The following is a 230,686-nucleotide window of genomic DNA, read 5'->3' as shown; positions in this document are numbered from 1 at the left end:
CAATCTTCCAGGGTAATGGGGCGGAACCAAATACTCATCTTATTGTTATCCTTAGTACTCCAATTAGGAAAATCAGTGTACTTGCCCTGCCGTACAGAAGTAAACCCGGCCAAAAGGATTGCCTATCAGCCGCTTGAGCCCTTAGGGAAAGCTATTGCATTCACTTCCGGTCAACCCCATTCTGTTTTGAATGATTGACTGAGGCGCAATTATCGCTCCCCGTCATCAAAAATTAATTTTTGTGCGATATGTCTATAAAAAAAGCGGCCGGATGGCCGCTTTACTTGGCTTTAGTTATCAGAATTGAGCAACAACAGGATCAGAGCACAGCTCGGCTTCCAGTTCACAAACCTGATAAGTCACGCTCTCGGCTTCAGTGCTGAAGCGATCACGGAACTGACCATCGTTGGCGGTGGTCGCAACCTGCTCACCATCGCGGAAAATCGCCACTTCATCACCCAGGGCACCATTCCAGCTGACATCGACCATGGCGCTGCCACGACGGGACTTGAGGGCGCGGCTGATATCGGCAGAGATGCTGTGGGCAAATACCTGCACTTCCATGCTGACACTGTCGCTGAGCTCGGTGGCATCGGTCGCGGTCAGGGTCACAGTGTAGGTACCAGCCTCGGCATACACATGTTGAGGGTTTGCCTCACTGGAAACAGAGCCGTCACCAAAATCCCAGTGGTAGCCGGCGATATCATCATTGATATCAGAGCTGCTATTGCTGAAGCTGACGCTCAGACCTTCGGCTTGATAGTCAAAGCCAGCATTGGGCGCGGAAGGACCCGCTTCACCCAGCGCCGTGATCACCATACCCCAGTTGTTCAGGGTGCCGTTGTCACCACCGGCATGGTCAGTCACGCTCAGAGTCCAGGTTCCTTGGGCTATCTCACCGTTGAAGTCACTCAAATCCCAGCTCTTGACGATATCGTCGTTACTGCTGCCTTCGCGATTATGCAACACCACTTCGGTGCCGGATGGCGAAGTCAGGGTCACAGTCAAATCACCAATCCAGGTGTGGCTGATGTTGACGTTGCTGTTGACCCCGAAGATCTGCAGCGGATCGGCGATCTCAATGGTGCTGGTCACTGTGGTGTTATCGGCAATAGCCACCGGGGTATCATTGCTGTATGGGAAGTCGTTCAGCCCTTGAGGGATGATTTCCAGGCTCACCACACTGCTCTTTTCAATACTGCCGTCATTGCCCGACACAGTGATGGCATAATCGCCCCACTGAGTCTCGGCAGTGCTTGCCACGTTCAGGGTAAAGCTGTCACCGGCACCAACGTTGGTGGCAGACAAAGATACCCCTTCCAGAGCGGGTTCTACACTGACACTCAGCTCAACACTGCCATTCCAACCGGCGACACTACCGACACTGAAGTCATAGCTGGTGCTTTCACCGGCTTCAATGGTGCGGGCTGCCGGGGTCACGCTGAAGCGATAACTTGGACTTGGGTTGGCTTGATCGAGCGCGTTGGCCGCGTTCAGACGGGTACCGGCAACACTTTTGCCGGTCATGGCCGCATTGGCATCACCCGAATTCATCAACAGTGCTTTCATCTCCAGTGGAGTCAGATCCGGGTTGATAGACCACACCAAGGCCGCGACACCGCTCACCATAGGCGTAGCCATCGAGGTACCCGAATAGCTCTCGTAGCCGCCACCTGGAACCGTTGACAGAATGGCACTGCCTGGCGCCGCCATGTCTACGCTGGTAGCCCCCCAGTTGGAGAACCAGGAGATACCATCCGAGCTATCGGTACTGGCGATGGACATCACTACGTCCGAGTCATAGTTGGACGGATAATGAGGGCTGGCATCATTGTTTGTGGTGTCGTTACCGGCCGCAGCCAGGAACAGAATACCGGCGTCACCGGCAGTTTCAATGGAATCCTTCAGCGCCTGGCTGAAACCACCGCCACCCCAGGAGTTGTTGGTGGCCTTGATATCGACACCATGATTCACCTTGAGATCAGTCATATAGTCGATACAGGCGATGGCATCGGCGGTAGAACCTGTACCGGCAGGAGTCAGGAACTGACAGCCAATAATAGTCACGTCCCAGTTTACCCCGGCGACACCCAAGCCGTTATTTCCTTTAGCGCCAATTGTCCCGGCCACGTGGGTACCATGACCGTTACCGTCCATAGGATCGCCGTTATTATTGGCCGCACTGAAACCGTGAATATCGTCAATCACACCGTTGCCGTCATCATCTATGCCGTTGCCCGGAATTTCGCCCGGGTTGACCCACATGTTGGCCTGCAGATCAGGATGGCTATAGTCAACCCCGGTGTCGATAACCCCGATGATCACATCCGTGCTGCCAGTGGTGACATCCCAGGCTTCGGGAGCGTCAATATCGGCATCGGCCACACCACCGGTTTGCCCTGTATTGTGCATGCCCCAGAGCTCAGGAAAACGAGGGTCATCCGGCATGCCTATGGCGCGCAGAATGTAGTTGGGTTCAGCATATTTAACCGCCGGATGGCTGGAGATCATCTTGATCGCCTGCTCAATATCAGCCCCTTGACGCAGATTCAGCTTTGCCAGACGACCATCGAGCAAGCGGGCAAATTTGTCATCTATACCATCGGCATTGGCATCACGCAGAGTGCCACGAACCAGACGCTGAGCCTCGGTCCGCTCCTCTTTGGTGGCATTATCCTTGTAAACCACCAGGATAGAGTCCTTGGCATAACGGATCTCATTTTTAGCCATTGCGGGCGCGCTACCAAGCGCCATAACCCCAGCGACAGCTACTGCCAATGGCGAGAATTTTTTCAACATATTCGGGCTTCCTATAGTCCTTATAATCCCTTGTTATCCGGAACGGCTTATGTCGTTGGCAGCGCCTTTAAGCACCAGCGAAACAATAACCAACGAGAAAATCCGGCGTTTATTTATTGCAAATAGATTGTTACCGCAATGAAAACAATAGAGAAAGCATCAAATCGTAAAATACAACTTTGCTACTAGACGGGTTAGGTATACTCAATCTTAAAAATCACCAAATACAATTCATAATATACTGTTTTAAATGCAAATTTAAAATTAACCCCTTATTGCAAAAAGCAATATCGACTAAAGCCTAAATAGCCTTTAACTCCGATTGCGGCACCGGCTCCAGGCGCGTAACTTTTGTTGCTGATTTGTACCACTCTGGTTCAGTCAAGGATATGTACGAAAAGGAGTCTTAGGTGTCGGTACTCGCAAAAATCCTGTTTGGTTCGGCCGTTTTGTTGACCAGTCTTGGTTCAACAGCGACAGAGCGCCAGGTAAATGCACTACAGGAGTTGCCAGTCACCCTCCAGACACTGCTGGAAACTCAGGGACGCGATAATTTAGTCAACCTGATGCAACAAGGCAGTTTCAACCAAGCCATCATAGTTCAAGCCGGAATTGACAACAGCGCCATCCTTACCCAAGTCGGCTTGGGTAATCAGGCACAGGTAATACAACTCGGGGTCAATAATCAGGTTGAAATGATGCAGGTGGGTGACGCCAATAAGGCAAACATCACTCAAATAGGCAATGACAATCTGGTGCAACTCAACCAGCTTGGCAGTGCCAATTTTTCGATACAACAAATTGCCGATGCAGCCACTATCAGCATCACGCAGTATTAAAAACACAGGGAGCGTTTAATGAAATCTCAAGCTAAAAAGTCACTGATTGCACTGGCTATCACAGCGGGTCTGGGTATGAGTGCTCAAGCCTTTGCCGGTAGCGTCAATGAAATCTCAGTTAATCAGCAAAGCTACGGTGCTGCAGGTCAGGAAGTCTATGCCGAGCAAACCGGCATTCTGAATCTGGCTGAGATCAACCAGGAAGGTTCTGCCCAAGAAGCCACTGTGGTTCAGAACGGTGTTTGGCACGAAGCCTATGTTGACTCCAAGGGCGATGAAAACATTGTCACAGTGACTCAGAATGAAGATTGGCATGTAGCCAGCGTCGATGTGGATGGTAACGTCAACACTGCAACTGTCGTTCAATCCGGTTTCTTCAACGAAGCCAATGTTGAACTGATAGGTGACAACAACAGCGCCGAAGTAAACCAGAACGGTGACACCAACTTTGCAGTATTCCGTGTCAACGGCAACGACAACTCTGGCTATATCAGCCAGAACGGTAATAACAACGAAGCCGGCATGATAGCCGTTGATTTCAGCCCTAACGTAGGCAACGGCAACTCAGTAACTGTAATGCAAGAAGGTAACGCCAACATAGGTGGCGTTCGCGGTGTTGCCGGTGACAACAACAGCATCGAAATCGACCAGTCAGGCGATCTGAACACTGGTTTTGTTTATGCTCTGTCCGGCTCTGAGAACGGTATCGAAATGGTACAAACTGGTACCGCCAACACCGCAGTACTCGAATTCACCACAGGTGATGACAACGATGTTGAAATCCGCCAGACAGGCGACAACAACACCGTTGGCGATCTGCTGGTTGCCGATATCCAAGGTAGTGATAACGTCGTCGATATCCAACAAGACGGCGATACCAACGGCGTTGAATTCCAAATCTGGGGTAACGACAACGATATCGACCTGGAGCAGGATGGCAGCACCAACTTCGCCACTGCCGCCGCCTATGGCACAGACAACAGCATGGATCTGACCTCACAGGGCGATTACAACGAACTGGTTGCCTTCACCACTGGCGAAGACAACCAGATCGAAATCCATCAGGAAGGCACTGAAAACTTTGCCTATGCCGAACTGGAAGGCGATAACAACGAAGTGGATATGGAGCAAGATGGCAGCGCCAACGAAGCTCTGGTCACTGTTGTTGGCTACAACAATACCGACATCGAAACCACTCAAAGCGGTGACCTCAACCTGGTTGATCTGCTGATCCTCGGTGATGACAACCTGGCTCAAGTCGTTCAAAGCGGCGACAACAACTGGGTGAGCGGTGTTGATGGCGGCGCCTTCGCCGTGGTCGGTACAGGTAACAGCCTGATGATCACCCAAAGCGGTAACGAAAACCTGGTTGTCGGTTCTCAAGCCGGTGCCAACAACGCTATCAGCGTAACCCAAAGCGGTGACTACAACGTTGCCACTGTGATCCAGAACTAATCACTCTGGTGCTTTATGCGAAAGGGAGCCTCTTGGCTCCCTTTTTATTTGCCCAATTGCCAACTGAGCGTGAGTCATTATAGCTTGAAAACTCATGGTTCCAGCGGTTTCCTGGAACCCCCATACCATAAGCATCGAATAACAACGCGAGTATTCGCCGCTGGCACAGCGGCTATCATAGCTTCCAGCTAAAAGTTCCTAAGTTAGTATTGGCCGTGCTTCCAGCCACGATGTAGTCAATCACCTGCGGTGCGCTTTTCGCACAGGCGATCCTGTGACTCGCTGCGAGTACGTCCCTGTAAGCTCTGCCTCGCCATCCCTGGCTCGGAAGGTCACAGTTCCGCCTGTGCCTGAAAATGAGGTGTATGTCTGTGGGTATATAAGCAATTTCAAGCAAAGCTATGATTGCAGAATTGCACCAATCCCCTTCGGAGCCGCCGCTGGCGTTGTTGTAAATTGGCGTAGCCGAGACAGGGAGGTCGAGGCTCGAAGGTCGAGCAAGGCGAATGTTGCAAAGCAACAAGCTTATGAGCGCGAGCCAAGGAAGGCGAGCTGGCCCTTATGCATGGATGCATTTGGCGAGTCCTGAGTGTAGCCAATTGGCTTCATAAGCCAGCGGGGATTTCGGCTACGTCGGGGTGTCCTTGGGGATGCAAGGGGCTTTGGACAAGCAAAGCCCCTTGTCCGGTGTGGTTTGGCGAGTGTCGCGCAGCGACTGGCTGCGAGCGAGAGCCAGGGATGGCGAACTGGCCGTTGTGCATGGAGGCATTTACACCACGACTTTAGGCCGCTGGCACAGCGGCTATCATGGCTTCTAACTAAAAGTTACTAATTAGTATTGGCAGGGCCTCCGGCGACGGATGTTTCTCATTGCCTGCCGCAGGCTTATGCACAGGCGATCCTGTGACTCGGCGAGAGTTGCGCAGCAACATGCTTTCGAGCGCGAGCCTTGGATGGTGAACTGGCCGTTGTGCAAGGAGGTATTTACACCACGACGTTAGGCCGCTGGCACAGCGGCTATCATGGCTTTGAACCAAATATCACTAATAAACCTGGTTTTAGCTGCCAGCTAAGTTGCAGCCCATCACCTGCGGTGCGCCTCTCGCACAGGCGATCCTGTGACACGGCGTGAATACGTCCCTGTAGCCTCGACGAAAACATCCTTGTTTTCGACGGTCACAGTTCCGCCTGTGCCTGAAAATGAGGTGTATGTCTGCAGACACTTCAGATGTTTCAAGCTACTCAGTGCTAACAGAATTACACCAATTCCCCCTTCGGAGCCGCCGCCGGCGTTGTTGCAAATTGACGTAGCCGAGACAGGGACGTCGAAGCTCGAAGGTCGAGCAAAGCGAATGTTGCGAAGCAACAAGCTTATGAGCGCGAGCCAAGGAAGGCGAGCAGGCCGTTGTGCATGGAGGCTTTTACACCACGACTTTCGTCGCAGGCACAGCGGCTATCATAGCTTTGGCTGAAAGCCATTACCGAGACGCAAAACAGCGCCAAGTAGCGGCGATGCGGCACTCTGAGAGGAATTTTCCACTGACTTGGTTTACATAAAAGCCATCAAAGCATAAACAAGCCCCATTAGGGGCCGAGTTCCACTTGGATATGACGCCAACTCAACTGATGAGATCGAAATGGCTCTGATAGGTTTGGACCCAACGCAATAATTCGACTCGATTACGAGATTGCGTCTTACGGAAAATTGATGAGATATGTGCCTTGACCGTATGCTCACTGATACACAGACGTTGGGCTATCTCTTTATTGCGGGCACCGCTGGAAACCAGTTGAATAATGGTACGCTCACGCCGAGTCAACATCTGCAGCATGGAAACCGTATCGGCGGATATCTCATTACCAGCATCCAATGTCTTGACCAGCTTGCGGAACATCTTGCTGATAAGAGTTCTGTCGTACCAGAGTTCATCGGCCACCATCTTGCGCAGGCCAGTAAGCATAAGATCGATGCGTTGATCTGAATAAAGCACCCCACGGATCCCCAGCAACATGGCAGATTCCTGATCCAGTGACCCCCTGGCAACCTGATAGAGGGCAACTGGCACATGGGACACCAGGCGACCAGCCAATAAGGGGATCCCCTTATTGTCCAAAGCGGACCCCTTCTGAGATATTAGATAGAAAGTACTATCGTTTTTCTGCGGTTCCAACTGCTCCGGATGGCGGATAATGCGGGTTTTGAGACCGATTGACTCGGCCAAAATGGCTAAATGACAAGGGGCGGCCACCTGATTTATAAAAACCAACTCATTGATACTACTCATATTTACTCTTCTCCCTGAAAAGTCTCACTCATACCCCTAAAGGGGTGACTTCCTTAATCAACTGACATGAGCTTATACAAAATGTATTGGATGATTCTGACCCGATAGTGTCAGTTTTTCATCACCATAAAGTATGATTCTAACAACCTTTAATCGTATTACCAGATGAAATCTTGTAAAGATAACAGACGAAAGTCTGAGCCATGCCTATCAATCACCAACAAAGCGCTTCAATTGACGGTCATGAAATGAGGATAAAACCATCAAAGCGGCGAGGGCACCGACCAAGGCCATCAGCATATCCGATTGAGTATCCCAGACATAGCCCTGGGTACCGAGAAAAGCCTCGGCGCCGGTTCCGGTAGCAACGGCTACCCACCATTCAATCAATTCATAAAAGGCCGACAAGGCCAGAGCGAAACAACTGACCAGAAAGGTACACCAGCCACCCGGCTTCACAGCTTGATTACGCAGTAGTATCTCCCTGGCAATCATGGCCGGGATAAACCCTTGCGCCAAGTGACCCAACTTATCGTAGTTATTGCGCTCAGAGCCCATCCACTGCGCCAAAGTATCAAACAACGGCACCTCGGCATAAGTGTAATGAGCCCCAACAAACAGGATCAGGCAGTGCACCAAGATTAAGCCATAGACCAGTGTGGTCAGCGGAAAACGTTTGCGGGTAAAAAACAGTATCGGCAGCGCCAGCATTCCCGGCAACGCCTCCAACCACCAAGTAAAATCATCCTTGGGAGCAATGGCCGACCAGATAAGTACTGCAAAATAAATAACCAGCCAAATAATCGTGTTTTTCAAGCCACTTTTCCTTTACCTGTGATTGTTCTCAATTAGGAATAAATACTTTAGCCATCTAGCCCTCCACTTCATCTTAAAAAAGTGCTACTTTGATTGGGCATGAGCGAAAGCATCATAGCATACGTACATTAGTTATTAATCAAGAGGGTACCTATATCATGGCGAAACACTCGCTGGACAAGGATAAAATTAAAATCCTGTTGTTGGAAGGCGTCCACCAATCAGCCGTCGATGTGCTGGAACGGGCTGGCTACACCAATATCGAGTATCACAAGGCATCACTCTCCGGCGCTGAGCTGCAGCAGTCGATCAAGGATGCCCATTTCGTCGGAATCCGCTCCCGTACCCAACTGACCCAAGAAGTATTACAGCAAGCCGAAAAGCTGGTTGCCATTGGATGTTTCTGTATCGGCACCAACCAGGTCGACCTCAAAGCCGCCGAGCAACTGGGTATTCCGGTATTCAACGCACCCTTCTCCAATACCCGTAGCGTGGCCGAACTGGTACTCGGTGAAATCATCATGCTGCTGCGCGGTATTCCGCAGCGCAACGCCCTTGCCCATCGCGGTGGCTGGCTCAAGAGCGCCAATGGCAGCTTCGAAGCCCGCGGTAAGACCCTGGGGGTCATAGGTTATGGCCATATCGGCACCCAGCTTGGGATACTCGCCGAAACCCTGGGGATGAAAGTGATCTTCTTCGATATCGAAGACAAACTGCCGCTGGGTAACGCTCAGCAAGTACACTCAATGGAACAGTTGTTGTCTCAGGCCGATGTGGTCAGCCTGCATGTGCCTGAAACACCACAGACCAAAGAGATGATTGCCCAAGCCGAGCTGGCGATGATGCGCAAAGGCAGCATATTGATCAACGCTTCTCGTGGCACAGTGGTAGATATCGATGCTCTGGCGGTAGCCCTCAAGGAGCAACAGTTGGCGGGCGCCGCTATCGACGTGTTCCCGGTTGAGCCCAAGTCCAACACAGATGAATTCCAAAGCCCGCTGCGCGGCCTGGACAATGTGTTACTGACCCCACACATAGGCGGCAGCACAGAAGAAGCCCAGGAAAACATTGGTATTGAGGTTGCCGGTAAGCTGGCCAAATACTCAGACAACGGCTCTACCCTGTCGGCGGTCAACTTCCCGGAAGTATCGCTGCCACAGCATAAAGATGCCTCCCGTCTGCTGCATATTCACCACAACCGCCCAGGTATTCTGATCAAGATTAACCAGGCGTTCTCGGAGAAAGGTATCAACATCTCCGCCCAGTATCTGCAAACCACGCCGACCATAGGTTATGTGGTAATGGAAGTGGATACCACTCAGGCGGAAGAAGCCCTGACAGAACTCAAGTCTATTGAAGGTACTATCCGTACTCGTTTGCTGTTCTGATTTTTACAGGGCGCCATATTGCCATTGGCGCCCTGTTTATTTCTGTTAAATCCGCTACAATCGCAGATCTCTTAATGCCTTCAATCTCAGGATCTTGTTATGAGCATTTGCGTTTCTCAGCCCGATTGGCCACTGGATGCCGGCATTCCGGATCTGCTTATTTCCCGTCTCTCTCACTTGGGTCTGCTCGCCGTTACCGGTGAACAGGGCCGCAGCTTTATTCACGGTCAGGTCACCACAGATATCAGCTCTCTCACGGCCGAGGAGTGGCGTTGGGGTGCGCACTGCGATCCCAAGGGCAAAATGCTTTCAAGCTTCAGAACCTTTGCCCTGGGTGATGCTCTGATGTTGATGATGCCAAGAGATACCCTGGCTGCCGACCTACCGCAACTAAAGAAATATGCGGTATTCAGTAAGGCCGAACTGGTCGATGCCAGTGACGATTACAGCCTTCTGGGTGTTGCCGGCGCCAAGGCAGCCGCTTGGCTGGCTGAACAGTTCCCGGGCTTCAACGCCGAGCAACAAGTCAGCACCTTCGATGGCGGCGTAGTGCTACAGGACGACGAACGCTTTATTCTGGTACTGCCCAAGGCCCAGGCCGAAGCCTTGTGTCAGCAACAGCCACTAGTCGATGCCAGTGCCTGGCAAGAGCTGGAAATCCTCGCCGCCTACCCTAACCTGCCGGCATCACACATGGGCCAGTTTGTACCGCAAATGTGCAACCTGCAGGCCATCAATGGCATCAGCTTCACCAAGGGTTGCTATATGGGCCAGGAAACCGTGGCCAGAATGAAGTATCGCGGCGGCAACAAGCGAGCCCTCTATATCCTCAAGGGTAAAGCCACTGTCGATGTCACCCCAGAAACCACGCTGGAAATGGCGTTGGATGAAGGTTTTCGTAAGGGCGGTAGCATTATTGAAGCCGTACAACGAAATGGCGAGTTACTGCTGACCGCAGTGCTGGCCAATGACACTGAAGTCGGCGCCCAATTCCGCATCGCCGATGATGAAAATAGCGAACTGACGGTACTGCCTCTGCCCTACTCTCTGGAAGAGCAGGAGTAACAATGAGTGACCCAATAAAGGCGCCTTCGGCGCCTTTATTTTTATCTGCCGTTCGTCGCTACTCGGCGCCAGGCTCGGTTTCCATATGGGTATCTCGCACCTCAATCACCTGAGGCAGTATCTGTTTGAACAGTTCCACCAGTTCAGGATCGAAGTGTTTTCCCGCCTCGGACTCCAGTAGCGCCATGGTATCTTCTATGCTCCAGGCCTTCTTGTAAGGGCGAATCGAGGTCAGGGCATCAAAGACATCTGCGATAGCGACTATCCGCCCCTCCAAGGGAATCTCCTGTCCCTTCAAGCCATTGGGATAACCTGAGCCATCCCACTTCTCGTGGTGGGTCAGCGCAATGCGCCGGGACATCTGCAACAGAGGATCAGGATGCTCTCCAATGATCTCGGCGCCGATTTCGGCGTGTTGTTGCATGATCAGCCACTCTTCGGCATCCAGTTTGGCCGGCTTTTTCAGCACAGCGTCCGGCGTGCCTATCTTGCCGATATCATGCATGGGCGCCGCGTTATAGAGCAGTTCGCAAAAGTGGTCCGGCAGCTTGGCCTGCTGTGCCAGCAACTTGGCATAATGGCTCATGCGAATAACGTGCAAGCCGGTCTCATTATCCTTATATTCGGCGGCGCGGCCCAGACGACGAATGATCTCGAAGCGGGTCTGCTCCAGCTCACGGGTGCGTTCGCGTACCTGTTGCTCCAGCAAACGTTTCTGATCATAGAGGGCCAAGTGGTTACGCACCCTGGCCTTGACTATCGGGGCGCTGACAGGCTTAGTGATGTAGTCGACGGCCCCCAAATCAAAGCCTTGGGTCTCATCGGCAACATCTGAAAGGGCGGTGACAAAGATCACCGGAATATGGCTGGTCATGGGTTCCTGCTTGAGACGCTTACAGACTTCATAGCCATTCATGCCCGGCATCATCACATCCAGAAGGATCAGATCCGGAGGAGTCTTTTGTGCCAACGCCAAGGCTCTGGGGCCATCTATCGCCACCTTGAGTTTATAATCGTCGCCAAGGATCCCCACCAGAATATCTATGTTCTCCGGTGTATCATCCACCACCAGCACAGTGGCTTTTTCCATCCCTATCTCCCTCTTGCTCCAGACACCGATTTACATCTCGGCACGGCAGGTTCCGCCGTAGCCCGTAATTATCTGTTGAGTATAGTCAGGCTTATTCCGCCTCGTTCAGCTCTTGTTGTAATTCGCGAATAAGGTCGGCAGCATCGTCAAACTGATAGCTGCCGACCATGCTGCTGACGGGTTTCAGGCGCTGCCACAAAGGTTGACTCACCCGGCGGCTCAAGGCTTCCAGCTGAACAACGGCATCGGCATCGGCGTCTTCCAGAGTTTGCAACAACTGCACCAGCGCCGCTTTGAGCGCCTCGGTATCCATCTCCTCGGCGGCATCAGCTTCCTTCTGAGGATCACTTTGTGGCTTATCACCTATCCAGGTTGCAATGGCTTCAACAATGGCTGCGACCCGGGTTTCCACCGCCAGCAACTCTTGCTCACACGCTTCACCAGCCGCCAACTTAGCCTCCAATTGCCTGGCCTCTTCCACCAAAGGCTCGGAACAGAGGTTACCTGCCAGCCCCTTTAGGGTATGCGCCGCCCGAACGGCTTCTTCCTGCTGTTGCTCCTTGAGCGCCTTGCGGATCCGTTTACCGACATTACCCTGACTGGTGAGAAAACGCTCGAAGATGCGTCGATAGAGGCGCTCAGAATACTGCACCAGCTGCAGCCCCCGATCGATATCCAGACTCTCCTGTTCTGGCCAACTCACTAAATGGGCAGTTTTTTCCTCACTCGGTTCGCCGACCTCAGCGTTTTCCGGTGAGCCGAGCCTTGAACCACCGGTCAGATATTGCAACAACACCTGGTACAAGAGACTGACTTCTATCGGTTTGGCGATGTGATCATTCATGCCGGCTCGCAAACACATCTCCTTATCACCAGCCATGGCATTGGCCGTCATGGCAATCACAGGTAACTGCTCAAGCCCTGGCATCTTACGCAGTGCCTCTGTGGCCTGATATCCATCCATCACCGGCATCTGACAGTCCATCAACACAAGATCAAACGGTTGCTGCGCCAACTTCTCCAGTGCTATCTGGCCATTCTCGGCAATGGATAAGTTTATGCCTACCTGCTCGAGAAACTCGGTCGCCACTTCCTGGTTCATCTCGTTGTCTTCCACCAGCAGCACACGCTTGCCGGCAAGCGCCGCCAGTTGCAGGGATTCGAGATCCAAGGCCTTGCGTCTGATGGGAATATGCCCCTGACGCCCAAGCGCCAGCATGATGCCATCGAGCAGCCTGGAGGCACTGACCGGCTTGGTGATATAGCCATTCAACCCGAGCCGCTCCAGCTGTTCGATAAAATCGCTATTGGCATGAGCCGACACCATGAGGATCAGCGGCGGCTCCTTTAACTGCAACATTTGCCGCGCGGTTTCCATGCCGTCCAGCTCAGGCATCTTCCAATCGATCAGGGCCATCTTGTAGGACTGGCGCTTCACCTTATCCAGTGCCTCCATGCCGCTGCGGGCGCAATCGACGGCAAAGCCCATGCTCTCGAGCGTGGTACGCAAGATATCTCTGGCAGTGCCGTTGTCATCGACCACCAGAATCGGCATGCCCTCCAGCTCCTGCTCTACATTCAAAGCATCGTTGTCCGCCACCTTGAGCCGCACAGTGAAGAAGAAACAGCTGCCGTTGCCAAACTGGCTCTCAACCCCGATTTCACCGCCCATCAGTTCCACCAGCTGTTTGGAAATCGCCAGCCCAAGCCCGGTACCGCCGTATTTACGAGTGGTAGAAGTATCGGCTTGGCTGAAAGACTTGAATAATCTGGCCTGTTGCTCGGCCGTTAGACCTATGCCACTGTCGCGCACCGCGAATCTCAGGATCACTTCATCCTGCTCACGGCTGAGCTCGGTTATCGACAGCATCACTTCACCGCGTTCGGTGAATTTAATGGCGTTATTCATCAGGTTAATCAATACCTGACCGAGACGCAGCGGATCACCTTCCAAGTGACTGGGCACGCTTGGGGCCACAGCAAACAGCAGTTCCAGCTGTTTGTCGGCGGCGCGCTCAGAGAACATATCCCCGAGATCTTCCAGAATGCTGTCGAGCTGGAACGGCACCACTTCGATATCCAGCTTGCCGGCCTCTATCTTGGAGAAGTCGAGAATGTCATTGATGATCCCCAGCAGGGATTGCGACGCCCGTTCGATTTTTTCCACATAGTTACGCTGTTTGCGATCCAGCTTGGTCTGCAGGCACAGCTGAGACATGCCGATAATGGCGTTCATCGGGGTGCGGATCTCGTGGGACATATTGGCAAGGAAGTCACTCTTGGCCTTGTTGGCGGCATCGGCATCTTCCTTGGCCAACATCAACTCGTTGGACAAGAGTTTCAAGCGGGTGATGTTGGCAATACTCATGACGACGGAGCGTTGCCGTACTTCATCTTCCTCGAGTTCAGAAGCGTTGACGGCCATCCACATAGGCTCGCCCGAAGCACTGAGCAGGCGCCACTCACCGCTGACACTGTGATCGTCACTCCGCTTCAGCCGTTCATACAGTTCGCTGGCATTACCTCTATCTTCAGGCGCCATCAAGTCGGCAAACGAGCGACGTTTCAGCTGCTCGGCACTCATCCCCATATCAGTGCAGAACTGGCCGTTGCAGTCCATTATGTTGCCGCGATCATCCAGGTTGACTATGCCTATACCTGCGTTATCGAACAGGGCGCGGAAGTGGGCCTCGCTCTGGGCCAGCTCGGTTTCCATCGCCTTACGGCCACTGATATCGGTCAGATAGCCATTCCAAAGCATGCCATCCTGTTGCTTACTGCCCTTGGCACCGGCCTCGAGCCAGCGCATCTCACCGGAAGGATGTTGGTAGCGAAACTCTTTGATCCATTGCAGACCATTCTCACCCGAAAGCAGACGAATAATGCTGTCCCTGTCTTCGGCAACGATCCGCTCGGCCACCAGCTCAAAGTCGGCCATCACCTCATTCTTGTGATGCCCCAGCGTGGCGATGGCGGCGCTGGAAAGGAAGGTGAATCTGCGTTGCTGTGGGCTTTGCCAAAACAGTTGATACACAGTGCTGGGCACAGACTCTGTGATGGTTTCCAGTTGTTCCCGTGACTGCTCCATCTTTTCCTGAGCCAGCTTGCTGTCGGTGATGTCATTGAGACTGCCATCAAACCACAGCGGATTACCGTCTTCGTCATAAGTAGCCTTACCCTTTTCATGGATCCAGCGCACAGCGCCATCCCGGTGGCGAATCCGGTACTCGACATCGAAGGGTTGCTGCTCGGCCAGAGCCGAGTTGATAGTATCGATACACAGTTGTTTATCTTCATCTATGACCAGGGAGCCATAGCTGCGCTTCTTGCTATCGATAAAGTGCCAGGCCGGATAACCACTTATCTCGGTGATATTGTCGCTGACATATTCCATGGTCCACTGTTCATCGACCCGGGTACGATAAACGGCGCCGGGAATATTGGATACCAGGCCGCGAAAACGGCTCTCGCTTTCGCGAATTTTGCGTTCTACCGCCAGTTGCTCGGTCAGGTCCCGAATCGATGCCGCCACCTGACGTTTACCCTGATGATCGACCGGCAACAGGCTCAAACCTATCTGCACCGGGAACTGGGAGCCATCACACTTGAGTGCCTGCAGAGCCTTGCCCTTGGCCATCATGCGCTCTTTGCCCTCGGTTACAAAGGCATGGCGCTTAGCCGCATGCTCCAACCGGTTCACTTCCGGCAGCAGTTGGTCGATATTGAGTTTGAGCATCTCCTCGGCGTCATAACCGAACAGTTCCTGACAGCGGCTGTTAGAGAACACCAACATGCCGCCTTCATCGACAATCAACATCGCCTCTGGCGCCGCTTCCAGCACGGCATTGGCCCAGGCCGCGGCAGAAAACTGCTCGGTGACATCATTAAACAGCATCTCTACCGAAATCAGCTTACCTTCATCATCGAGCAGAGGCTGCATAAACAGATCCAAACGCCTCAGCCCGCCCTCGGCATCGGCCAGCTCCACCTGATGTGGCGGCACGGACTCTCCGGCCAACGCCCGCTCCATATACTGCCAGTTGGCTTCGTTGATGCTGTTGCTGGAAAACAGCCGCTGATACTTGCGCCTGAGCACCTCTGGAGTGATACCCAAGACCTTCTCCACCCCATCACTGGCCTGTACTATGGCACCGTTGGGATCCATAGAGCAGTAGAAGGACTTGTCACTCATACCATCGATAAGTTTGGCAAATCTGTTACCGCGGGAGTCGAGCAGCGCCTGTTCCCTCTCCTCGAGAATTTCAGCCATCTCATTGAATTTATTGCTGAGAGTCGCAATCTCCCGCACCACACCTTCGGGCTTTTGTAAACGTTTGATCAACCCCTTGCTGAAATCCACTATCCCGGCCTCCAACTGCTCCAGAGGCTGGGTGAGACGCTTGGCACTCCAATAACTGGTGACCAGCAGTATCATCGCCAGTAGCAACAGGTTAATCGTCAGAGAACTGAAGTTTTTCAGGAAAGAACGCAATAACTGCTTCTGCGGGGTAATCACCAATACCCGCCATTCCAAGGGTGCCACTCTGGCGACACTGGCTAAATACTGCACATCATTGAGATCGCTCAAGGCCACCTCGGGGGTGTCGGCGGCATAGACATGCTGCGCCGCTTCTTTGCCCTCGGCAGTATTGGCGAGCCAATCTTCCAGTTTAGCGCTGCGGTTAAGATTATTGTCCGGGTGATAGATGAGATGCCCCTGGTTATCCAGCACCAACAGCTTTTTAGGATCTATACCCAAACGAGCAGGTAGACTGGAGAGAGCCAGATCCGTAGTAACCACACCCAATGGCGCCGCTTCACCACCAAAGCGCTGTGAAAAAGTGATCATCAGCGTATTGCCGGCACCCTCATCAAAATAAGGGGGAGTCCAAAACCCATCCGCCAGCTTGAGAGCTTCGGTCCACCAAGCCCACTCACCGCTGGTGTAATCGTAGGCTTCCTGACCTATGTCCATGGTCGCAATAGAAAGATCCTGGCGGAAAGCATAGGGCGCGAAGCGTTTTTGACCGTCCAAAACCCCGGGTTGGAAGGCGATGGCGCTGCCGTAAAAGTTGGGGTTACGATGCAATCTTTCAGTAAGAAGATGATAGAGGTTGCCGGGTTGCAACAAGTGTTCAAAGGACTCGAGATTACCCAGATCAAAGGCCAGTGTTTGGGTATCCCGCTGTGCTAAAGACAGCTCAAACTCGAGCCTTTTAGCGGCAAAGTCAGCCTTTTCGGCCAAATCGGTGAAGAAAGCCTTCTCTTCATCCTGATAATTAAACCAGCCGGTCACTCCAGAGACCACCGTCATGATAGTGATTAACGGAATGGCTATCTGTAGCAATATACGGCTGCGAAAAGTCCTGAGTGTCGCGGTATCCGGCATAGTTTTGCTTCTCTGATGAATTTTTTAGAGGGCTGCGAGTAACACCCTGTAGTCAGGCACACTCTCTTGGGCAATGAACGCCGAAGAACATCAGGAGACTGAGGTCAACTAACTGATTAGAGATTAAAAAATAACCTTACAATTTAAGCACTAGCCATGGTTTTAAACAAGTGAGGCAGCTCAAGTTTAGTAAATATCATCAACAACCAGCGCCGATTCCCACAAGGAAAAATCGACACCGCCAATAAACAAAGCCGCGGAGGTTCGAGCTGAACCTCCGCGGCTGGTTTGAATGACGACAACGGATTGTTTGTTGCCACCTCTTGGTCCACTAGAAACCAGCGGCCTTCGCAACGACTCCTGTCTTCCTCCCGGTTTCAAACGGGTGGAAATGTCATAACTGAACTACGGCTTCCTCATCCCGGCCACTCAGCCGCTGAAAATAACTGCGGGTTTCTGCCAGCACCAGATGGCGCAGACCTATGATGGCAATCAGGTTGGGTATCGCCATCAAGCCGTTGACTATGTCGGCAAGCAGCCAGATGAGATCCAGCTTAATAAAGGCGCCCGAGGCGATAAGTCCGAGAAAAATCCAGCGATAGAGTGAGATCCAGCGGCCCTTGGTGAGATAGCTCCAGCAGCGATCGCCGTAATAGTTCCAGCCAAGAATGGTGGTAAAGGCGAAACACACCAGCGCCACAGTCACCAAATACTGACCAATCAGCGGCGTGGTGGCACTGGAGAAAGCGGCGCTGGTCATGCCGGCTCCGGCGGTATCACCACTCCAGACACCGGTAAGAATAAGCACCAAACCCGTCATAGTGCAGATGATAATGGTGTCGAAGAAGGTGCCCGTCATGCTCACCAGCCCCTGCTCAACCGGCTCCTTGGTCTTGGCGGCTGCCGCCGCTATCGGGGCACTGCCCAAACCCGACTCGTTGGAGAATACCCCACGAGCAATCCCGGTTTGAATCGCCAGGGCGATACCGGCCCCCAAAAAGCCACCGGTCGCCGCCACCGGATTGAAGGCGGAATGCAGCACCAGCGCTATCGCATCCGGAATCGCCTCACTGGCACTCAGCAGCACCCAAAGACAAGCAATCACATACCCCACAGCCATAGTGGGTACTAACTTTTGTGCCACAGCCGCAATCCGCTTGATCCCCCCTAGCGTCACTGCTGCCACCAGCGAGGTCAGCACCACGGCGGTGCTCCAGGCTGGCACATCAAAGGCGATGGTCATGGCTTCGGAAATCGCGTTGACCTGAGCAAAAGTCCCGATACCGAAAAAAGCGACACCGACACCGAAAACCGCAAACAGCTTGGCCAACCAACCGAGCCCCAGGCCTTTTTCTATGTAGTACATGGGGCCACCGGCGATATTGCCATGGCAGTCGGTGGTACGAAACTTAAGCGCCAATAGGCACTCGGCGTACTTGGTGGCCATACCAAAAAGGGCGGCAACCCACATCCAGAACAGGGCTCCGGGGCCACCGAGTTTAATGGCGGTAGCCACCCCAACAATATTACCCGTACCTATGGTGGCCGACAGTGCGGTACAGAGGGCGGCGAAAGAGGAGAGCTCCCCCTTGCCATTAGCGGGTTTGAACAGCAATTGCAGCGCCAGCGGCAGACGCAACAGTTGAATGAATCCCAGCCTGAAGCTCAGATAAACACCGGTTCCCACCAGCAGGATTAGGGTGATAGGTCCCCAGACAATGCTGTTTATCTGGGTAAGAAGTGCATGAAAATCCATAGATTCCTCAGTTATTAAACATCTAAATTAATAAACGGAGGAGGAAAAGAAATGGCTGCGAAACCGCGGCAGCAGAGGCCAAAAGCGAAAGATCACCAGAGGCAAGGCGGTGCAATCATCCTCTCCTCTGTCCTTTTGCCTGAGCGTTTCGCGCTGGCCTAAGCCAGCACTTTCGCCTTCGGCGCCGGGGCATGCCCGGTCTCTCCAGAGGCTCGTCCAGTAACAGTCCACGCCGTCAATGCTGACCGGCACCTGAAAGAGTACCTCCAACCGGATTAACCGGTGGAAATTGCCTCGTCGGTGTGGGGGCGATTCCCCACTCTCCTGCTACCTTCATCCGAACGGATTGCCACGTTATTAGTGGCAGGTGGCACAGTTTGCGCCTAAATGGCCTCCGGCTCAAGGGGCAAAGCCGACTCACGCCCTGTTTACTGCAAAAATTTTGACCTCGCCCCAAACTCCTGTGGGTGAGTTCAGTTGGGTTCGAACCGCAATGGCAGCTGAAAGTCGAGTTCACCGATTGAAAAAACTTGTTATGCTGTAGCAGATTACTGCGGTTCACAGGAGTTCAAATGCAGAGCCAGGTGTTGCTGGAAGGGGTAAGCAAAGGATTTTTGGATGGCGATCGCCCCCACAGGGTGCTGGAAAATCTCAGCCTGGAGATCAAACCCGGCGAGACAGTGGCATTGACTGGCCCCAGCGGCAGCGGCAAGAGCACACTGCTGAATCTGATAGCCGGTTTTGAGCACCCGGACAAAGGCCGCATTCTGCTCGCAGGTCAAGACAGCAGCCGCTGGCAGGACAAACAGTGGAGCGCCTTTCGTCGCCGCCATCTGGGGGTGGTGTTCCAGCAATTCAACCTACTGACGCCGCTCAATGTTCGCGACAATATTCTTTTTCCCCTGTCGTTGCTCGGTGAAGGCTGGCAAGCCTGGTGCGATCACCTGGTGCAGGCGCTGGGGCTGACGCCACTGTTGAACCGGGAAGTCGAAAGTCTCAGTGGTGGTCAACAGCAGAGAGTCGCCATTGCCCGCGCCCTGGCCCATAAGCCTGAACTGCTGCTGGCCGATGAGCCGACGGGCAACCTGGATGCCGCCGCCGGTGATGAGGTAATGCAGCTTTTGTGCACTCTCGCCGCCGATGCCGGCAGTGCCATTCTGATGGTCACCCACAGCGAAACGGCCGCCGCCTATATGCAGCGCCGCTGGCACCTGCAGCAAGGGCGCATTCATGAATGACACAGGGGCGCTGACCACAATCAAGTTGGCCTGGCAGGCCCTGAAAGTCACCCTGGCCCACTATCGCAAGGCACCACTGCAAGCCGGCGCCATACTGCTGGGAGTGGTGTTGGCGGTGACTCTTCTGATTGGCGTCAAGGCCACCAATGACAACGCCATCAACAGCTACCGTGAGGCGGGCGAAGCCCTGGGACAACAAGCCAGTTTGTTTATCACCCCCAAGGCCCGCGGGGCCAGCCTCGATGAAGCGCTCTATTTTCAGCTGCGCCAAAGCGGTATCCAGGCGCTGCCGGTGATCAGCGGCGTCCTTGACGACGCTCAGGGCCGCCAGTGGCAAGTGGAAGGCAGCGATATCATTGCCGCCCTCGGCACCTTCGAGCAAAGGGGCAATGGCCGCAACCATCTGCCCTTGAATAGACTGCTCGCCGGAGAGCCCATCATTGTCATGAGCGACAGCCTGCATCAAGGACTCAAGGCGCCGCCAACCCTTTCCCTCGGTGGGCGCACGCTCGAAGTGCTGGCGCTCGCCGACTCAAAGCAGCTCGGTAACCGCCTCTATCTGGATATCTCGCTGGCCCAGCAACTATTAAAGCGCGAGGGCACCCTCAGCTATATCGCCCTCTTTGGCGAGCCGCAAAGGCTCAAAGAGCGACTCAAGCAAAGCGGACTGCCGCTGGATAAGCTGAATATCAGCGAGCAGGACAAGGGCGCCGCCCTGACCGCGCTCACCCGCAGCTTTCATTTGAACCTCAACGCCATGGGGATGTTGGCCTTCGTGGTGGGGCTGTTTATCGCCTACAACGGTGTACGCTACAGCCTGATGAAACGCCGCCGTTTGTTGCTCTTGTTGCTCAAGCAGGGCCTGGGACGGCGCGCCCTGATGCTGGCGCTGCTGCTGGAGTTGTTGCTGCTGGTGTTCATTGGCTCGGCCAGCGGCTTTATTCTGGCGCTGCAGCTCAGCCAGTGGCTGCAGCCCATGGTGGCGCTGACCTTGGAGCAGCTCTATGGCGCGACTCTGCTGCCGGGGAACTGGCGCTGGCAATGGCTGGCCGAAGGCGCCGGTCTGACACTTATCGCCGCACTGCTGGCCTGCGTGCCCCTGTATCTTGAGCTTTGTCATCAGAGCCTGGCACAAAATACCCAGAGCCAATGGCATGCCCACAGACACAGAAGCATGCACAAACGCCTGTTTCTCATCGGGGTTGCGCTGCTTGCCCTGACGGCGCTGCTTTACCCCTTGAGCCAAACCCACCAACACAGCCTGGGCTTGATGGGGCTCTTGACCTTGGCTATCCCGCTGCTGTTACCGCAACTGTTGCAGTCTCTGCTCGGGCTATTGGCGCGGCTGTTTCCGTCCGGGCTCAGCAAGTACGCTATCGCCGATACCCGAGAGCTGGTGGCACCGCTGGCGCTGGCCATGATGGCGCTGCTACTGGCCCTGTGTGCCAATATCGCTATGAATACCCTGGTAGGCAGCTTTGACAAGACCCTCAGAAGCTGGCTCGACACCCGCCTGCATGCCGAGCTTTATATCCGCCCGGGCGCCGGCAATATGGCAAATCTGGAGCATTTTCTTGAGCAGCAAGCCCCCGGACTGTCTCACTTCTACCAATGGCAGGCGCCCTTCTATGCCAAGGGGAGCGGCAATGCACTGGAGATAAACCTTATCAGCCGGGACGCCGACTCTATCGCGCGCACCACGGCGCTGAAGACCCAGGCCCAAGTTGCCTCCAAAGAACAAGTTGCTTCCAAGGCTCAGGTGCAAAGAGCCAAAAACCAGCAACAGCAAGCGCTGCTGACGGTGATCCAAGGCCAGGCTCTGGCTATCAGCGAGCCCTTGGCGCTGACGCTGGGGCTGGCGCCGGGCGACCAGCTCAGCCTCTGCCCGGATAAGGACTGCAAGACACCACTGACCCTGCCCATCAGCGCCATCTATTACGACTATGGCAATCCCAAGGGGGAGGTCCTGCTGGCACAATCCCTCTGGCAACAGCTTAAGCTGCCAACTGAAGCCGTCAGCCTGGCTGTGAGTGGCATAGCAACAAGTGCAGAAAGCGCCAAGGGGGCAGGACTCACAAGCATTACCGCCCTAGAGCGCGCCCTCATTCAAGAGCTTGGACTCAGTCCGGTACAGGTCTACAGCCAGCAAAAAATTCGCGATGAGGCGATTCGAGTCTTTAACAAGACCTTCAGCATTACCCTGGTGCTCAACACCTTGACCTTACTGGTGGCCGCCGTGGGGCTTTTCAGTGCCGTGCTGATGCTCACCCAGTCCCGCCAGGCGAGCCTCGCCATGTTACGCTCGCTCGGGCTTACCCGTGGTCGACTTTTGTCTATGTTGCTATTGCAGATGCTGCTGGTAGTGCTGCTCACCTGTCTGTTGGCCCTGCCCATGGGGGCGATTCTCGGTTACCTGCTTATTCATAAGGTGACGCTGCAGGCCTTCGGCTGGACCATAGCCATGCAGTGGGACTGGCTGGCCTATGGCCGGGTGGTGCTTTTGTCGCTGCTGTGCTGCATCCTGGCGGTGATAGTTCCCCTCTATTGGCAGAGCCGCCGCTCTCTGGTCTCCAGTCTGCAACAGGAGGTGCTCTAATGCGATTGATTACAATGCGATGGCCTGTCGCCGCGCCCTTGTTAGCGGGTCTACTGCTGGGCGGCGCTGCGCTGAATGGCTGCGATAAGGCTCATCAAGACCAGGCTCAGCAGCAAGACTCACGGGCCATGAGCCGGGTGATGGGTACAGCGAGCGAAGGCTATGCGAAAGTCGAGCCAGGTGCGGCGCTGCAGTTTCCGGAAGATCACTTATCCCACCCCAGGTTTCGCCAGGAGTGGTGGTATCTGACCGCCAATCTGACCACGCAAAGCGGTGAGCCCCTCGGACTGCAATGGACTCAGTTTCGTATTGCCCTTTCCCCGGATGAACCTGAATCCAGCTCTCCCTGGGCGACGAATCAGCTTTATATGGCTCACAGCGCACTCAGTTTTCAAAACAGTCACCAAAGCGCCGAGCGCTGGGCCAGGGGCGCACTTGCCGCGCCCCAAGCCCAAGGCAAAGCAGCCCATCCCCAAGGAACTCAGGACAAAGCTCAAGCCGGAGCCGTGGGCTTGCCGCTCAGGGTCTGGCTCGATAACTGGCGCTGGCAAAGCCGGGCGGCAAGTGGCCCCAATAGCGGGCTGTTTCCCGCCAGTTTACAGGTCAGCGAAGAGGACTTTGCCTTCGAGCTGCAACTCGATAGCCAAGCCGAGCTGCAGCCTCAGGGAGACAAGGGTTTCAGCCGTAAAAATGCCGCCGGCACCGTGGCCTCTTACTACTACAGCCAGCCCTTTATTCGGGTCGAAGGCAGAGTGCGCCACAAAGACCAATGGCTGCAGGTATCCGGCAATGCCTGGCTCGATAGGGAGTGGAGCTCAGAGTTTCTCAGTCGCGGCCAACAGGGCTGGGACTGGTTCGCCTTGCGGCTCGATGACGGCTCGGCCCTGATGCTGTTTCAGCTCAGAGAGCAGGAAAATAAAGCCTTTTTCAGCGGCAAGCGCATGTATCCCGACGGCAGTGGCCACCTGCTGGCGCTCGATGATATCAGCCTCAGCGTCAAGGACTGGCAACAAACGGCCAGCGGTCGTTACCCTGTAGCCTGGCAACTGGATCTGCCGGGAGAATCTCTGTCACTGACTCTGGAAGCCCTCAACCCCAATGCCGCCATGAACCTGTCTATCCCCTACTGGGAGGGGCCAATCACCATCAAGGGCACACAAACCGGCGTGGGTTATATGGAGCTGACCGGCTATTGAATAACCCAGCTATCGGGCTAGGTTGTCGATGTATGAGTGTTCGAGAACCGAGCCGCTAAGCATCTAGGGCAGATAACCTCCTGAAAGACAGTTTGAAAAATCGCTTATCGGCAATGGCATTCGTCCGTTTGCATAACCCTCTTTAGGTAGTAAACAAGAACTATTCTCAAGAATGGAGTACGATAGTATTGCAGGAGTCAAGCGGCTAATCTGTTTAAATTTCAAACTTGGATTCAGATCACATTGAAAATGTTGATCCGGATCGCCAATCGCCTTCATTACCTCTCAAGAGGTATACCCACATTTTTAATGAGGTCTAGACTTTGATTCAGTTCCGGTGACTCGGCCCATGCCGTGCCTGTCGCCCTTACCTGTCGAGGTGAGCCTCAATGAAGCAACAAACAGAGATGGAATACCATGTCACCAGTCTGGTGGTGCATGCCGCTCCGGGAACCCTGGAGGCGGTAACCACTGCCATCCAGGCCCTTGAAGGCGCCGAAGTCCATGCCAGCAGCCCAGAAGGCAAATTGGTAGTCACCCTCGAAGGCGAAAGCCAGGGCGAGATCCTGGATAACGTCGAAGCAATCAACCGTCTGCCCGGGATACTGTCCAGCAGTCTTATCTATCATCAGGTCGATTCTGAGCCTGTCAGTCAAACAAAAGAAATAAAGAGTGAGGAAACACCATGAGCATAAGCCGCCGCGAGTTTCTTAAAGCCAACGCCGCCGTTGCCGCCGCCACGGCCGTTGGAGTCACTCTGCCAGTGAAAGTCGTCGAAGCCGCTGAGCAGAAAGACAATATCAAATGGGACAAGGCCCCCTGCCGATTCTGCGGTGTCGGCTGCTCTGTGCTGGTAGGCACAAAAGAGGGCAAGGTCGTCGCCACCAAGGGCGATCCTGAGAGTCCGGTCAACAAGGGCCTGAACTGCATCAAGGGCTACTTCCTGTCGAAAATCATGTACGGTAAAGACCGTCTGACCACTCCACTACTGCGGATGAAAGACGGCCAGTATGCCAAAGAGGGTGAGTTCACCCCGGTGAGCTGGGACAAGGCCTTCGATGTGATGGCAGAAAAGTGGAAGCACTCGCTCAACACCAAGGGCCCGACTTCTGTGGGCATGTTCGGCTCAGGCCAGTGGACCATTTGGGAAGGCTACGCTGCCTCCAAGCTGCACAAGGCAGGTTTCCGCACCAACAATATCGACCCCAATGCCCGCCACTGTATGGCCTCGGCCGTGGTCGGCTTTATGCGTACCTTTGGTATCGATGAACCCATGGGCTGTTATGACGACCTGGAAGCCGCCGATCACTTTGTGCTCTGGGGCGCCAACATGGCCGAGATGCACCCCATCCTCTGGGCCCGCCTGTCGGATCGCCGTCTGAGCCACCCCGACGGTAAGGTGCATGTACTGTCTACCTTCGAGAACCGCTCGTTCGATTTGGCCGACAACCCGATAGTGTTCAAGCCTCAGTCCGATCTGGTTATCCTCAACTATATCGCCAACTACATCATCCAAAACGGCGCGGTCAACAAGGACTTCGTCAACAAGCACACCAAGTTTGCCCTGGGTGTGGATGACATAGGTTATGGCCTGCGTCCGGATCATCCGCTGGAGAAAAAAGCCAAGAATCCGGGTAACGGCAAGTTCAGCGATATCAGCTTCGATGAGTACGCCAAGTTTGTCAGCCGCTACACTCTGGAATACGCTAGCGAAATGAGCGGCGTGGAGAAAGAGCGTCTGCTGGAGCTGGCCAAGGCCTATGCAGATCCCAAGGTCAAGGTGATGAGCCTGTGGACCATGGGTATCAACCAACACGTGCGTGGGGTTTGGGCCAACAACATGCTCTATAACCTGCACCTGTTGACCGGCAAGATTGCCACTCCAGGTAACAGCCCCTTCTCTCTCACAGGCCAACCCTCAGCCTGTGGTACCGCCCGTGAAGTCGGCACCTTTGCCCACCGTCTGCCCGCCGATATGGTGGTCAACAACGACAAGCATCGCGCCATCACAGAAAAGGCCTGGCAGCTGCCTGAAGGCACTATTCCGCCCAAGCCGGGTTTCCATGCCGTGTTGCAGAGCCGGATGCTGAAAGACGGCAAGCTCAACTGCTACTGGACCATGTGTACCAATAATATGCAGGCCGGCCCCAATATCAACGATGAAATCTATCCCGGTTTCCGTAATCCGGAAAACTTTATCGTGGTGTCAGATCCCTACCCAACAGTCACCGCCATGGCGGCCGACCTGATCCTGCCTACCGCCATGTGGGTCGAGAAAGAAGGTGCCTATGGTAACGCCGAGCGCCGCACCCATATGTGGCACCAACAGGTAAAAGCCCCTGAAGGCGCCAAGTCGGATCTGTGGCAGCTGATGGAGTTCGCCAAGCGCTTCAAGGTAGAGGAAGTCTGGCCCGCGGAGCTGATTGCCAAGAAACCTGAATACGCCGGTAAGAACCTCTATGAAGTGCTGTTCGCCAACGGAGTGATCAACAAGTTCCCCGCCAGCGACTGTCAGGCCGAGCTCAACGATGAATCCGAACACTTTGGCTTCTATGTGCAGAAGGGGATCTTCGAAGAATACGCCGCCTTCGGTCGCGGCCATGGTCACGATCTGGCCCAGTTCGACCGCTACCACGAAACCCGCGGTCTGCGTTGGCCGGTAGTGGATGGCAAGGAAACCCTGCGCCGCTTCGTTGAAGGTTCTGATCCTTACGTTAAACCGGGTTCAGGCTATCAGTTCTACGGCAAACCGGATGGCAAGGCGGTGATCTTCGCCCTGCCCTACGAACCGGCCGCCGAAGAACCCAACAGTGAATATGATCTGTGGATGAGCACAGGTCGGGTGCTGGAGCACTGGCACACAGGTTCAATGACCGCCAGGGTGCCCGAGTTGTACCGCGCCTATCCGGATGCACAGATCTTCATGCACCCTGATGATGCCAAGAGCCGTGGCCTCAAGCGTGGAGATGAAGTCATCGTCGCCTCGCCTCGCGGCGAAGTGAAGACCCGGGTTGAAACCAAGGGCCGTAACAAGCCGCCCAAAGGTGTGGTGTTCATGCCCTTCTTCGATGCTCGTCAATTGGTCAACAAGCTGGTACTGGACGCCACCGACCCTCTGTCCAAAGAGACAGACTTCAAGAAGTGTCCGGTCAAAGTGATGAAGGCGTGAGGCAGCAGTAATGGGTGACAAACGCAATGGTGTCAATAACATCAATCGTCGCCAGTTTCTGGCGACCACGGCCAAAGCCGGCTGTGTGATGGGGTTGGCCGGGCTGGGGATATCAGCGCTGGCCAAGTCCCAGTCGCTGGCGCCCCAGGCGATACGTCCCCCGGGCGCCCTCGCCGAGGACGCCTTTCTCTCGGCCTGTGTTCGCTGTGGTCTCTGTGTCGAGGCTTGTCCCTATAACACTCTGAAACTGGCGCGTTGGTTTGAAGGGGCAGCCACAGGCACGCCCTTCTTCAGCGCCCGCAGTATCCCCTGTGAGATGTGCGAGGACATTCCCTGTACCCGCGCCTGTCCCAGTGGGGCACTGGATACCGGCCTCGAGAAAATCGAGGATGCCAGAATGGGCACGGCCGTACTAATAGATGAGAAAAACTGCCTTAACTTCAAAGGCCTGAGATGTGATGTCTGCTACCGCGTCTGCCCGCTCATCGATGAGGCCATCACCCTTGAGCGTGCCCGCAATGAGCGCAGTGGCCACCACGCCATGTTTATTCCTACCGTGCATGCCGATATCTGCACCGGCTGCGGCAAGTGTGAACATGCCTGCGTTTTGGAAGAACCGGCGATCAAGGTGCTGCCGCAGAAACTCGCCAGCGGCAAGACCGCCGAGCACGACACTTATATAGACACGGAAAAGACCACCCTGGAGATGCTCAATCAAGGGCTGCCTGGACTGGGTAACGGAGGCGTAATATGAGTCGAAGAAAAAACCAAAGCTCAGACGCCTTTGCCGCCGATGCCATCGCCACCCTGGGTTGGTGGAAGGCACACAGGTTCCTGCTGCTCAGACGCCTGTCACAACTGAGCATTTTGCTGCTGTTTGCCATAGGGCCACTGTTTGGCCTCTGGCTGCTGAAAGGCAACCTGTCGGCCAGTCTGCTACTGGACACAGTACCGCTGGCCGATCCGCTGGTGACGCTGCAAAGCCTGGCCAGTGGCCATCTGCCGGAACTGAGCCTACTGCTCGGCGCCGCTATTGTCGCCCTGGGTTATGGCCTGCTGGGTGGACGGGTGTTCTGCAGCTGGGTCTGCCCGGTCAACATGGTGACAGATACCGCCGCCTGGCTCAGACGCAAGTTGGGCCTGCCCAGATTGCCCGAGCTGCCAAGGTCGCTGCGCTACTATCTGCTGGTATTGGTGTTGCTCTTGCCCCCATTGACCGGCCTGTTGGCCTGGGAGTGGCTCAACCCAGTTCCCGTAGCCTACCGGGCCTTGTTGTTCGGTGGCTTCAGTGGCCTGTGGCTGCTACTGGCGATACTGCTGCTGGATCTGTTCGTCAGCGAGCGCGCCTGGTGCAGCCACCTGTGTCCAAGTGGCGCCCTCTACAGCCTGCTGGGCAAGCTGCGACTGGTCAATATCGAGGCGGTAAGAGCCAACGACTGCAACAACTGTATGGACTGTTTTACCGTGTGTCCCGAACGGCAGGTGCTCAAACCCGCCCTCAAGGGAAGCAACCCAACGATAACCAGTACCGATTGCACCCTCTGCGGCCGCTGTATCGATGTCTGTGCCAAGAAGGTCTTTGAGTTTGATACGCCATTAACCCGGCTCTCGCCCAAGGGTGAAGCCAAAGAGAAATCCAACAAAATAGATTGCAACCGAATTGCCACCAAGGCGGAGAACAAGCAATGAAAAAAACACTCAGCGCAGCCGCGATGCTGCTGGCACTCAGCGCCTGCTCAGGACAGCAGGCAGAAACGGCTCAGCCGGTTAACGTCAGTTCTCTTGGCGGTGGCGATGCAGAGATTAGCTCTGTACGCCCGGCCGATGCCATGCCTTCCTATCCAATGCGTGGCAACGCCATAGAGCGTAACTACGCCGAGCAGCCACCACTCATTCCTCACAAGGCCGACTACCCCATCAGCCTGAAGAAAAACAGCTGCATGAACTGCCATGACTGGAACAAGGCCAAGCGCATGAAGGCAACGCCTGTGGCCAAGTCCCATGTTATCGACGACAAGGGCACCCTCAATGGACAGAACTATTTCTGTACCCAGTGCCATGTACCTCAGGCCGATAACAAGCAGCCGCTGGTGGAAAATAACTTCAGCACTGGCGCTGCCAACTGATAGCGAGAAAAACCGGGTCGCTGCTTCCTGGAGGCGCCCCGGTTTCAAGGTACAGCCCCAAAGGGATTGGGGCTTGCCTGTCCTTCCCAACCCTTCACTTTGATGCCTCAATTTTTCTGAAAAATGGCAATCCGCCGCTCATCGACAAAACATAGGCTCAAAGCAAACGTCTCACAGAGCCAGTCCAATGTTGCGCGATGGAAGAAACTGCAATGGGTAGGATCCCGGGTATAGTGCCAGTCATAAAATTGGGCTTCACTCTGCCAGCGGTCTGTCATTATGCCTAAATAGCCCCCCGGAACCAGACGTGCCAGCAGCGCGCTTATCTCGGCGGCAGGCCTGTGCAAATGCTCGAAACACTCGCTGGAGAAAATAAAGTCATACTGTGCCTGCAATGGATTAGGGAAAAACAGCGGGTCGTAATCGTCACACGCTATCCCTTCCCGGGCCAGGAGTTTTGATAGTGTCGGCCCAGGACCACAGCCAAAGTCCAGTCCCTGCATACCCGGGCGCAGAAAGGTCATCGCCGGCGTCAACAAGCGCTGCAAAAAGCCCACATAGCCGGGATCGTCAATGCTGTTCTCGTGGGTATCGTAAAACTGCTGTTCCTCATTCAAGGGCAGCAAATGCACAGGGTCGAGAAAGATGAGCCGACACTCTGGGCAGAGAAAATAACGTCTGGCAACCCTGGCGGGAACTGTCTGCTTAGGCTGGGTGTTGGCACACAAGGGGCATGGATTCATCTATGACTCGGTTCACTTTAACGGCTTTGGTTTTACAGCCTTGGCCTAAAGACTTTAACTCAGAGCGCTAACTCATAGCTCTAACTCAGGGCTTTGGCTCCGTGCCTGGCTCAATACTTTGACTCGGCGATTGGCTATCGGACTGGAACTTTCACACTTTCCCGCAACAGCCGCCGCCAAAAACTGCGCCTACTCTAACAAACCCCGTCTCCGGCTCCTAGAGCTTAGTTGGCTAGACGCAACAATCACTTTTCCCCAAGGCACAGGCGAAAGTCAGAGAGTTTCACCCAACGCCTGCCGCAAACTTTCGTCCTGGCGACTTCTCGGCACACCGTGAAATCCTCCCCGCTGACGCCACTCTGACCGCCCGATTTAACAGTCTGCTCCCCCGCCTTGGTTCTAGCTCAATAACTCGGACGCTCACGATGTCATAGGCTCTGTGCCGTAAAAGGCCTTTTCCGAACATCTTGTCTGGGTATTTGACGTAAGACATCAAAACTCGGCCCCAAGCCGGGGTATGCTCAAATCAGCTGACAAGAACGAAACAAGGGGTTGCTGGATTTTCAAATGTAATCTCAGCCACTTTAGGTTAGTTTAGAGGCAGGCCCAAACCGGGGCACTAGCCGGGAGCGATACCGATGAAAAAGCATAAGAACGAAGCCGCCTTATTGAAACTGGCATTGGAGATAGGCCTGGGTTATTCACTCAAACGAGGTTTCGCGCCCCTGGGAGATAAAATCCCGGAGAAAGAGAAAGTTGAGTGTGTCTATCGTCTCTTGGTGCAAGATAAATTGATAGGCCCTTTGCCATTGGATAAAGAGGATGGCCCGAATATGAAACATAGGTTGGTAATGTGGATCAGTGGCAAGTTGCCCAAGGAACATCCACTGCTGCAATAAAAAAGAAACCCGGCACGGGCCGGGTCACTTTAGACTGCTTTAGCTTTTTTGTGGAACATCAGCTTCCAAAAACTCTGGGACTTGGCCTTGGCTGGCTTGGCCTTGTGTTCCTCAGTTTCAGTGGCAGTTTGCCACAGGGAGCTAACCCACAAACCTTGATAGGCTTTCATCGACTTTTCCTCTTTACTTGGGACGCTGATCAAATTAACGCCGCCAGGTCTATTAGTAAAATGAATTAATTCCATAGCAAGAATTCCAAATAAGCATGAACGTACCAATCAAGACCTTACACTGCTTTCTGACCCTGGTGGAAACCGGTAACTTTACCCGAGCCGCCGAGCACCTGTACCTGACTCAGCCAACCTTGAGCAAGATGATCCAGCGTCTGGAAGACACTCTGGAACAACAACTCTTGATCCGCAGCAATCAAAAAGTAGAGCTGACCCAGGCTGGCGAGATCTTTCATGCCAGCGCCTGTCAGATCATAGGTCAGTGGCACCGAATGGAGCAGGAGCTGAGCAACTTGAGCGGTCTCAAATCCGGCCAGCTGCGCCTAGGGGTCTGCCCCATGATGAGCAGTCTAACCATAGATCTGTTGACCGAATTTCGCCGCTCCTATCCGGCAGTTAAACTGTTGATGCATGAATATGGTGGCTTTGGGTGCGAGCAGGCACTGCTGGCCGACACCCTGGACATCGCCTTCACCGCATTGCCAACCACTCATGGCGATCAGTTGTCTTCGTCGCCGCTGCGAGGCTATCCGCTCAAGGTTTGCTTACCGCTGGGACATCCACTGGCGGCCAAGAAAGCCATCGAATGGCAGGATCTGGCCGAATACCCTTTCATCCTCTATAACGAAGACTTTTCGCTGGCGAAGTTATTGACCCGCCTGAGCCGCGAGGCCGGGGTTACGTTGAATATCGCTTTTCGCAGCGGTCAATGGGACTTTCTCGGTGCCATGGTTCAGGAAGGTATGGGCCTGGCACTATTGCCAGAACCCATATGTGACAAGCTGGGAGAACAAACGCTATGCTATCGGCCAATGGCAACCGAAATCACCTGGCAACTGGGGCTGATTTGGCGCAATAACCTGCCCTTGACCCCGGCAGCCGAAGCCTTGGTTGCCCTCAGTAAACGAGGATAATGAGGCGATTTAGGCTCAGTTGCCTTGCTCCTCATCGCTTGGGATCACCAGCACATTACTGCGGATCTGCCGCAAGATCTGCTCGGCGGTATTGCCGATGATCCGCCCCATCAACCCTTGACGCTGACGGGCACCTATCACCAGGTAATCACTCTTGAGCCTGCAGGATAACTGATACAGACAGAGATCCGGATCGCCGGCAATGATATGGATCTGCTCTTTGGGAAGCCCGGTCAGTTCCAGCATGGTCTGATGTCTGCGCCAGGCCGACTTAACCATTTCATGCAGGTTGAGCACCTCGAGATCGCGGATAACCTTAGGCACCCGGATAATATGCGCCAAATGCAACTTGGCACCAGTGGCTTCGGCCAGCTCTCGACCATGTTGTAATACCAGTCGGTTGAGACGCTGTTTTTGCTCGCTCTTGGCATCGAGATCTACCGCCATCAGAATACAAGACGCCTTCTTGATCGGGTTGTCGCTAAGCAGCATCAGGGGCACCTTGGTGCTGCGAATAAGATGCCAATCGGTCGGCAGAAAGTGCTCACTCTTGTGCACTGTCTTGACCACCATATCAAAACCATAGCGAGCGGCATGGTTACTGACATGCTCGTAGAGATACTTACTCCAGATGATATGCAGCGGCACATCTTCGGCGTTCAACGCCTTGAGATGGGCCGACACCTCGGCTTGTTTTTCTTTCATCAACCGCTGCTGAGCCGCTCCGGCAAGCCGCTGGCTATAATATTCATCACCAGAGAAATATTCGTAGCAATAAGCAAATACTTGAGGTTGCTTTCCAAGTAATTCCGCTACTTCCAGTCCCTTGGCAATCGCATCAGTCTGAGCATCTTCATGTTGTTCTATGATAAAAAGCTTACCCATTTGTTTTCTCCGGATTTTTTTATACCATCCCTTATAAAAGCCCGAACATCTCGGAGCTATGTCAACCATCCGAGCACAACAACCTATTGTGCTATGTCGAAACAGGCTGACGCGGAGTAGTATTGGTTTTGTCCATTTTTTAGACTCTAATCCGGGCCAGCATAGTACATACTGATCCCGATCAACAATTGCACCTATGGGGGATACTCAATGTCGATGGATAGTCTGTTGATCGCCTTATTCCTGATCTTGCTGTTCTCCCGCGTGCTGGGAGAGTGCTGCAACCGTATCGGCTGGCCGCCTGTGGTGGGGGAAATTGGTGCTGGCTTGTTGCTTGGCCCTTCAGTGCTCGGCTGGCTGGAACCAACCCAGGTATTGGCCAATATCGCCGAACTCGGGGTGATACTGTTGCTGTTTTCCATCGGCGCCGAAACCTCGATACAACGCCTCTACAGCGCCGGACGTCAGGTGGCGGCGGTGGCCATTATCGGCATAATCGCTCCTCTGCTACTCACCGGCCTGGCTGCCTTCTATTGGTTGGAGCTGCCACTGTTTGCCGCCCTCTTCTACGGCTGTACCCTGACGGCCACCAGCATAGGCATCTCTCTCAGGGTACTAAGCGACAGTGGCCAGCAACAATCCCGTGCCGGTCACCTGATCCTGGGAGCGGCGGTATTCGACGATATTGCCGGGGTGATACTGCTCAGCTTGTTGTTCAACTTTGCCAGTGAAGGCCAGTTGGCACCCTTGGCAATCATTAAACTCTGCGGCTTACTGCTGCTGTTTCTATTGCTGGCGCCCCCCCTTGGCAGGATGCTGGTCTATCTGCTGCGGGTGTTCAGCTATCAATCCAGAACCCCCGGCTATGAAGCCGTGGTCATGTTGACACTGATCTGCCTGTTTTCCTGGCTGGCACACCTTTTCGGCGCCCCGGCGCTGCTCGGCGGTTTTGTCGCCGGTTTGGCGCTATCAAGGCAATTTATCTGGCCCTGGCAAAAGTATCTGCAAAACCCCTTTCCCTTTACCCACAAGCTGGAAAAATCGATGCAGCCACTGACCGATGTATTCGCACCTGTGTTCTTTGTCTATGTGGGGATCAGCCTCGACTTGAGCCAACTGAACCTCAGCCCCTACAGCCTGTTGCTCTTACTGTCGATGATATTATTGGCATTTATCGGCAAGCTGGCGGCCGGTTTGGTGGTTAGCGGCACTTGGCGGCAAAAGCTGATAGTCGGCAGCGCCATGGTGCCCAGAGGTGAAGTCGGTTTGGTCTTTGCTGAAGTGGGTCGGCAGTTGGATATCATTCCGGCCAAGGTATTTACCGAATTAGTGTTGGTGATAGCCATCACCACCCTGCTCGGCCCCTTGCTGCTCAGACGCCTGTTGCCCAAGGAGGGCGAAGCATAAAAAGCCGCGCCATATGAGGCGCGGCATTTTATGCTTCCAGATAATTTCAGCTTACTGGCTCAGTTGCCTTTCAGCTCTGTCTCGAGGAAATCGGTCAGCGAGCGGTACAGATGAGTGCGCACCTTATCGCCCCGCATCGAGTGCTTGGAGCCGGGGTAATCTATCATGCGGAACAACTTGCCTTCATCCTGCAGCGCCTTGTATACCCGGGTGCTGTTCTCGAACAATACATTGTCATCGGCCATGCCGTGATACATCAGCAAGCCTGAACGATACTCGCTCACATAGGGGAAGACACTGCTGGCCTCGTAGCCCTGGGCGTTGTCGTCAGGATGGCCGAGGTAGCGCTCGGTGTAGTGGGTGTCGTACAGGGCCCAGTCGGTTACAGGGGCGCCACTGATGGCCGCCTTGAAGTAGTCGGGCGCCTTGAACAGGCTCATCAGCGCCATATAGCCGCCATAGCTGTGACCATAGATGGCGATGCTGTCGGCCTTGACCCAGGGCAGGGTGCGCAGGAAATCGACACCTGTCTTCTGATCTTCCACTTCGGCGTCACCAAGATGACGGTAGATCACCTGCTCGAAGGCCGTGCCTCTGTGCGCTGAACCCCGGTTATCCAGCTGAAACACGGCAAAGCCCTGTTGCAACAGATATTGGGTGTAGTAATCCTGCTCACTCCAGCTATTGACCACCAACTGGGCGTGAGGCCCACCGTAAACCCGTACCACCACGGGGTATTTGGTCTGGCTGTCGAAATTCACCGGCTTGAACAGGCGGTATTGCAGCGCCTTGCCATCTTCGGCCTTGAGGGTGCCAAACTCGGGCAACTGCCACAGCCCGGCATAGTCATACAGAGGGTGTCCGGCCTTGACGGCGTTCTCTTCCACCCAAGCCAGATGCTCACCGCTTTGGTTGTGCAGACTCACCTGGGGAGGCTGCGACAGGCTGTTAAAGTAGTCGAGGTAGACAGATTCCTTGTCGGCAAAAACGGCATTGTGCATGCCACCACGCCGGCTGATGCGCTCTATCTCACCGCCATTGAGGCTGACCCGATACAGATGGCGCTCGACCACACTGTCTTTACGGCCACTGAAATAGACCCAACCCTGCTTTTCATCTAGGTGTTCTATCTCATCGACCGCCCATTTCCCCTGGGTCAGTTGCCGCTTGACCTTACCCTTGTCATCAAACAAGTAGATATGGTTGAAGCCATCACGCTCGGATGCCCAGATAAAACCGGGCTGCTGCTTGAGAAAATAGAGGTCGTGGTTGAGGTTAACCCAGGCATCGCTGCGCTCGGAAACCAGAGTCACGGCGCCTTTGCCCTCGCGGCTGTCTACCTGACGCAGATCCAGCTGCTGCTGACTGCGATTCTGCCACTGAAACGACAAATGCTTGCTGTCCGGCAGCCATTTCACCCGCGGCAGATAGATATCTTTCTCACTGCCGAGGTCCATCCATTGAGTCTTCCCGGACGCCAGCGACACTACCCCCAGGGCAATCTCAACATTGGGCTTACCGGCATAGGGATAACGTTGCTCGGTCAGCTTAATGCCATCGGCATAGATCTCATTGCGGGTCACCAGCTCCACGCCCGACTCATCGATGCGGGTATAGGCGATGGCCGATTCATCCGGCGCCCACCAGTAACCTGTCATACGGTCCATCTCTTCCTGAGCCACAAACTCGGCCATGGCGTTCTTGATGGCCCCGCCGCCATCCTGGGTCAGCGCCGTGAGCTTATGATCTTTCAGCTGGAGTACATAGAGGTTTTGTTCGGCCACAAAGGAGACAAAATTGCCCTTGGGCGACAGCTTGGCATCTGTGGCAAAGGCATCCCCTGTCGGCAGTTGGGTTACTTTGGTATCGGCCAGGCTAAAGTAATAGAGTTTACCGGCCGCCGGGATCAGCAGTGCCTGACTGTCGTCGGCCCAGAAGTATTCCATGATCCCCTGGCCATACACTCGCTGCCGCTCGCGGCGGGCCTTCTCTTCATCGGAAAGTTCACCGGCTTCGAGCCTGGAGGCGTCCAGCAGCAGACTGACCTGACCTGTGGCGACATCCATCTGCCAAAGGTCGTAGAAGTATTGGTTGTCTTTACGGCCCGCCAGGTAAGTGACCCGCTTGCCGTCGGGAGAGAGTTTGAGCCCTCGGGGGCTGGCACCGGCCAGTGCCGGTGAAGAATAGAGGCGCTCAACCGTTAAGGGCGTTTTGCCACCTTCCAGAGCGAAGGAGTGGCCGCTGGCCAGTGTCAGAGGTATCGCCATAAGCGCCGAAGCCATCCAAGTTTTTTTCATTATTATTTCCGGAATTATAAGAGACAAGAGCCACGGCATCCGGCCACAGCCCAAAAAACAGCCCTCATTCTGCCCCAATTGACAAGGGATCGGCAAACCCGTGCAATTGGCCGCTGAAATATCGCCGGTTCTCGGTTATGATCCCGTCCCAGAAAAAGCTCAGACCTCTTTTAAGGAAACAAGATGCAGACTCTGGCCCAAACCCTCAAACAGCAAGCTGTCAGCCCAGCCCTATCCCAATTGATTCTCACTCTGGCCCAAAGCTCAGTCGCCATCAGTCAGGCGGTAAGACACGGCGCACTGGCCGATGTGCTAGGTGCCACCACCCAGGAAAACGTTCAGGGTGAGACCCAAAAGAAACTGGATGTGATCACCAACGAGATGCTCAAAGATGCCCTCAAGGCCGAAAGCACAGTGCGCGCCCTGGCATCGGAAGAGGAAGATCATATTGTTGAAGTCGGTGACAGCGGTGAGTTTCTGGTGTGTTTCGACCCACTGGACGGCTCTTCCAACATAGACATCAACTCGCTGGTGGGCACCATTTTTTCTGTGCTGCCGGCACCCGAGGGAGAGATCAGCGAGCAGAGTTTCCTGCAAAAAGGCAGCGAGCAACTGGCGGCGGCCTATGTGCTCTACGGCCCATCGACCATGTTGGCCCTGACCACAGGCCAAGGGGTACAACTCTTTACCCTGAATCCGGAAACCGGCGAGTATCTGTTGACCAATGAAGCGGTGAGTATTCCCAAAGACACCGCCGAATTTGCCATCAATATGTCCAACCAGAGATTCTGGGAAGCGCCGATGCAGACCTATATAGCCGATCTGCTGCTCGGCAAAATCGGCCCGAGAGAGAAGTCGTTCAACATGCGTTGGATTGCCGCCATGGTGGGCGATGTGCACAGAGTATTGAGCCGCGGCGGCATCTTTACCTACCCAACTGACAACAAGAACCCGGATAAGCCCTACAAGCTGAGACTGATGTACGAAGCCAACCCAATGGCACTGCTGGTTGAACAGGCCGGCGGCAAGGCCAGCACAGGTTATCAGCGCATTCTCGACATCCAGCCGGAGCAAATTCACCAGCGGGTAGCCGTCATTCTGGGCTCGGCCAATGAAGTCGATGCCTGTCTTGAGTACCATCAGCAGGATTACAGCGGCGAGCCTGAACTCTAAACGCCGCTTGAGGCTGCCGGGGTCGGCAGCCTTGAATTGGCGATATGGGCCAGGGCCTGAGACAGATAGCCTTAGATGAACTGTTGGCAATTAGTCTTAAGACTGCGGCCTTTCATTGGCAAGCCGTCAAATCGCGCTATAATACGCGCCACACTGAACTTCAGGCCGGACCTGAAATAGATTTATACACAGTCTAAGGATACTTCCATGAGCTTAAATGCAGTGCCTGCGGGCAAATCCCTGCCAGATGACATCTACGTGATCATCGAAATCCCACAAAACCACGACCCTATCAAGTATGAAGTGGACAAGGACACAGGTGCCTTGTTTGTGGATCGCATGATGACTGCGCCTATGTTCTATCCTTGCAACTACGGCTATGTGAACCAAACTCTGAGCTTGGATGGTGATCCGGTAGACGTGCTGGTTCCTACCCAGTATCCACTGCAGCCAGGCAGCGTTATCCGTTGCCGTCCAGTTGGCGTACTGAAAATGACCGACGAGTCAGGTGAAGATGCCAAGATTGTTGCCGTACCACACGAGAAGATCTCCAAGGAATACGGTCATATCCAGGATGTGAACGATCTGCCTGAGCTGCTGAAAGCCCAGATCAAACAGTTCTTCGAACACTACAAGGATCTGGAATCCGGCAAGTGGGTTAAAGTTGATGGCTGGGAAGATGCCGAAGCCGCCCGCGCCGAAATCCTGTCAAGCGCCGAGCGTTACAAGGGCTAAGCCCGAGCGACAACGCTAGCAACATAAAAAAATCCGGCAAATTGCCGGATTTTTTATTAGGCGTTAACCGCCTCTGTCTGATGTACCTTCTCGGTTTGGTCCACTATGGTCAACACCGCAGCGTCACCCACCACATTGCAGGAAGTCAACACCATATCTATGATTCTGTCCAGCGCTGCCACTATCGCAAAAGCTTCCACGGGTAAACCCAGTTGATGGATTAACACGCCTATCATCACCATACCGCCGCCGGGAACCCCACCGGCGCCCACAGACAGCAGAAAGATACTGAATATCAGAGTAGGCAGCTGTTCGCTGGAGATTGGCTGACCAAAGGCGTTGGCGACAAAGAAGATGGCGATAGTGATATAAATCGACACCCCGCCCATATTCATGGTGGCACCCAAAGGCACACCGAACCCGGCGACCGCCTTATTGACCCCAAGCTTTTCGGTCAAGGTTCGCATAGTCACCGGGATGGTGGCATTGGAGCTGGCAGTCGACAGAGAAAACAGGATCTGCTCCTGGGTCTTGGCACGAAAGCTCTTGGCACTGACCGGGGTGAACACAGCCACAGCCAGAGGATAAACAATGAAAATCCACAGCAGCAGCATGGTTAGAATAATCGCCATATAACCCAGCACACTGAGAAAGACTTTGGCTTCCAGGGTGGCACCCAGTTTGAACATCAGCGCAAACACCCCAAATGGCGCCAGCTGCATCACAGTCATGATGAGCTTCATCATGATCCCATTGGCGACTTGAAAACCTCTAACCGCTGCACTGCCGGCGTCATCCAGCGACTTGATAACTCCGCCAAGCAGCAGCGCCATAAAGATCACCTGCAACATGTTGCCCGACATAAAAGCATCTACAGGGTTGCTGGGCACTATGCCGACAATCAGGCTGATCAAATTGGGCAACTCGGTCGCGGTAATGGCCATATCCTGGCCGCCACTCATATCCACTCCGACACCGGGCTGCAGCAATAGTGACACACACACCGCCGCCAGGATGGCGACCAGAGTATTGATGATATAGAAGCTGAAGGTCTTGCCACCCAAGCGGCCAAAGCTCTTGAGATCCTGCAATTCGCAGACACCGCAGACTATGCTGACAAACACCAGCGGCATCACCAGCATCATGATCATATTGACAAACATGGTGCCTGCTGCGGTGGCTACCTCAACCAGAGTGCCGGAAAAGAAGCCGATATGGCCCAGCCCATATTGCACCACAGAGCCCAACAACAGGCCGCTGAACAGACCCATAAAGATCCGTCCGGAAAGAGATTTGAGTATTGCCATTGTACGTTCCAATTGGGCATCGTTCCTGATGCACAACTATCATCCCTGTTCGCCCAGGGGAGGCATAGTGAAACATGCTACTCAAAAATTCAATGACAAAATGCTTAAAAAGTGCCTTTGCAACATACTTTAAAATTCACAAACCCAACTCAAAGCAATGTTTTATAAGGATTTTAATTTTTACCAAAAAAATTCCTCATGGAATGCCGAGTTTACAACCGCACAATGCAGCAGCAAACTGGCAACATATACAAAATACTTTGCAGTAAATAAACCTAAAAAAAATAAAATATCAGAATTAATCACCAGAAAATACAGGCAAGGCAGTGAGCTTATTAGATGACTAGCCCTTTTACTGCAGATCCTGCTTGTTAATTTCGTCATCAAAGTGCCTTTTCCGACTTACTCAACCCCAAGCCAGGAAAGCTGCCACAGAAAAAATCATTGAAACAAACCGTAGAGAAAATGGTTGCAGAAGCACCAAAGCAAGCAGGAGAAAACCCGCAGAGCACTATTGGAGAAGATAGTCCTACGGACAAAAAACAGGCAAAAAAAAGCCGGTGGGGCGCACCGGCAAATCAAGCAACATATTACCTGAGAGGCTCAGGAAAAACGCCTGACGATGCAGGCGGTCACCACAAGAAAAGGCCATCGGGTGATGGATAGACTCAAAAACGGCAGTAACCCTTGTGGTCAGGTCATCTACTTGAATCCAAATCGGTTAAATTAAACAAAAATCAACGCAAATAAAGGCGCGCCAAGCACCATGGCGATACCGGTAAAGATCATCGTCAGGCTGGCAATCACGCCTTCCTGCTGACCGAATTCGCTGGCTTTGGCGGCGCCGGCACCATGGGCAGAAGCGCCGAGTGCCACTCCTTTACCAAGAGAGGTCTTGATCCGCGCCAACTTGAACAGTGGCTCACACACCAACATGCCTATCACGCCGGTGAGCAACACCAGCATGGCGGTCAATTCCGGCACGCCACCGAAGGCACCCGTGGCCTCCATGGCAAACGGAGTCGACACTGAGCGTACCAGTACGCTGTGGCTCAGTTCACTGGGCAAAGGCACCAATTTGACCAACAGCCAAGAAGACACCAAACCCAACATGAGTCCGGCGACGACCCCAAGGCTAATGGTGATCGGATAACGGCAGATCAATTTGCGCTCGCGGTAAATAGGCACGGCAAAAGCTATGGTCGCCGGAGCCAGTAATGCCATCAGCCAATGGGTGTACTCAAAATAGGTCGGCAGCGGAATAGCCAACAGCAACACGGCGGCTAACACAGCCAAGGGTGCCAAAACTATTGGTGCCAACCACCAACTACGATGCCGACGATATAAGGCTTTGGCGCCGTAATAACAGATAAGAGTGATCAACAGACTCAAGAGAGCAAGCAAGGTATGAGACATAGCGTTACCCTTGCACTCCATGCTTGGCCAACTGGCGTTTCAAATTAAGGCGCCGCTCGAAGCGAAATACCCTGTCCACCACAAAGCCGGTTCCCAGCAATACTGAAGCGCTACCGAGCACCAGGGTCAGCATAATATTGAAACCATACTCCTCGAGCAGGGTTTCATATTTAAGTACTGAAATCACCGGTGGAATAAAAAACAGCAAGAGATCGCCAATCAACCAGGCAGCCCCCAGTTGTAGCGCCTTTTCCGGGATAAGCTTGAGCCCCAGCGCCAGCAATACCACCAACATTCCGAGCACACTGCCAGGGATGGGGGAATGCAATGCGGCGGCCAGAGCATGAGTACCCCATGCCAGCAAACAGATAGCCGCAATTTGCAGCAAGGTTGCACTAATGTGTTTGCCTTGAAGCCAAATGACTTTCGCCACTCTTTGAGGAGAAACCGTGCGTTTGCTGAGGGAGTGCATATCTTTACCGAATAACTTAACTGGGGTTTATTCTAGGCTTGCAATATCAATAAAAAAAATGAATATTAAGCATAGTTTGCATTCCATAAGGTTATTCAATTGGATCTGAAAGTTGTTCGCTACTTTATCGAAATAGTGGATGCCGGTGGATTTGCCAAGGCGGCGGAAAAGATCCACCTGACCCAACCCGCGCTGTCCAAGGCCATTCGCCAGTTGGAGCAGGAACTGGATCTGGTGCTCTTGGAAAGGGGCAAACGCGGCAGCCAACTACGACCTACCGCTGCCGGAGAAGTCGTCTACCGCCACGGCCAGGAACTATTGAATGTACGTCGCAACATGCTCAGAGAGTTGGCGGCGCAGCGCAGTCTCAACTCGGGTGAACTGCATCTGGGGCTGGCTCCCCTCGGCAGTGCCGAACTCTTTGCTCCTGTCATCGCCCGTTTTCGCAGCCGCTATCCCAAGGTGCAGATGCATCTCTTGGTTCGCGGCGGCGTCGAGCAAACCGCGGCCCTCAAGAAGGGGGAAATCGAACTAGCAACCGGGATCATCTCCTTTGAGAATGAGTTTGATGGCATCAGGATCCGCCGCGATCCCATGGTGGTAGTATTGCCAAGACAACACCCTCTGGCCGGTAGTCAAGAACTGACTCTCAAGGCATTGGCAGAGATCCCGCAGATCCTGTTTGAACCCGAATATGCCCTGCATGAGCTGGTGATAAATGCCTGCCAGAGAGCCGATTTCAGCCCCAAAGATGTGACTAGGGTCAGCCATCCCGACTTTGGTATCGCCTTGGTGGCAGCAGGCACAGGTGCCATGATACTGCCGAGCTTTATTGCCGAACGCCACGCGGTCGCTGGGGTGATTAGCATACCTTTGGCCGCATCCGATCTGATCTGGGAGCTGTCGCTGTTCTGGCGCCGGGGGCAACCACTCTCTTTTGCTGCCCAGGCGATGGTCGAGCTGGTCAGACAACGGCTGGCGCTGAACTGAGATCCCCATGCCTCAAGTGCTGCAGCCGAGTCAATTTTCGCCAACCGAGTCACAGCGTACCGTTACAACAGTACAAACTCATTGACACCCCGTTTTCGCGCCGCTAAGGTGAATCTCACTTTTCCGGGCCCGCTTGGCCTAGGTTCATTGACACAACCCGAGGTTCGCAATGCGGCCAATACACAAGCTTTATCTCTATCCCAAGCCACAGTGGCTTTGGCGGGGATATTGACCTGAACTTCCCTCTCCTGTGAGCCATTGTGGCTTTGCTGTCAGGTTTCGTTACCGGCTTTCCGGTTCTCTTGGGTACCCACAAATCCAAAACCTGGGTCCCTATTACGAAAATGCTTGTTGAGAATGTAATAAAATGAATAACAACAAAATCTTCGGTAGCATGCTGATCATTGCAGGCACCACTATCGGTGCCGGAATGCTGGCGCTGCCGCTGGCATCTGCCGGCCTGGGGTTCGGCGTTGCTTCGATACTGATGCTACTGCTTTGGGGATTGATGAGTTACACAGCACTGTTGATGCTGGAAGTGCATCAACATGCTCCCGCTCATGCCACTTTGCACACTTTGGCGCACAAGCTGCTCGGCCGTAAGGGGCAGTTACTGGCCAGCCTAGCGATGATGTTTCTACTATACGCCCTGTGCGCCGCCTATATTGCCGGTGGTGGCGCCCAACTCCACGATAAGCTGGTTCGTTATGCCGATCTGGCGCTGCCGCCACAGGTCGGCGCCATAGGTTTTGCACTGCTGATCGCCCTGGTGGTCGCCATAGGCACTCATTCGGTCGATATGATCAATCGAGTGCTGTTTACCCTCAAGATAGTCGCGTTGGTCATCATGTTGGCGCTGTTGTTGCCCCACGCCCAAGGCGGATACCTGCTGGAGCTGCCGTTGCAGCAAGGCTTGGTGATCTCGGCGCTGCCGGTAATCTTTACCTCTTTTGGTTTTCACGGCTCTATCCCCTCTGTGGTGCGCTATGTGGGACTGGATCTCAAGGCACTGAAGAAGATCATGCTAGTCGGCTCGGCTATGCCCTTGTTGGTCTACCTGCTTTGGCAACTGGCCAGTCAGGGCGCCTTGAGCCAGAGTGAATTGATGGCTTCCAAAGAACTCCCCAAATTCATCAACAGCCTGGGACAACTGCTGCATAACCCCATGATAGGCCAGACCGTATCCATATTTGCCGACTTGGCACTGGCTACCTCTTTCCTGGGAGTCAGCCTGGGACTATTTGATTTTATGGGTGATATTCTGCGCCGCAACGACAGTACCCGTCACAGACTACAAACCGCGGCCATCACCTTTTTGCCACCATTGGGATTTGCCCTCTTCTACCCTCAGGGCTTTATGGCCGCCCTGGGTTATGCGGCGATAGCCTTGGTGATACTGGCGGTATTCCTGCCTGTTGCCATGGTCTGGAAACAACGATGCCAACCTATGCCTGCGGGCAGCTACCGGGTCGGTGGGGGAAAACCCGCTCTGATATTGGCGGCGCTGTGCGGGATAGTGATCATCCTCAGCCAACTGCTACAGATGGCCGGAATACTGACTAAGGTCGGTTAAATAGGGAAAGAATAGGCAGCGGCCTGCTGTCGTCACTCACTCTAAAATAAAAACGCAGCTATCAAGCTGCGTTTTTATTGATTCATCACTCAGTTTATGGGTTCCAGCGAAACCCGGAAGCGACTGGATGACAGCTGAGCAAAGACCAGATCAAACCCTTCCGGGATCTCTTGCTCACTGATGACGACACACTGATCCAGCTGTTGCTCCAGGGCCTGTTGACGCCGCTGCTGCCTTTGCAGCATTGCGCTCCTGCCGCTGATAAAACTGGCGCCCCCCAGCAATCCTCCAACCAGCGCCAGCAGATTGGCCATCATGGGGTTACCTATTTGCAGTGCGCTGGCATCATCCAATAACCACCAGAGAATCGAAGCACTCAGCAGCAATACCCCACAGGCCAACCTGGCTATCGCGCTCGGCGCATTGTCTATTGGCAGTTTCAATTGGATATCGGCGGGTAAGTCAGCAAGGGTCACCGTCTGGGACCATGGCTCATACTTCACTGAGGCACTCTGGGTATCGGGCATAAATCATCCTTAATTTGAATGGAAGTGGTTGAAACTCGCGGGTCGGTTTCAACCCAAGTGAACGACATCTTGTCCTTATGTTAGCTGTCATTACCGGTTACAACGGCCGAGGCATTATACGCAAGCATCAATAAGCGCCGCAAACTCAATGTGTTATCAATTTGAACTCGGCCGAAAATCGCTACATTTTGTGGCAGCCATAGCCCCGTCGTCTGAGCTGAGCAAACTTGACCCCGTAAGTGACGGCGGACACAATAGCGCCGGAGACTCATTTGATGGAGCCTGTGGTGAGCGGTCAGCGACAGATACCAGAGCTGAAATTGGGACTGGCCATGTGGTCCCATAATCAGTGGCAGCACAGCCTTTATGGAAGGGGGACACCTCAGGCCGAGCGTCTGGCGCGCTACGCCGAGGTTTTCAATACGGTAGAGGGCAACACCAGCTTTTATGCCACCCCGTCAGCAAACAGTGTTAATAATTGGCGCGATGCCGTGGGTGAAGACTTTCGTTTTACCTTTAAACTGCCACAGGAGATCACTCACAAGTTGCAACTGAGGCACTGTGACGATGAACTCAAGCTGTTCCTGCAGGTGATGTCGCCACTGTTTGCCAAGACAGGCCTGTGGAAAATTCAGTTGCCCGGCTATTTTGGCCCCGAAGCCTTGGGGGCACTGGACACCTTTCTCGGTAAGCTGCCTACCGAGTTGCCTCTCGGGGTCGAGGTACGCCACCCGGCCTTCTTTGCCAAGGGAGAAGCCGAGCGTCGACTCAATCGCTTGCTGCTGCAGCGCTCGGTCAACCGCATCATAATGGACACCCGGCCGGTATTTGCCGCGCCGCCAAACAGTGCCGCCGTCATCGACGCCCATGAAAAGAAACCCAGAGTGCCGGTACATGCCATAGCAACCGGCCATTCCCCCACAGTGCGCTTTATCGGCCACCCGGAGCTCGAGGCCAATCAAGGCTTCTTCAAGCCTTGGCTGGACAAACTATGCCAATGGTTAAAAGAGGGACGCCAACCCTATCTGTTTGTCCACACCCCGGACAATGCCCAGGCACCTGAGCTGGCCATATGCTTATATCGTCTGCTCAGTGCCCGCTGGCAAGCCCAAAGCGGCCAACCACTGCCGACTTTGCAACTGCCCACAACAGCTGAGACTCATACCCAACAGTTGGGCCTGGCACTCTGATAGCCGAGAGTCTTGCCTCTTAAACATAAAAAATGCCGTTCAATCAAAGTAAACGGCATTCAACACTATAGGCATCATTTTCTGGCGCCGACCGGGATCATTATGTGGGCATAGGGTGTGCCTTTCCACATCACATAGGGGCCACCTTGTGCGGGGTCAGTCGGCAAACTGTCGAGCATGGCGGGATCTGGCACCAGAATCATCAGGTGTGGTCCTTCGACAATCCATTGATTGTCCGCGGTTTCCATTTCGGCATAAGGGTCGATATTGCTGGCCCCACCATCACCGGCCAACATATAGGAAATACCTATCGCCTTCGCCTGAAATGGTTTTTTCTCCATCCAGGCATTGGCCCATTCCATCCAAGGGCCGTCCATACACATGGGAGCCGTTCCCTTGAGCTGCGGTGGCGTAGGAAAGCAGGTGTAACTGCCATCCCCCTGTTGCAGCACATTCTTGTTCCAATCAACAACGGTAACACTGGCACGTATGGTGGGCGGAGCGGCACTCAGGGCATCATCCAGCATCATCTGCTGAGCTTCGGTGAGTGCGGCATGGGTGACGCCGGCGAAGGAAGATAGAGTCAAGGTTAACATTAGAGCTGAAGTTTTCATCAAACCAGCCTCCAGGTTGAGCTCGGATACAACAACACCGAGATCTCCAGTATAGTTTCTACTGAAAAGATCGATTTTAGTCCCCAAGTTCAATATATTAGCTATTGAATCATCCAAAGCCCAGGAGGAGACAAGATGTTTTCTCTATCCCAGACGCTATCTATCTTCGCCGCTTTGCCGGATCCCGTGTTTATTCTGACCCGCAGTGGCCGCTATGCCGCTGTGCTGGGTGGCGCCGATAGTCGCTACTATCACAACGGCACCACCTTGGTAGGAAAGTACGTCTCCCAGGTGATCCAACAACCCAAGTGCGAGTGGTTTCTGAGCCAGATAGCGCAAGCCTTGCTGAGCCGCCGCCTCTGGGTGGTGGAATATAGCCTGGGCGGTAACGATGTTATGGGGATCACAGAGCAAGGCCCCACTGAATCCATCTGGTTTGAAGGTCGGATCCAGGCATTGGACTTTCAAGTTGATGGTGAAGATGCCGTAGTTTGGGTTGCCAGCAATATTACCCGTCGCCATCAATTGGAGCAGGAACTCAGAGAGCGTTGCGAGCGCGATCCGCTCACTCAACTCTACAATCGCCGTAAATTACTGCAACTGCTGACCGAAAATTTGGCTCGATTCCAACGTTATCAGACCCCGACCAGTATATTGGTCTTCGATCTCGATAACCTCAAAAAACTCAACGACAGCTCGGGCCATTTGATGGGTGACAAGGCAATAACCACCCTGGCAGATATCTGCCAGGCTAATCTCAGGGCCCAGGATAGTGCCTCCCGTTACGGCGGCGATGAATTTGTCATTCTCATGCCCCATACGACTACGGAGCAAGCGCAGCCCATAGCTGAGCGCTTACGAAGTGAATGCTCCCGGCGCCTCAGAGCCTTGGGGATTGCCGAAGAATGCGCCAGCATCAGCGGCGGCCTCAGCGAGTTTCAATGCGGTGATACCAATATAGATGCGGTAATATCCAGGGCCGACGGCGCCCTTTACCAGGCCAAAGCACAGGGCCGCAACCGGATTGTGCTGGCCAAGGGGCCAGAGTGCACTGAATCGCCCTAAAAAACACGGGTAAACAAAAAGCCGGCACTTAGCCGGCTTCTTCATTGAATTGACTCGTCTATTTCGAGCGACTGAACTTAAGCCTGTGGGCGCATGGCCGGGAACAGGATCACGTCACGAATGGTGTGAGTGTTGGTAAACAACATCACCAGACGGTCGATACCTATGCCCTGACCGGCTGTCGGTGGCAGGCCGTGCTCCAGCGCCGTGATATAGTCGGCATCATAGAACATGGCTTCGTCGTCACCGGCATCCTTGGCTTCAACCTGAGCCTTGAAGCGGTTGTCCTGATCTTCGGCGTCGTTGAGCTCGCTGAAGCCGTTGGCCACTTCACGACCACCGATGAAGAACTCGAAGCGGTCGGTGATGAAGTCGTTGTCATCGTTGCGACGGGCCAGTGGCGAGATGTCCGCTGGGTAGCCGGTGATGAAGGTAGGCTGCATCAGTTTAGGCTCGGCGGTTTCACCGAAGATCTCTTCCAGCAGTTGACCACAAGTCCAGAAAGATTCGATTTCCAGCCCTACGTCTTTGGCCAGCTTACGCATAAACTCAAGATCCTTGACCTCTTCATAGGTCATGGCCTGAATCGTGGCGTTGTCTGGGTTGTAGTGCTGAATCGCTTCCAGCATGCTCATGCGGGCGTAAGGGCCGCCGAAGTCGATGCTGTGCTCGCCGTAAGGCAGCTTGGTGTCACCCAGCAGATCCTGAGCGATGGAAGACAGCATCTCTTCGGTAAGATCCATCAGATCGCGGTAATCTGCATAGGCCATATAGAATTCCATCATGGTGAATTCAGGGTTATGGCGTGGCGACAGCCCCTCGTTACGGAAGTTACGGTTGATTTCGAACACTCGCTCAAAACCACCGACAACCAGACGCTTGAGGTACAGCTCAGGCGCAATACGCAGATACATGTCGATATCCAGCGCATTGTGGTGAGTGATAAATGGACGCGCGGAAGCACCACCCGGGATGACATGCATCATAGGGGTTTCCACTTCCATAAACTCTTTTTTCACCATGAAGTTACGTATGGCTGAAACCACTTTGGAGCGCATGACGAAGGCGTCACGGGAATCCTGGTTGACGATCAGGTCAACATAACGCTGACGGTAACGGGTTTCCTGATCGGTCAAACCGTGGAACTTCTCAGGCAGCGGGCGCAGCGCCTTGGTCAGCAGCTGATACTCTTCCATATTAACGTACAGGTCGCCCTTACCGGACAGATGCAGAGTGCCTTTAACACCAACTATGTCGCCGATATCCAGGCCCTGATAGCGTTCTTTCAGATCAGCCTGTACTTCTTTGCCGGCATAGGCCTGAATGCGACCGGATACGTCCTGCAGAACCAGGAAGGGGCCACGCTTGGCCATGATCCGACCGGCAATGGCGGTCTTGAAGCCCAGAGACTCGAGCTCTTCTTTGCTCTTATCGGCGAACTGCGCCTGCAGCTCGGCAGCCTTGTGGCTGCGACGGAAAGTGTTAGGGTGACCATTGGCCGGGCAGCCCTGGCGTACATGTTCCAGCTTGGCGCGACGTTCCGCGATCAGCTTGTTCTCATCCAATACTTGTTCAGTCATTTTCCGCTTCTTCTCTGTTACAGCCCGGACTTCAGGCTGGCTTCAATAAATCTGTCCAGATCACCGTCCAACACGGCCTGGGTATTACGGGTTTCCACCCCGGTGCGCAGATCCTTGATGCGGGAATCATCCAGCACGTAGGAGCGGATCTGACTGCCCCAGCCGATGTCCGACTTGGCATCTTCCGCCGCCTGCTTCTCGGCGTTTTGCTTTTGCATCTCCAACTCAAACAGCTTGGCTTTCAGCTGTTTCATTGCTGTGTCTTTGTTCTTGTGCTGTGAACGGTCGTTCTGGCACTGCACCACAGTATTGGTCGGAATGTGGGTAATACGCACCGCAGATTCGGTTCTGTTAACGTGCTGACCACCGGCACCCGAGGCGCGGTACACGTCGATACGCAGATCGGCCGGATTGATGTCGATCTCGATGGAGTCGTCAATCTCAGGGTAAACAAACACAGAACAGAATGAGGTATGGCGGCGACCACCCGAGTCGAAGGGCGACTTACGCACCAGACGATGCACGCCGGTTTCGGTTCTCAGCCAGCCATAGGCGTATTCACCACTGAACTTGATGGTGGCACTCTTGATACCGGCCACATCGCCGTCTGAGACTTCGATAAGTTCAGGGTTGAAGTCATGCTCTTCACCCCAGCGCAGATACATGCGCAGCACCATGTTGGCCCAGTCCTGCGCTTCGGTACCGCCGGAGCCGGACTGAATGTCCAGATAGCAGTCGGAAGCGTCCTGTGGACCCGAGAACATACGGCGGAATTCCAGCTCTTCCAGACGCTTTTCCAGATCGCCCAGTTCACTGTTGGCATCATTGAAGGTTTCTTCATCTTCCTCTTCAATGGCCAGCTCCAGCAGCCCCTCGACATCTTCGAGGCCCGCATCCATATCGTCTATGGTCTTAACCACAACTTCCAGCGCCGAGCGCTCTTTACCCAAGGCTTGAGCACGCTCTGGCTCATTCCATACTTCGGAGCTTTCCAGCTCGCGGCTTACTTCTTCCAGACGCTCTTTCTTGGCGTCATAGTCAAAGATACCCCCTAAGGAGCATTGTGCGGTCGGCAAGCTCCTTGATTTTGTTTTTTACCGGATTGACTTCAAACATGCGATTTCAACTTTCTTTGGTGTTAAGGACGTATGCAAACGAGGGATTTTAACCCAAGCAGGCGCTGAAACCTATGCCACGGCGGGCAGAAGCTTGATTTTTTTTCGTCGGTGCCGCAATCGGGGCCGTTCCGGTAAAGTATCTTGGCTACTCTAGCCAATTCACCGGCGATAAAACTGTGACTCACTGCCGGTAAAGACATCAAACCTTTAGTCAATTTATGAGGTTCGTTGGTTTTGCCAGACAAATCGTCAACGCCCTCATGAGACGAGGCAGAAGATAGCTCCACATTTCGGCTGCGCAGCAAGAGCCAGATCACATCATTAAAAATCCGTTTTTTAAATAAGTGCACAGAGTGGAGCCGCTTTGTGAATCCCTCAACAAAAGCCTGTTCTGGCTCAATGAAGCAACCCCCGCGATCGATATACTGCATGGTTATCAGCTTAATTAGTCCCTACTTCACCATTACCGAATAAGGTGAGCAAATAACAAGGCTGCCCATGTTTGAGATCTATATCGACGGCCAGGCCGTCAGCGCCTTTGAGGGCGAGACCCTGTTGCAAGCGGCCCAGCGGGCCGGCATCGACATTCCTTGTCTGTGTCACCATACAGACGCACACGCGGCTACCACAGAAGGCGCCGATCAACACCTGTGCCAACTGACCCGAGTTGACCAGATAATGGCCGACACAAACAGACCGCTGCTGGCCTGCTCGACTCCGGCAGTTGCCGGAATGCAGCTCAAGAATCATACCCAGGCAGTGCACAGCCATCGGCAGCAGGTGCTGAAACGGATCTTGAAAGATCACTTCGCCGATTGCGAAGCCCCCTGCCAGCAAGCCTGCCCGGCGGGCGTCGATGTGCAGTCTTACCTGTATCATATCGGTCAGGGTAATCACACTGAAGCGGTGCGGATCCTCAAGCAGACCCTGCCTCTGCCACTGTCTATCGGCCGGGTCTGCCCGGCATTTTGTGAAAGCGCCTGTCGCCGCGCCCTGATCGATGAGCCATTGGCAATACGTCAGCTAAAACGCCACGCCGCCGATCTGGATTTGGCCGATGCCGAACCCTATCAACCGCCCAAGGCCGACCCCAGCGGCAAGAAGGTGGCCATAATCGGCGCCGGTCCCGCTGGGCTCAGCGCCGGTTTTTTCCTCGCCAATCAGGGCCATGAAGTGGACATCTTTGAGGCCGCGCCCAAGGCCGGTGGTTGGCTAAGATACGGCATTCCAGAGTATCGTCTGCCCAAGGCGATACTCGATAAAGAGATAGCGCTGCTGGAGCGCAGCGGCATTCGCATTCACACCAACACAGTCATAGGCGAGCATATCCTGCTGCCGAAACTGGCCGAGGAGTATCATGCCCTCTGTCTGGCGATGGGTGCGCAAAAGGCTGTGCCACTCGACTATCCCGGCAGTGACCTGCCCGGCTGCTATCTCGGGGTCGACTACCTTAAAGATCTGGCAATGGACCACCAGCTGGTCACAGGTAAGAAGGTAGCCGTTGTCGGCGGCGGCAATACCGCCATAGATTGTGCCCGCAGCGCCAGACGCCTCGGTGCCGAGGTGACCCTGATCTACCGGCGTACCAAAGAGGAGATGCCGGCCGAAGCCTTTGAAATTCATGAAGCTGAGCAGGAAGGGATCCACTTCCTACTACTGACCAATCCTGTGGCCAACCATGCCGGCAGTGACGGCCGTCTTGCACGAGTCACGCTGGAAAAAATGTCTTTAGGCGAACCGGATGCCTCCGGCCGCCGCCGACCTCAGCCCAGCGGCGAAACCTTCGACTGCGAGTTTGATACCCTGATCGCCGCCGTGTCCCAATCACCGGATCTGGCCTTTCTGCAGCAGCCTGAAAACCGTCTGCTGCAAGGCGCTCCGGCGCTCAGCCGCTGGAATACGATCAACGGCTGCGACATCACATTGAGTACAGGGCTGGAAAAACTGTTTGTTATCGGTGATGTACGCCGCGGACCCGCCACTGCGGTGGAAGCGGTCGCCGATGGTCGCCGCGCCGCCGAGGCCATAGATGCTCTGTTCAATCAGGGGCTCAGTTGCCCACTGACGCCGGTGGCGTTCAATGCCAGCAAGGCGATAGGGCTCAAGTCCCAACAGGATTTACCCAAAGGTCTTTTCCCCTCACAGGTGAAAAGTGCCAGAGTCAAGATGCCGGAGTTACCTGTAGCCGAGCGCCTGAGTAACTTTGCCGAAGTGGAGCTGGGACTGACGCCGCAAATGGCCGAAGCCGAGGCCAAACGCTGCCTCGAATGTGGCTGTCAGGCCAATATGGACTGTCGCCTGCGAGACTACGCCAGTGAATACAAGGTCAGCAGCCAGGGCTTGCTAGAGCAAGATAGCAGTGGCGACTCGGCGCTGCAGGCCAGACACTTTGCCCAAGACTTGAGTGCGCCCTTTATCCGTTTCGACGCCAACCGCTGCATCAGTTGCGGCGCCTGTGTTGACATCTGCCACCGCCGCAGCGGCCACAAGGCGATCAGCTTTGAGGCCGACCAATTCTCGGCGCTGCCGGGAGGCAATAGCGAACGCCGGGCCCCCAGAGCCGGTTTCAGCGTCTCCATGGCTGACAGCGATTGTGTTCAGTGCGGCAACTGCCTGCAGGTGTGCCCGACCGGCGCCTTGGTCGATGCCCGCCACAAGACCCAAGGACAAGCCCCCGACATCAAGGTGACCAGCACCATCTGCACCTATTGCGGCGTGGGTTGTCGCATCCGCTTCAAGGTAGACACTAGCCAGAATCGTATCCTTGCGGCCGAAGGTGATGTGCGCTCACCTGTGAACCAGGGCATGCTCTGCGTCAAGGGCCGCTTCGGCTTCGACTTTATCAACAGTAAAGAGCGCCTGACCCAGCCACTAATACGCCGTAACGGCAAGTTGGAACCCTGTAGCTGGCAAACGGCCATCAGCTATATTGCCGCCCACTGGCAAGAACAATTGGCACAGTTTGGCCCGAGTTCATTCGGCGCACTGGCATCCGCCAAGGCCACCAATGAAGAAAACTTCCTGCTGCAAAAGCTGTTCAGAGCCGTTATCGGCAGCAACAACATAGATCACTGCGCCCGCCTGTGCCATGCCTCCACTGTGACCGGGCTCTACGATGCCCTCGGCAGCGGCGCCATGACCAATGACATTCCCGGAATAGAAGATTCAGATCTCATCTTTATCCTGGGCTCGGATACCGACTGCGCCCACCCCATCATTGCCTCGAGGATCAAGTCGGTCGTCAATCGCGGCAAGGCCAGACTCCTGGTCGCCGATCCCAAGCGGGTCAGCATAGCCGACAGCGCCGAGCTGTTTGTGCGTCATCGCCCCGGCACAGATGTGATGCTGCTCAACGCCATCATGCAGCAGATACTGCTCAACGACTGGCATGATAAGGCCTATATCCGCAGCCGCACCACAGGCTTTGAGGCCTTGCGCGAAGAGTTGTTGCGGCCGGAGTACAGCCTGGAGCAGGCCGCTAGGGTGACAGGCGTCAGCAGCGGCGAAATAGCGGCCATGGCCGAAATGCTGGGTACCGCCAAAAAGACCGCCCTCTACTACGCCATGGGGATCACCCAGCACACCACAGGCCATGACAATGTTACCGCCATTGCCAACTTGCAGCTATTGCTGGGCAACCTCGGACTCGACGGCGCCGGGATCAACCCTTTGCGCGGCCAGAGCAATGTCCAGGGTGCCTGTGATATGGGCGCCCTGCCCAACTATTTCAGCGGCTATCAACGTCTGGATGACGATGCTGCGCGGCTGAAACTGGCGCGGGCCTGGGGCACAGACAAGCTGAGCCCTGAGACAGGTATTCCAGCCTCTCATATGATGCAGGCAATTTTGGATGGCCGGCTGCAGAGCCTGTTTGTCATGGGCGAAAACCCGGTACTGAGCGACCCTGACCAGGCCCATGTTCTCAAGGCGCTGAAAAAACTGCCATTTTTGGTGGTGCAGGATATCTTTCTCACCGAAACTGCCGACATGGCCGATGTGGTATTGCCAGCAGCGGCCTTTGCCGAAAAGCGCGGCCACTTCACCAATACCGAGCGCCGGGTTCAACGACTGGAAGTCGCCTTGCAATCGCCAGGTAGTGCCCGTCCGGACTGGCAGATACTACAGCTGCTGGCCAATGCCATGGGCGCCGACTGGCACTATGGCGATGAACAGGCAATTTGGCAGGAAGTCACGGCCCTGACCCCTAGCTACGCCGGGATCAGTTGGCACAGAACCACGGATAATCCGGCCGGGTTGCAGTGGCCCTGCCCAGATGAGCAACATCCGGGTACCCGGGTATTGCACCGCAACAGCTTTACTCACGGCAAAGGGCGACTGCAACCGGTCAATTATCGTTTACCGGCTGAGCTGCCGGGCGGTGATTACCCCTTGATGCTGTCGACCGGACGCCTGTTGGAGCAGTTCCACACCGGCACCATGACCCGTAAAACCGCCGGGCTGGACGAACTCGGCTCCCCCAGAGTGATGATCTCGGTTGAGGATGCCGAGCGTTTGGGCGTCGACAAGGGCGACTGGCTCAAACTGGAAAGCCGCCGTGGTGAGATATTCATTCAGGCCTTTGTCAGCCGCCGGGCTCAGCCTGGAGTCTTGTTCCTGCCATTCCATTTCGTGGAAGCCGCGGCCAACAAACTGACTATCAATGCGCTGGATCCCGTGGCTCATATTCCTGAGTTCAAGGTGTGTGCCGTCAAGGCTGAGCGCGTCGAGGCGCCTTTGGCTTCCTAAACTTAAACTGAGTTCCATAAAAAACGGCGCCTGATTGGCGCCGTTTTATTTTTCTTTAGTTGCTCATTCCTGCAACTGAGCTCTCAAGCAAGATTAGACTCTGAACTGATTGACCAGTTGTCCCAGATTATCACCGCTGTGAGACACAGTCTGACTGACTCTGGCGGCATCCTCACTAGAATGCAGCAACTCGGCAACTATCTCCTGAATCGCATAAACGTTACGGTTAATCTCCTCGGTCACCGAACTCTGCTCTGTGGCAGCGGTGGCAATTTGAGTACTCATATCATTGATGGAAGTGACAGAGCTGGTTACCGCTCCCAAACTTTCTGAGATCAACTTAGACGATTCGACACTGCGATGACAGCTCTGCTGACTCTCTTCCATGGCGGCCACGGCTTGACTCACCAAGCGATGCAGCTCGCTGAGCATCTCATTGATCTCCAAGGTGCTGGCCTGGGTGCGACTCGCTAAACTGCGCACTTCATCGGCCACCACGGCAAAGCCCCGTCCTTGCTCACCGGCACGGGCCGCCTCAATTGCCGCATTCAATGCCAACAAGTTGGTCTGCTCGGCGATGCCGCCAATGACAGACAAGACGCTGTTGATCCGCTGTGATTGCTCGCTGAGCGATTGAATATGATTGGCGGCGCTGTTGATTTCCGCCATCAGGGTGGAGATCTCGGTCAGCGAAGTATCGACGCACTCCTGAGCCTTGGCGACTTCATCGGTAGCCACATGAGTGGCTTCCGCTACCTGAGTTGTGTTCATCGCCACTTCCTGGGCAGTAGAAGACATCTCGGTAATGGCGGTCACCACCTGATCGGTTTCATTGTTGTGATTCACCAGTTGAGCTGCAATGGCCTGTGTCTGGGAGTGAATCGAGCCAGCCGCATCCTGCACTTCATGGGTTGCCGTGGTGACATCACGAATAATACGTTGTAGCTTGTCGACAAAGCGGTTGAAGGCCTGTCCCAGCTGAGCGATTTCATCATCCCCTCGCACTTGCAGGCGCTTGGTCAGGTCGCCTTCCCCTTCAGCGATATCGTTGAGGTTATCCAGCATGTTGCGAATAGGAGTCACAGTACGCTGGGCAGCAAACAATATGATGGCAGCGGTCACAACGGTGATCACTATGACTATCATCAGTGTCAGCCATAGTTTGTCCTTCATCGCTTCCAACGCCGTCTGCTCATATTCGGCAACGGAGGCATCGATATCATCGACATAGGCACCGGTGCCGATAATCCAGTCAGTGCCAGGGATCATCGCGGCATAACCTATCTTTTCCACCAGTTCATTCGTGCCAGGCTTCTGATAGTAATAGGTCATAATGCCATCACCACTGCGGGCCGCATTGAGTAATCCGACAATAATCCGAGTCCCTTTGGGGTCCGTCATTCCTATCTGATCTGTACCTTCCAGCTCAGGCAGTAGGGCATGAAACAGATTCTTGCCATTGCCGTCATAGACAAAGAAGTAACCGGCACTGCCAAAGCGTACATCTCGCAAAGCAGCCTTATAGTCACTCCCTTGGGAACGTTGGAAAACAACGATTTCCTTAGCGACTTCAGTGACATGAACCAATTCCTGACGACGCTCATGGAGCAGTTTTTCTCTGAAGTTGGTTACTTCACTTTTTAATGCATCCGACTCCACTGTCCATGATAACAACATCAGTACAATGGACACCGTCAGCAACGGTAATAGAGAAAGTAACAACAACTTATTTCTTAAACTCAGACTAGACACTTTGCATACCCCCAAGAAATTTACCTTTGTAAATTATAGTCACTTTGTTCCAACTAAGTTCGTAGAAAAAAAAGGTAGAGATCAAAGTTTGACCATTTATGTTACGAGATCAACCTTGATAATGCGCCCATCGAGGCATATCCAAACACCAGCAAAACCAAAGGCAAACGCCACAGTTTAAGCATAATCAAGCCCACTAATACCATAGCCATAGAGACTGGCCCTGTGACCGCACTACTGAATACCGGTTGATAAAGTGCAGTTAACAACAAGCCAACAACCGCCGCATTGATTCCCATCACCATGGCGGCAATTTGGGGGCGTTCGGCAATCCCCTGCCAGCCGCGGATCACCGTCAGTAAGAGTAAAAAGCCCGGAAGGAAGATGCCTAGCGTAGCCACCAGGGCGCCAACCAAGGCATTTTGCGGCCACAATTCAGCCCCCAAATAAGCCGCCAAACTGAACATAGGGCCGGGAACGGCTTGCGCTAGGGCGTAGCCGGTCAAAAATCTGTCATGATCTATGCTGTTTGCCAATTGGCTCTCAAGCAAAGGCAGCACCACATGGCCCCCACCAAACACCATGGTGCCGGTCTGATAAAACTGGTTGAAGAGTTCGGCCAAGGGACTGGCAAGCAGAGGGCCACTGAGCAACAGCAAAAACAGAAAGATCAGCAAGGCACTCCAATTCAGCTGCATACTTCTCGGATTCGATGGCACGGGCATATCGCGATTGAGCCAATAAAAACCGATAACCGCCGCGGCAACCAACACGAATAATTGAGTCAGGTTTCCCGGCAACAAAAGCAGGATAATGGCACTAAGCAGCGCCATTAGCTGTGTGATAGGTTGGCGACAGAACTGCTTGAACATTCCCCAAGCTGCATCGGCCACTACCACCACAGCCAACAGCTTGAGTCCGGCGATAACTCCCTGAAATAAATCATTGGAAAGGTACTGATAGCTGCTGACCGCCAACAGAAACATCAACAGAAAAGAAGGTAAGGTAAAACCGAGAAAGGCCAATATTGCCCCGGGTAAGGCACCGCGGCGATAACCTATGGCAAAACCGACCTGACTCGATCCCGGACCGGGCAAGAACTGACTCAAAGCCACCAAGGACGCATAATCTTTATCATCGAGCCAGCGCAACTCTTCGACAAAGGTTTTACGAAAATACCCAATATGTGCCGCCGGACCACCAAAACTCACCAGCCCTAAAGCAAAAAAACGAACAAATATCTGCCACATCAAATAGTCAACCCACTGCTTACTTACCCAGGCCACATTGTATGACGCATATGTGACATTTACCTTATATAGTAAAAACTATTGCGGCCAACGGTTAGCAAATGGCTTGAAACTCACCTTGCTGACTCATTGCACCTGGCAACTGGCCAGCAGCCAGAAAAGCGGCAGAGCACTTAACAGCAGAGGCTCATAATAAACTTCAGCTGCGACTCAACAGCACCAATACCTCATAGTGATCCGTGTGCGGGAACATATCGAACAGTTGCACCTTGCGCACACGATAACCACTGATTGCCGCCAGATCTTTGGCCAAAGATTCAGGGTTGCAGCTGGAATAGAGCAGGTGCGGCGGCGCAAAGGTCGAAATGGCCTGGCAAAGCTCGGCGCCTATGCCACGTCTCGGCGGATTGACTATCATAAGATCCGGTACCTGGCCTGCCGACTGCGCCGCGGCAAAGCTGCCCGAATCCAGCGCCTTGAAGTTCACCCGCTCAAGCCCCTGCTTTTCGGCGGATAACTTGGCGCAGGCGATGGCTTCAGCCTCGATTTCAATCCCCGTAAGCTCTGTGTCTTTGCTGGCGCAGTGCAGCCCAAAACCGCCGACACCACAGAAGAGATCCCAAATCGACTCAGGCTTCAGCTCACTGACCCAGTCTTTGGCGCTCTGATAAAGGGCCGCCGCCACTTGTGGGTTGGTTTGAAAGAAGCTCTTGGGGCGGATATAGAGAGGCACGCCATTGAAGGACTCCTCCAGACGTTGCGCCTCGGTGAGAAAAATCTCCTGTTCACCTTCGAGCCTGGCCATATGAACTGGCTGCAGATTCACAGATACCAGCTTGATGGCAGGAAACTCGGCCAGCAGCTTTGGCAGCTCACGCTCAATCCGTTCGATGGATTGCCTGGAGCGCAACACAAACCTGAGCATAAAGTCGCCGCTTGTCTCGGCGCGGGTCAACAACACAAACTTGAGTTCGCCCTTGGCCTTATCTACCCGATAGGGTGGGATCCCGGCCTGACGCACAAACAGCTCAAGCCGATGCAGCAAGGCCTGCATATCGGCAGGATAGAGAGGGCAATCGCACAGGCTCACGGCCTCACCACTCGGGGAGACTATCCCCAGAATGGGTTGATGGGCGGCCCCGAGTGCCACCATCTTGGCCTTGTTGCGAAAACCCAGGGACGGCCCGCTGACAGGGGCCAAGAGTTCAAAGGGGGTAAAGGGGCTGAGCAACTGCGCCAACTGCTCACTCTTGGCGGCCAGTTGTTGCACCATTGGCGTTTCTATGTGAGTACAGGAGCGGCACTTGCCCTGCGCAAAAAAGTCACATCTCACTCTGATATATCCCAAGTTTCCAATTTAGCCCGGCGGCAAAAGCGGCACACTTTAGCCTGTTTCACCCTAAAAATCATCCCAGCATCAGCTTGTCGACATCCGCTTTGGGGCTGCGTTTGCCAAGCACCTTGCTTATCTCTGCCGTCACCGCCTTGGCGGTGGCACGAAAGGTGGTTAACTTGCCGCCGTAGAGCGTCAGCAACCTGGGATGGGAATAACGCTGGTACAACTGTACCTCTCGCGGCCGACCAAAGGCATCGCCATCGCCCTTGGGCAGCACCCGCATGCCACTGAAATGCGCCAATACCTTGGCTTCAAGCGCCTCTGTAGTGACAGCACCCGTGAAACTGCCAGAGCCTCCAAAATAGTGCCGATAGATCCCCAGCAGATATGCTATCTCCTCTCGGGTGATCTGCGGAACCGGTCCCTGGCAGAGGGTTTCCGTGGTGCCTACCAGCGTCTTGCCGTACCAAGGCATCACGAATACCACCCGCTCATCGAAGCAGGATTCCAGATAGAGCACCCCGGGCGGCGCAGGAATATCCAGAAGCAAATGACTCCCCTGCACCCAGTCTATTGCCGTCTGGGCTATGGGCGGTGTCACCCGCGCCAGCAGTTCGTTGACAAAGGCGCCGGCGGCGTTGACCAGAAAGCGGCAGTGCAGCATTTTGTCGCCATCCGCATCCCGGTAACTCAGCTTACATCCCTGAGGCTCATGCTCTATTGTCAAACACTCGGCGCCCTCGCGGATATCGGCACCGAGCAGCCTGGCGCTATCGGCCACCGCCTTGGTCAGCAAAGCATCATCCGTCTGGGCATCCCAGTATTGGAACATATGAGTCATTCCCGCCAGCTTGAGCCCGGGAAAGCTTCCCCAAGCCCTGGCCGGCAGGCTACGAAAACGGCCCAGGCGGTCAAACTCGCTCAGCAAGCCGTAGAGGCTGAGGCCGGCCCTGAGGGTCAAGGCGCCGCGGCGACTGTCACGATAAACCGGGATAAAGAAAGGAACGGCCTTGACCAGGGTTGGCGCCAGACGCAATAACTCGCGCCGGGCCCGCAGCGATTCGCGCACCAGATCCAGTTGTCCGGATTCGAGATAACGTAAGCCGCCATGGATCAGTTTGCTGGACTGGGAGGAGGTGCCTGCCGCCAGAGTGGACTTTTCCAGTAGCACCACGGAATAACCGGCCGCCGCCGCGCACTGCGCCACCGCCACGCCGGAGATGCCGCCACCTATGATTGCCAGATCGACCTGTTCCATCAGCCTCTTTCCGTTAACGTTCCAATTGCTGCCACAGGGTGTCACACAAGCTTTTCAGTTGTTGCAGCTCAGCCTGCGGCATGGCACTGCGACACAGCATCTGCTCAGGCACATCGGCGGCGCGCGCTTGCAAAGCCTGCCCGGCATCGGTGAGCGTCAGTACCCGCACCCGCTCGTCCTGTTCACTGCGGCCTCTTAACAGCAAGCCTTTAGTTTCCAGGCGTTTGAGCAAGGGCGTCAAGGTACCTGAATCCAGATGTAAACGCTCACCCAGCGCCTTGACACTGATGCCCTTGTGCTGCCAAAGCACTAACATGGCCAGATATTGTGGATAAGTAAGATCCAGGGCATCGAGCACAGGCCGGTAGGCCCGCACCATAGCATTGGCGGCGCTGTATAGTGAAAAGCAAACCTGGTTTTCCAGGCACAGGGGATTGTTTGACATGAGCCAACCCGAAAAAACAACTTACATTGTGCACAATATACTTGCCTCCACCCAAAATATCGAGCCAACGTTTTAATAATTAGATTGAAAAGCACTTCTCATCAGCGTCAAACTAGGGAAGGTGCGAACAAGTCCCATGCGTGCTCTGCGTCGGCTTACAGGCCTGCAATGCCTCTTGAGCGAACCTCAATAGGTGGCCCCAAACGGCATTATGATGACTTTATCCAGAGGTAACTCCAGGCCCGCTTTCGCTTAGCCCCTTCCTCAAGCCATCACTTGAGTCTGCTATGGGAAAGATGCAATTGAATCAGTAAGGTGTTATTTACAATTATTATTAAGTCAATTTATTGGCAACGAAACAAATAAATGTCAGTATGACTAAATTTATATTTTCGGTGACATTTTCCCGTCATTCATACTGTATTATGACGTTCCTCTCTTTTAGAACAGTTTTCATAGAAAATTGATTTATTCCTGACAATCGATTAAATTTGCGCCTCAAAAGTGGACCAAAACAATAATAACGACATAATCAAAGGAGAATGATATGCGTGTCCTAATACTGGGGTTACTGCTGTTTGCCGGGGTATCCCAAGCCGCCTGCGAAAAAAGCATCTTGCTTGGTAATATCGATTATGCCAAGAACAGCTCTTATTTCAGCGCCCGTGATTCTTTACAACTGGATAAAATTGTTGCCGACAACAGCAGTAATTCAAGCGGCTATCTATTATTGGAATTCAATATGGATAAATCTCTCGGTGATGAAGAGTTACAAAAATATAATATGTGGCTTGCCAATAGACGCATCGAAAGGGTTAAAGAGTATTTAACGGCAGCGAACTTTCCCCAACCTATCGTCACCCGGATCCGTACCGCGACCCATAAAGACAACCGCGAAGTGAGCCTGCATTGGTGCAACAACCAACAGATGCTGGCGACCATAGAAAAACCGCGCAGCGCCGAGTAACGCCGTTTTTTACAGGTCATAGTGATAAACGGCGGCGAGCTTACTGGCCCAGTTGTCTCAACCGTTCCCCTTACTGTCAGCGCTTATCCGCCATCACTCTCCGTTATCAATAACCAAGAGTGATGGCAACCCGAGACCGCCACTAGAGCTTAAAACGCCCCACTTCATGACGTAGTGAATCAGACAACTCAGCCAGTTGCTGTGCCTTAGTGGTGGCACTGTTGGCCTCCTGCGACAAAAGCAGAGAAACTTCGCGAATCGATTCAGTATTGCGATTGATTTCACCGGTCACGGAGGTTTGCTCTTCGGCCGCGGCCGCTATCTGGCTCGCCATATCGGATATCTGGGCGATCGCCTGGCTTATCTGCTCCAGGCTGGCGCTGGCCGATTCGGCATCCATCACACTGGTTTCCGCCATCTGATGGCTCTGCGCCATGGAATTCACAGCCTTAGTCGCTGTCATTTGCAGTGTCTCGATCATGGCCTGGATCTCTTGCGTGGACGCGTGCGTTCGCTGCGATAGTACCCTGACTTCATCGGCCACTACGGCAAAGCCACGCCCCTGCTCACCGGCTCTGGCAGCTTCAATGGCGGCGTTCAGAGCCAAGAGATTCGTCTGCTCGGCAATACCGCTGATGGTCAGCAAAATACTATTGATCTTCTGTGAATGTTCATTGAGCTCACCGATAATTTCACTGGCGGTCGCCACTTCCTGTGCCAGACAGTGAATCGATTCCTGACTTTGCTGTACCTGTTGTTGACTACTGCCAGACAGGCCAACCGCCGACTGCGCCGTCAGGGCCGCCTGCTCCGCATTGCCAGCTATCTCCTCGGTGGCACCGGCCATTTCAGTGACGGCGGTCGCGACCATAGTGACTTCATCTTGCTGACCCTCGATACGTCGACGGCTATCCTCGGCAGAGTCACGGGTCTGTTGAGCTTGTTCACCCAATTGCTGAGCAATTTCATTCATACGGGAGATCATGCCATGCAGGCGTTCAACAAAACGGTTGAATCCGCTGGCCAGAGTGCCAATTTCATCGTGTTGATTACGGGTCTCGATACGCACGGTAAGATCGCCCTCTCCCTCTGCAATATCGTTGAGCGCCTTGGCAAGCCGCTCCAGATCGGAAAACTGACTCTTAAACACCAATACCAACAGGCCACCAAAACCCACCAAAAACAAGGCGCCGACTCCCGACATCCACCAGGCTAACTCAGTAGCCTCGGCCATGATGCTCGCCTTATCCATGACAAACATCAATGCCCAATCCGTATGAGGTACGGCTGCGACATAAAAGAGTTTGTCACTACCGGCAAATTTCATCTCATCAACGGTATTGGCCCTGATAGCGGCGCTGAACCACTGGGGTGTAAAAATACCACCAAGTTGATTAACTCGCTGACCATTCAGGGCCTTGTCTGGATGGCTGATAATTAAACCACTACGCTCCAGCATCACGGCATAGCCATCCCCCGGCACCTTGAGGGTTCGCACAGCCTCTGTCAGCTGTTCAATGGTTAAGTCGGCTGCCACCACACCTTGTATCTGACCATTCTGAAGCAAGGGTTCTGCAATGGTGACCACAGGCTTTTGCATGGTGGCACTAAAGTAAGGAACCGTCATTATCATGGCTCCTGCGCGTTTGGCATCTCGATACCAAGGCCTGACTCGGGGATCATAACCTGCTCGCTGCAAGTTAGGATCCTGGCGATACATGTTGCCCTTTTCATCGCCGTAATAGGTCAGAGCCAAACCGCTGGCCTCATGGGCTTGCATTAGAAAAGGCGTGATATTAACGTCAAGATTCCGCTGCAGTGTGCCCCTCAAGCTGCTGATCGCCTGTTGTCTATCAACCATCCATTGTCCAATACCGCCAGCAAAGGTCGTTGCCAGTTGATCGACCTCATGTTGAGTGCGCTGCATGGCGTTGTCACGAATGGAAGAGGAAGAAAGGCCAACCAAGGCTACAACCGTGAGAAAGACGGCACCCAAGCTGACCAGCAGTAAGCGGGCTTTAAGCGTGAACTGCATAAGGAGTCCTATAGATATTTAAAGGGGAGTAAAGGTAAAGCGACAAAAAAGTAAATTACTGAAATCATCAGTGCAGATAGTTACGCCTGCATGCAGTTTTATTAGACAAACATTAACAAATATCTATGCGTCTCACTTTAGAGACTTTTTCGAGTCCGATAACAGTTTTAAAGCCGCTCTATCATGAACTTCCCAGCCTTGGAGTAAAGTGTATGTAGGGTACTTGTGGCTTCAATATGGCCATGAGTACATCAGTGAATATTCTATTCCTCTTGCACAGGTAAGCTTATGTTACGAAATATCCTCCTCTGCCTGATACTGAGCTTCAGCACAGGCCTCGCCGCCACTGAAACTCAAATGACACCCAATCAGTGGCAACAGGTAGATCAGCAGGGACAGATCAAGATCCCGTTATATTTTGTCTGGTCCAAGACTTGCCCACATTGTGCCGAGGCACATCCCTTTATCGACTCCTTAGCAGAACGTTATCCCTGGATTGAGCTGCATTCCTTGATGGTGGGAGCACCGGGTACCCAAGAGACTTGGCAACAGTTGGCTGAAGCGACCGGCACGGAAGCACGTTCAGTGCCTTATATGGCCACCTGTGGCAAAGCCATCATAGGTTATTCCAGTGAAGAAGTGACCGGCCAATTCCTGCTCAATCGTCTCAAGAACTGTTACCTCCAAGCGGGCGGGGAGTTACCTCAGGAAGAGATGCCCGGGCAGTCATCATCACAATCTGCGTCAGGTTCATCCCAAGCGCCCCTGTTTGGCACTTGCGCCAATGACGGTGGCAATGGCACCTGTGATGCAACGGCACTGGCGGCAGAGCCCGAAGTGCAGCCGGTGGAATTGCCTCTGGTGGGAGTCGTGACGCCGGAAACCATGTCACTGCCGATCCTTACGCTGGTACTTGCCGGTGTCGATGCCTTTAACCCCTGCGCCTTCTTTGTGCTCTTGTTCCTGTTGTCCATCATGGTCAACGCCAAGAGCCGCGGCCGTATGCTGCTGGTAGGAGGCATCTTCGTGTTCTTCTCTGGCTTTATTTACTTCCTGTTTATGACCGCTTGGCTCAACATCTTCCAATTGCTGGGGGCTGGCAGTGATGGCGGGATGATTATTCTAGCGGCCGGGATCCTGGCGCTGATAGCCGGCACTATCAACATCAAAGACTACTTCTTTACCAAGGGGGAAGTGACCCTCTCGATGTCGGCGGAAAACCGCAGCGGACTTATCAAGCGCATGGGCAAACTATCCAGCGCCTCCAGCCTGGCGACCATGATAGCCGGCACCACAGTATTGGCGATTCTGGCCAACGCCTATGAACTCTTGTGTACCGCGGGCTTCCCGATGATCTACACCAGTGTGCTTTCGATGCATAATCTGCCAAGCTTCGAACGTTACATGTACCTGGTTCTGTATAACATCGTCTACGTTATCCCACTGGCCATCATAGTGATCGCCTTCAGCATGACTCTCGGCAAGCGCAAGCTGACCGAGAAAGAGGGGCAAACTCTAAAACTGATGTCCGGCGTCATGATGTTGGGATTGGGTGGCACCCTGGCGGTCAATCCCGCAGCGCTGCAGAGCGTCAGCCTGGCATTGGGGCTAATTATTGGCGCCATAGTCGTCACGATCCTGATAGTGATGGGCCGAAAATTCCTGGAACGCCGCCGCAAGGCCGCTTGATGGTTCAGCATAACCAAGTCGCCAGATGGCGGCTTGGCTTCTTTGCCGAACCTGCGGGATTTAGGCTAAAGTTATAGCTATTGATGCCGATAACAAGATAATGCCCGAGTCCCGTAATGCGACTCTCCAACCCCGAGGAAAGCCATGACAGTCTCTCTCAACTCTCAGCCGCTGTCTGTGAATATGGATACCGGTGCTGTCGGTGTTAAAGTCGCCCAGTTAGCCAAGCAACAGCAACAAGCCGAAGGCGAAATTGCACTGCAACTGATCCAAGCCGCTACACCCGCGCAGGAGCCAGCTGCCCCCGTTGGAAATATAGGCCGTAATATCAATACCACGGCTTGATTTGCTCGGCGCTGCTATTTAACTCATCGGCGCTCCCAATTTGCCACTTTGACTTAATACCCAAAAAAGAACCCAGCATCGCTGGGTTCTTTTTTGGGTATTAAGTCAGATATTGTCACTGTCCAGGCTTGATATCAAAGGCTTGAAAGCTGCATTAACACCCGCTCATCGCTTCCCAGAAGCAACAATTTGCCATCCTGGATTTCACCTTTAACCACTTGGGGTAAGACCTGCATTACCAGTTGTTCCTGAGCCATAAGTGCATCGACACAAGCTTTCATCGTGCTACCAGCCGGAACCAGTTTCAACTTCTGCCCTTCCAGAGAGTATGTTCCAAAGAAATTGTTGCAGCTGTTATTACCGGAGAGCTTACCATCATCGGCAAAAACCAACTGTGCCGGGCTGTAATCTATTGTCGGTTGCCCCAGAATACTTTCCACATGCCAGCTACCTTCCAGTGGCAAAGGCTGACCCTGGGTATCAGGAGTGGTTTGGCATGCTGCCAACCCCAAAAGCAGCGCTGCGGCTACGAGCGTTTTTTTAATCATGGTCATTTTTCCATTGGTTTATTGAACTCTTATAGTGTGACAAGAATAAGGCGGATAAAAAAGAGGGGCAACGGAGATTGATAAGACTAATTCGGTGTCTCAACTGGCCACTGAAGCTACATGACGCAAAATATGTTAACACCAGGTGGCAATGCTGAGTGATGGCTGTTATATCCACCGGGATGACCTTGATAGAAGTAATTGTGAACCGCTTCCCGGGTGCATGATATCAATCGACTCAGATATAGCTCATTTCATCTTGTTATCACCAGTAGCATTACCAATTCGCTAAAAAACAGCGTATTCAACACTGGATTTAAACGGCTATTTTTACCTTACGTCCCCAAAAGACACTAACAATAAAACATGCTCAGTAAAGGTGAGTAAAACAAATCATCTTTCAATTCAAAATATTCATTCAGTAGCCAATTTAACTTGACCACTACGGCCTTGGCTCAAGCAAGTTACTGAAACCCAGTCCCGATAGCATTTTAATAAAAAACACCTCGAGTCTATTATATGCACGACAATGAAAAATAATTTTGTCCTGATGAAAGATGGCAACACTCACAATGGACAAGGCCCGAACATATTCCATCACAGCCGTCGGAATTTATTCCATCCACGCCCAATGAATCACTCTTGTTTCTGAACCCGTTGCAGGGAAGACTTGAGTCCAGCCTTGGCACTTTCCAACATTGGTGCCAACTTGGCTGCAGAATCAGGACTGAAGAAACAACTACTGGAATCCAACTGAGCCAAAGGGTTAAGCTGACTCATCTGTCGCTCCAAGCGCTTGATGATATGCTCCAAGTCCCGCTCCAGATCGACAAATACCAATAAAACATACTGACTATCACTGTAATGGGCCGCTATATCTGCGGTTCTGATTGTGTTGAGAATAAGGTTACCAAGCTCCTTGTGTTGGCGGCTCAGAGCCTCATCATCTATGTCTTTGCCCGGTATCAGTTCCAGAAAAATGATCCCCGAGTGCGCACCAAATCTACGCCCGAGATTAAGTTGCCTCGGAGCCATCATGATGAAACCATAATGATTCAGCATTCCGGTTTCCCGATCACGCATTGACAGTGATTCGATACGATGACTTTGGCATAACAACGCCAAATCTTGTTGCAAAAGGATCTGAAAAGGCTCCAGCATATAGGGGCTAATATGCTGTTGTTCATTGGCATGAGCATTAATGACACAGAGGCAACCAAAAACAGAACCATCAGGCCAAAGAACAGGCCTGGAAAGAATACCAAGTACATTGCTGAATTCCTTAGGGGAATCCTCCGTTGTTGAACGAGTCAGATCCAGATTTACCCCTTCAGGAGGAGCATCAACCATACGCTGAAATACACTTTCATCAGCCGCAAAGACCTTGCCAGGCGGAAATCGATTACTGGCATCGGCAGCACTGACAATAACTTCAAATCCCAAGTCTGTCTTTTGAAGCACAAAAACCTTGTCGGCTTGATAATAACGCTTCATTAATTCACATTGATGCATCCAACGAATAAGGTTGAGTCTGTGGCTTTCACTTTCCAGTAAGCTCTTACCTGGGTCTATGGTGTCCGGGAGCATGTTTCTTCCTGAATTGAATGGCTTGATTCATCCTTAAGTGTGGAAGCTAAATGGGAGTTTCGCAAATTGGTCAAATCAAGTGCCAGCGTCCTTGGCTTTGGTTATAATGCGCCCTCTTTATTTTCTTAAAGCCAGCCGATGCCAGAATCCACACAATACCGCCAAGCCAAGATGGCGGACATTGAGACCATTGCCACCCTGGAAAAACGTTTCAATCAAGATGAACTGAGTGCCAAAGAACGTACTCGGGGATTCGAGGGACAAGGGTTTTCCGTCTCAGAACTAAACCCTTTAGTCTCGGCTGGCCTGGTCTGGGTGGCTGAGATCTCAGGGGAAATCATGGGTTATCTCATCCTCGGCGACTGGAACAAGCTTAATCATTCACCTTTATGCCAAGCCCTATACCAGCGACTTAGCCAGGGGCATTGCGCACTTAAAACCGATTGGCGCAATACTCTTCACTATGGCCCAGTTTGGGTTCATCCCAAGTATCGGGGCAAAGGTGTATTTGATGGGTTGTACTCTGCTGCTAGAGAAAATAATGACGCTCCCTGGCTGGCGCTGATCGCCGAAGACAATGAAGCATCTCTACGAGCGCATAGCCGCCATGCACGCATGCAAACATTGGACTTTGTGACACTCTGCGGCCGTGATTTCTACCTGCTGCAGGGATAAACTTGAACAATGAATTTAACTCATCGTTTGAATTCTACCCTTTGAACCAATTGAGCCAAGATTTAAAACAGCGAGGCCCATATGCCACAGACACCGGAAAGCTTGATACTTACCAGTAAACAGTTACAGCTATCGGCTTGGGACAATGTCAGGTATCTGGTCTCTGTTTTGGCCCTGCAAGGCGAACCGACACAAGTATACGAGGTAACACTCGAAGGCAAGCTTCATTATCTGGTTAATGGATTAGGGGTAAACTTTGATTGTGGTCGCTGCAACAGCTATCAGACACCAATAACCCTCTTGACCGTAACAGATATCAATCCGAACCGAACGCTTGATATCGCCCCGCTATCTGCAGAGCAAATCAATTATCTCTGTATGGAAACGGCTCATTTTGATCACTGTTATTAGACCGGCTCTAACAAAGAAAAAGGACCCGCTATAAAGAGCGGATCCTTTTTGAAATCTACAGCAATCACTCGGCCCTTAGGCGTATTTGCTCTTGAAGGCCTTTAATGTTAAGCCGCTGCCGATTCATCCTCTGAATGGCGGATCAGGTAGTCAAAGGCTCCCAGAGAGGCGGTCGCACCGCTACCCATAGCGATGATGATCTGCTTGTAGGCCGAGTTAGTCACGTCACCGGCGGCAAACACCCCTGGCAATGAAGTCTGACCGCGTTCATCGACAATGATTTCACCGCGCGGGGTCAACTCCACAGTACCACGCAACCATTCAGTATTGGGCACCAGACCTATCTGCACAAAGATACCTGCCAGCGCAATATTATGCTGCTCGCCACTGGCTCTGTCTGTGTAGTTAAGGCCGATAACCCGACTGCCATCACCAAGGACTTCAGTCGTTTGCGCCTGGGTGATAATAGTGATGTTACCCATAGATTTGGCCTTGCGCTGCAGCACATCATCGGCGCGCAATTTACTGTCAAACTCGAGTACAGTCACATGCTCAACTATGTTGGCCAGATCGATAGCCGCCTCGATACCCGAGTTACCGCCGCCAATCACCGCAACCCGTTTACCCTTGAACAGCGGGCCATCACAGTGAGGACAATAAGCCACACCGCGGCCACGATATTCCTGCTCACCGGGGACATTCATTTCCCGCCAGCGAGCTCCTGTGGCCAACAAGACAGTGCGGCTCTTGAGTAGGGCACCATTTTCCAGTTCCACTTCATAGAGGCCATTGCTGCCGAGACGAACCGCCTTCTGGTTATCCATCACATCCACTTCATAGTCGCGAACATGCTCTTCCAGATTTGCCACCAACTTGGGGCCTTCAGTCGCCTTGACCGAAATAAAGTTTTCAATGCCGACGGTTTCGCTGACCTGGCCACCGAACTTGTCGGCCAACAGCCCAGTGCGCAGTCCCTTACGGGCGGCGTAGATGGCGGCTGATGCCCCGGCAGGCCCGGCGCCAACCACCAGCACTTCGTAGGGCTTACGCTGGTTAAGGCTCTCGGCCTGGCGGGCAGAGACATTGGTATCCAGTTTATTGAGTATCTCTTTCAGGCTGATGCGGCCGGCAGAGAAAGGCTCGCCGTTCAGATAAACCGAAGGCACGGCCATGATATTGCGCTGCTCAACCTCATCCTGGAACAAGGCACCATCTATCATGGTATTGCTGATCCGCGGGTTGATCGCCGCCATCATATTGAGCGCCTGCACCACATCCGGGCAGTTCTGGCAGCTCAGAGAGACAAAAGTTTCAAAATGATATTCCCCTGGCAGGCTGCGGATCTGCTCGATCAGCTCGGCCTCCAGCTTGATGGGATGCCCACCTGTGTGCAACAGAGCCAGCACAAGTGAGGTAAATTCGTGCCCCATGGGCAAACCGGCAAAACGTATGTCAGAGCCCTTGATTGAGGTAACTTGCATCGCCGGGGTACGGGACAATGACTGCTCGGTCACACTGACCAGGGAAGACAGCGAGGCAATATCCTGTGCCAGAGCCAACAGCTCTTTGGACTTTGGGCTTTCATCTGCAGATACGACAAGTTCAACTGGTTGCTTGAGGTTCTGCAGATAGGTTTGCAGTTGATTTTTCAGATTCGCATCCAACATGATGACTCCAGAATCAGACTAAAGGAAAACAGAAATAGTGCGGGGAAAGAGGCTCCGAACCCTTGCAGGGGGAGGTTCGGAGCCTTCTGGGTCAGACTGGCAGTTTAGATTTTGCCAACCAGGTCCAGAGAAGGAGCCAGAGTTTCGTCGCCTGGCTGCCACTTGGCTGGGCAAACTTCGCCGTCGTGAGTAGCAACATATTGAGCAGCTTGGATCTTACGAACCAGTTCGCTGGCACTACGTCCGATACCCAGGTCATGGATTTCAGCGACTTTGATTTCACCTTCAGGGTTGCTGACGAAAGTACCGCGCAGGGCGACACCGTCTTCCTCAACCAGCACACCGAAGTTACGGCTGATTTCACCGGTTGGGTCACCTATCATTGGGAATTGGATCTTGTTGATGGTGTCGGAAGTATCGTGCCATGCCTTGTGAGTAAAGTGCTTGTCGGTAGACACAGAGTAAACTTCAACGCCCATGGCTTGCAGTTTTTCGTAGTGGTCAGCCATATCACCCAGTTCAGTTGGGCAAACGAAGGTAAAGTCGGCTGGATAGAAGAAAACTACAGACCACTTGCCCAGCAGATCCTGTTCGGTCAGCTCAACGAATTCACCTTTGTGGAAGGCGGTAGCTTTAAAGGGTTTGATTACAGAGTTGATGATTGACTGAGTCATTGTATGCTCCCATTTTCAGTTTGAATTGTCCGGGTCAACTTCATTGCTGCCCGTCGATGGAAGTCATATTAACCAAAGGGTTTAAAATAAGATAACGGATAAAAGCTGTTGCCTTAATCGGTTTTTCAGAGGAACTTGTATCGGGAGCGAAAAAAAGCGATTACCCTTCGCTCCCGAGCAAGTTATTGATCTATTGGTTATCACTGAACTTATGCTGTTCCAACCAATGGCTCAGCAGGCGTACACCATAACCGGTAGCTCCGGCCGGAGCCAACTGAGTGTCGCTCCTGACCAGGGCATTACCGGCAATGTCCAGATGAGCCCAGGGTTGCTCACCGGCAAAACGCTTGAGAAACATCGCCGCCGAAGAAGCCCCGGCGCTGCCTTCACGGCCTGTGTTGGTTAAGTCCGCTATGCTGGAATGCAACTCTTCGCCGTAGGCCGGATCCAGCGGCAGGCGCCACAGTTTTTCCCCCACCTGCTGCCCCGCATAGGTCAGTTGCTGCACCAAAGGTTCCGAGTCACTGAACAGGCCGGCATATTCCACCCCAAGGGCACGCACCTTGGAGCCTGTGAGGGTCGCCACGTCCACTATCACTTGTGGTTGGTATTGCTCGCGGGCATACCAAAGACCATCGGCCAGCACCAGACGTCCTTCGGCGTCGGTATTGAGGACTTCAACCGTCAGCCCCTGGGCAGTCTTGATCACATCCCCGGGGATCATCGCACGGCCCGAGACCATGTTTTCCGCCAGCGGCATGATACCCACCAGGTTAACCGGCGCCTTGGCGGCGGCCATGGCCTTGACCGTTCCCAACACTGTGGCGGCGCCGGCCATATCTGACTTCATCCGCGCAATCGAGGTGCCGGTCGCCTTGATGTTATAGCCGCCCGAGTCAAAGGTAATCCCCTTCCCCACCAGCGCCACCGGAGCATCATCACTGCCTTGCCAGTGTGCCACTACCAACCTTGGGCCACGCTCACTGCCTTTGCCCACGGCCAGCAGCGCACCCATATTGAGCTTGGCCAGGTCTTTGGGCTCCAACACCTTAACCTTGACGCCAAGACGCTTGAGTTCCTTGGCCGCATCGGCAAAGGACTCGGGATAGAGTTCGGCGGCAGGTTTGTTGGTCAGATCCCGCGCCAGCACCACGCCATCGGCAATCGCTGCTGACTTGAGGTGATTAGTCTCGGCTACCTTGGGCTCGGCGACCGCAAAATAGTACTGTTTTTCGGTGCGCGGCTTGGCCGTAAAGTCACGATAGCGATAGCTTGCCAGGGAGATCCCCTGGGTCAATTCGGCGATAAACCCTTGGCTATTGGGGATATCAGCGGCCCAGACAGCCACCTTGGGTTGTTTGACGGCTTCCAGATGATTTGACAGCTTGCCCCCCAGCAAAGCTGTCTTCCCCGGCGTCAGTTCAGCATCCCCAAGCCCGAGCAGCAACAGGCGCTCAGCTTGGGTACCAATGGGGGCCAGCAATTCGAGCAGATCGCCCTCCTGGCCTGTGAAGTTAGCGGCAGTAATGGCGCGCTGCAGTTGTTTGCGGGTATCTGCCTGCAAGCCTGCGGCCGAGTAGAGGGTGCCATCCTGATGCTGGAACATCACCAAGGTGTTGGCCGGGGCGACTTGAGTGGCAAACTCATACTGTTCGGCCTGTATCGTCCCAGCGCCCATAAGGCAAGATAGGGTCAGAAGTTTTACAGCTAATCTTTTGTTTTTATTCATTTGTACTGCTTATCGTTAATGAGGGCAGACAAATATAACATCAGGGCTTTTACGGACCAGCGTCCTTAACAATCCCTTACAAATTAGCCTACTGCCAGAGTTCGAAGCGACTGAGGGAGCGGCCGAGATCGCAGTCCAGAACAGCAGACAAGCCGGCGGCGCCCTGCTTTAGCCCGGCACTGGTAAAGTTCTTCGGTGTCCTTGAGGCAAACACTACCCAGTTGCCTCCCCCCGTGAGACAGGCACGCACATCGGGGAAATGCTGCTGCAGGCGCGCCAGCAGGCCTCTGTCCTGACTGTGCTCTTTCCAGCAGTTGAGCACCAGCAAACCCTCACTCTTGAGCAGCGCCAGGCTCTGCTCGATAAAGGTTTGGCTCAGCTGACCGGCGTCAACGCCTTCAGAGCCGTAAAGATCGGCGAAGATAATATCTACCTTCTTGTGCTCGGCACTGGCCAGAAACTGATTGGCATCCTGATTGATAAGGTTCAACTTTTTCGACAGTGGCAATTGAAAATGGCTCTTGGCCAACTCCAGCACCAGGGGGCGCAACTCGACCGCTGTAAGCTTGATAGCGGCATCAAAATGCCTCAGCGCATGCACCAAGGCGCCGCCGCCCAGCCCCAAAATAATGGCGCTCTTGGGTTTGAGGTACAAAAGCGCCAGCAGCATGGCCTGCACATAGGTGTGCTGCGGTACATGGGGAGCCTTTTTCAACAGTTTGCTCTGCTCGTCGTGTTCGCCGAAGGCCAAGATCCGACAGTCGCCATCATCGAGGACAGCGACGCTGCCCCATTCATCCTGTTGCTGCACTAAGGTGCGATAATCTGACATGCTTGAATAATTCTCGGTTGGGGAGTTTATCCCCTGTGACAAAGTCGCTAGTATGCCAGCAAATGCCTTATTTCTCACAGAAGCATACGCCATATGACTCACAATATTCTGATTGCCTGCCTCTATCTCGGGGTGTTTTTCTTTCTGCAGCGGGCGCTGAAAAATGCGGTGCAAACCCTGGCGGACAAGAAACAGGTCAGCGCCGCCCGCACCAGCCTGGTGACCCGCTTTATCAGCTATCTGTTGTTCTTTGTCACTCTATCGTTGATGGCCGTTTCTCTGGGACTCGGCTATCAGGAAGTTTCACTGTTCGTGTCTTCGGCATTTGCCGTGCTGGGGGTGGCTTTGGTGGCCCAGTGGTCGATACTGAGTAACCTCACCGCCGGGGTGCTGATCTTTTTCGTGTTTCCCTACAAGGTCGGTGAGCGGATCAAAGTTGTCGACAAGGATGAGGATATTACCGGGGTATTGTTGGAAGTGGGGCTGTTTCACGTGCTTATCCGCCGCGACAACGGCGATACTGTTACCTACCCCAACAACCTGATACTGCAAAAAGCCGTACTGAAGCTGGCACCCGGCAATGCCTCGGCGCCGCAGGCACAAGAGACAACACCGGAGCAGTTACCCAAGCAGGATTAACTGAGCCTGCGCTGAAACAACGCTAACGCCTGCTGATACATCTGCAACGCCAACGCCGGGTCATAACGGGGATCGCCATCCCTCATAAAGGCGTGCTGGGCATTGAGTTCCTGCCAGCTGTATAAGGTCTGGCATTGTTCCAACCTTTGCTGGATGAGCCTGCGCCCTTCACTCGGCACATGGGGGTCCTGCTTGCCCCAGATAAGCACCAATTCGGCACGAATATCCCGGCAGCGGCTCAGAGAGTCATTCCCCGGCGCACTCGGGATAGCGCCGCTGTGAATATCTGTGGCGTAGAGACAAAATGCCGCTGCGATATCGGGATTAAGGGCAGCGCGAAATGCCAGGTGGCCGCCAACACAGACGCCCATGGCACCAATCCGGCCACGGCTCCAGGGCTGAGCCCGAATAAAATCCACCAGCGCCTGAGTATCATCATCGTGGGCTTCCAATGGCTTGCTCAGCTTGTCGCTGTTGCCTTTGTCCTTGCCACTGTCATCATAACCAAGCACAGTGCCCGGCGGATTGAGTTCGTGAAAAATCTCCGGCACCAATACCACAAAACCGTGACCGGCCAGCATGCAAGCCATGCGGCTTATTGGCGCGGTTTCCTGAAAAATTTCCGAGTAAAAAATGATGGCGGGAAAACAACCCTCACTATCGGGACGATAGACCCGGGTTTGCATGCTGCCGCTTGCCGTCGGCAGTTGATGAAGACTCTGTGTAACCAGCATGACACCTCCCTATGAGCATCTCCCCGATGCGGTTATTTCAATCTAGCAATCGGGGAGTCGGGTGTCAGTATTTATCTTTAGAGAATTCTTGCAAAGGACTAGGGCCATTTGCTGCGAACCACGTGCATCCAGGCCTGTAAGCCGACGCAGAGCACACATGGGACTTATTCGTACCTTCCTTAGAAAAGCTCGTTACCCGAACGCTCACCGCTGAGGAGTTTCTGTACATTGGACAGTGTGGTGTGGGCGATGGCGCCCAAGGCCTCTTCGGTCAAAAACGCCTGGTGACCGGTAAAGATCACGTTGTGGCAAGCTGACAAACGCCGGAACACATCGTCCTGGATCACTTCATTGGACTTATCTTCAAAAAACAGCTCTTTCTCGTTCTCATACACGTCCAACCCCAGTGAACCTATCTGTCCGAGCTTGAGCGCTTCCATGGCATCTATGGCGTTGAGCAAGCCACCACGACTGGTGTTAATCACCATCATGCCCGGCTTCATCTTGGCAAAGCTGTCTGCGTTGAGCAAATGGCGGTTTTCCGCCGTCAGCGGGCAATGAAGACTGATGATATCGCTTTGTTGGTACATTTCATCCAGAGTGACATAGCGAGCCCCCAGCGCCTCTACTTGCGGGTTGGGATAAGGGTCAAACGCCAGTACTTTACAGCCAAAGCCCAACAAGACCTTGATGGTGGCGATACCGATTTTCCCTGTGCCGACCACGCCCACAGTCTTACCGAACATGTTGAAGCCCACCAACCCTTCGAGAGAGAAGTTGGCATCCCGGGTGCGTTGATACGCCTTATGGATCTTGCGGTTCAGGGTCAACATCAGGGCGACCGTATGCTCGGCTACAGATTCTGGAGAGTAAGCCGGGACATTGACGACACTCATTCCCAGCCGTTTGGCCGCATCCAGGTCGACATTATTAAAGCCGGCGCAACGCATGGCGATGATCCGGGTGCCATTGGTGGCCAGTTCTGTCAACACCTCATCATTGAGCTCATCGTTGACGAAGGCGCAGATCACTTCGAATCCGTAAGCCAGTTTCACTGTTTGCATGCATAGGCGCACGTCGAAGTACTCAATTTGCGCCCCGAAGGCCTCGTTGGTACGGTTGAAATGCTGCATGTCGTAACGCTTGGCGCTAAAAAAACCTATCTTCATGCTGTTTATGACCCGGTAGTTGGACTGATAGCTAAAAGTGTAAGTGAATTACTTAAACTTGTCTTTGCCTAGCTCGGGCAATCTCACCGGAAACATGATGCAGCGCACCAAAAATAAAAAAGCGGACTCCTGACAGTCCGCTTTTTTTGATGGGGGCTCAAGCGCCCCGACTCCGTGCTATCGGAGAATTAGCTTGGCCTAGTGCTCTTTAGCGTACTTGGCAGCTTCAGCACCGGCGATACGACCGAAGGTGACGATATCAGAGATAGCGTTACCACCCAGACGGTTGGCACCGTGAACACCACCAGTGGCTTCACCGGCAGCATACATACCTTGGATCAGATGACCGTCTTTGGCTTTAACCTCAGTCTTGGTATCGATCTTCACGCCACCCATGCTGTGGTGTACAGCTGGCTTAACTTCGATGGCGTAGTATGGAGCAGTACCCAGTTCACGAGGCAGGTTAGGACGCTCGAATTGAGTGTCTTTACCAGACTTCACGAAACCGTTGTAGGTAGCGATAGTCTTGGCCAGTTCGGCACCTGGAACACCAATCTTCTTGGCCAGTTCTTCAGGAGTCTTACCTTCGTCAACAATGCCCAGGTGGACATAGTTTTCAATCTTCTTCAAGCTCTTACGAACTGAGTCATCGAATACCAAGAAGGCGCTGGCACCTTTCTGTTTCAGGATGGCTGCAGAAGCCTTGTCACGAGTAGTGATTTCGTTGACGAAACGGTCACCTTCGCGGTTAACCAGGATAGCACCGTTACCACGTACGGCTTCAGTTACCATCACACCACCACGTGGGGACAGAGTTGGGTGAGCCTGTACCCATTCCAGATCGCGGGTATCGGCACCGGCTTGCATGGCAACATCCAGACCGTCACCGGTTGCACCTGGGTGGTTGGTAGCAGCAAAGCCTTTCAGCTTAGGATCGTACTTGGCAACGCGGTCGTTGTTCTTGGCGAAACCACCGGTAGCCATAACCACGGCGTCAGCCTTGATCACGTAGTAACCAGTGTACTTACCTTCAACCAGAACGCCGGTCACTTTACCTGAATCATCTTTCAGTACGCGAACAACGCGGCTGTTCAGACGGATATCGGTACCGCGCTTAACAGCGTTGTCCCACAGTACTTGGGCTACGTGAGCACCCACACCGGCACCACCAGTTGGACGGTGGCTACGGTTGACACTAGCACCACCCATACGACCCACGTCATTCATGTCGGCGCCCATAGCGGTCAACCAGTCGATAGAGTCGGAAGAGTTGTTGGCCAGTACTTTAACCAGCTCAGGATCGTTGATGTTGCGGCCACCTTTCATGGTGTCCTGGATCATGATCTCTTTCTTGTCTTTAATGCCCAGAGCCGCTTGAGGCTTGGTTTCAGCAGCGTTCATACCGCCTGCAGCCAGCTTGGTGTTACCACCAGCAACAGGTTCTTTTTCCAGCAAAATCACTTTGGCACCGTTGTCGCGAGCAGATACTGCTGCGGCCAGACCGGCACCACCAGAACCTATGATAACCACGTCAGTGGTTTCACGAGGACCGGCTGCAATGGCTTTTTCCTGAGCGTCTTTTTGTACATCGATAGGAACAAACTTACGTTCCCACTTGCCGCCGAATGGCATATCGAAATCGAAGCTGTGGCAAGCATCACAGTAAGCAACTGATTTTTCATGGCCTTTGTGGCAAGAAGTACAAGCGATTTCACCGATCAGGTGAGACTTGTGTGGAGAAATTTTCAGATCTTTTTCACCGGCAGCAATCTCATTCAGATCACCGTGGCAGCTAACGCACTGAGCGTTCTCATGGGTCAGGTTGTCATCGGTAGGACCTTTCTTGGAAACGTGGCAAGTATCACAACCGCCCATTTCACCATGAAAATCCGCCAATACATCTGCGCCGGCATAAGCTGTTCCGGCCATCATGCCGGAAATCAGTGCTGCCAGTGCTGTTTTCTTAAGTGCTCCCGTGAACATAGAGTGTTCCTCCACCATATTATTTCACATACTCGTATATAGCTATTTCGTACTACACTGCTTTTTATTTATATGAACCAAGGCTGTAGCACGTCATATCTCCCGCGACAGAAGATAACACTACCCCTTTAGGCATATATTTAACTGAGTCACAAAAAAATTTCTCTTGAGGCACCTTATCCACATTTCTGTGCACTCTTGCAGATAAGGCGGCTACACATTGATACAAATCACAGTTAACGTGCGGTATATCCATACCTGACTAACATTTCCGGAATCTGAGCTTCCATGTGAGAAAGTTCGACAAATACAAAGTCAAGCATAGTCGTCAATTAGCGAATACTGCTAAGCTAACGCAAAATTTATACTCTTGATCACAGATATCATCACCATGGCAAAAGCACAGATGTCGGAAAAGCAGTTTTGGCTGCAACGCCTTTGTAAGACTAGTCTCAGAGCCCTACATATTTTGGGAATAGTCGGCGCAGGTGGCGGTATTTTGCTGTCGGCCCCCAAAGAAAGCTGGCAGCTCTATTGGATCATGGCCATGGCCAGTGGTAGTTGCCTGATGCTGTGGGAGATAGTCCGGGATTGGCGCTGGCTTATCCAATTGAAAGGGGTATTGACCCTGGTGAAACTACTGCTGATCTTGCTATTCATTCCCTTGGCAAGCTACAAGAGCGAATTGCTCGTGACTGTGGTTTTACTGTCGGTCATAGTGTCACATGGACCTGCAGGTCTTAGACATTACTCTATAGTTCATAGACGCAGAATCGACAGCCGCAAGGAGATCAAGGGATGAATACCGCAGAGCTGATCACCGCCTTTGACCGACACCCAGAGATAACGCCGACGCTCAGAGTGCTGGACCTGGCCTGTGGCTCCGGGCGCAACGGCCATTGGTTTGCCAAGCAGGGCGCCGAGGTCACCTTCATCGATCGCAATCCCGAGGGTTTTGATGGCCTCTGGCACCAGTTTCCTCACTGCCAATTTATCGAATGGGATCTCGAACAAGGTGATAAACCCGAGCTTCAGCCTTTCGATGTAGTATTGGTGTTCAACTACCTGCACCGCCCCTCGCTTCCCTGGATTGCCAAACAGCTAAAGCCTGGAGGCTTGCTGTTTTACGAAACCTTTACCCAGGAACAGGCCAAATTAGGCCGCCCCAGCAACCCGGATTTCTTACTGAATGAAAGTGAGCTGCAACACAGATTTGCCAAATTTGAGACTTTACATTACTTTGAAGGCCATATGCCCGGCGGAGAAACGGGAATGCTACAGGCAAAGGCACAGTTGATAGCCAGAGCAGTTCGCTGATCCGCCTTTATTCAGCCGTATCAAGGACCTGTAATGTTTCCCTATCCCGAGCAGTATCGGCTTGCCCTGCCCCCGCTGATCACCGCCTTTATGGTGCTCTGGTCTTTGTTGACCCGACCTCTGCTGGGAGATGCCAGTCCATTCGCCCTCTATCCCTTGTTGTTATTATTTCCCCTGGTGCTTGGGCTACACCTGCACCTTATCTGGCAAGCCGCCGGCTTACGTCGCTTGGATCAGGCCTTCTACGCTCTGGTACACGGTATTCTGGCTTTCGTAGTCTGGACCTTTTGCATCATGCATGTGGGCGGTCACAGCTTCTCCTAAGCTTCCGGATAAATAAAAAGGGGCGCGGTTTACACCGAGCCCCTTTGGCTTGGAAAGGGAGAGTTATTTGTCCTTAGGGTCGAGCAAGCTTGATTCTTCGGACGCAAGAACCAAGTTTAAAAACAGGTAGTACACCAATACAAAAGCGCTCAGTGAACCGACCAAATAGAGAGTTACCTGCAACATGATGGCCTCCGCTGACGGTTATAGATTGATGGACTCATCGGGGATCTTGTAAATCACACACTCTGGATACGGCTCACACAGAGATGGCGTATTGACTTCATCCTTGCCCTTGGTGGGTGTCGACGCCAGCAGTAGCGGTAAAGCAAACAGAGTAGAAAGCAACGCAAATCCAATCGCATTTTTCACAAACTGATTCAAACTTTTCATCGTCTTTTCTCCTGCTGGGAAATGGGTGGGCGCAAACTGCGCCCGAGATTGCTTTAACCTTTTGGCCCGGTACTCAGGGTAAAAACCAAGCGCTTTGGTGGTCAGGCAATCAAGCTTGTCCCTAAAGCTATCTCAGGCAGGGGAAAGCACCATAATGAAAAGGTGACGGAAAGGTGATGTCTTATAAATCAGTTAATTACTTCAACTATATCGGTATTGGCAGGCCCCAATAACGCCAGCGAGATCTGGCCATCATCTGTCACTGACAGCAATCTTGGGGAAACTTTCTCCATCGGAATGTCGCGCTCCTCTCTATTACCCGTGTGGAGATCTATCTTGAGAATACCCATGGCATGATCGTTGGGCCGCAGTAACCAGAGTGCCTCGGCAGCCAGTTGCCAACTGCTGCCGAAGTGAGGAGTATATTGGTCATAAAAGAGTTCTTCGACGCCCTGCTTCAGGCGCCAAATCCCTTTCTTGTACAGGCGGGTAAAATAAAGAGTACCGTCGGCGGCGTATTTGGCAGAAAAGCCATCCATCAGCAAAGGTTGCTGCTCGCCACTGTCCAACATCAGGCTGTTTATCTGCCAGCGACCATCGACACTGACGGCTGCCAGCAGTTCATTGCTACTGCGCCCCCAACTGACATTACGGACATTGCCCAGTTGAGGGAAAAACTTGAGTTCACCGTTTTCAGGGTTAAGGACAAACACCTGTTGATTGAGACTACCGGCAACCAGCTTGTCGTCGGCTGAATAACTGAGTTCATCTATATGGGAAAAAGTGCTCAGGCGACTCAGCTGTTTCTCGGTGCCCTGTTCATCCCGACGCCATAGTTGTGGCAAGCCGCTGCGATTGGAAACAAAGATCAACTCCTTGCCATCGTGGCGCAAGGTACCGGCGGTATCACGGCGACTGGACGCCACAAAGCGCTGCGGCTTGGAAGCCTCATCGAAGGGCGAGGACCAGAACCAGATCTCCTCTTCAAACAGTTCGCCGACAACTGCCGCCATGCGTCCACCACTATTGGCCGAGGGAGAATTGATTTCCTGCAACACACTCGTCAGCCGGGTTAACTTGCGGGGTTTGAGTTGCAAACGGTGAAGTTGCCCCTCCTCACCTCTGTATACCAAGGCGTTGCCGCCTTTATCCCAGGCGATACTACGCAGTGGATACCCCACCCGCTGCAGGTTTTGCCAATCACCGGATTCAATATCAAAGAGTAAGATCTGAGTATCAAACCAGTTGATACTGCGCAGCACCGCCAGACTGTGACCGTCGGGAGACAAAGCCAGCGCATAGTCGCCGCGCCCCACCACATGAGGTTGACTCAACTGCTGACGCCGGCCATCGCTGAGGCTGAGCAGAAAAATGCGTTTGAAGCCTTCGACCCCATCGGCATCGACATAAAACAGCGAGCGGTTCGATGGGCTCCAGGCGATGCTGGTAGACTGTGTCGTCTGATGACACTGGCTGACTATGCGGCTGCGCATCCCTTCGTCAGTCAGCTCTGTCAACATGATACGGCAGCCCTGAGTTTCACTGAACGCCAAATAAGCCAAGGCCTTGCCATCGTGGCGCCAGGCCGGGTAGCGCAGACTGTAATCACCCACAACAGGAATGGTTTTGATGACCCTGTCGCCGAGTGACATCAGCTCAATATGCCATTTATCGGCGTTCAGTTCCCGATAGGAAAACGCCAGCATACTGCCATCGGGGGACAGACTGGGGTCCACCTCCTGACCATTGAGTGAAGTCAGTGGAGTCAGACGCCGGATGGCCACATCGGTCAACTCAAGCTGGGGGTTTTCCCGGGCCGGTGCCAGATAGAGCCAACTGGCGATACCCGCTGCCAGCACTCCGAAGGCGCCGCCCCAATAGCCCCACTTGCTGCCGCCTGCAGCTATCTTTTGCTCAGTCTCGGCACCTATCGGTTTTATTGGCAAAAGTTCGTCCGGCGAATCGTCATCGAGTGTCGTTTCACGCACTTTCGCTATTAGTACATAGCCCTGTTTGGGCACAGTCTTGATAAAACGTGGCGCTCTGGGATTATCCTGCAGATGCTGGCGCAGCAAACCGATAATGCGGTTGATGGCGTTATCCGTGATAATACCGCCGTGCCAAACCTCCTGGATCAACATCTCTCGGGTCACCAAGGTGTTGGCATGATGGATAAGACACAGCAATACCTGCATCACCCTGAGTTCGAGCCGTACTTGAGCCTCTTCGCGGCTCAACGTACTCATCTGAGGGTCAACCAACCAATCTTCCAACAGGTAACCTGAGCGCCTTCCCATACCAATCCATTTCCAATTCAAACACTAAGATACTAATTGCCGCGGTTGTAAAAGAGAAGTAAAGCACTCAAATTAACCCAGGTAAGATATGGACAAGCCCCATGATGCTCTGCGTTGGCTTACGCGCCTGGATGCAACAACGCCCAAGAGCTTGCATCTGCCGACAGCCGCGGTTATCTTTGCCGTCCATTTTCATTGAGGCCATGACATGTCAGATTTTGTCTACAATCCACCAACCGAGCCTTGGCTGGATATTCTCTACCAGGACAAGGACATCATAGTCATCAATAAACCTTCGGGACTGCTCTCGGTTCCCGGACGGGATCCGGCCCATCACGACAGCGCCTATGCCAGAGTGTTGGCCGAACATCCGCAAGCACAAGTGGTTCACCGCCTGGACATGGCCACCTCGGGCGTACTCTTATTGGCACTGAGGCGCAGTGCCGAGCGTGAGCTGAAACGCCAGTTTCGAGACAGGGAAACCCAAAAGAGTTACTACGCCAGAGTCGCCGGTCATATCAAGGCCAACCAAGGCAGTATAGAACTGCCACTCATTTGCGATTGGCCCAACAGGCCCAGACAGAAAGTCGACCATCAAGTGGGTAAGCCGTCACTGACTCACTATGAGGTGATCAGCAAGGGACGCTATTCAACTCTGGTCAAACTGATCCCCATCACAGGGCGTTCACACCAACTCAGGGTGCATATGATGGCGCTGGGCCACCCCATTCTGGGCGATGGTTTCTACGCCGACTCCTGGGCAAAAAGATTGGCTCCCAGATTGCTGCTGCATGCCGCCAGCCTCAGCATCAAGCATCCCTACTCGGACGAACCCATGAGCTTCAGTGCACCTGTGCCTTTTCTCGCGCCCGAAGGTGAGCAATAACGGCTAACGTCACCATAGATGTTGAGCCAAAAGTCGCCATAAGACTGGCAATTTTACAATAAAACACGTAGATTCATGCCTGATTATAAGCAATTTAGGCGTGATGCTGTGGATACATCATTTCAAAGAGATCAACTGGACAATCAGATCCTGGAAGCCCTGATGCAGGATGCTCGAACCCCTTTTGCCGAGCTGGCCAAACGCTTCAGCGTCAGCGCAGGTACGATTCATGTCAGGGTCGAAAAGATGAAACAGGCCGGTATCATCACCGGAGCCCAAATAACAGTTAACCCCAAGGCTCTAGGCTATGATGTCTGTTGCTTTATCGGCATCAATCTCAAGAGTGCCGGTGATTATCCCGCCGCCATCTCCAAGCTCAATGAGTTGGAAGAAGTAGTCGAAGCCTACTACACCACGGGCAACTACAGCGTATTTGTCAAAGTGATGTGTCAGTCCATCGATGCCCTGCAGCACGTATTGATTAACCGTATCCAGTCGATAGATGAAATTCAGTCCACCGAAACCCTGATCAGCCTGCAGAACCCGATTGTCAGGGCGGTAAAACCCTAACATCTGATCCGATTAGTTAAAAAAAATGGCCCGGCTTATCACCGGGCCTGATTTTAATCAGAAACAGAAAAGTAGTGGGTCATCACCTTGTAGAGCTCAGTCCCTTGGTGCACCGACGCCGATGCAAAATGCAGCACGGGGATCACATCCTCATTGAGTGAGAGCCTGGTGACTTCAGTACCGACATCGACTCGGTCGAGCCTGAGCATATTGACCAGAGGTGTGCCCGCAGCCAAAGGTACTCCCGGCTCGGCCAGATACTCCACCATCCCTGCCATAGGCGCGTGAAACTTTCGATAGTCTTTCAGCAAACAAGCAAAACGTGGCATCACCTCGGGCTGTATGCGCTGGGTTATCGCTCCCCTATGGCTCAAATAACTTAATATCCCTTCCGCATCCCGGCTGGCATCGGCAAGATCGATACGCTCCTGGCTGCCAAGCTCCAAGGTAAAGGCTGACACGGCGACTCTCAGATCTCGCCCCCGGCTCTTGGCATAATCGCTAAGTTGCCACCAGGGATTGAAGGCCGCTTCATCCATGGCGCCACCAAAACCTTTGGGCATTACCAAGGTGTAGGGAATATGAAAGTAGCTGGCTGCGGACAACTCATATTCGGGGCAATAGAGGTGTTTACAGGACTTGGGGCCGGTGTGCAGATCCAGCACTATGTCAGCGCCGTGCGCCAGTTTCTGCAGATTGAGCGCCAATCTCTGGCCGGTCGTCACTCCCCAAGGATTGGCCAATGCCTGTTCACAGTTGCCAATAAGAAGCTGACGAAAAGCATCAAACAATACCTGCTCCTGCAGCTCACTATACTGCGGATACCAGTCATCCAGGTGGACGGCCTGATCCAGATAGGCTCGGTTCCAGTTGATACCTGTGATGGGGTCGAAGCGGCCCAAGGTAAACTCACCACTTTTCTGGTTGATCCCCAAGGGGTTGGCCAGAGGCACCAGAGTGATATCCCCCAGAGGCGGATGCGCCTTGAAGTACTGCAGCAACTGCAAAATCACCGCATTGCCCTGCACCTCGGCGCCATGCACATTGGCCTGAATATAGACGCTGGGCGCCGAATGACTGGAGCCTTTGAAGCGATATATGGGGATGGTCAGAGGCTGACCTGCGGCCAGCTCCCCAACCTGCAGGTGTTCAAGCTGCATCCTGAGCACCTTCAAATAAGTTGCGATGCAAAGCGGCCACCACATCACCGGCTTCGGCTTCAGACACCAAGACACAGAGATTGTGTGGACTGGCGCCCTGACAGATCATTCGGACGTTATGGGGTTCGAGCACTTCAAATACCCGGCGACAGATCCCGGCAGTAGTGGCTATCTTGTTGCCTATAATGGCCACCAGGGCCAGCTTGTCTTCCACCCGCACCCGGCAGTGTTGCGACAACTCCTGCAACAGAGCTTCGGTCAGAAGCCCCTTACCGGCCGAATCTGAGCCTGTTTTGTCCAGCGTCAGCGATACATTCACCTCTGAGGTGGTAATGAGATCGACACTGATCTTATGCCGCGCCAAGATAGCGAAGGTTTCGGCCAAGAACCCCTGGGCATGCAGCATCTGCAGACTGTGCAAGTTAAGCAGGGTCTGATCTCGTCTCACGGCAACGGCCCTGAATACCGGCTCATCATCCACTTGGTGGCGGATCCAGGTGCCGCCTTTTTCCGGCGCCCGACTGGAACCGACAAACACTTGGATCTGTTGACGCACCGCCGGCAAGATGGTGGCAGGGTGCAACACCTTGGCGCCAAAAGTAGCCATCTCGGCCGCCTCATTAAAACTGATTTCAGCAATGGGCCTAGCGTTGGGAGCCAGTCTGGGATCTGTGGTGTAAATTCCTTCTACATCGGTCCAGATCTCCACCGCATCGGCTTCCAAAGCCTCAGCCAATAGGGCCGCGGAATAATCACTGCCGCCACGCCCAAGGGTAGTGGTTCGCCCCTCGGCATCGGCACCGATAAAGCCCTGGGTCACCAGCAGTTGTTGCTCAAGCAAGGGTTGTAATTTCTCTGTCGCCAGCCGCTTTAGCTCGGCAATTTGTGGTTCGGCCTTACCGAAATGGCTATCGGTACGCATCACCTGACGCACATCAAAGGCGCAGGCCTTGGCACCGCGTTCTCTCAAAACCGCGGCAAACAGTGCTGAAGAGCATTGCTCACCGAGGGACAGGATCTCATCCACCATAGCATTGCTCGGCGCCTGCAACAGCTTGGCACTGAGCGTTGCCATGCGGCTGAGCAAAGCATCCAGCGCCGCGGCTACATCGGCCGGTCTGCCGAGTTTATCCAGAATTGCGTATTGAATGCTGGCTATCTCTTTCAATAGCCTGAGACGACGCTCGTCCCCCATGTCTGCCTGGGACAACTCCACCAGCAGATTGGTCACACCTGATGAGGCACTCACCACAACCAAACGAGTAGCCGAATTTCCCAGCACAATATCGGCACAGCAATTCATCGCCTGATAATCGGCGACCGAGGTACCGCCAAACTTGGCAACAACTAGGGACATCAGCGCATTCCCCCGCAGGCAGGAGACAGGGAAAGGTTGACAACGAGAATAGATTTCATGAATTAAGCTCCGAACAGATAACGTTCGAAGAGCCTGGTGCTGAGATAACGCACCCCAAAGTAGGGAAAAAGCGATCGTCACCAGAAGCTCTCCACCAAAAACCAGGTGACAGCCGCCAGGATTCAGCCTGACCAACCGACCGGAGAGCGTTACCAATGCGCATCCCGACCTCGGCGTTAATCTCCCTCATGAGCCGTCATTGGAAATTGGCTTCCTCTGACTCACTACCTAGTTAACGCACCTCTTCTGTTCCTTTCTCTCAAAAGGGATTAAAAAATTAGCAATAAAGCCCTTATGAAGTCAATGCTAATTTGCACCCGATGAAATTTCCTCAACTCATCAGTCACTGAGCTCGGGTAACTCATTAACCAGTCTAGCCCTGTTTTTAAATAACCCGAGTTCAACTTCACACTCTCCCCTAAGGCAGGGCACTAAGGTTAATATGCCATTATTCACATAGTAGAGAGCGTTTTGATGGTACTTTAACGCCAACTCGATTGCTGCGGTCTTATCCAGAAACAGAGCCCAACTTTTCTCCATATGACTGAGATCCTCAGCCGCCCCTATGATCGCCCGGTAAGGTATGCCCAACTTATCAATATCACCTTGTAATTGCCGATCGAGAAGACGATTTTGACTGGAAGTCAGTTTTTGCCCCAAGGGATTATGGGCGGTGACAATAGCGAAAGGTATGGTGGAAGAAAACGACTGAGTCAATAAAAAGCATGCGCTCTGGTAGCATTGCCAGAGACTTTCAAATGCAGCATCCATTGTAGTATCTGTCTCTAATTAACCGAATTCATTCTAGCAAAGGGTTACAAAATCCCCTAGTCTCGTGAGCAAGCTCACAGTAAGGCAGAATGTAAAATGCTTAAGTTTCAACACTCAACATAAAAACTTGTGATGCGGATCATAGTTAACCATTAATTTGTTAACATTTTATTTGTTAACAAATGCCCAATCCTAGTACAATGTAATGTATCGATGAAGGCTTAGAGTTAAGCGTGTGACCCGGCTAGCGCCATTACGCGACAGCATAAGTCTCTATCGATAACGACTCTGTACCAAATGTAATCTGGTTTTAAGATAACGTTTTTAGAATTTCCAAGCCTTTCAGGAACTAAATCCCACGACTGGGAATCCTAGATTGTACAGTTCGCGCCTCTCCCAATTGGAGAGCATACTTTGCTAATCATGAAGTGTGTTGCCGTTTCATTTCAGTTTTGAACAGCACTTACGTGAACCCTGTGAATGTTGGCGTTTTAGGTATTAGAACGGAGCGTCACCCGCGCTCATGGTTAGATAAACTGATTTAATTAGGTAAATAACATGCAAAACCCGCACATTCTGATCGTTGAAGATGAAGCCGTTACCCGTAACACGCTGAGAAGTATTTTCGAGGCAGAAGGTTATGTGGTGACCGAAGCCAATGATGGCGCAGAGATGCACAAAGCCTTGCAAGAAAACAAGGTGAACCTGGTGGTTATGGATATCAACCTACCGGGTAAGAATGGTTTGCTATTGGCGCGGGAGTTGCGCGAAATCAACAATATCGGTTTGATCTTCCTTACCGGTCGTGACAACGAAGTGGACAAGATCCTTGGTTTGGAAATCGGTGCCGATGATTACATCACCAAGCCATTCAACCCTCGCGAGTTGACTATTCGTGCCCGCAACCTGCTGACTCGCGTCAACAGTTCAGGCATTGAAATTGAAGAAAAGGCCGCCGTTGAATACTACCGCTTCAATGGTTGGAGCCTGGAAATCAACAGCCGTTCTCTGGTGAGCCCACAGGGTGAATCTTACAAACTGCCACGTAGCGAATTCCGCGCTATGCTGCACTTTGTGGAAAACCCAGGCAAGATCCTCAGCCGCGCTGAGCTGCTGATGAAAATGACCGGCCGTGAGCTCAAGCCACACGACCGTACTGTCGATGTGACTATCCGTCGTATTCGTAAGCACTTCGAAAGTGTGCCTGATACACCGGAAATCATCGCCACCATCCACGGCGAAGGCTACCGCTTCTGCGGTAACCTGGAAGACTGATAAACACGCTTTATCAGCCCTACACAAAGCCAGCCTATCGAGCTGGCTTTTGTTTATCTGCTATCACCTATTTCAGTTCTCCTCGCTACTGATATTCACAGTAGCTTCCTCACGGTAAGTCTCTGCCGATCCCAGCTCCTTTATCTTAGGTAGCGCCTTGGCCCATATGCCACTTTCGGAAACAGTTGCCATACGATTGCCCATTGATGTACATGGGCATCCGCCGAGCTGAGTGCAAGTTTGATTCTGCTGGCTTCGCGGCACTAGATATTCGCCCATAAAAAAACCCGCCATCAAGGCGGGTTTTTCAGGATTAATTATCCTTACTTCTTGGCAGCGTTGCGTGCCTTGGTTTCAGCGATAACAGTCTCAGCCACGTTGGCAGGACATGGAGCATAGTGAGAGAACTCCATGGAGAACTGACCACGACCAGAAGTCATAGTACGCAGGTGACCGATGTAACCGAACATTTCTGCCAGTGGTACGTCAGCCTTAACGCGTACGCCAGTCAGACCGGCTTCCTGATCCTTGATCATACCGCGACGACGGTTCAGGTCACCGATAACGTCACCAACGTGATCGTCTGGAGTGAACACGTCAACCTTCATCACAGGCTCAAGCAGCTGAGGCTTGGCTTTAGGCATAGACTGACGGAATGCACCCTTGGCAGCGATTTCAAACGCGATCGCTGAGGAGTCAACTGCGTGGTAACCACCGTCGAACAGTTCAACTTCAACGTCCAGTACTGGGAAGCCAGCCAGAGGACCTTCGTTCATCATGTCTTCGAAGCCGCTTTCAACTGCTGGCCAGAATTCACGAGGTACGTTACCACCAACAACGCTGGAGGTGAACTTGAAGCCACTACCAGCTTCGCCTGGACGGATGCGGTAGTCGATCTTACCGAACTGACCAGAACCACCAGACTGCTTCTTGTGAGTGTAGCTGTCTTCAACGGCTTGAGTGATGGTTTCACGGTAAGCTACCTGTGGAGCACCAACAGTCAGTTCAACACCGTGAGTACGCTTCAGGATGTCTACTTTGATGTCCAGGTGCAATTCACCCATACCCTTAAGGATGGTTTCACCGGTTTCTTGGTCGGTTTCAACCTGGAATGATGGATCTTCTGCAACCATCTTACCCAGAGCAACACCCAGCTTCTCAGAAGCGCCTTTGTCCTTAGGAGTTACAGCGATAGAGATCACTGGATCAGGGAAGATCATAGGTTCAAGAGTACATTCGTGCTTAGGATCACACAGAGTATGACCAGTCTGAACGTTCTTCATACCCACAACGGCGATGATGTCACCGGCTTGGGCAAAGTCGATCTCTTTACGATCGTTAGCGTGCATCTCAACCATACGGCCGATACGCTCGGTCTTACCGGTAGCACTATTCAGGATAGTGTCACCTTTCTTCATCTTACCAGAGTAGATACGGATAAAGGTCAGGGCGCCGAAACGGTCATCCATGATCTTGAACGCCAGCGCGCGCAGTGGCTCGTCGGCAGATACAGTAGCGACTTCACCGGTTTCTTCACCAGTTTCTGGGTCAGTCAGAGGCTGAGGCTCAACTTCTGTTGGAGATGGCAGGTAGTCAACAACCGCATCCAGAACCAGCTGCATGCCCTTGTTACGGTAAGCAGAACCACAGTATGTGGGGAAGAATGACAGGTTGATGGTACCCTTACGGATACAACGCTTCAGGTCTTCGATAGAAGGCTCTTCACCTTCCATATAGGCTTCCATCAGGTCGTCGTCCTGCTCAACGGCAGTCTCAACCAGTTGCTCACGGTATTCTTCAACCAGATCAACCATGTCTTCTGGAACTTCTTCTACAGAGTAGTTTTCTGGCAGACCAGAATCATCCCATACATAGGCTTTACGGTTCAGAACGTCAACAACGCCCTTGAACTCGTCTTCTACGCCGATAGGCAGAGTCATAACCAGTGGAGTCGCAGCCAGAACGCGCTTGATCTGACCTACAACACGCAAGAAGTCAGCACCCATGCGGTCCAACTTGTTTACGAAGATGATACGAGCAACTTCAGATTCGTTAGCATAACGCCAGTTGGTTTCGGACTGAGGCTCAACACCACCGGAACCACAGAATACGCCAATACCGCCGTCCAGAACTTTCAGAGAACGATATACTTCAACGGTGAAGTCAACGTGTCCGGGTGTGTCGATGACGTTGAAACGGTGATCTTTCCAGAAGCAACTTACCGCAGCAGACTGAATGGTAATACCGCGCTCGGCTTCCTGCTCCATGAAGTCAGTAGTAGTGGTACCGTCGTGGCTGTCACCCATCTTGTGGATTTTGCCGGTCAGTTTCAGGATACGTTCTGTGGTAGTGGTTTTACCCGCGTCAACGTGAGCAAAAATACCAATGTTTCTGTATTTTGATAAGTCAGTCATGATTCAACTTCAAATGATTAGTTAATAGGAGACGGAGTATGCCACTTCAAAGCTGCGACAGACGGAACCCCATAAATAAGGCGCGTATTATAACACCGAAACCCCCATAGGCTGCAATCAGCAGTTTCAATTTTCACCAGTTTGTCATCACAGACAGACGTAAAAAATAAAAATCATTTAATTCAAGTTCTTACATATCAATATTTTCAGTATTCGAGTGGTTAACGCCGAAATTGACTGTATAAAAGCGCCTCTCTAACTTGAAACTGATGAATTTAAGCTGATTTTATCCTTCATTTAGATTCGGGATCGCAGCAGATCCTATTTCGGCCCTCCGACTTAGCCCGATAAAGCGCCAGATCCGCCCGGTCAAACGCGCTCCAGATCGATTCACCGGCTTTAAGTTCTGTCAGGCCAAAACTGCAACTCAGGCTGACACCGGCAGAGAAAGGAAACTGTTTCATTGCAGACGCCAGACGCTCACACAAACGCCCCGCCTGCACACAGTCGGTATCCGGGCAGATGATCATAAATTCCTCTCCCCCCCAGCGAGCCACTAAATCATTTTCACGGGCCCCCTCCTTGAGCAGAGTGGCCAGCTCGCTGAGAATCGAATCCCCCACACTGTGGCCATGACGATCATTGATATTTTTGAAAAAATCTATGTCTATCACTATCAATGAAGTATGCCCTTGGGCCGTTTTACTGCGATGTTCGGCGGCGAAGTGTCGGTGGAAATAGTGACGGTTATACAGCTTGGTCAATGGGTCGTGGGTCGAAATGAACTCCAGTTCTCTATTGGTTTCCAGCAACTGATTGCGCAATTGTTCCAGTTGTTGATTCTTGGCCGTCAGTTCGCAGTTGTATTTACTGATCCAGCGATTACGAGCCAGCAAGGCACCGAAAATCAATGTTGCCACCGTCAACAATTGCCAGAACATTCGGTAGTCAGTCTGTTCCAACACCGCCATATGGCTCCACTGCCGATATAGTCTGGCCCTGTGCTCATCGGAAACCTGTGCCAACAGTCGATTGAGCTCGGGCAGCATCCATTTGCTATTCTCAGTCACCGCCATCCGGAATTGATCCTCTGGCCCGGCCCAACCGGCGATTTTGAGATTGAACAACCCACTCTGCTGAATGCGGGCGTTGATGGAATACATGGAGCCGATAAACAGATCCGCCTCACCGCTGGAGACCATCTCCAGTCCCTGCTGCTCTGTCTCGGCCAGCATAATGCGGATCTTGGGATAGTTCTGGCGCACATAATCCAGTAAGCGGTAGCCTCTGGGGATCACCAGGCTTCTATCACCGACCTGTTCCATACTTTGCAGAAAGGGTTGTTCACGGCGGGAAACCAATACATTGGGAGAGCGACTATAGATTTCGCTGAAGTATAAGAATTCGGCGCGCCTTGGGGTGTAGTTGAGCATGGGAGTGAATACGCAGCGTTGCTGCTTCAAGTAGGCTAATGTCTGTTGCCAGCTCTCGGTGGGCACCAGCTGAAACTGCCAATCTGTCTGCCGATCGATAAGCTCAAGAAAGCCAGAAGAGATCCCCACATGCTTGCCTTGGTCTATGCCTTCATAGGGCATCCAGTCGGGGTCGACACAATAGGGAATCGTGACAGCATTGACTGCAGCCGTTGCCAGTAAAAGGCTGCCAAACAATATGGGCCGCAAAAATCTCAACAATCTGTCTGCTCCGCCAATTCTGGGTACATTCAATATTAGTTCAAAAACATCGCCCCCAGATTGCGAACACTGTCAGAGAGGAACCCAGCCGTTAAAAGCAAAAGACCCGCACGAAGCGGGTCTTTGGATCACAGGCAATCAGCCTCAGTCTTCCACAGGGGAGACCACAAACAGCAGATCGCCTTGGGACACCTGTTGACCATTACTGTTGAGGATCCGCTCGATGCGGTATTTCTTGTCCTCTGGATACAGCTCGGCGCCTTTGCGGTTAAAGCCTGCCAATGTCACCTGAGAGAACATCTTCATCGCTTCGGTCAGTGCCAGCGTCTGATCGACGGTCACTATGTCGCCTTCCTTAACGAAGTCGGCTTCGCCCGGCGCCGGAGAGGTATAGAAGATACCTGCGCCCTGAGCCAACACCTTGAGCTCGTTGGACTCACCCACACGCAGCGATTCGGTATCCACACCTTGAGTTTCGGCAGCGGCTTCCATTTCGGCGATCAGGGCAGGGATATCCAGCTCGGCCATCAGGCGCGGCAGATAGTTGGTGTCATACACGCCTTCACGGAAGGTCTCGTCGGCCAGGATCCGCTTCAGCAGCGGGATGTTGGTGGCGATACCCTTGATGACCACCTGATCCAGATAGTCATACATCTTGGCAATCACATCGTCCCGGCTTTCACCACGGATGATGATCTGAGCAATCAGGCTGTCGTAGTATGGCGACACTTCTTTGCCATCGGCCGCGATAGAGATGATTTCCACATCATCGCGCTCAGGCATCACGCACTCAGTGATAAGCCCCGGGTTTGGCACCAGCTGCAGAACGCCCTGGCTGTCCAGCGCCGCCTTCTCGGCTGTCACCCGCACTTCCATCGCATAGCCGATTTCCTGCGGCTGCAGATCTTCAATGGAGCGACCGGCTGCCACATCGAATTGGGCGCTGACGATATCAATACCGGAAGTCGCTTCGGTTACCGGGTGCTCTACCTGCAGACGAGTATTCATCTCCATAAAGTAGACTTCGTTGGCATCCAGGTTATAGATGAACTCAACGGTACCTGCGCCCATATAGTCGGTGGCATCACCCAGAGCACGGGTGTATTCCATCACCTTCTGCTTGAGTTCTTCAGGCAGCATGGTGGAACCGGACTCTTCAATCACCTTCTGGTTGTTACGCTGCACCGAGCAGTCACGCAGACCCAGTACCTTGGTGTTGCCGAACTTGTCACGCAGCAGCTGAACTTCAATGTGACGCAGTGAAGTCACATATTTTTCCAGGTACAGGTCACCGTTACCAAAGGCGGCAGCCGCTTCGGTGGAGGTTTTCTGGAACAGGCCAATCATATCCTCGGGGCGCTTAACCACTTGGATACCCTTACCGCCACCACCTTGTACCGCTTTGAGCAGCACTGGGTAGCCGATTTCGTTGGCCACGTTAACCGCTTGCTCAGCGTTGGTCAAAATACCGTGAGAGCCGGGTACCACGGGCACATTCTGCGCCTGAGAGGTCTTGATGGCGTTGGACTTGTTACCCATGGTTGTCATCGAGTGCACACTTGGGCCAACAAAGTTCACGCCGTTGTTCACACACAGGGCGGCGAACTGTGGGCTTTCCGACAGGAAGCCAATCCCGGGGTGCAGCGCGTCTACCTGCTCATACTCGGCCACTTTCAGCACTGAGTATGCGTTCAGGTAAGACTCGTCGGAAGTATTACCGCCGAGACAAACCAGCTTGTCGTTTTCCTTGAGCATGTCGGCAGGAACCGACGTCATATCAGGATCGGACGCCACCAGTACCACATTGATGCCATTGTCGTGCGCCTTGCGGATCAGTTTCACCGCTGTACAGCCTCGGGCATGTACCAGCACCTTATCGATAGGCTTCATCAGGGTACGAGGATCGTCCTGAACTATCTCTTCGCTGACCTCTTCTACTTCAACCACCAGAGTCGACAGCGCGTTGGTCAACACGTCACCTATCTCGGCGTTAGGCATAGGCATCAGTGGATCTATGCTCTTGAGCTGTTCATCGAGTTGACTGCTGAATGGGTTATTGACCAGACCACTCATTGCCCCCGGCACCTTGGACAGGTAGTTGGACAGAGTAGAAGTAGATGGCAGATAAGCCGGTACCACCATCTGACCGGCAAACGGCATATTGGTACCGGACAGGTAATAGGTTTGCACCAGAGGATGAGTCACGAAGGATGCCTGGGCGCCACCGGTACAGTCACCAAAACCGAACATCAGCACAGGCAGTTCGTTGTCACGCACGAAACGGGTAATACGGTCGTTCACCACGGCCATGGAGAACAACGCAGCAGCACCCTCTTTGGTCTGCATACCGCCAGAGCTGATAAAGCAGATCACCGGCAGCTTGCGCTTGGCACACTCAATAAGCAGCGCGGAGAACTTCTCGGCACTGGCCATATCGAAGGCACCGGCCTGGAAGGCGGTGTTGGATACGGCAACCCCAACACGCAGCGCCTTGCCACCATGTTCAAAGTCGGCCAGACCCGTAATCAAACCACAGGGGCGAATGCCCTTGTCGAGTGCATCTTCAATAGAGAGACGGAAACCTGGGAAGTTGAGCAGGTTGGCCGACATCTTGTCGCCATTGAGCTCATCGAAGTTCTTGAAGAACTTGGCGATGATATTTTCCCAGGTCATATTGCCGGCTTTCTTCTCTTCACGCAGCACCTTTTGGATCAGCAGATCCTGGTACCCCATGGTCAAACGGTTCCAGAAGTCCTTACGACGACCGATACGCACCGGGTTGATGGCACCTGTATACTTGCCCTTATCCTCTTCACTGTCGAAGTATTCCGGCAGCAGACGTTCGAAGAAGTAAGTCAAGATCACGAACAGCGAATCGTTCAGCTGTGGGAAACCCACACTCTTCCACTGCTCTGTCTTGGTCAGCAGTTCGGCGCGATTGGACTGTGACATGAAGTACTTCAGCCACTTATAGAACTTGCTCTTATCGTTGGCCGTATCCTGAGTGGAAATCGCCCGGTCGATAGACTTGTGCAACAGACCATCCACAGACTGACGCGACAAGCTCTTGCTCATCATGGCTTCCTTGGCGATAGAGGCCAGGTTACCCACGACATTGTCGTACAATGCGTTGAATATCAGGATGTTGTAACACTGCCAAATAAAGTCTTCACGCAGCTCTTCATTGACCACGACATCCAGTACTGTCAGTTGGTTCAGTTCAGGCCAAGGCGCCTGAGTCACTTCCGCTGGCAGAGTTTCCAGGTAGTGAATAAGCCCCTTGAAGTTGTTGGCGGCATTACTCTTCCAACGGTGATACAGAGACCAACCTATGTTGAACAGCAGCGCCTTACGGGCCTTCTTATAATTCTCTTTCGGCTCACCCAAGATCAGACGGGTCAGCATGTTACGTTCGGTGGAAACGTCTTCACGCTTGGAGATGAAGTTACTCCACAGCTTGTTGAGTTCCTCGTCGTAAACCAGCTTGTCAGGGCTGGACAGCCAAGCCTGGAATACCTTTTCCTGCTCTTTCTGGATCCGGGCCAACAGATCCCCTTCGGGCACACTCACCTTGGACAGACGGCCATACTGATCCATAGAGATGGAGTGAATACGGCTGCGCAGGGTCAAATAACGCAGGTAACGGTAGGCGCTGCCGAACAGGTTAAGGTGCATGGTCGGACTGATGGCAATCGACATTTCCGCATTGGATTCCAGTGCCTTGAGGTTCTTGGAAGGCTCGAGGAAACGCTTGAGGCTGCGATCATAGTGTTCGCGCAGGTCATCTGACTCTTTTACAAACTGCACCGCGGCGCGTTCGATGGCCTCGATGGCGCTGATAATAGCGCGGCGCAGGTTGTGCTGACGCTCATCGCGATCATAAGGAGAGAAATCCACAATGCCGTCGATACAACCCGAGGTGTAGAGCTCTTCCGGAGACACGCCCACAGACTTGGCACACTCCTGCCATGAAAGGTTGTACTTGCGGGCGATGCTCTGCAGGCCCTGAGGCTGAATGGTGTTGAAAATACCATCACGCAGCGACAGCAGTATATTGGCCGCCGCCAGTGGAATAGCCCCGCCCGAATAACCGGCACCAATCACGATACCCAGAGTCGGCACATCGACGTTGGCACTCTCGGCAATCGCCTTGGAAATAGAATGCGCCTGGTTATGGCTGTTGGCCACCTCACCAGCATCGGCTCCGGGGGTATCAATCAGGTAAACAATGGGCATGGACAATTCGGCGAAATGACGAATCGCCTCACAGGCCTGCAGGTGATGTTCCGGCATCCAGGCACCGTTAGCCGTGGTGCGCTCCTGGGCGATAAAGCCGATGCGACGGTTACGACCACCAAAGTTCAACTCTATTTCGGCACTATAGAAGGGGCCATTGTGGCTCTCGGCGATCATCTTGCCTTTTAGATCGGCAATGATCCTTTTGGCCCCTGGGCGGTTCTTGTCCTGAGTAGGCTGGATAACTTTGGCAACATAGCCATCCACATCCAACTGCGCCAATGACTTTAAGTTACTCTGGATGGCATCGTCATCCAACAGACCCTTTATCTCTTCTGAAAGGCTCTGTTTGCTGTGCTCTGGAAACAGCGAAAAATCCTTAGCCAAATGCTCCGCCTGCAAAAACAGGGGATCCGGAGTCTGGGCTTGAGTCGTGTTTGTGGGCTGCTTTTTGCTGGTCATCTATCGATCCTCTGCTAAGCCTCTGAAATTTTTTAGCCAGTAAATATACCTTTGTTATCCCGTCAAATGCCATTAAACTGCCTTAGACACTTTGTTCCATTTTTGAGACAGTATTAAAAACATGCCAGATTTGAATGGGATGCTCCTATTTGCAGCAGTGGTCAGAGCAGAAGGCTTCTCTCAGGCGGCCCGCAATACCGGCCTGCCAAAGTCAACCATTAGTCGAAAAATCGCCCAACTGGAACAACAGCTTGGGGTACGCCTGCTGCAACGAAATACCCGCTCAATAAGCCTCACTCAGGTGGGTGCGCTCTTTTACCAACACTGTGACAGTATCTGCAACGAAGTGGAAGCGGCCAAGGCCACAATTGAGAATACTCATAATGATGTTTCCGGCTCTTTGCGGATTGCGATTCCGGTTTCCTTTAGCCAAGAGTTAATCGCCAATCTCTGCAGTGGCTTTATGCGTCTCTACCCCGGGGTCGAACTGGATGTTCAGTTTACCGATGCCGATGTGGGCTTGGTGGGCGAAGGTTATGACATCGCCATCAAGTATGGTCCGCTGCAACCTTCTGAACTTGTCGCCCGATTACTTTTTGAACGTCAGCCAATTCTGGTGGCCGGTCCCGGCTATCTCAAGGCCAAAGGGACCCCGGCAACCCCAGGAGATCTGGCCCAACACGATGGCATCTTGCTGGGTACCTCACGCTCGGCCCCCATTTGGCCGCTGGGCAAGGGTAGTCGTAAGACCATGGCCAGTTTCAGGCGTCGCACTCGGGTAAACAGTGCCATCATGGTCAAGCAACTGGCGCTGGATGACTTTGGCATCGCCATGTTGTCCCATTCGGTATGTAAGAACGAACTGGCCAGTGGCGCCCTGGTGCCACTACTGCCGGAATGGCCCATAGAGCCCTTCAAGGTCTATGGCGTCTATTCCTCCCGTCGACAATTGGCGACCAATATCAGCGTGTTCCTGGATTTCTTCACCAAACGCTTCAGCAGCCAGGAGTCGCTGCAATCTTTGATGATGTAGCCAATCTTTGCAGATGAACGAAGGCTGAGAAATCAATAACACAGCACACAAGTTGGCCTTCTCTGACTCATTTCTTGGCTCACTAGTCCCCTTCTTGCTCAAGGCAGCAGTTGTTCCTGCTTGAGCACCTGTTTCACCAGTTGTTGGCGCAACGGTAACTGGCTGGCCGAGGCCAGATCCAGATTAATGGCGAAATAGACAGTGTTGTCGTCCAACTCCAACCAACCGACCCACCAACCTATGGCCGGCGTACGCCGCACACCATAGCCTGTCTTGGCGCGAATGATATAGTCAGTACTCGCTTCGGTCAGCATCATCTGTTTGACAATTCGCTGGCTGCGCTCGGACACAGGCAACTTGTTGCCATGCAGTTGCTGCAGAAAATCCACTTGTTGAAACGCCGTTATCCTAAGCTGGCCGTCGAGCCAGAAACTGTCCGCTTGACCACCGATATCCTGATTGCCATATTGCAACTGCCGCACCATAGCCGCCATCACTTTGGGGCCTATCTCCCTGGCCAACTGCTGATACACAGGCACCACAGAATACTTCATTGCGGTGCGAAAACTCTGGTCCCGGTTCCAGGCAGCTATTTCACGAACCTTTCCGTCCCAGCTAAAACGACTGGTTTCATCGCGCACCGCCCCGGTTTCCAACGCAATAAGGCTGGAGGAGATCTTAAAGGTAGAAGCCGGAATAAAACCTTCGGCGGCGCGACTTAAATTGTTGGAGAGCCCCAAAGAACGCTTTTGATCCCAAAGCAACAAACAGCCTTTAACACCTGCGGATTCGAACAGCTTGTCCCAGCGGCGTACCTCTTGCCAACCCTCAGCCGTGACCTCAGAGCCGACGTCACTGACCTTGGTCTGCTCAGCTGCCACAGCCTGCGTTTGTTGAGCCAATAAACACAGCAACATGGGCAGCAGCAAACGCTTACTCATGCGCTTTCGGTGCAAAGCTTTATTCATCTCATTCCCCTTTTAATCCAGGCGGTCAAAGCAACGAGCATACAGCCCTGGGATGAATAATGGTCTGGCAAAGCCCTGCTCAATTGTGGCGACAATCTGGCAAGGCAACAGATAGCTTTCCAGTTGCTGGCGAGTGTTGCATACTTAACAAACGCATTACTTTACAACTCTATAAGCGAAAGGAACTGCCATGTTTAAGCCCAGCCTGGCCATAACCCTGCTATCGGGAACTCTGGTTTCTCTGTCGGCTCAGGCCGGTGTCGAAGAGGATCGCCTGCCTGCCGCCAATGAAAAAATGCCTCAAGTGGTCCAGCGCTATCAGGCATTGACTGACGATCTGTTAACAAAATACCGCCAACATACCGATGAGCTCAAGGTGACCCAAATGGTAGCGCACCAGGGGCAACGCCTGTGGCAACAGGCGGTCAGAGATGTGCAGTCGGGTCACAGCGACGATCGCTCCCTTTACTGGAGCCGGTTGCAGATGCGCGCAGAGCTGGACAAACAGTCGCCCAAGTTCAATATCGCCTCCTGGCAAAGAGAAATACTGACCAAGGCGGTGGAAAAGTCATCTCGAGGTTTCAGCGATATCGACTTTAAGGATGATGTCAGCATCAAGATACTGCTGACCGGATTCGACCCCTTCTTTCTCGATCGTAATATAGAGCAGAGCAACCCTTCAGGCCTAGTCGCCCTGGCATTGGATGGTTACCGCTTTTCGGTTAACGGCCGTCAGGCGCAGATAGAGACAGTGATGATACCGGTACGTTTCGCCGACTTCGATGAGGGCATCATAGAGTCGCTGTTGACCCCGGTTTACCGCGACAAGAGTGTCGACATGGTGGTCACTGTCAGTATGGGGCGCAGCGACTTCGATCTGGAGCGCTTCCCAGGCCGCAACCGCAGCGCCGAAGCCCCGGACAACCGCAATATTTTCACCGGCGCCAGTATACAGCGCCCTCTGCCCCCTAAGCTGGAAAACGATACCCTCAATGGCCCTGAGTTTGTCGAGTTCTCCCTGCCGGTAGCGGCCATGCAGAGTGTAAATGGCCGCTGGAAGGTCAACGACAACCATAGCGTCAGCACTCTTTCCCGCGGCGAGTTTCAGGCAAGTAGCCTGAGCGAACTGCAAAACAGCATTTCGGTGGAAGGCTCTGGCGGCGGTTACCTGTCCAACGAGATCTCCTACCGGGCTATCCTGCTGCAGAATCAACTCGGCAGCCGCATTCCCACCGGGCATATTCACACCCCGAGCATTGCCGGTTTTGAAGCCGATACCGAAACGGCAATTGTCGAGCAGGTCAAAGCCATGCTGACAGCAGCGGCCAAAAGTTTATAATCCCTGATTCAACAGAGGCGCGGTTGCGCCTCTGTTTATTTGCCGTCAATTCATACCAATTCGAGTTTCTCATGCTGAGTCAGTTGTTCAGATCCCTTAAAAGCGCCAGCACAGCTGAATACCATCAAGCGTCTGAACCGCAGCCTGAAGCTGCCGCTAGTGAAGCGCAGCAGGCGGTGCTCGATGCAATAGAACTTTGCTATCTCAAGGCGGAGGCCGCGCTGGGGCATGCACTAAAGCGCCCTTCGGTCAGTTTTACCCTGCGAGGCCGCAGCGCCGGTACTGCTCATCCAACCGAGAACCGCTTGCGCTTCAATCCAGTACTGCTGGAGCAAAACCTGCACACCTTCACCCATGAGGTGGTTCCGCACGAAATCTGTCACCTGCTCTGCTTCCAACTGCATGGCAAGACCCGACCTCATGGCAAGGAGTGGCAGAGCCTGATGCGGCGAATTTACGGCTTGGCGCCGCGTACCACTCACTCGATGGATATCAGTTCGGTCAAACCCAGGACCCTACCCTATCAGTGTGGCTGCGGCGTGGTGGAGCTAAGCATCCGCCGCCATAACAAGGTCATGCGGGGTCAGGCTAAATATCAATGCCGCCGCTGCGGCCAACTGCTAAGCCCTCAGCCATCCTGAGCCAAGTTGCCAAGCCTGGCGGCTTCTTTTACTATCTGCAGCAACAATTCCAAGTCTGACACCTGAAGTATCGGCTGTCGGCATCCTTAGTTATGATTTTAGGGAACAGAGTGATTTCATTCCTTCAGCGGCCGCTTGTGGCCCTGCCGCTGCTTTTGGCAGCCTCTTCTGTGCTGGCTTCGCCCAGCCATCCAAGCAGTTTTTCCGAAGCAAAAAAACGCGCCAGGACTATCTACAGCCAAAACCTGCCGGCGGTCAGTTTCTACTGTGGCTGCGCCATCAAAATGGAAGGCAAGAAATGGCAGCCTGACTTGGAAAGCTGCGGCTATCAAATCCGCAAACAAGAGACCCGCGCCAACCGCATCGAATGGGAGCACATAGTGCCTGCCTGGGAGTTTGGCCATCAGTTACAGTGCTGGCAAAACGGTGGTCGCAAGAACTGCAGCCGTAACGATAAGACCTTTAAGCGCATGGAAGCCGACCTGCACAATCTGGTGCCCGCCGTGGGTGAGGTCAACGGCGACAGATCCAACTTCAGGTTCAGCCAGTGGAATGCCAAACCAAACCAGTATGGCCAATGCCAAATGACCATCGACTTTAAGGCTCGTAAGGCAGAGCCACCGGCGCAGGCAAGAGGACGAATCGCCCGAACCTACCTTTATATGCAGCAAACCTATGGGCTCAAGATAGCCTCCAGCCAATTAAAGTTGTTCAAGGCGTGGGACAAAAGCTATCCAGTTGATACTATTGAATGCCAACGAGATCAGGCGATTGCCGCCTCTCAGGGCAATCACAATCCATGGGTGCAGGCTGCCTGCAGCCAAAGTGCCTTCAGTGGCAGAACACATTAAGCCTAAGGAACACAGAGCATGAGAGTGCCGAGAATTTATCACCCAGGTCCAATAACCACGGGGCAAGTCCTGTCATTGGATGATGATGCCAGCGCCCATGTCGGCCGAGTACTGCGGATGTCCAGCGGCGAGCAGATAAGCCTGTTCAATGGTGATGGCAAAGACTATCCGGCCACTATCGTCAGCGCCGGAAAGAAAGCCGTGGATGTGAACGTGCTGTCTGCCATGGACAATCCCTCTGAATCACCACTGGATCTGCACCTGGGGCAAGTGATCTCCCGCGGCGATCGCATGGACTTCACCTTGCAAAAATCGGTAGAGTTGGGGGTTAACACCATCACGCCACTGTTTTCAGAGCGTTGCGGCGTTAAACTCAGCGGCGATAGGTTAGAAAAGAAACTGCAGCAGTGGCAAAAAATTGTTATCAGCGCCTGTGAGCAATCCGGCCGTAGCCGGGTTCCTGAAGTGAGACCCGTCATGGAGCTGGCCGCTTGGTGCGCCGAGCCAACAACAGCATTGAAACTCAATCTGCATCCCAGAGCCGCTCACGGCATCAATGGCCTTGAGCTGCCAAACAACAAGGTGCGTCTCTTGATAGGTCCGGAAGGCGGCCTGTCGGAGCAGGAAATTGCCATGACAGAAACCCAGGCATTTACCGAAGTTCTGCTCGGCCCCAGAGTACTGCGCACCGAAACCGCGGCGCTAACCGCCATTACCGCATTGCAACTCAGATTCGGCGATCTGGGTTAACCATTTTCCGCCCAGTGGGCGTAACGAATAAAGGAAAGGCATCATGATCAAGCTCGGCATAGTGATGGACCCCATCAAGGATATCAACATCAAGAAAGACTCCAGCTTCGCCATGTTGTTGGCGGCGCAGTCTCGCGGCTATGAGCTCTTCTATATGGAGATGCAGGATCTGGCGCTGCTGCAGGGTGAAGCCTGGGCCAAGATGCGGCCACTCAAGGTTCAGGAAGATCCCACTGATTGGTATCAGTTGGGTGAAGCGACCGACACGCCGCTCAAAGAGCTGGATGTGATTCTGATGCGTAAGGACCCACCGTTCGATACCGAATATATCTACGCCACTTACATGCTGGAGCGCGCCGAAGAGGCCGGGGTACTGATAGTCAACAAGCCACAGAGCCTGCGTGATGCCAATGAAAAGCTGTTTACCGCCTGGTTCAGCCAATTTACCCCCACCACACTGGTCAGTAGCGATCCGCAGCGGTTACGCGCTTTCCATGCTCAGCATGGCGATGTGATCCTCAAGCCGCTTGACGGCATGGGCGGCACATCTATATTCAGGGTCAAGCAGGACGATCCCAACCTGGGGGTTATCATAGAAACTCTGACAGATTACGGCCAAAACTATGCCATGGCGCAGGTGTTTATTCCCGAAATCACCAAGGGTGACAAGCGGATTCTGGTCATCGACGGCGAGCCTGTGCCCTACTGTTTGGCGCGGATCCCCAAGAAGGGCGAAACCCGCGGTAACCTAGCGGCCGGTGGCAGCGGTGTTGCCCAGCCTCTTTCAGAAAGTGACTGGGCCATTGCCAGAGCCCTGGGCCCAGAGCTTAAAAAGCGCGGCCTGATCTTCGTCGGTCTGGATGTGATTGGGGATAAGCTCACCGAAATCAATGTCACCAGCCCCACTTGCATCAAAGAGATTGAAGCGGCTTTCGATGTCAATATCACCGGCATGCTGATGAATGCCATTGAGCAAAGACTGCAACAAAAACAACAAGGATGAGACTCTGATGAAACTGAGCCAACTCACGGGCGCATTACTGGGACTGTCATTGTTGCTGCCACTGGCAGCCGATGCCAATCAGTTGCCCAATCCCGCCCCTTCCAGACCCCAAAATATCGTGATCATGGTCGGTGATGGCATGGGGCCGGCTTATACCAGCGCCTACCGGTATTTCAACGACAACCCGGATACCGAAGAGATAGAACAGACGGTATTCGATCGCCTGTTGGTCGGTATGGCCAGTACCTACCCCGCCAGAGTCAGCGGCTATGTCACCGACTCCGCCGCCGCGGCAACTGCGCTGGCAACCGGGGTAAAAAGCTATAACGGTGCTATCTCGGTCGACACCCAGAAGCAACCGATCCCGACCATAATGGAAAAGGCCAAGCAGCGGGGCATGAGCACGGGAGTGGCGGTCACTTCCCAGATAAATCACGCCACACCGGCGGCCTTTTTGTCTCATAGCGAAAGTCGCAAGCACTATGTCGAGCTGGCCAACAAGTATCTGGAGACGGATGCCGATGTAATGTTGGGGGGCGGCCAGAAATACTTCGATCAGGAACTGCTGGCCAAGTTTGATGCCAAGGGCTATCAAATTTTACAGGAGTTCAGCACGCTTGAAAGCATCAAACAGCCCAAGGTAATGGGCCTGTTTGCCGAAGTACAACTGCCCTGGGTGCTGGACGACAAGGACGGCCATCGCCTCAGCGCCATGACAGGCAAGGCACTGGAGCTCTTGTCACAAAACCCCAACGGCTTTGTATTGCTAGTCGAAGGCAGTCTGATCGACTGGGCCGGTCACAACAACGACATCGCCGCCGCCATGGCGGAGATGGATGAATTTGCCCGTACCATGGAAGTGGTCGAACAGTTCGTGCGCCAAAACCCCAATACCCTGATGGTGGCCACCGCAGATCACAATACCGGCGGCCTCTCCATCGGCAGCAAGGGCAAATATGCCTGGAATCCAGAGGTACTCAAGGGGTTGTCTGCCAGTATCGACACTCTGGCCGCCGCGGCGTTGACCGCAGAAGACTGGCAAGCGCCGCTGGCTCAAGGCCTGGGTTTTGAGCTGGAACCCGCTTTGCTGGAGCAGTTGACCAAGGCCAGAATGCAAGGCAAAGAGACGCTGGCCAGCGCTATCAAACAGGAAGTGGATCGCCGCTCCAATACAGGTTGGACCACTGGCGGCCATACAGGCACAGATGTGCAGGTGTTTGCCACAGGCCCAGGCGCCGAGTTATTTATCGGCAATCAGGACAACACAGATATCGCCTCCAAACTGATAAGCTTGTTGCCCAAGGGACAACACACAACTCAATAGCCTAAGCGAATAAAAGGTTGGACCCGGGCTATCTAGCCCGGCCATGACAGCTATAAGATAAAAACAACCCGGCACTTGCCGGGTTGTTAATTTTCGGGAAATCGCAACCTAACTCTCGACGCCAGATAATTCACAGCGAACTCGTCCAAGCCGAGTGCCATCCAGGGTGTCAAGCGTTAGAGTACACCCTCAAAGCCTGTTAGCTTTTGGCCTCTTCCGGGCAGAAGTTGTCCATCACCAACGCACAAGCGGCATCACCGGTAATATTCAATGAAGTACGTATCATGTCGAATACCCGATCCAGGGCAAATAATAGTGGCAATCCATCAATAGGGATCTTGGCCGCCAACAACACGGCCACAACCAGGAACGAAGGCCCAGGCACCCCGGCCTGACCAATAGCGCCCAGAGTAGAGGTGAAGATAATCGCCGCATAGGCACCAAGACTCAGATCCACGCCGTACAATTGCGCAAAGAACATGGCGACCAAACCATAGTAAATAGCATTACCGCTCATATTGATGGTAGCGCCAAGGGGCAGCACAAAGGCGGCCGTGGCCTTGGAAACCTTTAACTCCTCCTCACAGGTTTCCATATTTACCGGCAATGCGGCCATAGAAGAGGCAGTGGAGAGCGCCATGACCTGTGGCTTTTTCATCGCACTAATAAATTGTAAGGCAGACACCTTGGAAAACAGTTGCACCACCAAGGGGAAGAAAATAAATCCATAGATCAGGATTGCGACTAAGAATACAACAAACAGGCTAAATACAGATTTCAAAGACCCAAAACCGAAAGTACCAACGGAGTCGGCCATCAAGCCAAATACACCAATCGGAGCCACCAGCATCACACAATTGATCATCCATACCAAGGCTTCTGTAACGGCATTGAGCGCGCCGAGGATCGGCTTGGCACCATCGCCCTTGACCTTGGTCAGTGCTATGCCAAAGAAAATACTGAACACCAGAATTTGCAGAATATTGCCGCCGGTCAGCGACTCAAACACATTGGTTGGGATCATGCCGATGAAAGTGTCCATCACCCCTGGCAATTTGCCCTGCTCTTTGGTCACTTCCATCAAATTGGTCACGCCATGGTCGCTAATATCGACCCCCATGCCGGGTTGGAACCAGTTACCTAGGAACAGCGCCAGCGCCACCGCAATACCGGAAGTCACCAAAAAGAAGCCAAAAGTGCCCAAACCTATCTTACCCGCCGAAGGCGTATCCCCCAGGCTGGCAGCACCAGAAATGATGGCCACGAGAACCAAAGGAATGACCAACATCTTGATCAAATGGATAAAAATGGTCCCTAATGGAGCAAACATGCTGGCATCTTGCCCCAACCACCAGCCGACCCCTGCTCCCAAAAACATGGCGATAACGACTTGTACGCCGATATTGCCAATCCAGTGCTTATTATTCATTTAACTGTCCCCGCCGCCAGAAGGCGTCATCTTGTTGAAAATTTCAAAGCGGGCAAAGGTACCACAATCAACCCTGTTGCTTCCTTGAGTTTTCTCGTTTCAGGCTCAACAATTAGTCAAAAATGGCAAAAGATGCAAAGAGAATTAGAAATGTTCAATTCTCTTCACCTAAAAATGAATAAAGCTCAAAAACAACCGAGTTTTACTGCTTGAAAATATAGATCTTTCAAAAATTACAGCTGGGTCGATACAATCAAGGCCACGGCCAATGCCAGCAGCACTATCCAGACAATGGCACTGCCGCTGCCTGGATCCCTGTCGCTCAACTCCAATTCCGGGTGCCCCTGCAAATAGTCTTCCACCTTCCTTTTGGCCTCTTTTAGGCTCAAATTCTCACTTTTACGCAGGTGTTTAATTGCAAGAATCTTTTGTTTGTCTTCCAGCAAACTGATCACTTCCAGATCCAAGGAGCTTTCTTTGGTGGGGTTCATAGTATCTTCCTGATAGATAGTGGACGTCATTGTCAAAGCACTTTCACTTATCGAGTAACTCTAGCCATAAAAGTATCTATCGCCAAGTAGTAACTTCTTCTCTTTTTTAACTATTCAGTTGTTTTTGGCAAGATATCATGCCAAGCCCCGGCTCAGAAAAATCTCCCTTTGCGACGAGTCTCAATTTGTCAGTTCATCGCCTTCAGTGCAAAGGTGATATCCCATAACAGCTTCATAAAAAAGTAGTTTTACCCGAGTATTTTTACAGTCACCCGTTCTTTATTAACGGCCCAACCTTATTATTAACAAACTTTAATTCCGCCCTCATCTTGACCTCATCTGTAGTTGTTTATTCTGCCGCCGTTTTCAAAATCCCCCGAACTCCAAGGAGAATAAAATGCAAAGAAGCATCTGGCTCATCCCCCTCGTTGCAGGACTGAGTGCCTGTGGAGGTTCTGACTCCAATGAACAAGGCAATCCACAGCCACCGATAACCAATTTAGCCAAGACGATTCAAGGTACTCTGAAAACGGTTGATACCGATACACTTATAGTCAACGATCTAACGATCCCAGCAGCACAGGCTCGTATTGAGATCAATAAAACCAAGGCTAACATTGCCGAGCTGAAACCCGGCATGTTGCTGAGCATTAAGACCGATGGTCGCAGCGCGACAGAAGTCAGCTATGACCCCGTGTTGGTTTCCCCTGTGACTGCTATCAATGGCGAGCAGCTGATGGTCGCCGGTTACCAGGTAACTGGACAGGACTTCGGCAAGATAAAAGCCGGAGATATAGTCGAGATCAGTGGATATAACTTGGGTGATAATCAACTCAAAGCAACTTACTTTGCCATCGACAACAACCGTCAGGAAATGGAAGTTGAAGGCCGGATAAGCAAGCTGGACACTCACCTGAAACAATTCTATCTCGGTAGCATACAGGTAGATTATGGTGCCAACGCCGCTCAGGTAGAGGGGACTCTGGCCAACGGCGCCTGGGTGGAGGTTGAAGGTCAATATCAAGGCGAGGTTCTGTTGGCCTCCGAATTGGAAGTGGATTCAGCTCCGGATGTGGATAATGACAGCGAAGTTGAGTTGGAAGGTCAGGTGACTTGGGTTAACGATCTCAAGACTCGCTTCACGTTGAATCAACAATGGCAGGTCACTCTGGATAGCAATACAGCGTTCAAAGATGGCAAACTGGCACAGTTGCAACCTGGCGCACTCGTTGATGTTGAGGGGCTGTGGCAGGAAGATAGCCAAGAGCTGAAGGCCACCGAGATTGACTTTGAAAAACAGAGTCCCCCCCCCGTACTGGGCAGCCACAGCTTTGAAGTTGAAGGCAAGGCGGTGTATCAAGCCAATGAATTCAGTATCAATGGCATAACACTGACACTCACACCTCAGACCCGTTTTGATGAAGGTTTGACTGAGGTTAGCCTCAATGGCACCTGGGTACAGGTTGAAGGCTCAGAACAAAATGGCCAATTCCTGGTGATGGAAATCGAACCGGAACTTCAGGAAGCGGGTATTGAGCTTGAAGGTCTGGTCAACGATGATGGCCAAGGCGCCAGCCTCTGGGGCTATAAGGCCAGTGATGACAGCCTTAATCCTCATATCGGTAGATGGGTTGAGCTCGAATGCCAATTCAACTCACAACTCTTGAGTCAGTGCCGTCTCGATGACTAATTAGTGCCAAATTGCTGAAGATAACAAAACGCCGATCCATCTGATCGGCGTTTTTCATTAGCAGAGCCCATTACAACGGCCTGAAACCACCATAGCTCAATTTCTGCTGACTTGTGTTGACAGGTTTAAGCGAGGATTTTGCCTGGTTATGCCCTCCGCAACCTTTGCTCCCACAGCCAGCTGCAGAGTCATGATCATGACCATGGCAACCGCAGCCGCCACCACAACCGCCTTTGGCTTGATGTTTGAGTGACGGGCGTCCGGCCGCAGCACTGGTCAGCCGTAACTGAATATCACTGGCCGCAACCAGCAAAGCCGCGATATCGCTGCTCTCTTTGCCGGGCCGACAAACGCTGATGCCACCATCGAGCAGCTTACCCAACATTCGCTCGCCGATTTGATCCACCAACACAATGCGGCCGCCTTTGTCCTTGATAAGTTGCAGCATCGCCTTTTTGGCGGCGCAATTGCCGCCTGCGGCTGCCGGATTATCCAGGGTAAAACAGTGGTTGTGCTCGTTATCATAAAAGGCCAGCTCTTTGGCCTTGGTAAAATGCCCGGCCAAGCGGCCCCGGCTCATGGGTATCACTATCATCTCTGTTCCTCAGTGTGGGGCAACTCCAGCATCTGTCCCTCTATCAGGGCCTTGGCCAGTTTATGGCGTGCCTGCTTAATCAAGTTGCCAAAGGTCTGCCTGGATATCCCCATCTGCTCGGCGGCCTCTTGTTGCGCCAGACCACGAAAGTCGGCCAACGCCAGGGCCTCAAACTCATCGGCCGCCAAGGCGACTGCCTCCAGGGCTGAGGCCGGAATGCCGTTGGGTTTGTAGAAGCGGCAGGGCGTGCCATGCTGCAGGCGGCGGCATTTTCTGGGTCTGGGCATGGGAGTATCCTTATTAGTTATTGGCATATGCCAATAACTATATTCTGACTTTGAACCCGTATGGGATCTGTGATCCAGGCGAGAATTTAGCGCTTTTAAAAGAAAAAGGGATGCCGATGCATCCCTTTGAATAAGTCTAACTTGAGCCTCTTTTTGAGTATCTTCTTGAGTCTCTTCTTGAGTCTCTTTTTGAACCTCTGGGGCTCAGTGTAACCTCTGATACAAGGCGCTGTAAGCGGTCGACTCCTGCAGCAGTTGCTCATGACTGCCACTGGCCACTAGCTTGCCTTCATCCAGCAGGTGAATGGCATCCATCTGCGCCATACCGGTTAGGCGATGACTTATCATCACCAGCGTCTTGTCTTTGGCAAACTGCAGCAGCAACTTGAGGATCTCCTGTTCGGTGCGCCGATCAAGCCCCTCTGTAGGTTCATCAAGCAGCAGCAACGGCGCATCCCGCAGCAGCGCCCGAGCCACGCCGATCCGGCGCTGCTCGCCACCGGATAACTGACGCCCACCTTCACCTATCCAGGCGTTGAGCCCCTCACCCGCAAGTAATCCCTCCAGCCCAACTTGGCGCAGCACCTCGGCTAGCGTGTCATCGGTGACTTTTTCCGGCAAGGCCAGCTGCAGGTTATCTCTGAGACTGGCGCTGAGCAATTGTACCCGCTGACTGACCACTGTCATGGAAGCCCGCAAGGTCTTTTCATCCAGAGAGGCCACAGGTACGCCGCCCAGCAATATCTCCCCCTGCTGCGGCTGCCACTGACGGGTTATCAAGGCCAGCAGACTGGACTTACCCGAACCGGTTTTCCCAAGGAGCGCCACCTTGCTGCCCGCAGGTACCTGCAGCGACAAGCCTTGCAGCACTGGCTGGGTGTCCGTGTAACCGAAATGCAGATCTTTGATGATAAGGGCGCCGCTCTTGGGCACGGTTGCCGAGACGGCAGGAAATTCAATGTCGGAGCGCTGCTCTGTCAACTCGGACACCCGCTTGGCGGCCAAGAGCACAGAAGACAGATGTTGAAAGGCGCCGGCCAGCGGCATCATCATCTCGATACAGGCCAGAGTGGCAAACAAGACCATGGCCAGCAAAGGCCCGGGAGGCACGGCCGGCCCCACACCTGCGGCGGCAAACCAGAGCAACAGCAACACCAACAAGCCGTGACAGAGGATCAACATTGCCTGGCTCAGGCCGGTGATCGCCGCCATCGCCTTCTGACTGGCAAACCAGCTCTGCTCGGCGCGGTCGAGTTCCGCCCGAAAGCTTTCAGCAGCGCCGCCTTTGGCATCGGAAAACAAACTCAGCTCTGCCTGGCCGGACAACCACTCCAGCAGCCGAACCCTGTAGCTGCGCCGCGCTTCAATCAGCTCGCGCCCGGGTCGCCTGCCAAGCAGATAGAACACACTCGGCAACAACAACCAACTGAGCAAGAGGCCAGTACAAAGCAGGATAGCCAAGTTGAGATCAAACCAACCAATAAAGGTGGTCAATGCCAGCAGCATCAGCAAGAAGGCCGTCAGCGGCGTCAACAGCCTCAGATACAGGTGATCCAGCGTGTCGATATCGGCCACCAAACGGTTGAGCAGATCGCCGCGGCGCATCCCGGATAGATTACGTTCACTCAAAGGCAGCAAAGAGCGCCAGGCCCACAACCTGAGATCGGTCAGGATCCTGAAGGTTGCCTCATGGGTAGCCAGCCTTTCACCGTAGCGGCTTGCCGTGCGGGCAATGGAGAGGAAACGCACCCCGCCCGCCGGAGTAAAGTAGTTGAAGGCTTCCGCCGTCACCAAAGCCAGACCGGCCACTGCCGTAGCAGATAAGAACCAGCCGGAGAGCGACAACAGGCCAATACCGGCCATTAGGGTCGTTACTGTCAGCAGCAGGCCGACAAACATCATCAAAGACTGGCGGCGGAACAGACGGATAAAGGGCAGTAACAGCTTCATCTCAGCGCTCCTCCCCTGACTCTGACTTTGACTCAGACGCGGGTTTTGAGTCTGCCCCGGCTTCCGCCTCAGCGCTCGCGGCAATCGGCGGCGCCGATGCCTTTGGCGCATCATCGAGGGAAACCGCCAGCGGCAGCTCATCCAGCATCTGCGCCAGTAAGCCCGGCTGTGCTTTGAGTTCGGCAAAGGTGCCCTGCTGCACCAGTTTTCCCTGATCCAGCACCAGAACTCTGTCCATCCGATCCAGTTGATCCAATCTGTGGGTCACCATAAGGCAGCTCTTGCCAGCCATCGCCTGCCACAGCGCGCTAAGCACCAGTTGTTCACTCTGGCTGTCGAGGCTGGCGCTGGGCTCATCGAGCACAAACAGCTGCGCCTGACGCCCAAGGGCACGGGCCAAAGCCAGCCGCTGCGCTTGCCCCACAGACAGGCCACCGCTGTATTCATCCAATTGGTGTGCCAGCCCATCCGGCAAGGCGCGAACATAGTCGGCCACCTTGGCCTGTTGCAGATAATCCCACAATTGCGCCTCGGTCAGTTCGGGCTGGCCGAGACGCAGATTATCGGCGATAGAGCCGTGAAACAGCTGCGGATTCTGGCCAAGCCAGGCGATACGGCTGCGACAGGCGGCAGGATCCAGCTCGGCCAGTTCAATACCATTGAGCTTTAAGCTGCCCTCATAGGGCAGAAACCCCAGCAGAGCGTTGAGCAAGCTGGTTTTACCGGCGCCACTCGGGCCCACCAAGGCCAGCTTCTCGCCCGCCGCTAAGCTAAAACTCAACGGCCCCAGTAAAGGCACGCCGTCTATGCTCAATACCTTGAGATCCCGGGCCTGCAGTTCAATGCTCTCACCGGGGAGGGGCTGTTCGCCACGCTTGAGCGGCTCAGGCAACTCCAGCAGTGCCATCAAGGATTCGGCGGCGCCCACCGCCTGGGCCTTGGCATGGTAGTGAGTGCCCATGTCGCGCAGCGGCTGATAAAACTCAGGTGCCAAAATCAGCACAAACATCCCGGTAAACAGGCTGATACCCATGCCGTAATGACCAAAGTCCAGGTGCCCCAGATAACTGAAGCCGAAATATACCGCCAAAATAGCGATGGATACCGCGGCGAAGAACTCCAGCACGGCGGAGCTGAGAAACGCCATTCTGAGCACTGCCATGGTACGCTCACGAAAATCTTCCGAGGCCTTGCCTATGGCGCGCTGCTCCGCTTCGGCGCGATAGAAAAGCTTGAGTGTCGGCAAGGCCTTGAGGCGATCCATAAAGTGGCCGCTCAATTGCTGCAGCGCACCGAAATGCTTGCGGTTGGCATCGGCGGCACCCATGCCGACCAAGACCATAAACAGTGGAATAAGGGGAGCGGTGCCGAGCAAAATCAGGCCACCGGCCCAGTTGATGGGGAACACACATACCAAGATGATCAGCGGAATAAAGGCCGCCAGGCTCATCTGCGGCAGGTAACGGCCATAGAAATCCTGCAAATCTTCTATCTGTTCCAGCACTATACTGGCCCAGCTGCCGACAGGCTTGCCATTGACAAAGGCCGGCCCCAGGCGTTCAAGCTTATTGAGCACGGCGGCGCGCATCTGCTCTCTGAGGCGTCTGCCGGCCTCGAAGCTGACCCGCTCTCTGAGCCAAGCGATAACGGCTCGCAGCAACACCAGAGTCGCAAAGGCCAACATATGCGGAATAAATGCCTGCCTATCAAGCTCGTCGATGATCAGCCCCTGCAGCACAGTGGCCAGCACCCAGGCCTGGCCCACCAGCGCCAAGCCGTTGAGCACGCCCAACAACACAGAGAGTTTAAGGAAGGGGCCACAGGCAGATTGTTGCGCTTTGAGCCAGCGACCGAGTTGTTTCTCTAAGGATTTGTCCATGGGATCCTACTGCAAAATCAGCTAATGACGCTGTTGCTGCCAAAGCAGCAAGGTAATAGCTTGACCTAAGGCGAATCGTTCGGTAGGCAAGCAGTATCGCAGGCATTGCCAAGGGAAGAAACCCGTTGCCCAGGAACTGTTACCGGACTCACAAAATTTGCGCCAGATCAAAAAAACGCACCATAAGCCAAGCAGCTTAACCCCAAGTTAACGCCCTCCCCACAATCTACTTAATGCTAGATCTACTAACGTTAGAGGTTCGCTTCGATGGCGCAGCTACCGCTGTGAGCACACAGTGCATACTCACGGCTAATCCCCGCTCAATTGAGACGACCGACCAGAGATGGAGTGCCCTCAGCGGCTGTGACCAAAACGCACCAGCACATGCCACAGCAACTTGAGCTGCTGTTTGAGCTCGGTTTCATTGCCATACATGCGCCACTGCTGCGGATCTTTATGCAGTGTCAGCGCCGCTTCCCCTATCAGACGGGCATCGAGCAGGCCATCCGGTGCCACCAAGGCGGCGAGCTTGGGCATGGCGGCACCGCGAAAATCTGGCGGCACCTCATCAACCGGCATTTGATAGCCCTGATGCCAACACAGCTGCAGTCGGTACTTGTCACACAAGCGCTGCATCAGAATCTCCATCTCTGTGCCTTTGAATGCCGGATCGGCCACCAAGTGAGTCAGGTCTTCACCTATCACCAGCTCACCGTGGCACTGAGCCTCAATGTAATGATCCAGGTCACCGCTCATGGGGCGCTCAAACCTGGCTGCCACCCCCAAAGGCAAGGCATTAACCAGATAATCGACCAAGGCCGCCGGGCGCAACTGACCTACGCCCAATGCCGAACTACGTTCAAAGCACTCGTTGAACAGCGCAGCAAAAATATCTTCAAAGCAGGCCGCGGTGCCTTTTTCCCTGGGCTCACGGCAGGAGTCCAGATAACTGAATGTGCAGCGATGCAACAACGCAGGAGATGACAACAGATAGCAGCTGCCGAAACGGGCCGAGGGGCCGTTTTGGTGCATGCCCAGATCCAGGGCGCCGTATTTGGGGCGCCCTCTGGCGCCACGATAACAGTCACCGAACAGCTGGTTTTCCCAATGATCTCGCGGACCACCAACTTGAGGCGAGAGTTTGCCGTTGGATACCCGGGTTTCAAACTGGGTCTTATAAATACCGTCGGCCAGCATACCGGCCAACACAGGCCAGCCGCGGGAGTCGATTCTATCCGGGTGAAAATGAAAGGCGATACGGCCATGTTGAGCCAGCATATTCAGCCCGAGAGAGAGCCGTGCCGTGTCGATGGCGGACATCAACTGCACATTCTTGATCACGCCCAGTGCATGCTCCCTGCGATGCAGGGCCTGCGCCTGTATATGCTCTAATGCCCCCATACACCTCACCGAGTCGAGGCCTGAATTTGGCTCTTGCTTTTCCAAGATAGGTTAAGCGGCTGCTTTGCAACCGTAAAAGTTAAGACAAGCGTAAAATAAAAGGGTTCAAGTTGGCTGCAATTAGCACTTTAGCCGCAAATGCTGTAAGCTTGCCGCCTTCGCCGCAACGCTGTGCACTGCGGCTCCCATATCTCAGCTCCGCGCTGTCAATTGAGAAGATTGCATGAGTTTTGCCTCCCTGGGCCTGTCGGCCCCGATTTTGAACGCTGTCGCCGAACAAGGTTACTCCACTCCATCCCCCATTCAAGCCCAGGCCATTCCCGCAGTATTGCAGGGCCGGGATGTAATGGCTGCCGCCCAGACAGGGACAGGCAAAACCGCCGGCTTTACCTTGCCTTTGCTGGAGCGTCTCAATGGGGGTATTCGTCCGCGGGGCAACCATATCCGCGCTTTGGTGCTGACCCCCACCCGTGAGCTGGCCGCTCAAGTGGCCGAAAGCGTCGGTCTCTATGGCAAGCATCTGGATCTGCGCAGCTCTGTGGTCTTTGGCGGTGTTTCCATTAACCCACAGATGCAGACCTTGAGAAAAGGGGTCGATATCCTGGTGGCCACACCGGGACGCCTGTTGGATCTGTACCAACAAAATGCCGTCAAATTCGGCCAGTTGGAAGTGCTGGTGCTGGACGAAGCCGACCGCATGCTGGATATGGGCTTTATTCACGACATCAAAAAAATTCTGGCTTTGCTGCCGGCCAAGCGGCAAAACCTGATGTTCAGTGCCACTTTCTCTGACGACATTCGCCGCCTGGCCAAGGGCTTGGTGCACGATCCCGCCGAGATCTCAGTGGCTCCGGCCAATAGCACCGCCGAGCGGGTGAGCCAGAAGTTGCACCCGGTAGACAAGTCAAAGAAATCGGCGCTGCTGACCTCGCTTATCAAAGAGTACAAGTGGCAACAGGTACTGGTGTTTACCCGCACCAAACACGGTGCCAACCGTCTGGCCAAGCACCTGGATGGCAAAGGAATTGGCGCGGCGGCCATCCACGGCAACAAGAGCCAGGGTGCCAGAACCAAGGCACTGGCCGATTTCAAGAGTGGCAAGGTCAAGGTGTTGGTTGCCACAGATATTGCCGCCCGCGGTCTGGATATAGATCAGTTGCCGCAAGTGGTTAACTTCGATCTGCCCAATGTGGCCGAAGACTATGTGCACCGCATCGGCCGTACCGGCCGCGCCGGTGCCAGTGGTCAGGCAGTGTCTCTGGTGAGTGCGGAAGAATTCAAGCAGCTCAAAGACATAGAGCAGCTGATAGGCAAGACTATCGAGCGTGAAATCGTCAATGGCTTCGAACCTCAGGAAGCCTTGCCGGAATCGCGGCTCAACCCGAACAAGATAGGCCCGAAAAAGCCCAAGAAGCCGAAAAAGCCCAAAGAGGGGCATCAGGATGGCCAGCGCAGCGGCAACCTGGATAAAGGTAATGGCAACAAGCCGGCCAATGCTGAAAACCGCCATCGTCGTCCGGCTCAGGGCGCCAAGACCGAAGGTTCAAGTGCCAGACGCAGGCCCGCAAACGCCAAGCCTCAGGGCGGTCGCTCCCAAGAGAGTAAGCCGCAAGGCACCGGCAAGGGCAATAACGGCTCAGGCCAGCAGCGCAATAACCAGGGCCGGGCATCACAGCAACGCGACTCACAAGCGCGCGGCTCCCGGCAAAGAAATGAGCGCTAAGCTCAATCAAGCCTGAGATTGAAAGCCCACTTGAGTGGGCTTTTTCAATGCTGCAAGATTAGTCTGCCTAAAAACCATCCCCGCCTGTTACAATACCCCTTTACCATTTTTGCTCCATTTGCGAGCCCATAGGACACAGCTTGAGTGATTTACCCTTTTCCAGCCTGCCGTTGAAACCCGCGCTGCTGGCCACCCTGAACGATCTTGGTTTCACCGCCATGACCCAGGTTCAAGCCGCCAGCCTGCCGGCCATTATTGAGGGCCGCGATGTACTGGCTCAGGCGAAAACCGGCTCGGGCAAAACGGCGGCCTTCGGTCTTGGGCTGTTGAATCGACTCAATGTGAAACGTTTTCGGGTGCAGTCCCTGGTGCTCTGCCCCACCCGGGAACTGGCCGATCAGGTGGCCAAGGAACTGCGCCGTTTTGCCCGCGGCATTCACAACATCAAGATCCTGACCCTGTGCGGCGGTGTGCCTGTGGGGCCACAGATAGGCTCGCTGGAACATGGCGCGCATATTATAGTTGGCACACCGGGGCGGGTACTGGACCACCTGCAGAAGGGGCGTCTGGATCTGGGCGAATTGCAGCAACTTGTGTTGGATGAAGCCGACCGTATGCTGGAGATGGGCTTTGCCGATGCACTGGAGCAGATAAGCGCCTATATGCCGGACAAGCGCCAAAGTTTGCTGTTCAGCGCCACCTTCCCGGAACCGATTGCCGAATTGGCCCGCGCCATGATGGATAAGCCGCTCAGCATCAAGTTGGAGCAGCAACATGATCAACTCAGCATAGCGCAGCAGTTTATCGAAGTGACAGACACCGCCTCCAGGCTGCAAGCGGTGGAAGCATTGCTACTGGCCCACAGGCCTGAGAGTGCCGTGATATTTTGCAATACCAAAAGAGAAACCCAGGAGCTGGCCGACAACCTGGAGCAGCAGGGCTTCAGCGTGCGAGCACTCCATGGCGATCTGGATCAGCGTGAGCGCGATCAGGCGCTGGTGCAGTTTGCCCTCAAGAGCGTGGTGGTGTTGGTAGCCACAGATGTTGCCGCCAGGGGCCTGGATATCGAAGCCCTGGATCTGGTGATCAACTATCAACTGGCATTCGATCCCGAAGTGCATGTGCACAGGGTCGGTCGTACCGGCCGCGCCGGTGCCTCGGGCCAGGCCGTTAGCCTGGTAGGCCCCAAGGATGGCATGCGAATGGCGCTGCTGGAGGATATCTTTGGCCCGCAAACCATGAGCGAACTGCCAAAGCCCGGCAGTTTTTCCTCTGCGCCGATAAGAGCGGCCATGCGCTGCATCCGCATTGAAGGCGGCAAGAAGCATAAGCTGCGCCCGGGGGATATTCTCGGCGCAATTACAGCCGACAACCGCCTGACCGGCGCCGATGTGGGCAAAATACAAATTCAGGATATCTGGTCTTATGTAGCGGTGCGCAGCGAGTGCGCCAATACCGCGGTCAAATTACTGAGTGAGCGCAAGCTCAAAGGCAAGTCATTCCGCGCCTGGGCGATGAAACCTTAAACCGAAACCCTCAATACCGCCAAAGGCGGTGGTTTAAGGATGATAAAAATGCCTGCATCAATTGCAGGCATTTTTATGCTTATCCACATAGCTGCCGCCAGCCAAATAGCGTTAGGCAAAAACCATCAGCAAGCCTCTGTCATTAGTCAGCAAGTTGGCCGCGTTCAACCGTATTTTAGCGCCTGGAAGCCAAACTCTGTTCGCTAATGAGATTCAGGCTCGCAATCCCGGCATCAATATCCCGCGCCAGCTTTTCAAGCCCCAGAGAGAGACTCTCAACCAGCGCCGGGTATCCATCTGAAGTCAGGGGCACGTCATAATGAAAGTCGGCCTGCAACACTTGTTCGCCGGAAGAGTTACTGATGCGCCAATGACCCCCAATCAAGGCATCGCCGCTGTATCGTCCGTGAAACTCATTGAAACCTAACGTCAGGGTTAACGGCTCCTGCGCCGGTATATCGACCGAGGCCTCATGCGGGCATTCATGGGCCAACAAAGACGCCATCTTGACCTTTATCTGCTCACTGATATCACCGGCCCACAGATGTTGACGGGCGATAGCCAATTCATGGTTTGAAACCTGATAAACCAAACCATTGCCCGCCAGAAAGTCGGCCATTTCCACCCCGGCGAGGCGCCATTGGCACTGGCGCAGAGGGGATGTCGCTCTCGCTTCAGAAGTTGCCTGCGGCGCTTTACCCAAGAAGTAAGTGGCTACCTGGGGTTGACTGGAGCAGCCGGCCAATACCAGCAGTAGAGAAAACAGGATAATTCGCATATCAATCGGCCTTTTTCGGTGTCGGATCGGCGGCAGTATCTGCCCCCATGATCAAGAGGTTGGGTTTTTCATTCAGTTGCCGTGATAAGGGCTGCAACTCCCGCATCACAGCCTTGAGCTGTTTCAGGCTGGATTGCAATTCGGCGTACATGGCCGAGTCCTGGCCATAGTCCTGCGCCATCCCTTGAAATTCCCGCAGCGTGTTTTGCAGCTCACCCGGTAACGCCTGCATCTCCTGTTGCTTGAGCAACTGCTCCAATTTTTGCCCCACCTTGTCCCATTGCGCCAAGGCGGCACTGGTGTTTTCCAGGGTATGGTTAACCCCCTGGAAAGTGCTCTCCAGTGGTAAGTTATTTAATTTACTGATCAGTTGCCCCACCTGCTTTTGTATTTCAGCCACTCCGGCACGCTTGGTGGGAAACAGTGGATACTCCATAAAAGTCCCGGCCTGGTATGGCTCGGCATCCGGATACAGATCCAAGTCGATGAACAGCGCACCGGTTAACAGACTCCCAGTCTTGAGACTCGCTCTCAGGCCCGCCCCCAAATCTCTGTCTATTTCTGAGCGCAGCTGCTCAAGCCCCGTCGACTCGGCGTTTTCAAATACCCGTGCCAGCTCAATTCTGACCAATACAGGAATGGTGCCATTGCTGAGTCCTGCACCATGGACACCATACTGCTGCAACGTCAGTGGCGCCTTGACCACTTTACCTATGGTAATACCGCGGAATTCGACGCTGGCGCCTTCATGCAGCCCCCGCACCGACTCATCAAACAACATGACATATTCCAAATACTGGCTGTAAAGGCTCTGACTGGCCAGCTCTTGCGAATCATAGAGAGGGAAATTATCCTCACCATCCTCAACCTTTTCCCCGGCCAAACGCCCCTCAGGCAAGCCAAAGCTGACGCCTCCTCTGAGCAATGACTCCAATGAACCCACCTGCAGATCCAGCCCCTTGGCAGACAGCTGCATATTCAGCCCCGAGGCCAGCCAAAATTGGCTGTTGCTGCGTACCAATTCATCATAGGGTTTATTGATAAACAGCTGGTAAAACGCCTGGCGTTTATCGGTATCAAAGCCGGTGCTTTCCACTCTGCCGACTGTGAAGCCTTCGTAGAGTACAGGGTCGCCAACGCCAAGCTTGCCCGCCTGACGGCTATTGAGCACTACCCTGATGCCCTGTTCATCGGCCGAGGCCACCGGAGGGTGCTCCAGTACATTGAATTCATAGTGGGCGACGGCCGTTCTTCCCGGCTCCAACTCTATGTAGGCACCGGACAACAAGGTATCGAGCCCTGTGATCCCCTCTTTGCCTATTCTGGGCTTCACCACCCAGAAGCGGGCGTCTGTGGTCAGCATTCTCTCGGCGTCCGGCGACACTCTTGCCGTCGCAATAATCGCGCTGTAATCATCGCTCAGCTTAATGCTCTCAATCACACCGACATTGACATTACGTGACTTGAGAAAGGTTTTACCCACCTCTATGCCTTCGGCAGTCTTGAGGTGTAGCTTGATCTCACTGCCGAGCTGATCGAAGTAGTCATAAAGCATCCAGCAACCGATGAGTAGTGCAACTATAGGTATCAGCCAAACGGCAGACACCTTGGCGCTGGGGGACTCTTCGGCCCGGACAAATTCGTCATTTAACATAGATTCACTCATATTATTCATGGGCCCGCTTTTTGAGCCCTGACTGACTCCAGAGCACCCTGGAGTCAAAACTAATCGCGGACAGCATGGTCAGGATCACCACCATGGCGAAGGAGAGTGCCGCAGGTCCCGGCTTAATGGCCATAAGCTCATCCAACTGAACCAGAGCGGTCAGCAAAGCCACCACAAAGATATCTATCATGGACCAGCGGCCGATGAATTCGGTTACCCGGTACAGCGACTGATTGCGACTCTCTTTGCCCTTAACCCGCCCTTTGCCCGCCTGGCGAAACAGATAAGCCAGAGACAGGATCTTGGCGGTAGGGATCACTATGCTGGCCAGAAAAATAACCGAGGCCACAGGATAGGAACCCAGATGCCAAAGCAAGACCACACCGCTGATAATGGTCGATGCTTCGGTCTGCCCGACGCTGGTGGTATACATGATGGGATAGAAGTTGGCCGGTATATAAAACACCACGGCGGCCAGCAAAAAAGCCCAGGCCGTCTGCATACTTTGCAGTGGAATATAGGGCTGAACCCCAGCGCCGCAGCGGCAGCAGTTTTTACTCGACACCAGATTCAATTGGCCACAGATATGGCAGGAATCATGGTTGTGATTCAGATGGCTGTCACCGCTATGGACCTGGGCAATCTCTTCTCTGGGTGACAAGCGATCCCAGATCCACGAGCTGTCGATGACGGAGACAAACTTCACCAATAGCAGGCTGTAGAGGCAAAAAGCCCAGAAAGATGGCCCAAAACCGACATCTGCCAAGGAGATGATCTTCACCATGGCCACCAAGATCCCCACCAGAAACACATCGGCCATCAACCAGGATTCAAACTTGAAAACAAGCTTGCTGCCGGTTCTTGCCCAACCTAAAGACACAGCCTTGCCTTGGCTCGCCAGATAACCCAAGCGATAGATGCACATGGCAAAAAGGATATAGATCAGCGGCAAGATCACCACGCACAGTAAGATCACCAACGCCAATATGCTGTTGCTGGCGTAATGCATGCTGACCAAGGCGCCCCAGAGGCTGACCTTTTGCGACAAGCCCTGGACACTGAAAGACAGAAAGGGAAACCCCAGGCTCAAGGCCAACAGAATAAGGGTCGCCAAACCATAGGCCCAAACCTGCTGAAACGGTGCCTTCAAGGCTGACTGTAAGCCGTGATGACAGCGAGGACAGCTCACCTTATTGCCGGGTTTGGGCTCGCTAAAAGCACTCACCAAACCGCACTCTTCACAGGCCTGCAGCTGGGTATTTTGCCCTTGGCGGCCAGCATCTTCCGGCGGGGTATTTAACGACTCCACAATAACTCCTGTGATTTTCAGTGTGACCAGACTCAGCGGTTCACCCTGGAAAAAGCGGGTGCAGGGATAGACTCATCCAAAGCCTTCTGCACCTAAGATCAATGCCTTATTATTGCGACTGGGTTTGCTCCAAGCTCCAGTCGCCCCCAAGCGCCTTATACAGAGTGACAACAGTAGAGGCGGTATTGAGCCTGGCCACCACTTCGGCATCCTGAATGTTGTTTTTAACGTTCTGGGCATTCAACACACTCAAGTGGTTCTCAAGCCCGGCTCGATACAGGGAGGTGGCCTTGGTCACCGCCGTCTCGGCCTGGGCCTCGGCTTTGGCTATATGCTTATGATATTCCTGGCTATTGCCGTAGAGTCTCAGCACAGTTTCCACCTCATTGATGGCGTTATTGACCGTCTGTTGGTAACTCATCACGGCGGTCTTAAAACCACTCTCCTGGATATCGACCATGGCTTGAGTCCGACCGGCATCGAAGATATTCCAGTTGAACCCCGCCGCCAGCGCCCAAGTGGTGGAGCCAGAGGAGAAGAGATCGTCAAAGTGATCTGCCGATAATCCCGGGGCGCCGGTCAGATAAAAGCTTGGGTACTTGGCGGCAATGGCGGCCCCCAACTCCTGGTTCTTGGCGGCAATTTCCCGCTCGGCCAAGGCGATATCCAAACGCCGGGTCAACAATTCAGAAGGCACACCGGTCGGGATCAACTGCTGCATCTGCGGTAATGCGGCATCAGTCAAACGCGCCTGGGTTTGGTTGATATTCTCCCCAAGCAGCAACGCCAGCCGATGCAGATGTGCCTGCTTGGCCGAGTCCAGCATGGGCAGCATCGCCTTGGTCGTCGCCAGTGCCGCCTTGGCATTGGCTACATCCAGGCTGGAGCCATAACCATGGCGCTCCAGCGATTCCACCAGTGCCAGCACCTCTGTCTGCTCCTTGATATTCTTGGCAGCGATCAGCATCCGCTCCTCGGCGCCGCGATATTGCAGATAGTTATCTATGACTTCGGCCGTCATCAGGGTGGTGAGGTTGGCTTTCAGTATTCTTGCCTGCTCAACCCGAATTTCGGCGGCCCGGCTCAGGCTATCTATACGACCAAACAGATCGGCCTCCCAGGCTATCGTCGCCCCGAGAAAGCTGCTATTGGGGTCTCTGTCCATCAGTTTGACGCTGCCGCCACCGAGGGCGTCGGGCAAGGCAACACCGGAAACGGCGCCCCCCATCATGGGATCGTTCTCACTGATCCGCAGATCCATATACCCACCGCCCAGAGAAACCGAAGGCAAATTCAAAGATGACACTGCCGTTTCGTAGGCCTGGGCCGAACGGATCCGCTCGGCGGCGATTTTCAGGTTGATGTTTTGCTGCTGGGCTGCAGCAACCAAGGCATCCAATTGCGGATCATTGAACTGCCGCCACCACTCTTGATAGTCAAGGGCCTGAGCCGCCACACCTTGGGTATCGGCATTGAAATACAGCTCACTGACCTTCACGCTTGGCAACTGATAATCAGGTGCCATGCTGCAACCACTGACCAGGGTTACGCCGACAATGGCAGCCAAAATATGCTTTTTCATTACTTCACCTCTTTGGCTGTCAATACAGGCTGTGATGGGGCTGCCGGCTCAATTTGTTCGGCTTCTCTTTGTTCATCCCTGTGATAAAACAGACGATAAAGAGCCGGCATTACAAACAGTGACAGCACAGATGCCGCTGTGAGACCGCCAATAATGGTGGCCGCCATCTGATCAAACAGGCGATCGGTAAGCAGAGGGATCATCCCCAGCGCCGTAGTCAACGCCGCCATTGAGATCGCCATGGTTCGATTCAAGGTCGCAGCCTTGATCGCCTCGGCGATGCCCAAACCGTTACGACGCTCAAGCTCTATCTGATCCATCAGGACAATACCGTTTTTGATGATCATGCCCGAGAGGCAGATCATGCCGACTATTGCCATAAAGCCGAAGGGTTTATCCAGCAACAACAGGCTCCAGACAATGCCGATGGAGGCCAGCGGCAAGGTGATCATAATGATCATGGGTTGGCGGAAGGCATTGAACATGGCGACCAGAATGATCAGCATCAGCAAGGTGGCCTTGGGGTTTTGTTCCAGCAAGTCCTTAATGGAGCGCTGCTCGTCATAGTATTCCCCGCCCCACTCCATCTTGTAGCCAGCCGGCAAGGCAATGGCTTCAATCTCGGCGGCAATCTGCTGACGAACATTGGATGCGGTGTCGCCGCTAACTCCGGCCTGAACCGTAATAGCCGGCAGCCGGTTGCGACGCCAGATCATGCTTTCTTCACCCTTGATCTCTATGCTCTCAACCACTTGCCCCATAGGCACGCTGTGAGTGCCCAGCAAAGAGCGCACCGGAATATTCTCAAAGTGCTCCAGAGTCGCGTTGGCGCTGCGCAGCTTAATGGGAATAAGGTCATCCCCATGCCTCATGGTGCCCACCTGGCTGCCTTCGGTCACCCGATTGATGGCATTGGCAATATCGGTTCGGGTCACGCCGGCGAGGCGCGCCGCATGCAGGTCGACCATAGGCGTCATCACCTTACTTTCCTGGCGCCAGTCGTCGCGAACATATTTGAGATTGGGGTGTGCTGCCATCACAGCCTTTGCCTCATCGGCCAGGCGATGCAGCACCTCGGGATCCGGGCCGATAAAGCGCGCTTCAACCGAATACTTATCCTTGGTCGCCAGTTTGAGATCCCTGAATCTCGGCTCGGCATAGGGGAATTGCGCCTTTAACCAGGCATCACCACGAACGACCAGGGGCTCAATATCCTCATAGTTGCGAGTGTTGATCAGTATCTGACCATAGCTGGAGTCCAGCGGCTCAGGTTCAACTGTCACCGAAAAACGCGGTGCACTCTCGCCGACCGAGCTGGAGATACTTTCCACCTCTGGCTGCTGCAATAACCAGGCTTCGACCTTGCGCATATCGGCAGAGGTCTGCTCTATGCGGCCACCGTTGGGCAACCAGTAATCCAAAAACACTATCGCCCGGTCCGATGACGGCATGAAGTTCACCTTCAGCAGCGGTGCGGCCAACAGGGTGCCGACCAGTAAAGGGACAACATACAGTAAGGTTTTCTTGGGGTTTTCCACTACCCAATCAACTGCATTTTGATACATCAGCCAATAACGAGAAGGGGCTTTCGCCTTGTCTTCATCAACGGCCGTGCCGAGGAAGAACCAGCACATCAGCGGCGTGACTATCATGGCGATTACCCAGGAAAGCAGCAGTGAACTGCACAGCACCTGGACGATGGACAAGGAGAACTCGGCCGAGTCGGTTTGTGACAGCAATACCGGCGCCGTACCCATGGCGGCAATCACAGTCGCCGCCAGCAGCGGAACCGCCATCTCCTTGATGCTGTCGACAACCGCCTGAGTGCGCTCTATCCCTTGTTTAATCTTGGCCTGGAACAGATCCACTATCACAATGGCGTTATCCACCAGCATTCCCAAGGCCAGCACAAATGAACCCAGGGAGACCCGCTGCAGATCCACATTGGTCAAATTCATATAAACCAGGGTAAAGAGAATCGTCAGCAGCAAACTGGCGCCGACAATCGAAGCACTGCGCCAGCCCATAAAGATCAGCAACACAACCACAACAATCACAATACTTTCAATAAGATTGCTGATGAAGTTATTGACCGACTTCTGCACCTCTTCCGGCTGATAAGCGATAACCCCGATACCGGCACCCGCAGGCAATTCGGCCTGGTAATCTGCCAGCACCTGTTTAAGGGTGTCGCCTATGCTAACCACATTGATACCGTTAACCGGGCTCACAGCCAGAGTAACCGCTTGTTGGCCATTAAAACGGCTTAAAGTAGTGGCAGGATCCTGATAGTCCATCGTGATATCGGCGATATCGCCCAAGCGGATCACCGCCGAGTTCAAACCATTGATCCCGGTTTGAATACTGACGTTACGAATATCATCCACAGTTTGGAAACTGCCGCCCTGCTCTACCCGCAGGTTTTCAATCCCCAGATCAAAATCACCTGTGGTCACTGGCATATTCTGGCTCTGCAACTGATCGATCAGTTGCAGCATGGTCAGGCCGGTTTCGCTCAGACGTTCTTCCGAGATGCGGATATTGACCACCTGCTCGTGAATGCCGTGCAGCTGCACTTTTTTCACGCCCTCGACCGCCTTGATCCGCCGCTGCAACTCTCTGGCGTGGTCTTTCATCTCAGCCATGTTCATGTTGTCGCCATAGACCGCAAACAACATGCCGTAGACTTCGGAAAACTCATCCTGGACTATGCTGATCTGCGCCTGCATCGGCAGCTCCAGCTTCACATCTTCCACCTTGCGGCGCAGTAAATCCCACTGCTGCGGCAGTTCGTCAGAGTTCACCTTCTCTTTGAGATCGACAAAGATCATCGAGCTACCGGGACGGGACAACGAGCGCAACTTCCACAGCGACTCCATCTCCTCCAGCTTGGTCTCAACCTTATCGGTCACCAACTGTTCCACTTCCTTGGCATCGGCTCCCGGATAGAGAGTCACGATAACCGCGCTTTTAACCGTAAATGAAGGGTCTTCCAACTTCCCCAGATCAAAATAGGAGTAGATCCCGGCAATCATCCCCAGGACAGTGAAAAAAATGACAAAGGTTTTTTGTCTCAGTGCAAAGGTAGACAGATTCATGACTCAACTTGCGCCTCGCCCAATACCGCCACCTTGTGCCCTTCCTCCACAAAGGCGCCACCGGCCAAAATAATGCGCTCGCCTTGCTGGAGTTCACCGGAAACACAGATAGAGTCATCGGTTTGGCTCACGGCTTTGACCGCTACCGCCCTGGCATGCTCATCAACCACCCGATTGACATACAGCTGGGTCTTTTGGCTGGATACCGCCATGGCCGGAATACAAAACACCGGCTTTTGGCTGGCGTAAGGCAAGTTCACCGCCACATTGACCGCCTTTCCGGCAACCAACTGCTTGGGCACTTGTTTCAGGGCAAAGGTCACTTCATAGGTGCGTTTGAGCCTATCGGGGACACTGGCAATCTGGGTTATCTCGGCCGCAACCGAGCCTTCGGCGTTGAACCAGGAGACTTCACCACTGGCGCCCTGGCGTAGATTCCAAATTTGACTTTCAGAGACATCGACCACGGCATTAAGCGTGGTGGGTTGATGTATGGTGACTATTGGGGTGCCGACATCCACCAGCTCATATTGGTCGATGAAGCGCTTACCTATGACGCCGTCATAGGGGGCTTTGAGAGAGGTATAGGCCAGGGAATCCTGGGCCTTTTTCAAAGATTGCTTCAGCAGCTCGACACCGGCATTGGCGCGGGCTTCGGCGCTGATCGCCCGATCCAGCTTGACCCCAGCTATCGCCTTGTCATTCATGGCGGCGCGAACCCGCTTAAGCTCGATGGTTGCCAAGCGATGTGCAGCCTCGGCCTCGCTGAGCCTGGCCTCAAGCTCCATCACGCTGACCCGAAAGTCATGGGGATCCAAACGGGCGATGACCTGGCCCTTTTTGACCTCACTGCCTTCATCGGCCAAGATCTGCTCCAGTGTGCCCGGCACCCGAAAAGACAGCTCGGCCGTCTTGTCCGACTCCAGAATGCCACTGAACTGATGCATTCTGTCACTGACCGGAGCCGGAAGCTCCATCACCTGCACCAGAGGAAGCGCGGCCGAGGCCGCCTGTGGCTGCTCACTGTTACCGCAACCCCACAGCATGAATACCACGCTACTGCAAAGCAGGCTCACCTTTAGCCCGGTCGGTTTTACTCTTGTCACTGCAATTTCCTAACTACTTGAATCAATTGCGGCACAGAGTAATACCGGGCCATATTTAAAACAATGACATATATTTACACATCAATGTCACGAAATTCGTGACAATCTACAGATCCAACTTACGGGCCTCTTCGAGTATGCTGTCGATCAATAACCTGGCGGCATGGGTCATCCCCTTGCGACTGGGATAAACCAACCAAACATCATCAACATAAACTTCACACTCTGGCAGTACTTCTACCAACTCACCCGATTTAACATGTTCTGCAGCGCTCAGCTCAGCCAACAAACTGATACCGGCCCCATTCATAACTGCATGTTTTACGTAGGAACTATTGTTGGAGATCAGTCGGCTATGGGTGCGGTACTCGCCCTGGTTAAAAGTCCATTTATCTTCCAGCTCGCCGTTAGCCAAACGGTGAATGATCAAAGCATGATTATCCAGATCTTCAATCGATGCGGGCATGCCATGCAGCGCGATATAATCCGGGCTGGCATAGAGTTTTCGTAATCCTCTCATCAAGGGACGGGCCACAAAGGAGCTGTCTTTCATCTCACCGATATGAACACAGGCATCCAGGCCATAGGTCAAAATATCGTGGTATCCCAGGTTACTGACATGAGTTTCCAAAGTGATCAACGGATAGGTTCGAAGAAATTCCTGCAACAGGTTGTGGGCGACAATATCGGCATCGCCAATTAAACCCAGTTTTACCGAGCCCGTTGGCATATTCCTTTGGTTCTTTATCGACTCATTTAACGACTCCAATCTGGGAATAATCTCCAGCAACTGCTGATAGTAGATTTCCCCGGTTGGCGTCAGAGTCAGCTTACGTGTGGTTCTGGTAAAGAGTTTGCTGCCTAAATCAGCCTCCAACTCGCCGATACGGCGACTGACAAAAGCCCTTGGAACCCCTATGGAGCCTGCAGCAGCGGCGAAACTGCCCAGATCCACAACCGATAAAAACAATCTGAGATCGTCAATTTTCACTGTTTTCTTCTCGTGCCAAACACAGGTTACACACTATGCCTCTGAAGAGACCAATATGACAAATGCCAAGGCTCAATCATTCATATCGTGCTGAGTACGACTCAATGCAGCCTGCCACAAACTTACCAATCTCATTGTAAATCATTAACTCATAAAAAGAGTTATTAAATTCAGACAAAATCCACAGTAAAAAAACAATTCAGCATCAATGAAAACAAAATAATCACAACGTTCTACTTCAATAGTCATCACAAATTATAAACCGGAAATAATACTTCCCACATAAAAAATACAACTTTAAATTCTCAAGACCACAATCACATTATTAAATTAAAAAATGAAACCGGCTTAAAAGTTAATGACCCCGGCAATAAAATAAAAACAACTACAAATAAAAGGATGTAACTATGAAAAAAAGCATCATTTCAGCACTAATCATTGCCAGCTTTTCATTGATTGGTGGGTGTCAATCTACCGGGGAAGAGTTCCGTTCAGATTCGTATACAACAGAACAAGTCAACACGGCTATCGAAGCTAGAACGGTCGAAATTATCACCACAATTCCGGCTAAAGTGGCTGTCGACAATACGGAAGGTCAAAAACAAGCAAAATCGGCAGGCATGTTGTTGGGAGCCATTGTCGGAGCGGCTATAGGTTCAACTAATGACAGTCAAAGTGCCGCTATTGGTGGTTTAGCCGGGGGCGCCGCCGGCCATGTTTCAGGCAATTTAGTTGATAACAAGGTCATGGTCGATGGCGTACAAATAACATACAGACAAGAAGTGATAGAAGACTTAGAAGATGTTGTTGATGGCAAGCGAGTCACCCAAGCCGTAAAACATATGAAAACCTTTATCTCGGCCCAAGTTGGACGCTCTTGTGAATATCAACCCGGGGTCGCATTATTGGTTCAAACTGTAAAAGGCAATACTCGAATCCAACCCAATGCAGCCTGTCCAAAACCTAAAGAGGGATAATTGATGAAAAAATCAATGGGTATTGCCCTTTTTGCAATGTTGTTTCAACCTGCATTCGCCAACCCTTTATTAGAGATACAGCAGGCAGAAAAACTCGAAAAAGAAAAAGTTGAATCAGAAATAAATTCACTGCATCTAGAAAAGGAAAAAGAAAAACAAGCTAAGGAAATGGCCGCACTAAAAGCGCAAAAAGAATTAGAAATGGCTAAGTTAAAAGCTAAAGAAATAAAAGCTCAGAATCAAAAAGCCCTAACCAACGAACGCTTGGCGGATAAACATCGCGATCAACAGTACGAAGATGAGCTAAGAGCCCTGGAACTTGAAGAACGCAAAATGATGTTGGCCGAGAAGAAAGCAATGGCGGAAGCCAGAGCCAAAAGGGCGGCAGATTTTGCCAACAACCAGGTCAATGCTGAAAAAGCCGTTATCAGTGAAACAACCGCTACTGCAGATCTGATCCAGTCAAAAGCGGATGCCACCCGAATAAAGGCAGAGAGCAATGCCGAGTTACAGAAAAAGCAGGGCGAGGCCATAGTCATAGATGCCAAGGGTGATGCAACGTTCAAGTCAAAAATTGGAGACGCCGCCATCAAAGAATCAGATAAGTTATTCTAAGAGCCATTAAGCTGTATTAGCTCAGTACACATAATCTCGGACCTGAATTTCTCTCCAGAAAGCAAAGCCCCGCTGGATAGAGCCAGGTCTGAGATTTATCCCCCCTATGGCGCATGCTTGTTTTTGTGCTCCCCACATCGGCTCACCACGCCTCTGGCACCTCAAGCCTGATCTGTTAAAATCGGCTCATTTGAAACGATGAATGCCAGAGAGGATCCACCATGAATCCGATTATTGCCCTGTTAAAAGAGCACAATATCAGCGACGAACAAATAAACAGCCTGTTCCAGAGCCTGACCGAAAATCCCCTGATGGCCATGGGTACTCTGGGTCAGTTGGGATTGCCACCGGAAAAGCTGCAAAGCTTGATGATGCAAGTGATGCAGAATCCGGCGCTGATCAAAGAAGCCGTGGAACAGCTGGGACTGGATTTTTCCAAAGTAGAAGCCGCTAAAAAGCAACTGTCTCCCTCAGCTTGATTCAACTTAGAGATAGCCTGAGTGAATATTCAGGCTATCTCTAACGCATGATCTGCGCCACTACCCAAAAGAAAGGTTTAATACTTACAGCCCCGAACCTTTGTTATTGCCTCCGCCCGAAGCGTTTAAGGCAGCTCCACACTCTGCGCCACAAAGAGGCCTCCCAAAGCAGCAAACGTACTACCCAAGCCGGCATTCCCAAGTCTTCAGCTTGCCGAGCCGACTCAGTAGTCGCGGCGAGTCCGGAAAAGGCCGCACGATATATCTGGGCAACTAATTTGATTTCAAATAAAACCAGAACTATCACCCCCAAATAACGCACCACCACCAACTCATTCAATAGATTATGCTGCTCTTTCGGGACAAAGTATCCGGCAAGCCAAATCCCAGCACAGCTCAGCGCAATAGCCTTCAATACCGCAGCCTTCCGCCGTTGCCTGTAACAACACCAATAAAGCAGGGGGATAACCAAGACCAGATCAATAATCCAGATAATTTCCAACCAACCTGCAGTTGACAAGTCATGATCAACAAATGTCAAACCATCGCCGATCAACACCAGAGCCACAGCGATAAAAAACCAGTGACGTTGCCAAAAAGGGAGTTCAGATCGAGCAAACGTGTCCATAGCACTCCTTGCCAAATATGAGTATCTTCTCATGCCACCAAACCAACCTCGGGCCAGTAAAGCTTTGAGAGTTGTGGGTTAATTATTAAACACTAAGTATTGAATACTGTCGAACGCAGTGTTGCCTCAGCAACTATTATCGGCTGAAATAGCAAAAACAGGGCATAAGTCACAGTTCCCCTATCATGAATGACAGGCTCTGCTATAATTTGTGCCCAAAATTTTCAGGCATTTCCAGACGAGCGGTAAGTCATGTCCACTACAGGTGTTGAACTCTTTAATCCCGGCCAACAGACACAAGCCCCTGCTGCGGCCCCAAAGCAAATGGTGCAACTGGCCGATAACAAGCTGGAGCTGATGGCGCCGGCCAAGAATGCCGATTTCGGTATTGAGGCCATTCGCCACGGGGCGGATGCCGTCTATATTGGCGGCCCGGCATTTGGTGCCCGTCATACCGCCGGCAACAGCATTGAGGACATTACTCGCCTGTGTCAGTTTGCCCATAGATATCACGCCCAGGTATTTGTCACCATCAACACCATATTGCTGGACGATGAACTGGAAGAAGCCAGACGCCTGATCTGGGCCGTGTACGAGGCCGGTGCCGATGCCATTATCGTGCAGGACTTGGGGTTGCTTGAGCTGGACTTGCCACCTATTGCACTGCACGCCAGTACCCAGATGGATAATCGGGTTCCGGCCAAAGTCGCCTTTCTTGAGCATGTGGGCTTTTCCCAGGTGGTGTTGGCACGGGAGCTGAGTCTGAGCCAAATTCGCGCCGTGGCCGCCGAGACCAAGATGCGACTTGAGTTCTTTATCCATGGCGCCCTGTGCGTGGCCTACAGCGGCCAATGCTATATCAGTGAGGCCTACACAGACCGCAGTGCCAACCGCGGCGAATGCTCACAGCAATGCCGGATGCCGGGTAATCTCAAGACCCGCCAGGGCGACATCATTGCCAGCAACGACCATATGCTGTCGCTGAAGGACAACAACCAGACAGATAACCTCGAAGCGCTGATCGACGCCGGGATCCGCTCCTTCAAGATAGAGGGCCGACTCAAGGACCTCAGCTACGTCAAGAATGTTACCGCTCACTACCGCCAGCAACTGGATGCCATCATGGCGCGTCGGCCCGAGTTTGAACCCTCGTCCCACGGCCGCTGCAGCTACAGCTTCACCCCGGATCCGGACAAGAGCTTTAACCGCGGCAAGACGGACTACTTTGTCAATGAGCGCAAGGCGGACATCGGCGACTTCCGCACCCCGAAATACTTGGGAGTAGAAGTAGGTAAAGTCAGCAAGATAGGCAAAGACTTCATCCAAGTCGACTCGGATACCGAGTTCCACAACGGTGATGGCCTGGGCTTCTTCGCCGCCAACTATCAAAAGGCCAGGTTGTCGGATGACAAGCTGACAGGTTTTCGGGTCAACCGCGCCGAGGGTAACACCCTGTATCTGAAAAACATGCCGAAAGATCTCTATGTCGGTGCCACCTTATATCGCAACAAAGATCAGGCCTTTGAAGCCCTGCTGGCCAAAGAATCTGCCGAGCGAACCCTGTTGCTGGACTTCAGCCTCAGCAATACCCAGACAGGTCTGGCGCTGACCGCCGCCGACCGTCATGGTCATCAGGCGACAGTGACCGCTGACTTCGAAAAACAGCAGGCCAAGGATATTGGCCGCAACCGTGAATCACTCGGCAAGCATCTCGCCAAGCTGGGCAATACCGATTTTCGCCTCGGACAAGTGGATTTGGGCGATGCCGAAGCCGTGTTTGTACCGGCATCCATCATCAATGGCCTGCGCCGTGATGCCGTTGCAGCCCTGGACGAAGCGCGCATTCAGGGGTATCAAAGACCCACGCCCTGGGTACGGGACGACAGCGCCCGCTTCCCGCAGCGCAGCCTGACCTATCTTGGCAATGTGGCCAACCAAAAAGCCAAGGACTTCTATACCCGTCACGGAGTGGTATCCATTCGCGATGCCTATGAAGTGCGGCCGGTGAAAGGCGATGCGCCTTTGATGATCACCAAACACTGCATACGTTACAGCTACAACATGTGCCCCAAAGAAGTGCCGGGGATCAAGGCAGAGCCGCTGGAAATGGAGCTGGGTGGCAAGCAGTTCAAGCTGGTGTTCGACTGCCATAAGTGTGAAATGCTGTTGGTGGGTTAAGGAGAAAAACATGGGTTTTTTGAACGCCTTGATGGGCAACGCCAGTGAAGTGGATCTGGATAAACTCAACGAAGAACTGGCGCCGATTATGGCCGACAGCGAACAGTTGCAGCTGGCCTGTAAACTGGTTCGCGACATGTTTGTCTTCACCAACAAGCGCCTAATCTTGATAGATAAACAAGGCATGACCGGCAAGAAAGTGAGTTATCACTCCATCCCCTACAAGGCGATAGTACACTTTGAAGTGGAAACCGCCGGGCGCTTCGATATGGATGCCGAACTCAGGCTGTGGATCTCAGGCCAGGCAGAGCCCCTGGTCAAAGAGCTCAAGCGCGGCACTGATGTGGTAGGTATTCAAAAGACCATAGCCAAATTCACGCTCTGAGGTTAAAAAGTCTAAGATCCGCTATTTGACAGGGAAAACGCTTCTTCAATGCCGGTCTGCGCCACAAACTCCTCATCATGACTGACCAGAATAAAAGCGCCCGGGTATGCTGCCAGTGCCGCGGCCAGACGCGCTTTCGATTCAATATCCAGATGATTGTCAGGCTCATCCAGCAGCAGTAAGGGATTGCCCCGCTGATGACTGACATAAAGCATGGCCAGCTTCATCTTTTCACCGCCGCTGAGACAAGCCACAGTGCGGTGCACCTGCTCGGCGCGAAAGCCTATCTGGGCCAGCAGAGTGCGGCGCTGACTGTCATCCATCAGGCTGGGATTCACCTGGTTATGATCAATCGGGCTGCTATCAACTTGAGCACAGCGCTGCAGGGTTTCCAACAGTGTCCACTCTGGCTTGAGTAAGCTGAAATGCTGATCCAGATAGACACTGTGGCCATTGAGTTGCACTTGCCCAGCGCTCAACGCCAGCCTAGCCTGTAAGACCCGAAGCAAGCTGGACTTACCACTGCCATTGGCCCCCGCCAGACGCAGTTTATCGCCACTGCTGAGGGTTAAATTGATAGGCTCTCGACTGCCATAGGGCAAGACAGCATCCAATAGCCGTACCAGCGTCTGCTTCGCCACAGGCTGGCCAAGGGTTTCGCGCCCCAGAGTCAGGTTTTGCCTACGCCTTTGATCACACTGCTGTTTCAGCCCGGCAAGCTCAGAGTCCAGCAGTCGCTGATGTTGCCGCTCCCGGGTCGCCATGGCCGCCGCATTGGCACCGGCCCGCTCTTTTTGATGGTCGAGCAACACCTTGGCCTGGCTGCCACTGCGCGCCAATTTCTCCCCTTTGGCTGCTCTCTGTTGTGCCCGCTCCCGGCTCAACTGTGCCTGCTTTCTTGCCTGACGCTGTGCCTTGACGGCATTCTCCAACCTGCGTTCAAGCGCTTGCTGTGCCAGGGTGTGCTGATGCCAATAGCTGTCATAGTTGCCGCCATAGGAACCGAGCCCCAAGCTGTTGAGCTCCCAGATTTCATCCATCTGTCGTAGCAGATCTATGTCGTGGCTTATCAGCAGGATCTGCCCTGAAAATGCCGACATCCGCTGCCGCAGCCACTGTCTGCCGCCTCTGTCCAAATGATTGGAAGGCTCATCGAGCAGCAACCAGTCGGCCTCGCTTTGAAACAAACGCCACAGTTTCAACTTGGCCTGCTGGCCACCACTGAGGCGTTCGAACTCAAGCTCGGGCTCTGCCGGCAACCCCAGCTCCCGGCAGAGTTCGCAAAAGGTTTGCCGCACCTGCCAGTCGTCATTGAGCTGCTCAAACCAATGACTGTCACAACAGCCCTGCTCTATTTGTGTCAGCGCCTGTAATCTGGTCGCCAAGCCCAGACATTGGCTCAGTCGGCTTCCGGTTTGCATTGTCGGCACTTGGGACGAGGAGCCATCAACCCGGCTTGCTGCGGCCGTTAGCAGCTTGGGTTCTTGCTGCTGCCGGTATATACCGCAAATTCCCCGGCGCTCAACCGTGCCGCTATCCGGCGCTCTCAAACCGCAGAATATTTCGCCCAGCAGACTCTTGCCTATGCCGTTGCGGCCAATGAGGCCGGTCATTCTAGCGCTCAGGCTACAGCTGATATCGGCAAACAATGGTTCAAGGCCATGGGTATAGAGTGAGATTTGTCTTGCATGAAATGCCTGCATCTTGCCTCCTGCAGACAGGGAGGCACGGCGAGATCCGATCCGGGTTTAAGCAGTCATGATATGGCGAATGAGCGCCAACTGACTGCAACAATAAAGACTTGAGCGAACACGCCGACCGACCCTGCCAATCTAATAATGGAAAAGTAAAAAAGATTGGTGATCAGGTGTCAGTTGTTCATTTGGGCGTAAGCTCCAATAGGCGAGGATGGCGGAATTATAACCGTCTGAGACAACAAAGATCCAGCTTGCCCCTTTTGGGGTTGAGAGCACAAGTTAAAAAAGGATGCCGAAGCATCCTTTTTATCAAGCCGTTAGCCGGGGCAGCTTACTGCTGCTCGGCCGCCTGGTTTTCCGTGGTTTGCTTCAATAGCCGACTGGTCATGGTACCTGCGGTCATGGAACCGGATACGTTCAAGGCGGTACGCGCCATATCAATCAGCGGCTCGATGGAGATCAGCAGCGCCACAATGGCCACCGGCAGTCCCATGGCAGGCAGGACGATCAGCGCCGCAAATGTTGCACCGCCACCGACACCGGCTATCCCGAAGGAGCTGATGGTCACTATGGCAATCAAGGACAGCATGAAATGCAAGTCCAGTGGATCTATGCCCATGCTGGGCGCCACCATCACAGCCAACATGGCAGGATAGATACCGGCGCAGCCGTTCTGGCCGATAGTGGCACCGAACGAGGCCGCCAGATTGGCAATGGCCGGCGGCACATTCAGCTGGGTCACCTGAGCCTCGACATTCAATGGAATAGTCGCCGCCGAACTGCGCGACGAGAAGGCAAAGGTCAGCACGGGCCAAATTTTACGGAAGTAGTCCAGTGGGCTAACACCCACCATGGCCACCAGCATGCCGTGAACAACAAACATCAGCAGGATGGCGACGTAAGAGGCCAGAATAAAACCCAACAGGTTGAGCATGTCAGCAGCGCTGGAAGAGGCGACCACCTTGGCCATCAGCGCGGCAATACCATAGGGAGTCAGCGCCATAATCATCTTCACCAGGCGCATAACAATCGCCTGCGCACCTTCAACAAAGGTCCGTATGGGGGATTCCAGTTGCTCTTTCTCATGCATCACCTTGCGGGCCGCTATCCCGAGGAGGATACCAAAAATCACCACGGCAATGATGGAAGTGGAACGGGTACCGGCCAGATCGGCAAAAGGATTTACCGGAATAAAGCTCAGCAGCATTTGCGGTACAGTCAGATCGGCAATCGAAGCCGCCTTGGTATCCAATACTGCCATTTGCGCCGTTTCCCGGCTACCGGCTATCAGCCCCTCGGCAGAAATCCCTGAGATGGAAGTGACCAGAATACCTATCAAAGCCGCTACGGCCGTGGTCGCCATCAGAATAAATATGGTCAGGGAGGAGATCTTGCCGAGCGAGCCGCCCTTATCCAACTTGACCACTGCCGCGACCATGGACACCAACACCAAGGGCATGATCACCATCTTCAGCAAGGCCACATAGCCACCACCGACTATGGCTATCCAACTGAGCGCCTCTGCTGTGACCTGGCTGTCCACGCCAAAGTAAGACTGCATCAGGAAACCATAGGCACTGCCGAGGATTAAGCCGATCAGCACCAGACGGGATAATTTGTGCTCTTTTTGCTGTTGGAGAAACAGAATAAACAGAACACCGAGAAATACCGCAATGGCTGCGATAACTGCAATAGACATATGGAACCTTATACGGGAAACGGTATATAAAGAGAGAATCTAACGCATAATAGGCGCTTGTTTAAGCACGACAAAATATTAAGTTATTATTCTTTATAGCTTCTAATTATAAATAACTCGGCGAGGAACAAGGTTGAAATCCCCTCCAAGGCTCTGGGTTCAATCAATATTCCTCTGACATCATTCACAGAAAGTTACACAAAATAATCCCATCAAATCCAGCCCGGATAAGCTTGTTTTCATCATCCGGGGATATACTCCCGAGGCAGCCTCAGCTGCCGAATATAATAACTATCTGTATCTAAAGGAGACTTTCCGTGAAGAAGGTTGGAATTCTGTTGCTCTGCCTCTTGATGCCACTGGCATCGGCGTGGGCAGAGTCGGGCAAGCCCTTGTCGGTTGAGCTATTGTGGCAACTCAAGCGTATCGGCAGCCCGGTAGTATCGCCAGGCGGCGAGCATATCATCGCCCCCGTGACCGAGTATGATGTCAAGGCCGACAAAGGGTCGACCCAACTTTGGTACTTTGATGCCGATGGCAAACATCAACGCCCACTGACTGCTGCCGGACTCAAGGTGAGCAACCCGGTATTTTCTCCCGATGGCAACACTCTGGCCTTTGTCAGCCAGCGCAATGAAGACGATGCAGGGCAGATCTATCTGCTGCCGATGAATGGCCCGGGTGAAGCCCAGCGGCTGACCGAGGTGCCTACCGGCGTGTACGGCATCAAATGGGTTGGCAAACATCTCTATTTCATCAGCAACATCTTCCCCGGGCAAGACTGGAAGCAGATGCAAGAGCAGCTGAAAGCCGACAAGGACAACAAGACCTCGGCCAAGCAGTGGAATGCCCTGCCCTATGCCCAGTTCGATCACTGGCTGGATGAACGTCGTCAGGCGCATGTGTTCCGAATTCCCGCCAAGGGCGGCGAGATAGAAGCCATTACTCAAACGCTGGGCCATGAGCTGCCTCGTTCGAGTCAAAGTGCCGGCAGCTATGATGTGTCTGCCGATGAGAAACTGATCGCCTTCAACGCCTACGGCTCCGATAACCGGGTCGATCCCAAGCTGGACATCTTCCTCGGCAAGATAGGCGCAGACAAGGCTGAAAACCTGACGCCGGACAACGAAGCGCCCGATAGCCGCCCCAGCTTCAGCCCCGACGGCAAGACGCTGGCCTTCACTCGCCAGAAGATCCCGGGTTTCTATGCCGACACCTCCAGGCTGATGCTGCTGGATATCCACAGCCGTAAGCTCAAGACCCTGACCGCCAATTGGGACAGATCTGTGTCTCAGTTCAGCTGGACGCCGGATGGTAAAGGCTTCTACGCCGCCATTGATGATGCCGCCACCAGCCGTATCTATCATATCGATGCCAAGAGCGGCAAAGTGAAGGCGATCACCAAGGACACCAACTATGGTCAGCCGCAGATAGGCAAGAAAGGTACTCTGATTGCCCTCAACGACAGCTTCCTTTATCCGGCGCGACTGCTGGCGATCAATCCCAAAAACGGCAAGGGCCAAAGGCTGGAGCAGTTCAATGACGAACTGCTCAAGGATGTGGATCTGGGCAGCTATGAGTCTGTGACCTACAAGGGTTACAACAACCAGGATATCCAGATGTGGGTGCACTACCCACCGGGTTTCGATCGCAGCAAGAAGTACCCGCTGTTTATGCTGGTACACGGCGGCCCACACAACGCCATCAGTGATGGTTTCCACTATCGCTGGAACGCCCAGACTTTCGCCTCCTGGGGTTATGTCACCGCCTGGCCCAATTTCCACGGTTCCAGCGGCTTCGGCCAGGACTTTGCCGATGCCATCAACCCGGACTGGAAAAACAAGTCTCTGGATGATGTCCTCAAGGCGGCCGACTGGTTTGAACAAAAGAGCTGGATCGACAGCGATCGCATGGTGGCCGGTGGTGCCAGCTACGGCGGCTATCTGACCTCCATCATCCTCGGGCAGAAACATCCGTTCAAGGCGCTGTTGATCCATGCTGCCGTTTACGACATGTACTCCCAGATGGCTTCCGACTTCGCCGTGCACAGCACCCGTTTCGGCCACTACTGGGAAAACCCGGAGATCTACCAGTCGATTTCACCCCATTACTTTGCCGCCGGTTTCAATACCCCGACCCTGGTGAGCCATGGTCAGCTGGACTACCGGGTACCCGTGGGACAAGGTTTTGAGCTGTTCCGCACCCTGCAAAGCCGTGGAGTGGAATCGCGGATGATCTATTTCCCCGATGAAAACCACTGGATCATGAAGCCCAACAACTCCATCTATTGGTATAACCAGGTCAAAGACTGGATGACCCATTATGCCGAGCCGGGCCCACGTTAATCGCCGATAATCGGCATCCAAGCAAGAAGGCGACTCAGGGTCGCCTTTTTTAGTGCCCCAAATGAGCCTAAATATAAGCTGCAACATCTAAATGAGGCGCCATCAACCCACCACTCTACAATTTGCCCAACTGCAAGATACTGTCATTCAAACAAGAAACCGCATAACAAGCGGTAATGCTGGCGACACTTTTTATCCTTGGGTACCATTGAACAATAAAGAGGCGCTTGGACATGCCAACGCCGGGGAAGATGGATACTTAAATGGAATTAAGATACATGCTGTTATGCATGTTTTTGCTGCTGGCCAGCCTAACGTCTGTTGCAAAAGAACAGGCTAGCCTTCCGGTCATTGACATAGAACACAACAGTGTTGCACTCGAAGAGTTCAAAATTGGCTATTTTATTGATGACAGCCAAAACCTTGGCTTTGAGCAGGCACGCCAGAAGCCTTTCGGCGTAACCGATAATGTCACCACCTTGGGTACCAGTGCCAGAGTCACTTGGTTCAAGCTGAACCTGCACAATAGGCTCTCGCAGGCAAAGCCGCTGTTTTTGCACCTGCCTCATGCTTACCATGTGCAGCAAATCGACATCTATGAGGAAAACGGTCAACAACTGCAGCGACACGAGCGGTTGGATCTCGAACAGGCCGCCGACAACCCACTCATGTATCGGGGCACTGTCGTCTACCCACTGACTCCGGCGTCAGATCAGATAACAACCCTGTATATTCGTAGCCATGTTTACTCCCATCAATGGTTTGCCATGACACTGATGGATGAAGACAATTCGCGAAGAGCTCTGGTAAGCACCCATTATGATATTGCGATCATGGTGGGTATGTTGCTGGCATTAGTGTTCTACAACGGCCTGCTGTATTTCGCCAGCAGCAAGAAAGAGAACATCTACTATTCGCTGTATCTGATCTCCGGTCTGGTGTGGATAGCCCTGTCCTATGGTCTAGTCGCCAGCGTATTCAACGCCTACGGTTCGAGCGTCTTTATGCTCAACCTGTCGCTGCTCACCATGCCGATTTTCTTGCTGTTGTTTATGATGGCCATCTTCGAAACCAAGCAATTCTATCCCTCAGAACACAAGGTGTTGCAATTGCTGTTGTTGCTGCTATTTGCCTTTCTGATTTGGGGGCTGTTTGATATCTCTGCGGCACTCAAACCCGCCAGCAGTATGGCGGCAGTCATGATGCTGGTGACCTTCTCTGTGAGTATCTCCCTCTATCGCAAGGGCAATCCTCTGGTGAAGTACTTTCTGGTGGGCCACAGCTTTTTCGTTATCTTCAATGGCATAGCCGTGCTCTTCTACAAGGGCTTGATCTCTCCGAGCTACCTCAGCAGTCATGGAGTCGGTATCGGCATTATGCTGGAAGGCCTAACCCTGGCGTTTATCATCTCCTATAGGATCAAAATTCTTGAAGATATCCGCGCCTCGCAGGAAGAGCTCAAGCGCCAGGCGGCCACAGATCCTCTGACCAAACTCTATAACCGGCGCTATTTCTATTCCGAAGCCGACTATCAACTTAAGCTGGCCGGCCGCAATGGCGAGGCTATCTCTGTACTTATTCTGGATATAGACAACTTTAAGCAGATCAACGACAACTTTGGTCATCACTGGGGCGACAGGGTCATAGTCGCCCTGGCCAAACTATTGAAACAACACTTTCAAGGAGCCGAAATGGCGGCCCGCTTCGGCGGCGAAGAGTTCGTGATCTTGTTGCCGGGATCCCCCCTAAACCAAGCCTTGCAACGCGCCGAGCAGCTGCGCCTGGCCATCGAAATGATGCTGATTAACACAGATGAGGGAGACGGGCTCAGTTGCACTGTCAGCATAGGCGTAGCCGAGGTCGAAATTGGCTCGGAGTCGATAGAAGCGGCCGTCAAAAGGGCCGACGGCGCGCTTTATCAAGCCAAAAACAGTGGCCGCAATCGGGTCGTTGCCAATTCAAGCGCTAGCGACCAAGAATTAGATACCGGCGTTGAAATCAATCCAGGTCTTTAAGCATTTGCCGTCCCAATTGCCGCATCTGCTGCTGGATCCAGTCGGCGCGGCGGTTCATGTAAGCACTGGGGGGATTGATTTGATATTGCCAGGGATTGGGCAACAAGGCGGCCAGCAAGGCCGCCTCGCGGGACGACAACTGAGCGGCGCTCTTATGAAAGTAGTGCTGTGCCGCCGCTTCGACGCCGTAGATCCCCGGGCCGAATTCGACAATATTCAGATACAACTCAAGGATCCTGGGCTTATCCAACACCAGCTCCAGAAGCAGGGTGAACCAAGCTTCGGCCCCCTTGCGAATAAAGCTGCGCGAAGACCACATAAACAGGTTCTTGGCGGTTTGCTGGCTCAAGGTGCTGGCGCCTCTGAGGCGCTCCCCCTGAAGCTTATCTTCTATGGCATTCTGAATCGCCTTGAGATCAAAACCGGAATGAAAGGCAAAACGCTGATCTTCACTGGCGATCACCGCCAGTGGCATATTGGCAGATATCTGAGTCAGCGGCTGCCACTGGTGTTGCACCTGATGTTGTACCTGTGTGACCGGCACCGGCGGAAACCAATAGCGTTCAATCCGCCAGCTCCATAGCGGCGGGTTAACAAACTTAAGGGCAATCACCATCAGCAGGGACAGTATCATCAGCCCCAACAGCAGTTTTATCAGCCAGGCTGTCAGTCGCCTAAACCATCCCTTTTTCGCGGCCAAATTCGCTCCTGATAAATAAGCTCACCTAAAACTGAGTGCACCTGAAACTGAGTGAGCCTGGAAACCCTCAGTGAATAATAATCGAGTATTTTGCCAGGTGCGAACCCGGCCCCCAATTCCAATCTGTAGCTTATCCGGAGCATCCGAGCGACTCAGCGGCACTTTTCTTAGCCCCTTAGTCAGGGCCGAAGCGGCCGCGCTCAAGAAAGGCCTGTACCGCCGCCAGCATATCCTGATGCCAATGTATGGCCTTATGGCACAGGGGCAACACCATCCAATCACTGGCATCATCACAACGGGTAGAAGCCAGGGGTACCCGGCCATCGGACTCGCCGTCAATCAAGGCGCCCAAGGGATCCTGAGTCCCACTGCCGGCGATGATCCCAAGATGAGCCTGACTATCTTCGCGCCAGCTTGCCCAGCGCTGCCCCGGCAGCAAAGATTGCAGCGGCTGAAATAACCTGGAATATCCCGGAAGCTTATCGGCCAGACTCGCCAGCGGTGAACCATCATGGGGCGTGGCAATAAACACACTGTGGCCCAAATTGCCGGGCGGCTGCTCTGCCAGCAGTTGCCGAACGATTAAGCCTCCCATGCTATGAGCCACAAAGTGCACCCCGGGATACTGCTGCCAATTCTGCTCATCCAGCGCCTGGCGTAAGGTCACTACCGCTTGTTGCAGTGAGCCGAAACGGGTGGGCAATCTGGGGCACAGGATACTGTATTGCCGGGACAAGCCTTGGGCCAAAAATCCCATGTCACGCTCATCTTTGTTGAAGCCATGCACCAGCACTACCAGAGCTTTGTTGTTATCCAGCCTCAAGCAGGCTGGCTCTTGAGCCACTGCTGAAATGCCTGTTTGGGCATGGCACCGGCCTGCTGGGCTATCACTCGGCCATTTTTGAACAGCATTATGGTCGGAATGGAGCGGATCCCATACTGGGCCGCCAGCGCTTGCTGAGCCTCGGTATCTAGCTTGCCGAACCGAAACTCCGGCTCCAGTTCGGCAGCGCTCTGCTCGAATATGGGAGCAAACTGTTTGCAGGGACCACACCAGCTGGCCCAGAAATCCACAACCAGCGGCAGCTCTGACTTATGGGCATGGTTAGCAAAGTTGGCATCAGTCAATTCTACTGGGCGGCCCTGAAACAAAGGTTGCTTACAGTGGCCGCACTTAGGGCCTTGAGACAGGCGTTCTTCCGGCACCCGGTTCATTCCAGCGCACTGGGGACATGCAATCAACATAGGATTCTCCTCTCAAGCGGCGTTATCGCCGCACACTGTGAAATAGGGGGACGGCGTTAAACCGACTCAAGCCAGATGAGGCCGCAACGCAGCCAATACCTGGGGATAGTCAGCCTGATTATCCAAGGTCAGACTCAGATAGCCATCGCCGCGAAAGGCCCGGTCCAGTTCCAGCAAGATATGGGTTTGTTCGCCATCGGGAACCAGGGTAAGCTCCACTTCACGCAAAAGGCGGATCCCACGCCCTGTTGGCACAAACTCCAACTCCTGATAGCAGCCTGAGCCACTGCGAAAATCAGCGGTGTTGATATAGCCTTGCTCAACATCGGCTTTTTTAAGGACAAAGCCCAACTCCTCCATGGCCTGCAGCAGGTGCAGCAACAGCTGGGTAGGCTGGATCTGCAGCAGATCCTGATCGCCCGGATCTATGGCGTAATCTATCGCCAGCCCGGTTTGCAGCCAGACCCGGCATTGATTGTTACGCACCGGCAACTGGGTAAATGGGGTCTCAGGGTGCAACTGACCGATGAAAGGCAGTTCTCTCACCTCTCCGGCCTGAAGTTCAAAGCCTTCGCTGATACGCCAGCTGGCCAGACAATGATTGATAAAGTGGCTGCTGTCGCCGTCACTGACCTTGACCCGGGTCATTAAGGCTAGCTCCAGGCCGGCAATATCCTGACTTACCTCGCCGCCCTTGAGCACAATTCGGGCTTCGAAGGTTTGCCCAGGTTGCAGGCTGGCATTGAGCAAACGAGTATCGACACTGGCGCCGCCAACGCCAACTGCCGCGAGCAATTTCTTAAACATCCTCTGTTCCTGTTTATGTAAAGGCTTTGCCGCATTTAAGCCCCTTTTCTTCGGCGAGTAAAGGGCGAGCACATCGGCTGTAAATTCCCAAACCCAACAAGCAGGCAGCAACAAAACTCATTCTGAGCCAGTTAAAAACCAGAAGCCGGCAAAATCATCGACCTAATCAGGGATGGCGTAAACGGACTTCTGCCAAAATCGGTGTATGGTCGCTCGCCTGGGCATCCAGCTCAAACTGCGGCCGCAGTAGGTGCCTGTCATAGACCCGATAATCCACCACTTCTGCCAGGCTATGCTGGCTACGGGCATCAAACTCCTGACTCAACAACAGATAGTCGACCACACTGCCTTGAGAGCCGTGAAAATGGGTCACGGGGCGAGTCACTGTCATTCGCTCGCCCGTTTGCTCAGAAGCTTCTCGCCAGAGCTGCCAGGCGTCAAACAGTTGAAAATGCGCCAGCTGCAGTTTCAGCCTTTCATCAGGCAGGCCGTAAAGGCCCGCAGCGCGAATATCCCCGTTGTAGAGCTGCCCAGCGCCCACCAACAGCCCCTTGAGTTCACTGGAATCTATGCCGGCGTTAAAATCCCCCATCAGTACCACAGCGTTGCCGCTTTGCTGGCGCCGCTTGAGTATCGCCTGATACAGCAGCATCGCCTCACTGCCACGCTGCAAAGTGGCTGACCAGCGTCCCAGCGCACTCTCGGCAAGCAGCCCGGCGGCACCTTGCTGCTCGACCGCGCCCTTGGGCAACTTGTTACGAGGTGATTTGAAATGCACCACATAGGTATCACAGTGGCCGAGCCCAGGCAGCATCAAGGTGGCTCTCAGTATCTGACGACTGCTTTGAAACTCATCCTTAAGCCCTAGAGTAAGTGCCAGTTCGGCATCCAGCGCCACCGCCGCCAAAGAAACGATTGGATAACGGCTTGCCAGTGCCACCACACTCTTGCGGGCAACAAAGCCTTCTATGACAGGCGAATCCACCAGCGCAAAGTGGGCAAGACCGGCTGCCTGACACAATTCGCGTAGCGGCTCGGGGCTGAATACCTCCTGCCAGCCCACCAGATCTGGCTGCGCCTGCTGCAACCAGCGGGCTATCCAATCACACTTTTGTTGCCACTGTCCTTGGGTATAGATGTTGTTGAACTCATGAAACGCCAGCGGCGGCATGGCAAAGTTGAACAGATTCAGGCTGGCGATGCGGATATTGGAAGACATGAAAAACGCTGCGGCTCCGGTAACTCTGCTGAGTGATAGTGTTGATATTAAGCCGGTGAGGAGATTTGTCCAATAACGCCCACCAACAACCTTCCGGCCACCCATTTCACCCAGATACGGCCCAGCGATTCAACAAAGAGGTAACATAAAACCGCTGTTTTTGACCCCAACACCTTGTTTGACACCCTTTTTCAATCTCCCGCTTGACTTGTTTGCTTGCGACCATACAATCGCCGCTGAATTAACCATACGGAGACCCACTGTGGACACACACATAGGTGACAGTAGATGTCCTGTCAGTCAGACAGGATTATTTGCCCGGCACTAGTCTGCAGCTTCGCAAACTACTGCCAGGCCTGGCAGTAGCGTAGTAAAGAATCCCTTTTCCGTTACTCCCCATTAAAAACCTTTTGAGCTTTGCATACGCGAGCATGCCGCAGCGATCCCCTGTGGCTATCAGCTTAATGCAACCATAAAGGTTTACTTAGGACAGCCTTGCTGCCCCATCTACGACCTTGAGTGTTCCCCCACACAGGAGGAACAAGCATGAAATTCAGATATACCAATGCGCTGCTGCTGGGCGGCCTGCTCTGGCATGGACAACTGCATGCTGGCATTCAGTTGCTGGAAGAGCCCGATATTGCCGCTGCCACAGAACTCGCTGTCGACTGGCAACGACAAGCGGGCAACAACGGCTTTGCCCTGGGGCTCAACCAAGCCGTCTTTGGCGGCGAGTTGGCGCTGGAACTGCAAACAGACGACCGGGATGCTCCCTGGGACAGGCATGAGAGCCGCGGCTGGCAACTCGGCTACAAACAACCGCTGACCACAAACGGCTTATCCCAGGTTCAGACTCAGGCTCTGGCACTGGAGCTGGGGCGTCATCACAGAGATGGCTGGCAAGGGCACGCCCTGGTCGGTACCGATCTGCCGATTGCCACCCAGGGCTTCTTTGTGCGCAACAACCTGGGGCTGAGCCTGGAGTCGGGAGAAGGTCCGGCAATGATTTTTGGCCTGGGAGCCGGCTTCAAAGTTCAGCAGCAAACTCTGCTGTTTGAAAACCAGTATCTGGGCCAAGGCGACTATGGCTACCAGCTACTCTGGCAAAACCAGCCCAACGCCCGTTGCCAGTGGCAATTGGGCTATGGCAATCAGTATGGCGGTGGCGCCCGCCAATTTGGCGCCGGCATACAATTTTTCTTTTCTTGATAGCTCATTGGGAGAATGACCTATGAACAGCAACAACATCATACTCAACCTGCACCTTATTCTGGCCAACAAAGACGCCAAGGCGATGCAGATGCTGGCATCCGAGCTGCACCCGGCGGACATAGCCGCCGTGCTGCCGGCCTTCGACAGCCAGCAAACGGCCTCAATACTGACCCTGTGCCAGCCCAAAACCGCGGCGGCGCTGCTGCGGTATCTGTCCCATCAGCAGCAAAAGCTGCTGGCGGAAGCAGTGGATCATCAAACCCTTGGGAAAATTATCATGGAGATGGCGGCGGACGAGCGCGCCGACCTCTACAACGAGTTGGAGATTGAGCAGCAGGCCCTGCTGCTGCCGACACTGGCCAAGGCGGAGCGCGAGGACATGCGTACCCTGGCGGCCTATGATGACTCCAAGGTCGGCTCCATTATGACCTCTGACTATGCCCTGCTGCGGGTCAATCACACCGCGGAAGAGGCCACAGACAGCCTGAGGAAAGTGGCAACGGATCTGGAAACCATCTACCAGACCTATGTGGTGGATGAGCGCGGACGCCTGATAGGCAATGTGTCGCTGCGTCAGCTCATCATCGCGCCGCCCAAGGCGTTGGTGAAAGACTTTATGAAAGAGCAGACCATTGCCATAGAAGCGGAAGCCCTCAAAGAAGAAGCTGCGCAGATGATAGCCCACTATGATCTGCTGGCGCTGCCAGTAGTCAACAGCAAAGACCAACTGGTCGGCATAGTCACTTATGATGATGCCATGGATGTGGCCAGTGCCCAGGCCGATGCCGAATTCAACAAACACGGAGCAGTGGGGCAGTTGGCATGCTCTTTCAAGGAAGCCAGCATTGGCATGCTTTATCGTAAGCGAGTCTTTTGGCTGGTGTTGCTGGTGTTCGGCAATGTGTTATCCGGCACTGGGATCGCCTACTTTGAAGATACCATCACAGCCTATGTTGCTCTGGTGTTCTTCTTGCCACTGCTCATCGGCAGTAGCGGTAACGCCGGTTCGCAGTCTGCCACCTTGATGGTCAGGGCACTGGCCACCGGGGAGGTCGTCCTCAAAGACTGGCTGTCGCTGCTGGGCAAAGAGCTGTTTGTCGCCGGCTTACTGGGGGCCACCATGGCCATTGCGGTATTTACCCTGGGTTATTGGCGTGGCGGTGATATCGCCTTGGTGGTGGCTCTGACCATGCAACTTGTGGTGATTATCGGCAGCCTGATAGGCATGTCCCTGCCCTTCTTGCTGAGCAAGTTCAAGTTGGATCCGGCCTCGGCCAGCGCACCGCTGGTGACTTCGATAGCCGATATCATAGGTGTCATCGTCTACTTCAATGTCGCCACCGCTATTTTGAATTTTCCGCCTGTCAGTGGTTAATTGACCTGGGCACAACCTATGCGAAAACCAAGCTAGATTGTGCCATCCCCAAACGGCCTAATCCCACTCTTCGATGATCTTAACGCCGTGTTTTTCAGCTGCCGCAATAAAACCTGCGCTCAGGTTGTTAAGGTCAGTGGTGGTGATCAATTTAAGATTGGGAAGCAGGCTTAAGTCTTCAGCCGCGATATCCTTCACCGCTAATATGCTGTCGCCGCATCCGGGATCCCAATAAGGATTGATATTGTAATAGACCTCAGCCCCACCGGATAAACCATCGTCCTGATAGAGCTCGGTTACCTTTGCCAGTTCCGTATCGGCGATATCCAGCGCCTGATAAAAATCTATCACCTGTGGTATCTCCCCGGCATCATTGCGCTCAATTTCGCCGCCACAATACTCTGCGGCAAACTCCGCCAATGAAAACTTGGGCGAAAGCGAGTCTTGTTTATACATAAGTTCTTCAATAACCAGCAACTTCAACCCGAAATCTTTAAAGCTATTCACCGCAGTTGACGCGGGGGCAAACTTTTTCGGACCTTTGGCAAAGCGATTGGCCTCGAGCAGTAGCTCAGACAGCTGTCTGGCCTTGTCATTGATGGCAGCATATTGCCCGGCAACGCGGCAAGCAAAATCATAAAACTTCCGGGACACGGCCAACTTACGAGCGGCCTCCTGGCGGTTGAGGCTAATAAACTCCGGATAATGATACTCAATATACTCGGCCTGTTGCTTATAATATTTTTTGTCCGACTTGTTCTTGAACAACTTGGCAAGCCTATGATTCGATTCAATTAACTCTGCCTGGCTGCGCATTTCCAAATCAAGAGGCTCAATGAGCAAACGTTCAATAAGATAGCCGAGTTCAGATGCATCCCAGCTCTCTTTGAAGGAGATAACTTTCTCAAAGACTTTCAAAGAGTGCTTATACAAAAAGCCTTTGTATTCACCGGCCGCCAGCATATCTCTGGCAATATCGGCTATTGCAGGACAACGCCGATAGATGTCACGATTGAGCATACAGGCATATATCACCCTCGCATAAAGGCTCTCGGCTTGCGGATGACAGGAGATACACCCCAGCGCCAGGGAACAATCAAGGTTAGGGTACAACTCCAGCATTTTTACCACAGTCGGAGCTATCGAGGCGCGGGTCTGTGGGTCAGCATAGCCATGATAGAAATAAAGCTGGCACAGGGTTACGGCCAGCTCTACCGAGCTGAAGTTAGATTTGGGATCAGCAATAAGCTCACACTCCCCTCGGTCCAGAAGAGTATTGGTAACGGCGATAATCTCAGGGGATTTGGCAGAGATGATACTTGAAGCAATGGATATTTTTGATGAACACAGGGCAACGGCAACCTTGGCACACAATTCGGCTTCAGCTTGATTGCTCCAATCAGTCGTTTTCAATAAAAAAACAAACTTATCCAGGCAAGGCCTTACATTGTTCCCCGACCAGATTTTTCTGGCTCTATCCAGAGCAGACTTGTTACGGAACTTGGCCTCGGCCACTAACTTGAAACCTTCCTCTATTGCTTCCATGCGCACCACACTACCTCCCATACTCGTGTGAAAAAGACGAAATAACGGCACAGATGCCTGCATCGGCAAGCTCTGTCACCGCGAGATGTTACCGGAAACCTTGTCAGTGTGGAAATCGAGTAAACAACGGGCTACCTCAAATATTTTCCCTAACAAACTTTGCCAAAAAGCCTGCCAATGGAATAATCTCCGGCGACCATTTCGTTGACAAGCTCAATCCAGGCAGACTCGGCGAAATAACGCTCAGGACAGGCCTCAAGGCCGCCATGACAGGGAAATATATGCAAGGTATTGCACAGTGGCAAAGCGCCCAACCCACCGACGAAGTACAACGCTATCTCAATCGACTCGACGACTATGACGCTCCTTATATGCTGATTATCCAGCTGAATACTGAGGTGGCCGCGTCAATCGAGATACTCAATACACTCATTACTGAATTTGAGCTCGACGCCGAATGTGTCGAAAAGCTCAGCGATTCAATGCTTTTCTTAGCGCTTGAGTATTTATCCGGCGACGATGAAGCCGGGCAGATACAGGCATTTGCCCGGGAGTTTCAGACCCGGCTCACAGCCCTTGGCATACTCAGCCACGGCGCCATAGTGCACCACAACTGTCTGGGCCAAGCAGAGCAGAGCTTTCGCGACTGTTTGTCACTGGTCAAACGAATCATTGACGATGCAGCACAACAAAGCGAGCTGGCCATCATGGATTTCGGTGATAACAGCCCCAGGTTCATAAAGTAAAAACGACTCCAAATGGCGTTAATGCTAGGGGCAATCTCTCACACTTGCTGTCCCTTTTGTCCGGTTTATCAATGGACTTAGACCCTTTAGTGTAATCACGCCCGCAAGGCGGTGATGCAGTTACAACATCAAGAGACTAATCAATGGAACATTTCACGGAAGACAGCCGCAGCTTAGGCGGTGCGCTCAAGGACCACATTCTCAACCTGGATCTGGTGGCTATCAGCCAAATTGTCAGCACAGACAATGTCGATCACAGCCTGGTTCAGGACGGACTTCGCCAATGCAGGCCACTGGACTTTGTGCTGGAACAGGCCGATCCCAAGTTTGACAGAGTCGTCCAGCACCTATTAAAACTGGGCGCCGGTATTCGTCACTTGTTGGATAAAGAGCGTAAACCCAATCATCTGCTGCAACGAGCGCTGCGCTCGGCAGAGATGGTGCAGATGCTCAGCGAGCAAGAGGTTAATCTCAATATCCTGTGGCAGGGTGAATTTAACCTCTTGTCATTGGCCGCCTGCCGCGGTGACTATCGTATGGTCAAGGCGGTGTTGGAACAGCAACTGGCGCTTTTGGATGATGAATGTTTCTTCTGGCACTGCTTCAGTCGTAACCCGGCGCTGGAGCAACAAACTGTGCAGTTACTGCTGTCTCACGGCATTGAATATCAAGGCAGTGAAGAGCGCGAATATTGTGATTCACTGCTGTTTCAGCTGTTCAACTCTCCCATGCCAGAACTGAAAATACTCTCCATTTTCAATATGTTAAATGAACAGCAATACGACTGTGACTTAGAGCGACGTTACTCTGGTAACACCTTGCTGGCGATGACGATAAAGAATGGTCAACGCCTATTGTTGACTCGCCTGGTAGAACTGGGAGCGGATATCAGCCACCATCAGCCGGAAGTGGCGCGCATGCTGCTGAACAAGGAGAAGCTGCAGTCCCGTCTGGTACTGGATGACAGCCTGGATCTGTTTTCTGCCGATGCCGCCGAGGTTGAGCGTTATCTGACAACCCAAGCAGATTTCACTGGCAAGTCGGTTATCGGCCCTATCCTGTGTCACACCAACCTGTCATCCAGCCAACGCTGCCGATTTGCCGAGTTGGCCATTGCCAAGGGCGCCGATGTCAACCAGGCATTCGCTTTCACTACGGCCGGTGGCACCGAACTCTTCTGCACGCCTCTTTATGCCTTGTGTTCCATGGAGCAGGACAGACTGGATGAAGTCGCCCTGTTGCTGCGCCACGGCGCCGTGGATCCCGTTGAGAATCGCAGTGCCCTATTTCTGACTATCAGCCAGGCCAGGCTCGAACTGCTCAAGGTATTGTTGCAAGGTGGCATCAACCCCAACTTTGCTCTGCGCGGCGAGCCGGTGAATGAAAACTGCCGTATGGATGATGAAATGTGGGTAAGCCATTTCTATCCAAGCCATCTCAGGGTTAAGCCCAACCCGGCGCAAAAGCGTGCCATGTTCAGCATGCTGCAGGAGGCAGGGCTCAGCAGCCTGCTGCAGACAGATTCCGCATGGACCGCTCTGGATATCGCCTTGCTTCGCAGAGATCATGAGTTTGTGCAGCAGATGCTGGGCGAAGGTTTCCAGCCGCCCTTGAGCCCAAATACCCTTAACTGGGCGTTCGAATACTGCAGTGACCTGGCCACGCTGGAAACCTTAATTGCCTTGAGTGATACCCAGGTTGAAGTCACAGAGGAGATGGTCTCAGGTTATTTCCACTGTTTCGCCAACAAACCCGAGGAAACCTCTCAGGATCGCGAAGCCATTTTTGAACTCTTGCTGCGTCTGGGATTGGATCTGAAACGGCAATATGACGGAGGTTCACTGCTGGAGCTGGCGATACGCACCCGCAACGAGCCTGTAATACGGCGCCTGTTGCAGCTGAGACAACAATTCCAGATCCCGGCCGATGCAGTCGCCTGGGCGATACACTCACTGCAAAGTCCACAACTTGTGGGCGATATCGTTGCCCTGTTCCCGGATTTTGAACTGGCCGATGTGCATCAGAGCTTCTCCGGCAACCACAAAGCCCCGGCAACGGCAATTACCCTGGCACTGCATAAGAAACGCTGGTCTTTGGCGCAATATCTGTTGCAACGTTTCCCGACTATGCGCGCCTGGACCGAGGTACGTTGGCTGACCGAAGATGTACTGTGGGAGCTGGAAGAGGACGGCCTGGAACTGTTCCGGCTCCTGATAGAGCGCGAACAGGATCTGGATCGCCTCTGTTTGGATGGCAATGATGCCTGTCGTTGGAGCCTGTTGTATTTCCTCTGTTTCCGCTACGCCAAGCTCAAACAACACAAACAACTCTATCTCAGTGCGGTGGAAATTCTGCTGGAGGCGGGAGCCGCTGTGGATCAGCCCTACTCCCTGGATGTGGAGCGCACGCCAACCAAGCCGGATATCACCCATATTTTCTCCTGCATCCTCTACGATGCGGAAAACGACTTTGAATACTGCCGCCCCATGTTTGATCTGCTGATCGACTATGGTGTCGACCCGACAGTGCCCGTGGGACAGTTCCGCGAATCCGGGGTGATGAGCACGGTTCAGAGATATCATTCTATTATCAACGAAGAAACCAGTCTCAAGTTTGTCCGCTATCTGTGGCAAAGAACCGGATTCAACATCCATGAAGTCAACAATCTGGGCAATAACCTGATCTTTGCCGCCGCCATGCCAGGACGCTCGGAACTGCTGCGCTGGTTTGCCGAGCACGGTGCTGACATTCATCATGTCGGCGGCTTCGATCATTCCAATGCCATGCATAAATGTTTGTCCAACTATTCGGACATCAATCCAATCGATCGCGCCAAGACTGTGGCGGCCCTGTTGGATCTCGGAATGGACATAGAGGTACTGGATCCGGATCCCGACTCCAGGGCAACGCCGCTGATGACGGCCTGCACCTTTGGTATTCAATCCTGTATCGACCTTTTGTTGAGCCGCGGGGCCAATATCAATGCCGTCTCGCCTTTGGGCGACACCCCACTGCTGGCGGCGATCACCAGCCAGTACTGTTACGATGCCCACTCTTCTGTCGAAGCCAGCAAGAAGGGGCTGGTCACTCAACTGGTGCAACAGGGAGCCAAGATCAATCAACTGACGCCCGGGCGTAGCCATCCCTTGCTCGAGGCCGCCTTCGCCGATCGCCCCGGGATCTTCGAGTGTTTGCTGGAACTGGGGGCCGATCCCTGGATGCTGGATCCGAATCTCAAGTCAGAATCCTCGGGCAGCATAGGCTTTGTCAAACCGCAAACCCCGGATGCCGATGGCATGAATCCATTGGGCTTTCTGTTGATGCATGGTGAAAAGGCCAGACAATATCTACAAATAATTGCCCGTTACTATGGTGATGACGTCATAGTCTCGGCGATTGCAGACCTTGAAGCCATGCGGCCACCGGTTTGCCCGGCGCAGGCAGCGGCCAAACTGGCAAAGCTTCAGCAGCCAAAACCACAGCCATCCCAAACACCTCAGGCGCCGGGCGCCGAAATTGACCCGAGTCTTACCTTTAAAGATAACGAAACCCGGCTCAAATTCCGTCGCATCATCCGCCAATCGGTTACCTTGCAGGGTATCAGCGTTAGTCTGGATCTGGCATTTGAGGAAACCCGCGCCCTGGGCGCGGCCATAGAGGCCCAGTGCCCTGGTGCCAATATGAATAACCCCGTCAACTGGCAACGCTTTATCTGTGCCGTGTTCAATCAAAGAGCACCTGAGCTGGCGCAAGCGCTGCAGGCCAAGGATGATGAAGGTCTATGTGTCTTCGAGGTAGAGCCCGCCAAGGTATCAAGCCTGACTCAGATGCAGGCCTTGGGGCAGTTGTTCCGGGAACTGTTTGCCACCCCGAGAGCTGTGCTCGGCGCCCTCGAGGAAGTACAGCATGAGATTGAATGGCAAGCCGCCAGCGCCGCAACTTCAGCCGAGGACAAGACAACAGAAGATTCTGCACAAGCCCCTGATGAGGCCGTACCATTGGATCTTCGCGATCTGTACCAGATCATGGCCAACTTCGGTTTTGTCAACGTGATCTTCAAGCTAGACTCGACCACTATGAAACAGCTGGCCGCCAGCGTGCAAAGCCTGCTGCCACTGGAGATGAACGCCGAAGACTGGAGCAGGATCATCCAGGCCATCTGCCAAAGCCAATTTGGCGAACAAACAGATCTCATCTCCTTTGAGGCCATAGGCAACTACTTCCGGGTGGTGCTTGAGGATGAACCCGGGGTCAAACATGAGCTGGTGAAAAACTTCCGTCAACTGCTGCGGCAACTGTTCCACACAGAGCAGAGCTTCATGCAACAGGTAATGGCCGTGCGCCAGCACCTAACGACCGAGGCCTGATTTGAAGGCCATCAACTGGCTGCTGTATACCCTGCTGATATTGCTTAGCCTGCCGGTAGTTGCACGCTACTACTTGCCGACCAAACTGGCAGGGCTCAAGGCAGCCTGGATTTGTCGGCGCCATTTCGGCGCCGACCTCAGAGTGAGTAACTGCCGCCCCTTTTCTGTCGGCGGCGAGTTGGTGCCCCGTAAGGGGCGCTACAATCTGGAGCTCTACAGCCAAACTCTGGGTGAATACCTGAATCTGTACCAGCTTAAATGCGAAGAGATATCGGTTGAGCGCTTGTCGCAGGCGCTGGCAAAACAGCGGCAGCAGGCCCAAGCCGAGCGGGCGAGGCTCAAAGAGCTGTCCGATCTGCTCGGCGGTCCCCTGTGGCTGTTTCGTCATCTTCGCGCCAACGAGCTCCACCAGCAGCAACTCTTGCTGGTGATGCCACCGGAAGACAGCGAGACCCTGACGCCTTGGCTGCAACGCTTGACCCGTCTACTGCTGGATAACCCAGATTGTAGCGCTTATTTGATACCCAAGGAGCGGCAAGCCAACTTAGCAAGCGAGTTGGCGCCGACCTTGCTGCCTGAGCGGCTCGGGGACAATGTCCGCCTCAAATTGGGCCTCAAGGAGCGCAAATTAAATTCGGCTCTGGCGCCATATCAACTGTTTGAGGCGCGGGCTTGCCTCAAAATCTATCGACCAAGGAAGTTTGGCAAGCTGCAGCCGGAAACACAGGGAATAGTGCCCCAAGCGCTGTCTTTGGACAGCGAGCTTCTGAGCCGGGCCTTTCCCTCACTGGTCTTCAGGCCACTGTCGCAAAGCCGCCAAGAAAATTGAATTTAACCATCAATAACTTACACCAACCAAGAGGGATCTATGCCTACAACCTTTATATCCAGTCATAGACTGGGCAATGAAGCTTGCCCCGAAGATTTGGCCTTCCTGCTTAAACATTGCCGAGACTGGTTTGAAAGCGAGCTGTTCGTCCGCTTTCCTGAAGATGAAGATTGGGCGCCGTGGGAGGATACCAGTTACCTGAATGAAGATGACTGGGCCGACCCCGAAGTAGCTGCCAACGTTAAAGCCATTGGTGATACCTGCAAGCACATCGCCTTTGTGGCCGAACTGCCCTATGGTGAGTACCTGGGTTACTGGCGCGGTGAAGCCAAGCGCCTGATAGCCGAGAGCCCGCTGGTCAAATACAGCAATGACGGCTGCTTCAGCCTCTGGGGCACGAGTATGCTGCAGGCATTGCATTTCGACATGGAAGAAGCACTCTTGGATAAACTGCGGGAAATCGCCGAGCGAGCAGGATGGCAACTGAGCCAAGCCCACTTGAGCGACTACTGCGAGAGCGAAGCGCCGGACAGCCCGGATGAGTTCCATCAGGCCAGATATCAATTCCATCGGCAGCATCCCTGAGCAGGGAAATGACTTTTAGTTCTGCCTGGAACCCAAAAAGAATCGAAAAAACAAGGACAGCCCTGAGCTGTAGTGTCTCAGCCCTGAGCTGTCCTTGTTGTTATTTCAAGCGGTTAGAGGCTTATGTCTTTAGCTTATCGACACTTGAAGCAATAGTCAGCCAAGCAAGATCCCCGGCTTTCCATCCAAGGAACGGGCAATGGCACGGCGCTCCTCTGCTTCAGTGAAATCTTTGCTCAGAATGCTGTCCACATAGAACCACTCGCTGACCACCTCTTCGCTACTGAAGGTCAGCGTCATATAACCCCGGTTCAACAGGTTGGCGTATTTAAGGTCATCCACCAGCCCTACAACGGCCGCCTCTGTCGCCGGGATCTGCTCTGGTGGCAGGTTGAGGTAGTACTCAAGCCCAGGAGAAGAAACCGAGCTGGTGGCAAACTCAACCCCAACCATGTTGCCATCTTTGTCCTTGAGATCATTGGCCCAGGCATTGTGAGTATCACCGGCAATCACCACCAGGTTTTTACCCGAGGCCCGGGCAGTGGCCAGCACGACTTCACGCTCATAGGCATAGCCATCCCAGGCATCCAGGTTGTAGGGGATCGATGGCAGTTGCAACAGTGCCAGCACTTCCGGCGTCAGTTTGGCCTGGTTGGCAGCCAGATAGGTCAGCTCCGCTTGGGTCAGAGTCGGATCGCCAGCCTGAGCACGAGCCGCCAGCTGGGCCAATGCCGCCAACTCGGCAAACTGCGGAATAGACAGCTGCTGAGTGGCTATCGCCGCCGGCAACATCATCCGCCCCATCAGTATCTGCTGTCCCAAAAGCTGCCACTTGGCGCTGGATTGCAACAGTTTTCCCTGCAACCACAGCAGTTGGGTTTGGCCGAGAAGCGTACGCTGAGTATCGGTCACGTCAGCGAGAAACTGCTTATCGTTGAAAGCGCCGGTAGCCGGATCCAGATAGTTGCCATAGTCCAACTGTTTGTCACGGGCCAACACCCGGGTATCAAGCATATGCAGATCCAGCAGATCGCCGAAGCTGAAACTGCGGTAGATCTCTTCATGATTGCCCTCGCGCCATGGGCGGATAGGCAACCATTCGAAGTAGGCCTGCAATGCCGCCTGTTTACGGGCGTCGAAGTCCCCTTCCCCTTGGTTATGGTTTTCGGCGCCATCCTTCCAGGTGTCGTTGGCCACTTCGTGATCGTCCCAGACGGTAATAAACGGCAGCTTGGCGTGCAGCTTCTGCAAACTGGCATCGCCGCGATACTGGCCATAGCGGCTACGGTAATCGCTCAAGGACAGCAGCTCTCCCGCCGGCAACACCTCACGGCCCAGCTCGGCGGCATGTTCACTGGCATAACCACCACGGCCATATTCATAGATATAGTCGCCCAAGTGCAGCATGGCGTCGAGATCGTCCCGCTGCGCCGCCAATTCATAGACATTGAAGTAACCGGCCGGGAAATTGGCGCAGGACATCACCGCCAGTTTGACCGAATCGACCGCGCCCTCGGGCAGGGTCTTGGTCATACCGACTGTGGATGTCTTGTCACCCATCATAAAACGATAGAAGTAGCGGCTGCCGCTCTCCAGCCCCATGGCATCGACTTTAACCGTGTAGTCACGCTCGGCATTGGTGACCATTTCACCTGTGGTCACCAAGTCGCTGAAGGCACCATCACGGGACACCTGCCAGGATACTCTGACATCCCCCGCCGTTTGCGGTGTTACCCGGGTCCAGATAATCACGGCATCCTGAGTGGGATCACCGCTGGCGACACCATGAAGAAAATCGGCGGCGACAGTATTGTCATCATTATCACTGGAGCAGCCCATCAGGCCATATGAAAGTACCGCGGCGCCAACACCTTTGGCTGAGAGGGCAAGAAAGTCACGACGGGAGAAGTTGCGGGTCATTGTTATTATTCCTTTAAAAACGCTTCATCATGCTGGTATGAGGTCGGATGTCCAGATTGTGAAGTCAAACTATTGCACAATTGTGACAAACAGGTAAATACCTATTGGTATTCAAACGAATTCAGTCAGTTAAACAAAATGGCGTCCGCTTTAAGTCCCTTAACTTGCAGATACTGATAACAGGGGGCAAAATGCCTTACAGGACAGTGAATTACCCCATAGAGGGGCCAGATAAAGGAACAAGACAATGAAAGTCAAAGACATCATGAGTACCCAAGTGGTGTGTATCAGTGACGGCGCCAGCGTCAAGGACGCCCACCAACTGATGCATTCCCGCGGCGTGCGCCATCTGCCGGTGATATCAGAAACCAGCGGCACTCTGGTAGGAATACTCACCCATAAGAAGATGATTGCCACAGTAGTCAATCTGCTGACCCGCTACGGTCAGGGAGCACTGGAACGAAAGGAACGCGGTACCCTGATAGCCGATCTGATTGAAACCGACTTTGAACCACTCATGGCCGATGCGCCGCTGACTCAAGTGGTGGATTATTTTATCGCCAACAAACATGGCTGTCTGCCGGTTGTGGACGAGCACAACAAGGTGCAGGGCATAGTCACCTCTTCTGACTTCGTCAAACTGTGCCGGGAATTGCTCAAGGCCTGAACCCATCAAAAAAGCGTGCTTAGAGCACGCTTTTTTGGACAGAGCTTTTGCTTTTGGCGCAAGCTGAACCTATTGAATGAACCGGATCTTAGAGCTTAATTCTTAGTCCTTAGGCCTCTGGCTCTATCTTATTGATACTGCCCTTATAGCCGGTTTCATCCACCGCCTTTATCAGCGCATCCATATCAAAGCCTTCAGGCACTATCACTCTGGCCTGCTGGGTCTTGAGCGAGGACTTGGCCTTAATCACGCCCTCTGTCTTGCGCAGCGCCTTGTTGATTACCGTGACACACAAAGGGCAGGTCATGCCTTTAACATCCAGGGTGACCACCAGATTGCCCGCCCAGGCAAACGGCGTGCACAGCAGCAGTAAAACCAGTAACAAGCTTCTCATTCAAACACCTCTAACAGCCAAGGTAATACAAAAGGGTAAAGCTGAAACGCCAAGACCACAGGCACCGCAAGCCAATAAAGCAGTAACATACTGGTACGGCTCATGGTCGCGGTGCACAGAGGCTTTTTGGAAAAATACAAACGCCAAAAGCCCAGCAGGATCAACAGAGTCGACAGCGCCAGCATGGGCACTTGCAGCCAGCTCAGCTGTTCAATGCCCGACAGCGAGGCCGCCGATACCCCAAACACCAGATAGATCAGCGGCCCAATACAGCACAGACTGGAGGCGACAGCGGCAACAACGGCTGCTGCCAGTGTCGCCAAAAACCCCTTAGAGCTGTTCTGTTGACTGGAAATCATAGGCGAAAACTTTAGGATCATAGTAATTCACAGGGTCACCATCCACTTCGGCATAAGGATAGCCAAAGTTGTTCAGTGGCGTCTGTTCGGCCATGGGCGCCAGATCAAAGTCACGACCGAAGTTGAAACCAACCCAGTTCATCTCCCAGTTACCGAACAGATAGTCGTTGACCGCCTGCACATCGGGATCCTGGTGTTGCTTGTTCTCGGTCAAACGCATCTTGGTCACATCCGCAGGGTCGGCCGGCAACCAACCGTAACCCGCCAGATAGAACATGGCGCGGCAGTGCTGACCACCACTGACCTTGGCCAGGCCATTGGCATCACTGCTGCCGAAGGCTTTCTTGGAGTATTTGCCCATCTTAATAGCCTGTCCGACCCGGATCCCGAACATCTCCCGGGCAGGTATGCCAGCGGCGCGAGCCAAGGCCACAAATACCGAGTTGATATCAGTACACTTACCCCCCAGTTTGCCGCTCTCGAGAATAGTGGCCACATCACCCGTGCCGCAGCCGATAACGTCGTTGTCGCGGAACATATTGGCGCTGACCCAGTTGTAGATGAGGCGGGCTTTTTCCAGCGGATCGGTTTCCTTGCCAACAATCTTGTCTGCCGTCTGCTTCACTATGCCATCAATGGGCATATGCTTGGTGGGCAGCAGATAGTGCTCCACATCCACCGGGTACTGGATGGTTTCGGGGGCGCGATAATGTTCGAGTTCACCGTTTTTCAGCGGTTCCCAGTCGAGGGTTTCCAGCTCCATCACCAACTGCAGTTCCATCTTGCCTTTGGCATCAGGCCAGGTGGCAAACAGTGTCTTGGCGCCATAGCTGTTAGCGGCAGTGATATAGGCATCCTGGAAATTGCCTTTGAAGTTCAGCTTACGAACTTGCTGAAACTGAGTGTCTTCCACCAGCGGGATCCACAACTTGACCACGCCCTCTGAGCCCTCGGGTGCGATCAGTTGGTAATCTTGAGTCAGGGTGAAGTGTCTGCGGCCATCGGCGGAATAATGCTCAACGGCCTTGGTCTTCGATGCGGCCGCCATCACAGGGCTGGTGATACCGGCTGTCGACAAAATAGCCGCCGTTTTTAAAAAATCGCGTCTCTGCATTATTCTATTCCTTACGCATGAACAACAAATAAGATACAAAAGTGCCCCGTCAATCGGACGAGGCATTATAGGTGTCGCCCCTTGGCACCGCAACAAAGTCGCAGCTCACAGTCCTGAACTGGCCGAGTCATGGAAGGGGGGGAATCGAGAGAATAGTTAACAAGTTTTCGAGACAAAACAACCATATTGGTCATTTTGTCTCGTTTGAAGTTTTACAAATGTAAAGTTGCGACTGCTGATGGGAAAAACGGTGTTTGCTCACATTATCGCCAGCCTGGTCTATCTCAACCCCACTTCCACATCGCGGATAATGAAGTTCCCCGAATAAAGCGGATGAGGCTCACCCAAAGGTTCCAGGGCAAAGAAGCGTTTGTGCTCTTCACTGAGCCCCTCAAAACCGCCTATCACCTGATAGAGCCAGCTTTCCGGATCCCAGGACAGCTGTTGCTGCTGCAGATATTCCAGCGCCGAAGTGTTGCGGCCCGAGTCAATGACGGCGCAGAAGTACTCATCCACCGCCTCTTTGAGCGGGTTATCCGGCATATCAAAGTCTTCCTGAGGACTAACCGCAACCGGCACATCGTGCTCCTGCAACCTCTTGGGCAGATGGTCACGACTGATAGCCTTGATACGAGCTACCATCTCCATCAGTTGCAGTTCCTGACCGCTGTTGTTCACATCCACAGATGCCGGTGCCAGCAAGGCCTCGGCATGATTGAACAGCACGGGCACCTGCTTGTGCGCCACATGGTCGGCCACCTGATAGTCGGGGTGCAAATCTGTATACAGCAACCAGCCTTTAAGCAAACGGGTACGACCGCGGATCTGCCTGAAGCGTCCCAGCAATTCCAGCAGACGCCCCTGCACCACGCTCAGCTCCTGGGTGCAATCACTGAGAGTGTCCTGCAGCATGGTCACCAGCAGGCGGCGCAGCTCACGGATATCACCGGCAATTTCGCCAAGCTCGGTAAACTCAAACAGCTCCAGGCCGTTAAGCAGTTCCGATACCTGGCTCTGGGCCAGCTCGTTTTCACGGATCTTGGCGTTAATTGAACCTACATAACCGAACTCGTTATTGATCCGGCCCCAGAGCACACGAATGGAGTAACGCAGGCTCTCGGTGAAGCTGAATACGTGTTCGGTCAAGTCCGCCAGATAGGCTTCGGCGGCGCTGTAATCCACACTGGCGCGCGCCTCACGGTAGTGATTGGCCAAGGTCTTGATGGTGGCCAGAGCCGAACCGACGTTGGCGTTGATCTGGCGGTTACGCTCATCCTTGAGGCCCTCTTCCAGCAGGGCCCTGACATTACGCGACAACCTGAGCGGTTCGTCCGGCTCGGGACGCCAGAGAATGCCGTTGTCGGTAAGCTTCTTCAGCAGCGCGGGTTCCTGCTGGGTCTCATCCAAGCTACCGGAAAGATAGGCGTCCATCACCAGTTCGGCGTTACGCCCAAGCAGCCTCAGCAGCTTGACCCCGGCCTGATGCAGGTTGCTGCTCATATCAGATCCCTCTGGGTGGCGGTTTCAGCCTGAGCCTCCAGACTGAGGCCCTCGGTTTCATCGATAAAACGGATCACTTCGTAGAGGTAATCCAGCTTGCCGGTGGCGATATAGATCTGTTTTTCCGGATTCGGCCGCACCAGATAACCCAGCTCCTGCAAGCGCTTGAAAACCAGTTTGATCTGGCCATCGACACTGCTTGAGCTGGAGCCGAACAAGCGATACTGGCTTAGCTTGGCCAGTTGCTCGCGAAACGCCGGCGTATCCTCAATGCGGCTCTGTAATTCGGTAAGCCGCACCGCCGCGCCTTCAGTCAGGGGGGCATCCTGGCCGCTGGCTTCCTGCACCAATACCAGCCATTCCACCATGGGGATCAACGCCTGGCAGATATCGCGAAACTGCGCCGAAATCACTTTGCGCTCGTCCTCCCCCAACTGCAGATAACCGCAGAAAAAGACTTCACCCTCGGCGGCCTGGGCCACAGTGCGGTTGATTTGGTTGAGATAGGCCTCGACTCTGTCACGGGTGGCCGGGCTCTTGAGTGAGCGCCAGCCTTCCTCATCCGTGGTGCGGCAGATAAATTCCCCCTTGAGCAGGCGCTCAATCAGGGCGCCGGAGCCGACGATAGTGCTTTGCAGTTCGCTCATTACACCGCCTCCTTGGCCAAGCGCTCAGAGAGCTTTTGCGCTATGGGATCGACCTTGGGTTTAACCACCTGCAGTCGCTTGGTCTGCTTGTTGATGATGTAGCGGTTGGCAAACAAATTCAGTACCTCGGACTCAGGGTTGGGGAAAGCACCCAACACGCTGATATTGTTGTTTTCACAGGCATCGAAGATCTTCTTCACGTTAGCGTGGTGCAAGGTGCCCAGCTCATCAATCGGCCAGTGCACAGTGACATCCGCCTTGCCCCGCAGCAAACGGGTAAAGGCCAGCAAGAACTTACAGAGGATCAGATAAGCCATACCATGACTGGATGACTCGTTGAGCTGACGGTCGGTGCGGATCACCAGATCCGAGTTGCCCTCCTTGAGGCGCAGCTCAATCTCCAGCAGCTTGGCGATGCCGCCAGTCAGGGCCGAGCGGCCTATAATATCCAGTGCCCGGCGCATGCTGTTGGTATAGTGCTCATCCGGCAGGCCGGTGAAGCCTTCGGCCTTCCAGGCGCGGAACGCCTTGACGAACAGCTCCAGCTCAGGCCAGAACTCCAGTTCGCTGATCCGCGAGCGGATCCTGACCGCAGATTCGGAGACGCCTTCAAGGAACAGCTCCTCCCCGACTTCGCGGGTAATACGGGCACTTTGGGAGGCAATACGGCGGTCGATATCGGCCAAGACATCGTAAAAGGCAGTCAGGTCGACACCGAAGATCCGGCCCTGTTCACGCAGCGCGGTAATCGACTGCGGCACCATCACATTGAGCAGTTGGGCCAGATGCGGCACCAACTTGCGGTAATCCAGCAGGCGAATGCCCTTGTCATTGACTGAGCTGGACTCCTCACGGGCCTTTTCCCAGAACTCGGATAGGCTGGAGCCTGACTTGCTGGCAATCACCTGATCGAAATGATCCACATACTGCCTGACCGAACCCAGCAGATGCTCGCGTTTAAGCAACAGCTCCTCGCCCTGACGCAGACGTTCACCCAGGCTGCCCTGAGGCTCTTCATCGTTACGCGGCAATTTCAGCTCGGCCAGCTTACGCAGCAAGGCGCGCAACTTGGTGAGGTTTTCCGAGGCCTCTACCTGCGCGGCATCGGACTGGCGCCTTTGTAGCTCCAGTTGCTGGCGGGCATGTTTGACTTCGTTGGCCTTGGTTTTCAATTGCTGATCCAACTCGGAAGCGGCGCGCTTGACTTCGCCCAGGTCGGTCACCAGCTTGGGTTTACGCACCAGCCAGGTATGCTGATACCAGTCGTCATAGCGCAGCACTTCACTGCGGCGCTGCTCGGCAGCGGCAATGGCACCTTCCAGCTCACGGATCTCCCGCTTGAGGGCGAGAATTTTGTCTTCATCCACCCCGCGGGATTTAAGCTCGTTCTTGTACCACTGCTCGCAGGCTTTTTGCTCCTCTTTGGCACGACTGCGACGCTGATTGATGCTCTCCTTGAGCTGCTCCAGGTGCTGCTCCAGCGCGCCGACCACTTCCTGCCAGTAGGCATTCTTTTCCATTCTGGCATCCAGTGCCTGCTCTTTGAGTTCCTCCAGCCATTCCAGGTGCTGGTTGCGCAGCTGTTTCATCTCCTGATCCAGCAGCGTCAGGCGTTTACCGGCCTGCGCCTTACGCTCAGCCAACGCCTTGTTAATCTGCTCCTGCACCGTGCGGCGCTCCTCGAACAGACGCCGCAAATCGTCACGCAGATTCTTGTATGCCGTGCGGGCAAAGGTCAGCTCACGGCTCAGTTTATCCAGCGCTTCGTTGGCCTGCACCAGGCGCTCTTCCGCTTCTTCCTGCAGCCCATAGGCGTTTTGCAGCGCATCTTCGGCCTTGGCCAGCTTTGCCCTCAGCTCAGGCTCTGAACTGGCGTATTCGGGGATTTCCAGCGCCTTGAGATCCAATGAGATCCCAAAAAGGCTGTCGCTTTCGGCGCCAACATTGGGGTGCAAGTCGGTGCGGTGCAGCAAGTCGGGATGTACCACCTTACCCAGGTGCTGCTCCCAACCCGGCACTTCTTTTCGCAGGAACTCCAGTAAGGTATGGGACTGGGGGAACAGCATGTGTTTGAGATCGTCCAGATCGCCCTGGCGCTCCGTGACTCTGAGCGCGGCAATTCTGAGTGATTCGCTGGCCTGATCCCTGAGTGAGCGCTGCTTGCGCTCTTCGCTCATCAGCCGCTCCACCTTGGCGTTGGCGGCCTCCTGCTCGGCATCGGCACGGTCGATACGCTCGTCGAACACCACCAGGCTGAGTTTCTCCTCCTCGGTATAAGTCACGCTGTCGACCTGCAGCTTGAGCTCGGCCGCATTGAGCTTGAGCTGGTACTCCTGCTCCTGGAATTTGGCCTTGCCGTTTTCCTGCTGCTCACGGAATTCGGCATCGAGGCGCGCCAAGTCTTCCCGGGCCACTTCACGCTGCTTGTCGCGGGCCTCGCGTTGCTTATCCAACTCTTGTTGCAGCTTTTCCAGCTCCTTGTTGAGCTGTTCGCCAATCTTGCTGCGACGGGCGTTATAGGCGGCTTCTATGTCCTGGTGCTTCTCTGTCTGCAGCTTGTGCCTTTCGCTGAGGTTCTCAAGATCGCTACGCCACAGCGGCAACTGTTCCAGATTGGCCTTGGCCTGTTCGATATCGGCATCGAGAAACGCCGCATGCTGGTTTTCGATGGCGTCGAGTTCATACTCCAGCTTAGCGACATCGCCCTTGGCGGCAGACAGCTCCTGGTTAAGCTCGTCGCGTTGCTCTTTCCACTCATCGTCCAATGCCTTGAGACGGAAGTTCAGCTCCCGCGACAGGGTCTGATTTTGCTCCTGACGCTGGGCCTCCAGCACTTCGTCATTGCGATAACCCTTGGCCAGGCTGCCAAGACGCAGTTCGGCCGACAGCAGTTCGTTGAACTCCTGCTCCAGCTTGTCAAATTCGGGACGGATCTGCTCGAACCCGGCGATCAGCTGACTCTCGCGGATCCAGGCCTCGACTCGTTGTGGATTGAGCCTTGATGCCGGCGGGTTAACGCCATCCTCTTCCAAAATGGCGGCGATCATCGACTTGACCGTTTCCATTTTGCCTTCTTTGGAATGCACCGCCTTGGCCAGTTTTTCGATATGGCGCAGTGAATGATCGGCCTCGCACAGAGAGAACAAACGGGCATAGCTGCGCAGCTCGGTGCGGCTGGTGCCCGTGTTGAGCAAGGTGCGGTCATTCTGGATGATGGCGCGAAACTCTCGGGTATTCAAAAGCTTGGTATGGTTCACTCCGGCGCGTTTCATCTCGCGGCCCAGTTCGGCCATGGTATGGCATAAAATAGTGTCGCCGTTTTGGGACTTGATATAGTCTTCCAGTTCAAATCCCTTGGCGATAAAGCGATAGTTGACCCCCTTGCCATCGCCGGCCGAGGCTAGCACCGCCTGATACAGCAAGCCATCACTCTTTTGGTATTCGTAAATGATATAGCTGGATTCTCTTGGCAGATACCAGCGCTCGAAGCTGTCACGGGTCGAAGGCACGACCCGGCTGGGGTATTCACCATAAAACACAGGCACCAGACGCTGCAACGTGGTCTTGCCCGAGGCGTTGGTACCACAGATATTGGTATGACCATCGAGCTTCAGCTCCACCACGCCCGGCAGATGGGTGTCGATCAGCACTATTCGAATCAAGCTTGGCATATAAATCCTTATGCAGACAGCAAGCCCCAAGCGGCCAGAGGCCCCGGCACTCGCGGCAACAGGCGGGCAAACCGCCTCAATACAGCAAAACCCTTAAATTAATGGAAAGACCCACCCTTGGCAATTGAAGGGCCGGTAAAGAAAGCGGGATCCGCTGCGGGTTTCAAAGAATATTATTCAGGTTTGAACAGGCCTATCACTTCACCGGTCGCCTTGTCACTGACCTTGTCATCGGTCTGCTGCTCGCGGTAATCACACTCGACACACTCGACCGTTTCTATGCCGTTCTCCTTGAACAGCACTATGCTGTCCTGAGCCTGACATTTGGGGCATTTGGCACCGGCCACAAAGCGTTTCTTGATCCTGTTCATCTTCTGAGTCTAGTTGATAAGCAATGGCGCTATTTTGCCATATCTGTAGCCGCTGTGGCGCATTTTAAACAGCATTACGGCAATGTTTGCGCCAAGGTGCTGGAAAAGCGGGGGGATCCCTGTGCCGGATGATGACGTTAGCAAAACAGGCCTGCTGGTATTCGAAAGCCAAAGTTATAATGAAAATATCTGGCTATCGGGTACAATCGCCTGCTGTAGCGCGGATAGGGAAATCAATAATGGATCTTATTATCAAGCATGACTGGAATATTAGCGAAGTAGAAGCTCTGGCTTTACAAAAAGAGCTTGCAGCCAAAGTCGTAAAGACAGATCAGTTTAATGAAATCAAACTGATCGCTGGTGTTGACGTTGCCTATAAAAAAGATAACGACAACTTAGTAGCTGCTGTTGTTGTTCTCGATGCCAATAGTTTAGAGATTGTTGAAACAGCAACCGCAGAAGACAAGGTTCAATTTCCATATATTCCAGGACTGTTTTCCTTCCGAGAACTACCACCATTAATTCAAGCATTCGCAAAACTTCAGCACTCACCGGATTTGGTCGTGTGTGACGGACAAGGTTATGCACATCCCCGTCGTTTTGGCTTGGCTTGTCATCTTGGCGTTATTTTTGATATCCCCACCATTGGCTGTGGTAAAACAAGATTACTCGGCGAACATCAAGATCCAAGTCCAATAAGAGGGGCTATTGCACCTCTAATGGATCACAATGAAGTAATTGGTAATGTGTTGAGAACTCAGACCAGGATCAATCCTATCTACGTTTCAATTGGTCACCGTATTTCATTATCAACTGCTTGTGATTGGATTCTGAAGCTTTCACCTAAATATCGTTTACCAGAAACGACTAGGCAAGCAGATCAACTTGTGAACTCTACTATCAAGCAGCTAAGCTAATACCTCCTCTCGATTGAACTCGACATAACAATCTGGCTTATTAGATTTAAATAACCTTACGTCATCCAAGTTTATAACATTAGAGTTTACAAACAGCTTATTAATATTTCTATATTTTTGAAGTAAGCGTAAGCTTTCTTTGGTTACTGCTGTTTGGAAGATGCTAATATTCTCCACCTGCTCAAGCCCACCTGAAGCTATCAATTTTTCAAATAACTTATCTGTAACTGAATTTCCAGAAACAGACAAAAACTGTGCTGCTTTCAAGTTTTCGATAAAACTTTCATTTTTATAAACCGGAATCGCTAACTTATCTAATACTAACTCTAATTGATTAAAGTAATCTCCTTCGATTCCCAAAACAGTCAAACTTCCATCTTCATTAAATTCCAAATTAAAAGAAAAAGAGTTTCTAACTGTAACCTCACATTTCTTTAACCTTTCATTTTTATAGACCTGATAAATTTGAGAGAAACCATCCTCAACAAGCTCTATTGATGCTAAACGCCCCGTCTCATAATAGACAACTTGTGAATCACTCCATCCTCTTACATACAGTAATTCCGCAGTGCAAAAGACGCCGTCAAACTCAAGTGCAATACCGCTAAATCGTTCTCCATTTAAACACAGAAATGACTCATAATCGTCTTCATCTTCAGGTTCCAGGAGATCTATATCAATAATTCTACAATTAGATTCTGGGAAATATTTTGGAGAATAATTCCCCACTTCAACCCCTTCCGAGATCTCTATCGCACTTACCAACTCACCTTTAATCATAGTAAACGCAATCCCAGAAAAAAGGTCACCTTTATAAAAAAACGTTCCTTTTTCTTCTGTTAACTCACTTTTTTTTAACCTAAGCATGTTACTTAACTCCTGTTAAAATATTCACAGAACTTGACAAAATCCCCCCACAATTGCTACATGCTGGAAATGGTAGACCTTGTCCAGGGCCAGGAGCTAATTTGATCGTCGATACATTTATTTTCGACAAATCAAAACCAACTGGTACTTGATTTATAACATTGTTTACCGATTGAACTTCTGCATGCAACCCTGGAATACCTGCTTGCGTTGGGAATTGACTCGTACCGTCCCCAATGTATTCTAATATTTTGTTGCGAGTAACTGAGTTCAAGGTGTTTCCAGAATCTGCATACAGCTTTTCGACCTGCCTTATGTACGCTGCCGAATCGTCAATAACGAAGAATTCATCATCTAATCTTCGAACTCCCGGAAAGTTTTTCACTGAACCTGGTAAGTTTATATAATTTTTACTAACGATACCTAACTCTTCAACACCTGCTCGAGATAAAGCAGCTTGTTTTCGTAGCTGACCTTTGGTAGAAATTGAAATAATAGATTCGGCATCATCTGTTAAAGCACTGGTCAATCTGTTTGGAACACCTTTTGGATTCTCCCGACTTTTCAAAGGAGTGTCAACATCACCCTTTGGCGTCTTGCTATTCAGTGGAGTCTGGTGTTTTCCGATATAAGTTTGAACTGCATGGTCGTTCCGAATCGCCTTTTGGGCCTTGGCGATATCTTCCAATACGCTACTGGCCGGGCTGATAATCCTGCTGGCCCGTTTCTTGGTCACAACAAGAAACATCAGGATCACCCCAAAGATACTGCCAACCAGCGCCGCAAGCAGGACAAGAGACATCTCCAACATGCCATCCAAATTGACCCGGCTATGCATATAACCGGCTATTTCGGCCAGCTTATCTTTGGGAAGGGCGTCGAGATAACGCAGTGGCAGTGATTGCAATAAGGCCCGGACATGCTCGTCTTTTAACAGCAAGATCAGCATTTCCATCGCCTCACCTGTGGCCTTCAAGCCATTTTCACCACGGGCACGCCATTGAGCCAGTTTGCTCTCCAGAGCATCGACATCGCCTGTCATTATCGCCTCGAGCAACAAAGAAAGACTTATCTCTGCTTCCTCGAGGAATGCCATCAAGCCACTGAAATCCAGCAAATCGTCCATGAAGCTGGCTGTTCCCTGACTCAGCCCCTGTGTATAAGCCTGGCCAGTCTGCAAGGCTTGTTGCCAGATTTGCTGTTGGTTGAACTGCTCTCGCTGAGCCGTCAGCTCCGCCAGTTGTGCATCCACTTTTTGCCTGAAACTGTCACTGATTTGCTGAACACCCGCCTGAGCGGCCAACTGTTCGCTTTTCTTGGCCATTTCCGCTGCCGCAGTGTCCAGCGACGCCGCCAACTGACGGTAGAGGCTGGGTAACCTTTGCTCTGCACTTTGGCGCTCAGCCTCATCGCCAAAGATAACAGTGGCTTCCCCAGTGGGGCAATCTTCCAGGCAGGCCCAGCCCTTGGCATTCAATACCCCGCTCTTTTGCGAACCATCACTGAATTCGACTCTATAGGGCACCTTACCTGCCGCCGTCTCCTCTTTGTCGTCGTAAACCAGTTCCAACTCCAACCTGCGTCTGGCTTGAGCGAACTTGGGACTGATTTTAGCCGTTGGCGCCGCGGTGGGCGCAATCTGAGTCAGGCTGGGATCCGGGCTGTAAACTGGTTCGATGGCCGGGGCCAGGCTGCCGGTGGATGTTTTAAAGTAAGCACTGCTTCCAGCCGAAGCCAAACGCTTTTGGATCTGATTAACGGCGTGAGGGGAAATACCGTCTTGAATGTTGGCGACCCAGTCGCCGGATTGATAACGAAATAGTGGCAAGATTGGTGCATCACTGAGAAGCACCCAGTTGCCATCGGTCAGTTCCCGCTTGAGCTGCTCAAGCGAGCGCCCGGACGGTGCCAAAGATACCAACTGTTCATTGCTCAAGCTTTGCCAGTTGGCCTCAATCTGCCCGGCATCACTGAGATGCAACTCAGCCATACTGACTACGCGGATCACGCCCATCTATGACTCTCCCTGTCTGCCCCAAGGTAATGAGGCTCCCTTGGTAAAACTCCTTGTTTCCTGTGGCGCTTTTTTGAGCGCGCTTGGATGGTACTGCAAGTACTGAAGAAATGCAGCTCAGTCACCTTGAAAACATTAGTTTTTCCCGATATTTTTCGGTTTGCTTGCCACAAAACAGTCCTTTTGAGGGCAACACCCCCTTCTAAACGACTATAAGCCTTTTAGGCCTGGTGTAAGCTCACAGCAAAGTGTTGCTGCTATAGCCTGAGACCGGGGTTCTGGGCTATCATCTGGCTCCATAAATTCAGCGTATTCCAAAGCAGTATTCATGATCACCATTTCCGATGCCCAGTTGATCCGTGGCACCAAGACCTTGCTTGACGAGGCCTCATTGACTATTTATCCCGGCCACAAGGTGGGATTAGTCGGCGCCAACGGTACGGGTAAGTCCTCGTTGTTGGCCCTGATTCTAGGGCAACTACACCTGGACAAAGGCGAGATCAGCGTGCCATCCCAGTGGCGCATCGCAACTGTTGCTCAGGAAACCCCGGCGCTGGACGTCTCGGCACTGGAATATGTGCTCGATGGCGATCGTGAGTTTCGCGAGCTCGAAACCCAACTGGCCAAGGCTGAAGCAGAGGATAATGGCCACAGGATAGCCGAACTGCACGGCAAGCTTGATGCCATCGGCGGCTACAGCATACGCGCCCGTGCCGGTACTCTGCTGGCAGGGCTTGGCTTTAGCGAGGCCCAGCAGAGCCATCCGGTGAAGAGCTTCTCCGGTGGCTGGCGGATGCGTCTCAATCTGGCGCAGGCACTGCTGTGTCGCTCAGAATTATTGCTGCTCGATGAGCCCACCAACCACCTGGATCTGGATACCATGTACTGGCTGGAAGGTTGGATTAAATCCTATCAAGGCACGCTGGTGCTGATCAGCCACGACCGTGACTTTATCGACGCCATAGTGGACGAAATCGTCCATGTTGAACACCAGAAACTTAACTTCTACAAGGGTAACTACAGCGCCTTTGAACACACTCGTGCCGAACGTATGGCCCAGCAACAGGTGGCCTATGAACGCCAGCAGCGAGAGCGGGCGCACATGCAGTCTTTTGTGGACCGCTTCCGTTACAAGGCCAGTAAGGCCAAACAGGCCCAAAGCCGCCTGAAGGCCCTGGAAAGGATGACTGAGTTGATGCCTTCCAAGGCCGACAGCCCTTTCTATATGGAATTTCGCGAGCCGGATGCGCTGCCCAACCCCTTGGTGAAGATGGAAGATGTGTCGGTCGGCTACGGCGACAAGGCTATTCTCAACAAGGTGCATCTCAATCTGGTACCCGGTGCCCGCATCGGTTTGTTGGGGCGCAACGGTGCCGGTAAGTCTACCCTGATTAAGTTGCTGTCTGAGCAGCTCTCGCCCATGCGCGGCCTGTACGAGCCCAATCCCGGGCTCAATATCGGCTACTTTGCCCAACATCAGATAGAGTTTCTGCAGCTGGATGATACCCCGCTGCAGCATCTGCAGCGCCTGGCACCCAACGCCCGCGAACAGGAGTTGAGAGACTTCCTCGGTGGTTTTGGGTTCCAGGGAGATATGGCACTTGCCCAAGTGCGTCCCTTCTCCGGTGGTGAAAAGGCCCGTCTGGTATTGGCGCTGCTGGTGTGGCAACGCCCCAATCTATTGCTGCTCGATGAACCCACCAACCACCTGGATTTGGAGATGCGCCACGCCCTGACCGTTGCGCTGCAGGGCTTTGAAGGCGCCATGGTGATAGTGTCACACGACCGCCACCTGCTGCGACTCACCTGCAACGACTATTACCTGGTCGACGGCGGCGAAGTGCGGATGTTCGATGGCGATCTGGACGACTATCACCAGTGGTTGCTGGATGCCGCCAAGGCCGCAACGGCGAGTGTGTCCCAGGTTGACGAAGCCTCACCAGCCCAGGACAAGAAGCTGCAAAAGCGCCTGGAAGCTGAATTGAGACAAAAACTATCACCACTGAAGAAACGCCAGGCCAAACTGGAAGCCGAGCAGAGCCAGGCTACCGACAGATTGGCGGAGCTGGAAAATCTGCTGGCGGACACTGCTCTCTACGAGGCCGAGCAAAAGCCCAGACTGACGGAGATCCTCGCCGAGCGCACCCAACTTTCGCAGGCGCTGGAAGAAAGCGAAATGAACTGGTTGGAACTTCAGGAAGAGATAGACGCCATCGAAGCCGAATCGGGTCTTTAAACTGGATTCGGCCAAGCCGTTAAGTTAACCCAAAGGAGAACTCTGTGCCCCATACGAGTCTATTTACCCCCAATCTTTGGCAGGAGTGCGAAGCGCTATACCCCTCGCTGGAAAAGTTGCTGATAGAGCTACAGGACAAACATGGCCTGATAGTGAACCTGATCTTACTTGCACTGACACTGGACGATAAACGTGTCGCTCTCGACTGCGAGTCTTGGTCTCAATTGCATACCGATATAGCACAGTGGGAAAGCGGCATTCTGCACCCCTACCGCCGACTTAGACGGCTAGCCAAACCCAATCTGGAGCAAACAGAATACCAACAGATGCTGGATGTCGAACTCAAAATGGAACGTCGAGGTCAGCATTTAATACTGCATAAACTCAACGGTCTGCCTCGCAGCATCGCTGAAGACAAGCGACACAATCTCAGCACTTATCTGGCGCTATTCAACCTCAGCCCTCAGCAACACCCTGCACTGCTGGCTCCCGCTTGAGTCTCCGAGCCAATCGGCTGGCGTTCCGCGCCGTCAAACCATAGATGCTCAATTGAGGATTGGCCCCCAAACTGCTGGGAAATACAGAACCATCCATCACAGATAGATTGCTGTAGTAATGTGCCTGACCTTCACTGTTTACCCAGGATAATTGCCTGTCTTCGCCCATGGCGCAGCCGCCCATTACATGTGCCGAAGCCACTATGGTCTTCAGTGGCGCCAGCGGCATATTGGCTATAACCTGTTTGGCCTCTTGCCAAGAGGACAAAATTCCGGCGCCCTCATTGATAGGCATAACCTGCTCAGCACCGGCGGCAAACTGCAGCTCGGCCATGCTGGCAAAAGCCCTTCTGGCGGCGGCAAACAGGGCCGGCGTCAGAGGGTAATCCAGCGCAGTGCCTTTATCTGTCAACAGTACTTGGCCACCGGGCAATTCTGGCGAAAAGCCATCCCGGATCAGGGCTATGGTGACCTGCAGATGATTGAACCAGGACATCAGCTCGGCATGCTGTGGCCCATAGCCCAGGGTTTTGGAGGCAATAAGCACAGGATGCACCGGCGGTACCTCCAGCTTATATCCTGGTTGACCAGTAGCACCATCTTGCCAAACAAACTGATCCGAATATATCGACTGCGGTGCCCCGGAGTGGGCATTGATTGCCTCCCGAAAGCGGGCGCCACTGAGCACGGTTGGGTGTAAACAGGTCTGCTTGCCGAGGCGCTGATAGGGATCTGTCATTTGTGAACGCAGCAGCAATGCCGGAGTGTGAATAGCCCCGGCCGCCACCACATAATGACGAGCGCGGATCATCAACTTGACTCCAGTGGGCTTGTTATAGCCATCGAGCGCCTCGGCTCTGAGAGCAAAAACCCGCTCGCCATGATGCTCGAAGCGCTCGGCGCGAACATGGCTGTATAACTCAGCCCCAGCGTTCAGGGCAGCCGGTATGGTGGTGACCAGCATGGATTGCTTGGCATTCACCGGGCAGCCCATGCCGCAGTACCCCGTGTTCCAGCAGCCCAGCACATTGCGTTTGATAACTGTGTAGTCCCAGCCTAGCTCGACACAGCCATCCCTGAGAGCCTGGTTGTTGCGGTTGGGATCTATCGGCCAACGACTGATATTGAGCCTTTGCTCCATCTTGTCGAACCAGGGATCCAACTCGCTGCGGGACAAACCTTTAACCCCAAGGCTTTGCCAATAGTCCAGAGTGGCTTTTGGGGTGCGAATCGAAGTGGTCCAGTTGACTGTAGTGGAGCCGCCGACCGACTTGCCCTGGAAAATACCTATTCCCTTATCCAGGGTCTTCATGGCCGCCGCTTGCTGGTAGAGTTCTGGATAGGCGCGGCGCTCCTCCATGACAAAGTCAGAGGATGACTTGAGCGGCCCGGCCTCCAACAGCAAAACTCTGAGCCCCGCCTGAGTCAATATTTCAGCCGCCGTACCGCCGCCGGCACCTGTACCTATGATGACGACATCCGTCTCCAGTTCAAGATCCTCGGTCAAAGAGGCTCCATCTGTATGTTTCCAACCTGCGGCCAACCCGGCCAAAATGGGATCAACTATCGGCAAATGTGTCTCCTGTGGGGTATTAGAGGGCCAGTTTCGGCTTGCTGTAGTTAAGCCCGCCCCAATGCTCAGGGCAGGCGTAATAGCTCGCCATCAACAGTTCTCTGAGACCAAGATAGGCTTGTTGCAGCAGCGCCATCCAAGCGCTGCGCCAAGACTCCAGCATACCGACCAATTCATTGGGACTGCGCAACATCAGAGGCGTCATGCTGCCGCTCAGCAAGAGTAAGCCAAAGCGGTTTTCCAGCATGTCGAGCAGCTGTTCCAGCTCCTGACGCTGGGCCTTAGGTAGCCATTTAAGGGTTTGATTGACCGCATCCAGGGTGCGATTGATGGCATCGACTCTATGCTTGCTAATCTCCGGCAATGCGCCTTCCAACAATACTGGGATCAAGGCGCCGAGCAGAAGGTCATGAGGCTTTTCCCGCTCACTCAAGCTGACGATCTCCTCATCTACATAGAGGCTGACGCCTAACGCCAGCGCCGTTGTTCCCCCCAAAGCCCACAGTAGAAACTGCCGTCTTTGCATGCCTGTCCTCCTGTCATTTCCCTGCACTCGGCTGTGCTGACATCTGTGTTACAATTCGGCCGATAACCAATTAACCACAGCAAAGCGCCCACGGCAATAGGCCATTTTGCATGCGAGATATCATGAGCCGCAGTTTTCGCTCGCCCTGGTGGGCCAAGAGCCCCCATTTTCAAACTATCATTCCCGTGCTGACCAAAGTGGCGGGGTTGCCGCTGCGGCGTGAGCGTCTGGAACTGGAAGATGGTGACTTTATCGATCTCGACTGGCTCAAGACGCCAACCCCGGGTAAGCCCTTATTGGTAATACTGCACGGGCTGGAAGGCAGCGCCGACTCCCACTATATCCGCCGCCTGCTGCGTGAGTGTCAGAAGCAGAGACTGGCCGCCGTAGTGCACCATCACAGAGGCTGCTCGGGTGAAGACAATCGCCTGGCGCGCAGTTACCACAGTGGTGATACGGCCGATATCAGCCATAGCCTGCAAACCCTGAAGCAGCGCTATCCCCACTCGCCTCTGCTGGCGGTCGGTTACAGCCTCGGCGGCAATGTACTGGCCAAGTACCAGGGAGAATTTGCTGAGAAAAGCCTGCTCAGCCGCGCAGCCGTGGTATCGGCACCGCTGGCGCTGGCATCCTGCGCCAAGCGGCTGGAGAAAGGCTTCTCCAAGATTTATCAAAGTTATCTCATCCGCCAACTACAGCAAAAAATGCTGCTGAAACTCGAGCGGGGCAACAGCCAGTTGCCGCTGAATGGCGAAGCCATCAAACGGCTAAACACCTTTTATGATTTCGACCATCAGGTGACGGCACCACTGCACGGTTTCAACGGTGTCGATGACTATTACCAAAAGGCCAGCGCCTTGCCTTTATTGAGCAAGATAGCCAAGCCGACCCTGATTCTGCATGCCGCAGACGACCCGTTTATGACGGACGCCGTAATCCCGTCATTGGCGCATCTGCCCGCCTGCGTCGAGTATGAACTGCATGCCAATGGCGGCCATGTGGGCTTTATCGAGGGCGGCACACCATGGCGACCACGCTATTATCTGGAGCAGCGATTGCTGCGTTATCTAACGGAGTCAACTCATGCTGATACCCTATGAATCCCTGCTGCAACTGCCCAAGGACACCCTGGACAACCTGATTAAGGAATACCTGCTCTCTCAGGTAGAAGATGGCAGCTTCGATGCCTTGGGTGACGAAGCGTTGGAACAGGCCATCGGCAAGTGCCGCCTGGCGCTCAAGAGCGGGCATTTGCTGGTCGAATTTGGTGAAGACGATGAGTCCATTGCGATCCGCTCCCGCGAGGAGATCATGCGCCGAACTCCACTTACCCATGATTGACCCGCCCCCCTGCATTCCTTTATAAGTAGTTAACCAAAGGTTAACCCACCGATCGTTAGCCCGTGGCTCAAGTTCTTTGAAATAGGTAGGAAAAATGTCTGCAAAACATCCAATTATCGCAGTGACAGGTTCATCGGGTGCCGGAACCACGACTACCACAACCGCCTTCAGTCACATCTTCAGACAGCTGGGGATCAACGCGGCCATGGTAGAAGGGGACAGCTTTCACCACTATACCCGCGCCGAAATGGAAGTGATGATCCGCAAGGCCAAGGCCGAAAACCGCAACATCAGCTATTTTGGCCCTGAGGCCAATGATTTTGCCCGCTTGGAAAAGTGTTTTGCCGACTATGCCAGCACGGGACAAGGGGAAACCCGCTCCTACCTGCACACCTTCGATGAGGCCGTGCCTTACAACCAGATGCCGGGCACCTTTACCCAGTGGCGACCGCTGCCGGAGGACACCGATATGCTCTACTATGAAGGGTTGCATGGCGGAGTCGTGACCGGCGAAAACAATGTTGCCCAGCATGTGGATCTCTTGATTGGCATGGTACCCATAGTCAACCTGGAATGGATCCAGAAGATCATTCGCGATACCTCTGAGCGCGGCCATACCCGCGAAAAGGTGATGGGCTCAATCGTGCGTTCGATGGACGACTATATCAATCATATGACGCCGCAATTCTCCCGCACCCATATCAATTTTCAGCGGGTCCCTACGGTGGACACCTCCAACCCCTTCAGCGCCAAGGATATTCCCAGCCTGGACGAAAGCTTTGTGGTGATCCGCTTTCGCGGCATCAACAATGTCGACTTCCCCTATTATTTGAAGATGATCCAGGGGGCTTTTATGTCCAGAATCAACACCCTGGTCGTGCCTGGAGGCAAGATGTCACTGGCAATGGAACTCATTCTAACCCCGCTGATTAAGGATCTGATGGAGAAACGCCAAGCCCTGCTGGAGCAGGACATTGAATAGGCTGGATGCAGATAAATGTGGGCTTCATACTCGATTAAGTTTGATTTAAGTCTAAAGGGGTAAATTACAGCCATCGGGATTTCAGGCGAAATACTGATGGTTGACATACTCTTGGGGATAGATTCCCCCATCTTGATCTGTTTGTTCCCTCGAGTATGTCAACAACCTCATCTGCTTTAGACACCACCAACTAAGATTATATATCTCCCATTAATTGACGGTAGATTTGCCGCCGTAATTAATATAGATAAATAGCTTATTTATCTATAACTTAACCCAAAATTAGCCACTGATTGCCGTTGGTCAACCGTTATCGCTTGTCATGCTTATCTCGTCAATAGTTCGGCGTCAGAAGCTGTTAAAACCGCAGGCTCCTCGCTGAACCTACAGAGACTCAACTGGCAAGATATTGCGGCAAAATGTCAGCGGAATATGGCGTTCTAGCGACCCCTTCAACCTCTTACGACTACCCAATAAGTAAGGTAAGTTCTGAGATCGAAAACGGCTGGAAAGTAATTGTTTTATCGCAAAACAAAATACTTTCCAGCCGTTGCTATTTTCTGTTCCCGCTCATCGGTGAAGCCCTTCAAAAACCGACATCCCAGCGGTTTTATCTGGGCTTAGGATCAGGAAATGCGCTCTACCGAGCCACCTAGGCCCTTGAACTTCTCTTCGATATGTTCATAGCCCCGATCCAGATGATAGATACGGTCCACCACTGTGGTGCCTTCGGCCATCAGTCCGGCAATCACCAAACTGGCTGACGCCCGCAGATCGGTCGCCATCACCTGAGCACCATTGAGCCGCTCAATACCGTGAATGATACAGGTATTGCCTTCCAGCTCCATATTGGCGCCCATACGGTTCAACTCGGGCACATGCATAAAGCGGTTCTCAAAGATGGTTTCCGTGATAGTGCCTGTGCCTTCTGCTAGTGCATTGAGCACACAGAACTGCGCCTGCATATCGGTCGGGAAACCGGGATAAGGCAGAGTCTTGATATTGACTGACTTGGGACGCTTGCCCTTCATATCCAGGGCTATCCAGTCGCTGCCGGTAAGGATTTCGGCGCCGGCATCTTCCAGCTTGGCCAGCACAGCCTCCAGCGAGCCGGGATCGGCATCCAGACAACGGATCCGGCCACGGGTCACGGCTGCAGCCACCAGGAAAGAGCCTGTCTCAATTCTGTCCGGCATCACCCGATAACGGCAACCATTGAGCTTCTCCACCCCCTGGATCCGTATGGTGGCGGTTCCGGCGCCCTCAATCTTGGCCCCCATGGCGATAAGGCACTTGGCCAGGTCCACCACTTCGGGTTCGCGGGCGGCGTTTTCAATCACGGTTTCACCGTCGGCCAAGGCCGCAGCCATCAACAGATTCTCTGTGGCACCAACACTGACCATATCCATAAAGATATGCGCGCCCTTGAGGCGACCATCGACCCGAGCCTTGATATAGCCTTCATCGACTTCTATCTTGGCGCCCATCAGCTCGAGGCCATGCAGGTGCAGGTTCACCGGCCGGGCTCCTATGGCGCAGCCCCCCGGCAGAGACACATCCGCCTTACCGAAACGTGCCAGCAAGGGTCCCAGGATCAGAATGGAGGCGCGCATGGTTTTCACCAGATCATATGGGGCGCAAAACTCATTGATACCGCTGGCATCGATACGTATCTGGCCCTGCCCCAGTTCGGTGACGTCGGCGCCGAGACAGCGTAGCAGCTTACAGCTGGTGCTGACGTCCCTCAGGTTGGGCACATTGGAAACCAGAAACTCCGACTCGGCCAGCACCCCGGCCATCAGGATAGGCAGGGCAGCATTCTTGGCGCCGGAGATCACCACATTACCGGCAAGCGCACCGCTTGCCTGAATTTTCAGTTTATCCACATTGATACTCTAGGCTGGCATGTTGAAGATTTTTTCACGCTGCCACTGGGTAGGCGTAAAAGTCTTGATACTGAGCGCGTGCATCTCACCACTGGTGATCTTGTCCATCAGAGGCGCATAGATAGCCTGCTGCTGCTTGATACGGCTCATGCCATCGAAACATTCACCCACGGCCACTATCTTGAAATGGCTGCCTTCGGCGCTGACATAGACTTCCGTCAACGAGAGTGAATCCTTTAATACTTGTTCTATCTCTTTGGTATCCATTGGAAACTTACCTAGTTTGGCCCTCTGTGATAAAGAAGGCATCCAAATCATACAGGGCGATCAACTTACGCACCTGTGGCGAGGGAGAAGCCAGGGTCAGCTCCCCCTTTCTGAGACTGACAAGCTCCATTAGAAACGCCATGCCGGCACTGTCCGAGTATGTCAGCTCGCTGAGATCCAACCGGCGCACATCGTCCGGCAGCAGTGTCTTGCGCGTCTTCCACAAGCGGGCGACCTCTTCTTGAGTCAAACGCCCGCTCAATTTGCAGCTATCGCCCTGTGGCTCCAGCTTCATAGCGCATCCTTGCCTTTAGGGCCATTGGGATCCACGTGAACCTGAGTGCGCTCTTTAAGCATCTCAATCACGGCATCTATGCCCTTTTGGCGAATGAGTGTAGTGACTTCCGATTGCTTGGAGGCCAGCAAGCTGACACCTTCGGCAACCAGGTCGAAGGCCTTCCAGCTGTCGTCCTTCAAACGACGCGCCTTGAACTGCAACTTGATGGGCGGACGACCCGCTTCAATGATCTGTACATTCACCTCGACTATCTTTTCCTGGCTGAAGTCGATGGCGCGGCCAAATTCCACCTTCTGATTAGTGTACTCGGTAAAAGCCTGGGCATAGGTGGAAACCAGATAGCCCTCAAACGCATCGACAAAGGCATCACGCTGCTCTCTGGTGGTCTGCTGCAAATATTGGCCCATCACCTTGTAAGCGGCGTACTTGTAATCCACATAAGGCATCAATTCCTCTTTAACGATCACCTTGAGGTGATCCGGATTGCTGTCGATGATGCTCTTGTCCTGATGAAAACGATTGAATGTCTTGTCGGCAACCTGCTCCACCATGATATAAGGGTTGCTGGTATCGATATCGGCTGCCTGTGCCACAGTTGCAGACGCCAGGCAGGCGACGGCCAACAGATTACGGATTATCCCTTTAAACATCTCAGTGCTCCTAGTTGTCCTTTGAACCCATGCTATATAAAAACTGCCCAATCAGATCCTCCAGCACCAGCGCCGAACGGGTATCGTCGATGCGATCGCCATCTTGCAAAATCGCGATATCGTCATCCATAAACCCTGGGGTCAGACCGAGGAACTGCTCACCCAGCAGGCCCGAGGTTAAGATAGCCAGGCTGCTGGTTTCGGGAAACTGGTCGTAACGCTTGTCCATGGTCAGGGTCACTACAGGCACCATCTGCTGGGGATCCAGAGTGATCTGACTCACCCGACCGACAACCACACCGCCCACTTTGACCGGCGAACGTACTTTAAGGCCGCCAATATTACTGAACTTGGCCGTTAGAGTGTAAGTATTGCTAGAGGATTGCACCTCCACATTGGCCACCTTGTATACCAACAGCAAAAAAGCCACCAGTCCGGCCAACAGGAAGAGCCCCACCATAAATTCAATTTTTCGTGTCAACATAGAGTCACCAGAGTTAATCATCCATTATGCGCCGGCGCCAAAATCAGCGGGCAAACATCAGCGCCGTCAATAAGAAGTCCAGCGCCAATACCGCCAGGCTGGACTGCACCACAGTCTGGGTGGTCGCGCGGCTAATCCCTTCCGGATTAGGCACCACCTGATAACCACGATAGAGAGCTATCCAGGTCACCACTATGGCAAAAACAAAACTTTTAATCAGACAGTTAACTATGTCCTGCCGCCATTCCACCGCGGCCTGCAGAATCGACCAGAAGGCGCCATTGTCTATACCTTTCCATTCGACCCCAACCAGATAACCGCCATAGATACCTACAGTGGTAAACATCAAGGCCAACAGCGGCATGCTGATCACCCCGGCCCAGAAGCGCGGCGCAATCACCTGCCGTAGCGGATCTATCGCCATCATCTCCAAACTGGAGAGCTGCTCTGTGGATTTCATCAACCCCAGTTCAGCGGTCAGGGCCGAACCGGCGCGGCCGGCAAACAGCAAGGCGGTGACCACTGGCCCAAGCTCCCTGAGCAAACTCAGCGCCACCATGGGGCCCAGGCTCTCTTCGGTGCCAAAGTCCACCAGGATGTTGTAGCCCTGCAGCGCCAGCACCATGCCGATAAACAGTCCAGAAACCAAAATGATCACCATGGACTGCACGCCGACGACGTAAACCTGCTTTATCAGCAGTGGCAAGCCTTTGCGTGGCCGTGGCAGTTGCACCAGGGCGCCCCAAAGCATCAATCCGGCCTTGCCGAGCCCAGTCACCAAACTCAGCGCATTGCGGCCAAGATTGGCTATCGAATCAGTCAAGCTCACCGAGCAACTCCTTCTGATAATCCTGCGCCGGATAGTGGAAAGGCACGGGGCCGTCCGGCATACCGTCGATAAACTGCCTCAGCTGTGGATTGTCGGCCTGCCGGAGTTCGACCGGTGTTCCCTGGGCAATGATGCGCTTGTCAGCGATCACATACACATAGTCGGCAATGCTCAGCACTTCGCCCACGTCATGGGAAACCACCACAGAGGTGAGATTCAAAGCATCGGACAGCTCTTTAATCAACTTCACCAGCACTCCCATGGAGATGGGATCCTGACCGGCAAACGGCTCGTCATACAGCACCATTTCCGGCTCGAGTGCTATGGCACGGGCCAAGGCTGCCCGGCGCTGCATTCCGCCGGAGAGTTCGCTTGGCATCAACTGCGCCGCGCCGCGAAGCCCTACGGCTTCAAGCTTCATCAACACTATGCGGCGGATGATGGCTTCCGGCAGCCCAGAGTGCTCCCTAAGAGCAAAGGCCACGTTATCGAACACATTCATGTCGGTAAAAAGGGCACCGCTCTGGAACAACATGCTCATCCGCTTACGAGCTTCAAACAGCTCGTGGCGGCTCAGCTTGTTAAGATCCTGACCATCGAACAGCACCTCACCGTGATCCGGAGTCAACTGCCCGCCGATGAGCTTCAGCAGCGTGGTCTTGCCTATGCCGCTGGGCCCCATGATGGCAGTGACTTTACCTCTGGGAATCGTGAGGCTTACCTGCTCAAAAATCACCCTCGCCCCACGACTAAAGCCGAGGTTGTTGACCTCGACCAGGGGAGAAGGATTTTGCTGCTTGTTGGATTCCGGCATCAAAATGAAATGGAGACCTTGTCTAGTGGAATTCAAGTTACGGCGCGGTTATTGCGCCACGGCACATAAGGTTCGCCGTTATTAAGGCCCGATACTGCCGCAGGCTTACTGAATTGACGCTGAATGGCGCCCGGTAACCCGCATGGCCAAGCCAAATATAAGCGATAAATTGTACGCAATTGAGGATAAGCGCACAACTGAATCAATAGTATCGCGCCGTGATACTTTCAATTTGTAGCAAATACGGCGAAAATGCACGCCAGAATCCGTAGCTTTATTTACTGCATGTTATTCAATATTTTCTTGCTGCTCGCCGGCTTGTCCGTCCTGGTCTGGAGTGCCGATAAATTCGTTTATGGCGCCGGGGCTTTTGCCCGTAACCTGGGGTTACCCCCCATGTTGATAGGACTGACCATAGTCGCCATGGGCAGTTCGGCCCCAGAGATGTTCGTTGCCGCCAGCGCCTCCATGGCCGGCATGCCTGACACGGCCGTGGGTAATGTGCTGGGCTCCAATGTTGCCAATGTCAGCTTGATCCTGGGTTTAACCGCCCTTCTTGGGGCTATTGCCGTCAGCTCCAAGACTCTGAAGCGGGAGATCCCCATGATGCTGGGCGCCACAGTGCTGGCGGGCTACTTCCTACACGATCAGTATCTCAGCCGCAGCGAAGGAGTTATTTTACTGGCGCTGTTCTTCGGCCTGATGGGCTATCTTATCTGGCATGCGCTGACCAATAAGAATAAGGATCCACTCGCCGATGAAGCCGATGCAGAGATCCCCAAAGATGTGCCCACTGCCAAGGCGGTACTCTGGTTGATCATAGGCTTGGTACTCTTGCCGCTATCGGCGGATTGGATGGTGGACGGCGCAGTCGGCATCGCCAAGTCTTTTGGACTGTCGGATCTGGTTATCGGCCTGACCATTATTGCCGTAGGCACCAGCCTGCCGGAACTGGCGGCCTGTGTGGCCGGTGTACTCAAGAAAGAGGACGACTTGGCCATAGGCAATATTGTCGGCTCCAATCTGTTTAATATTTTAGCGGTACTGGCAATACCCGGCCTTATCACCCCGGGCGTAATCGATGCCGCGGCGGCCGGACGCGACTTTTATATGGTTTTGGGCACCAGTTGTGCCCTGGCACTCCTGGTGCTGAGCACTGGCAAACAACGTGAACTCAAACGCTGGCACGGTGCCTTACTACTGATAAGCTTCATCGGCTATCAATACAGCCTGTTTCAATCCCACTAGCGATGAAGGGCAAAAAGACGAGAGACAACTATGGCAGAAGCTAAGCAACTGCGCCAATGGGGCCGCAGAGTAATAGATATCGAGAAACAAGCACTGGATAACCTGTACCAGTTTGTTGATTCCCCCGAGTTCGCCCAAGCCTGCGAACTGATCCTCAACTGCAGCGGCAAGGTGATAGTGATGGGGATGGGGAAATCGGGCCATATAGGCAACAAGATTTCTGCCACCCTCGCCAGCACGGGCACCCCGGCATTCTTCGTTCACCCGGGCGAAGCCAGCCACGGCGACCTGGGGGTATTGAGTGAAAACGATATCGTATTGGCTATCTCCAACTCGGGCGAGTCCAGCGAAATTCTGACCCTGATGCCCGTCATCAAGCGCCAAGGGATCCCTATGATCTCCATGACAGGCAAGCCTGATTCCACCATGGCCAAGCTGGCGCAACTGCATCTGTGCATCAAGGTGCCAGAAGAAGCCTGCCCGCTGGGTCTGGCGCCCACCTCCAGCACCACGGCTACCCTGGTGATGGGAGATGCCCTGGCGGTCGCGCTGCTGCAGGCCAAGGGCTTTACCAAAGATGACTTTGCCCTGTCGCATCCCGGCGGCGCTTTGGGGCGCAAACTGCTACTCAAGGTCAGCGATGTGATGCACAAAGGCGAAGAGCTGCCGCTGGTCACAGAAGATATCTGTATCACAGACGCCCTGTATGAGATCTCCAAGAAAGGCCTGGGCATGACCGCCGTGGTCAATCAACAGAAGCAGCTCGTGGGTATCTTCACCGATGGTGATTTGAGACGTGTCATAGACGCTGGGGTCAACCTGCGTACCACCAAAATCAGCGATGTGATGACCCGAAATTGCATCACCAGTGGTGACAATATCCTTGCGGCGCAGGCGCTCAAGGTGATGGATGAGAATGACATTAACGGCCTTATCGTCATCAATGGCGCCAATGAGCCGATTGGAGCACTCAATATGCTGGATATGGTCAAGGCGGGGGTTATCTGATGAGTCATCAAGGTTTTTACGGCCCCATAAGCGAAGATAACTGGCAAAGAGCCGCCAAAATCAAACTGCTTATTTGTGATGTCGACGGTGTCTTCTCCGATGGCCGCATCTATATGAGCAACAGCGGCGAAGAGCTGAAGGCCTTTCACACCCGCGATGGCTATGGAGTGCGCTCACTGCTGTCCTGCGGCATTCAGGTGGCGGTGATCACCGGCCGCAAGTCCCAGATAGTCGAAAACCGTATGACGGCCCTGGGGGTAGACAAGATTTATCAAGGCATAGACAACAAGCTGGAGCCCTATGAGGCGCTGCTTAAACATTATGATCTCAAGCCTGAACAAGTGGCCTATATCGGTGACGACATTGTCGACTTGCCGGTGATGAAGCAAGTTGGACTGGCGGTTTGCGTGGCCGATGGCCATCCTTGGGTAAGGCAGCACTGCCACATGGTCACTCAGATTGCCGGTGGCCATGGCGCGCTCCGGGAACTGGCGGATCTTATCCTGCTCAGTCAGGACAAATTTGAAAAAGCCCACGGAATGAGTATATGAATAGGGTCACCCTGGCCATTATTTTGTTTTTCTCCACTGCACTTATCCTTTACTGGCAAGTGCAGAACAAGCGCAACGCTCAACAGAGCGAGGCGCCGGTGGATGTAGTACGACCGGACTTTGTCGCCGATGACCTTCGCTCGGTCAACTTTGATGAGCAGGGCAATGTCGCCAGCAGAGTCGCCGCGGCGCACATGGAACACTATGAAGCCAGTGAAAAGACCTTCTTCAACCAACCGGTTTATCTGGTCTATCCGGACAAGGGCGAAGCGCAGTGGCGCCTGTCTGCCAATGAGGGTAGGCTCAATCGCAAGACTAACCGAGTGGTACTTGAAAATAATGTTATCATCGACGCCATTAGCCCCAATGAACCAATCCAGAGCCTGAAAACCAGTTATGTGGAGCTGGATATGGACACCATGATCATGACCTCAGATCGCGAGATCCTGATCGAAGGCAGAGACTTTAATATCAAGGGATCCGGCCTGTACGCCGATCTCAATGCTCAGCAAGTAAAGCTGACCAGTCAGGTGAAAGGAACCTATGAAACCAAGTAAGTTTTTTATCGGTGCCCTCTTGTGCATCACAAGTCTGTCGGCGATAGCCATCGAAGAAGATCTGCTGCAAAAAGTAGAGATCAGCGCCGCCAATCAGTTTGCCGATATCAAGAACAAGCGCGTGGTATACGGTGGGCCAGTCACAGTCACCCAGGGCAGTTTGAAACTGCTGGCCGATGAACTCACGGCTTACACAGAGGATAAGAGCGGCGAGCGGATCCTGGTGGCCAAGGGCTCACCTGCCACCTATACCCAGAAACTGGAAGATGGCCGTCTGGCCAGCGCCAAGGCCAAAGAGATCCACTACAACATAGACAGTCGCATCATGACCTTGATAGGCCAAGCCAAAGTAGAACAGGACGGCAGCGAAGTGACCGCCGAGAAGATAGTCTACGACATCAACAAGCAGCAGCTGGAAGCGGAAAGCAGCGGCAAAGGCCAAGATAGGGTAACTACTGTTATCCAGCCGGAAAACTATCAGGATCTCAACAAAAAAGAACAGCAGCAGGAGCCGCAATGACCAGCACCCTGACGGCACAGAATCTGGCAAAGAGCTACAAGAAGCGCAACGTAGTCAAAGACGTCAGCCTGTCGGTCAATACCGGCCAAATCGTCGGGCTACTGGGCCCCAACGGGGCGGGCAAGACTACCACCTTCTATATGGTGGTCGGGCTGGTACAGAGTGACAAGGGCCGTATCTTTATCGATGAAGACGAGCTGACCCTAGATCCCATGCACCTGCGTGCCCGTAAAGGCATAGGTTATCTGCCACAGGAAGCCAGTATCTTTCGCAAGTTGTCGGTACATGACAACATCATGGCCGTGCTGCAAACCCGTAAGGAGCTCAACAGCGACGAGCGCGAGGAACAGCTCGAACAGCTACTGGAAGAATTCCACATTACCCACATACGTGACAGCCTGGGGATGTCCCTCTCCGGCGGTGAACGCCGCCGAGTGGAAATCGCCCGGGCGCTGGCCGCTAATCCAAGGTTTATTCTGTTGGATGAGCCGTTCGCCGGTGTGGATCCCATCTCAGTTATCGATATCAAAAAAATCATCGAACAGCTTAAGTCCCGCGGTTTAGGGGTGTTGATCACAGACCACAATGTTCGCGAAACACTCGACGTTTGTGAGCGAGCCTACATAGTCAGCCATGGACAGTTGATTGCCGAAGGCACACCCGCTGAAATCTTGGATAACCAACAAGTACGCGCTGTGTACTTAGGCGAACAATTCAGGCTATAGTTAGGATCATGTCATCCGGAGGGAATTCCGGGTATTATAGCCTGTTATTATTGAATTTTTTCATTGAAAAATAACGAGTAGGGATTAGCGGTATAATGAAAGCGTCACTCCAGCTCAAACTGGGTCAACAGTTGACCATGACACCTCAGTTGCAACAGGCCATCCGCCTGCTGCAACTGTCGTCCCTTGAGCTGCAGCAGGAAATTCAGGAAGCCTTGGAAGCCAACCCCCTCTTGGAGATGGCCGAGGACAGCCAGGACGACCCCATTGACGCCCATAAAGAAAACGACAGCAGCGAACTAAGTCCCCAGGAAGTCGATGGCTCCACGGTAGAAACCTCAGAGGCACTGAGCAATGAATCTATGCCGGATGAGCTGCCTATGGATACCACCTGGGATGAAGTCTTTACCGCTGCCAGTGCCTCAGGGCCGGCCATGGGCCGTGAAGATGACATGCCCTTCCAGGGAGAAACCAGCGAAGGTCTCTACGAACACCTGGAGTGGCAAAAGAACCTGACTCCGTTTTCCGATACCGACGACGCCATTGCCACCGCCATCATAGATGCCATCAACGAACAGGGCTATCTGACCCAGAGCACAGAGGAGATCCTCGAAGCCATGGGCAACCCTGAGATTGAACTCGATGAAGTCGAGGCGGTACTCAAGCGGATCCAGCACTTCGATCCTGTCGGCATCGCCTCCAGAGATCTGCGCGAATGCCTGCTGATCCAGTTACAGCAGTTCAACGCCGACACCCCACATCTGGCCAATGCCCGCTTGTTGATTGACGAACACCTGGATCTCATTGCCGCCCGTGACTTCCGCACCCTGATGCGCAAGACCAAGCTCAAGGAAGATCAACTGCGTGACGCCATCAACCTGATTCAGAGTCTCAATCCCCGTCCCGGCTTGCTGGTGCAGCCGATGGACGAAGAATATGTGATCCCGGATGTTAGCGTCTGGAAGAAAAATGGCCGCTGGGTCGTGGAACTCAACCCGGACTGTATGCCCAAACTCGGGATCAACCAGCAGTATGCTGCCATGGCCCGCAGTGCCCGCAGCCAATCAGACAGCCAGTTTATTCGTGGCCATCTTCAGGAAGCCAAATGGTTTATCAAGAGCCTGGAGAGCCGCAACGACACCCTGCTCAAGGTGGCCAACTGCATAGTGCAGTTCCAGCAGGGATTTTTCGAATATGGTGAAGAGGCCATGAAACCCATGGTGCTCAACGATATCGCCGAGGCGGTCGAGATGCATGAATCGACCATCTCTAGGGTCACCACTCAAAAGTATATGCATACCCCCAGGGGAATATTTGAATTGAAGTACTTCTTCTCCAGCCATGTCGGTACCGAAGATGGCGGAGAATGCTCTTCCACGGCGATCAGGGCTTTTATCAAGAAGCTCGTGGCAGCGGAAAACCAGAAGAAGCCCTTAAGCGACAGCAAGATGGCGCAGCTTCTGGCAGAACAGGGAATCAACGTTGCAAGACGCACCATAGCCAAGTATCGCGAGGCTATGATGATACCACCGTCGAACCAGCGTAAGAGTTTATAAATCCACAGTTGGAATTTGGAGGAATATTTCTATGCAAATCAACCTGACAGGACATCACATCGAGATCACCGACTCACTACGTGACTACGTGGAAAGTAAGTTTTCGAAACTTGAACGCCATTTCGAACAGATCAATAATGTGCACGTTGTGCTCAATGTACAAAAAATGCAACAGATTGCCGAAGCCAAGATCCACCTCAATGGCGGCGAAGTCTATGCTACTTCTGAACATGCCGACATGTATGCCGCCATCGACGTTCTGATTGATAAATTGGATCGTCAGGTCATTAAACACAAAGAAAAGCTGACAAAACACTAACGATGGAACTGAGTACCATCCTGCGGCCGGAGTGCACCACCTGTGCCACTCCGGGCAGTAAGAAAAAGGTACTGGAGCTGATTAGCGATCTCGCCAGCGCCCAGTACCCCACCCTTTCCTCTCAAGCGATTTTTGAAAGCCTATTGGCCCGCGAAAAGATGGGGAGCACAGGTATAGGTAATGGTATTGCGATTCCGCATGGCCGGCTGCCTGATATCACAGAGCCGATTGCCGTGCTGGTCAAATGCGAAGAGCCTATCGCCTTCGATGCCATAGACAACCAGCCGGTGGACATACTGTTCGCCCTCCTGGTGCCCGCCGAACAATGCCAGCAACACCTGAGTACTCTATCCGCCATGGCTGAAAAGCTCAGCGACAAGGCGATACTCAAGCAGTTGCGTAAATCCAGCGATGCAACCGAACTCTACCAGGTGATCACAGGATGAAACTCGCGATAGTCTCAGGCCGCTCCGGTTCCGGAAAATCCGTTGCCCTCAGGGTACTCGAAGACCTGGGTTACTACTGTGTGGATAATCTGCCCCTGCCCATGATAGGCAGCCTGTTGGATAACCTCCGCGGCAGCAATGATCTGGTTGCCATCAGCATAGATGTGCGCAATATGCCGGATCAGGAAAAGGTGCTGGAACAGCAGTTGGCAGCCTTGCCGGAAAACACCCAACTGACCAGCTTCTTCCTCAACGCCTCCGATAAAGTGCTGCTGAAGCGCTACAGCGAAACCCGCAGACTGCACCCCCTATCCAAGAGCAAAGTCTCACTACAGGACGCCATCAAGCTCGAAGGTAAGCTGCTGGAGCCTATGTCAAAACTAGTGGATCACTACATAGATACCTCAGTCATGAATATCTATGAACTCAGTGATACTGTGCGGGAAATTCTGCTTGGCAGTGTCGATAAAGAACTGGTGATCAACTTTGAATCCTTCGGCTTCAAGCACGGTATGCCCCAGGAAGCCGACTTCATGTTTGATGTGCGCTTTCTGCCCAACCCTCACTGGGAGCCAGCGCTCAGGCCACTGACCGGGCTGGATGAACCTGTGCAGGAGTTTCTCAGCCGCCAGCCACTAGTAAACAAGTTCATCTGGCAGATAGAAAATCTACTGGAAACCTGGCTGCCGCACCTTGAACGCAACAACCGCAGTTACCTCACCATAGCCATAGGCTGCACCGGTGGCCAGCATAGATCTGTCTATGTTGCCGAGCAGCTCGCCAAACGTTTTGGCAATAGCAAACACAAGGTACAGGCTCGTCACCGGGAGCTGAGCAATGGCAAAGGTTGAACGGGAAATCACCATAGTCAATAAACTGGGCCTGCACGCCCGCGCTGCCACTAAACTAGCGGTACTGGCAAGTGAATTCGAAGCCGATATCACCCTGATCCAAGGTAAGAAAAAGGCCTCGGCCGCCAGTGTGCTTGGGCTCCTGATGCTGGAAACCGGCCAAGGCAAGAAGATTCGCCTCATCGCCGAAGGCCCGGATGCCGAACCCGCAATGGACGCTATCTGCGCCCTGATCAACGCCCGTTTCGACGAAGCCAGCTAAAGCCTTAGCGTCACACTCTTTGTTTCTATAACTCCCCGGTCTTGATGTAAAATACCCTCGCTTTGCATAACGGGGGGAACTGCATGCCAATAGAAGCGCTCGACCAAGAGCTGACAGAACAACGTCTTACTCAACTGAACCAAGCTCTTGGCAGTGGTATGTTTGTGCACGTGCGCGACATGCTGCAGCGGATGACGGCTTCAGATATCGCCTTTATTCTCGAATCTTCACCGCCGCGTACCCGTCAGGTACTCTGGCAACTGGTGGATCAGGAGCAGAGCGGCGAGATCCTCGAAGAGCTGGGTGAAGATATGAAAGACCAGCTGATCAGCCTGATGAGTCCTGAGCGTTTGGCGCGAGCGACCGCCGGTATGGATACCGATGACCTGGCCTATGTATTGCGAAGCCTGCCGGACACCCTCTACAAACAGGTACTGCACTCCATGAGTGCCCAGGACAGGGCCAGGGTCGAACAGGCGCTCTCCTATCCGGAAGACAGTGCCGGCAGCCTGATGAACACAGATACCGTCACTCTGAGGCCGGACGTCAATGTCGATGTGGTACTGCGTTATCTGCGTCAAAGAGGCGAGCTTCCTGAAGCCACTGATACCCTCTATGTGGTGGATAGGCGCGATATATTACTCGGTGGCGTCAAGCTCTCCAGCCTACTGACCTGCGATCCGACTGCCGGGATCCGCGACATCATGGATCCCGAGCTTGAGAGCATTCCCGTCACCATGTCAGACAATGATGTGGCTCAGTTGTTTGAACGACACGACTGGGTTTCTGCGCCAGTGGTCGATGGCGAAGGCCATCTGCTTGGACGGATCACCATCGATGACGTGGTTGACGTTATCCGTGAAGACGCCGAACACTCCATGATGGGGATGGCGGGAATGGACGATGATGAAGACACTTTCGGCCCTGTGTTCAAGAGTGCTATTCGCCGCTCTTTGTGGCTGACTTTCAACCTGTTTGCCGCCCTACTGGCCGCCTCGGTCAGTAATATGTTTGAAGGCACACTGGAAAAATTTGCCACCATAGCGATTCTGATGACCATAGTGCCCAGCATGGGCGGCGTTGCCGGTAACCAGACGCTGGCACTGGTGATCCGCGGTATCGCCCTCGGTCACATAGGTCAAAGCAACTCCCGCTGGCTTATCGGCAAGGAGTTGGCCATCGGCTTTCTCAATGGCCTGTTGTGGTCGGCGCTGGTATTCACCGCCGTGTGGATCTGGAAAGGCGATCTGGCGCTCGGCGCCCTTATTGGCGGCGCCATGTTGATCAATATGACGGTAGCCGGTCTCGCCGGGGCCAGCATCCCTTTAATACTGAAAAAACTCAATGTGGATCCTGCACTGGCCGGCGGCATGGTGCTGACCACTGTGACGGATGTGATAGGCCTGTTCGCCTTCCTGGGGTTGGCGACTCTCGTTTTAATGGGCTGAGGCTCCAGCATTGATGAGTCTGAGATCGGGTTTCAATGAACCCGACTCAGGTTTGCATGGCAAAAATGAGAGTGAATCGACTCGCTCTCTATCCGCCGATAGCGGCGACACTGACGCTGACATCAATCGGTAAACCAAAGTATCTTGGGTTCCTCCAGCTCACAGAAGACAGAGACACACTCCCTTCGAGTCACCAGCAGATATTCTTGTAAATCAAGGTTGGTACTGGCCATAAAGCCGCTGCGACTGGTTTCTTGGCGGAACCAACCACCGTTGGAGATTTGAAACAACCAACCATTGGAGAGGCTGCATTCGGTCCAGAACTCCATCAGATCGCCTTCATCGAGAACCCGAAAGCCAACAACAGAACCAAAATGTACCGTGGCCTGGCGGCCTTCAACACTCACTTCAACATCCAAGCCCTGACTGTCGTAGCCTAGACGGATCAATCCCACTTCATCGCCGAGATAATCTGTCGCTATCGGTAAGCCTTTGGTTTCGAGCATGCTTCCCCCAAGCAAGAACACAAAGCCCTACTTTAGAAGGGGAACAATTGCAGATGCAAGCATATTTGGATAAAAACCAGACAAGCATCCAAGAAAGGCACGGAGACGTCACGAGAAACATATCCGTACCTGAATGAAAGTTTGTTTAAGGTTTCAACGGTGCTTCGAAGCCGTAAGAGGCCAGAATGGATTGCCCCTTGGGAGACAGAATATACATGGCCAGCGGCCAAGCGGCAGAGTCGGCTTTATCCAGCACCAGCATGCCATAATTGGCACCCACTGCCAGCGACTCGGGCAACGCCACTATCTTAAGCTCAGGCACTTCTTTCTTGGCCAATACGGCGTTGGTGCAGTAGGTTAAAAATACATCCGCCCGTTTGTTGGCCATCACCCAGCCATAGGGGTTTTTGCCTTTAGGAGGTTTGGCACTGTCGGCGCCACCGGTCAATTGCAGGGCCTTTGCCGCCAATTTAGCCTGGCTACCGGGCTTGATAGCTTCGGCGCGATCAAACACTTTGAAAGCATAGTCACCGGCAGGGTCGGCCTTGGGAGTGGAGGTGCCCAGCTTGATTTTGCTGTCCAGCAAAGTATCCAGCATATTCTCTGTCGTCAGAGGAACATTATCTTGCGCCAGAGCGCACAGGCGGTTCCGGGCAAACATCACCACAGGCGCGCCCTTGCCTTCCTGCATCAGTTTTTGTGGATGCTTCATATTGGCCGACGCAAACAGGTCGACCTTCTCGCCCTCTTCAATTCGGCCTCTGAGCAAGCCTGAAGGGGCAAACTGGGCATTGACCTTAACGCCGCCATCGGCTTGATAACTGGCGATAACATCCGTCATGGCGGTCTTCAAACTTCCCGCGGCCCTGAACTCAAGATCCGCCGCCTGAGAAAAGGCGGGCAGTAACAGGGCGAGTAAGCAGACACTCTTTTTCATTTATTTTTCTCCAGTGTATAAGATACAGATGCCGCTAAACTCAACCAAACCGCATCACAAATCAACGCACCACGGCAAAACTTGTCATAAATTCCCCTCAAGATCACGCCACCTAACAGGGAAAACCGGAGAAAGGGACAATTTGACCCAATAAAAAGGGCCGCCGCTGCGATCCTAAGGCTTAAAATCTTAACCTAGCGGACTAAGAATAATCTCTACCCGACGGTTCTGTGCCCGTCCCTGAGGGGTGGCATTGGAAGCGATTGGGCTGGCTTCACCTCGGCCCTGAGTCAGCACTCGCTGTCCGGATACACCTTTACGGATCAAGTAATTACCTACTTCGCTTGCACGAACCTGTGACAATCTCAGGTTGTAAGACTCAGAGCCGCTACTGTCGGTATAACCCACCACATTCAGCTGAGTCTTGTCATATTCCTTGGCCACCAGCACTACGCTGTCCAATACCCGCATGGCACCACTGCTGAGATCTGTCTTGTCGACCTGGAAAGTCACTTCATTGGGCATGTTGAGCACTATGGTATCGCCCACCCGGGTCACACTGACACCGGTAGAAGCCAGCTGCTGACGCAACTTGGTTTCCTGTACATCCATGTAATAGCCGATACCACCGCCTAAGGCTGCACCGGATGCGGCTCCTATCAGGGCGCCCTTGCCCCTGTCACTCTTACTGGAGGAGGCCACACCTATGGCCGCGCCGGCTACGGCACCTATCAGCGCTCCGTTGGTCGCCTTGGCGGTCTGTTGTTCATTGGTATAAGGATTCACTGTAGTACAGCCAGTTGCCAGCAATGCCAGCAACAGAGGAGCTGTCAGAAAAGCGCGCTTTTTCATGTTATTTTTCCTTCGTCTGCTTGTTCCAATCTAAGCGGAACCTACCTGGCGCCAAAGTATATAGCAGCGCTTCAAGCAGACAATCCCCCGGAGGCCATAGAGACAACAAATCCGCACGGCGTTCAGCACGGATTCAGTCAAATCTGACTTTCTCCCCCCGGATTGTCAGCCAAGTGTCATGGCGCTGACATCAAATAAAGTCCCAAAATAGAGCAGACTGCACTCTATTGGGGGGCGCCAGGCAGATACACCCGATCATGAAATGAATCAATTTTCTTTTATATCAACATATTAAAAGAAGATTAAAAATTGGCATGTTTCTTACATACCTATAAAGCAGTATTCCACTGTTCAGGAGTCATGATGAAAACACTGATGAAAATGCGCGACAGTTGGCATTCGCTCTGGCATGGCCTCAAGCACTTGGGCTACAGCCAATGGGATGTGGAATAGCAGAGCTGGAATAACCGCTCTGGAAAACCATTCTTGAACCATCAGGGAGGCGGTATGGAAATTAACGAGCAGAAACTGCGACAGCAAGCCATTAAGGAAGTGACCCAAAACGGCAGGCTCATGTTTGACGTTGCCCGTCAGCATGGGATCTCCACCAAACAGGTTTATCAGTGGCTGGCGCAGAATGAAGCGGCTGGCAGACCCAGGCAATCCCGGCTGATGGGAGAACTGCAGCAACTGCAGCAGCGCATTCGTCAGTTGAGCCAGGAGTTTACCCTAATCCGTTAAAGTTTCGACAGGAGCGAACCTGACACACAGTTATCGCCCCCAACGATAAAAAATGTACATATAACAACGATAAAGCGCTACATTTTTAAGGTTCGTTCCTGTCATTTTATTGCCGTTACTGGCCGCTTAGACGCTTGCCGAAAGAGATGGCATAAGCCGCGGATCTCAGCCGCAGCACAGGGTCATCACTGGCGGCAATCCCTTTACTGAGCACATTGGGATCAAAGTTCAGCCTGTCGCAGGCCGAAGCCGCAACCGAGTCTATGCTCAGGCGCCCGAGAGTAACCCTGGGTCGGTTATCCGGCCACTGCAGTGAGGGGTCCAGCAAGGGATCCCCCTCCTCGGCCAGGGTCAGCTTAAGCTCAAACTGAGCCGGTCCTGTTTTCAGCCTCTGCATCAACCTGTCCTGCAGAAAATCATCCGGCAACTGCGCCATTTCGGCATCCGTCAATGGTTGCTCCCCGTCCACAGGCCAAAGCTCCCAACGGCCAAAGCGCTTTTGCTGGCCTTGGTTACCAAAAATAAAGCTGTGAATGCCAAAGTAGTTGACCGAGGTATAGGCCGCCGGTGGATTGTGCTGCTTTAACCACTGCCCCTGGCGGGCGGCATCCGGATGTTGCTGCAGATAGCGTGCAACCGCGCCGGTTTCCCCCTCACGCTGAGCCAGAGAAGCGCGCAGCAAGCCAAGAAAACTGTCGGGATCTTTCCCCGGAAACACAGGCGTGGTCAACCCGGCCAACTGATGCACCTGCCCGTCCGGCAGTTCGATGCGCACGCCTATCCCTCTTGGGCTGCGACTGGTATCGGCCACAAAAGGATTGCCACCCGCCATGGAAAAACGCACCTGAGCGGGCAGTGCCTGCTCTGTGGCAAACAGAGATAGTTCCTTGAGCCAGGGCTCCTCTGCACTTGGCCGGAAACTGCCAATGGTGCAGATTCCCTTGGCATGTCCCTTGCGCTCTCCCGGATGTTGACCGGAAAGCGCTTCAAATACCTGGATAAAATCATTTGCCTGAGCCGCCATTACCGAACTGGAGCCCAAAGCCCCCAACTGAGCTCCCAAGAGCAATAACGCAGGCCAAACCGATACTCTCATGCTTACTCCCTTTGTAAAAATCAGAATCCAGGCCTGATACAGGCCGCCCAAACCTGACCGGGAAACCCGGCGGATTATTTCAGGAGTGGGCCAAAGGCCATGCTATGCTGAGGACGGCAACAGACGACAGGAGGCGGCAATGCAATATCGGATTGAGCAAGACACCCTGGGCGAGGTCAAGGTCGAAGCAGACAAATACTGGGGCGCCCAGACCCAGCGCAGTCTGGAAAACTTCCCCATAGGCCCGCAAGCGAGTATGCCGAGGGCTATCATCCACGCCTTCGCCCTGTTGAAGAAAGCCGCTGCCCAGACCAATGCCGAGCTTGGGCAACTGCCCAAGGACAAGGCGGCGCTCATCGCCAGAGTTTGCGATGAAATCTTGGCGGGCCAACTGGAGCAGCACTTTCCCCTGGTCATTTGGCAGACCGGTAGCGGCACCCAAACCAATATGAACCTCAATGAGGTGATAGCCAATCGTGGCATGGCGCTGGCACACAAGGCCATCAGCCTGAGCCCGAACGATGATGTCAATCGCAGCCAGAGCAGCAATGATACCTTCCCCAGCGCCATGCATATCGCCGTGGTACTCAAGACCTGCAGGCACACACTGCCCGCCATAGGTGCGCTGCGCGATAGCCTAAAACACAAGTCACAACAGTTTGCCGATATTACCAAGACCGGCCGCACTCACTTTATGGATGCCACCCCGCTGACCCTGGGACAGGAGATCAGTGCCTGGGTGACTCAGTTGGACAAAGGCATAGGCGCCATAGAGCGGGCGTTGGCAAACTGCCGTGAATTGGCTCTTGGCGGCACGGCCGTGGGGACTGGGCTCAATTCTCCCATAGGTTACGCCGAGCGCGCCGCCGAACTGATATCGTCATTCAGTGGTGAGCAGTTTGTCAGCGCGACCAACAAGTTCGAGGCACTGAGTGCCAGCGATGCCATGGTGGAACTCAGCGGCGCCTTCAAGCGCCTGGCGGTCAGCCTGATGAAAATAGCCAATGATGTTCGCATGCTCGCCAGCGGCCCCCGTTGCGGTATAGGGGAACTGCTATTGCCTGCCAACGAACCCGGCTCCAGCATAATGCCCGGCAAGGTTAACCCGACTCAGTGCGAGGCGCTAACCATGGTGGCGGCTCAGGTGATGGGCAACGATCTCGCCGTCAGCATAGGTGCCAGCAACGGCCAGTTTCAGCTCAATGTCTTTCGGCCGCTCATCGCCGCCAATCTGCTGCAAAGCGCCGAATTGCTGGGTGATGCCTGTCTGAGCTTCGATAAGCACTGCGCTTCGGGGCTGGAACCCAACCGCCAGATGATCGCCAAGCAGCTGCAGCGCTCCTTGATGCTGGTCACCAGCCTCAATCCTCACATAGGCTATGCCAAGGCCGCCCAAATCGCCAAGGACGCCCACCAAAGAGGCATTAGTCTAAGACAAGCCGCGTTGGAGTCGGGACTGGTAACCGAGGCCGAGTTTGATACTTGGGTCAATCCGGCGAACATGTTGGGCCCTTTCGAGGCTAAATTGTAAATTTGTATTAAAATGTATCTGTTTTGGAACTAATCGCTGTATTATGCCAACCCCTCGCCAAGGAGTTGGCTTTTTCAACTGATAAGTAGTCATTTACAGAATGAAATACCAAAACACCTTGTTGGCACTGAGCGCACTCATGCTGACTCAATGCAGCTCACTCGACCTCAATCAATGCCAAAACTCAGACTGGTTTGCCCTTGGGCTTCAGGATGGCAACAATGGCGCCCATGCCAGCAGAATCAATGATTATGCCGAGGATTGTGCCGAATTCGGTATTCGGGTTGATCATGGCGGCTGGCGTGAAGGCTATCTACAGGGGCTGCAAAACTACTGTCAGCCGGAAAACGGCTACCGAGTCGGTCTGGCGGGTGAAGGCTATGCAGGGGTCTGCTCCAGCAACGCTTTCATCGAACAGTACAATGCTGGCTACCACCAATACCAGCTCAATAAACGCGCCGATGAGATCCGCAGCCGCCTGCGTCAGATCGACTACCAGATCCGCGATCTGGATCAGAAGCTGGTGTCCATGACAGACAAGGCCAGCACCCTGGAGAAGAAAAAACAGCTGCTGAATGAAAAAAACCAGTTGGTGAATGAACTCAGGTATCTGCAAGTCCCGGATGTGCAGTTCAGATGGCAATTCTGAGGCTTGCCTTCGATATCAAGCAATCCAGTGCCCAACACTCATGAGTTTAATCTGTGCGCCAGTTTTCAGCCCCGGATAAAACTGTGACCGTCAAAATAGGTCCTAATTTCGTTCCTGTACCGCAAGTGATGGGCTGCAGCTTAGCTAGCAACTAAAACCAAGTTCATTGGTGGTTTGGGCTCAAAGGCATGATAGCCGCTATGCCAGCGGCCTAAAGTCGTGGTGTTCCACACCACACCGGGCAAAGGGCTTTGCTTGTCCAAAGCCCCTTGCATCCCCAAGGACACCCCGACGTAGCCGAAATCCCTGCTGGCTTATGAAGCAAATTGGCTACACTCAGGACTCGCATCCCTGCTCGACCTTCGAGCCTCGACATCCCTGTCTCGGCTATGCCAATTTGCAACAACACCTGCAGCGGCTCCTAAGGGGAATTGGTGCAATTCTATTAGCACTGAGTAGCTGGAAGCATTTCAGAGTTCTGCAGATATACACCTAATTCCAGGCACAGGTGGAACTGTGACCGTCGAAAACAAGGATGTTTTCGTCGAGGCTACAGGGACGTATTAACGCCGTGTCACAGGATCGCCTGTGCGAAAGCGCACCGCAGGTGATGGGCTGCAATTTTGCGAGCAGCTAAGACCAAGTTTATTGGTGAGTTTTGGCTCAAAACCATGATAGCCGCTGTGCCAGCAGCCTAAAGTCGTGGAGCTTCGCCCCACACCCGACCAAGCGGGGATCAACAGCAATCCCCTCTTGGATCTCCCTTGCCGCCCCACACGGTGTCGAAAGCCCCTCGGCCTAATGGCGCAAATAACTACCGCTTCAGACGCTCATCCCTGATTCGACTGGCGCTGCTTCGGCATCCATGCCTCAGCCACGTTATTTGCGCCAACGGCTTTCGGCGACACCGAGGGGGAATTGGTGCAATTCTATTAGCACTGAGTAGCTGGAAGCATTTCAGAGTTCTGCAGATATACACCTAATTCCAGGCACAGGTGGAACTGTGACCGTCGAAAACAAGGATGTTTTCGCCGAGGCTACAGGGACGTATTCACGCCGAGTCACAGGATCGCCTGTGCGAGGGGCGCACCGCAGGTGATGGGCTGCAATTTTGCGAGCAGCTAAGACCAAGTTTATTGGTGAGTTTTGGCTTAAAGCCCTGATAACCGCAGCGCCAGCTGCACAACCCCTTTCTGGTGCCAACAGCTCTGGCACTTCTCCTATCCCTGGGTTAACTTGGCAAGTTGAACTCAAAGGAGGAAACGCGCAATGTCCGACTGCATATTGCAACCCTTTCAGCCGCAATGGGCCGGTTTGTTGCTCTCCTGGATAGAGTCGGCAGAGGCTTGTCTGCGCTGGGCAGGCCCAGGGCTGGGTTGGCCGCTGTCACCACCAAAGCTGCAGCAGCATCAAGCCCAGGCAAACCTCGCTCCTTTGGCGCTGACAAGAGTCGAAGCCAGTGACCAAGCTAGCCTGGATAGCGACTCGCTGCTGGGCTATCTGGAACTGCTGGCCAGAAAACCCGATGAGATCCGGCTATGCCGGGTGATCTGCTCCCCCAAGCATAGAGGCAAGGGGCTGGGGCGGGAGTTAATGCGTCAGGGTATAGAGCGCGCCTTTGCCGATCCCAAGGTTACGCATCTAAGCCTAGCTGTGTTCCATGACAATCTCGCGGCCCGCCGCTGTTATCAGGCACTGGGGTTTGAGATAGTGGCCCGAGGCCAGCTGGGGGCAACGGAAACGAATAATTTTCCCGCTTCTGATGCTGAGTTACTGGAAATGCAGCTCCAGCGCCGTCACTGGTTTAAACAGAATGAAAAGATTTTTTAAACAGTGAGTTAATTCACTTCCCTTTTATAAGGGCCATGCCAGAATAGCCGCCATATCCGAGTATTGTGTTGTTTCGGTGACAATCATGTCCAGCTCTCTCAAGGGAAACGCTCTGGCGGCCTTCTCTTTCGTGCTTTGGGGAATATTACCCCTCTACTATCAATTGCTGCCGGATGCGGCCATCTTTGAGTTGCTGGCCTTCAGGGTCATCTGGTCTGTGCCCTTTATGCTGCTGGTCTTTGTCCTGCTGAGACGACCGTTACCTGCCTTTGGCGCGCTGTGGCGTGATAAACGCTCATTGCTGCTGTGCTTTGCCGCCGGGCTTATCATGTGTATCTCCTGGGTCAGCTTCACCTGGGCCCTGACCCATGGTCAGGTACTGGCGGCCAGCCTGGGATTCTTTATCAACCCTCTGTTTGCCATCGCTCTGGGGGTACTGTTCCTCGGCGACAAACTAAGCAAGGCGCAACTGGCCGCGGTGGTACTGGCCATTGCCGGTATTGGCTGGCAGGTATATCAATACGGCAGCTTGCCCTGGTTGTCTCTGGTGATGGGCAGCTTTTTTGCCCTCTACGGGCTGCTGAAAAAGTTTATCCGCTTTGACTCCTTCACCTCGGTCACCCTGGAGGCACTGCTGCTGACTCCCTTTGCTTTGGGCTACCTCTGTTATCTGCTGGCCACAGAGCAAAGCACCGCACTAATTGGCGGCAGCGAAGGCATTATGCTCTATATCGGCTCGGCGCCCGTGACACTGGCGCCGCTGATCCTATTCAGCCTAGCGCTGAGATACACGAGTCTGTCCATGGTGGGTTTGCTGCAATACATTGAGCCCAGCCTGCAATTTTTGCTGGCGGTGGTCATCTTTGGTGAGGTGTTTGATGAGGTGAAACTGGTGAGTTTCTCCCTCATCTGGGCCGGACTGCTGCTGTGCTCGTTGGAGGCCTTGCCCGGACTGCGTCGCAGCTTAAAGCGGGTCTAACTTCCAGGCGCGGGTCATCTCGCGCTTGCCAAGGGCTCCCGGGTAAGCTTTAACCTGAAAACCGGCGGCCTTGAGATCTCGCTTGAACTGGCCATTGGCGCAGTAAGACACCAATAAGCCGCCCTGCTCCAGCAACCCATAGCACTTTTTGAAGTTATCCAGCGCCCATACATCCGGCTGCTTGCTGGGGGCGAAGGCATCGTAATACACCAAGTTGAAGGGTTCGCCCTGCCACTCGAGCTGCTCCAACTTGCCCTTGACCTTACGCAGCGCAAAACCCGGCATGATTTCCACATCCTGATCCCAGGGGGCGGCGTGCAAGGCATCGAACAGCGGCGCATACCAGTCGGGCAGCATGCCCTTGTAGTTCAGCCCCTCAATCAGCTCGGCGGACAAGGGATAAGGCTCTATAGTGACATAGCGCACCGGCAGCGGCGCCAAGCCACTCTGCTGACGCGCCTTTGTCAGCTCCAGCACCTTACCCAGGGTCATGAGGGCATTGAGCCCGGTGCCAAAGCCCACTTCCAGAATCGCCAGATGATCAAAGTCCTGCAACACCTGCTCGAGCCCGGCGTGGATAAACACATAACGGGATTCGGCCAACGCCCCCTTGTGGGAGTGGTAGGTCTCATTGAGCTCGGCATTAAATAGAGTATGTGACCCGTCTTCGGTCAGCTGCAGGCTTACGTGTTTCATCTCGACTCTTAATCATCTGTGCGGGGAAAGCCGGGGCGCTCGCCCCGGCGACGGCCAATTATCCCAGAAAGGCGATAACGGCCGCAAGCCAATTACCCTTGGCGCTCCAGCACCTGCTGTACCACGGCCTTGAGGGTGGCATAGTCGATATAGCCGGGGATCACCTCATCACCTATGAGCAGTGTCGGCGTGCCGCCAAAGCCCAGTTCAGAGAAGACTCTCACATTGGTATGCATCAACTCGTCGGCGCGGCCGCTGGGCTTGAGGTATTGTTCAGTGCCCGTGGCCTTGGCGACCTGCTGCAGTGAATTCTCTGTGTGCATGCCATTCTTGGCCATCAAGAGTTCATGTACCCGGGGGAAATCCTTGCGATCCTGCCGCCAGACTTCGAGGGCAAAGCCGCCGGACGAAAGCTCAGTGCCCTGGGCCTTTATCTGCCTCAATGGCACAAACACATTGACCACCTGCAAGTTTGGGAACTCCTTTAAAAGCTTGGCAAATTCCAGCTCCATCCGCTTACAGTAGGGGCAGTTGTAGTCGGTAAACACCACCAGTTGCAACTCGGGCTTGCTGCTGCCCATGGTCGGCATCTGCGGGTTGTTGAACAGCCAGTCCTTGTGCTTGGCCAGCGCTTGCTGCTGCAACTGTCGCTGCTCCACATAAGACTCTATGCTGCCGAGCACGCCGGGAATGATCTCCGGATGCTTGAGCAAAATGCTGCGGATCTGCCCCAATTGCTGTTCCTCTTGTTGGCTCAGCTGCTGCTCGGCCGCCTGTAAACTGCCGCTGGCCGCCAGCAGCCAGGCACTCAATACTATCCAATACTTCATCTTGTTATTCCTCAAATTAAATTCATTTTTGTCAGCCAGAGTCGCAGCCAGATCCCCGGCCAACTTGTGACTCCTGTGGTGCTGCTGCGGATTTCGCCCTGATAAATAAACAAAAGCGTTGGTGTCGCCGATACGCCAAGGGAGCGCGCCAAGGCGCCGCTGGGATCATTGACTACCTCAAAGCCATAGCCCTTGTTTTGCAGGTACTGCTTGACCTGGGTGTTATTGCCCGACTGCAGCGCCACAGTCACCACCTGTTCGCGGTCACTGAAACCATCGACAGTGCCGGACACCAAGGGGCAGACGCCACACCAACTGGCCCAGTAGTACAAAATAACCGGGCGCTCCATACTCATGGCGGCGATATCCAGTTGGTTGCCGGCCAGGCTCTGAACCGTTTGCAGTGGCAAGGTTTCCGGCATCTCGCGGCTGCGAAAAGCATCGAGGGCAACACTCACCACCAGAATGAATAGCCCATAGCCAAGCAGGGTCTTGAGCCATTGAAGCCCCTTGTGGGCCGGTTTATTTTTCTGGGTCATTGTCTGCTCTCCGCTTCGGCCAAGGCCGCCAATACCCCATCGCTGCTGAGAATTACCGGTAATGGGTTACCGGCGGGGGTTCCCGGGCCATAGACCTGATTAAAAGGCACCCCAAAGCGGCCATTGGCCTTGAGGTAGGCGGTAATTTCCTCGCTGGGCTTGGTCCAGTCACCACGCATCAGCAGCACTCTGTCATCGCCAAGGGCATCATAAACAGGGTTTTGCAGCAGCACCCCCACCTTGTTGGCCTGACAAGTAATGCACCAGTCGGCCGTGACATCGACAAACACTGTCTTGCCCTCATCGACCGCCTGTTTGAGCTGCACCAAATTCAGCGGTTGCCAGTGGTGATCCGAAGGCAAAGGGCTGACCCAGGCATCCCGGGTCAGATAACCAACCCCCAGCGCCAGGCTGGCAAACAGAAAACTGCCGCCAATGGCATACACCATTACCTGAGTGCCGTAACGCTTGCCCAGCAGTCCAAGTGTCAGCAGCAACATCAAGGCGCCCAGCCCCAAGATGACCGCAACGGAGAAGAAGCTTTGCAACAGGCTCAGCAACCAGAGACAGGTTGCCAGCATCATCAGCGCGAACACAGGCTTGACCCAGTTCATCCAGCGCCCGGGCTTGGGTAAACGCTGCGCCAACGCCGGCCACAACGCCAGCATCAACCAGGGCAAGGCCATTCCCAGCCCCATGGCGCTGAAGAGGGCAAACAGCATGGGGTAGTCGGCGCCGAGGGCGAAAGCCACCGCAGTACCGAGAAACGGCGCGGTACATGGCGTAGCCAGCAGCGTGGCCAGCATCCCCTGCAACAAGTGGCCGAGGCGCGAATCATCACCGGCACCGGCCAGGCGGGTTTGCCACTTGGAAGGCAGGTTGATTTCAAACACCCCCAGCAGATTGAGGCCGAAGCCCCAGGTCAGCAGCACCATAAAACCGATAAACCAGGGCTGCTGGAACTGTATCCCCCAGCCCAGCGACTGACCGGACAACTTCAGCAGGCTAAGACCGGCGGCAATCAACCAGAAGGACAGCAAAATACCCAGCGCCGAAGCCATAAAATGGCCACGAACCTGACTGCGACTGCCCTGGCTGCTCATCATGACCCCGTGCACCTTCATGCCCAGCACAGGCAATACGCAAGGCATGATGTTGAGAATAAGGCCACCGGCCAGCGCCATCAGAAACAGGCTCCACAGCGGCAGGCTCGGCTGCGGCTTGGCAACATGCCCTGTGGCGATGGCGCCGCTCAGTTCGGCCGAAAGGTGTGTGTCGGCCAGATGGATCAGCAGTGGCTTGCCCTCCAGATCCGGCGTTCCCAGCCAGTGTTTGACCCCGAAAGTGGCGGTAAGCCGTTTGCCATCTGTCTGGATCTGCGGCCGGGAGAAGATCAGCTCGCTGACTGTCTCATCCTCGCCGAACAGAAACAGATCTGCCTGTTGCCAGGGGCTTGCGGCTTCTATAGCCAGTTGCAGCAACTGCTGTTTTTCATCCCAGATAATCGACTGCAATACCGCGCCGCCATTGCCCTGTGGCACCTTGGCCATCGCCTCGCCCCACTGGTGCAAAAAGCCATCATCGGCCTTAAGCCCGGCGGCCTGACCACTCAGCTCCACAGGGTAATCGGTCAACACACAGACATTGGTGCAGGAAGACAGGGTCAGGGTGCCCTTGAGCCGAAACGGCTGCCCGGGATCCTTGAGGCGAATAGTCAGTGGAAACAGGGTATCGCCCTTGTAACCCAGGGTTTCTATGCCCTGCAACACATAGCGCTGCGGCAAGGGCCAGTGCCAGTCGACCGTGGCAATATTCTCCGAGGCGGACCAGTCCAGAGTCGGCGGGATCCCGCCTTCCCCCGGCGCGCGCCAGTAGGTTTTCCAGTCGCCGCTCAGGGCAACATCCAGCAAGGCGTTGAGCTCACCGACTTGGCCGGCATCGACATCGGCCAGTGTCAGTTGCACCTTAACCGGAGGATGATCCGGGTGCTTGAGCCAGCCACTGCTCAGCGGCTCTGCCAATGCAACTTGGCTGAGCAGCATCAGACATACCGCGAAGGCATGCCATATTCTTTTTAAATACATGAAATTAGCTCCAAAACAAAACATCAGAACCCGGTGTTAACCGGCAAAAGTTCAGGATGTTTTCATTCCAGATACACGCACAACACTGAGTGTCGCCTTCGTTTGGAGACTATGGGGTGAGAGAGATAAACACTGAAAGGCCGGGTACTGCCGAGCCAGTTGAGCAACAGCAGAAACAGCAACAGGGCAGTGAGTCCCAGTTGCAGTACCACAGGTTGCAGGTTCAGCATATGGGAAGACAGATGGCAGGGCTCTTCATTGAGCTGCGCCTTGCCCGCATCATTGGCGTGAATCGGCGCAGTATCAACACCAAGTTGCGTCAGTTGATGCTGAGCCTTGAGTGGGCAGGAGCCAAACAGCGAAAGCTGCTGACCAAAACAGAGCAGGATCACCAGCAGACTGATGATCAATGACACCAGCGCCCTGTCTCTGAGGGAGAAGCGGTTAACACCGAGTGAAAACCCCATGCTGCACTTTGCTCTGTATGGCCCAAGAATGCCGATAGGGTTCCATGATTGACGACAAAGGTCAATCCTGAAACCGCTGCTGCAACCAATCCTTGCTTGCCATCTGCGCCATTGGCAGGATAATTCCCCCACCAAGCCCCAGTTTTCGACCCCAAGATGCAGCTTAAACCTCTTACCCAAGGCAGATACTCCCAGGAATGGCAATCAGACTACCCTCTAGTGGAGCGGGTATTGCTCAGTTGCGTCAGCGAGCAGCGCCGCTTTGCGCCGGGAGAAGCCTTGATGCAGCAGGGGCAGAAGCTGAATCAACTGGTACTGGTGCCCAGTGGCAAAATCGCCATGAGCTACAGCGCCCGCAACGGCCGCAACTTTCAACTCGGCACCCTGAAATGTGACTCGCAGCTATTCGGTGAAATGGAGTTTTTCACCCAAAACCCCTGCCAGTTGGACATTCTGGCACAAACCCCACTGACCTGCGGCATTATTCCCGCCGACAAGCTGCAGCAGGCCCTAGGTGAGCATCCCAGGCTGGCGCTGTTTTTCGCCAGTGCCATCGCCATAGATTATCAGGACACAGTAGACATTTTCACCCGACGAATGCTCTACCCCATCAGCTACAACATTGCCTACGACCTCTATCACCAGCAGCTGGATGACCTGCCGGTATCTGGGTTCAATAAGGGCTATCTGGAGGCTGAGCGTTTCGGCACTACCGCCAGAGTTTATCGCCGGGCGATACAATCGCTGGAAGATGCCGGATTGGTTCGGCGCAGCAAGGGCAAGCTGGAGATAATGGATCTCAAGGCGCTGCAGGATTTTGTCGAACAAGGGGAGCTTTAGCTCCCCTATTCGCTGAGAAGATCTTCAGGCTCAGACCGCAGCCGCCTCGGCCTGACGCTTAAAGCCCAAATTGGACACCAGCAGCATCAGCAAGATCACCCCGTAGAGCACAGGAATGGCATACATGACGGTCTGCAAGCCCACTATCTTTTCCGCCATTGAGCTGATCGCCGGGCTGAACATGGCGCCGGCACTGCCGCTGATCAGAATGAAAGACACATTGCGGCTACTGGCTTGTTTCACAAAGGAAACCCCATAGGCGATAAAGGCGTTATAGAGCGCGGCGCAGACAAAGCCGTAGCCATAGGTCAGGTACCCCAGGGTTTCCAGATCGCCACAGCTGACAATCCAGCTGGTGAGCAGCAATGCCAACGAGATGATCATCAACAGGAAGTGGCGGATCTGCATCCGGGTCACTATCAGGGTTGAGATCAAGGCGCCCACCAACGCCGCCGACCAGTACTGGGTGATAATATTGCCCGCCTCTTCAAACGGGATCTCAAACTTCTGCTTCACAAACATAGGCGCCCAAGTGAGGAAGGTATAGAGCGCCAACATGCCCAGAAACAGCCCCAGACCGCCGCTGATAATACCGAAGTTCCACTCGGAACGTTGAGCGGACTGCGCCTGTTCACCCTGGCCCTGCACTCGGCTGAATGAAGTGAAGGCCGCCAGTGCCAGAGTCAGCAGGGCCACCAGGCCTACCGCCAGATAGCTGTAACTCCAGGCCATGGAGTGCGTTAGGGCATAAGTGGTGATCAACGGAAACACCACCCCGGCCACGTTAAAGGTGGCATCCTGCACCACCAGCATGGTGGACTGGATTCGCTCCTGCCACAGGGACACCACCAGAGTACCAGCGATACACAGGCCGATGCCGCCGCACAAACCCACCAGCGTCATGGCCACCATAACCACGGTCAACGAAGAGCCAAAATGCAGCGCCAGCGCCGACAGGAAGATAACGGCATAGCTCAGCAGTGTCATCGGCTTGATACCGACCTTTTCAATCAACAAAAAGGCCACAACAGTGCCCGCTAGGGCGCCGCCGTTCAGCAGTGAGAAGATTGAAGCCACATCGTTGACATCGGCTCCGAAGCGGGTGGCTATCGGCTCTATCAACATACCGAACTGAGAGGCAAAACCCGCCATGATAAAGTTGGCCAGAAAACTGATGGCCGTCAGTGTGATTTTATTATTCATTTCTTATCATCCATCAACGTATTAGGGAAGGTGCGAATAAGTCCTCGTTGCCTTCTCTTTTGTAGAGAGTGGCTTGCACAGCAATTGGCGTTCAAGGCATCTGACTGAAGGCATGCCGGGGCCTGTCGAAGTCAGATAACGCAGAGAGCCGGTTGCTGTGAAAGCCCCGAAGGGCGTGGCTTACAAGCCTGCCTGCTGTGTTGTGCTTCTTGCAAAGGACTAGGGCCATTTGCTGCGAACCACGCCTTGCATCCAGGCCCGTAAGCCGACGCAGAGCACACATGGGACTTGTTTGCACCTTCCTTAGGCCACGGCCAGCGCCAGCGAGATCATCTGGTTAAACGACAGCTGGCGCTCTTCGGCGCTGGTTTCTTCACCTGTGAGGCAGTGATCCGATACGGTCAGAATCGCCAAGGCCTCGATACCGAACTGCTGCGCTAGGCCATAGAGACCGGCCACTTCCATATCTATTCCCAGAATGCCGAAGCGCTCCAGCGCCGGGATCAGATCTTCATCCGGGTCATAGTAGAGATCGCCGCTGAACACATTACCCACCCTGACATTCAGCCCCTGGACCTTAGCCTGTTCCCAGGCCTTAAGCAGCAGCGGGAAGCTGGCCGAAGTCGGCATATGATAACCTGCGCTGCGCTTGGCGTTGGTGACTGAATCTGTCCCCGCCGCCTGAGCCAGGATCACATCACGCATCTGCACCTGACGCTGGGTCGCCCCCAGGCTGCCCACCCGAATGATACGCTCAACCCCGAAGTCGTTGATCAGCTCATGACCATAAAGCACCATGGAGGGAATTCCCATGCCGTGGCCCATTACGGAAACCGGCTTACCCTGCCAACTGCCGGTATAACCCAGCATATTGCGCACCGAAGTCACCTCGCGGGCATCATCGAGAAAGTGCTCGGCAATGTATTTGGCCCGCAAAGGATCGCCGGGCATGATAACTGTCTTGGCAAAATCGCCTTTGGCGGCGTTGATATGTGCTGTCATAAGCTGTTCCTCGGATAAAAACTGGCCCGAGTCTACCGGCGACGCCAAAAAAGCCTTGAGGACAAAAGTCCGCTTGCGGGGATTTGTTTACCAAAATGCCACACTCCTCTCAGCCAACTACACGGCTATTTTAAGGCAGGCACAGAGCCGAGTCGGCACTATAAACTTTGCAAACGGCGCCAGCGCTGCTTTAGCTCCTTGTGATTACTGCGCACCAACTTCCAACGCTCGCAGGCATTGAAACGGGCATAGTCGGCAATGGCCCTGGTAAGCTCGGCCAGCAATCCATCATCCAAAGGCCGATTGGCATACTCAGGCTCCAACACCAGGTTTTGCAACAATAGGCATTGGCGCGGCCGGTCGGCCTTGACGTCGACCCGGCCGATAAACTGCTGGCGCCAGAGGATGGCCAGGCTGAAATAGCCGTAAACTCGCTTTTCCTGCGGCAGGTACACCTCCAGTTGATAGTCAAAGCCAAACCATTGCTTTAAGCGGTTACGTTGAATAACCAGGTTATCGAAGGGATTGAGCAGCCAGACCCGATCCGGGATCATGGGCGGCGCACTCAGTTCTGCCGGGCAGAAATACTGCTGACCATCGACCTTAAATTGCTGCAGTTCACCGGCCTCCAGCCCTTGGGCCAACACCCGCTTGATAACCAGCCGCATGCCTTTACGCAGATAGGCAAACTGGGCCTCTGAGCCAAAACCGTTGGCATTGAGAAAACGGTTCACCAGATACCGGCCAAACTCATCATCGTCGGGCACCCGGGTATCTATCCCCGGCGGGAGCACCCGCTCGGCCAAATCATAAACCTTTTGAAACCGTTCACGCCGCAGTACCATTAACTCGCCGCGCATAAACAGCTGTTCCAGCGCCTTCTTGGCCGGTTTCCAGTCCCACCAACTGCCACGCGGATCACTTGAGTGTTCAAAATCACTGGCCTTGAGCGGCCCCTCGGCGCGCACTCTGGCAAGCACTTCCCGCATCAAGGGCTCGTCCGGTTCAAACCAGTGTTTATCCCCCTGACTCAGTTGCCGTTTGCGTTGCAGGCTGTACCTGTAGTCACTCATGAGCAGATAGGCCGCGGCGTGAGCCCAGTACTCGAACACCTCTTTAGCGGCCATAGCCTGTTGCAGCTGCTCGGGATGATAACCGGGCAACCGGCTATGCAGCACATGGTGATGAGCCCGCTCGACCACATTGATGGAATCTATCTGCACATAGCCCAGCTGATGGATCATGGCCGCCGCCGATGCCGCCGGTTGCAACAAGCCCTGGCGCTGCAGGTTGAGCCTGAGCCATTCAGCGATGGTCAATGGTCCATACAAGGGTGTATTCATGGTGCCTGGCTCCCGATAGCCTTGGTTTAGCGTGGCGCTATGATGACAGCTCAATGCCGCTGCCAATGCGAGTAATCAGTTTGCCCTTTTCATGACTTTCGATGCAAATTTGTACTCAAGCTCACAAAAAATACGCTTTTGCCAAGCTCCAGAGTTGAATGGAAAGCCGGATTATGCGCATATAGCTGCAACCTTTATTAGAATCGACAATAACCAAGGTACATTATGAGCTCACCTTCCTCTGCGCGTTGGCCGCGACAGATCCCTTTTATCATTGCCAGTGAAGCCTGCGAGCGTTTCAGTTTTTACGGTATGCGCAACATTCTGACCCCCTTCCTGATGACGGCTTTGCTGCTGTCGGTGCCGGAAGAACTGCGTCAGGGTGAGGCCAAAGATGTGTTCCACTCCTTTGTGATCGGGGTGTATTTCTTCCCTCTCTTGGGGGGCTGGTTGGCCGACCGTTTCTTCGGCAAATACCACACCATTTTATGGCTTAGCATAGTCTATGTGATTGGCCATGCCTTCCTGGCGATTTTCGAAACCAGCAAAACCGGCTTCTACTCAGGCCTGTTTCTGATAGCCTTGGGCTCGGGCGGCATCAAGCCGCTAGTGTCCTCATTCATGGGCGATCAGTTCGATCAGAGCAATAAGTCGTTGGCGCAAAAAGCCTTCGACATGTTCTATTTCACCATCAACTTCGGCTCCTTCTTCGCCTCGCTGTCGATGCCGCTGCTGCTGAAATTCTTTGGCCCTTCAGTGGCCTTCGGTATCCCGGGGGTATTGATGTTTATCGCCACGGTATTCTTCTGGGGCGGCCGTAAACGTTATGTCCACCAGCAACCCGAGCCCAAAGATCCACACGGCTTCCTGCCGGTGCTCAAGAGCGCCATCTTCACTCCGGTGCCAGGCAAGGCCAATACAGGTTTGCTGCTGAGTGCCATAGGCATAGTGCTGGCGCTGTTTTCCCTCACCCAATACGACAGCCTGGGAGTGGTGACCGCGCTCTGTCTGGCGATGGTGCTCTTGATGGGCTTTGTCGGCATAGGCGCCTCCATGCAGCTGGAGCGGGCCCGCAATCAACATCCGCTCGAGGCGGTGGACGGTGTGCGCGCCGTATTCCGCATCTTAATCCTGTTTGCCTTGGTCACTCCCTTCTGGTCACTGTTCGATCAAAAGGCTTCCACCTGGATTTTACAGGCCAACGACATGGTCAAGCCGGACTGGTTTGAACCGGCCATGATGCAAGCACTCAACCCACTGCTGGTTATGCTGCTGATCCCCTTTAATAACTTTGTGCTTTACCCCATGCTGGAGCGCAGCGGCATGCGTCTCAATGCCCTGCGTAAAATGGGTGCGGGTATCGCTTTCTCCGGCCTTTCCTGGATAGTAATAGGCAGCATTCAGTTGATGATGGATGGCGGCACCCCCATGTCCATCACCTGGCAAGTATTGCCTTATGCACTGCTGACTTTCGGTGAAGTACTGGTTTCTGCCACCGGATTAGAGTTTGCCTACAGCCAGGCACCCAAGTCGATGAAAGGCAGCATCATGAGTTTCTGGACCCTATCGGTCACTGTGGGCAACCTCTGGGTGCTATTAGCCAACGCCAGCGTCAAGAGCGATGCCGTGACCAATCAGATTGCCGAAACCGGCCTGAGTGTCACCGCCTTCCAGATGTTCTTCTTCGCCGGCTTCGCCCTGCTGGCCGCCTTGGTGTTTGCGCTCTATGCCCGCTCTTACACCATGCAAGATCATTATCGGGCAGTGGAACCGCAACAGGGTTAAGGCGTTTGCCGCCAACCTGAGCGGCAAAACCTCCTTGATTTCCCCCCTCCAAAGACCCAACGTGAGTTGGGTCTTTTTCATTGCCGATAATAATAACCGCCGGAAACCAAGTTATTCCCTTCCCCGATAGCGGCGCTGCCAAGAACAACCTGTTGCACAGACAATCCTGTGCCTGGGTATTGGCTAAGCTGCAGCCAATACCCAGCAGTGAGGATGGGCAGGAAGCCTGAATGCCGTGAAGGACAGGACGTCCGAGAACGGCCTCTCGCACAGTCAATCCAGTGACACGGCGAGAGTTTCGCAGCAACGTGCTTTCAAATACTGCCGTTATGCATGGATGCATTTGCTCCACGACTTTAGGCCGCTGACACAGCGGCTAGCATTGCTTTCAGCTCAAAATAGCCAAATAACATAGATTGAACTTCCAGCAACGGATGTCTCCCATTGCCTGCCGCAGGCTTATGCACAGGCGATCCTGTGACTCGCTGCGAGTACGTCCCTGTAAGCTCTACCTCGGCGTCCATGCCTCGGAAGGTCACAGTTCCGCCTGTGCCTGGAATTAGGCGCACATCTGCAGCTAAATACGACACTGTTGGAGGAATAATTGCACCGACTTCCCCCCTCGGTGTCGCGTAGCGACCGGCTACGAGCGAGAGCCAGGGATGGCGAACTGGCCCTTGTGCATGGATGCATTTGCTCCACGACTTTAGGACGCTGGTACAGCGGCGATCATGGCTCCAGCTAAAAGTATCTAAGCTAATATTGCCCGAGCTTCCGGCGATAGATGTTGCTCATTGCTTGCCGCCGGCTTATGCACAGGCGGTCCTGTGACACGGCGAGAGTTTCGCAGCAACATGCTTTCGAGCACGAGTCATGGATGACGAGCTGACCGTTAAACAGGGACGTTATTCGAGTACGTCCATATAAGCTCTGCCTCGCCATCCCTGGCTAGGAAGGTCACAGTCCCGCCTATGCCTGGAAAATAGGCGTATGTCTGCAGTTTAAAACAACTCTGTATGGGAAGAATTGCATCAAATCCCCCTTCGGAGCCGCCGCTGGCGTTGTTGCAAATTGGCGTAGCCGAGACAGGGATGTCGAGGCTCGAAGTAATATAAACAGATGCCCCCGGCATCCGGCTCAGCGAGCACCAATAATACGCATAGACTATTGAAAAAATAACATTTTCTATACTTATGATAATTTTTCGTTTTTTATAATTTTTATGTGAACAAGCACGTAAACATGCGGATGAAAAAAAAGCCTTAGGCTGATATGGTTTATGAATAAGTCATTGACTATCAGTATCATGCAGGGAAAAAGCGAAAAATTTAAAAAGAGGGAGGAGCTTCTTCTCAATGCTGCAGATCAAATAATTAAAGAAGAGGGGTTAATATCCTTCCGATTCTCGCAACTGGCGAAAAGAGCCAACTGCAGTATGGGCACCCTCTATAGCCACTTCATCAACAAGGAAGACCTGCTGGTTACCCTGATGGCCAAGGAGACCCAACGCTTGCTGGTGATGCACACCTCTGTGCTTTGCATGAAACTGCGTCCGGCAGAAACCTGGCTGACATTAAACCTACTTCCCTTTATTTCGCCAAATCGTTTCAGCACCAGTATTTCTGTACTCGCTGAACTGCCCCAAATATCGGCCAGTGCCTCAGAAGAACGCCAGGAACAACTACGTAAACAGTTAATCCCCTTTTGTCAGGGAACCAAACGTTTTCTGCAACGCGCCAAATTGCAGGGGGAATTACTTTCCAGCGATGAACAAATCGCCCTTTGCCGCAATACAGTGCTATGCATTCAACGGGGGGCCATGGCACTGTCGACAACCTTGATCTTGGAAGAGGAACCGGCATCACTCAAGCCAATCCCTCTGTATAACATACTGTTTGAAGTCATTAATAACCTTCAGTGGCAACATCCTCTGGATAATACATCTCATACCCGAATCGAGTCGGCATTATCCCAGCTTTGATGATTTTATGCCTTTCCCTGATAACAAGAGTTTTATTCTTACTGACAAGAGCAAGCTCAACCAACATCTAATCAACTAATCTTTAATTCTTTTCAGATCATAATGCGCCGATGGTTTTCGAAAAAAAATCATAAAACACCCTATCAAACTACGCGCCAGCCACACTTATTAACACTGGAATACCCTAAGAAATAAAATAAGTGAAAGATAGTTGCGACCACTAAAAATAACGGAGTATCCCATGTTTAATTCAACCAATGCGTTTCGTTTTTTTTCAATGATGATAGTTCTGACAGTAACGACCATCGCCGCTATCGGCTGTCTGGGTAATATCACTGATTCAGAATCCAACCTACAATTTGTGCGCCACGTATTTTCCATGGACACCACCTATAACAGCCCGGATATTATGTGGCGTGCCGTCACCGCACCTTCTGTCCATATGATAGGCTTTATTTCCATCATCATTATCGAAGCTACCCTCACCTTCTGCGGCTTCCTGGGGCTGTTCAAGCTTGCCAAACACTTTAACTCTGATAGTCAAACCTTTGAACAGCAGAAGACCTTAGCCCTGATAGCCATGGGATTGGCGGTATTAGTATGGGGCTTTATTTTCCAGGCGGCAGGTGGTGAATGGTTTGCCAGCTGGCAATCTCAGCACTGGAACGGTCTGCGTGATGCCACCCGCATAGTCATGATGGCCATGTTGGGCGGTGTCTGCCTCAAGCTGGCCAAGTAGGAGAGTTCGAGTGAAACGACTATTGCTACCCTTGGCTATGCTCACCCTGCCAATTCAGGCCGCCCCTTTGGTAAACTGGCATGATTTCAGCGTAACCGGCCTCTATGGCGAAGACTTTAAACTGGCACCATCCGATCAACAGTTTACCCTGACCCTGGAATCGGCTGGAGGCTGGCGTTATGGCGATTGGTTTTTGTTTCAGGACTTTACGCATTTTCATCACTCCCTTGGTAGTGAGCGAAGCAACTACGGCGAACTGACAACCCGCTTTAGTTCGGCGAAAATATTTGACGTAAAGTACGACAACAACATAGTCAACGACTTATCTTTGGCTCTGAGTCTTGAAGAAGGCAAAGGCGATGTAGAGAGCCTGCTTTATGGTTTGGGGGTCGACTTTAATCTGCCAACCGCAGACTATTTCAAGGTTAATTTTTATCGGCGTCAGGGGCTGAATAGTGACAATATCAGTGATGGTTGGCAACTCTCACCCAGTTTCAAATTCAGCTGGCCGTTGGGTGATAGCCAGGTAGTATTTGATGGCTATATTGACTGGGTAGTTTCTTACGATGAAGCCATTAAGGAGGAAACATTCCATTTCAATCCCCAATTAAAATATGACTTGGGAGCCTATCTAATGGGGAAAAAGAATAAACTCATGATAGGAATAGAGTACTCTCTGTGGCTCAACAAGTATGGTGTTAAAGGCGAAGACCAAAACAACTTTTCCTTTATCGTTAAATATCACCTGTAAGACGTAAAACTGTCATCACCGCCAAGAAGGCCGAGATGGTATATTTCAGTCACCTAAATATCGACTTTTATATACCATTATCGGCCTCTTTTTCCGGCGCAACCCATTACGAATAGTCTAAAGAAGGTGCGAACAAGTCCCATGCGTGCTCTGCGTCGACTTACAGGTCTGAATGCAAGCCCTCAACCCCAATCGACCGCCACTAGAGTCAAGCCGAATAAGACGGCTTGATAGCCTGGACTCACCAGGGGACAGTGAAATAGAGCCGATATAAAGTATCTTCATCCCAGGGCAGTATAGGTTGATACTCTACACTCTCCTTGGGCCATTTATCGTAATGGTCCAAGTTGTAGCAGGTATGCTCCATAGATAAGGTTAACTCAGATGCCTTGAACAACCTCGGGGTATTCACAGTCAGGCCCACCTTGTAAACCGTCTCCAGAGTTTCACTGCCATCGGCCCAATACGCTAGATGGCCCTCAAGCTTCCAACTCGGGGCCAATAACCAAAATCCCCCCAGTGCAGTAGTCCAGGCCGTGGCATCATTGCCAAACTCGCCACGTTGATAACCGCGGGACTTGGGCACATCATCGTCAATCTCAAGATAGTAGTACCCCATTCCCACCTCGGCAGTCATGCCAACGGCCTGCCGATGGTAGTCCAGTAACAACGAAGGATAGAGCTTAATCTGTTTTTCTACCGAACTGACGGTATTACGCTTTCCCCGCAGCGACAGTTGCCAATCCAGGGTTAAGTTATCCGTCAGAGTTAGCCACTGGCCCCGGGCAAAGTAGCCGGACTGAAACCAGATAGGAATATGATCGGGATCCAGCTTATCTTTATCGTTATCGAGATAGATGTTCAGGTTGCCATGAAGGGCAATCTCTGACTCGGTGAGATAATCCAGACTCACTGCCACATGGGCCCCCAGGGTGTCTGAACTTTCCACCTGAAAATCATGAAGCCCAAAAGCCAGCTTCCACTCAGGCTCAGCAGCAATGCACTGATAACTGCCCAGCAATGCCAGGATACTCGCTAAAAGATATTTCATATTCCCTCTGCAATCGTTCGGGCCGGAGCACTCACGCGGCTCAGGCTTGGCAGCATTTCAACACATCCCCGTGCGCCTTGACGCACATTCAAAATTATAGCCATCTCCCTCGGTTAATTTGAGCAATGGGCCGCTACTACAGAATATTTGTATGCTTCAACAAGCCATTTTTTGATAAGGCAACTCACCGACCCAATCTGGCAGCCGATCCTGCGCTCGGCCGATACCGACACTCCTCGGTTAACAGATTCGAGTTACCAAAGGCGCTGCAACTTGCTCCTTCCCCAGCCGGGGAGTACCCTCTTTTGCAGCCAACCGTTTAAGCAGTATCGGGAATTGATCGCCATGCCAAAGGAAATATTTATACTACGCCACGGCCAGACTGAGTTTAATGCCGCCGGTAAGCTGCAGGGACACTGTAACTCACCGCTGACCGAACTCGGCAGGGCGCAGGCCAAGGCCTATGGTGTTGCCTTGCAACAACAGCTGCGGCAATCGGCAGGAAATCCCGAACACGAATTTCAGCTGGTTTCCAGCCCGCTGGGAAGAGCCATGGAAACGGCGACTCTGGTGGCAGAGGTGCTTTACCGGGATCCCGGCACCATTATCGCCGAGCCCAGGGTGATTGAATGCGGTTTAGGTGAATGGGAGCAGACCCGGGTCGCCGATATCCACGCCGCCAGACCCGAGCTTGCCGGGCGCAATGACTGGTATCTGCAGGGCCCGGGCGCAGAAACACTACCCCAGGTGCAACAGCGGCTGGCACATTGGCTGACCGATCCGGCAACCCCGGAGCGAGTAATCCTTGTATCGCACGGCCTGACAGGGATTATCCTGCGCGCCCTGTTGCTGGGCCTGGATGACAAGGCACTTTGGCGTCAGGACAAACCTCAGGATGCCCTCTATCACTTTCACAGTGAGGCTCAGGAGAGGCTCAAACGCATCTGTTGCTGACTCGCCAACCAGTCGAAGTGGGCCAGCAAGGCCTGCAAATAGCGTTGCTCTTCCGCCGGGAGTTGTCCCTCGGCCGCGGCTATCTGTTGTAAGTCGCTCAGCAGTTGCCTTACCAAAGGTTCGGTGCAGTAGCCCTTCCACAGTCTCAGGGCGGCTTTTTTCGGCGAATGGCAGTAGCGCCGCAGCTGAATATTGACAAACCAGTCGGCCCGCTCCCGGGCGCTGGGCATCAGCGTCATCACATACCAGTTCATCCTCTCCTCCTCAGGCGGATAACTTGATCCTGTCGCGGCCATCGCTCTTGGCCCGGTACAGGGCTGTGTCCGCCGCGCTGAGCATGGCCTCGGCCGTGCGGTACTGGCCATTGATCTCAGTGGCAATCCCCTGGCTGACACTGACACAAACCTCACGGCTCAGCCCCAATTTGACGAAGTCCAGACTACGAATGGCCTCGGCTATTTGCTCGGCCACCACCCAGGCCATGGCGCTGTTGAATCCGGGCAACACCAGGGCAAACTCCTCACCGCCAAAACGCGCCGCCAGACACTGGGGCGATGGCAACGCCGCAGCTATGGTCTTGGCCATCAATTTCAGGCATTCGTCCCCCATCAGGTGACCATGCTGATCGTTGAACTGTTTGAAATGGTCGGCATCTATGATCAAGGTGCTGATGGGCTTGTGCTTATCGACGCACTGCTGCCACTGGCGTTCCAGTGTCTCGGTAAAGGTGCGGCGATTGGCCAGTCCGGTCAAATAGTCGGTCGCCGCCAGGGTGGACAGGCGTTTAATCTCATCCCTGTGACCGCTGAGATCATGCAAACCAATCACAAACAGCGGCAGCAAGCCCTGAATAAAGGAAAGCGATAGATTCACCGGCAGCTCGACCCCATCGACACGTCTGAGCAATACCTCCCAGGGACCATGTTGCAGCGGTACCTGGCGACCGTATTGGCTGCTGAACATGCTGGCGTAGCGGCTACGGTAAGGCGCCGCCAACCAGGTATGCCAGAATTCACCGGCAAAGGTTTCGCTCTGATCGCCCAGCAGCTCGGCCGCCGGAGAGTTCACCGCCAGCACTTTGCCCTCACCATCGGCCAGCACCATAGGTTGCTGCATGCACTCAATCAGGGTCGCCAGAGCCTCGCTGTCACACTCACACTGACTAAAACCAGCTTCATTGCTGTAGGGGCTTGCCATGCTGTTCTCCCTCCCGACCTGCGGGTTGTTCAATTTCGACAGGGATAACTCTAGCGCGTACGTACAAGGCTAACCTTCTGATAAGCTTACGATGTAATTAATTGAAAAATATCGTTAATAATTCCAACCTTCTGTAGGCAGGAAAGGCGTCCAACCACAGAAATGCGGCAGTGATTGGCAACCATAGGAGCCTTTCGGGCGGGAAAGAATCCCCGTTCGGCACGGTTCGGGGAAAATAGTTACTTTATATCCTTAGTGACAACTTTAAGATTAGAGCCCCCACACTGAAACGAGAACAAGCAGAATATCTCTAATGAGTAGCAGCTGAGACAGACACCACTCCGATTAATGCAATCAAGCCGGATTTAAAGTTTGGGTCGATTAATAACCTGAGGATCTGGGCTGGCCAGCAAGAGTGGCGATTCCTCACTGCTGAACAGGAATTGATACTTGCCTGTGCCTGTATTGCGCATAGGGTCATGCAGCTGCAGCGTCAGGCCATCGGCGCTGACTTCGACCCGATCGATATGACCATCGAAGGGGTTGGTGAAGGCGGCACCGACAAATTTCAGCCCGGCCGGAGAATCTTCCAGGTTCAACAGTTGGTAGGTGATCACCGCAGGTTCACTGACCACCACATCACCACTGCACTCCACGCCCTGCTGCGAATAGTGAAAGCTCGCCTGCCGGGCGCTATCCAGAGTAACACTCAGCACCACGGGCTCACTGACATCACAGTAAGGTAAACGCGGCCTCAACAATAGGCTGTCGGTTTGGCTCAGCTGCGCCGCCTGGTCAAACTCGGCCATCCTTGACTGCCAGCCAAACAGCGCCAGGATCCGATAGACTTCCGAAGCACTCAGTGGTTGTTGCAACAGCCGGCGATCCAGTTTCACCAACCCCTGTTCGCCAAACACCAAGCTATTGATAAAGGCGGGTAAAGACTGCCCCAAGGGCTCCAACGGCGAAGGCTCGGCCAGCAAGAGTTGCAACTCGGCGTCACTCTTTACCGGTGCCATCGCCAGATCGATCTCGGCCTGAGTAGCGGCACTCAGTGCCAGGGGAAAGCTTGCCAGCAGCGCGCTGGCCATCAAAGCAATACGCATAACGACTCCATGTCAATCGCTCCACATGCCTTATGTGGAGATGAAAAACTGATTGGGTAGCTCCGGGACAGAAGCCACCCAGGTTAATGTAATCAAGCTTGGATTAAACACCCTTTCAGCAACATAAAATTACTCAGTCGTTTCCGGTATTCACGACTTCGGGATCTTGGCTTGAAACCAGCAGAGTGTTGCTGCTGTTACTGAGGATCAGCCTAAAGCCTGTCTTGCCCACCACAGAGTTGGTATCCATTAGTATCAACATATCCGGGGCCTCGGTCTTGACCGCATCGATAATGCCGTCGAAGGGGGTATCGAAAGAAGCGCCGACAAAGGCCAGATCCATATCAGTCTTGTCCTGCAGCTTATAAATAATATGAGTATTGGGCTTATCTACCACTACTGGGCCGTCCGGCTCATAGGCAAACTGAGGCACGCGGTTATCATCCAGAGTAATGGTTACAATGATATTTTTTACGGGTACAGACATAGCTTCATCCTTGTTTCAGGTTAGTTTTTGAGGGGGTATTTAAATTGACTAAAACGATAACCAAGAGGCTCATATTTAGCCTTCATTTTCAACAGTTCCTGTTGGTCATCCATGCAATCCAAAGCCATAGCATAAGGCGCGAGTATACGGGCATCACGATTCACAGTGACCCATGGTTGCAGCATTCGGCCGACTTTCTGGCAGTGAGTATAGGCAAAGCTTATATCGTTATTTAACATGGACACACTATAGGCGGTTACAAGCCCAGCCTCGGCCAGGGCTCCCATATCGACAGTGCCCAAAACCGTTTTCTGTCCTAATGTTGTAAAAAACGCTTCTGCCAACAAAGCAAGTTTTTGCGCTTGCTGGTAATCACCTTGTTCGAGCCGCTCATTGGCAGCAGCCAACCAAAAACGAGCCTCCAATTTAAGCTGTTTAGTCGAGGTTTCGCTTGACGGCTCACTGGCCATATATCCATTCAAAGTATTAAGCATGCCCGTTTTTTCTGTTGATGCCGGTAGCAAGCTAACCAGTAACACCTCAACAAAAGATTGCTGCATTCGCCAGCGCTCATTTTCCGGATCGGCCTCAAGTGCGGCAGCAATAGCCCGACTGGCTTCCATTGCGCTCTCTCTGGCCAATTCGGTTTGCTGCACCGCTCTGTACAACTGAGCCAAGATCTCCAGATTTCCGGATAATCTATATAGTTGATAGGGTTCTCCCTGAGCCTGCCGCTTTAACTCTTCGGCTATCTGCCTATGAATGGCGATGGCTGCTTGAATATCCCCTTCTGCACTCGAAGACCTGGCTAGCCAGGAGCGAGCATTGGCGACATCGGCCAGACGCTGAGGATCATCTGGCGACTCGGCCAATGCAATCAGCTTGAGCCGCAGCGATTCTTCAAAGCCCTGGCGCGCCTTGCTGAAGTCCTGCAGCTTCATCGATAAAGACCCCAGAGAGTTATGGGCGTAGGAAAGTTCCATCAACGCTTCGCTGTTGTCCGGCGCCAGTCGGTACATGGCCTGGCTGTGTTGCAGATAAGCCTCGAACCAGGGGCGGGTGCCCTGCCAATCGCTCTGGTCATACTTGAGTTGCCCAAGCCAAAAGGCATTGGCGCCAAGGGTCTTTAACAGCTCCAGCTGATCTGTACTGCCGGACAACAGTGGCAAGAGTTTGTCTCTGGCGGCCAGCAGCGCCTTTTCCGCTTCATCCACCCGGCCACGGGAATAGGCCACCTCCCCCATGGCTTCCAGTGTCTGGCCATGGCGAAACAGCGCCGCCTCACTCAGGCTGCCGTCGGCCTCACGAAAATAATCCAGCGCCTTGTTGCTGACACCATCAAGCAGATCCATCCGGCCTATGCTGCGCAGCTTGTCGGCAAAGTCGCCCACCATAAAGCCCAGCAAGTCTTCTGCCGCCAGGCGCTTGGCCTGCGCCTGCTGCTCGGCTTCAACGCTGCGATAACTCATGAATACCGAGATCAGGGTCAAGAGACATAAAAGCATGAAGGTCGCGCCCTTGAGGCGCCGCTGGCGCCGCCCTCTGGCGCTGGAGGCAGCAACATAGCTTTCGCTGACTGGATCCAGCTCCAGCAGGGGATCGTTTTTCAGCGCCAGCGCTTCGGTCAGCGGCTTGCCCTGGGGCAGCAGAAAATCGCGGCTGCACTGCAGTTGCTGCCAGCGCCTGGCCTGATGGAACAGCCTGGCCTTGGCCGCCAGCCCTTCCCTGTGGCTATCTATCCAGTCTCTGGCCCTGGACCAGCGTCTGAGCAAGGCTTCATGGGCTATGCTGAAACCGGGTTCGCTGTCCTCCAGATGGGAGACAAACAGCCGACTGTCGACCAAGGCCTGTACCAAGGCACGCTCGGCATCCGTGGCCAATTCGGAATATCTGGCGCTGCGACTGGTGACAGACTGCTCATCTTCCCTGAGGGTCACCAGCAGCGACAGCACCCGCGGCAGGGCCGCCCTTTGCGAGCTCGACAAAGAGGCGATGGCATCTTCGGCGGCCTGGCCTATGGCTCCGGCCAGCCCACCCAGGCGGTGATAAACCGCCAGTTGCAACTGGTTGTCGTCACTGCGCTGCAGATACAGGGCCTGCAGCATATACTGCAACATGGGCAAGGCATCCGGGTTACTGGCGGCCTCACGGCACAGCAGCTCATCCAAGCCCAGTGCCGATTCAGGGTCAAATTCCCAACTCAAGCCTGCGGCTGCGGCCGGCAAGCGTATCATCTGCAGCAGTTCCTGACGGCTGGGCGGCAAGAGATCGAAATGGGCGCCATTGCCCTTGCCCGCCATCAAGCTGGGGCTGGCAACCACCTGAGGGTAGAACTCATTGCGACAGGCGCTGAGCAGCAATACGGCTCCGGAACGCGCCAGGGTGTCGAGTAGCGCCAGCCCCTGCTCACGGGCGGCGGCCGAGAAGCGCGGCGAAGACAGCAGCACTTCCAGACGGTCGACAAACAGGCCGAACCTCGGCTTCTGCCAACTTTGGGACGGCAGCGCCTGGCAGAGTTGGGCGCAGAGGCTGTCGATATCCTGTTCCAGTGCATGCGCCAGCGTTTCGGCGCTGTAGCCTGCCAAAACCGGCGCATCGTCCAGCTCCCAGTCGAGCATGGCGGCGGCCAACTCCAGCAGCAGTTGATCTTCGGCGACATCGGCCAGATCCAGTATCGAATAGCAGGCCAGGCCTATGCCGTGAAAGCCCTGAGGCGAAGCCAGATTGGGCAAAATACCTGCGTTGATCAGCGACGACTTACCGCTGCCACTGGGGCCAAGCAGCAAGCAAAACCCGCGACCATGTTTAATCTGCCGGGCTATGCGTTCCAGTAAGGCGTTGATCTGTTCGCTGCGGCCGAAAAACACCCCGGCATAATCGGCGCTGAAGGGTTTTAACCCGGGAAATGGTGAGCCCAGGCTCCAGGCCAGCGAAGGCAAACTGGCTTCGTGGCCGATGGGGAAACGGACATCGGCTACAACTCGATAGCCGCGTTTGCGGATAGTTTCGATGAAAGAAGGATCGCCGGCCTTGTCGTCCAGCGCCCGGCGCAGCTGATTGATGGTCTTGTGCAGCGGGTTATCGCCCGTGTCGCTGCCGGGCCAACAGGCATCCAGCAGCTCATCGCTGCTGACTACCTCGCCGCTGCGACGACACAGATACAGCAGCACATCCATGGCTTTGGGTTCCAACTGCCGCAAGCGCTTTCCCAGCCGCAAACTATTGCTGCCGGGATCGACCTGCCAATCACCCAAAAAGAAGCTGCTGTCGCTCATGGAACCTACCGCGATAAGAGATTGACCGCATCTTACCCGGTATACAAAGTTAACACCATGATAACAGCGTTAAATTTTACCTAATGAGCGTTAACTCAAATACTCAAACCCCAGAGCTCGAATGTCTCCCGGCACAGGGATTCGCGAAAATCCGGATGCGCTATGTCGATTAAGGCTCTGGCCCGCTCGCGGATACTGCGGCCCCTGAGGTTGGCACAACCATATTCGGTGGCAATATAGTGCACATGGGCCCGGGTAGTCACCACCCCGGCACCTGGGCTCAGCACGGGCGCGATACGGGAAAGTGCGCCATTGGCGGCCGTGCTCGGCAGGGCGATAACCGAGCGCCCGCCGGGAGATAGACCGGCGCCGCGAATAAAGTCCATCTGCCCGCCTACCCCGGAATAGATTCGGGTCCCTATGGAGTCGGCGCACACCTGGCCGGAAATATCCACCTGCAGCGCCGAGTTGATGGCCATTACCTGCGGGTTGCGGCGGATAACCGAGGTGTCATTAACCTGCTCTATATCCAGAAACAGCACTTCGGGGTTGTCATCGACAAAGTCATAGAGGGCGCGACTGCCAAGCGCAAAACCGGTGACCAACTTCCCCGGGTGCACCTTCTTGCGGCTGTTGTTAATCGCCCCGGAGCGATAAAGCGCCAGAATGCCGTCGGAAAACAGCTCGGTGTGGATCCCTAAGTTTCGTCTGTCTGCCAACTGCCCCAATACGGCATCCGGAATGGCACCTATGCCCATCTGCAGGCAATCGCCGTCTTCAACCAGAGAGGCCACATGCTTGCCGATAGCCTGGCTGATGGCATCGGCTCCGGCCATGGGGTGTTCGGGCAGAGGCGAACTCTGTTCATACACGGCGGCAAAGCGGTCATAGGGTACAAAGCTGTCGCCATGGGTGCGCGGCATTTGCGGGTTGATATGGGCTATGATGCGGCCGGCCACATCACAAGCGGCGCGGCTGGCTTCGACACTGATCCCCAGCGAACAGTTGCCATGGCTGTCAGGCGGTGACACCTGTACCAGCGCCGTATCTATGGGTTGCTCGCCGGAGCGAAACAGCTTGGGCACCTCGGATAAAAAGACAGGCACATAATCCGCCTCGCCACTGGCCAACAGGGCGCGGGTCGGGGCGCCGCCAAAGAAACAGCGATGGCGCAGATGCCCCTTGAGCTCGGGCACACTCAAGGCCTCGGCTTCCTCGGTATGCAGTTGCAGCAAGGTCAGGTTCTGCCGCGTCATGGCATGCTGGGCCAGCGCCTCCAGCAAGACTCTGGGGGTGGCTCCCATAGAGTGGGTCCAGATAAATTCATCATTCCCTATCAGGGATACCGCTTCCAGTGCACTGGAACAAACTCTTGGCGCCATACTGCTGCTTCCTTATTTTTTATTTATACCGTTCCGTGACAGAAGTTTGATTGAACCAATGCCGTATTTATTTTCCCACATCCCGCCTGATTGATTTGGGCTGTCCCATCGAGACGACTTCACCCAAACCATGACAGGCTCCGCCGGAGGGAAAACCAACTCCTGTACAAAAAGGCCTTAACCCTAGCCAGTTGCTCTGTGAAGGGCAATCCCTGACAAACAACCTAACCCCCGAGACTGTGGAAAGTGAGCGCTACGCCACATCAAACAGGTTGCAAACTGCGAGCTTCACAAAAATGCCACTGCGGCGGATAAGGCGTTTACCCTCAAAGCCACTGTCGTTAGACTAGCCAAGCCTTGGGCCTTATGGCGAAAAACGTCACATCCCAGTGCCCGGGCAGGACCCCAGTTTCAAGGAAGTAGTATGTCTCAGTTCGACAAGACCCTCAGCGTCAGCCTCAATCCACAAGATCCCGCTAGCATCGCCCAGGCACTGCAGCAATACCGACAACACCTGAACGATGGCAGCGCCTTTCGACTCGATGGCTCCTTGCTGTTCAATATCGAGTTCGTCAATCAGCAACAGCGGCCGCTTAACCGTGACGATGCCGGTGCCAATCGCTCCTTGTTGGAACACGCCCTCGATACTGCCCGCCGGGATCACAGACTCAGCTTTTACACCGAACCGGTACTCTTTGCCGCAGCGCTGAACTTTCCCGAGCTATTGGACGAGCTCAAGGCCACAGCCGAGGCCATGGTGGCCTTCTCCCGCCGCCGCAACGACTCCAGCGATCTCTTTATCGATGACTACAACGTCTTCGGGGTGGAAGCCCTCTACATGCTGGCCAGGCAATATCCCGAACTGAGCCATTATCTGGCCGCCTTTCTGGTGCCTTACTGGAACTTGGAAAGCTTCTACCAACCTGTGTTACTGCTGGGCAAACTGGTGGAGGAGTTCGGCTGGCGCCGCGAACTGATCCACGCCTATCTGCACTGCGACGGCGAGCAGAATCGCCGCTGCTTTTTCCAGACCACAGAGGGTGATTCAGTCAACCTCAGCCTACTGGAACATTTTGCCGGGCATCCGGACGATTACCCCTGGTTTAAGGCGCAGCTGCTCAAGCGTCTCGAACAAACGCCACTGCTGGCCTATGCCAATGAACAACCGCTTGAACAAACCCAGCCGATACTGGAGTTCTTCTACAGTCTGGGCGACTGGCCGGTAGAGGCTGACATTGACGACACTGAACTGTGGCGGGATCGGGTCAAGCAGCAATTGATCTTGGGTCGCCGGGTAGAGGATGAAGCGCTTTCCTTGCTGGCGCAGCTGAGCGAGCAGAGCCAACCTCTGGTAATAGTGGCAGAGGCCTGGCGGGAAGACGACCGTCATTGTCTATGGCAAACCGGGGAAGAGCAGGCTCTGGCAGAGGACTATGACTGGGAGCATGATGAGAACGAGCCGGACTCTGACTATGCCGCGCTATTTTATGACCTGGAAGAGCCGGAAGACTATCTCAGGATTGGCGAGCTGGAAGAGCTGGATGCCGAAGTGGGAGAGGAGATGCTTTGCGCGCTGGCCGAACTGCCCAAGAGCCTTGGCGCCTGCGCCTATGCCGCCTATCGCCTGAGCCGCCTGAACTCGCCCCAAAGCTTAAGCCCGGAAGCCGACAAGGCCAACGAGGCCGCGGCGCTGCTTCGCTGGCTGGCGCAGCAGCTGCCATTACAGTTTCAGCATCACATCTTCTATGAGGGCGGAGAGTACCAAAAGAAAAGGCGTGAACATCGCCTTCTCAAGAGCTGGCTCACGGATATAGACACCGAGGGCGATGTTACCAAGATGGCTCAAATTGCCTCTGAGATACTCTATACCAGTAAGGACGGAGAGCGTATTGCACTCTTGTGGTCCAATGCCAATAAAGGATTCCAAAACGGCTTGTTGGCGCTGTATTTCCTGCTCTGCACCCCGGAGTTCGAAGCGCCGCAGTGGCAGGCCTTGAAAACCCTGGCACAAAGGCACTGGCAGCTATGGCTGACGTTGGATCCGCTACAACTGATTGAAAAAATTTATTATTGCTGGGCTGACTACGCCTTCTATCCCGCCATTGACGATGAGCATATCGAGGCCGAATTGCGGCAAAACCTGCTCAAGCTGGGTGTCAGCGAGGCGCAGCTCGATGCTCATTGCCTGCTGACAGAACAACAGGTGGCTGCCTATCGCCCGGCCGATAAACGCTTCTGGCAAGGTTATATCACCAGGCTGAAGCAGTTTGCCGAAGCCGACCCAGAGGATAACAGCATGATAGGCCGCCGCCTCTGGCAGCAACAGCAGCAGTTGTTGCAAGCGCTGCACACAAGCCGCGAGCTGCCGAAGCTGAGCTTTTTTGGCCATCTCAAGGCCAACTTCCCCGAGACTCCTCTGCCACAGGCGTTTTTCGAACTGTTTGATCTTTGCCTGCGGCAAAGCTTCAGCAAATCATTTACCGAAGAGCAGGCGCAAAACCTCTGCCGCCAACTCAAGGCTTATCTGGCATCGGGCGAAGGGCTTGAGCCCTTGACGCCCCAAGCCACGGCCGAGTTGCTGGACTGGGCGCCTTGCCGCTCGGACGACCCCGCCGATGCGGCTGAGCTCAGCGACTTTGTCTGGCTGTTGCCTGAAGCGCAGGGGCGAGCTTTGGCCCTGTTTCTCGCAGACCTTGGAACCCAAAGCCTGTATTGGCTTCACCGGCCGAGTGTGGAGACGGCCTATGTCAACCACCTCATTGCCGAGGGTAGTCTCTCAATGGCGCAGCGCTGGGAAGATCAAAGCGTAGGACACAAGCGTCACAGCGACTATGACACTGGGTTAGCCTTTCAGAGTGCCAAGGAAAACTGGGCCCTTGGCTGGCTCGACAGCATAGGCGTAGCGCCGCAAAGCACTGTCTATTTCGCCGTAAGCCAAGGCCGCGCCCCGGCGCCCTTCCTCAGACATTTGGCCGATGAGGGGCGACTGCCGGAGACCTCGCAGCTCTTGACCATAGACGAACGTGTACGCCTGCTGAAGTTACTGGCGCAAGCCGGGGTTGACGCCGAGCTTTTCAGCTCCTTCCTGCAAGACGAGTCTGCCGCGGTCCGGCAACTGGCCAAAGATTTGGCGCAAGGCTCTTAATAGCAGGCATTGATAAAACAGCAGTTGGGAATAACCCAATAAACGAGTAATAACAGGATAACTGCCACGCCCTGACTCATGGCGTGGTCGCCGGTTGTTTAACAGGAAGTGCCTTACAGGCAACGACCGGAATTTAATATCAAGGAAGCAATATGCCCCAGTTCGACAAAACCCTCAGCATTAGCCTCAAGCCACAAGATCCCGCCAGCATCGCCCTGGCGCTGCAGCAATACCGGCAACACCTGCACGATGGCAGCGCCTTTCGTCTTGAAGGCTCCCTGCTGTTCAATATCGAGTTTGTCAACGAGCAACAGCAGCCACTCAGCAATGACGATGCCGGCGACAACCGCAACTTGCTGGTGCATGCACTCAGCGCCGCTCGAGCGCACCACACCTTTAAATATTGCACTGAAGCCGTGCTGTTTGCCGCAGCGCTGAACTTCCCCGAGCTATTGGACGAGATCAAGGCAACTGCCGAGGCCATGGTGGCCTTCTCCCGCAGTCGTAACGACTTTAGCGATCTCTTTCTCGATGACTACAACGTCTTCGGGGTAGAAGCCCTCTACATGCTGGCCAGGCAATATCCCGAACTGAGTCATTATCTGGCCGCCTTTTTAGTGCCTTACTGGGATTTGGACAGCGGCTATACACCCGTGGAACTGCTGGGCAAACTGGTAGAGGAGTTCGGCTGGCGCCGCGAACTGATCCACGCCTATCTGCACTGTGATGGCGAACAGAGCCGCCGCTGTTTTTTCCAAACCGCCGAGGGTGATCCAGTCAACCCCAGCCTGCTGGAACACTTTAGCGAGCATGCTGACGATTACGCCTGGTTTAAGGCGCAGCTGCTCATACGTCTAAAGCAAACCCCGCTGCTGGCCTATGCCGATGAACAAACGCTGGAACAAACCCAGCCAATACTGGAATTCTTCTACAGCCTGGACGACTGGCCGGTAGAAGCGGAACTTGAAGACACTGAGCTGTGGCGGGATCAGGTCAAGCAGCAATTGATCTTGGGGCTCAGGGTGGAAGATGAAGCGCTGGCGCTGCAGGATGCGCTCGGCGTTGAGCCCAAGGCACAGGTTGCCGAAGCCTGGTTGATGGACGACAGGTTCGCCCCCTGGCAGCAGGATAAGACAGATACCGGCAGCGCCCAAACAGAGCCGGAAAGTGGCAAGAGCTCCGGGCAAACTCAAGGCGACTGCCCACTACCCAGCTTGGATGAGCTGCCTTTTTTCCTGCTTAGCCATACCTGCAAGCAAAGTGACTTCGCACAGTTGGATGCAGCCATTGCCGAGCGTCTGCCGGC

195 protein-coding genes and 2 riboswitches (2 of these 197 cut by a window edge) are annotated in these 230,686 nt (G+C 53.6%); of the genes, 91 read left to right on the top strand and 104 right to left on the bottom strand.

What is annotated here, in order from left to right:
• Together K5621_RS04250 and K5621_RS04245 are read right to left on the bottom strand one after the other, a co-directional pair.
• Nucleotides 1–38, bottom strand: partial view of a PaaI family thioesterase gene (locus K5621_RS04250; protein ID WP_039035581.1) — the start only. It extends 400 nt beyond the left edge of the window; 38 of the gene's 438 nt are visible here — the first part of the coding sequence; the start codon lies at nt 36–38; the stop codon falls past the left edge of the window.
• A 259-nt stretch (nt 39–297) separates the two neighbouring features.
• Nucleotides 298–2,799 (bottom strand): S8 family serine peptidase, encoded by a 2,502-nt coding sequence (locus tag K5621_RS04245; RefSeq protein ID WP_221050516.1) that lies wholly within the window; start codon nt 2,797–2,799, stop codon nt 298–300.
• 410 nt (nt 2,800–3,209) lie between these two features.
• On the opposite strand from K5621_RS04245, the gene K5621_RS04240 reads away from it, so the two are divergent.
• From K5621_RS04240 to K5621_RS04230, 3 genes are all read left to right on the top strand, one after another.
• Nucleotides 3,210–3,638: a curlin gene (locus K5621_RS04240; RefSeq protein ID WP_373289234.1), complete on the top strand. Its 429-nt coding sequence runs from the start codon at nt 3,210–3,212 to the stop codon at nt 3,636–3,638.
• An 18-nt stretch (nt 3,639–3,656) separates the two neighbouring features.
• Complete coding sequence (locus K5621_RS04235; RefSeq protein ID WP_221050515.1) at nt 3,657–5,093, top strand: curlin; 1,437 nt, start codon at nt 3,657–3,659, stop codon at nt 5,091–5,093.
• Between the two features lie 650 nt (nt 5,094–5,743).
• Complete coding sequence (locus K5621_RS04230; protein WP_221050514.1) at nt 5,744–5,911, top strand: hypothetical protein; 168 nt, start codon at nt 5,744–5,746, stop codon at nt 5,909–5,911.
• 801 nt (nt 5,912–6,712) lie between these two features.
• Here the strand turns inward: K5621_RS04230 and K5621_RS04225 are convergent.
• Together K5621_RS04225 and K5621_RS04220 are read right to left on the bottom strand one after the other, a co-directional pair.
• On the bottom strand, nt 6,713–7,378 hold the full coding sequence (locus K5621_RS04225) for a helix-turn-helix transcriptional regulator (RefSeq protein WP_100142557.1): 666 nt from the start codon (nt 7,376–7,378) through the stop codon (nt 6,713–6,715).
• A gap of 210 nt (nt 7,379–7,588) precedes the next feature.
• The gene (locus K5621_RS04220; protein ID WP_100142556.1) at nt 7,589–8,194 is read right to left on the bottom strand and encodes a DUF2238 domain-containing protein; all 606 of its coding nucleotides are present in this window, start codon (nt 8,192–8,194) and stop codon (nt 7,589–7,591) included.
• A 158-nt stretch (nt 8,195–8,352) separates the two neighbouring features.
• Between K5621_RS04220 and serA the strand changes: the two genes are divergently transcribed.
• Both serA and ygfZ read left to right on the top strand, forming a co-directional pair.
• A complete protein-coding gene (gene serA, locus K5621_RS04215) occupies nt 8,353–9,582 on the top strand; it encodes a phosphoglycerate dehydrogenase (RefSeq protein ID WP_100142555.1) in 1,230 nt (409 codons plus the stop codon).
• Nucleotides 9,583–9,681: 99 nt separating this feature from the next.
• Entirely contained in the window at nt 9,682–10,647 is a 966-nt protein-coding gene (gene ygfZ, locus K5621_RS04210; RefSeq protein ID WP_100142554.1) for a tRNA-modifying protein YgfZ, read from the top strand.
• A 58-nt stretch (nt 10,648–10,705) separates the two neighbouring features.
• On the opposite strand, the gene K5621_RS04205 is transcribed toward ygfZ, so the two are convergent.
• From K5621_RS04205 to K5621_RS04195, 3 genes are all read right to left on the bottom strand, one after another.
• Nucleotides 10,706–11,737 (bottom strand): response regulator, encoded by a 1,032-nt coding sequence (locus K5621_RS04205; protein WP_100142553.1) that lies wholly within the window; start codon nt 11,735–11,737, stop codon nt 10,706–10,708.
• 91 nt (nt 11,738–11,828) lie between these two features.
• A complete protein-coding gene (locus tag K5621_RS04200; protein ID WP_221050513.1) occupies nt 11,829–17,126 on the bottom strand; it encodes a PAS domain S-box protein in 5,298 nt (1,765 codons plus the stop codon).
• A gap of 394 nt (nt 17,127–17,520) precedes the next feature.
• The gene (locus tag K5621_RS04195) at nt 17,521–18,882 is read right to left on the bottom strand and encodes an alanine/glycine:cation symporter family protein (RefSeq protein WP_221050512.1); all 1,362 of its coding nucleotides are present in this window, start codon (nt 18,880–18,882) and stop codon (nt 17,521–17,523) included.
• 117 nt (nt 18,883–18,999) lie between these two features.
• Nucleotides 19,000–19,100: riboswitch (glycine riboswitch) on the bottom strand.
• Nucleotides 19,101–19,454: 354 nt separating this feature from the next.
• Here K5621_RS04195 and K5621_RS04190 point away from each other — a divergent pair.
• The 8 genes from K5621_RS04190 to K5621_RS04155 all read left to right on the top strand — a co-directional run bounded on the left by K5621_RS04190 (nt 19,455) and on the right by K5621_RS04155 (nt 29,207).
• Nucleotides 19,455–20,120: an ABC transporter ATP-binding protein gene (locus tag K5621_RS04190; protein WP_221050511.1), complete on the top strand. Its 666-nt coding sequence runs from the start codon at nt 19,455–19,457 to the stop codon at nt 20,118–20,120.
• The gene (locus K5621_RS04185) at nt 20,113–22,716 is read left to right on the top strand and encodes an ABC transporter permease (protein WP_221050510.1); all 2,604 of its coding nucleotides are present in this window, start codon (nt 20,113–20,115) and stop codon (nt 22,714–22,716) included. Before K5621_RS04190 ends, K5621_RS04185 begins: the two co-directional genes overlap by 8 nt.
• Complete coding sequence (locus K5621_RS04180; RefSeq protein ID WP_221050509.1) at nt 22,716–23,912, top strand: lipocalin-like domain-containing protein; 1,197 nt, start codon at nt 22,716–22,718, stop codon at nt 23,910–23,912. The genes K5621_RS04185 and K5621_RS04180 overlap by 1 nt, the downstream gene beginning before the upstream one ends.
• A gap of 389 nt (nt 23,913–24,301) precedes the next feature.
• Nucleotides 24,302–24,601 carry a chaperone NapD gene (locus K5621_RS04175; protein WP_025889977.1) on the top strand — a complete coding sequence of 100 codons (300 nt, stop codon included), beginning with the start codon at nt 24,302–24,304 and terminating at the stop codon, nt 24,599–24,601.
• On the top strand, nt 24,598–27,081 hold the full coding sequence (gene napA / locus K5621_RS04170; RefSeq protein ID WP_071238477.1) for a nitrate reductase catalytic subunit NapA: 2,484 nt from the start codon (nt 24,598–24,600) through the stop codon (nt 27,079–27,081). The genes K5621_RS04175 and napA overlap by 4 nt, the downstream gene beginning before the upstream one ends.
• Nucleotides 27,082–27,091: 10 nt before the next feature.
• Nucleotides 27,092–27,835, top strand: coding sequence for a ferredoxin-type protein NapG (napG, locus tag K5621_RS04165; protein WP_221050508.1), 744 nt, complete (start codon nt 27,092–27,094; stop codon nt 27,833–27,835).
• Complete coding sequence (napH, locus tag K5621_RS04160) at nt 27,832–28,770, top strand: quinol dehydrogenase ferredoxin subunit NapH (RefSeq protein WP_221050507.1); 939 nt, start codon at nt 27,832–27,834, stop codon at nt 28,768–28,770. Before napG ends, napH begins: the two co-directional genes overlap by 4 nt.
• On the top strand, nt 28,767–29,207 hold the full coding sequence (locus tag K5621_RS04155) for a nitrate reductase cytochrome c-type subunit (RefSeq protein ID WP_071238475.1): 441 nt from the start codon (nt 28,767–28,769) through the stop codon (nt 29,205–29,207). The genes napH and K5621_RS04155 overlap by 4 nt, the downstream gene beginning before the upstream one ends.
• A 107-nt stretch (nt 29,208–29,314) precedes the next feature.
• Here K5621_RS04155 and K5621_RS04150 read toward each other — a convergent pair whose 3' ends face one another.
• A complete protein-coding gene (locus K5621_RS04150) occupies nt 29,315–29,950 on the bottom strand; it encodes a class I SAM-dependent methyltransferase (protein WP_221050506.1) in 636 nt (211 codons plus the stop codon).
• Nucleotides 29,951–30,588: 638 nt separating this feature from the next.
• On the opposite strand from K5621_RS04150, the gene K5621_RS04145 reads away from it, so the two are divergent.
• Nucleotides 30,589–30,849 (top strand): DUF5062 family protein, encoded by a 261-nt coding sequence (locus K5621_RS04145; protein ID WP_100142543.1) that lies wholly within the window; start codon nt 30,589–30,591, stop codon nt 30,847–30,849.
• 29 nt (nt 30,850–30,878) lie between these two features.
• Here the strand turns inward: K5621_RS04145 and K5621_RS04140 are convergent, their stop codons facing one another.
• Complete coding sequence (locus K5621_RS04140; protein ID WP_221050505.1) at nt 30,879–31,094, bottom strand: hypothetical protein; 216 nt, start codon at nt 31,092–31,094, stop codon at nt 30,879–30,881.
• A 20-nt stretch (nt 31,095–31,114) separates the two neighbouring features.
• On the opposite strand from K5621_RS04140, the gene K5621_RS04135 reads away from it, so the two are divergent.
• On the top strand, nt 31,115–31,993 hold the full coding sequence (locus K5621_RS04135) for a LysR family transcriptional regulator (RefSeq protein ID WP_100142542.1): 879 nt from the start codon (nt 31,115–31,117) through the stop codon (nt 31,991–31,993).
• Between the two features lie 15 nt (nt 31,994–32,008).
• On the opposite strand, the gene K5621_RS04130 is transcribed toward K5621_RS04135, so the two are convergent.
• Nucleotides 32,009–32,878, bottom strand: a complete 870-nt coding sequence (locus K5621_RS04130) for a universal stress protein (protein ID WP_100142541.1) — start codon at nt 32,876–32,878, stop codon at nt 32,009–32,011.
• A 210-nt stretch (nt 32,879–33,088) separates the two neighbouring features.
• Here K5621_RS04130 and K5621_RS04125 point away from each other — a divergent pair, with 210 nt between their 5' ends.
• Nucleotides 33,089–34,285 carry a cation:proton antiporter gene (locus K5621_RS04125; RefSeq protein ID WP_221050504.1) on the top strand — a complete coding sequence of 399 codons (1,197 nt, stop codon included), beginning with the start codon at nt 33,089–33,091 and terminating at the stop codon, nt 34,283–34,285.
• 59 nt (nt 34,286–34,344) lie between these two features.
• Here the strand turns inward: K5621_RS04125 and K5621_RS04120 are convergent, their stop codons facing one another.
• Complete coding sequence (locus K5621_RS04120) at nt 34,345–36,582, bottom strand: S9 family peptidase (protein ID WP_221050503.1); 2,238 nt, start codon at nt 36,580–36,582, stop codon at nt 34,345–34,347.
• A gap of 183 nt (nt 36,583–36,765) precedes the next feature.
• On the opposite strand from K5621_RS04120, the gene K5621_RS04115 reads away from it, so the two are divergent.
• Together K5621_RS04115 and ppa are read left to right on the top strand one after the other, a co-directional pair.
• The gene (locus K5621_RS04115) at nt 36,766–37,755 is read left to right on the top strand and encodes a class 1 fructose-bisphosphatase (protein WP_221050502.1); all 990 of its coding nucleotides are present in this window, start codon (nt 36,766–36,768) and stop codon (nt 37,753–37,755) included.
• Between the two features lie 207 nt (nt 37,756–37,962).
• Nucleotides 37,963–38,490 carry an inorganic diphosphatase gene (gene ppa, locus K5621_RS04110; protein WP_025008962.1) on the top strand — a complete coding sequence of 176 codons (528 nt, stop codon included), beginning with the start codon at nt 37,963–37,965 and terminating at the stop codon, nt 38,488–38,490.
• Nucleotides 38,491–38,546: 56 nt separating this feature from the next.
• Here ppa and K5621_RS04105 read toward each other — a convergent pair whose 3' ends face one another.
• The gene (locus tag K5621_RS04105) at nt 38,547–39,791 is read right to left on the bottom strand and encodes a dicarboxylate/amino acid:cation symporter (protein ID WP_221051117.1); all 1,245 of its coding nucleotides are present in this window, start codon (nt 39,789–39,791) and stop codon (nt 38,547–38,549) included.
• A 450-nt stretch (nt 39,792–40,241) separates the two neighbouring features.
• Here K5621_RS04105 and K5621_RS04100 point away from each other — a divergent pair, with 450 nt between their 5' ends.
• Complete coding sequence (locus K5621_RS04100; protein ID WP_221050501.1) at nt 40,242–40,463, top strand: hypothetical protein; 222 nt, start codon at nt 40,242–40,244, stop codon at nt 40,461–40,463.
• Between the two features lie 60 nt (nt 40,464–40,523).
• Here the strand turns inward: K5621_RS04100 and K5621_RS04095 are convergent, their stop codons facing one another.
• Both K5621_RS04095 and K5621_RS04090 read right to left on the bottom strand, forming a co-directional pair.
• On the bottom strand, nt 40,524–41,213 hold the full coding sequence (locus tag K5621_RS04095) for an LrgB family protein (protein ID WP_221050500.1): 690 nt from the start codon (nt 41,211–41,213) through the stop codon (nt 40,524–40,526).
• A gap of 4 nt (nt 41,214–41,217) precedes the next feature.
• Nucleotides 41,218–41,685, bottom strand: a complete 468-nt coding sequence (locus K5621_RS04090) for a CidA/LrgA family protein (RefSeq protein WP_221050499.1) — start codon at nt 41,683–41,685, stop codon at nt 41,218–41,220.
• A 99-nt stretch (nt 41,686–41,784) separates the two neighbouring features.
• Here K5621_RS04090 and K5621_RS04085 point away from each other — a divergent pair, with 99 nt between their 5' ends.
• Both K5621_RS04085 and K5621_RS04080 read left to right on the top strand, forming a co-directional pair.
• On the top strand, nt 41,785–42,675 hold the full coding sequence (locus K5621_RS04085; protein WP_221050498.1) for a LysR family transcriptional regulator: 891 nt from the start codon (nt 41,785–41,787) through the stop codon (nt 42,673–42,675).
• 367 nt (nt 42,676–43,042) lie between these two features.
• Nucleotides 43,043–44,248, top strand: a complete 1,206-nt coding sequence (locus K5621_RS04080; protein ID WP_100142533.1) for an aromatic amino acid transport family protein — start codon at nt 43,043–43,045, stop codon at nt 44,246–44,248.
• 89 nt (nt 44,249–44,337) lie between these two features.
• Here K5621_RS04080 and K5621_RS04075 read toward each other — a convergent pair whose 3' ends face one another.
• Nucleotides 44,338–44,775, bottom strand: coding sequence for a hypothetical protein (locus tag K5621_RS04075; protein ID WP_221050497.1), 438 nt, complete (start codon nt 44,773–44,775; stop codon nt 44,338–44,340).
• A gap of 275 nt (nt 44,776–45,050) precedes the next feature.
• Here K5621_RS04075 and K5621_RS04070 point away from each other — a divergent pair, with 275 nt between their 5' ends.
• Entirely contained in the window at nt 45,051–45,965 is a 915-nt protein-coding gene (locus tag K5621_RS04070; RefSeq protein ID WP_425332465.1) for a DUF72 domain-containing protein, read from the top strand.
• A 74-nt stretch (nt 45,966–46,039) separates the two neighbouring features.
• Here the strand turns inward: K5621_RS04070 and K5621_RS04065 are convergent, their stop codons facing one another.
• Nucleotides 46,040–46,579 carry a hypothetical protein gene (locus K5621_RS04065; protein ID WP_245003134.1) on the bottom strand — a complete coding sequence of 180 codons (540 nt, stop codon included), beginning with the start codon at nt 46,577–46,579 and terminating at the stop codon, nt 46,040–46,042.
• A 135-nt stretch (nt 46,580–46,714) separates the two neighbouring features.
• Here K5621_RS04065 and K5621_RS04060 point away from each other — a divergent pair, with 135 nt between their 5' ends.
• Complete coding sequence (locus tag K5621_RS04060; RefSeq protein ID WP_221050496.1) at nt 46,715–47,644, top strand: GGDEF domain-containing protein; 930 nt, start codon at nt 46,715–46,717, stop codon at nt 47,642–47,644.
• Between the two features lie 77 nt (nt 47,645–47,721).
• On the opposite strand, the gene lysS is transcribed toward K5621_RS04060, so the two are convergent.
• The 3 genes from lysS to K5621_RS04045 all read right to left on the bottom strand — a co-directional run bounded on the left by lysS (nt 47,722) and on the right by K5621_RS04045 (nt 50,773).
• Nucleotides 47,722–49,224, bottom strand: a complete 1,503-nt coding sequence (lysS, locus tag K5621_RS04055; RefSeq protein ID WP_028779438.1) for a lysine--tRNA ligase — start codon at nt 49,222–49,224, stop codon at nt 47,722–47,724.
• A 17-nt stretch (nt 49,225–49,241) separates the two neighbouring features.
• Nucleotides 49,242–50,340, bottom strand: a protein-coding gene (gene prfB, locus K5621_RS04050) for a peptide chain release factor 2 (protein WP_221050495.1) whose coding sequence is annotated in 2 segments (ribosomal slippage) — nt 49,242–50,264 and nt 50,266–50,340 — 1,098 coding nt in all. Because the reading frame shifts where the segments join, the coding sequence is not laid out codon by codon here.
• A 22-nt stretch (nt 50,341–50,362) separates the two neighbouring features.
• A complete protein-coding gene (locus tag K5621_RS04045) occupies nt 50,363–50,773 on the bottom strand; it encodes a hypothetical protein (RefSeq protein WP_221050494.1) in 411 nt (136 codons plus the stop codon).
• Nucleotides 50,774–50,840: 67 nt separating this feature from the next.
• Here K5621_RS04045 and fdhF point away from each other — a divergent pair, with 67 nt between their 5' ends.
• Nucleotides 50,841–55,088: a formate dehydrogenase subunit alpha gene (gene fdhF / locus K5621_RS04040; protein ID WP_221050493.1), complete on the top strand. Its 4,248-nt coding sequence runs from the start codon at nt 50,841–50,843 to the stop codon at nt 55,086–55,088.
• 93 nt (nt 55,089–55,181) lie between these two features.
• Here fdhF and K5621_RS04035 read toward each other — a convergent pair whose 3' ends face one another.
• The 5 genes from K5621_RS04035 to ohrR all read right to left on the bottom strand — a co-directional run bounded on the left by K5621_RS04035 (nt 55,182) and on the right by ohrR (nt 61,129).
• Entirely contained in the window at nt 55,182–56,840 is a 1,659-nt protein-coding gene (locus K5621_RS04035) for a methyl-accepting chemotaxis protein (RefSeq protein WP_221050492.1), read from the bottom strand.
• Between the two features lie 101 nt (nt 56,841–56,941).
• Complete coding sequence (gene chrA, locus K5621_RS04030) at nt 56,942–58,126, bottom strand: chromate efflux transporter (RefSeq protein ID WP_308419681.1); 1,185 nt, start codon at nt 58,124–58,126, stop codon at nt 56,942–56,944.
• Nucleotides 58,127–58,289: 163 nt separating this feature from the next.
• Nucleotides 58,290–59,423 (bottom strand): 23S rRNA (uracil(747)-C(5))-methyltransferase RlmC, encoded by a 1,134-nt coding sequence (rlmC, locus tag K5621_RS04025; protein ID WP_221050491.1) that lies wholly within the window; start codon nt 59,421–59,423, stop codon nt 58,290–58,292.
• A 73-nt stretch (nt 59,424–59,496) separates the two neighbouring features.
• Complete coding sequence (locus K5621_RS04020) at nt 59,497–60,684, bottom strand: FAD-dependent oxidoreductase (RefSeq protein WP_221050490.1); 1,188 nt, start codon at nt 60,682–60,684, stop codon at nt 59,497–59,499.
• A gap of 13 nt (nt 60,685–60,697) precedes the next feature.
• Complete coding sequence (ohrR, locus tag K5621_RS04015) at nt 60,698–61,129, bottom strand: transcriptional regulator OhrR (protein ID WP_221050489.1); 432 nt, start codon at nt 61,127–61,129, stop codon at nt 60,698–60,700.
• Between the two features lie 547 nt (nt 61,130–61,676).
• On the opposite strand from ohrR, the gene K5621_RS04010 reads away from it, so the two are divergent.
• Nucleotides 61,677–62,096 carry an OmpA family protein gene (locus tag K5621_RS04010; protein ID WP_100142523.1) on the top strand — a complete coding sequence of 140 codons (420 nt, stop codon included), beginning with the start codon at nt 61,677–61,679 and terminating at the stop codon, nt 62,094–62,096.
• A gap of 142 nt (nt 62,097–62,238) precedes the next feature.
• Here K5621_RS04010 and K5621_RS04005 read toward each other — a convergent pair whose 3' ends face one another.
• Nucleotides 62,239–64,131, bottom strand: a complete 1,893-nt coding sequence (locus K5621_RS04005) for a methyl-accepting chemotaxis protein (protein WP_221050488.1) — start codon at nt 64,129–64,131, stop codon at nt 62,239–62,241.
• 288 nt (nt 64,132–64,419) lie between these two features.
• Between K5621_RS04005 and K5621_RS04000 the strand changes: the two genes are divergently transcribed.
• Nucleotides 64,420–65,820: a cytochrome C biosynthesis protein gene (locus tag K5621_RS04000; RefSeq protein ID WP_221050487.1), complete on the top strand. Its 1,401-nt coding sequence runs from the start codon at nt 64,420–64,422 to the stop codon at nt 65,818–65,820.
• Between the two features lie 144 nt (nt 65,821–65,964).
• Nucleotides 65,965–66,165, top strand: coding sequence for a cytoplasmic protein (locus tag K5621_RS03995; protein WP_100142520.1), 201 nt, complete (start codon nt 65,965–65,967; stop codon nt 66,163–66,165).
• A 134-nt stretch (nt 66,166–66,299) separates the two neighbouring features.
• On the opposite strand, the gene K5621_RS03990 is transcribed toward K5621_RS03995, so the two are convergent.
• Together K5621_RS03990 and K5621_RS03985 are read right to left on the bottom strand one after the other, a co-directional pair.
• Complete coding sequence (locus K5621_RS03990) at nt 66,300–66,713, bottom strand: META domain-containing protein (protein WP_100142519.1); 414 nt, start codon at nt 66,711–66,713, stop codon at nt 66,300–66,302.
• A 636-nt stretch (nt 66,714–67,349) separates the two neighbouring features.
• On the bottom strand, nt 67,350–68,300 hold the full coding sequence (locus tag K5621_RS03985; protein WP_100142518.1) for a GGDEF domain-containing protein: 951 nt from the start codon (nt 68,298–68,300) through the stop codon (nt 67,350–67,352).
• Nucleotides 68,301–68,438: 138 nt separating this feature from the next.
• Between K5621_RS03985 and K5621_RS03980 the strand changes: the two genes are divergently transcribed.
• The gene (locus K5621_RS03980) at nt 68,439–68,975 is read left to right on the top strand and encodes a GNAT family N-acetyltransferase (RefSeq protein ID WP_221050486.1); all 537 of its coding nucleotides are present in this window, start codon (nt 68,439–68,441) and stop codon (nt 68,973–68,975) included.
• A 518-nt stretch (nt 68,976–69,493) separates the two neighbouring features.
• Here the strand turns inward: K5621_RS03980 and ahpF are convergent.
• From ahpF to K5621_RS03960, 4 genes are all read right to left on the bottom strand, one after another.
• Nucleotides 69,494–71,053 carry an alkyl hydroperoxide reductase subunit F gene (gene ahpF / locus K5621_RS03975; protein WP_221050485.1) on the bottom strand — a complete coding sequence of 520 codons (1,560 nt, stop codon included), beginning with the start codon at nt 71,051–71,053 and terminating at the stop codon, nt 69,494–69,496.
• 104 nt (nt 71,054–71,157) lie between these two features.
• Nucleotides 71,158–71,727, bottom strand: a complete 570-nt coding sequence (gene ahpC / locus K5621_RS03970; protein WP_028779456.1) for an alkyl hydroperoxide reductase subunit C — start codon at nt 71,725–71,727, stop codon at nt 71,158–71,160.
• A gap of 190 nt (nt 71,728–71,917) precedes the next feature.
• On the bottom strand, nt 71,918–73,456 hold the full coding sequence (locus K5621_RS03965; RefSeq protein WP_071476540.1) for a leucyl aminopeptidase: 1,539 nt from the start codon (nt 73,454–73,456) through the stop codon (nt 71,918–71,920).
• 88 nt (nt 73,457–73,544) lie between these two features.
• On the bottom strand, nt 73,545–74,288 hold the full coding sequence (locus K5621_RS03960) for a spermidine synthase (protein WP_039035049.1): 744 nt from the start codon (nt 74,286–74,288) through the stop codon (nt 73,545–73,547).
• Between the two features lie 93 nt (nt 74,289–74,381).
• Between K5621_RS03960 and K5621_RS03955 the strand changes: the two genes are divergently transcribed.
• Nucleotides 74,382–74,927 carry a mechanosensitive ion channel family protein gene (locus K5621_RS03955; RefSeq protein ID WP_039035050.1) on the top strand — a complete coding sequence of 182 codons (546 nt, stop codon included), beginning with the start codon at nt 74,382–74,384 and terminating at the stop codon, nt 74,925–74,927.
• On the opposite strand, the gene K5621_RS03950 is transcribed toward K5621_RS03955, so the two are convergent.
• The 3 genes from K5621_RS03950 to fccA form a co-directional block, all read right to left on the bottom strand.
• The gene (locus K5621_RS03950; RefSeq protein WP_221050484.1) at nt 74,924–75,661 is read right to left on the bottom strand and encodes a dienelactone hydrolase family protein; all 738 of its coding nucleotides are present in this window, start codon (nt 75,659–75,661) and stop codon (nt 74,924–74,926) included. The genes K5621_RS03955 and K5621_RS03950 overlap by 4 nt on opposite strands.
• Before the next feature lie 179 nt (nt 75,662–75,840).
• Nucleotides 75,841–76,830 (bottom strand): 2-hydroxyacid dehydrogenase, encoded by a 990-nt coding sequence (locus tag K5621_RS03945; RefSeq protein ID WP_208125071.1) that lies wholly within the window; start codon nt 76,828–76,830, stop codon nt 75,841–75,843.
• A 198-nt stretch (nt 76,831–77,028) separates the two neighbouring features.
• Nucleotides 77,029–78,813 (bottom strand): fumarate reductase flavoprotein subunit FccA, encoded by a 1,785-nt coding sequence (gene fccA, locus K5621_RS03940; protein ID WP_221050483.1) that lies wholly within the window; start codon nt 78,811–78,813, stop codon nt 77,029–77,031.
• A gap of 391 nt (nt 78,814–79,204) precedes the next feature.
• Here fccA and K5621_RS03935 point away from each other — a divergent pair, with 391 nt between their 5' ends.
• Genes K5621_RS03935 through K5621_RS03925 form a run of 3 tightly spaced genes read left to right on the top strand, consistent with a single transcriptional unit; the run spans nt 79,205 to nt 80,454 of the window.
• The gene (locus K5621_RS03935) at nt 79,205–79,615 is read left to right on the top strand and encodes a hypothetical protein (protein ID WP_221050482.1); all 411 of its coding nucleotides are present in this window, start codon (nt 79,205–79,207) and stop codon (nt 79,613–79,615) included.
• Nucleotides 79,612–80,130, top strand: a complete 519-nt coding sequence (locus K5621_RS03930; protein WP_100142509.1) for a class I SAM-dependent methyltransferase — start codon at nt 79,612–79,614, stop codon at nt 80,128–80,130. Before K5621_RS03935 ends, K5621_RS03930 begins: the two co-directional genes overlap by 4 nt.
• Before the next feature lie 33 nt (nt 80,131–80,163).
• On the top strand, nt 80,164–80,454 hold the full coding sequence (locus K5621_RS03925) for a hypothetical protein (RefSeq protein WP_028779462.1): 291 nt from the start codon (nt 80,164–80,166) through the stop codon (nt 80,452–80,454).
• Nucleotides 80,455–80,658: 204 nt separating this feature from the next.
• Here K5621_RS03925 and K5621_RS03920 read toward each other — a convergent pair whose 3' ends face one another.
• Both K5621_RS03920 and K5621_RS03915 read right to left on the bottom strand, forming a co-directional pair.
• Nucleotides 80,659–80,847, bottom strand: coding sequence for a hypothetical protein (locus K5621_RS03920; RefSeq protein ID WP_025008933.1), 189 nt, complete (start codon nt 80,845–80,847; stop codon nt 80,659–80,661).
• A 188-nt stretch (nt 80,848–81,035) separates the two neighbouring features.
• A complete protein-coding gene (locus tag K5621_RS03915; protein WP_221050481.1) occupies nt 81,036–83,144 on the bottom strand; it encodes a winged helix-turn-helix domain-containing protein in 2,109 nt (702 codons plus the stop codon).
• 208 nt (nt 83,145–83,352) lie between these two features.
• On the opposite strand from K5621_RS03915, the gene rluA reads away from it, so the two are divergent.
• Together rluA and asnC are read left to right on the top strand one after the other, a co-directional pair.
• Nucleotides 83,353–84,030 carry a bifunctional tRNA pseudouridine(32) synthase/23S rRNA pseudouridine(746) synthase RluA gene (gene rluA / locus K5621_RS03910; RefSeq protein WP_221050480.1) on the top strand — a complete coding sequence of 226 codons (678 nt, stop codon included), beginning with the start codon at nt 83,353–83,355 and terminating at the stop codon, nt 84,028–84,030.
• Between the two features lie 108 nt (nt 84,031–84,138).
• On the top strand, nt 84,139–84,600 hold the full coding sequence (asnC, locus tag K5621_RS03905; protein WP_025888669.1) for a transcriptional regulator AsnC: 462 nt from the start codon (nt 84,139–84,141) through the stop codon (nt 84,598–84,600).
• A 53-nt stretch (nt 84,601–84,653) separates the two neighbouring features.
• On the opposite strand, the gene K5621_RS03900 is transcribed toward asnC, so the two are convergent.
• The 3 genes from K5621_RS03900 to K5621_RS03890 all read right to left on the bottom strand — a co-directional run bounded on the left by K5621_RS03900 (nt 84,654) and on the right by K5621_RS03890 (nt 87,948).
• A complete protein-coding gene (locus K5621_RS03900) occupies nt 84,654–85,760 on the bottom strand; it encodes a succinylglutamate desuccinylase/aspartoacylase family protein (RefSeq protein ID WP_221050479.1) in 1,107 nt (368 codons plus the stop codon).
• Nucleotides 85,750–87,117, bottom strand: a complete 1,368-nt coding sequence (gene lysC, locus K5621_RS03895) for a lysine-sensitive aspartokinase 3 (RefSeq protein WP_221050478.1) — start codon at nt 87,115–87,117, stop codon at nt 85,750–85,752. Before lysC ends, K5621_RS03900 begins: the two co-directional genes overlap by 11 nt.
• A gap of 136 nt (nt 87,118–87,253) precedes the next feature.
• Nucleotides 87,254–87,431: riboswitch (Lysine riboswitch) on the bottom strand.
• Nucleotides 87,432–87,516: 85 nt separating this feature from the next.
• Complete coding sequence (locus K5621_RS03890) at nt 87,517–87,948, bottom strand: DUF3293 domain-containing protein (RefSeq protein WP_100142505.1); 432 nt, start codon at nt 87,946–87,948, stop codon at nt 87,517–87,519.
• Between the two features lie 558 nt (nt 87,949–88,506).
• On the opposite strand from K5621_RS03890, the gene arcA reads away from it, so the two are divergent.
• Complete coding sequence (arcA, locus tag K5621_RS03885; RefSeq protein WP_100142504.1) at nt 88,507–89,223, top strand: two-component system response regulator ArcA; 717 nt, start codon at nt 88,507–88,509, stop codon at nt 89,221–89,223.
• 323 nt (nt 89,224–89,546) lie between these two features.
• Here arcA and fusA read toward each other — a convergent pair whose 3' ends face one another.
• The 3 genes from fusA to K5621_RS03870 all read right to left on the bottom strand — a co-directional run bounded on the left by fusA (nt 89,547) and on the right by K5621_RS03870 (nt 98,029).
• Nucleotides 89,547–91,637: an elongation factor G gene (gene fusA, locus K5621_RS03880; RefSeq protein ID WP_100142503.1), complete on the bottom strand. Its 2,091-nt coding sequence runs from the start codon at nt 91,635–91,637 to the stop codon at nt 89,547–89,549.
• Between the two features lie 293 nt (nt 91,638–91,930).
• On the bottom strand, nt 91,931–93,331 hold the full coding sequence (locus K5621_RS03875) for a diguanylate cyclase (RefSeq protein ID WP_100142502.1): 1,401 nt from the start codon (nt 93,329–93,331) through the stop codon (nt 91,931–91,933).
• A 144-nt stretch (nt 93,332–93,475) separates the two neighbouring features.
• A complete protein-coding gene (locus K5621_RS03870; RefSeq protein WP_221050477.1) occupies nt 93,476–98,029 on the bottom strand; it encodes an ATP-binding protein in 4,554 nt (1,517 codons plus the stop codon).
• A gap of 121 nt (nt 98,030–98,150) precedes the next feature.
• Between K5621_RS03870 and K5621_RS03865 the strand changes: the two genes are divergently transcribed.
• Nucleotides 98,151–99,062, top strand: coding sequence for a LysR family transcriptional regulator (locus tag K5621_RS03865; RefSeq protein WP_100142500.1), 912 nt, complete (start codon nt 98,151–98,153; stop codon nt 99,060–99,062).
• Between the two features lie 98 nt (nt 99,063–99,160).
• Here the strand turns inward: K5621_RS03865 and blaOXA are convergent, their stop codons facing one another.
• On the bottom strand, nt 99,161–100,030 hold the full coding sequence (gene blaOXA / locus K5621_RS03860; RefSeq protein ID WP_221050476.1) for an OXA-55 family carbapenem-hydrolyzing class D beta-lactamase: 870 nt from the start codon (nt 100,028–100,030) through the stop codon (nt 99,161–99,163).
• 190 nt (nt 100,031–100,220) lie between these two features.
• Here blaOXA and K5621_RS03855 point away from each other — a divergent pair, with 190 nt between their 5' ends.
• The 6 genes from K5621_RS03855 (at nt 100,221) to K5621_RS03830 (ending at nt 105,938) form a co-directional block, all read left to right on the top strand.
• Complete coding sequence (locus K5621_RS03855; RefSeq protein WP_221050475.1) at nt 100,221–101,369, top strand: pyroglutamyl-peptidase I; 1,149 nt, start codon at nt 100,221–100,223, stop codon at nt 101,367–101,369.
• A 71-nt stretch (nt 101,370–101,440) separates the two neighbouring features.
• Nucleotides 101,441–102,010 (top strand): SprT family zinc-dependent metalloprotease, encoded by a 570-nt coding sequence (locus K5621_RS03850; protein ID WP_221050474.1) that lies wholly within the window; start codon nt 101,441–101,443, stop codon nt 102,008–102,010.
• Between the two features lie 113 nt (nt 102,011–102,123).
• Nucleotides 102,124–102,861 carry an endonuclease gene (locus K5621_RS03845; RefSeq protein ID WP_245003167.1) on the top strand — a complete coding sequence of 246 codons (738 nt, stop codon included), beginning with the start codon at nt 102,124–102,126 and terminating at the stop codon, nt 102,859–102,861.
• Between the two features lie 18 nt (nt 102,862–102,879).
• The gene (gene rsmE, locus K5621_RS03840) at nt 102,880–103,611 is read left to right on the top strand and encodes a 16S rRNA (uracil(1498)-N(3))-methyltransferase (protein ID WP_221050472.1); all 732 of its coding nucleotides are present in this window, start codon (nt 102,880–102,882) and stop codon (nt 103,609–103,611) included.
• A 43-nt stretch (nt 103,612–103,654) separates the two neighbouring features.
• A complete protein-coding gene (gshB, locus tag K5621_RS03835) occupies nt 103,655–104,614 on the top strand; it encodes a glutathione synthase (RefSeq protein WP_096140986.1) in 960 nt (319 codons plus the stop codon).
• Between the two features lie 7 nt (nt 104,615–104,621).
• Nucleotides 104,622–105,938, top strand: coding sequence for an alkaline phosphatase (locus K5621_RS03830; protein ID WP_221050471.1), 1,317 nt, complete (start codon nt 104,622–104,624; stop codon nt 105,936–105,938).
• A 199-nt stretch (nt 105,939–106,137) separates the two neighbouring features.
• Here K5621_RS03830 and K5621_RS03825 read toward each other — a convergent pair whose 3' ends face one another.
• On the bottom strand, nt 106,138–107,367 hold the full coding sequence (locus K5621_RS03825; protein WP_100142496.1) for a dicarboxylate/amino acid:cation symporter: 1,230 nt from the start codon (nt 107,365–107,367) through the stop codon (nt 106,138–106,140).
• A 233-nt stretch (nt 107,368–107,600) separates the two neighbouring features.
• Nucleotides 107,601–107,858, bottom strand: coding sequence for a hypothetical protein (locus tag K5621_RS03820; protein ID WP_100142495.1), 258 nt, complete (start codon nt 107,856–107,858; stop codon nt 107,601–107,603).
• 397 nt (nt 107,859–108,255) lie between these two features.
• Here K5621_RS03820 and K5621_RS03815 point away from each other — a divergent pair, with 397 nt between their 5' ends.
• Nucleotides 108,256–109,548: a DUF5666 domain-containing protein gene (locus tag K5621_RS03815; RefSeq protein ID WP_221050470.1), complete on the top strand. Its 1,293-nt coding sequence runs from the start codon at nt 108,256–108,258 to the stop codon at nt 109,546–109,548.
• Nucleotides 109,549–109,618: 70 nt separating this feature from the next.
• On the opposite strand, the gene K5621_RS03810 is transcribed toward K5621_RS03815, so the two are convergent.
• The 5 genes from K5621_RS03810 to K5621_RS03790 all read right to left on the bottom strand — a co-directional run bounded on the left by K5621_RS03810 (nt 109,619) and on the right by K5621_RS03790 (nt 115,660).
• Nucleotides 109,619–110,143 (bottom strand): NifB/NifX family molybdenum-iron cluster-binding protein, encoded by a 525-nt coding sequence (locus tag K5621_RS03810; RefSeq protein WP_221050469.1) that lies wholly within the window; start codon nt 110,141–110,143, stop codon nt 109,619–109,621.
• On the bottom strand, nt 110,140–110,430 hold the full coding sequence (locus K5621_RS03805; protein ID WP_025888568.1) for a DUF134 domain-containing protein: 291 nt from the start codon (nt 110,428–110,430) through the stop codon (nt 110,140–110,142). Before K5621_RS03805 ends, K5621_RS03810 begins: the two co-directional genes overlap by 4 nt.
• 204 nt (nt 110,431–110,634) lie before the next feature.
• Nucleotides 110,635–112,380: a heme ABC transporter ATP-binding protein/permease CydC gene (cydC, locus tag K5621_RS03800; protein WP_221050468.1), complete on the bottom strand. Its 1,746-nt coding sequence runs from the start codon at nt 112,378–112,380 to the stop codon at nt 110,635–110,637.
• 1 nt (nt 112,381) lies between these two features.
• Nucleotides 112,382–114,259, bottom strand: a complete 1,878-nt coding sequence (cydD, locus tag K5621_RS03795) for a heme ABC transporter permease/ATP-binding protein CydD (RefSeq protein WP_221050467.1) — start codon at nt 114,257–114,259, stop codon at nt 112,382–112,384.
• 354 nt (nt 114,260–114,613) lie between these two features.
• Nucleotides 114,614–115,660 (bottom strand): DUF3626 domain-containing protein, encoded by a 1,047-nt coding sequence (locus K5621_RS03790; RefSeq protein WP_221050466.1) that lies wholly within the window; start codon nt 115,658–115,660, stop codon nt 114,614–114,616.
• A gap of 223 nt (nt 115,661–115,883) precedes the next feature.
• On the opposite strand from K5621_RS03790, the gene K5621_RS03785 reads away from it, so the two are divergent.
• A complete protein-coding gene (locus tag K5621_RS03785; protein WP_221050465.1) occupies nt 115,884–117,383 on the top strand; it encodes a DEAD/DEAH box helicase in 1,500 nt (499 codons plus the stop codon).
• A 140-nt stretch (nt 117,384–117,523) separates the two neighbouring features.
• A complete protein-coding gene (dbpA, locus tag K5621_RS03780; RefSeq protein WP_083399716.1) occupies nt 117,524–118,909 on the top strand; it encodes an ATP-dependent RNA helicase DbpA in 1,386 nt (461 codons plus the stop codon).
• A 175-nt stretch (nt 118,910–119,084) separates the two neighbouring features.
• On the opposite strand, the gene K5621_RS03775 is transcribed toward dbpA, so the two are convergent.
• From K5621_RS03775 to K5621_RS03745, 7 genes are all read right to left on the bottom strand, one after another.
• Nucleotides 119,085–119,687, bottom strand: a complete 603-nt coding sequence (locus K5621_RS03775) for a PqiC family protein (protein WP_221050464.1) — start codon at nt 119,685–119,687, stop codon at nt 119,085–119,087.
• A 1-nt stretch (nt 119,688) separates the two neighbouring features.
• Nucleotides 119,689–121,362, bottom strand: coding sequence for an intermembrane transport protein PqiB (gene pqiB, locus K5621_RS03770; RefSeq protein WP_245003132.1), 1,674 nt, complete (start codon nt 121,360–121,362; stop codon nt 119,689–119,691).
• The gene (locus tag K5621_RS03765; RefSeq protein WP_245003131.1) at nt 121,355–122,662 is read right to left on the bottom strand and encodes a paraquat-inducible protein A; all 1,308 of its coding nucleotides are present in this window, start codon (nt 122,660–122,662) and stop codon (nt 121,355–121,357) included. Before K5621_RS03765 ends, pqiB begins: the two co-directional genes overlap by 8 nt.
• Nucleotides 122,663–122,771: 109 nt before the next feature.
• Nucleotides 122,772–124,244 carry an efflux transporter outer membrane subunit gene (locus K5621_RS03760; RefSeq protein WP_221050463.1) on the bottom strand — a complete coding sequence of 491 codons (1,473 nt, stop codon included), beginning with the start codon at nt 124,242–124,244 and terminating at the stop codon, nt 122,772–122,774.
• Nucleotides 124,244–127,342, bottom strand: coding sequence for an efflux RND transporter permease subunit (locus K5621_RS03755; RefSeq protein WP_221050462.1), 3,099 nt, complete (start codon nt 127,340–127,342; stop codon nt 124,244–124,246). The genes K5621_RS03760 and K5621_RS03755 overlap by 1 nt, the downstream gene beginning before the upstream one ends.
• Complete coding sequence (locus K5621_RS03750; protein ID WP_245003130.1) at nt 127,339–128,448, bottom strand: efflux RND transporter periplasmic adaptor subunit; 1,110 nt, start codon at nt 128,446–128,448, stop codon at nt 127,339–127,341. Before K5621_RS03750 ends, K5621_RS03755 begins: the two co-directional genes overlap by 4 nt.
• A 106-nt stretch (nt 128,449–128,554) precedes the next feature.
• On the bottom strand, nt 128,555–129,439 hold the full coding sequence (locus K5621_RS03745) for a LysR substrate-binding domain-containing protein (RefSeq protein WP_221050461.1): 885 nt from the start codon (nt 129,437–129,439) through the stop codon (nt 128,555–128,557).
• Between the two features lie 407 nt (nt 129,440–129,846).
• Here K5621_RS03745 and K5621_RS03740 point away from each other — a divergent pair, with 407 nt between their 5' ends.
• The 3 genes from K5621_RS03740 (at nt 129,847) to K5621_RS03730 (ending at nt 131,510) form a co-directional block, all read left to right on the top strand.
• Nucleotides 129,847–130,416 (top strand): glycine zipper domain-containing protein, encoded by a 570-nt coding sequence (locus K5621_RS03740; protein ID WP_100142483.1) that lies wholly within the window; start codon nt 129,847–129,849, stop codon nt 130,414–130,416.
• Between the two features lie 3 nt (nt 130,417–130,419).
• Nucleotides 130,420–131,031 (top strand): DUF5384 family protein, encoded by a 612-nt coding sequence (locus tag K5621_RS03735; RefSeq protein ID WP_221050460.1) that lies wholly within the window; start codon nt 130,420–130,422, stop codon nt 131,029–131,031.
• Between the two features lie 221 nt (nt 131,032–131,252).
• The gene (locus K5621_RS03730; RefSeq protein ID WP_100142481.1) at nt 131,253–131,510 is read left to right on the top strand and encodes a DUF2999 family protein; all 258 of its coding nucleotides are present in this window, start codon (nt 131,253–131,255) and stop codon (nt 131,508–131,510) included.
• Between the two features lie 103 nt (nt 131,511–131,613).
• On the opposite strand, the gene K5621_RS03725 is transcribed toward K5621_RS03730, so the two are convergent.
• On the bottom strand, nt 131,614–132,138 hold the full coding sequence (locus tag K5621_RS03725; RefSeq protein ID WP_221050459.1) for a hypothetical protein: 525 nt from the start codon (nt 132,136–132,138) through the stop codon (nt 131,614–131,616).
• Nucleotides 132,139–132,462: 324 nt separating this feature from the next.
• Between K5621_RS03725 and K5621_RS03720 the strand changes: the two genes are divergently transcribed.
• Both K5621_RS03720 and K5621_RS03715 read left to right on the top strand, forming a co-directional pair.
• A complete protein-coding gene (locus K5621_RS03720) occupies nt 132,463–134,316 on the top strand; it encodes a peptidase U32 family protein (protein WP_245003166.1) in 1,854 nt (617 codons plus the stop codon).
• 10 nt (nt 134,317–134,326) lie between these two features.
• Complete coding sequence (locus K5621_RS03715) at nt 134,327–134,701, top strand: PH domain-containing protein (RefSeq protein WP_221050457.1); 375 nt, start codon at nt 134,327–134,329, stop codon at nt 134,699–134,701.
• An 11-nt stretch (nt 134,702–134,712) separates the two neighbouring features.
• On the opposite strand, the gene K5621_RS03710 is transcribed toward K5621_RS03715, so the two are convergent.
• Entirely contained in the window at nt 134,713–136,404 is a 1,692-nt protein-coding gene (locus K5621_RS03710; protein WP_221050456.1) for an ATP-binding cassette domain-containing protein, read from the bottom strand.
• A gap of 325 nt (nt 136,405–136,729) precedes the next feature.
• On the bottom strand, nt 136,730–138,097 hold the full coding sequence (locus tag K5621_RS03705) for an L-cystine transporter (RefSeq protein WP_100142477.1): 1,368 nt from the start codon (nt 138,095–138,097) through the stop codon (nt 136,730–136,732).
• A gap of 317 nt (nt 138,098–138,414) precedes the next feature.
• Between K5621_RS03705 and K5621_RS03700 the strand changes: the two genes are divergently transcribed.
• Nucleotides 138,415–140,442: a S9 family peptidase gene (locus tag K5621_RS03700; protein ID WP_221050455.1), complete on the top strand. Its 2,028-nt coding sequence runs from the start codon at nt 138,415–138,417 to the stop codon at nt 140,440–140,442.
• Between the two features lie 263 nt (nt 140,443–140,705).
• Nucleotides 140,706–142,457: a sensor domain-containing diguanylate cyclase gene (locus tag K5621_RS03695; protein WP_221050454.1), complete on the top strand. Its 1,752-nt coding sequence runs from the start codon at nt 140,706–140,708 to the stop codon at nt 142,455–142,457.
• Here K5621_RS03695 and mtgA read toward each other — a convergent pair.
• The 5 genes from mtgA to K5621_RS03670 all read right to left on the bottom strand — a co-directional run bounded on the left by mtgA (nt 142,441) and on the right by K5621_RS03670 (nt 146,428).
• Nucleotides 142,441–143,157, bottom strand: a complete 717-nt coding sequence (mtgA, locus tag K5621_RS03690; protein ID WP_280638581.1) for a monofunctional biosynthetic peptidoglycan transglycosylase — start codon at nt 143,155–143,157, stop codon at nt 142,441–142,443. The two genes, K5621_RS03695 and mtgA, sit on opposite strands and share 17 nt — an antisense overlap.
• 175 nt (nt 143,158–143,332) lie before the next feature.
• On the bottom strand, nt 143,333–144,001 hold the full coding sequence (locus tag K5621_RS03685) for an esterase/lipase family protein (protein ID WP_221050453.1): 669 nt from the start codon (nt 143,999–144,001) through the stop codon (nt 143,333–143,335).
• Nucleotides 143,977–144,402 (bottom strand): thioredoxin TrxC, encoded by a 426-nt coding sequence (gene trxC, locus K5621_RS03680; protein ID WP_221050452.1) that lies wholly within the window; start codon nt 144,400–144,402, stop codon nt 143,977–143,979. The genes K5621_RS03685 and trxC overlap by 25 nt, the downstream gene beginning before the upstream one ends.
• A 66-nt stretch (nt 144,403–144,468) precedes the next feature.
• Entirely contained in the window at nt 144,469–145,209 is a 741-nt protein-coding gene (locus K5621_RS03675) for a sporulation protein (RefSeq protein ID WP_221050451.1), read from the bottom strand.
• A gap of 166 nt (nt 145,210–145,375) precedes the next feature.
• Entirely contained in the window at nt 145,376–146,428 is a 1,053-nt protein-coding gene (locus K5621_RS03670; protein WP_221050450.1) for an endonuclease/exonuclease/phosphatase family protein, read from the bottom strand.
• Nucleotides 146,429–146,974: 546 nt separating this feature from the next.
• On the opposite strand from K5621_RS03670, the gene K5621_RS03665 reads away from it, so the two are divergent.
• Complete coding sequence (locus K5621_RS03665) at nt 146,975–147,637, top strand: hypothetical protein (protein ID WP_221050449.1); 663 nt, start codon at nt 146,975–146,977, stop codon at nt 147,635–147,637.
• Between the two features lie 22 nt (nt 147,638–147,659).
• The gene (gene mgtE, locus K5621_RS03660; RefSeq protein ID WP_221050448.1) at nt 147,660–149,015 is read left to right on the top strand and encodes a magnesium transporter; all 1,356 of its coding nucleotides are present in this window, start codon (nt 147,660–147,662) and stop codon (nt 149,013–149,015) included.
• 57 nt (nt 149,016–149,072) lie between these two features.
• Here mgtE (K5621_RS03660) and K5621_RS03655 read toward each other — a convergent pair whose 3' ends face one another.
• Nucleotides 149,073–150,560: a DUF6892 domain-containing protein gene (locus tag K5621_RS03655; protein WP_221050447.1), complete on the bottom strand. Its 1,488-nt coding sequence runs from the start codon at nt 150,558–150,560 to the stop codon at nt 149,073–149,075.
• 281 nt (nt 150,561–150,841) lie between these two features.
• On the opposite strand from K5621_RS03655, the gene K5621_RS03650 reads away from it, so the two are divergent.
• The 4 genes from K5621_RS03650 to K5621_RS03635 all read left to right on the top strand — a co-directional run bounded on the left by K5621_RS03650 (nt 150,842) and on the right by K5621_RS03635 (nt 157,087).
• Nucleotides 150,842–151,306: a hypothetical protein gene (locus K5621_RS03650; RefSeq protein ID WP_221050446.1), complete on the top strand. Its 465-nt coding sequence runs from the start codon at nt 150,842–150,844 to the stop codon at nt 151,304–151,306.
• 143 nt (nt 151,307–151,449) lie between these two features.
• Entirely contained in the window at nt 151,450–155,673 is a 4,224-nt protein-coding gene (locus K5621_RS03645) for an ankyrin repeat domain-containing protein (RefSeq protein WP_221050445.1), read from the top strand.
• Nucleotide 155,674: 1 nt separating this feature from the next.
• The gene (locus K5621_RS03640) at nt 155,675–156,502 is read left to right on the top strand and encodes a hypothetical protein (RefSeq protein ID WP_221050444.1); all 828 of its coding nucleotides are present in this window, start codon (nt 155,675–155,677) and stop codon (nt 156,500–156,502) included.
• Between the two features lie 39 nt (nt 156,503–156,541).
• Nucleotides 156,542–157,087, top strand: a complete 546-nt coding sequence (locus K5621_RS03635) for a hypothetical protein (RefSeq protein ID WP_221050443.1) — start codon at nt 156,542–156,544, stop codon at nt 157,085–157,087.
• A 156-nt stretch (nt 157,088–157,243) separates the two neighbouring features.
• Here the strand turns inward: K5621_RS03635 and K5621_RS03630 are convergent, their stop codons facing one another.
• The gene (locus K5621_RS03630) at nt 157,244–159,007 is read right to left on the bottom strand and encodes an alkaline phosphatase D family protein (RefSeq protein WP_221050442.1); all 1,764 of its coding nucleotides are present in this window, start codon (nt 159,005–159,007) and stop codon (nt 157,244–157,246) included.
• 247 nt (nt 159,008–159,254) lie between these two features.
• Between K5621_RS03630 and K5621_RS03625 the strand changes: the two genes are divergently transcribed.
• Nucleotides 159,255–159,674 carry a CBS domain-containing protein gene (locus K5621_RS03625; RefSeq protein WP_100142461.1) on the top strand — a complete coding sequence of 140 codons (420 nt, stop codon included), beginning with the start codon at nt 159,255–159,257 and terminating at the stop codon, nt 159,672–159,674.
• Between the two features lie 109 nt (nt 159,675–159,783).
• On the opposite strand, the gene K5621_RS03620 is transcribed toward K5621_RS03625, so the two are convergent.
• From K5621_RS03620 to K5621_RS03590, 7 genes are all read right to left on the bottom strand, one after another.
• Nucleotides 159,784–160,068 (bottom strand): heavy-metal-associated domain-containing protein, encoded by a 285-nt coding sequence (locus K5621_RS03620; protein WP_025011288.1) that lies wholly within the window; start codon nt 160,066–160,068, stop codon nt 159,784–159,786.
• Nucleotides 160,065–160,382: a hypothetical protein gene (locus tag K5621_RS03615; RefSeq protein WP_221051111.1), complete on the bottom strand. Its 318-nt coding sequence runs from the start codon at nt 160,380–160,382 to the stop codon at nt 160,065–160,067. The genes K5621_RS03620 and K5621_RS03615 overlap by 4 nt, the downstream gene beginning before the upstream one ends.
• 16 nt (nt 160,383–160,398) lie before the next feature.
• Nucleotides 160,399–161,541 carry a transglutaminase family protein gene (locus K5621_RS03610; RefSeq protein ID WP_221050441.1) on the bottom strand — a complete coding sequence of 381 codons (1,143 nt, stop codon included), beginning with the start codon at nt 161,539–161,541 and terminating at the stop codon, nt 160,399–160,401.
• 279 nt (nt 161,542–161,820) lie between these two features.
• Nucleotides 161,821–163,041 (bottom strand): hypothetical protein, encoded by a 1,221-nt coding sequence (locus tag K5621_RS03605; RefSeq protein ID WP_039034949.1) that lies wholly within the window; start codon nt 163,039–163,041, stop codon nt 161,821–161,823.
• The gene (locus K5621_RS03600; protein WP_025011291.1) at nt 163,038–163,688 is read right to left on the bottom strand and encodes a hypothetical protein; all 651 of its coding nucleotides are present in this window, start codon (nt 163,686–163,688) and stop codon (nt 163,038–163,040) included. The genes K5621_RS03605 and K5621_RS03600 overlap by 4 nt, the downstream gene beginning before the upstream one ends.
• The gene (locus K5621_RS03595; RefSeq protein WP_221050440.1) at nt 163,688–167,359 is read right to left on the bottom strand and encodes an ATP-binding protein; all 3,672 of its coding nucleotides are present in this window, start codon (nt 167,357–167,359) and stop codon (nt 163,688–163,690) included. Before K5621_RS03595 ends, K5621_RS03600 begins: the two co-directional genes overlap by 1 nt.
• Before the next feature lie 173 nt (nt 167,360–167,532).
• Complete coding sequence (locus K5621_RS03590; protein WP_039034984.1) at nt 167,533–167,730, bottom strand: YheV family putative zinc ribbon protein; 198 nt, start codon at nt 167,728–167,730, stop codon at nt 167,533–167,535.
• 239 nt (nt 167,731–167,969) lie between these two features.
• On the opposite strand from K5621_RS03590, the gene nfi reads away from it, so the two are divergent.
• Entirely contained in the window at nt 167,970–168,647 is a 678-nt protein-coding gene (gene nfi, locus K5621_RS03585) for a deoxyribonuclease V (protein ID WP_054743509.1), read from the top strand.
• On the opposite strand, the gene K5621_RS03580 is transcribed toward nfi, so the two are convergent.
• Both K5621_RS03580 and K5621_RS03575 read right to left on the bottom strand, forming a co-directional pair.
• On the bottom strand, nt 168,639–169,514 hold the full coding sequence (locus K5621_RS03580) for a hypothetical protein (protein WP_221050439.1): 876 nt from the start codon (nt 169,512–169,514) through the stop codon (nt 168,639–168,641). The two genes, nfi and K5621_RS03580, sit on opposite strands and share 9 nt — an antisense overlap.
• 1 nt (nt 169,515) lies before the next feature.
• Complete coding sequence (locus K5621_RS03575) at nt 169,516–171,528, bottom strand: YwqJ-related putative deaminase (RefSeq protein WP_221050438.1); 2,013 nt, start codon at nt 171,526–171,528, stop codon at nt 169,516–169,518.
• Nucleotides 171,529–171,856: 328 nt separating this feature from the next.
• Between K5621_RS03575 and K5621_RS03570 the strand changes: the two genes are divergently transcribed.
• Both K5621_RS03570 and K5621_RS03565 read left to right on the top strand, forming a co-directional pair.
• Nucleotides 171,857–173,764: an ABC transporter ATP-binding protein gene (locus K5621_RS03570; RefSeq protein WP_221050437.1), complete on the top strand. Its 1,908-nt coding sequence runs from the start codon at nt 171,857–171,859 to the stop codon at nt 173,762–173,764.
• A 44-nt stretch (nt 173,765–173,808) separates the two neighbouring features.
• Nucleotides 173,809–174,261, top strand: coding sequence for a TIGR02444 family protein (locus K5621_RS03565; protein WP_100143168.1), 453 nt, complete (start codon nt 173,809–173,811; stop codon nt 174,259–174,261).
• Here K5621_RS03565 and K5621_RS03560 read toward each other — a convergent pair.
• Together K5621_RS03560 and K5621_RS03555 are read right to left on the bottom strand one after the other, a co-directional pair.
• On the bottom strand, nt 174,221–175,834 hold the full coding sequence (locus K5621_RS03560; protein ID WP_221050436.1) for a GMC family oxidoreductase: 1,614 nt from the start codon (nt 175,832–175,834) through the stop codon (nt 174,221–174,223). The genes K5621_RS03565 and K5621_RS03560 overlap by 41 nt on opposite strands.
• Nucleotides 175,835–175,853: 19 nt before the next feature.
• A complete protein-coding gene (locus K5621_RS03555) occupies nt 175,854–176,360 on the bottom strand; it encodes a TAT leader-containing periplasmic protein (protein ID WP_100143166.1) in 507 nt (168 codons plus the stop codon).
• 122 nt (nt 176,361–176,482) lie between these two features.
• Here K5621_RS03555 and K5621_RS03550 point away from each other — a divergent pair, with 122 nt between their 5' ends.
• The 3 genes from K5621_RS03550 (at nt 176,483) to K5621_RS03540 (ending at nt 178,683) form a co-directional block, all read left to right on the top strand.
• Nucleotides 176,483–177,460, top strand: a complete 978-nt coding sequence (locus K5621_RS03550; RefSeq protein WP_221050435.1) for a hydrolase — start codon at nt 176,483–176,485, stop codon at nt 177,458–177,460.
• Nucleotides 177,444–177,701 carry a YheU family protein gene (locus tag K5621_RS03545; protein ID WP_100143165.1) on the top strand — a complete coding sequence of 86 codons (258 nt, stop codon included), beginning with the start codon at nt 177,444–177,446 and terminating at the stop codon, nt 177,699–177,701. Before K5621_RS03550 ends, K5621_RS03545 begins: the two co-directional genes overlap by 17 nt.
• A 94-nt stretch (nt 177,702–177,795) precedes the next feature.
• Entirely contained in the window at nt 177,796–178,683 is an 888-nt protein-coding gene (locus K5621_RS03540) for a phosphoribulokinase (RefSeq protein WP_221050434.1), read from the top strand.
• A gap of 626 nt (nt 178,684–179,309) precedes the next feature.
• Here the strand turns inward: K5621_RS03540 and murA are convergent.
• From murA to mlaF, 7 genes are read right to left on the bottom strand one after another with little or no spacing between them, the layout of a single operon-like run.
• Nucleotides 179,310–180,569, bottom strand: a complete 1,260-nt coding sequence (murA, locus tag K5621_RS03535) for a UDP-N-acetylglucosamine 1-carboxyvinyltransferase (protein WP_221050433.1) — start codon at nt 180,567–180,569, stop codon at nt 179,310–179,312.
• A gap of 9 nt (nt 180,570–180,578) precedes the next feature.
• Complete coding sequence (locus K5621_RS03530; RefSeq protein WP_096141023.1) at nt 180,579–180,836, bottom strand: BolA family protein; 258 nt, start codon at nt 180,834–180,836, stop codon at nt 180,579–180,581.
• A gap of 7 nt (nt 180,837–180,843) precedes the next feature.
• Nucleotides 180,844–181,131 carry an STAS domain-containing protein gene (locus K5621_RS03525; protein WP_208159045.1) on the bottom strand — a complete coding sequence of 96 codons (288 nt, stop codon included), beginning with the start codon at nt 181,129–181,131 and terminating at the stop codon, nt 180,844–180,846.
• On the bottom strand, nt 181,128–181,784 hold the full coding sequence (locus K5621_RS03520) for an MlaC/ttg2D family ABC transporter substrate-binding protein (RefSeq protein WP_100143162.1): 657 nt from the start codon (nt 181,782–181,784) through the stop codon (nt 181,128–181,130). The genes K5621_RS03525 and K5621_RS03520 overlap by 4 nt, the downstream gene beginning before the upstream one ends.
• A gap of 10 nt (nt 181,785–181,794) precedes the next feature.
• Nucleotides 181,795–182,268 (bottom strand): outer membrane lipid asymmetry maintenance protein MlaD, encoded by a 474-nt coding sequence (gene mlaD / locus K5621_RS03515; protein ID WP_221050432.1) that lies wholly within the window; start codon nt 182,266–182,268, stop codon nt 181,795–181,797.
• A 43-nt stretch (nt 182,269–182,311) separates the two neighbouring features.
• On the bottom strand, nt 182,312–183,097 hold the full coding sequence (mlaE, locus tag K5621_RS03510) for a lipid asymmetry maintenance ABC transporter permease subunit MlaE (RefSeq protein ID WP_100143161.1): 786 nt from the start codon (nt 183,095–183,097) through the stop codon (nt 182,312–182,314).
• On the bottom strand, nt 183,084–183,911 hold the full coding sequence (mlaF, locus tag K5621_RS03505) for a phospholipid ABC transporter ATP-binding protein MlaF (RefSeq protein ID WP_100143160.1): 828 nt from the start codon (nt 183,909–183,911) through the stop codon (nt 183,084–183,086). Before mlaF ends, mlaE begins: the two co-directional genes overlap by 14 nt.
• A gap of 285 nt (nt 183,912–184,196) precedes the next feature.
• On the opposite strand from mlaF, the gene K5621_RS03500 reads away from it, so the two are divergent.
• The 12 genes from K5621_RS03500 (at nt 184,197) to mgtE (K5621_RS03445) (ending at nt 193,402) form a co-directional block, all read left to right on the top strand.
• The gene (locus tag K5621_RS03500; RefSeq protein ID WP_221051110.1) at nt 184,197–185,159 is read left to right on the top strand and encodes a calcium/sodium antiporter; all 963 of its coding nucleotides are present in this window, start codon (nt 184,197–184,199) and stop codon (nt 185,157–185,159) included.
• A 30-nt stretch (nt 185,160–185,189) separates the two neighbouring features.
• Nucleotides 185,190–186,167 (top strand): KpsF/GutQ family sugar-phosphate isomerase, encoded by a 978-nt coding sequence (locus K5621_RS03495; protein WP_188726021.1) that lies wholly within the window; start codon nt 185,190–185,192, stop codon nt 186,165–186,167.
• Entirely contained in the window at nt 186,167–186,718 is a 552-nt protein-coding gene (gene kdsC, locus K5621_RS03490) for a 3-deoxy-manno-octulosonate-8-phosphatase KdsC (RefSeq protein WP_100143159.1), read from the top strand. Before K5621_RS03495 ends, kdsC begins: the two co-directional genes overlap by 1 nt.
• On the top strand, nt 186,715–187,275 hold the full coding sequence (lptC, locus tag K5621_RS03485) for an LPS export ABC transporter periplasmic protein LptC (RefSeq protein WP_100143158.1): 561 nt from the start codon (nt 186,715–186,717) through the stop codon (nt 187,273–187,275). Before kdsC ends, lptC begins: the two co-directional genes overlap by 4 nt.
• Nucleotides 187,262–187,795 carry a lipopolysaccharide transport periplasmic protein LptA gene (gene lptA, locus K5621_RS03480; RefSeq protein ID WP_221050431.1) on the top strand — a complete coding sequence of 178 codons (534 nt, stop codon included), beginning with the start codon at nt 187,262–187,264 and terminating at the stop codon, nt 187,793–187,795. Before lptC ends, lptA begins: the two co-directional genes overlap by 14 nt.
• A complete protein-coding gene (gene lptB / locus K5621_RS03475) occupies nt 187,792–188,520 on the top strand; it encodes an LPS export ABC transporter ATP-binding protein (RefSeq protein ID WP_100143156.1) in 729 nt (242 codons plus the stop codon). The genes lptA and lptB overlap by 4 nt, the downstream gene beginning before the upstream one ends.
• A 95-nt stretch (nt 188,521–188,615) precedes the next feature.
• On the top strand, nt 188,616–190,076 hold the full coding sequence (locus K5621_RS03470; protein ID WP_221050430.1) for an RNA polymerase factor sigma-54: 1,461 nt from the start codon (nt 188,616–188,618) through the stop codon (nt 190,074–190,076).
• 31 nt (nt 190,077–190,107) lie between these two features.
• Nucleotides 190,108–190,395: a ribosome hibernation promoting factor gene (hpf, locus tag K5621_RS03465; RefSeq protein WP_100143154.1), complete on the top strand. Its 288-nt coding sequence runs from the start codon at nt 190,108–190,110 to the stop codon at nt 190,393–190,395.
• A 2-nt stretch (nt 190,396–190,397) separates the two neighbouring features.
• Entirely contained in the window at nt 190,398–190,841 is a 444-nt protein-coding gene (gene ptsN, locus K5621_RS03460; RefSeq protein WP_100143153.1) for a PTS IIA-like nitrogen regulatory protein PtsN, read from the top strand.
• Nucleotides 190,838–191,692: an RNase adapter RapZ gene (gene rapZ, locus K5621_RS03455; protein ID WP_100143152.1), complete on the top strand. Its 855-nt coding sequence runs from the start codon at nt 190,838–190,840 to the stop codon at nt 191,690–191,692. The genes ptsN and rapZ overlap by 4 nt, the downstream gene beginning before the upstream one ends.
• Complete coding sequence (locus K5621_RS03450) at nt 191,679–191,954, top strand: HPr family phosphocarrier protein (RefSeq protein WP_100143151.1); 276 nt, start codon at nt 191,679–191,681, stop codon at nt 191,952–191,954. Before rapZ ends, K5621_RS03450 begins: the two co-directional genes overlap by 14 nt.
• A gap of 83 nt (nt 191,955–192,037) precedes the next feature.
• Nucleotides 192,038–193,402: a magnesium transporter gene (gene mgtE, locus K5621_RS03445; protein ID WP_221050429.1), complete on the top strand. Its 1,365-nt coding sequence runs from the start codon at nt 192,038–192,040 to the stop codon at nt 193,400–193,402.
• 122 nt (nt 193,403–193,524) lie between these two features.
• On the opposite strand, the gene K5621_RS03440 is transcribed toward mgtE (K5621_RS03445), so the two are convergent.
• The 3 genes from K5621_RS03440 to K5621_RS03430 all read right to left on the bottom strand — a co-directional run bounded on the left by K5621_RS03440 (nt 193,525) and on the right by K5621_RS03430 (nt 195,697).
• Complete coding sequence (locus K5621_RS03440; RefSeq protein WP_100143149.1) at nt 193,525–193,908, bottom strand: hypothetical protein; 384 nt, start codon at nt 193,906–193,908, stop codon at nt 193,525–193,527.
• Between the two features lie 145 nt (nt 193,909–194,053).
• The gene (locus K5621_RS03435) at nt 194,054–194,845 is read right to left on the bottom strand and encodes a molybdate ABC transporter substrate-binding protein (RefSeq protein ID WP_100143148.1); all 792 of its coding nucleotides are present in this window, start codon (nt 194,843–194,845) and stop codon (nt 194,054–194,056) included.
• Between the two features lie 189 nt (nt 194,846–195,034).
• Nucleotides 195,035–195,697, bottom strand: coding sequence for a YiaD family glycine zipper/OmpA-like lipoprotein (locus K5621_RS03430; RefSeq protein ID WP_100143147.1), 663 nt, complete (start codon nt 195,695–195,697; stop codon nt 195,035–195,037).
• A gap of 507 nt (nt 195,698–196,204) precedes the next feature.
• Between K5621_RS03430 and K5621_RS03425 the strand changes: the two genes are divergently transcribed.
• The gene (locus K5621_RS03425; protein ID WP_221050428.1) at nt 196,205–196,438 is read left to right on the top strand and encodes a transposase; all 234 of its coding nucleotides are present in this window, start codon (nt 196,205–196,207) and stop codon (nt 196,436–196,438) included.
• 115 nt (nt 196,439–196,553) lie between these two features.
• Here K5621_RS03425 and K5621_RS03420 read toward each other — a convergent pair whose 3' ends face one another.
• The gene (locus K5621_RS03420; RefSeq protein WP_221050427.1) at nt 196,554–197,534 is read right to left on the bottom strand and encodes a catalase family peroxidase; all 981 of its coding nucleotides are present in this window, start codon (nt 197,532–197,534) and stop codon (nt 196,554–196,556) included.
• A 139-nt stretch (nt 197,535–197,673) separates the two neighbouring features.
• On the opposite strand from K5621_RS03420, the gene fumC reads away from it, so the two are divergent.
• The 4 genes from fumC to rarD all read left to right on the top strand — a co-directional run bounded on the left by fumC (nt 197,674) and on the right by rarD (nt 202,523).
• Nucleotides 197,674–199,065, top strand: coding sequence for a class II fumarate hydratase (gene fumC, locus K5621_RS03415; protein ID WP_221050426.1), 1,392 nt, complete (start codon nt 197,674–197,676; stop codon nt 199,063–199,065).
• 100 nt (nt 199,066–199,165) lie between these two features.
• Nucleotides 199,166–199,714, top strand: coding sequence for a DUF2799 domain-containing protein (locus K5621_RS03410; protein ID WP_221050425.1), 549 nt, complete (start codon nt 199,166–199,168; stop codon nt 199,712–199,714).
• A 1,269-nt stretch (nt 199,715–200,983) separates the two neighbouring features.
• Nucleotides 200,984–201,544: a GNAT family N-acetyltransferase gene (locus K5621_RS03405; protein ID WP_221050424.1), complete on the top strand. Its 561-nt coding sequence runs from the start codon at nt 200,984–200,986 to the stop codon at nt 201,542–201,544.
• A gap of 85 nt (nt 201,545–201,629) precedes the next feature.
• Complete coding sequence (gene rarD, locus K5621_RS03400) at nt 201,630–202,523, top strand: EamA family transporter RarD (RefSeq protein ID WP_221050423.1); 894 nt, start codon at nt 201,630–201,632, stop codon at nt 202,521–202,523.
• Here the strand turns inward: rarD and mnmC2 are convergent.
• The 5 genes from mnmC2 to K5621_RS03375 all read right to left on the bottom strand — a co-directional run bounded on the left by mnmC2 (nt 202,509) and on the right by K5621_RS03375 (nt 207,139).
• A complete protein-coding gene (gene mnmC2 / locus K5621_RS03395; protein WP_221050422.1) occupies nt 202,509–203,219 on the bottom strand; it encodes a tRNA (5-methylaminomethyl-2-thiouridine)(34)-methyltransferase MnmC2 in 711 nt (236 codons plus the stop codon). The two genes, rarD and mnmC2, sit on opposite strands and share 15 nt — an antisense overlap.
• A gap of 92 nt (nt 203,220–203,311) precedes the next feature.
• Nucleotides 203,312–204,049, bottom strand: a complete 738-nt coding sequence (locus K5621_RS03390; protein ID WP_100143140.1) for a DsbA family protein — start codon at nt 204,047–204,049, stop codon at nt 203,312–203,314.
• Nucleotides 204,050–204,060: 11 nt separating this feature from the next.
• Complete coding sequence (locus K5621_RS03385) at nt 204,061–204,588, bottom strand: protein disulfide oxidoreductase (RefSeq protein WP_221050421.1); 528 nt, start codon at nt 204,586–204,588, stop codon at nt 204,061–204,063.
• A complete protein-coding gene (locus K5621_RS03380) occupies nt 204,585–206,672 on the bottom strand; it encodes a protein-disulfide reductase DsbD family protein (protein ID WP_221050420.1) in 2,088 nt (695 codons plus the stop codon). Before K5621_RS03380 ends, K5621_RS03385 begins: the two co-directional genes overlap by 4 nt.
• 62 nt (nt 206,673–206,734) lie before the next feature.
• Entirely contained in the window at nt 206,735–207,139 is a 405-nt protein-coding gene (locus tag K5621_RS03375) for a hypothetical protein (protein ID WP_221050419.1), read from the bottom strand.
• A 156-nt stretch (nt 207,140–207,295) separates the two neighbouring features.
• Here K5621_RS03375 and K5621_RS03370 point away from each other — a divergent pair, with 156 nt between their 5' ends.
• Nucleotides 207,296–207,979: a Crp/Fnr family transcriptional regulator gene (locus tag K5621_RS03370; protein ID WP_100143137.1), complete on the top strand. Its 684-nt coding sequence runs from the start codon at nt 207,296–207,298 to the stop codon at nt 207,977–207,979.
• A gap of 30 nt (nt 207,980–208,009) precedes the next feature.
• Here K5621_RS03370 and tsgA read toward each other — a convergent pair whose 3' ends face one another.
• From tsgA to K5621_RS03355, 3 genes are all read right to left on the bottom strand, one after another.
• Nucleotides 208,010–209,182: an MFS transporter TsgA gene (gene tsgA / locus K5621_RS03365; protein WP_100143136.1), complete on the bottom strand. Its 1,173-nt coding sequence runs from the start codon at nt 209,180–209,182 to the stop codon at nt 208,010–208,012.
• 303 nt (nt 209,183–209,485) lie between these two features.
• Nucleotides 209,486–210,184 carry a purine-nucleoside phosphorylase gene (gene deoD, locus K5621_RS03360; protein ID WP_129979196.1) on the bottom strand — a complete coding sequence of 233 codons (699 nt, stop codon included), beginning with the start codon at nt 210,182–210,184 and terminating at the stop codon, nt 209,486–209,488.
• A 158-nt stretch (nt 210,185–210,342) separates the two neighbouring features.
• Nucleotides 210,343–211,515 carry a winged helix-turn-helix domain-containing protein gene (locus K5621_RS03355; protein WP_425332464.1) on the bottom strand — a complete coding sequence of 391 codons (1,173 nt, stop codon included), beginning with the start codon at nt 211,513–211,515 and terminating at the stop codon, nt 210,343–210,345.
• Nucleotides 211,516–211,752: 237 nt separating this feature from the next.
• Here K5621_RS03355 and K5621_RS03350 point away from each other — a divergent pair, with 237 nt between their 5' ends.
• The 5 genes from K5621_RS03350 (at nt 211,753) to K5621_RS03330 (ending at nt 216,783) form a co-directional block, all read left to right on the top strand.
• A complete protein-coding gene (locus K5621_RS03350; protein WP_071237389.1) occupies nt 211,753–213,312 on the top strand; it encodes a POT-type proton-dependent oligopeptide transporter in 1,560 nt (519 codons plus the stop codon).
• An 80-nt stretch (nt 213,313–213,392) separates the two neighbouring features.
• On the top strand, nt 213,393–213,542 hold the full coding sequence (locus K5621_RS03345) for a hypothetical protein (RefSeq protein ID WP_221050417.1): 150 nt from the start codon (nt 213,393–213,395) through the stop codon (nt 213,540–213,542).
• Between the two features lie 1,049 nt (nt 213,543–214,591).
• On the top strand, nt 214,592–215,293 hold the full coding sequence (locus tag K5621_RS03340; RefSeq protein WP_221050416.1) for a TetR/AcrR family transcriptional regulator: 702 nt from the start codon (nt 214,592–214,594) through the stop codon (nt 215,291–215,293).
• Nucleotides 215,294–215,534: 241 nt separating this feature from the next.
• Nucleotides 215,535–216,032 carry a DUF2165 domain-containing protein gene (locus K5621_RS03335; RefSeq protein ID WP_071237391.1) on the top strand — a complete coding sequence of 166 codons (498 nt, stop codon included), beginning with the start codon at nt 215,535–215,537 and terminating at the stop codon, nt 216,030–216,032.
• 10 nt (nt 216,033–216,042) lie between these two features.
• Complete coding sequence (locus tag K5621_RS03330; protein ID WP_221050415.1) at nt 216,043–216,783, top strand: ion channel protein Tsx; 741 nt, start codon at nt 216,043–216,045, stop codon at nt 216,781–216,783.
• A gap of 241 nt (nt 216,784–217,024) precedes the next feature.
• Here the strand turns inward: K5621_RS03330 and K5621_RS03325 are convergent, their stop codons facing one another.
• Nucleotides 217,025–217,834 (bottom strand): hypothetical protein, encoded by an 810-nt coding sequence (locus tag K5621_RS03325; RefSeq protein WP_221050414.1) that lies wholly within the window; start codon nt 217,832–217,834, stop codon nt 217,025–217,027.
• A 345-nt stretch (nt 217,835–218,179) separates the two neighbouring features.
• Between K5621_RS03325 and K5621_RS03320 the strand changes: the two genes are divergently transcribed.
• Nucleotides 218,180–218,788 carry a histidine phosphatase family protein gene (locus K5621_RS03320; RefSeq protein ID WP_221050413.1) on the top strand — a complete coding sequence of 203 codons (609 nt, stop codon included), beginning with the start codon at nt 218,180–218,182 and terminating at the stop codon, nt 218,786–218,788.
• Here K5621_RS03320 and K5621_RS03315 read toward each other — a convergent pair.
• The 6 genes from K5621_RS03315 to K5621_RS03290 all read right to left on the bottom strand — a co-directional run bounded on the left by K5621_RS03315 (nt 218,758) and on the right by K5621_RS03290 (nt 226,235).
• Nucleotides 218,758–219,042, bottom strand: a complete 285-nt coding sequence (locus K5621_RS03315) for a hypothetical protein (RefSeq protein ID WP_101095660.1) — start codon at nt 219,040–219,042, stop codon at nt 218,758–218,760. The genes K5621_RS03320 and K5621_RS03315 overlap by 31 nt on opposite strands.
• A gap of 10 nt (nt 219,043–219,052) precedes the next feature.
• Entirely contained in the window at nt 219,053–219,985 is a 933-nt protein-coding gene (locus K5621_RS03310) for a sensor domain-containing diguanylate cyclase (protein WP_025011740.1), read from the bottom strand.
• A 365-nt stretch (nt 219,986–220,350) separates the two neighbouring features.
• Nucleotides 220,351–221,091, bottom strand: a complete 741-nt coding sequence (locus tag K5621_RS03305) for a DP-EP family protein (RefSeq protein ID WP_221050412.1) — start codon at nt 221,089–221,091, stop codon at nt 220,351–220,353.
• Nucleotides 221,092–221,224: 133 nt separating this feature from the next.
• On the bottom strand, nt 221,225–221,578 hold the full coding sequence (locus tag K5621_RS03300) for a DP-EP family protein (protein ID WP_071476765.1): 354 nt from the start codon (nt 221,576–221,578) through the stop codon (nt 221,225–221,227).
• 20 nt (nt 221,579–221,598) lie between these two features.
• Nucleotides 221,599–224,853, bottom strand: a complete 3,255-nt coding sequence (locus K5621_RS03295) for an nSTAND1 domain-containing NTPase (protein ID WP_221050411.1) — start codon at nt 224,851–224,853, stop codon at nt 221,599–221,601.
• Nucleotides 224,854–224,948: 95 nt separating this feature from the next.
• Complete coding sequence (locus tag K5621_RS03290; protein WP_100143128.1) at nt 224,949–226,235, bottom strand: acetyl-CoA hydrolase/transferase family protein; 1,287 nt, start codon at nt 226,233–226,235, stop codon at nt 224,949–224,951.
• 424 nt (nt 226,236–226,659) lie between these two features.
• Here K5621_RS03290 and K5621_RS03285 point away from each other — a divergent pair, with 424 nt between their 5' ends.
• The gene (locus tag K5621_RS03285; RefSeq protein ID WP_221050410.1) at nt 226,660–229,380 is read left to right on the top strand and encodes a hypothetical protein; all 2,721 of its coding nucleotides are present in this window, start codon (nt 226,660–226,662) and stop codon (nt 229,378–229,380) included.
• 152 nt (nt 229,381–229,532) lie between these two features.
• Nucleotides 229,533–230,686, top strand: partial view of a hypothetical protein gene (locus K5621_RS03280; protein ID WP_221050409.1) — the 5' portion only. It continues 1,561 nt past the right edge of the window; the window shows 1,154 of its 2,715 coding nt (coding positions 1–1,154); its start codon is at nt 229,533–229,535; its stop codon lies off the right edge, out of view.

The sequence above is a fragment of the Shewanella carassii genome (assembly GCF_019670705.1).
GTDB classification, from domain to species: Bacteria; Pseudomonadota; Gammaproteobacteria; order Enterobacterales; family Shewanellaceae; genus Shewanella; species Shewanella carassii.
Note: the sequence above shows the minus strand (reverse complement) of the source record. Positions and strands in the feature narration are given on the sequence as shown.

Bases quoted from the DNA above. Each gene is read 5' to 3' on its own strand.
- rsmE (WP_221050472.1), top strand. From the start codon at position 102,880: ATGAGAGTGCCGAGAATTTATCACCCAGGTCCAATAACCACGGGGCAA.
- ahpF (WP_221050485.1), bottom strand. From the start codon at position 71,053: ATGTTGGATGCGAATCTGAAAAATCAACTGCAAACCTATCTGCAGAAC.
- K5621_RS04185 (WP_221050510.1), top strand. From the start codon at position 20,113: ATGAATGACACAGGGGCGCTGACCACAATCAAGTTGGCCTGGCAGGCC.
- lptB (WP_100143156.1), top strand. From the start codon at position 187,792: ATGACCAGCACCCTGACGGCACAGAATCTGGCAAAGAGCTACAAGAAG.
- K5621_RS04045 (WP_221050494.1), bottom strand. From the start codon at position 50,773: ATGCAGTATATCGATCGCGGGGGTTGCTTCATTGAGCCAGAACAGGCT.
- K5621_RS03525 (WP_208159045.1), bottom strand. From the start codon at position 181,131: ATGAAGCTGGAGCCACAGGGCGATAGCTGCAAATTGAGCGGGCGTTTG.
- K5621_RS03410 (WP_221050425.1), top strand. From the start codon at position 199,166: ATGAAATACCAAAACACCTTGTTGGCACTGAGCGCACTCATGCTGACT.
- K5621_RS03435 (WP_100143148.1), bottom strand. From the start codon at position 194,845: ATGAAAAAGAGTGTCTGCTTACTCGCCCTGTTACTGCCCGCCTTTTCT.
- K5621_RS04205 (WP_100142553.1), bottom strand. From the start codon at position 11,737: ATGGAAAAAGCCACTGTGCTGGTGGTGGATGATACACCGGAGAACATA.
- K5621_RS03935 (WP_221050482.1), top strand. From the start codon at position 79,205: ATGGCAAAAGCACAGATGTCGGAAAAGCAGTTTTGGCTGCAACGCCTT.
- K5621_RS03945 (WP_208125071.1), bottom strand. From the start codon at position 76,830: ATGAAGATAGGTTTTTTTAGCGCCAAGCGTTACGACATGCAGCATTTC.
- K5621_RS03580 (WP_221050439.1), bottom strand. From the start codon at position 169,514: ATGCTTAGGTTAAAAAAAAGTGAGTTAACAGAAGAAAAAGGAACGTTT.
- fdhF (WP_221050493.1), top strand. From the start codon at position 50,841: ATGTTTGAGATCTATATCGACGGCCAGGCCGTCAGCGCCTTTGAGGGC.
- K5621_RS03720 (WP_245003166.1), top strand. From the start codon at position 132,463: ATGGTGCAACTGGCCGATAACAAGCTGGAGCTGATGGCGCCGGCCAAG.
- K5621_RS03335 (WP_071237391.1), top strand. From the start codon at position 215,535: ATGTTTAATTCAACCAATGCGTTTCGTTTTTTTTCAATGATGATAGTT.
- K5621_RS04095 (WP_221050500.1), bottom strand. From the start codon at position 41,213: ATGTCTCATACCTTGCTTGCTCTCTTGAGTCTGTTGATCACTCTTATC.
- K5621_RS03570 (WP_221050437.1), top strand. From the start codon at position 171,857: ATGATCACCATTTCCGATGCCCAGTTGATCCGTGGCACCAAGACCTTG.
- K5621_RS03385 (WP_221050421.1), bottom strand. From the start codon at position 204,588: ATGACCCAGAAAAATAAACCGGCCCACAAGGGGCTTCAATGGCTCAAG.
- K5621_RS03695 (WP_221050454.1), top strand. From the start codon at position 140,706: ATGGAATTAAGATACATGCTGTTATGCATGTTTTTGCTGCTGGCCAGC.
- K5621_RS04080 (WP_100142533.1), top strand. From the start codon at position 43,043: ATGAATAACAACAAAATCTTCGGTAGCATGCTGATCATTGCAGGCACC.
- K5621_RS04180 (WP_221050509.1), top strand. From the start codon at position 22,716: ATGCGATTGATTACAATGCGATGGCCTGTCGCCGCGCCCTTGTTAGCG.
- napA (WP_071238477.1), top strand. From the start codon at position 24,598: ATGAGCATAAGCCGCCGCGAGTTTCTTAAAGCCAACGCCGCCGTTGCC.
- K5621_RS03715 (WP_221050457.1), top strand. From the start codon at position 134,327: ATGGGTTTTTTGAACGCCTTGATGGGCAACGCCAGTGAAGTGGATCTG.
- K5621_RS03965 (WP_071476540.1), bottom strand. From the start codon at position 73,456: ATGAATAAAAACAAAAGATTAGCTGTAAAACTTCTGACCCTATCTTGC.
- K5621_RS03500 (WP_221051110.1), top strand. From the start codon at position 184,197: ATGTTATTCAATATTTTCTTGCTGCTCGCCGGCTTGTCCGTCCTGGTC.
- K5621_RS03760 (WP_221050463.1), bottom strand. From the start codon at position 124,244: ATGAAAAAGCATATTTTGGCTGCCATTGTCGGCGTAACCCTGGTCAGT.
- K5621_RS03620 (WP_025011288.1), bottom strand. From the start codon at position 160,068: ATGAGAAGCTTGTTACTGGTTTTACTGCTGCTGTGCACGCCGTTTGCC.
- cydD (WP_221050467.1), bottom strand. From the start codon at position 114,259: ATGGACAAATCCTTAGAGAAACAACTCGGTCGCTGGCTCAAAGCGCAA.
- K5621_RS03865 (WP_100142500.1), top strand. From the start codon at position 98,151: ATGCCAGATTTGAATGGGATGCTCCTATTTGCAGCAGTGGTCAGAGCA.
- K5621_RS04190 (WP_221050511.1), top strand. From the start codon at position 19,455: ATGCAGAGCCAGGTGTTGCTGGAAGGGGTAAGCAAAGGATTTTTGGAT.
- K5621_RS03645 (WP_221050445.1), top strand. From the start codon at position 151,450: ATGGAACATTTCACGGAAGACAGCCGCAGCTTAGGCGGTGCGCTCAAG.
- K5621_RS04175 (WP_025889977.1), top strand. From the start codon at position 24,302: ATGAAGCAACAAACAGAGATGGAATACCATGTCACCAGTCTGGTGGTG.
- K5621_RS03730 (WP_100142481.1), top strand. From the start codon at position 131,253: ATGAATCCGATTATTGCCCTGTTAAAAGAGCACAATATCAGCGACGAA.
- K5621_RS03610 (WP_221050441.1), bottom strand. From the start codon at position 161,541: ATGCAGAGACGCGATTTTTTAAAAACGGCGGCTATTTTGTCGACAGCC.
- fccA (WP_221050483.1), bottom strand. From the start codon at position 78,813: ATGTTCACGGGAGCACTTAAGAAAACAGCACTGGCAGCACTGATTTCC.
- K5621_RS04230 (WP_221050514.1), top strand. From the start codon at position 5,744: ATGCAAGGGGCTTTGGACAAGCAAAGCCCCTTGTCCGGTGTGGTTTGG.
- trxC (WP_221050452.1), bottom strand. From the start codon at position 144,402: ATGTTGATTGCATGTCCCCAGTGCGCTGGAATGAACCGGGTGCCGGAA.
- mlaD (WP_221050432.1), bottom strand. From the start codon at position 182,268: ATGTTGACACGAAAAATTGAATTTATGGTGGGGCTCTTCCTGTTGGCC.
- K5621_RS03855 (WP_221050475.1), top strand. From the start codon at position 100,221: ATGTTTAAGCCCAGCCTGGCCATAACCCTGCTATCGGGAACTCTGGTT.
- K5621_RS03830 (WP_221050471.1), top strand. From the start codon at position 104,622: ATGAAACTGAGCCAACTCACGGGCGCATTACTGGGACTGTCATTGTTG.
- K5621_RS03300 (WP_071476765.1), bottom strand. From the start codon at position 221,578: ATGTCTGTACCCGTAAAAAATATCATTGTAACCATTACTCTGGATGAT.
- K5621_RS04010 (WP_100142523.1), top strand. From the start codon at position 61,677: ATGCGTGTCCTAATACTGGGGTTACTGCTGTTTGCCGGGGTATCCCAA.
- kdsC (WP_100143159.1), top strand. From the start codon at position 186,167: ATGAGTCATCAAGGTTTTTACGGCCCCATAAGCGAAGATAACTGGCAA.
- K5621_RS03790 (WP_221050466.1), bottom strand. From the start codon at position 115,660: ATGGGGGCATTAGAGCATATACAGGCGCAGGCCCTGCATCGCAGGGAG.
- K5621_RS03390 (WP_100143140.1), bottom strand. From the start codon at position 204,049: ATGAAGTATTGGATAGTATTGAGTGCCTGGCTGCTGGCGGCCAGCGGC.
- nfi (WP_054743509.1), top strand. From the start codon at position 167,970: ATGGATCTTATTATCAAGCATGACTGGAATATTAGCGAAGTAGAAGCT.
- ptsN (WP_100143153.1), top strand. From the start codon at position 190,398: ATGGAACTGAGTACCATCCTGCGGCCGGAGTGCACCACCTGTGCCACT.
- K5621_RS03295 (WP_221050411.1), bottom strand. From the start codon at position 224,853: ATGAGCGACAGCAGCTTCTTTTTGGGTGATTGGCAGGTCGATCCCGGC.
- ohrR (WP_221050489.1), bottom strand. From the start codon at position 61,129: ATGTCAAACAATCCCCTGTGCCTGGAAAACCAGGTTTGCTTTTCACTA.
- K5621_RS03870 (WP_221050477.1), bottom strand. From the start codon at position 98,029: ATGACCAGCAAAAAGCAGCCCACAAACACGACTCAAGCCCAGACTCCG.
- K5621_RS03740 (WP_100142483.1), top strand. From the start codon at position 129,847: ATGAAAAAAAGCATCATTTCAGCACTAATCATTGCCAGCTTTTCATTG.
- mgtE (WP_221050448.1), top strand. From the start codon at position 147,660: ATGAACAGCAACAACATCATACTCAACCTGCACCTTATTCTGGCCAAC.
- deoD (WP_129979196.1), bottom strand. From the start codon at position 210,184: ATGACAGCACATATCAACGCCGCCAAAGGCGATTTTGCCAAGACAGTT.
- arcA (WP_100142504.1), top strand. From the start codon at position 88,507: ATGCAAAACCCGCACATTCTGATCGTTGAAGATGAAGCCGTTACCCGT.
- lysC (WP_221050478.1), bottom strand. From the start codon at position 87,117: ATGTCCCTAGTTGTTGCCAAGTTTGGCGGTACCTCGGTCGCCGATTAT.
- K5621_RS03675 (WP_221050451.1), bottom strand. From the start codon at position 145,209: ATGTTTAAGAAATTGCTCGCGGCAGTTGGCGTTGGCGGCGCCAGTGTC.
- K5621_RS03995 (WP_100142520.1), top strand. From the start codon at position 65,965: ATGACAGTCTCTCTCAACTCTCAGCCGCTGTCTGTGAATATGGATACC.
- K5621_RS03725 (WP_221050459.1), bottom strand. From the start codon at position 132,138: ATGGACACGTTTGCTCGATCTGAACTCCCTTTTTGGCAACGTCACTGG.
- fusA (WP_100142503.1), bottom strand. From the start codon at position 91,637: ATGACTGACTTATCAAAATACAGAAACATTGGTATTTTTGCTCACGTT.
- K5621_RS03625 (WP_100142461.1), top strand. From the start codon at position 159,255: ATGAAAGTCAAAGACATCATGAGTACCCAAGTGGTGTGTATCAGTGAC.
- K5621_RS03755 (WP_221050462.1), bottom strand. From the start codon at position 127,342: ATGAATCTGTCTACCTTTGCACTGAGACAAAAAACCTTTGTCATTTTT.
- K5621_RS04125 (WP_221050504.1), top strand. From the start codon at position 33,089: ATGTCGATGGATAGTCTGTTGATCGCCTTATTCCTGATCTTGCTGTTC.
- K5621_RS03650 (WP_221050446.1), top strand. From the start codon at position 150,842: ATGCAAGGTATTGCACAGTGGCAAAGCGCCCAACCCACCGACGAAGTA.
- K5621_RS03990 (WP_100142519.1), bottom strand. From the start codon at position 66,713: ATGATTAAAAAAACGCTCGTAGCCGCAGCGCTGCTTTTGGGGTTGGCA.
- K5621_RS03520 (WP_100143162.1), bottom strand. From the start codon at position 181,784: ATGTTTAAAGGGATAATCCGTAATCTGTTGGCCGTCGCCTGCCTGGCG.
- K5621_RS04140 (WP_221050505.1), bottom strand. From the start codon at position 31,094: ATGGAATTAATTCATTTTACTAATAGACCTGGCGGCGTTAATTTGATC.
- napH (WP_221050507.1), top strand. From the start codon at position 27,832: ATGAGTCGAAGAAAAAACCAAAGCTCAGACGCCTTTGCCGCCGATGCC.
- K5621_RS03540 (WP_221050434.1), top strand. From the start codon at position 177,796: ATGTCTGCAAAACATCCAATTATCGCAGTGACAGGTTCATCGGGTGCC.
- K5621_RS03305 (WP_221050412.1), bottom strand. From the start codon at position 221,091: ATGCGTATTGCTTTGATGGCCAGCGCGCTGCTGGCAAGCTTTCCCCTG.
- K5621_RS03340 (WP_221050416.1), top strand. From the start codon at position 214,592: ATGAATAAGTCATTGACTATCAGTATCATGCAGGGAAAAAGCGAAAAA.
- K5621_RS03595 (WP_221050440.1), bottom strand. From the start codon at position 167,359: ATGCCAAGCTTGATTCGAATAGTGCTGATCGACACCCATCTGCCGGGC.
- K5621_RS03950 (WP_221050484.1), bottom strand. From the start codon at position 75,661: ATGCTGGTTACACAGAGTCTTCATCAACTGCCGACGGCAAGCGGCAGC.
- ahpC (WP_028779456.1), bottom strand. From the start codon at position 71,727: ATGACTCAGTCAATCATCAACTCTGTAATCAAACCCTTTAAAGCTACC.
- lptC (WP_100143158.1), top strand. From the start codon at position 186,715: ATGAATAGGGTCACCCTGGCCATTATTTTGTTTTTCTCCACTGCACTT.
- K5621_RS03420 (WP_221050427.1), bottom strand. From the start codon at position 197,534: ATGAGAGTATCGGTTTGGCCTGCGTTATTGCTCTTGGGAGCTCAGTTG.
- K5621_RS03605 (WP_039034949.1), bottom strand. From the start codon at position 163,041: ATGAGCAGCAACCTGCATCAGGCCGGGGTCAAGCTGCTGAGGCTGCTT.
- K5621_RS03930 (WP_100142509.1), top strand. From the start codon at position 79,612: ATGAATACCGCAGAGCTGATCACCGCCTTTGACCGACACCCAGAGATA.
- K5621_RS03820 (WP_100142495.1), bottom strand. From the start codon at position 107,858: ATGAACCCCACCAAAGAAAGCTCCTTGGATCTGGAAGTGATCAGTTTG.
- K5621_RS03705 (WP_100142477.1), bottom strand. From the start codon at position 138,097: ATGTCTATTGCAGTTATCGCAGCCATTGCGGTATTTCTCGGTGTTCTG.
- K5621_RS03810 (WP_221050469.1), bottom strand. From the start codon at position 110,143: ATGATAGTGATACCCATGAGCCGGGGCCGCTTGGCCGGGCATTTTACC.
- K5621_RS04225 (WP_100142557.1), bottom strand. From the start codon at position 7,378: ATGAGTAGTATCAATGAGTTGGTTTTTATAAATCAGGTGGCCGCCCCT.
- K5621_RS04145 (WP_100142543.1), top strand. From the start codon at position 30,589: ATGAAAAAGCATAAGAACGAAGCCGCCTTATTGAAACTGGCATTGGAG.
- K5621_RS03315 (WP_101095660.1), bottom strand. From the start codon at position 219,042: ATGAACTGGTATGTGATGACGCTGATGCCCAGCGCCCGGGAGCGGGCC.
- K5621_RS03825 (WP_100142496.1), bottom strand. From the start codon at position 107,367: ATGAATAATAAGCACTGGATTGGCAATATCGGCGTACAAGTCGTTATC.
- ygfZ (WP_100142554.1), top strand. From the start codon at position 9,682: ATGAGCATTTGCGTTTCTCAGCCCGATTGGCCACTGGATGCCGGCATT.
- K5621_RS04200 (WP_221050513.1), bottom strand. From the start codon at position 17,126: ATGCCGGATACCGCGACACTCAGGACTTTTCGCAGCCGTATATTGCTA.
- K5621_RS03450 (WP_100143151.1), top strand. From the start codon at position 191,679: ATGGCAAAGGTTGAACGGGAAATCACCATAGTCAATAAACTGGGCCTG.
- K5621_RS04235 (WP_221050515.1), top strand. From the start codon at position 3,657: ATGAAATCTCAAGCTAAAAAGTCACTGATTGCACTGGCTATCACAGCG.
- K5621_RS04065 (WP_245003134.1), bottom strand. From the start codon at position 46,579: ATGAAAACTTCAGCTCTAATGTTAACCTTGACTCTATCTTCCTTCGCC.
- K5621_RS03815 (WP_221050470.1), top strand. From the start codon at position 108,256: ATGCAAAGAAGCATCTGGCTCATCCCCCTCGTTGCAGGACTGAGTGCC.
- mgtE (WP_221050429.1), top strand. From the start codon at position 192,038: ATGCCAATAGAAGCGCTCGACCAAGAGCTGACAGAACAACGTCTTACT.
- K5621_RS04115 (WP_221050502.1), top strand. From the start codon at position 36,766: ATGCAGACTCTGGCCCAAACCCTCAAACAGCAAGCTGTCAGCCCAGCC.
- K5621_RS03655 (WP_221050447.1), bottom strand. From the start codon at position 150,560: ATGGAAGCAATAGAGGAAGGTTTCAAGTTAGTGGCCGAGGCCAAGTTC.
- K5621_RS04150 (WP_221050506.1), bottom strand. From the start codon at position 29,950: ATGAATCCATGCCCCTTGTGTGCCAACACCCAGCCTAAGCAGACAGTT.
- K5621_RS03550 (WP_221050435.1), top strand. From the start codon at position 176,483: ATGAGCCGCAGTTTTCGCTCGCCCTGGTGGGCCAAGAGCCCCCATTTT.
- K5621_RS03470 (WP_221050430.1), top strand. From the start codon at position 188,616: ATGAAAGCGTCACTCCAGCTCAAACTGGGTCAACAGTTGACCATGACA.
- K5621_RS04000 (WP_221050487.1), top strand. From the start codon at position 64,420: ATGTTACGAAATATCCTCCTCTGCCTGATACTGAGCTTCAGCACAGGC.
- K5621_RS03325 (WP_221050414.1), bottom strand. From the start codon at position 217,834: ATGAAATATCTTTTAGCGAGTATCCTGGCATTGCTGGGCAGTTATCAG.
- K5621_RS03850 (WP_221050474.1), top strand. From the start codon at position 101,441: ATGCTGAGTCAGTTGTTCAGATCCCTTAAAAGCGCCAGCACAGCTGAA.
- K5621_RS03670 (WP_221050450.1), bottom strand. From the start codon at position 146,428: ATGTCTTCCAATATCCGCATCGCCAGCCTGAATCTGTTCAACTTTGCC.
- K5621_RS04245 (WP_221050516.1), bottom strand. From the start codon at position 2,799: ATGTTGAAAAAATTCTCGCCATTGGCAGTAGCTGTCGCTGGGGTTATG.
- K5621_RS04060 (WP_221050496.1), top strand. From the start codon at position 46,715: ATGTTTTCTCTATCCCAGACGCTATCTATCTTCGCCGCTTTGCCGGAT.
- K5621_RS03530 (WP_096141023.1), bottom strand. From the start codon at position 180,836: ATGGATACCAAAGAGATAGAACAAGTATTAAAGGATTCACTCTCGTTG.
- K5621_RS03985 (WP_100142518.1), bottom strand. From the start codon at position 68,300: ATGCTCCCGGACACCATAGACCCAGGTAAGAGCTTACTGGAAAGTGAA.
- K5621_RS04020 (WP_221050490.1), bottom strand. From the start codon at position 60,684: ATGGAACAGGTCGATCTGGCAATCATAGGTGGCGGCATCTCCGGCGTG.
- ppa (WP_025008962.1), top strand. From the start codon at position 37,963: ATGAGCTTAAATGCAGTGCCTGCGGGCAAATCCCTGCCAGATGACATC.
- serA (WP_100142555.1), top strand. From the start codon at position 8,353: ATGGCGAAACACTCGCTGGACAAGGATAAAATTAAAATCCTGTTGTTG.
- K5621_RS03735 (WP_221050460.1), top strand. From the start codon at position 130,420: ATGAAAAAATCAATGGGTATTGCCCTTTTTGCAATGTTGTTTCAACCT.
- lysS (WP_028779438.1), bottom strand. From the start codon at position 49,224: ATGACTGAACAAGTATTGGATGAGAACAAGCTGATCGCGGAACGTCGC.
- mnmC2 (WP_221050422.1), bottom strand. From the start codon at position 203,219: ATGAAACACGTAAGCCTGCAGCTGACCGAAGACGGGTCACATACTCTA.
- K5621_RS03955 (WP_039035050.1), top strand. From the start codon at position 74,382: ATGACTCACAATATTCTGATTGCCTGCCTCTATCTCGGGGTGTTTTTC.
- K5621_RS03310 (WP_025011740.1), bottom strand. From the start codon at position 219,985: ATGGCAAGCCCCTACAGCAATGAAGCTGGTTTTAGTCAGTGTGAGTGT.
- K5621_RS03575 (WP_221050438.1), bottom strand. From the start codon at position 171,528: ATGGGCGTGATCCGCGTAGTCAGTATGGCTGAGTTGCATCTCAGTGAT.
- K5621_RS03350 (WP_071237389.1), top strand. From the start codon at position 211,753: ATGAGCTCACCTTCCTCTGCGCGTTGGCCGCGACAGATCCCTTTTATC.
- K5621_RS03285 (WP_221050410.1), top strand. From the start codon at position 226,660: ATGTCTCAGTTCGACAAGACCCTCAGCGTCAGCCTCAATCCACAAGAT.
- K5621_RS03555 (WP_100143166.1), bottom strand. From the start codon at position 176,360: ATGCAAAGACGGCAGTTTCTACTGTGGGCTTTGGGGGGAACAACGGCG.
- K5621_RS03775 (WP_221050464.1), bottom strand. From the start codon at position 119,687: ATGCGAATTATCCTGTTTTCTCTACTGCTGGTATTGGCCGGCTGCTCC.
- K5621_RS03890 (WP_100142505.1), bottom strand. From the start codon at position 87,948: ATGGATGCTGCATTTGAAAGTCTCTGGCAATGCTACCAGAGCGCATGC.
- K5621_RS03430 (WP_100143147.1), bottom strand. From the start codon at position 195,697: ATGAAAAAGCGCGCTTTTCTGACAGCTCCTCTGTTGCTGGCATTGCTG.
- napG (WP_221050508.1), top strand. From the start codon at position 27,092: ATGGGTGACAAACGCAATGGTGTCAATAACATCAATCGTCGCCAGTTT.
- K5621_RS03370 (WP_100143137.1), top strand. From the start codon at position 207,296: ATGCAGCTTAAACCTCTTACCCAAGGCAGATACTCCCAGGAATGGCAA.
- K5621_RS03320 (WP_221050413.1), top strand. From the start codon at position 218,180: ATGCCAAAGGAAATATTTATACTACGCCACGGCCAGACTGAGTTTAAT.
- mlaF (WP_100143160.1), bottom strand. From the start codon at position 183,911: ATGCCGGAATCCAACAAGCAGCAAAATCCTTCTCCCCTGGTCGAGGTC.
- K5621_RS03710 (WP_221050456.1), bottom strand. From the start codon at position 136,404: ATGCAGGCATTTCATGCAAGACAAATCTCACTCTATACCCATGGCCTT.
- K5621_RS03960 (WP_039035049.1), bottom strand. From the start codon at position 74,288: ATGTCAGATTATCGCACCTTAGTGCAGCAACAGGATGAATGGGGCAGC.
- K5621_RS04090 (WP_221050499.1), bottom strand. From the start codon at position 41,685: ATGCACTCCCTCAGCAAACGCACGGTTTCTCCTCAAAGAGTGGCGAAA.
- K5621_RS03425 (WP_221050428.1), top strand. From the start codon at position 196,205: ATGGAAATTAACGAGCAGAAACTGCGACAGCAAGCCATTAAGGAAGTG.
- K5621_RS03920 (WP_025008933.1), bottom strand. From the start codon at position 80,847: ATGAAAAGTTTGAATCAGTTTGTGAAAAATGCGATTGGATTTGCGTTG.
- blaOXA (WP_221050476.1), bottom strand. From the start codon at position 100,030: ATGAATAAAGCTTTGCACCGAAAGCGCATGAGTAAGCGTTTGCTGCTG.
- K5621_RS04130 (WP_100142541.1), bottom strand. From the start codon at position 32,878: ATGGGTAAGCTTTTTATCATAGAACAACATGAAGATGCTCAGACTGAT.
- K5621_RS03405 (WP_221050424.1), top strand. From the start codon at position 200,984: ATGTCCGACTGCATATTGCAACCCTTTCAGCCGCAATGGGCCGGTTTG.
- K5621_RS03495 (WP_188726021.1), top strand. From the start codon at position 185,190: ATGGCAGAAGCTAAGCAACTGCGCCAATGGGGCCGCAGAGTAATAGAT.
- K5621_RS03980 (WP_221050486.1), top strand. From the start codon at position 68,439: ATGCCAGAATCCACACAATACCGCCAAGCCAAGATGGCGGACATTGAG.
- K5621_RS03290 (WP_100143128.1), bottom strand. From the start codon at position 226,235: ATGGCGCCAAGAGTTTGTTCCAGTGCACTGGAAGCGGTATCCCTGATA.
- K5621_RS04005 (WP_221050488.1), bottom strand. From the start codon at position 64,131: ATGCAGTTCACGCTTAAAGCCCGCTTACTGCTGGTCAGCTTGGGTGCC.
- K5621_RS03630 (WP_221050442.1), bottom strand. From the start codon at position 159,007: ATGACCCGCAACTTCTCCCGTCGTGACTTTCTTGCCCTCTCAGCCAAA.
- K5621_RS03380 (WP_221050420.1), bottom strand. From the start codon at position 206,672: ATGTATTTAAAAAGAATATGGCATGCCTTCGCGGTATGTCTGATGCTG.
- K5621_RS03375 (WP_221050419.1), bottom strand. From the start codon at position 207,139: ATGGGGTTTTCACTCGGTGTTAACCGCTTCTCCCTCAGAGACAGGGCG.
- K5621_RS03665 (WP_221050449.1), top strand. From the start codon at position 146,975: ATGAAATTCAGATATACCAATGCGCTGCTGCTGGGCGGCCTGCTCTGG.
- K5621_RS04070 (WP_425332465.1), top strand. From the start codon at position 45,051: ATGGAGCCTGTGGTGAGCGGTCAGCGACAGATACCAGAGCTGAAATTG.
- K5621_RS03785 (WP_221050465.1), top strand. From the start codon at position 115,884: ATGAGTTTTGCCTCCCTGGGCCTGTCGGCCCCGATTTTGAACGCTGTC.
- rluA (WP_221050480.1), top strand. From the start codon at position 83,353: ATGTCAGATTTTGTCTACAATCCACCAACCGAGCCTTGGCTGGATATT.
- K5621_RS03915 (WP_221050481.1), bottom strand. From the start codon at position 83,144: ATGGGAAGGCGCTCAGGTTACCTGTTGGAAGATTGGTTGGTTGACCCT.
- K5621_RS03440 (WP_100143149.1), bottom strand. From the start codon at position 193,908: ATGCTCGAAACCAAAGGCTTACCGATAGCGACAGATTATCTCGGCGAT.
- fumC (WP_221050426.1), top strand. From the start codon at position 197,674: ATGCAATATCGGATTGAGCAAGACACCCTGGGCGAGGTCAAGGTCGAA.
- K5621_RS03600 (WP_025011291.1), bottom strand. From the start codon at position 163,688: ATGAGCGAACTGCAAAGCACTATCGTCGGCTCCGGCGCCCTGATTGAG.
- K5621_RS03925 (WP_028779462.1), top strand. From the start codon at position 80,164: ATGTTTCCCTATCCCGAGCAGTATCGGCTTGCCCTGCCCCCGCTGATC.
- K5621_RS04135 (WP_100142542.1), top strand. From the start codon at position 31,115: ATGAACGTACCAATCAAGACCTTACACTGCTTTCTGACCCTGGTGGAA.
- pqiB (WP_245003132.1), bottom strand. From the start codon at position 121,362: ATGAATAATATGAGTGAATCTATGTTAAATGACGAATTTGTCCGGGCC.
- K5621_RS03590 (WP_039034984.1), bottom strand. From the start codon at position 167,730: ATGAACAGGATCAAGAAACGCTTTGTGGCCGGTGCCAAATGCCCCAAA.
- K5621_RS03545 (WP_100143165.1), top strand. From the start codon at position 177,444: ATGCTGATACCCTATGAATCCCTGCTGCAACTGCCCAAGGACACCCTG.
- gshB (WP_096140986.1), top strand. From the start codon at position 103,655: ATGATCAAGCTCGGCATAGTGATGGACCCCATCAAGGATATCAACATC.
- cydC (WP_221050468.1), bottom strand. From the start codon at position 112,380: ATGAAGCTGTTACTGCCCTTTATCCGTCTGTTCCGCCGCCAGTCTTTG.
- lptA (WP_221050431.1), top strand. From the start codon at position 187,262: ATGAAACCAAGTAAGTTTTTTATCGGTGCCCTCTTGTGCATCACAAGT.
- K5621_RS04155 (WP_071238475.1), top strand. From the start codon at position 28,767: ATGAAAAAAACACTCAGCGCAGCCGCGATGCTGCTGGCACTCAGCGCC.
- rarD (WP_221050423.1), top strand. From the start codon at position 201,630: ATGTCCAGCTCTCTCAAGGGAAACGCTCTGGCGGCCTTCTCTTTCGTG.
- K5621_RS03635 (WP_221050443.1), top strand. From the start codon at position 156,542: ATGCCTACAACCTTTATATCCAGTCATAGACTGGGCAATGAAGCTTGC.
- K5621_RS04120 (WP_221050503.1), bottom strand. From the start codon at position 36,582: ATGAAAAAAACTTGGATGGCTTCGGCGCTTATGGCGATACCTCTGACA.
- K5621_RS03805 (WP_025888568.1), bottom strand. From the start codon at position 110,430: ATGCCCAGACCCAGAAAATGCCGCCGCCTGCAGCATGGCACGCCCTGC.
- rapZ (WP_100143152.1), top strand. From the start codon at position 190,838: ATGAAACTCGCGATAGTCTCAGGCCGCTCCGGTTCCGGAAAATCCGTT.
- hpf (WP_100143154.1), top strand. From the start codon at position 190,108: ATGCAAATCAACCTGACAGGACATCACATCGAGATCACCGACTCACTA.
- tsgA (WP_100143136.1), bottom strand. From the start codon at position 209,182: ATGAATAATAAAATCACACTGACGGCCATCAGTTTTCTGGCCAACTTT.
- K5621_RS04195 (WP_221050512.1), bottom strand. From the start codon at position 18,882: ATGGATTTTCATGCACTTCTTACCCAGATAAACAGCATTGTCTGGGGA.
- K5621_RS04075 (WP_221050497.1), bottom strand. From the start codon at position 44,775: ATGCCCGATACCCAGAGTGCCTCAGTGAAGTATGAGCCATGGTCCCAG.
- K5621_RS03900 (WP_221050479.1), bottom strand. From the start codon at position 85,760: ATGCAGCTTGAACACCTGCAGGTTGGGGAGCTGGCCGCAGGTCAGCCT.